This is a genomic window from Amycolatopsis sp. NPDC114503 (genome assembly GCF_055633655.1).
In genome coordinates, this window is record NZ_JBVKDT010000009.1 from 1 (window position 1) to 227,801 (window position 227,801).

Sequence of the window (227,801 nt, forward strand, 5' to 3'; positions counted from 1 at the left end):
GCGTTCTCCGCGATCAGCTCACGATCCATCCGCGGCTTCCGGTAATACCCCTGAATCGACGCCAACGACGACAACTTGAACAGATTCCGCAACCCCGTCGCGTTCCCCGCCAGCATCGTCATGTGCGTATACGCACCCGCACCCGAAACATCGCCGCCCTCGCCCAGCTCGTCCGCGCCCCGCTGGTTCGACTGCCCCCAGAACACCGGCTTCTTGTGAAACCGGCTCTCCGGCGCCACATACGCCTCGATACCGATGATCGGCTTGATCCCGTGCTTCTTCGACGTCTGAAAAAACTCGTCCCCGCCGTACATGTTCCCGTGATCAGTCATCCCCACAGCCGGCATGCCCAACCGAGCCGCCTCCGCGAACAGAGGACCGATCTTCGCCGCACCGTCCAGCATCGAATACTCGGTGTGGACGTGCAGGTGGACAAACGATGGCATGGCCGCATTGGACCCGCCGCACCGCAACGGCGTCCAACAACCGACACGCGCGCTCGGACCACCTCCGGTTGTGCCCCGAGGTACCGCCGGTGGGTGAGTCCTTTGTGGACTCACCCACCGGCGGATTTTATTCTTCGAAGTCGTCGTCCGCGAGCAACGCGTACAACCGGCGACGGGCTTCGCGGAGAACCTTGCGCGCCTCCGCGAACTGCGCCTCGCTGCCGGCGTGCGCGACCTGCGCCGCCGCCCCGCCCAGCTCGCCGATCTGCTGATACAGCGCGGCGAACCGGTCAGCCCCCGGTTCCTCCTCGCGCACCGGAGACTCCCAGAGCGCCGCGAACTCCTCCTCCCGCCCGGCGACGTGCTCGCGCCCGGCTTCGGTGAGATGCGCGACGCGCCGCCCGCCCTCTTCCGCGGTGCGGACGAGACCTTCGTCCTCGAGCTGCTGCAGAATCGGGTAGATGGAGCCGGGACTGGGCCGCCACTCGTCATTCGTGCGACGCCGGATTTCCTGCATCAACTGATAACCGTGGCGGGGTTCCTCGGCCAGCAAGGCGAGAACCGCCGGACGCACGGGGCGAGCTGGGCGGGCTGGGCCTCGTCCGCCTCGGCCGCCGTGCTGCGGGCCGCCGAAGAAGCCACCGGGGCCGCCTGGTCCGCCGGGACCGCCCGGTCCGCCGGGGAATCCCGGGAAGCCAGGGAAGCCCGGGAATCCGGGAAACCCCGGACGATGCGGCGGTCCGGGCGGTCCAGGCGGACCGGGAGGCCCCGGAGGGAAGCCGCCGCGAGCCTCGAAGACGGTGCCTTCCCAGGCTTCCTCGTCACCGGGACGCCCCGGATGTCCTGGATGTCCTGGGTGTTCACCCGGGTGGCCGGGATGCCGCTGGTCGCCGAGGTGCTCGTCCGGCCGGCCGTGATGGTCGCCCGGCTCGCCCGCGTGCCAGTCCGGATGGCCGAGGTGCTCGCCCGGTTCGCCTGGCCAGCTGTGATGGTCGCCCGGTTCGCCCGTGTGCCAGTCCGGATGACCAGGCCGGCCGAAGCTGACTCCCGGTGCCCCGAAGAGCCCTGTCTGACCAAACCTGGCACCGGGTCCGCCGAACACCGCGTGCTGGCCGAACCCCAGACCTCTCCCGCCGAACTGCCCAAGCCAGCCGCGCTCCGCACCCGACCCGCCGGAATTCCCCGGCCAGCCGCGCTCCCCGCCTGACCCGCCGAACTGCCCGGCCCAACCGCGCTCCCCGCCTGGCCCGCCTCCCCAGGGCCACCCGTGTCCTTCCCCCGGCCCGCCCGGATGTCGCCCCCTCCCCTCGCCAGGCCCGTCGCGATCCGCCTCCGGCCTGCCCGGCGGCATCCCCCGTCCGCCGTCACCAGGGCGAACCGGCCCGGACCGGCCGAAGCCGAACGGCATCCCCCGTCCGCCGAAACGCTCCGGGCCGCCGAAGCCCCGGAACAGGTGTCCTCCGCCTGCGGTCCTTGTCATGTGGTCCTCCTCCATCGTCGAACGATCGCCGATATGCCCACGATATATCGGCGATTGTTCGACGGCAAGGCCGCCCGAACCAGCACACGGAAAAGATCAGGACGTTCCGGCGGGTGCGGTCGTCGCGCCTTCCCCTCCGAAGCGGATGGACTTCGCCTCCTTGCCCAGGGAGGTCAGCACGGCGACCGCGATGAGCACCGGGATCACCGTCCACAGCAGCGCGGCCGTGTAGCCCTGCGACTGTGCGATGCTCTGCTGGATCGGCAGGTTCAGCGCGGCCAGCAGGTTGCCGAGCTGATAGGTGACGCCGGGGAAGAAGCCGCGGATCGCGTCCGGCGACATTTCCGTCAGGTGCGCGGGGATGACACCCCACGCGCCCTGGACCATGACCTGCATCAGGAACGAGCCGAGCGCGAGCATCCCGGCCCCGTGGTCGACGGCGAAGATCGGGATGATCGGCAGTCCGAGCACCGCCGCGCCGACAATGGTCATCCGGCGGCCGAAGCGTTCCGACAGCGAGCCGAAGACCAGTCCGCCGATGATCGCGCCGACGTTGTACAGCACGGCGATCCACGTGCTGGTCGCGGCGCTCAGGCCGGCGCCGCCGTGCTCGGTCGCCTTAAGAAATGTCGGATACAAGTCTTGCGTGCCGTGGCTCATCCAGTTGAATGCGGTCATCAGCAGCACGAGGTACCCGAACCGGCGCAGCACCTTCGCGTTGAACAGGACGTCCTTGACCGACGTCCGGGTGACGCGCATCTTCTCCTGCGCCGCCTCCCACACCTCGGATTCCTTGACCCGCGCCCGGATCAGCAGGCTGATCAGCGCCGGGAAAATGCTCAGCACGAAAATCCACCGCCACTCCAGGCCGAGCGCGGTGTGGAAAAGCAGATACGCCAGCGCGGCCAGCAGGTATCCGGCGGAGTAGCCCGCCTGCAGCAGTCCGGAGAAGAACCCGCGCCGCTCCACGGGAATCTTCTCCATCGCGAGCGCCGCGCCCAGGCCCCATTCACCGCCCATGCCGACGCCGTAGACGAACCGCAGGATCAGCAGCACGGTGAAGTTCGGCGCGACCGCGCACAGCACGCCCGCCGCCGAGTACAGCAGGACGTCGACCATCAGCGGGATGCGCCGCCCGGCCCGGTCCGCCCACAGTCCGAACAGCAGCGCACCGACCGGGCGCATCACGAGCGTCGCGGTGGTGATGAACGCCAGCTGCGTGGCGGTGGCCCCGAACGATTTGTCCTTCGCGATGTCCGCGAGCACGAACACGACCAGGAAATAGTCGAAGGCATCCATGCTCCAGCCGAGCCACGCGGCGAGGAACGAGTTCCGCTGATCGGCGTTGAGCTTGCGTTTTTCCTTGCCCCCGGCTGCGTTTTCGGTCACCGGCTTGGTCTACACCCCGGCATGGCGGCGAGGCAAGAGTCGCATGTGGACTCAGGATCTCCCCGACATACCAAGCGAAAGCGGAGGAATCGGGTTACTCGGTCGTTTTCACCGAACGGGTCAGCAGATGCGCCTCGCGCATCCGACCGTCCACGGTGAACTGCCCGAAGAACGACACCTCGATCTCAAGCTCCTTTCCTCGCTGGCGCACGTGCAACGTATACCGCGCGGCGACGCGGTCGCCGTCGGCCATCGCCTCGTGGACTTCGATCCGGCCGTCCGGCCGGTTTTTCCGCACTGGACGGCAATGCGCGATCAGCCGGTCGCGGTCGATCCGCACCCCGTCGGCGATCTGCACGACGTCGTGCGCGTGATAGCGATCGACCACCGTCGCCGCGTCCTCGTCGGTGTGCACCAGATCGTCGGTGAACGACGTGAAGAAGCGCGCGATGAACTCCTTCGGATCAGCATGCGGATCGATGCGCTCTAGCGTGTCCATGACCCCTCCCCGATGAACTCTGACACACTGTAAGATATCCGCTGACGCTAACTTTGACAAGGTGTAAGAGATGTCGAAACTCCGCGCCGACGCCCAGCGCAGCCGCGCCGCGATCCTGGACGCGGCGCTCCGCGTGCTGGAAGCCGATCCGGACGCGAGCGTCGAGGGCATCGCCACGACGGCGGGCGTGACCCGCCAGACCGTGTACGCCCATTTCCCTTCCCGCGAACGGCTTCTGGCCGCAGTGCTGGACCGGCTCACCGAAGAAGCCGTCGACGCGATGGACGCCGCAGGCCCGGACACCGGCCCCGCCGCGGACGCGCTCTTGCGGGTGCTCGACGCCGCCCGCCGAGCGTCCTCGCGATACCCGATGCTGCTGCGCCGTTTCGGCTCGACGGCGTCCTCCGCAGAAGACGGCCGCGAACAGCACGAGCCGGTCGCCGAGCGGTTGCGACGGATCGTCGAACGCGGGCAGCGCGCCGGCGAGTTCGACCGTCAGCCTCCCGTGGACTGGCTGGTCACAGTCATCATCCAACTAGGCCACGCCGCCGCGGGGGAGGCCGACGCAGGCCGGCTTTCCCCAGAGGACGCCGAAAAAGAGCTGTCCACCACGGTGTTGCGAGTACTCGGCGCGTCCTGACCCGCCTCAGATCGCGACGCGAGACTGCACCCGGCGGCCGATGTCCCGCGCCCACGCCCGGATCCGGTCCCAGTCGCGAAAATCCCCGGCCCGATTGCCCCGAGCCATCAGCTTCTCCAGCACGCCGTCCGCAAGCGCCGGGTCAAGCCGCCCGCCGAACGTCTCGGTGCGCCCCGCATCAATCGCGGCGGCCAGCAACGTCACCCGCGCAGGCAAACTCACCCGGACCAGGTTCGCGCCCGGCCCGCACGGTCCACTGTGGAACAACCACACCGGACGCGCCCGCAACGCTTCAGTGTTGCGCTCTAGCAACCGCACCGCCTCAGGCCGCCACCGCGCGTAGTAGAGCGCACTGCCGACCACCACCGCGGCGTACCCCGTGACGCTGTCGACCTCGCCCGCCTCGCGCACGTCAACGGCAAATTCGGCGGCACGCAACTCCTCGCCGACAACCTCAGCGATCTCGCGCGTACCGCCACGCTTGCCCGCATGCGCGACGAGGACGTTGATCATGTCCTTATTGTCCACCCCTTCGGCAGACCCCGCCCGCCCGAAGCCGTGAGGGCCACCTTCACAGCCCCAGACTCCCTCAGGGTTCCCCTCACAGACCGGCATTCCCTCAAGGAGCCCCTCACGGAACCAGATTCCCTCAAGGAGCCCTTCACGACCCACCCACCCGCAGCCCGCGCACCCGCTATCGAGGCACCCAGCCCCTCCCCCGCACCCCGATACGAAGCCTCCCTGCGGTTCGGGGGTGCTTGTCAAGGCATCTTTCCCGCCTTGACAAGCACCCCCGAACCGTCAGCACAATCAAGCTTCGGGGTGCCCCACGCAACGCAGTACCGACCACTCAACCGACAGTTTTAGGCCGAGAAGCCAACCCCCCAAACACAACCTGAACCAACGCCAACCCGATCAACACCCCAAGCGCAGGCTTCCAAGACGAAGTAGCGTCATGAATCGCGCCAATAGCAACCGGCCCCACCGCAGCAAGCGTATAACCCGCAGACTGCGCCATTCCGGACAACGCCCCAGCGTCGGAATAATCCTTGGTACGCAACCCAAACAGCGACAACGACAACGCCAACGTAATCCCGCCGGCGAACCCAGCGAGGACAGCCCACACCACCGCAACCCCAGGCGCGACCAGCAACCCAGTCAACGCAGTCGTCAACAACAACGACCCGACGACAGCGACCGCCCGCTGATCAGGCAACCGGTGAATAAGCGCGGAACAAACCAAGCTCCCGACCAGCCCGGAAAGATTGAACAGCAGCTGGTGAAACCCAGCAGTCACCGAACTAATACCCGCGGCATGCTCGATCGAAGACAACCAAGTCACCAGCACGTAAAACGCCAGCGACTGCAATCCCATGAAAATAGTGACCTGCCAAGCCAGCGCACTCGTCCACGGCCGCGCCGCACCAGTCGCCATTGCCGGTGCCGCCGCGGAACGGCGCAGTTGCGGCAGAAAAATGCCGAGCGCCACGAGCGCGAGCCCAGCCCAGATCCCCAGCGACAACCGCCATCCGCCGGCCTGCTGTCCGGCCAGCGGAACCGCGACCCCGGCGGCAATCGCGGCGACGCCGGACTGGACCGCGGTGTACGTCCCGGTGATCGGGCCGATGCGGGTGGGGAAATCGCGTTTGACGAGCGCCGGGAGCAGGACGTTCAGGATCGCGATGGCAACCCCGAGCAGCACGGTTCCGGTCCACAGCAACAACTGCGGCGGCGTGGAACGCAACAGGATCCCGACCGCGAGCACCAGCACCGCCGCGCCGAGCGCCCGCTCGAGCCCGAGCTTCGCGGCGACCTTGGGCGCGATCGGCGAGCACACGGCGAACGCGATGAGCGGCACGCTGACCAAAACCGAGGCGGCTACGGACGACAGCCCCTGGTCGGCTTGGACGAGGCTCAGGATGGGGCCGAGAGTGGTGATCGCGGCGCGCAGATTGGTGGCGATCAGCAGGACGCCGACGAAGACGAGCGCGGGACGCAACGGGGTCCCGCGCTCGGGGAGCGCGGGGGCGGGACGGGCGGTCATGCGGCAGCCTCCGCGGCGGGCGGTTCCGGCTGGCGGGGAGCGGTTCTCGCGGCTCGATCGACGGCCAGGATCGGTTCGGGACGCAGCAGGGGCGCGGGGGCGGGGCGAGCGGTCACGACACGGCCTCCGGACCGGGAACTCCCGGCAGGCTGGGGGCGGTACGTACCTCCGCACCGTGAATCTCCGGCAGGCTGGGGGCGGTGTGCGCCTCCGCGCCGAGAATCCCGGCGGACAGGAGACAGTACCGGGAATCTCCGGCGGACACGAGACGGGCGCGTGCCTCCGGACCGAGAACTCCCGGCAGACACGAGACTGGCGCGTGCCTCCACATCGAGAATCCCCGGCAGACACGAGACGGTCCGCGCCCCCACACCAGGAACCCCCGGCAGACAGGAGACAGTCCGCACCTCCACACCAGCAACCCCCGGCAGACAGGAGACAGTCCGCACCTCCACACCAGCAACCCCCGGCAGACAGGAGACAGTCCGCACCTCCACACCAGGAATCCCCCGCGCCCCGGAGGCACCCCGCAGAACCGGGTCGTCGCTCATCGGATCCCCTCCCCGAACCGCCCCCGGATGCGACCGCCGCCAGAGCCGCCCCGAAGCGGCAGGCACATCCAGACCGGCCGGAATATTCCCGCCCCACCGCCCACCGGCACTCCCCAGCAGGCGAAACCGTCCGTCCCGATCTTGCCCGCCCCCACGCCGAGCAAGCAAGATCCTTACCGGTACACCGATTCGTAAGCCGCGCTCAGTTCGCGGTGCAATTCGGTCGAGTCGGGCAGCACTTTGCCGTCCAGGGTGTGCACCCGGGTCAGCTTGCGCACCGACGACGCGACGAAAACCCCGTCGCCGGCGAACAGGTCGTCCGCGGTCAGCGTTTCGATCTTCGCGGTGAAACCGGCCCTCTCCGCTCCCCGGTACACCGCGGCCTGCGTCGTCCCGGGCAGGATGCCGATGATCGGCGGCGGCGTGTACAGCGTCCGGCCGCGCACCATCACCACCGACACCGTCGGGCCTTCCAGCACCGAACCGTCGGTCGCGGTGAAGATGACGTCCGACGCGCCGCGCCGGTCGGCCTCGCGCAGGGCGGCCATGTTCACCGCGTACGACAGCGTCTTCGCGCCCAGCAGGAGCCACGGCGCGCGTTCGGCGAGGCCCGGTTCGACGCCTCGCTCCAGGGTGATCGCGGCGATTCCCTCGGTCCGCTCGCGCATCATCCTCGGGCTGACCTCGAGCCCGAGCGCGAAAGCCGTCGGCGGGGAGTCGGGCTCGGCGTCCAATCCCCTGGTGTAGATGAGTTTCATCGCGATTTCGCTGTCATCCGGCCAGTGGTCGGTCACCGCGCGGATGGCCCGCTCCCACCGCGCGTCGTCCGGCTCGGGCAGCTCCATCATCCGCGCCGACCGGGCCAGCCGGTCTAAGTGCAGGTCCAGTTCCCGCGGTTCGCCGTCCTCGATCAGGACCGTCTCGAACACCCCGTCGCCGCGGAGCAGGCCGAGGTCGGCGACCTTGATCGCCGGGTCGTCCGGGTCGGCTACGGAACCGTCCAGGTAGCCAAGAACACGCATGTCTCGATCCTTTGTGTTTGGCGCCGACTTCGTCGGCGCGTGCGGGATCGCCTTGAGGTCGGCGTCTGACGGAGTTGCGTACCCGGCCCGGGGGGCCGTGCACGCAACTCCGTCAGACGCCGACGCGATCCCGCGTTGTGGATGGGGGGGTCAGGAGCCGACTCGGTCGGCGAGAACGGTGGCGAACCGCAGGGCGCTGCCGTCGCCGAAGGGCAGGTTGAGCGACGGTTCGCAGATGTCCAGTTCCAGCACCCGAGGCTGTCCCCGGTCGTCGCGGACCAGGTCGACGCGGCCGTACAGCAGCGGCCGGTCCAGTCCGAGATGGCTCGCGGCGGCATCGAGAGCGGCGGAGGCGACCGCGCGTTCGTCCTCGTCGGCCACGCGCGGTTTGCGGAAATCGAGCGTCGGGACGTGCACGGTTCCGTCCGGCATCAGCATCGCGGCCTTGCGGATCGCGTGGCTGTACTCCCGGTCGAAATAGATCAGGTTCGTTTCGCCGTCCCGGTCGACCGACGCGAGATACGGCTGGACGAGCGCGTGCCCGCCCTCGCCGAACAGCTTCGACAGATGCGCGGCGGCTTCGGGCGCCGCCGGCCGGGTGAATCTGCGGACATTGCGCGAATACGCGCCGATCCCGGGCTTGACGACGATTTCCGTCGCGTCGTGATGCTGCTCCAGCACTTCCCGCACCACGACGTCCGGGTCGTCTCCGGGGGCGGCGAACCGGCTCGGGACGACCGGGACGCCGAGCGCGGCCAGGTCCGCCAGATAGGACTTGTCCAGCGCCCACCGCGCGACCGCGAGCGGGTTGAGCAGGAGCGTCGCCTTCTCGACCCGTTCGCACCAGGCCAGGAATTCCGGCAGCTGGTCCACGTAGTTCCACGGCGAGCGCAGCACGACCGCGTCGAACCGGGACCAGTCGACCTCGGCGTCTTCCCACTGGCAGACCTCGGTGCCGAGCCCGATTTTCGCGCAGGCCTCGCGCAGCAGCGGCATGTCGTAGTCGATGGGCAGGCTGACCCGATCGGTCACGAGAGCGACGGTGCGGGTCACCACGGCAGGACCTTCCCGGCGTGCACGTAACTGCCGCTCGGGCCGTCCTCGTCGAGCAGCGCGAGCTCGACGCTGGTCACGGCGCCGTCCGCCGGTTCGAGGTCGCCGGCTCCGTCGTTCATGCCGGTCTTGGTGTAGCCGGGATGCGCCGAGTTGACCTTGATCGGCGTGTCCCGCAGCTCGTACGCCAGGTGCACGGTCCACGAGTTCACCGCGCTTTTCGTGGCGCTGTAGGCCGGAAGCGCCTTGAAGGTGTCGCTGTGGGTGTAGGACTCGGGATCGCTGTGCCGGGTGAGCGAACCGAGCAGGCTCGACACGTTGACGATCCTCCCGGCGGCCGACTTGCGAATCAGCGGCAGCATCGCCAGCGTCGTCTCCACCGTGCCGAACAGGTTGGTGTCGAAGGTTTCCCGCCATTCGGCGAGCGTCTGCTCGGACGGCTGCTTGCCGTACTTCTCGATCCGCACGGCCGCATTGTTGACCAGGATGTCGAGCCGTCCGTACCGGGTTTCCAGCTCCGCCGCGGCGGACGCGATGCTCTTCGGGTCGGTCACGTCGAGCTGAAGCCCTTCGACGGCGAGGCCCGCGTCGCGCAATCCCGCCGCGGCTGTCTCGACGGCGGTTTCGTCGCGCCCGCTGAGCACCGCGCGGACGCCGCGGTCGGCGAGCTGCCGCACGATCTCGAACCCGATGCCGCGGTTGGCTCCGGTGACCAGGGCAATGGTGTCGTCCAAATCGGTCTCGCTCTCTTGTCGGTCCGGGGGTCACAGGGTGGACAGGAATTTCGCCACCGGCGGCCCGAAACTGTCGAGGTCCGCCAGGAACGCGTCGTGGCCGAGGTCGGATTCCAGCGCGAGGAACTCGACGTCCGCGCCGCCAGCCCGCAGTCCGTCGGCGATCTGCCGCTGCTGGTGCAGCGGGAACAGGATGTCCGTCTCGGTGCCGATCACGAGCGCTTGCTCGACCCGCAGCCGCGCCAGCGCCCCGGCCGTGCTGCCGCCGCACAGCTCGCCGAGGTCGAACCGGTCCATGCTGCGGCTGAGATAGAGGTAGCTGTTCGGATCGAACCGGCGCACGAACCGGCGCGCGTGATGGTCCAAATAGAACTCGACGGCGAACTCCGGGCCGAACGCGGCGTCCCCGGTCCCGGATCTCTCGCGGCCGAACCGGCGTTCCCATTCCCGCGCCGACCGGTAGGTGGTCATGCCGATCTTGCGCGCGGTCAGCATGCCGCGTTCCGGATAGCGCTCCGGAAGGTAGTGCCCGTCGTTCCACAGTGGATCCGACCGGATCGCTTCCCGTTGCAGGGAACGGATCGCGATCGAGTACGGCAGCGAATGCGCGGCGGCGGAGATGCTGACGTGGCTGCGCGCCAGCTCCGGATGCCGGGCCAGCAACGCGAGCGCGCTCATCCCGCCCATCGAAGCGCCGACGACGCACGCCAGCCGCTCGAATCCCAGGTGCCGCACCGTGTTCGCCGCGGCGTCCGCGATGTCCTCAATGGACAGTTCGGGAAAGCTGAGCCGGTACGGCTGGCCGGTCGCCGGATCGCGCGAGGCGGGCCCGGTCGATCCTTGGCAGCCGCCGAGCGAGTTCACGCAGATCACGTGCCACCGGCCGGTGTCGATCGGCTTGCCCGGTCCCACCATCGACTCCCACCAGCCGGGAGCGGGGTCCGCCGGACTGGACGCGGCGTGCGCGTCCGGCGAAAGCCCGGTGAGCAGCAGGATGACGTTGTCTCGTGCCGCAGTGGGCTGCCCAAAGGTCTCGTAGGCGACGCGCGCGCCGTGCAGCACCCCGCCGCGTTTCATGCCGAACCTCTCCGGCAGCCGGGCGAACCGCGTGGCCGGAGGAATGAACTCGTGCATCATGGGTCCCCAGGTGGTCGTACGTCACTCACCGAGCGAGGCCAGCCATTCGTCGTCCGAACCGTCGCTGATCCCTTCGAACCAGAAACTGGACAGATACCGTTCGCCGGTGTCGGGCAGCATCGCGAGCAGCACCGCGCCCTCGGGCGAGCTCTCCGCTTCGCGCAGCGCGGCGGCCAGCGTCGCGCCCGCGGACATTCCGGCGAAGATCCCCTCCTCGGCGGCCAGGCGGCGCGCGGTGTCCCTGGCCAGTTCGTCGTCGATCGTCACCAGCTCGTCGATCACGGTCCGGTCCATCACGCCGGGGACGAAGTTCGGAGCCAATCCCTGCAGCTGGTGCAGATTCCACGACTGCCCGGCCAGCACAGCCGCCTTTTCCGGTTCCAGCACGACGGTCCGCACGTCGGGCCGGGCGAGCTTGAGCATCTGCCCGACGCCGGTGATCGTGCCGCTGGTGCCGAAGCCGGTGACGAAGGTGTCCAGCCGTTTCCCGGCGAAGTCGGAGAGGATTTCCGCGGCCGTGGTCTCCCGGTGGTACGCGGGGTTGGCCGGGTTCTCGAACTGGCGGGCGCGGAACCAACCGTGCTTCTCGGCCAGCTCGTCGGCGATCCGGTTGCCGCCGAGGCTGCCGAGGTGGCCGGGGAAGAGCAGCACCTTGCCGCCGTACGCGCGGATCAGCTTGCGCCGCTCCACCGAATACGTGTCGCCGAGGACCGCGACGAACTGGTACCCGCGCGCGGCCGCCACCATCGCCAGCGCGATGCCGACGTTGCCGGACGTGCACTCCACGATCGTGTCGCCGGGTTTGAGCTCTCCCCTCGCCTCCGCGTCGAGGACGATGGCCAGCGCCAGCCGGTCCTTCACCGAGCCGCCCGGGTTGAACGACTCGACCTTGACGTACACCGAGACGTGCCCGGGCGCCATCCGGTTCAGCCGCACGATCGGCGTGCGGCCGATCGCGTCAAGAATGCTGGAGTACAGCGGCATGACGGAATCCTCCTTCGTACACAGTCGTGGCCGGACCGGCCAGGACGATCGGCTCCTCTTCGGACGGCCAGCCGATCCGGAGTTCCCCGCCGGGCACCTCGACCGTCACGTTCCGGTCGAGCCGCCCGGCCCGGATCAGCACCGCGGCGGCCGCGCAGGCTCCGCTGCCGCAGGCGAGCGTCTCGCCCGCGCCGAATTCGTGGACCCGCAACCGGATCCGGTCGCGCGCCGCGACTTCGGCGAATCCGACGTTGACCGTCGGCGGCAGGCCGGGAAGCGCCCGCACCTCCGGGCCGAGCCGCGCCACCGGAGCTGCGCCGACGTCGTCGACTTCGAGCACCACGTGCGGGTTGCCGGTGGAGGCCGCGGCGAAGCGGACGAGAGTCCCGTCCGCCAGCGCGGCCTCGTACCGGCCGTCCCGGCTCGCGAAGCCGGACAACGGGATCTGCTCGGGAGCGAACCGCGGAACGGTCAACCCGATGCTGAACGTGTTGTCTCCCAGGACTTCCACCGGATGCGTGCCGCTCGGACTGTCGATGTCGAAAGACGGCGGACGCGCCAGCCCGGCCCGGACGAGCCAGGAGGCCACGCAGCGGGCGCCGTTGCCGCACTGCAGCGAGCTTTCGCCTTCGCCGGTCCAGATCTCGAACGCGGCGACCGCGGAAGCGCTGCGCGGCGGCCGGATCCCGAGGATCAGGTCGCAGCCGACGCCGGTGTGCCGGTCGGCGAGCGCCCGGCACAGTTCCGGCGACGGCGCGGGCGCGTCCCGCAGGTCGAGCACGACGAAATCGTTGCCGCACCCGTGCATTTTGGTGAACGGAAGCGAAGGACTCACCGGTGCCGCCTTACGACGGCCGTCGTGCGCCGGTTCATCGCACCGCCGTGGTCGCGAACACCGGGGCGACCATGTCCATAATGGACTCGGTCGCGCGCGCGTCGGTTTCTTCGTCGCCGGTCGCGGCGAACTCGGCGAGTTCGAGGCCGAGGACGTCAGCGGCCGGGATCGCTTCCAGGATCTCGCGGATCAGTCCTGGCGCCAGGCCGTCCGGCACGTGGTAGTCGGCGGGCACCGTGCCCGGTTCCAGCACATCCCAGTCGATGTGCACCCACACCCGCGCACCGCCGACGGCCGCCGCGACCCGCTGCCCGGTGACCTCCGCCGGGACGAGGATCCGCACGCCCGCCTTGTCCAGCAATTCGCGTTCGGACGGATCGATGTCGCGCGCGCCGACGAGGACGACGCGGCTGGGATCGACGCCCGCGCCGTGCCCGCTTTCCCACAGTCCGCACGCGCCGGAAAGCGCCATTCCGCCGAGGTAGCCCGATTCCGTGGTGTCCGGGGTGTTGAAGTCGCCGTGCGCGTCGATCCACAGCACCGCGCAGTCCGGGTACGCCCGGACCGCGGCCGGCAGCGTCGCGAGGCTGGCCGAGCAGGTGTTGGCCGCGAGCACCGTGCGCCGTCCGGCCGTGACGCTCGCCGAAACCGCTTGCGCCAGGCCGGAAAGCGTCTCCTCCGCGGCCGGGAGGCTGGCCGTCCAGTCGTCGTCCTCCGGGCCGGCGGGAGTGCCGACGAAACGAACCTCGACGCCGTACCGCTCGTGCAGCGCACGCGCCGTGCGGGCCGCGCCCTCGATCATTCCCGCGCCGCGATCTCCTATGCGGCCCTGGGAAACGATCACTTCCATCATCGCCTGTCTCCGATCAGATAGGGGCCGCGGCCCCGTCCGGCTGCGCGGTTTCGGGTGCCCGGAAGGAAAACGGGCAGGAATCGGTCCGGTCGACGTCGTCCTCGGGCAGGCCGTACTGCCACCATTCGAGCCCGGCGACGCCGTAGGAGCCGAGCTGGCGGGCGCGCGGGGCGAGGTCGTAGCGGTCGATTCTCGCCCGGATGTTGCTGCGGACCTTGCGGCCGCTCGGGGTGTCGCCCGCGACCGCGTCGAACCGCTCGCGCGGGTTGACCACGAGCACGAAATGCTCGCCGAGGTTGCGGCTGCGCCGGACCTCGTGCGCGGGGTTGCTCATGTTGAAGAACAACGGCATTCCGTTGAAACACATGGACCACGAGCTTTCGCCGGGGTCGGTGCCGACGTTCTCCGGCCACGGGGCCGGGTCGGCGTGGTGCAGCTTCTGGAGCACCTCCCAGCCGAACGCCTGGTACCCGGCGACCGACCGGGCCGAGACGGCCGAGGGGGAGAACACGATCAGCAAGGGGTACGCGGTGTCGAGATGGCCGTTCCAGTTCCGGGAAAGCTCGACGTAGTCGGCGAGCGCGGCGCCCAGTCTCGCCACGCCGTCCGGTCCGGCGTCCTCGGCGAAGGCGAACAGCAGCAGCCTCTTCCGGAACGCGTTTCTCGAGAAGACACAAGGGAAACCGCGGTCGGTGAGCCGGGACTCGACGTCGCGGAACGCCGCGGCGCGCCAGTCGTCCCCGAACGTTTCGGCCTCCTGCTGGGTGGTCAAGGTCGTGCTGCGGGATTCGAGCAATCGGTGCATTCCGGCCCTCCGGGAATATTCTTCCTCGGGATACGTGGTCCTCTCCGCCGTCCGGCCGGGCCTCAGTCGCGGGAGCCGGCCGTGCGGGATTTCTCCGGCGGACCCGCGGAACGGATTCCGGCTGGTCGACGGCCGCCCCGGTGCGACGTCGATCGTCCGGGCATGCGAAGCGCCGCCGGCCGGTGCGGACGGTGGCGCGGGTGGTCGTGGTGGTGCTCCGCTGCGTGGTGCTGGAGTGCTCGCGATGCGCAGCGTGCTCAATGCCGTGCGAATACAGGGTGTTCGCGCAGCCGACCGGTCCGGTGCCGTCCGCGGCGCGTCCGGGGCTCACCCGCACCCGTCCCTGCCCGGCACGGCCGTGTGCAAGCCGCGATGCGAAGCCGCTGGCGGTTATTCCCCCACTGGACCAGCGCTGCTCCTCAGACTCTATGGACCCGGGCAAACCGGCGCAGCGACCATCCGGGTGAACAACATTCTACGCGAAAAAATGGAATGTCGGAGAATCTGTCGAGGCAATACGCGGAACCGAGCAATTCGCTTCCGGCATCCGGCGCAATTCCCGGACGGGAGGGTGCGGGATCGACAGCCATAGCGGGCCTGGGCCACTGAAAACGCCTGGCGGCGAGGACAAAACAGCATCGTCCACAGTAGACTGCCGATACCCGCCCGTTCCGCGCCGCGCAGGCGTTCCGCATGATGAGGGCCGGGTCCGGTTCGACTGGTCAGCCGCCGGCCATGCCGCGGTCGTAGCCCGATCGGCCGCCGCGGACTCCGCCATTCCGCCCGCACGGCGGCGAAACTTCGCATATTCAGGACGAAGCGGCGTTCACAGACATCGGCTGGCGCGCGAAAGCGATCCGCCGAAGCGTTCGGCATTTCTTGGCGAATTGCTCATCGGTGCTTCACCCGCCGGAGAAATCCCGATCGTGCCCGGCAGGCAACCACGCCGGGCCGGAGCGCGCTAAGCCTTGAGGGCGTCGGAATATTCCGGAAGCTGCCAGTCTCCGCCACGGTCTTCTTTGGCGAATCGCGCCGCCAGTTCGGGAATCCGCAGAAAAGCGGCCGCCGCTCCCCCGGCTCGGATGGTTCCGACTCCGAGCTTGCCTCGCGGGAAGCCGAATCGCAGCAGTTTCGGATTGACCTCGCCCTGCACGCGCTCGACGAACGGCCGCAACGTCGCCTGGTACCTCGCGAACGCGGCCGGGAGGTCGCCCGGGCTCTGATTGATCTCCCCGGCCAGAACGTAAGCGCCGGCCAGCGCGGCGGAGGTGCCCATGCCGCTGTAAGGAGAACCGCAGTACCCGGCGTCTCCGACGAGCGCGACCCGGCCTCGCGACCAGGTGCCGGTCCGGACCTGGACGACCTCCTGGGAGTAGAAGAATTCGGTGTCCCGCAGGCCTTCGAGGAACCGCGGGGTCTGCCAGCCCGCATCGCGGAACCGGTCGGCCCAGAACCGTTTCTGCTGCTCGACCGGTTGCCGGTGCACCGCGGTCGCTTCCTCGGAGTTCTCCCACAGCGCGAAATAGACCTGGGTCTGCTCGGGATTGTGACTGCGCCGCATGATCATTCGGCCGCCGGGCGCGTTGTAGGTCTCGCGGATGCTGTCGTCGGTCGCGTCGCGCGGGATGAACCAATACGCCATGTGGATGCCGACCGGCCAGTACGGGCTGGGGTCGCCGGCCGGGAGGATGTCCCGGCGGATGCGCGAGCCCTGCCCGTCAGCGCCGATCAGGATGTCGAAGTCCTCTGACGTGCCATCGGAGAAGTGCGCGCGGACACCATCGCTGTCCTGCTCGAAGCTCTCGACCCCCACCCCGAACACGAAGCGGACGTCGCCCTGGACCGCTTCGTGCAGAACACGCACCAGGTCCCCGCGCATGATCTCGTACTCCGAGGTCATGGTCTGGCGGCCCTTGCCGGAGGTGTTGGCCAGCACGGTGCCCCACCGGCGGCCCCGTCCGTCCACGAACGCCACCCCCGGCTCGTCGACCCGGATGCCGCGCACCGCGTCGAGCAGCCCCATCCGGTCGATCGCCTCGATGCCCTGCCCGCGCAGGTCGATCTGCGCGCCCGCGGCCCGCAGCTCCGGATGGCGTTCGACGACCGTGACCTGGTGACCGCTTCTGCCCAGCCAGTAAGCGAGCGCCTGACCAGCGATTCCTCCCCCGCACACCAGGACTTTCCGTGCTTCCGTGCCTGCCATGGTCCTGCCTCCCTTTCAGTGATAGGCGATACGGCGAGCATCATCTATCACCGATAGGTTGTCAATCCCTATCGGTGATAAAGTGCCGGGATGGCGAAGTTGGACCGCGAGACCATCGTCACCGAGGCGCTTGCCCTCCTCGACGAACTCGGACTCGACGAAGTGAGCACCCGGCGGCTGGCGAAACGGCTGGGGGTCGAACAGCCCTCGCTCTACTGGCACTTCCCGCGCAAAGCCGCGCTGCTCACCGCGATGGCGGACGCCGCCATGGCAGCCCACGCGACAACTCCCCTGCCCGCGCCGTCGGACGACTGGCGCGACTGGCTCCGGGAGAACTCCCACAGCTTCCGCCGCGCGCTGCTGGCCCATCGCGACGGCGCGCGGCTGCACGCCGGCACCCGCCCCCAAGGCGCGGGGCTCTCCCGGGCCCTCCACAAAGTGGCCTTCCTGACCGCCTCCGGGCTGTCCGAACGGGACGCGCGGACGGCGATGCTCGCCACCAGCCATTTCACCGTCGGGAGCGTGCTGGAGGAACAGGCCGACGCCGCGGAAGCCCCGGAAATCCCCGGACACCCGGGCCCGGACCCGGCGTCCGCGTTCGACGACGGACTGACCCTGATCATCGACGGCCTGGCCCAGCGCGCCCAGTCCGCCGCCGCCCAGCGCGGTTGACCCGCCGGTTTCGGCCCGCGGGGGCGCGTCCGGGATACCATTCGCGGCAGAGGACCGACCTGGGGGCGAAGATCGACGACATGGACTGGGCCGCGCTCACGCGCATGCCCGCGAAGCGCACCGCTTACCGCCGCGAAACCTATTTCCGGGAAGGCGCCCGCGACGTCGCCCGGTTCCTCGGCGACCGGGCCGCGGAAGTCCTGCGCCGGCACGCATTGCTGATGGTCAAACCGGACGGCATCGCCGCGGGCAAGGTGCGCCCGGTGCTCGACTGGCTCCAGCAGCAGGGATTCGCCGTCGAGGCCGTGCAGCGCCCGGCGTTCACCGGGTTGTTGTGGCGGGAGATGTGGCGGTACCAGCTGACGTCGGCCACCGTGGACCGGCTCGCGCTGAACGACCTGATCTACGCCGGCACCGGCCTGCTGTTGTTCCTGCGAGACGAGCAGCCAGGGCCGATGCCCGCGACGACGCGACTGGCCTCGCTGAAAGGCTCAGCCGATCTGGCGCAGCAGAAGCCCGGCACGCTGCGCGCCCTGCTGCGCCAGCACAACCGCAACTTCAGCTACGTCCACGTCGCCGACGAGCCCGCCGATCTGGTCCGGGAACTCGGTCTGCTGCTCGACCCGGCGCAGCGGCGGGAAGCACTGAACGCACTGGCCTCCGGCGAGGCGACCGGTCTCCCGTCGCTCGAAGAAGCACTCGCCGCCGAAGCCGTCGCCGTCCCGCGGACCTTCGACGCCGACCCGGCCGCCGATGCCGTGGCGGACGCGCTCAAGCGGTCCGAGCACGGCAACCAGGCGCTTCAACTGCTGGAACGCCTGCGGCTCGGGGAATCCGTGCCCTGGGTCGAGGTCGCCGAGACCGTCGCCGCAAGCGGAGCCGAGGTCGATCGCTGGGACCTCGCCGCGGTCGGGGCGAGCCTGATCGACTGCGACGAACCCGGCGAGACGAAGCTGATCTCCAACCCGGAACCCGTGCTCTGGGACAAACCCCGGGCACGGCGTCCTTTGTAGACGAACTGGTCAGCCGACGACCGGGCGATCCGCCGCCCGCGCGGTCCATGCCTCCGCCGAAACCGGCGGCAGCAACGCATGCGGCACCGGACGCTCGTTGTGCACGACGAACGACGCCGTCACGATCACGTCCCAGCGGTCGACCTTGTCGAAGGGCACCCACTCGGCCAGCTCGTCCCAGGTGATCCGGTCGCCGACCGCCACGATTTCCCGCAACCGCGCGATCGCGGAATCGCCCGCCGCCGGGGCCAGCCGGCCCAGCGTCGCGTCGATATCCAGGTCGTGCGCGGGGCAATCCGCTTCGATCGCAGCGATTTCGGCCCGCGCCTGTGCCGTGCGATCCTCGGCGAGATGCTCCCGCAGGTCCTCGAGAAACCGGAGCCGCTCCGGACGGTCGAGAAAGATCGCCAGCTCGCGCACGATGTCCGCCGGTTCGTCGCCGACGTGCACGAAATTCAGGATCCGGTTGGGCGGGTTCAGCTTCGTGCGCAGATGATGCGGCAGGCGCCGGGCCGGATCGCCGACGCCCTTCAGTTCGCAGAGCCGGACCGTCGCGGGCAATCCCGCGACCGGACGGACGTCGCGCGCCAGGAACAGCAGCACATCGTTGGCGAGGTAATAGAAAGAGCACAGCTGCAGCCGGTCGACGGTGTAGATGTGCCAGTCGTAGCGCCACACCTCGCGCATCGAATGCCGGGTATAGCCGAAGCGTGTGGTCGCGACCGGCACGAAACCGTTGTCCGCCAAGTACTCCATGGTGAGACCGAGCCTGCGGCCGACCACCGCGTCCGGTTTGACCACCAGCATCGCCAGCCCGTCGAGCACACCGGTCGCGTCGGCGCCGAACACCGAGAGCACGTCCGCCCAGCCCTCGCGGAAGTACAAGTCGTAGCCGAAGACCTCCCGTTTCTCCGGCACGACCGACAACTGCCGCCATTCCCCGGCCGTCGGCATGCCGTCGACCCGGTCCTGCCTGCCCGGCGTCCAGATCATCTGGTCATCGTGCCACAGCGGCGCACTCCGCCGATCCCGTTCGCGGCGGCGGCAAGGCCTGCCCGTCCGGCGCCGCCGGGTATCGTCGACGGCCCGGACGACAGAAGGGGTTGAAGCGTGGCCAGGCAGCGGGTTCCGGTAGTTCTCGTCGCGGGTTTTCTCGGCGCGGGGAAGACCACAATGCTCAACCACCTGCTCGCCAACCGCCAGGGCGCCAAGGTCGGCGTGGTGGTCAACGACTTCGGGCGCGTGAACATCGACGCGCTCGCGGTCGCCGGGCAGGTCGATACGATGGTGTCGCTGGGCAATGGGTGCCTGTGCTGCGCGGTGGACGCCAGCGGGCTGGACGCCATGCTCGGCAAGCTGTCCCGGCCGGAGGCCGGCATCGATGTGATCGTCGTGGAGGCCAGCGGGATCGCCGAGCCGCGGGACCTGCTGCGGTTGATGATCGCCAGCGAGAACCCGGATATTCGCTACGGCGGACTGGTCGAGGTGGTCGACGCGGTGGAGTTCGAGGCCACTCGGGAGCGGCATCCGGAGCTTGCCGAGCACTTGCGGGTGGCCGACCTCGTGGTTCTCAACAAGGTCGACCGGGCTGACGCGGACACGGTGGCCAAGGTGCGTGGCGTGGTCGAGGAGTACGCGCCCGGGGTGCCGGTGGTGCCGACTGAGCGCGGGCGGGTTGATCCGGCGTTGTTTTTCGATGCCCGGCCTCGGGAGAGTTACGGGCAGTTGTCTTTTGACGATCTTCGTGAACATGATCATTCCGAGCATTTGCACGCGCGGTACGAGAGCGTCACGTTCACGTCTGATCGGCCGCTTTCCCCTCGGCGGTTCATGGCATTTCTGGAGAGCCGGCCCGGCGGGTTGTATCGGGTCAAGGGGCAGGTCGATCTCGGGGCGGAGGGAGGCCGGTCTCGGTTCGAGTTGCATACGGTCGGGGCGTTTATGCAGGTGGAGCGGTCCGCGTGGCCTGCTGGGGGACGTCGGACGGAGCTGGTGTTGATCGGGGTCGGGATTGATTCGGCCGGGATGGAGCGGGAGCTTCGGGCGTGCGTGGATGAGGACGCGGGAGCTGATGAGCGGGGGCTTTTGCGCTTTCTTCGATATGTGGACGAGCCCGACGGGGAGTCATCGCGCCACGCCGAAGAAAGCTAAACGCGGCGATTAAGGGAGCGGGAGTCGCAGTATGGCCGGGTAGCTCGAAGCAGCCTCTTTGGAGGACGAGTTCCCATGACGGAGACGATTGCGGCCCGGTGGTATCTGGTCGGCGCGCTGCCGGAGGAGGATCCGGTCGCGCATCTGATGACTCGCGCGGACGATCTTCGGTATCGGCGGTCTGCCTGCGGGGAGCGGGATTCGCGGACTTGGACGCCGGTGGATCTGACCGAGCCGGGGACTGGGCAGGTGACGCCTTGTCCTGGGTGCGTGGCCAGTCTTTCCGGGGCTTCCGTGCAGGCTGGTTCCGAGGAGCAGCTGGCGTTTGATCTGTCGTTGGGGTGAGGGGAACCCTGAGTCCCTCACGGACGTCGGGTCGGCTCGCGGGCTGTGGCGGGTTCCTCGGCAGGGCTTGCGGAAAGGGCCCGCTTTCCCTCAACTGAGCGCACCGGGCGCAACTGTATGGGCGGGTGAAGGGCTTCGGCGATCTTGGGAAGGTCCTCGGGCCGCGCCTTCGCCGCGAGTGTCCTCACCGTGAGCCACTTGCAGAGCGGGCGGACAATGCCGCCGACGACTGTGCCGGTGACGGCGACAATCGCCGTGTACTCAGCGAGGCTCATCGCCACGGTCGCGCTCCCTGCCTGCCTGGCCAGGCAGACGAGAAGACGTCAAGCCCGACCAATGTTTCCATTGGGCAAGCTAAGGTCCGCCACCCTTAGCACGGCTGAACGCGGTGCCTCAACGTCGCGCCCAAACAGGCAGCACGATCACATCGCCGTGCCGCCGACAATACCAGCCCTGTGACGTGCGTCCCACCGATTCACTCCTCGGCAGCCGCCTTCTTCGCCCGGCTCGGCGCGACCCGAGGCGGTTCGTTCGGCATCTTCGGGTACACCGGCGGCCAAGGCGCATCCATCAGCCCACCAGCCATGTCTTCCCGAGACATCTTCAGCAGTGCCTCGATCGACTGCGGCCGCTCATTCGCCCCAGCCCACGGATCGCCGCGCTTCTCCACGAGAGCCGGAACTGTCGAGAGCGTCAGGGCGTCCGGCTCCACCGTCGCCAGTTCGTCCCATGCGATCGGCGTGGAAACCTGGCCGCCGACCCTCGGCCGCACGCACCAAGCCCCGAAAACCGTCTTATGCGGAGCATTCTGATTGAAGTCCACGAAAACCCGCGAACCGCGTTCTTCTTTCCACCATTGCGCGGTGATGAGGTCCGGATGCCGCCGTTCCAAAGCCCGCGCCAAAGCCACTGCGGCCGCTCGCACCTGGTAGCCGTCCCAGCGCGGTTCCAGCATGGAATACAGGTGCAGCCCCCGCGAACCCGAAGTCTTCACATAGACCTCGATTCCCAGCTCGGCAAGGAATTCGCGCACCAGGACCGCTGCCTCGCGCAATTGCGGGAAGCCGACCCCGGGTGACGGGTCCAGGTCGATGCGCAGTTCGTCCGCGATGTCCACCGCAGCCGCGCGGTTCGGCCATACGTGAAAGCCGAGGCAGCCCTGGTTCACCGCCCACAGGACGTGCGCCAAATCCGCGGCCACCAGTGCGTCGCTGGTGGTGCCGTTCGGGGTGGAGACGACAGCTGTGGTCAGCCAGGAAGGGGCATTCTTCGGCGTGCGTTTTTGAAACCACGATTTTCCGCCCGCGCCGTCCGGATAGCGTTCCAGCAGCAACGGACGTCCGCCGAGCCGGTCCAGCAGGGGGCCCGCGACGGCTTGGTAATAGCGCACGAGATCGAGCTTTGTCTCGCCTCGTTCCGAGAAGTAAACCTTGTCGGGGCTGGAAATGGTCAGTTCCACGCCGTCCAGTTCCAGTGTCACGCCGCTCATCGGGCCTCCCCGAACAGATCCGCCAGCTCGGCAGGCGGGGCTTCGTCGAGTTGTGCGTAGGTGCACGAATCCGGAGTTCGGTCCGGGCGGAAGCGGACCAACCGTCCGCCGTGGCGGAAACGGCCGCCCTGGAGGTGTTCATAGCGGACTTCGGCGACTTGTTCCGGGCGCAGCGGTTCCCACGACAGGTCCTTGTCCGGAGCCCATCGGCTGTTCGCGCCTGGACGCCGGACCTCGTCGGCCTGCCATTCCGCCCAGCTGCGCCACGGATGCCCTTCGAGCGCGTTCTCGCGCCACGGAGCCAGCTCCTCCACCAGTTCCCGGCGCCGCGCCGCGGTGAAGCTGCTCGCGACGCCGACGTGGTGCAGCGAACCCTCGTCGTCGTACAGCCCGAGCAGCAGCGAGCCGACGCCCTTGCCGTCCTTGTGCCACCGGAAACCGGCGACGACGCAGTCCGCGGTGCGCTCGTGCTTCACCTTCAGCATGACGCGTTTGTCCTGCTCATACGGAAGATCGGCGGGTTTCGCCATGACCCCGTCGAAGCCCGCGCCCTCGAACCGGGTGAACCAGTCCTGCGCGGTGTCCGGATCGGTGGTGAGCGGGGTCAGGTGCACCCGCTGCAAGCCGCTCGAGGGCGCGAAAATCCCCTCCAGCGCGCGCCGCCGCTCGGCGAACGGCTTCTCGGTCAGGTCCTGCTCCCCCAGCGCGAGCAGGTCGAACGCCACGAAGCTGGCGGGAGTCTCCTCCGCCAGCTTCCGGACGCGGCTGGCCGCAGGATGCAGCCGCAGCTGCAGCGCCCCGAAGTCCAAGCCGCGCGGCGTGACCAGCACGATCTCGCCGTCGACGACGCATTTGCCCGGCAGCGCGTCCCGCAGCAGGTCGACCAGCTCCGGAAAGTACCGGGTGAGCGGCCGGTCGTTGCGCGAGCCGAGTTCGACCTCGTCGCCGTCGCGGAACACCACGCAGCGGAAACCGTCCCACTTCGGCTCGTACCAGAACCCGCCGTCGCGCGGCACCTCGTGCACGGCTTTGGCGAGCATCGGCCGCACCGGCGGCATCAGAGGTAGCTCCACCTGCGCGATCCTAAGCGGAACAGACGCTGACCTGCACCTTTTTACCAGCGCGCCAGGACCAGCCCGCCCCGCGGCTTAGGCGTGAAGTAGGTGGCCTTCCGCGGCATCCGCCGTCCCGCCGCGTGCACCGCCTGCACGGTCTCGAACGGCACCGGGGCCAGTTGCACCACCGCGTCCGCGTCCGGCGGAACCGGGCTGCCCGGCAGCAGCGGGCGCACGTGCGGGCCGTCCGGGTCGAGGCCGAGCGCCGAGCCGAGGAGCGTCTGTTCCACCACCTCGTGGTCGATCACCAGCGGATCCGATCCCGGCAACCGCACCCGCAGCACGCGCGATCCGGCCAGCACCACGACTGTGCCGGGGCAGGACGGCGGAGCCGGGTCATCCGGCCAGGCCACCTCCAGCCCGGCCTCCTGCCAAGCGGCGAACAGGCTCTCGGCAGAGTGCCCGGTCCCGAGGAGCACGCGGTTGATCGCCCGGATCTCCAGCTGCGAACCCGCCGTGATCAACGCCAGCAGCTGCCCGCTCCCGGCTGCCGCCGCGACTCGGTGATTCCCGTCCGCCACCAGCAGATCGGTCGCCGACGCGGCCTCCAGCAGCCGTTCCTGCATCTCGCCGGGACCCACCACCCACAGGTCGTGCGGCAGGCCCGCCCTGTCCACAGTGGACATATCCGGATCCGCGGAACTCGCCGCTTCCTTGACCGCCGCGGTCAGGTCCGCGCCGTCGCCGACCGGCACGAGGAGCGCGGCGCTCGTCGCGCAGCCGAGGCCGTCCAGCACGGCCGCGCGTTCGGCGACCACCTCCGGATAGACCTCCTCGGTGTGCTTCACGTGCGCGTCGCCCGAGGTCAGCTCCCGGACGTCGACCACGCACAGCACGCCCGCGATGGTTTCGCCGATCCGGTAGGCCGCGACGAACCCGGTTTCCGGCCGGTAATGCCCGGTCAGCAGCCGTTCGAGCGTCGCCCGCGCCTCCGGCAGCGCGGCCTCGACGTCCAGCCCGGCCGCCAGCGCCGCCGGCGTCCGCGCCGGATGCTGCGCGGCCAGCAGCGTGTCCCCTTCCGCCGCCGCGAGTGCCCTGGTCACCGCCTCGGGTTCAGCGAACTCGTCGACATCCGGTCCCGGCACCGCGCCCTGAACGACCCAGCCCCGGCCGATCGGCCGCACCCATCTGTCCATCCCTCCATGATGGCGGTCAGGCGGACCCCCGGGCACCGATCGATCGGCTGGGGAATGCTTGCCGGGGCGAAGGAGTTTATTCCCGGCATGGGTAGCACGAGCAGTCCGCCCGCGGCGAAACGCGCCGCCGTGGGCCTTCGTTCCGAGCGGGGACCCGTCCTCGCCGCCGTCATGCTGAGCACCGGCCTCGTGGCCCTCGACAGCACCATCATCGCCACCGCGGTCCCCTCGGTGGTCCGCGACCTCGGCGGGTTTTCCCAGTTCCCGTGGCTGTTCTCGATCTACCTGCTCACCCAGGCGGTCACCGTGCCGCTGTACGGCAAGTTCGCCGACGTCCTCGGCCGTCGCCCGGTGATGTTCTTCGGCATCGCCGCGTTCCTGCTCGGCTCGGTGCTCTGCGGGGTCGCGTGGAGCATGCCTGTGCTCATCGCGGCGCGCGCGGTGCAGGGCATCGGCGCGGGCGCGGTCCAGCCGATCAGCATGACGATGGTCGGCGACCTGTACACGGTCGAGGAGCGGGCCCGGGTGCAGGGCTACCTCGCCGGCGTGTGGGCGGTCGCCTCGGTGATCGGGCCGACGCTCGGCGGCGTGTTCGCGGAATACCTCAGCTGGCGGTGGATCTTCTTCGTCAACCTGCCGCTCGGCGCGCTCGCCGCGTGGATGCTCTACCGCAAGTTCACCGAGCAGGTGAAACGCACGCGGCACAAGGTCGACTACGCCGGCGCGACCCTGCTGACGCTCGGGTGCGCGCTGCTGATCCTGGCCCTGCTGGAAGGCGGGGTCGCGTGGGGCTGGACCTCCGCGCCGAGCCTGGCGATTTTCGCCGTCGCCGTCCTGATGCTGGTCACGTTCGTGCTGGTCGAGCGGCGCGCGGAGGAACCCGTGCTGCCGCTGTGGGTGTTCACCCGGCGCACGCTGATCGGCGGGAACCTGGTCGCCCTCGTGACGGGCGCGGTGCTGCTGGGCTTCAGTTCGTTCCTGCCCACGTACGCCGAAGGCGTGCTCGGCACGGACGCGCTCACCGCGGGCTTCGCGCTGGCCGCGCTCACGATCGGCTGGCCCATTGCCGCGTCGCTGTCCGGGAAGGTCTACCTGCGGATCGGATTCCGCGACACCGCGCTGATCGGCAGCGGATTCCTGCTCGTCGGGACCATTATCGCGACGTTCCTCGGCCTGGACTCGGTGGTCTGGATGGCCGCGGCGGCCGTATTCGTCGTCGGTATCGGGCTCGGGCTGTCGTCGAGCCCGACTGTGGTGGCCGTGCAGTCGACCGTCGGCTGGGAGCGCCGCGGCGTGGTGACCGCGACCAACATGTTCAGCCGCTCGCTGGGCAGCGCGGTCGGTACGGCCATCTTCGGCGCGATCGCCAACGCCACCCTCGCCGGCCGGTTCGCGAACCCGCCCGCCGAGGTCGCCGGGCACCTTCCGGCGAGCGTCGACGCCACCAGCCGCATCCTCACTGGCGCACACGACAATTCACCGGCCACGGCGTACGTGCGCGAATCGCTCGCCGGGGCCACGCACAACGTGTTCCTCGCGATCGTGGCCGTGTCGGTGCTCAGCGTCGTCGCGTTGCTGCTCATGCCCCGCAAGACCGAGCAGCTGACGTTCTAGTTCTGCTAGTTCTGCTAGTTCTGCAATGGCACGAGTTCGCGGACGAAATCGTCGAGGAACTTCCGGTAGTCGCCGGAGTATCCGGGCCGGACCACGAATTTCGTGAGTCCGGCCTCGACGTGCTGCTCGATCATCCCGCGTGCCTCGGCCCAACTGGTGGGCACGAGTTCGGTGGCCGCACGGCCCGGATTGCGCTGCTGTGCCACGGCCCGCAGCCTTTCCGGAATCCCGTGCAGCGCCAGCACCATGCTCAACCCGAAGTGGTCCGATTCGATCTCCCGGTCGGCTTCGGCAGCGGCTTCCTGAATCGCCAGCCGCGCCGCCCGGGACTGCTCCGGCGTGTGAAAACTGCCTAGCCACCCGTCGGACAAGCGGCCCGCGCGGCGCAACGCGGCCGGAGCGGACCCGCCGACCCAGACGTCGAGCCGCTTCGCCGGACGCGGCCCGATCGTCACGCCGTCGACCTGGAAAAACTCGCCGTCGAAGGACACGTTGTCCTGTTCCAGCAGAAGGCGCAGCAACGCGAGCGACTCGTCGAAGACCGCCGCGCGCCGGCCGTCCGGCACCGGGAACAGGGCGCGTTCGGCGGGCTGCGCGGGCATCAGCCCGAACACCGGAAGCACGCGTTTCGGGGCCAACCCGGCCAGCGTGACCAGCTGTTTCGCCACCAGCACCGGGTTCCGTCCGGGAAGGATCGCCACGCCCGTGCCCAGTTTGAGCCGTTCGGTGCGAGCGAGCGCGTGCGTCATGCCGATCAGCGGGTCGACATCCGGCGAATAGAGCACTTCCGACAGCCACAGCGAGTCGACTCCCGCCGCCTCCGTCAGCTCCGCCAAACCGGAGAATTCCGCAGGCCCGGTCCCGAGTCCCGGAGCCACCCCCACCCGGATCTTGTCCACGCTCGCTCCGCTCAGTCGACACGTTTCCTTGAGCAGAACCGGATCCGGGCGCTGGTTCTTCCCGCTAGGCGGTCGCTTCGATCACCCGGCCGAGCGCGGCGTGCAGCGCTTCCAGCTCGGAAACCTCCATGCCGAGCCGCTCCACGACGCGATACGGGATCTTCTCCGCCTCCGCGCGCAGGTTCCGGCCCTTCTCGGTGAGCTCGACGGTCAACTGGCGCTCGTCGGCCCGGCTGCGGCCTCGGGTCACGTACCCGACCGCCTCCAGCCGTTTGAGCAGCGGCGACAGCGTCGCGGGCTCGTGCCGCAACGCCGTGCTGAGGTCCTTGACCGAGCGCGGCGACTGCTCCCACAGCGCCAGCATCACCAGGTACTGCGGATGCGTCAGCCCGTGCGGCTCCAGCAGCGGCCGGTAAATCGCGATCACGCTGCGCGAGGCGACCGACAGCGCGAAGCACACCTGCCGGTCGAGCTTCAGCGGGTCCTCGCCAAGGTCGATCTCGGCCACTCGTCCTCCTCGTGCTCGAGCCCACCCTAGCGCGGGCTGCACCACACTAATAGTTAGTGTACTAATCATTAGGGTACTCTGGTCGCAGACCCCGAGGAGGGACGATGACCGAACGGCCCGGCGTTCTCCGCTGGTTCTGGTATGCGGTGAGCGGGCGGCTCCCCGAGCGCTACCAGGACTGGCTGCTGCACGACGCGACGTCCAAGCACTGGAAGGCGCGCCACGTCCTGCGCGCGTCGGTGGGCATCGCGCCGTTGTGCCTGGTCTGGCTGCTGCTGCCGGCACCGCTCGGACTGCGGCTGGCGATCGTGCTGATGGCCGCGCTGGTGTCGTACTTCTACTCGTGCGCCTACATGGAGGAGAGCATCGACCACCGGTTGTCCCGCAACGGTTTTCCGCCCGGAACCGGCAAGCGGATCCGGCGTGAGAAGGCCGCCGAGGCCAATGCCGAGGCGACCGCCCGGTACATCGCGGCCTACCGGCGCGACCCCGCCGACTAGACTCGGGAGCCGATGAGACGCAAGCGCCCGGCCCCGATCCCGCCCCGGCACGGCCTTGACCCGGCACGGCTGCGGCTGCCCGACGAGGGCCCGTGGACGACGCTGCTGGAGCACCTGGTCGAACGCCTGCCGCGGGTCGCTCCCGCGCGGATCGAGGAAATGCTGCACGAGCAGCGCATCCACGGCGAGGACGGTCCATTGGGGATCGACGCGGCGTACGTCCCCGGTTCGTTCATCTGGTTCCACCGCGATCTGCCGGACGAGGTCCCGGTGCCGTTCGACGTCACCGTCCTGCACCGCGACGAGCACCTGCTGGTGGTCGACAAACCGCACTTCCTGGCGACGATCCCGCGCGGACGGCACGTGTTGGAAACCGCTTTGGTGCGGCTGCGTCGTTCACTGGATCTGCCCGCGCTGTCCCCCGCGCACCGGCTCGACCGCGTGACGGCGGGCGTGGTGATGTTCGTGATCACGCCGTCCGCGCGGGGCGCGTACCAGACGATGTTCCGCGATCGGTTGGTGCACAAGGAATACGAGGCGATCGCGCCGTACGATCCGGCCTTGGAGCTGCCGCGGACTGTGCACAGCAGGATCATCAAGGAACGCGGCGTGCTGGCCGCGCAGGAGATTCCCGGGCCGCCGAATGCGGAGTCCACAGTGGAGCTTCTGGAGCACCGGGACGGACTTGGCCGCTATCGCCTCACCCCCGCCACCGGTCGCACGCACCAGTTGCGGGTCCACATGTGTTCCTTGGGCGTCCCCATCCTCGGCGACGATTTTTATCCGGAACTGCACGAGAAACCGCTGGACGACTTCACGAAACCCTTGCAGCTGCTGGCGAAAGTGCTGGAATTCGACGATCCGCTGAGCGGGGAGCACCGCCGGTTCACCAGCGCTCGGACGCTCACCGCCTGGGATTCGCTGGACGAATGGGCTAGTTGACAGCTACGGCAAGGAAATGCGCGCTGGCGTTGATCAGCAGCGGATCCTGCTCGACCAGACGGGCGCACCGAAGAGCCGCGTCCACGCGTGCGTCGAATTCCCCGATCCCGGCGACGTCCAGCGCCGGCCAGGCCGGGCCCTCCACCCCGTACACCGAAATCTCCGACAGCCCAGCGGTTTCCAGCTCGCCGCGAAGCTCGTCCGCGGTGTGGAAATGCGCGGGAACGAAACCGACGTGGCCGTCATAGCGTCCGGTATTGAGGACAGCCTCCACCGACGGTATCAACTGCTCGGTGAGCCGACCGTTTGTTCCGGTCTCCATGGCCGAGAGATAACGGCTGATCGCGGCGGCGAACAAAATGCCGCCAGGCCGAAGCACGCGCCGGGTTTCGGCAAGCGCTTGCGCGCGGTCGCCGGATTCGGTCAAGTGGTAGAGCGGGCCCATCAGCAGCACGACATCCGCGCTGTTGTCCGGCCAGGGCAAAGCTCGCGCATCACCGACTTCCGCTGTGACGCCTTCGATCCCGGCCGCCCCTGCGACATGCCCGGCAACCGGATCGACTACGTGCACCGAATGTCCGTCCGCCGCCAGCCATCGGGCGTGCACGCCCGTCGCCCCGCCGACGTCGAGCACCCTCTTTCCAGCCGCGGATATCGCCCTGCGCACCAGTTCCTGCGTGCGCAGGAATTCCAGTCTGCCGTGCGGCGAGCGAACCAGCCGGGTGCTCTCCGTGGTCTCGGTGTCGTAATGCTCAACCAAAGTCATGACCGCTACGGTGACCGAATTCCCCTGCCGCGGCAACGGAAATTCTCGCCGGACGGATGCCCGGCGGCGGAAGGCACCCGTCCGGCGAGAAAGCGATCACCTGGTCCAGAACTTGATTCCGCTCCACTGCACGGTAATCGGCCCGGCCCCGCTCGCCGTCCGATACGACCCGAACTTGTCGTAATAACTGCCCGACGGGCTGTCGTCCGTCTGCTTCAGCGAACCGTTGATGTACACCTTGTGGGAGCTGCCGACCTCGTTGATCGTGTTGACTCGCACCGAAGTCCCGACAGTCGCGCCGGTCGCCACCGTCTGGCCGTTCTCCACCGTGTAGAGCCGGCCGCCCTTCTCCACCGCCAGCAGGAAATACGGCCCGGCGTTCGAACCGTCGCGGAACGTCTGCTTCAGGCTGATCCGCGAGCCGCCCATGCTGGTGATCTTGAAGGAGCCCTCGAACTGGTGCGTGCCGCCGGTGTAGGTGTCGTAGCGGCGCTCGGCCCGCTGCTCGCCGCTGCCGTCGGAGCAGGTCAGCTTGAAGGTGAGCCCGCTGACCTGGCCGCAGCCCTTCTGCTGTTCCTTGTACCCCGGCGACCAGGGTTTCCAGGTGCCGCCGCCGACCTGGGCGTCCGCGACCGGGGCGAGAATCGCCACCCCGCACACCGCCGCCGCCAGTGCTCCGCCGATCCGGGTTCTCGTGCGCACGTGCCAACCTCCGTCGAACTCAGGGCGGCGGTAGCGGTACAGGTCCAGACCACTGGGTGATCACTGTAGGTCCCCGGCCGGTCGCGGACAAGAGCGTCTCCCTTGACGACTTTGTTTGTCACTGCTTGGCTCAGGGGATGCAGGACGTCGAAGTGATCGAGGACCCCGCCGTCGCGGCGGCCGCGCTGGACCCGGTGCGCGCCCGCCTGCTGGCCGCGCTGACCGAACCGGCGTCCGCCGCGGCGCTGGCCGCCAAGGTGGGCCTGACCAGGCAAAAGGTCAACTACCACCTGCGCGCGCTCGCCTCGCACGGCCTGATCGAGCCCGCCGGAACCCGGCAATGGGGCGGCCTCACCGAACGGCTTTTCGCCGCCACCGCCGGCGCCTACCTGGTCTCCCCCGCCGCACTCGGCGCGGCCGGCGCCGCCCGGGTCAAGCCGGACCGCCTGTCGGTGAGCTACCTGCTGGCCGTCGCCGGCCGGACCCTGCGCGAGGTCGCCGGACTGGCGCGGCGCGCGGCCCGTGCGGGCAAACCGCTCTCCACGCTGACCCTGGACACGGAAATCGCCTTCGCGTCGGCCCGCGACCGTGCGGCGTTCACCGACGAGCTGACCACCCTCGTGACCGACCTCGTGTCCCGCTACCACAACGAATCCGCCCCCGACGCGCGCCTGCACCGGCTCGTCGTCACCGCGCATCCCAAGCCCGCCGAGTAGTTCATCCGAACAGGTGTTCGATTGTCGTGTAGTTTGGAGGCATGAGTCAGGCATTTCAGGGCTCGCTGTTCGGTGCGAGCGGGCCGGCCACGCTGGGCCCGCTGTCCGGCGTGCAGCGCACCGAACTGGGGCAGGGAGCGTGGATCGACGTGCTGCCGGGATGGCTCGACGGCTCGGACGAGCTGTACGAGCACCTGGCGGCCGAGGTCCCGTGGCACGCGGAACGCCGGCAGATGTACGACCGGGTGGTCGCCGTCCCGCGGCTGCTGTGCTTCTACCGGGAGCACGCGCCGCTGCCGCATCCCGTCCTGACCGAAGCGCGGGAGGCGCTGTCCGCGCACTACGCGGCTGAACTGGGCGAACCGTTCCGCACGGCCGGGCTCTGCTACTACCGCGACGGCCAGGACAGCGTCGCCTGGCACGGCGACGACCTCGGCCGCGGCCGGACCGAGGACACCATGGTGGCGATCCTGTCCGTCGGCGCGGCCCGGCACCTGGCGCTGCGCCCGAGAGGCGGCGGGGACTCGGTGCGATACCCGTTGGGACACGGGGATTTGATCGTGATGGGCGGGTCCTGTCAGCGGACGTGGGAACACGCGATCCCGAAGACGGCCCGTGCGGTGGGGCCGCGGATCAGCGTGCAGTTCCGGCCGAGAGGGGTGCGATGAGCCCTTTCGAATCGGCTCGGCTGCCGAAGTCTCGGCCGCTGAAGGCTCGGCGGTTGAAGTCTCGTCCGCTGAAGGAAGGAGGCAGGTTGAGCCCTGCCGGGAATGCGGTCCGGCGAGGGGAACCGGCGGCACGTCGAGCGCTGAATCTCTCGCGCCGTGAGGATGCCGTCCTTCGACTGCCTCGTCGCTCACGGCGTTAGCTCGACCGCATTCAGACCTCGTCAGCTCACCGCTGATCCGACCGGGCCATCGGATCGGCCGCCGCCCGCTGGCTCAAGCCGCCGTCCGGGATTCATCCGCCGAATCCGGCGGTCGATCCCGCCGCGCGCCAAGCCCGGGCGCCGCCTGACCGTTCGTCTGCCCGAACCGGCCCGGGAACCCGGGGATTCAGCGTCAGTCCACCAGCACCGGCAGCGAGTCGAGCCCGTACACGATCGACACCTTCCGGAACGCCAGCTCCTCCGGCTGCACCGCCAGCCGCAGGTTCGGGAACCTCCGGACCAGTGCCGGGTACGCCGCTCGCAGCTCCATCCGGCCCAGTTCCGCGCCGATGCACCGGTGGATCCCGTACCCGAAGGCCAGGTGCGAGGACGGCTCCCGGGTCGGGTCGAAGCGGTCCATGTCGCCCTTGCCGAGCACCGGGTCGCGGTCCGCGACCGACAGCGACACCAGCACGATGTCGCCCTCGCTGATGTGCACGCCGGCGACGTCCAGGTCCTGCTTCGCGAACCGCGGGAACGCCATCTGCACCACCGTGAGGTACCGCAGCAGCTCCTCGACGAACCGGTGCACCGAATCGTCGTCGCCCCGGACCGCCTCGAACGCGGCCGGGTCGCGCAGCACCACCAGCGCGCCCAGCGCCAGCATGCTCGCGGTGGTCTCGAGGCCGCCGGTGAGAATGCCGTCCGCGAGGCCGGCCAGCTCACGGTCGTCGATCTCGTCGCCGTGTTCCTTGATCAGCATGCCGAGCAGGCCGTCGCCGGGCTGCTCGCGCTGCTTGCGGACGATCTCGAGCAGGTATCCCAGCGACTCCGAGATCGCGCCCAGCGACGCGCCCGCGCCGCTGAACAGGTCGAACCGTGCCGTGCTCAACCGCTGGAAGTCCGCCCGGTCCTCATAGGACACGCCGAGCAGCTCGCAGATCGTGAGCGACGGAATCGGCAGCGCGAACTGCTCCCACAGGTCCACCGGCCCGTCGGCGGCGGCCATCGCGTCGAGCTGGCCGGCCACGATCTCGTCGATCCGCGGCGTGAGCCGGGAAAGCCGGCGCATCGTGAACTCCGGCGTCAGCAGCTTCCGCAGCCGCGTGTGCACCGGCGGGTCGGCGAAGCCGAGGCCGCCCGGGTTCTGGTCCTCGGTGACGCCCGCGTTGCCGACGAGGTTCGTGAAATCGTTGCTGAACTCCGTGCCCTTCCCGAGGACGGCCTTGGCCTCCTCGTACCCGGTCACGAGCCAGGCGTTCATCCCGAACGGCAGGTCCAGCTTGCTGATCGGCGCCTCGCCGCGCAGCCGGCCGAGGTCCGGCACCGGGTCGAGGCCCTGGCGGCGCAACGGCTCCAGCGCCGAATCCGGCAGCAGCGCCATCTTCTCAAGATCGAAACCGCGCTTCTGCTGGCGGGCGATGTACCGGCGGCCGGCCCAAGCGAGGACGCGCGAACGGAGACTCCCCATGCCGGCGACAGTACCGCAACCACCCCTCGCGCCGGTCCTCGGCGGAGACGCCCGTCACCCTGTGACCAGCGCGGGTCCACAGTGGACTCCCGTCACCCGGCCAGGTGACGGGCTCCGGGAATTGTCGGACCCCCCGGACAGAATGGCCCGCATCGGGATCGGCCAGCGTGACCGGCCGGTCGCAGCCGGTGAAAACACGAGACGGCATCGCGAGTCCGTGAGAGGCTCGCCGGGAAGGGGAGGAACCGGACATGACTGCGGCGCTGATCGGGCGGGCACACCCCGCCTCGACATTGCGCGCGCAGCTCTCGCGCGCCACCGCCAGCCACGGCGGCCTCACCCTGGTCACCGGCGAGGCCGGCATCGGCAAGACCACGCTGGTCAGCGCACTGGCCGACGACGCGCGCGAGGCAGGCGCGCTCGTCCTCGGCGGCACCTGCTGGGAGTCCGGAGCCGCGCCGGGCTATTGGCCATGGGTTCAGGTCATGCGCTCGCTGCGCCGGGAAGCCGCGGCGCACGAATGGGCCGCCGCCAGCTCGCCGACGCTGTCCGCGCTGCTCGGCGAAACTCCCGAACCGCCCGCCGACGACGGGTTCCAGCTGCCCGACGCCGTCACCCGGGCGCTGGTCACGGTGGCCCAAGAGCGTCCGGTGGTCGTCATCCTCGACGATCTGCACTGGGCCGATCCGGCGTCGCTGCGGCTGCTCGAATTCGCGGCCCGGCACACGTGGTTCGAGCGGCTGCTGCTCATCGGCACCTACCGCGACGTCGAGGTGGACGCGCCCAGCCACCCCCTGCACCAGCTGATGCTGCCGCTGCTCGCGAAGGCGACCACGATCACGCTCACCGGCCTCGACGAAACCGGAGTCGCCGAGCTGATGAGCCGCACCGCGGACGCCGATCCGGGTGCGGAACTGGCCGCCGACGTGCACCGGCGAACCGGCGGAAACCCGTTCTTCGTGGAGCAGACCGCGCGGTTGTGGCGCAGCGGGAACCCGGTGTCCACAGTCGCGCCCGGAGTCGCCGACGCACTCCAGCGACGGCTGTCCCTCCTCCCCCGTCCCGTCGCCGATCTGCTCACCAATGCCGCGGTACTCGGCCGGGAATTCTCCCTCCAACTGCTCGCCGCCAGCGCCGGCGCGCCCGTCGCACAAGTCGACCTCCTGCTCTCGCGCGCCGTAGCCGCGCGGCTCGTCCTCGCACTCGGCGAAGGCCGTTTCGCCTTTGCGCACGACCTGGTGCGGGAATCGAGATACGCCGAACTGACCCCCGCCGAAGCGCGACGCCAGCACGCAGCGGTCGTCCGCGCCAGCGAACACACTCCGGCCCTGACCGGGGTCGCCGAACGCGCCCGGCACGCCTATCTCGCCCATACCGACCTCGAACCAAGACACGTCGTCCGACTGCTTCTCGCCGCGGCCAAAGACGCTGGCGCCCGGATGGCCTTCGAGGAATCCATCGCGCACCTGCGCCGAGCCCGTGAACGCGCCGCGGACGAACGCGGCCAAGCCGTCGTCGCGCTGGAATTGGGCACCGCGCTCTGGCGCCTCGAGGAGAAAGACGAGGCCTGGCTCCTCTGCGAGGATGCCGCCGCCCTAGCTCGCCGGCTGGACAACGCGAACCTCCTCGCGCGCGCCGCCCTCACCCTGTCGAAATTCGGCACCAGTGGCGCCCGACGCGAGTTCGCCGCCCAACTCCTCCGCGAAGCACACGAAAAACTTTGCGGCGGCAACGCGGCCGAACCCCTCTCCCTCGACCGCATCCGGATGGAACTGACCGCCCGCGCCACGATCCTCGCCCGGGACGACGAGGACGACGACGCGCTGGCGTTCAGCTTGTGGGCTCGGCACGACGCGATCTGGGGACTGGGCAGCGGTGCCGAACGCGAGCGGCTCACCGATGAACTGACCGCCATCGCCAGGCGCACCAACGATCGCGAGAACGAATTCTTCGCCGCCTCGCTCAAGTGGGTCGCGATGCTGGAACAAGGAGATCCGCGCTACCTGGACCAGTTCCACGTATTCCGGGCAATCGCCGACGAAGGCGTGCCGGCCGCGAAGGTGGCGGAAGCAATCGATCGCAGCATCATCTGCACCTTCCGCGGCCGATTCGCCGAAGCCGACACCGCACTCGCCGAAGCGCTGGCCGCCCCAGAACTGTTCGGCACCAACGACTTCGGCTATCTGCCCGACCAATTGCGCTGGAGCGCACTGCTCGTCCAAGGCCGCTTCGCCGAAGCCGCCGACCTCCCGGCAAAGATGACCGACGCCGGTTTCCCGCACCCCGCCCTGCTGCGCACCCTGACCGCAGCACTCGCGGGCGACGCCGCGACCACCCGGCACGAACTGTCCGAAGCATCCGCGGACGGCCCGTACGCCCGCGCCTTCGCCCCGCTGTGGCTGCGCTGCCAAGCCCAAGCCGCAGTAGTGCTGAAAGACCGCGCCGCAGCGGAACGGCTGCTGCGCGAACTCTCCCCGCACTCCGGAGAATGGCTGGTCTCCCTGTACGGCTGCGAGTTGAGCGGTCCAGTAGACCTGTGGCTAGGCCTGCTCCACAAAACCCTGGGCGACGCCGAAACAGCCGCCGCCCGCTTCGCTTCCGCCGCCCGCTCCGCGGACCGGCTGCGCGCCCGTCCGTGGGCAGTCGAAGCCCGCAATCACCTCGCCAGCACAGTGCAAGACCTGGGCGACACCGACCGCGCAACCGCACTGGCCGACGCCGTCACCGCCGAAGCAGCCGAACTGGGCTTGCAGCACCTCGCCTCCCGCCCCCGTCCAGCACCGTCTGTTCCCGCCAACGAATTCCGCCGAACCGACGCGGTGTGGACCCTGCGCTTCGCCGACCGGGAAGTACGCATGCCGGACGCGAAAGGCCTGCGAGACCTGAACTTCCTGTTGAGCAGGCCAGGAACCGAAACCCCCGCCGCACAACTGCTCTCCCCCGACGGCGGCCCCGAATCAGAAGCCGCCAAAGCCTTCAGCGGCGACCCCGTCCTCGACGACACCGCGAAAGCCGCCTACCGCCGCCGCCTCGACCAACTGGACGAAGCGATCGACACCGCCGCCCTCCGCGGCGACGACGCCAAAGCCGCCGCGTTGGACACCGAACGCGCGGCACTGCTCGACGAACTCCGAACGTCCGCCGGCCTGTCCGGCCGAACCCGCCGCCTAGGCGACGAAACGGAACGCGCGCGCAAAGCCGTGACCGCCCGAATCCGCGACACCCTCCGCAAACTAGGCGACCTCCACCCGGAGCTGGCCGCCCACCTCCGCGACACCATCACGACGGGCTCGTCCTGCAGCTACCAACCGGAGAAGCCCATGACCTGGCGCTTGTAACCGCCCAGCGCGTCCCGGGAGACCAGGCGGACCCCGCGATCACCTCGCGGGGGGCGACGAGCGGTGCCGCGAAATCGGAGGCTTGCCGCCGGACTGGCCGAGCGGGAGTCGGGTTCCTTCGCCCGCCGCAGGTGGAGCGATTGCGGGAACGTTGACGTGTGCGGCGCACGCGCATGGCCAGCAAGCCCAAGCAGCTGCGCACGGAGCTGTCCCACCCGGGGCCCCACGAGGTTTTGCGCGCGGTGAGGGAGCGACGTCGGCACCGTGAGCAAGGCACCCAACGTGCCCCGCCGCGAGCAGAGGTTTGCGACACCCAAAACGCCCGCCGCAGGCAGAGGGTTGAGACGCCCGAGGCACCCGCCGCAGACAGAGATTTGAGACACCCAAGGCACCCGCCCCGGGCTGAGGTTTGGGACGCCCAAGGTGCCCCACCGCAGGCAGAGGTTTGAGACGCCCGAGGCACCCCGCCGCAGGCAGAGGGTTGAGACGCCCAAGGCACCCGCCGCAGACAGAGATTTGAGACACCCAAGGCACCCGCCCCGGGCTGAGGTTTGGGACGCCCAAGGTGCCCCACCGCAGGCAGAGGTTTGAGACGCCCGAGGCACCCGCCGCGGACAGAGGCTTGAGCAGTCAGGCTGAGTGGCCACAGGACCGGGTTGCCGGTGCGCCAAATCGCGCGACAACCGCACGAATGGATCGGCGGCGGCTTACGAGCGAATCCTTAAGAGCGAGTCCTTACTGGCGAGGCAGTGTGTGCCGCCCGCACAGCCCCGGCCGAAACCCGCGCATTCCAAGCGCCGGAGCGTGCTGATGGCTAGGCTGGCCGTCCGCGTCGACGTCGTGGAGGCCGCAGGCTGGTATGGCAGGCACACCGAACCACAACGACTCCGGTTATCTCGGTTCAGCGGGCGGGACCTCGTGCTATCTGGTGCGCACGAACCGTCCGTGGGAGTCCGGCATCGATGCCGTCGCGGTCTCGGTCGGCGGCAGTCTCGGCAGCCTCGGCCGTGCGGTCCGGGACCAGTTTCCGGACGCGGAGTGGGATTCGGTCGACTACGAGGCGATCGTCCCGGAGCGGCCGTTCGTGCTGGACCTCCACGGCACTGGCCGGGGCTCGCTGAGGCTCGCCGTGCTCGTGACGCCGCACGAAGACGGCAGCTTCGGTCTGCCGTCGTTGCCCGCGATCGCCGCTGCCACCGAAACCGGCATTCGGTTCGCCGCGGGCGCGAACTCGAGCGCGCTCGGGTTTCCGCTGCTGGGCACCGGCGATCTCGGGCTCGGGGAAGCGGAGGTCGCCGCAGTCGCGATTCCGGCGGCCGTCCGGGCGCTCCAGGAAACCAGCGGGCTGCGCAGTCTTGTCTTCGTCTGCAACTCCGAACAGACGGAAGACGCGATCCGCACGGCCTGGAAACAGGCAGGGGGCGCGAGGTTCTCCGCGGTCGAGCTGGCGGGCGGCATCTCGAACGACCTGGTCGATCCGACGCTCGGCATCCCGCTCGACCGCGACCGGCTCGGGGTCGCGCCCTACGTGTCGATGCTGGCGACGGTGATCGCCGACCGGAGCACCCTGCCGCCGCTGTCGGTCGGGGTGTTCGGCGAATGGGGGTCCGGCAAGAGCTACTTCATGGGGCTGATGCGGGACGAGGTGGACCGGCTCGCGGGCTCGGGCAATCCGGCTTACTGCGGCGAGATCGTCCAGATCGGGTTCAACGCCTGGCACTACGCCGACCGCAACCTGTGGGCCAGTCTCGGCGACGAGATCTTCCGCCAGCTCGCCGGCCCCGGTCCGAATGCGCAGCAGCGCCGCGACCAGTTGCGCGAGGAACTCGCCAAACGGCTCGATCAGGTCACCGAACTCGAGGACGCGAAGCGCCAGGCGCAGGCGACCGCCGCGAAACTCCAGGCGGACGTCGACCAGGCCGCGCTGAGCCGGAAGGACACGGCGAAGGTCCTGATCCGGTCGTTGGCGGGCAGCCGGGAAGTGTGGCGTCGCCTGGGGATCCAGGACGAGGCCGAGCAGGGTGCGCTGCTGGTCGAGCAGTTGCGCGGCACATTGTCCGAAGCCGAGGCGTTGCGCAGATCGCCGAAGGGGCGGTGGGGCAAAGCAGCGCTGATCGCGTCGGCAGTCATCTTGTTCCTCGGTTTCTTGGTCGCCGCGGCCACGCCGGTCGCGAGGGAATGGCTGGCCGGAGTCGGCGCCGGGTTCGCCGCGGTGGCGGGCACCGGCGTCGTGCTGCTGAGCCGGGCCCGGTCGGGAATCCGGGAGTTGCGCGAGCTCAGCGAGGATCTCCGTCGCGGCGCCAGCCGGGACGCGGGCCGGACGGTCGCGCCTGAGGTCGTCCGGATGCTCGAGGAGATCCGCAGGGCGGAGACCGACCAACGCGTCGCCGAGGCTCAGCTGGAAGAGGTGGTGGCGAGGGTCGGCGAACTCGGCCGGGAGCTGACCGAGCTGACGCCGGGCCGCAATCTTTACGCGTTCCTGGCCGATCGCGCGCACGGCGATTCCTACCGCCGCGATCTCGGGCTGATCTCGACCATCCGCAAGGATTTCGAGCAGCTGGTCGACCTCATGGCCGACTGGCGGGCCAATCCTGGTTCGGGCGGCACCCCGATCGACCGGATCGTGCTGTACATCGACGACCTCGACCGGTGCAGCTCGCGCCAGGTGGTCGAGGTGCTGGAGGCGGTGCACCTGCTGCTCGCCCTGGAACTGTTCGTGGTGGTGGTCGGCGTCGACCCGCGATGGCTGACCCGGTCCTTGCACAGCCACTACGACGGGATGCTCGACGATTCCCTCGACGACGGCAGGCTCGCTTCCCCGGAGGACTATCTCGGGAAGATCCTCAACCTCCCGTTCGTGCTGCCCGCCATGTCCGAGGGGAGCCTGCGCAGTCTGCTGCGCTCGCTGACCGACGACCGGCTGCTGGAGCCGGCGGGCGAGGAGCGGCCGCGGACCGAGCAGATTCCTTCCCCGGAAAGGACATTCCCGGACGTCGTTCCCGAGATCGAGAAAGGGTCCGAAGTAGACAGTCAGAGCCGTCCGGAGCGGGCCGCTGATCCGCCGCGTCCGCTCACGCCCGCGGAGATCGACCTGTTGTCCGAACTGGACATGCTGATCAGCACCCCGCGCGAGGCGAAACGGCTGTTCAACCTGTACCGGATGCTTCGCGCGACCCGGGATCTCTCCGCGGCCTCGCGTTTTCTCGGCGACCCCGCCGAACCCGGCGACTACCAAGCTGTCGTGGCGCTGCTCGGCCTGCTCACCGCGCCGGGTCTCGTGCTCGAAAAGGCGTTGGACACCCTGCCGGACCCGGACCGGTCGATCACCGGCGGCCTCGTCCACCGTTCGCCGGAAGCGACCTGGACCGAGTTCGTGGCGGACTGCGCACCGCGGCGGCACGGCGACGTCTGGCAGAACCCCGTCGCCGGGACGCTCTGCGACAAGGAACTGCGGGACTGGCGTCAGCTGCATCGCGGCCTTGCCCACGTGTCGACCGCGCTGCGCATCGACACTCTTTCCCGGTTCCAGCAATGGGTCCCGGCGGTCCGGCGATTCTCCTACGTCCTCTCCCCCACGACCTGAAGCCACGGCTTGGCCGGGAGGCCGTCCGGCGCGCGGCCGGGCGGCCTCCCGCAGAGCAGAGGTCATTTCCGGTTGTACAGCCGCATTGTCAGCGTCCCGAACACCGCGGTCAGCGCGGCCGCGGCGATCAGCGTCCACATGATGGCGCCGCCGTCCCAGGCTCCGGACATCGTCGAGCGCACCGCGGTCACCAGGTGGCTGATCGGGTTGGCCGAGACGCCGGCCTGGAGCCAGCCGGGCATGGTGGACGGGTCGACGTAGATGTTGCTGAGGAACGTCAGCGGCATGATCACCATCATGCTGACGCCCATCACCGATTTCTCGGACCGCAGCAGCAGCCCGAACATCGTCCACACCCACGACAGCCCGAACGAGAAGACCAGCAGCAGAAGGACTCCCGCGGCCACGCCGCCGATCCCGCCGTCCGGGCGGAAGCCGAGGATCAGGCCGACGACCATGATCACCACGGACGCGATCAGGTACCGCAGCACGTCGCCGAGGAGGTAGCCGACCATCGGGGCGGGCCGCCAGATCGGAAGGGTGCGGAAGCGGTCGAACACGCCCTTCGCGATGTCGGTGTTCACCGCGACGCCGGTGTACATCGTGATCATCACGACGCTCGACGCGAGGATGCCCGGCAGGAAAAACTGCAGGTACTGCGTCGGCGAACCGGCCAGCGCGCCGCCGAACAGGTAGGTGAACATCAACGTCATCATGATCGGGAACGCGGTGACGTCGAACAGCTGCTCCGGCACGTGCTTGATCTTCAGCACGGCCCGCCAGCCGAAGGAGAACGACGCGGACAGCGCGCTCGGCCGCGGCGGCCGTTCGGTGGCGAGCAGGACCGCGGCCAGCTCGTCCGGTTTCGGGGCGGCAAGGTCGAGATCGGGTTCCTTGACGGTGGTCACGCCGCCTCCTCGGTGGCTGTGCGGTCGGTGAGGGCCAGGAAAACCTCGTCGAGACTGGGCTGGCCGAGCGAGAACGTGTCGACGGTGACGCCGGCCTTCGCGAGTTCCGCGAGAGCCCGCGACGCGCGGTCGGCGGCGGCCTCGTGCGCGTCCGACGACAGCCGGGCGGTGATCGCGACGGGGTCGTGATCCAGTTGCACGGTGGCGGAAAGCGCGCGTTCCAGCACTTCGGCGGCGGTCGCGCGCTGGACGGCGTCGCGCAGTCGCAAGTGGACAGCGCCGACTCCGACCGAGGCCTTCAGCTCGCCCTTGGTGCCCTCGGCGATGACGCGGCCGTGGTCGATGACCGCGATCCGCGACGCCAGCTGGTCGGCCTCGTCGAGGTACTGCGTGGTGAGCAGGACGGTGGTGCCCTGCGCGACGATCGCGCGGACGATGTCCCACACCTGGTTGCGGCTGCGCGGGTCGAGGCCGGTGGTCGGCTCGTCGAGGAACAGCAGGTCCGGCGTGTTGAGGATGCTCGCGGCGATGTCGAGCCGCCTGCGCATGCCGCCGGAGTAGTTCTTGACCTGCCGGCGCGCGGCTTCGGTGAGCCCGAACGCCGCGAGCAGCTGAGCCGCCCGATCGCGCGCGGCAGCGCTGCGGTGTCCCAGGAGCCGGCCCAGCAGCACCAGATTCTCTTGCCCTGTCAGGTCTTCGTCGACCGACGCGTACTGGCCGGTGAGGCTCACCCGGCTGCGCACGGCGTCCGCTTCGCGCACCACGTCGCGCCCGAACACCCGCGCTTCGCCGCCGTCCGGGCGGGACAACGTGGCGAGCATCCGGACGGTGGTGGTTTTGCCCGCGCCGTTGGGCCCGAGGACGCCGTACACCGTTCCGGCGGGCACCACGAGGTCGACCCCGTCCACCGCGCGGGTCTCGCCGAACACCTTGACGAGCCCGGAAGTCTCGATCGCCGGTTCCCCGGCTGCGTTGCTCATGTCTGTCCTTTCCCCTCAGTTCCTCATCCGCGATACGGCCGCGCGCGCCGTCCCTCGCGCAGTGCCAGTCCCCACCAGACCAGTTCGTCCAGCAGGGCAGAGGCCGCGTGGCCCGCGGATTCTCCGTGCGGACCCGCGCCGGGGTCGCCGCATTCGTGCTCGAGCAGGTCGAGACACACCGCATCCCGCACCGTCGCCGTGTGCAGTTCGGTGAAGACATCCCGGAGGTGCTCCACCGCGTAGCGGCCGCCCGCGCGGTAGCCGTAGGAGACGAAGCCGACCGGTTTGGCCCGCCATTCCTCGTATGCGCAGTCGATCGCCTGCTTCAGCGACGCCGGGAAGCTACGGTTGTACTCGGGCGTGACCACCACGTACGCCTCGGCCGCCGCGATCCGCTTCGCGAACCCGGCCATGACGGCCGTCGGCTCGGCGGGCAGCCGGGCCGGGATCGCGAACGTCGCGAGGTCGAGCACGTCGAGCACCACCCCGCCGTGCCCGGCGGCCCGCTCGGCGAACCATCGGCCGATCTCGCCGCCGACCCGGCCCTCCCGGGTGCTGGCGACGAGCACGGCTACCCGCAGCTCCTCGTCCACACTCCTTGGGCGCCAGATCGGTGCGCGATGATGCCAGGTTGGATCTAGCGGGGCGTTTTGGCTGGTCAGGGGGCCAGGGAGGGATGGGTGACGGGGTGACGGGAGCCAGCGAGGAGGGGGTGCGAGACGAGATCTGGCACGGCTAACGGCCGGACGGCGCGAGGGCGGGAAAGCCCGGCGGGCCGCCATCCGCGCGACCCACGACCAGACGAAGGGATGCGCGAGATCGGTTGAGCGGGAGTTCCGGCCGGACCGAACACGGGAACCGGCGAGCAATAGCCGGAGGGGATGGCGGGAAGGAAGCGCGAGTTCACGGGTGGCGCGGCTGGTGGCCGAACCACGCGAGCAACAGCGAGACCGGCATGCGCATGGGGATCTGGCAGCAAAGCGAAGCAGAAGAGCAAGAACAACCGACCCAGCACGGCCCGCGAAGAGGCAGTACAGCACCGGGCCAAAATCCCGAAAACCCAACCGCGCTCACGAGCAAAGCAGCAACGCGGATGGAGGCGCTCTCTCGGGAGCGCATCGGCGAGGCGGCGGTAGAACTGCTGGACGCGGCCAACAGTTCCACCGGATTGGTACCCGTGACCGGCGAAGCGTCGTAACAACCCCGCCGGTCACGGAGTCTCACTCTTCCCGCAACGCCAACGCCACCGCGCCCAGCAGCGAAGCGTCCTGGTCGAACCGCGCGGGCACCAGCTCCGGCGGGAACGGCACCGCAGCCGTCAGCCGTTCCCGCAAAGCCGGCAACAACACGTCAGCCGACCGGACCAGCCCACCGCCGACAGCGATCCGCGAAGGGTCGAAGGCGATCGCCAAGTTGGCCACGTGCATGGAAAGCTCGTCCAACGCCGAAGCGACGAGTTCCTTGGCGTCGGTGTTCTCCCGCGCCAAGGCGAACAACTCCCCTGCCGTGACCGGGCGGCCGAGCAGCGCGGTTGCCCGCGTGCCCAGCCACCGGCCTCCGACGGCTTCCTCCAGCGGCGCCGCTCCGCTGGCGAATCCGTCGGTGTCTTGAGGGGTGCGCAGGTTGTACCCGATCTCCCCCGCCGCCCCGTTGGCGCCGGTCAGCAGGCGGCCTCCGACCAGGACCGCGGCGGCGATGCCGGTGCCAAGGGACAGGAAAACCGCCGGGTCGGCGCCCTTCAAGGTGCCCCAGGTCCATTCCGCCAGCGCAGCGGCTTTCGCGTCCGTGCCCACGGTCACCGGAACAGCGGGGAAGGCCGCTGACACCAGCTCGGCCAGGCGGAGTTCTTCCCAACCGGGCACGTTCGGGGCCAGCAGGATCCGGTCCGGCAGCACGATTCCCGGGCTCACCACCCCGATCGCGGCGATCCGGGCGCCGGAAACCAGCTCGGCCGCGGCGGCCAGCGCCCGGGCGACCACCTGTTCGGCGCCCGCTTCGGCGTCGGTGTCCAGGCGGCGGGTCGCCCGCAGCGTGCCGGTCCGGTCGGACAGCCCCAGCGCCACTTTCGTGCCGCCGAAGTCGATGCCCAGGATCAGGTCTTCCGATGTCACTCGCGGGTCCCCTCGATGACCGGCGGGACAGCGCCCTGGCTGTCCCGGTGCGGACCGGCCGGCACCACGACCCGGCCGGTGTTGAACCCGTCGACGCTGACGGTCGGTCGGGCGCCGTGGAGGTCGGCGGCCCGGTAGCGGACGGTCAGCGTCTGCGACTGGCCCGGCCACAACGTGATGTCGTTGTCGTCCCAGGTCGCGGCTGGCAGCTGGGACCCGTCGGTGGAGCGGCGCACGTCCGCGCGCAGGAAGAAACTCGCCGCGGCGGTCTTGGACGTGTTGGTGACCGTGACCGTCGTCGCGGTGTCCATGCCGTCCGGGCCACGTGAGGGGCGCGTCGACGCCGTCACGCCGACCTGCGACTTCGGCAGGTCGCGCAGCGCGGTCAAATCGCTGTACTGGCTCATCGTCGCCTGCGGATTCTGCAGCGTCTTCGCCCAGTCCACGACGTCCTTCTGCGTCGACATCCAGTAGACGTTCCGGTCCACGACCTTCCCGGCTTGGCGCACCTGCAGTTCCACGAAATACACCTGCGCCTTCGCCGGAGCCTTCGTCTCCGCCGGGACCTTGGGCTTCAGCAATCCGGTCGCGACGCCCTGGCTGTCCAGCGAAACCGCCGGAGCGGTCTGGTCGTCGAGAACCTTGCCCGCGGTGTCGTACACCTTGGCCTGCACGGAAATCCCGTTCTGCCGTGCGGCACCCAGATTGGACAGCGCGACCGTGCCGGTGTCGTAGGCATACAGCGCGTGCAGCGGCTTATTCGCCTTCTGCGCACCGAAATACGCGCCCGGCTGGTCGCCGTCGTTGTTGTACAGCGACCACAGCAGCGTCGGCCAGCCCTTGTTCAGCTGCCAGTACACCACGCCGGTCGACGGGTTCTTCTTGTCGTTGGCGTGCGCGAGGAACGCCTCGAACTGGGAGCGGGTGTTCTCGTAGTTCGCGATCTGCGCGGACTCCACATAGGACTCCAGCGAATCCCACTTCCCGTACCGGCGGGCGATCGATTCGTCCAAGGTGTACAGCGTGCCGAACTTGTAGCCGCCGTGCCCGGATTCGTAATTCGCGTGGTACTGGTTGTACGCCGGGTCCTGCCAGAGTTTCGCCTGTTCCTCCGGCGACAGGAACCGCCGGATCGAATCCAGCGTCGGCACGGTGTGCCCGGCGCTCTGCTCGCTGGCGAAACCCCAGGCGCCGCCCGCGTTCGTACGGCTCGGGTCTGTCTTGTCGAAGGTCGACGAGTCGTACCAGTAGGTCGGCGGGACCCAGTCGTAAGGGCCTTCCTTCTCCCCCGACGGGCCGAGCGTCTTGGTGCTCTTGTACTCCGCCGACGCGATGACCGGCACGTCCCAGTCGGCTGCCTTGAACGCGCTCAGCGTCTCGGTTTCCTGCCGCGGGATCGGCTCGTTGTCGCTCCAGCCGTAGGTGATCACGCTGGGGTGGCTGCGTTCGCGCTGCGCGATCGAGTACGCGGAATCGTGCATGATCCGGTAGTCGCGGTCGGTCAGTTTCTCCGGATGTTCCGGCTGCCAAGCGTCGCAGCAGAGGAATCCGCCGAGCACCAGCAGTCCGGCGCGGTCGGCCTGGTCGTAGAAGTCCGCGGGCATGTCGTGGCCTTCGAGCCGGACGCCGGACAGGCCCAGGTTCTTGATCAGCGCGATCTGGTGCGCGATGTCGGCCTTGTCGTAGCGCAGGAACAGGTCCGGCGCGAAACCGCCGCCGCGGAACACGAAGTCGCGACCGTTGACCGCGAATTTCCGCGCGCCGTCCGGCAGCGCCGGGGACTTGCCGATCAGCTTCGACGTCACCGTCCGGATCCCGAACGTCTCCGACGTCGACGTCGAAACCACGCCGCCCTGCGAAACTGTCGTACCCAAGGTGTACAACGGCTGTGCACCCATCGAGTACGGCCACCACACTTGCGGCTTGACGATCTTCAACTGCGGGAACTTCGCGGGCGTGAACGTCACGGTTTGCTTCGCATGCGCGGGAATCGTGACGTTCTGCTTCACCACGATCGGCGCGCCGCGGCCCGGCGGCGTGACCGTCGCGGCGACCTCGCCGGTCTGCGGCGTGCCCGCGTCATTGGTGACGTCGACCTTCGCGGTCAGCGAAGACGTCGACAGATCCGCCGCGTTGTCCTGCACGACGTGCGCGTTGTCGCCGCTCAGCGCGTCCGACAGCTGCAGCGTCGGCGGGTACTGCAAGCCCGTGTTGTTGTCCGGCACGATCTGCGCCCAGTCGGCCTGGTCGAGCGTGTACATCGAGTTCGGATCGTTCGGGTACATCTTGACCGCGAGCGTGTTCTTGCCCGGCCGCAGGAGTTTCGTGACGTCGAAGGTGTGGCCCGCGTACGCGCCGCTCACCACGTCCTTGCCCGCGACGAGCGTCCCGTTCACCCACACGTCGCCCTCGCCGACGACGCCGGGGATGGTCAGCTTCGCGTTCTTGCCCGGACGGAAACCGGGGTCGAAATCGGTGCGGAACCACCACGGGTCCTGGAACTGCTTTGTGGTGACCGGCCCGCGCTTCGCCTGGTAGCCGAAGCATTTGCGCATGTTGTCGGAGTAATACGCATTCGGGCACTTGCCGTTTTGCACCAGCGCGGCGATCTCGGTGCCCGGCGCGCCCGCGTCGTCCGGCTTCACCTTCAGCCAGCCGTGCGTCGGGTAGCCGGGCTTCGACACCGCCGGGCCGCCGTCCTTGACCTGCGCGGTCGTCAGCACCTGCCACCCGCCGAGGCCGATCGTCGACTGGCCCGGCGGACGGGAAGCCGACGCCGTTTCCGGCTGCTGCGCGGAAGCGGTGGTCGACACGAGACCGGGGACAAGGACCAGCGCGGCGATCCCGGCGATCAGCGGTTTCCTCACGACTCCACCCCCGCGGGCTGGGACGCGAACGTCTCGCGGATTTCCTTGGGACCGAACGGCCACACCTTTTCCTTTGCGGCATACAGCGCGAAGGCGATGAGCCCCAGGACAATCCAGGCTGCCGTCAGCCACTTCGAGAGCGCGGTCGCGGAATAGAAGACGTAAACCCACCCGAGCGCCGCGATGATCGTCGGCACCGGATACAGCACCTGCCGGTAGGGCCGCTTGAGATGCGGCTGCCGACGACGCAGCGCCCAGATCGCCGCCACCTGCGCTAGAGACTGGATGATCACCAGCACGGTCACCGCCGCGTTGATCACGTCGGTCAAGGTGAACAGCGAACCGATCGCGGTGATCGCGCCCATCGCGAGCACGCCCGCGGTCGGGAGGTTCAGCTTCGGGTGCAGTTTGCCGAACACCGGCAGGAACACCTTGTCGCGCGCGGCTTCGAACGGCACCCGGGACCCGCCGAGCAGACCGGCGAACACCGAACCGACCGCGGCGATCACGATGAAGACGGTGACGATCTTGGCGGCCGCCGAACCCCACGCCTGCTCCAGCACCGACGACGCCACCGACGTCGCGTTCTTGATCGACTCCAGCGGCTGCGAGCCGAGAACGCCGACCTGAAGCAGGAAGTAGAGCGCCATGATGCCGAGGATCGAGAAGATGATCGAGCGCGGGAGCGTGCGGCCCGGATTGCGGACCTCGCCGCCGAGGTACGCGCTCGTGTTGTAGCCGAGGTAGTCGTAGACCGCGATGATCAGGCCCGCGCCGAGGCCGGACCAGAACGCGCCGCCCCAGCCGAAGGCTCCCGGGGTGAAGGCGAACGCCTGGTGCGCGTCGAAGTGCGAGAAGGCCGCGATGATCACCGCCAAGACGGCGAACAGCATGATCAGGAACAGTGCGGTGGTGAGCTTGCTGATCTGGCCGATCCGGCGGAACAGCGCCAGCACGATCAGCACGACGAGGCCGATGCCGATGACCTTGCCCAGCGGGGTGACGCCGCCCGCGTCGGTCACGCCCGGCACGAGATAGCCCAGGTACTGGACCAGCCCGATGATGCCGGTGGACATGATGAGCGGGATGAACAGCACCGCGCTCCAGGCGAAGAGGAACGGCATCAGCCGCCCGGAGCGGTACTGGAACGCTTCGCGCAGGTAGATGTAGGTCCCGCCGGCCCCGGGCAGCGCGGCGCCCAGTTCGGCCCACACCAGCCCGTCGGCGAGCGCGATGATCGCGCCGATGATCCAGCCGAACATCGCTTGCGGGCCGCCCATGGTCGCGACCATCGCGGGGATGGTGACGAACGGGCCGATCCCGCACATCTGCGTCATGTTGATCGCGGTCGCCTGCAGCGGCCCGATCCGGCGTTCGAGACCGTTCCCCGGAAGGGTCGCGGAGTCCCCCGGGCGGGTGGGTGAGCTCACGTCGTGCCTCCATCCAATAGTTAGTAAAGCTTCTTAACATAAGATGAACGGGGTGCGGAAGGGCTGCGTCCGGAAAGTTGCCGAAACCGGTGCGGGAGTGGGAGAAGGGGACGGTGGGGCGCGGGCTCGACGGAGGGGGCGATTCCCGGCGGGAGCGCGCGTTCCGGCCGGACGGTGCCGATGGCCGGGAAGCGCCGAACCCCCGACCGTTTCCGGCAAAGCGCGGCAACCTGCGCGGACGGGCGGAAAACCGGCTGACGAGGCACCCGTCCGGCTGCGAGACTGCTCCCGTCGTCCACCTGGCCGGGAGCGTTCGCCTGATGTCCCAACCGATCTTGCACACCGAACGGATCCGGCTGGTCCCGTTGTCCGCCGGACATCTCGAGCACCTGGTCGAGCTCTCCGCCGACCCGGAAGTGATGCGCTATCTGGCCGGGGCGCAGACCCGGGAGCAGTCCGCCGACGAGCTCCGGAAAACCCTCGCATACGCCGGTCACGGGATCGGTTGCTGGACCGGCTTCGTCGATGCCGCTTTCGCAGGTTTCTGGTCCCTGCGCCCCGGCGAATCCCCGGGCGAGGCGGAGCTGGGTTACCGGATGCTTCGCGGGTTTTGGCGTAAAGGACTCGGCAAGGAGGGAGCGCGGGAGATGCTCCGGCACGGGTTCCGCGACGTCGGGCTCGACCGCATCTACGCCAGGACGGCAGCGCTCAACACAGTCTCCCAGGCGACGATGGCCTCCATCGGGCTCCGGCACGTGCGCGACTTCGTCGCCGACCCCGAGTACTTCGCGCCGGGCGACGACCTGCACGCGGTCGAGTACGCCGTCGGCCGCGAAGAGTGGCTGGCGCGGGGCTAGCGTGTTCGCCTGATGTCCCAACCGATCTTGCGCACAGAACGCCTCCGGCTGGTCCCGCTGTCCGCCGGACACCTCGAGCACCAGGTCGAACTCTCCGCCGACCCGGAGGTAATGCGTTATCTGGGCGGCGTGCTGACCCGGGAGCAGTCGGCGGAAGCGCTCCGGAAACTGCTCGCGGACACCACTCCGGGCCTGGGTTGCTGGGCCGGTTTCCTCGAAGCCGATTTCGCCGGTTACTGGGCCCTGCGGCCCGCCAGCGCACCAGGACAGGCTGAACTCGGGTACCGCCTGCTTCGCAGACATTGGCGCAAAGGCCTCGCCAAGGAAGGCTCGCTCGAACTGCTCCGGTACGGATTCCGCGAACTCGGCCTCGACCGCGTCTTCGCCGGTACCGCAGTGGGCAACAAAGCCGCTCAGGCGACGATGGCCGCGATCGGTCTCCGGCACATCCGCGACTTCGTCTCCGACGACCCTGTCTGCTTCGCGCCAGGCGACGATCGGCACGCCGTCGAGTACGCCCTTCGCCGCGAAGAGTGACTGGCGCAGAACTAGCGGAAACACGTTCACTCCGGCGCGCCGCGGAGGCGGATGGCACCGCGCCCCCGCGACCCCATATCGTTGCGCGAGCAGCCGTCCGGAGGTGGAACCCGAACCGTGCCCGACTACTACGCGGTACTCGGCGTGGGCAAAGCCGCGTCCCCCACGGAGATCAAGGCCGCTTACCGCCGGCTGGCCAAGACGCTGCACCCGGACGCGGGCGGCACGGTCGGCACCTTCCAGCTGTTGCGCGAGGCCTACGACACCCTCGCCGACCCCAACGAACGCGCTCGGTACGACGCCGGAGTCCCGGCCGCGTCGGTGCCCAAACCCCGGCCCCGGCGGCGATTCGGCGAGCAGCCCGGCTACCGCCCGGAAGCACCGGACATCGATCCGGAAAGCCTCGAGTGGTGGTCTTTCGCCGCGGCCGACCCGCGCATGCGGCACGGGCGGCGGCGCGGGCCAGGGCATACGCCGGTCGTCGCGGCGGTCGCCGGCGCCGTGCTGGTCCTGTTGCCGCTGCTGTCCGGGATCGACTTCACGCCGCCGGTGCTGATCGTCTGGCTCGCGCTCACCGCGGGCACCGCGCTGCTCGTGCACCGGCTCGCCCGCGGCTTTTTGTCCGCCCGCCGCGCCCGGCACGAGTTCGCCGAGGAATTCGGCGGCGGCGCGGTGTTCGGCTCCCCCGGCGCGGAGGCTGACGAACTGGCCGAACAGCTCACCGCCGACCTGCTGGAGCGGTATCTGACCCGGCTCCCCGGCGCGCGCATCTTCCACGGTCTCGCGTGGCCCGGTTCGGTGTTCGCCGACGTAGACCACGCGGTGCTGTGCGGGAAACGCCTGGTGCTGGTCGAATCGAAGCTGTGGCTGCCCGGGCATTACGAAACCGCGGAGGACGGACGGCTGCTGCGCAACGGCCGCCCGTTCCGCGGCGGCGGCACCCAGCTGGAAGAAAGCCTGGAGCGCTACCGCGAACTGCTGCCCGGCGTCGCGCTGCGCGGCGCGATGATCGTGTACCCCAGCCGGGACGGCGAGGTCACCACCGCCGAACCGGACGGCGAACCCGGGCCGCCGATGACGCCGGAGCAGTTCCTGCACGAGATCGGCGGCTGGCTGTCCGCCGAACCGTCCACTGTGGACCACAACGCGCTGCGCACGGTGCGCGCGCAGGTCACCGGGTCCGGCCGGGCGGCCTGACTCACCGGGGACATATCCGGCACGTGTCAGTCTGAGTACATGTCAACCTTGTCGGCAGGCCGCCGCCCCGCGCTGGCCGGGATCGCCGCGCTCGCTCTCGGCGCCGTGCTGATGCTGCTGTTGCAGGTGGTGCCGCCGACCGACGAGATCAGCGCGACCTGGCGGACCATCAGCGAATACGGGCTGTCAGACCACAAATGGGTGTTCGACCTGGCTGTGGTGCTGGTCGCGGCCGGTTCGGCGGTCGCGTTCGCCGTGCTGCGGCGGCAAGGACGGCTGCCAGGCCTCGCGGCAGTATTCGGAGCGTTCTGGACGGCCGGGTTGCTGGTGATCGTCGCGTTCCCGAAGACCGACTGGGCCAATGCGGCCGCGACCGGCGCGGGTGGCACGCTGCACCGGATCGCCAGCGTCGTCGCCTTCGTCTGTCTTCCGCTCGCAGTGCTCGTCTCGGCGCGCACGGTCTTCCCGGACTTGCCGCTCCGCCGGTTCCTCGCCCGCGCGCTCGCCGTGGCGTCGCTCGCGTGGTTCGCGGTGATTCTCGGCGCGGTCGCCGTCGCCGCGTTGACCGACCAGCACTGGTGGCTGCTCATCCCGCTGGGCCTCGTCGAACGCGGGATGGCGCTCACCGAACTTGTCGCGCTGGCCGCGCTCGCCGCCCCGGCTCGGCAAGCGACCCCCGCCCCCGAACCAGCATCCGGACAGTGAGCACCGCGCCGACGGCCAACGCACTCAGCACATAAGCGTTCCCGAACACCGTCTCCACCGGATTCCAGGACAGCTCCCGGTGCCCGCCCTCGGGAACCACGGCCAGCGCGACGCCGCTGAAAACTGCTACGGCACACACCAGCGCAGCCCGCCTGGTCGCGAGAAAACCGACTAGCGGCACTGCCCAAATCCAGTGGTGCGTCCACGAAAGCGGGCTCACCAGCAGCCCGCACCCCGCCGTCACGAGCAGCGCGGCCCGCGGATCGCCGCGCCGGTGGAAGTCGCGGACCAACAGCGCGCCCGCCAGCAGGCACAGCGCGGCCGCCGCCGCGTACCAGCCGAGCGAGGTCGCGCCGAACCTCGCGAACATCCCGTGCAGGGACTGGTCGAGCACCCAGTCGACGGTTCCGGCGTTGCGGTTGTCCAGCACGGCCGAGGTCCAGTACCGGATCGAATCCCCCGGCAGGATCAGCGCCCCGGCCGCGCTCGCCCCGACGAAGGTCGCCAGCGCGCGCCACGCGTCGGCGCGGCGGCCGGTCAGGAACAGGTGCGGGACGAAGATCAGCGGCGTCAGCTTCACCGCCGCGGCCAGCCCGATCAGCACCCCGCCGGATTTGCGGTCGCGGGCGGGCAGCGCGTCCAGCACCGCCAAGGCCATCAGCACGCCGTTGATCTGGCCCAGCGAAATCATCCGCCACACGGGTTCCAGCGCCGGCAGGAGACAGAGCGTCAGCAGCGGCCGATCGCGGGCGAACCGGCGCGACACCGACCACAGCGCGAGCACCGAGCCGACCGCGAGCAGCAACCACGCGAATTGCGCCGGGAGCGCGGCCAGCGGCAGGAACAGCAACGCCGCGCTCGGCGGGTACGTGAAAGGCAGTTCCAGCGCGGATTTCGGGTCGAGCGCGAGCAAGGGCTCGTAAAGCGGTTGTCCGCGCAGCACAGCCAGCGCACCGGCGCGGTACACCGCGCTGTCCACCCCGAGCGGTGCGCCGCCGAGCCAGCGGACGACGGCGATCCCGGCCAGGACGGCGACTGCCAGCCCGAGGACAATCTTTTTCTCTTGGCGCACAAGGGAAAGCTAGGGAGACCAGCGCCTCGGAATCGTCGGTCCGCGGAGCCGTCTTCGGCTGCTTCCCCGGTAGCGTCTCCCGTGCCGCGTGCTACCGGCGTATCACCGGCCCGGCACCACGAACTTCGCCTCGTAGGCCAGTACCACCGCCTGCGCGCGGTCGCGGACGCCGAGCTTGCCCAGCACCCGGCTGACGTGCGTCTTGGCGGTCTGCTCCGCGATCACCAGCTGCGCGGCGATGTCCGCGTTGGACAACCCGCGCGCGATCAGCCGCAGCACCTCGAGTTCGCGCGCGGTCAGCTCGGACAGCCTGCCGACGTCCTGGGCCGGCGGCCGCGTCCCGGCGAACCCCTCGATCACCCGGCGGGTGACCGCCGGCGCGAACAGCGCGTTGCCCGCGGCCACCATCCGGACCGCGACGACCAGATCGTCCAGCGGGGAGTCCTTCAGCAGGAACCCGCTGGCACCGGCGCTGAGCGCGCCGTAGACGTACTCGTCGGCGTCGAACGTGGTCAGCACGAGCACGCGCGGCCCCGCGTCCCGGCCGTCGCCGAGGATGAGCCGGGTGGCGGCCAGCCCGTCGAGGTCCGGCATCCGGATGTCCATCAGCACCAGGTCCGGGCGCAGCTCACGGCACGCGGCCACCGCTTCGGTCCCGGTGGCGGCCTCGCCGGTCACTTCGATGTCCGGCTGTGCGTCCAGCACCGCGCGAAAGCTCTGCCGGACCATGGTCTGGTCGTCGGCGATCACCACCGTCACCGCCATGGCTGTCCCCCTAGTCCAGCGGGACGGTCACGACGACCTCGAACCCGCCGCCGTCCCGTCGTCCCGCGGAGAACGTACCGCCGAGCGCCGCCGCCCGTTCCCGCATCCCGAGCAGTCCGTGCTTCGCCCGGCCCGCCGTGTCCTCCGGAGCGCTCGCGACGGCGCCGGTGTCCCGCACGGCGAGCCGCAGCAATCCCGGAGCGACGTGCACGAACACCTCGACCGGTGCGCCGGGGGCGTGCCGCACCGCGTTGCTGAGCCCTTCCTGGACGATCCGGTACGCCGACAAGCCGACGCCCTCGGGCAGGCCGCGACAATCGCCGCGCAGGTCGAACCGCACGTCGGTGCCGGCCGAGCGGACGCGTTCCACCAGCTGCCCGATCTGCTCGGCTCCGGGCTGGGGCTCGGTCTCCTGACCGGCCTGCCCGGCGCGCAGCAAACCGAGCAGCCTGCGCATTTCGGTCATCCCGTTGCGGGCGGTGTCCTGGATCGACTGGAATTCCTCGCGCAGCCCGTCGTCGAGCCCGGGGAACCGGTAGCGGGCGGAATCCGCGCGCATCGCCAGCACCGACATGTGGTGCGCGACCACGTCGTGCAGCTCGCGGGCGATCCGGGCCCGTTCCTCCAGCACCGCCCGGCGGGTGGACTCCGCCTCCAGATCGCGTTCGGCGCCGCGCAGCCGCGAAACCAGCCAGCCGAACGCCAGTGGCACCGCGAGCAGCACGGAGATCACGACCAGCTCGCCGCGCACGTTCGCCAGCAGGGCGCTGACCCCGGTGGAGATCAGCCAGACCCACGCCAGCACGCCCGGCCGGTGGTTGCGGCCGACCGCGGCGAGCACCGGGATCGCCGCGAACGCGAGGCCCTCGCTCCACGGCCAGCCGAACCGGGCGTGGATCCCGTAAAGCTGGTCCGCGCAGCCCACGACGACGATCAGCACCCGCCAGGACCACAGCGGACGGACCAGGGTCAGCCCGACGGCGAACATGGTCAGCGCCGCCGCCAGCACCCGCGTGCCCTCGTTCGCGCGGTCGGCGGGAAAGAACGCGAGCACTCCGGCGACGACCGCCGCGAACCCGATCAGGGCCTGGTGCGCCCGGCCGGGCGCGACCGCCGGACCGCCGCCTCCGACGACCGTCTCCCGCAGCGCGCGCCCCGCCGCCGCGAGAGGCGCGCTCGTGATCTTCATCGGGGGCGACCCTACTCGCCGGGACCGACATTCCGGCCGCACGCGGCGAACCGCCCTTCCGAGGTCTCGCGAAATTCTCGTACTAAGCGTACGCTTAGCGCCGCTGCCGAACGCTTTCTCGACGATGAGGAGATCCCCCGTGACCGCTTCCCGTGTGGCCATCGTGACCGGAGCCGGCCGTGGCATCGGCGCGGCCGTAGCCCGCCGCCTCGCTTCCGACGGGTTCGCCGTCGGCCTGCTGGACCTCGACGAGGCCGGGGTCAAGCAGGGGGCGGAGGCGATCGTCGCCGACGGCGGCCGCGCGGTCGGCGTCGCGCTGGACGTCAGCGACGCCGGGCAGGTCGAGGCCGCGGTGACCCGCGTGGCCGAGGAACTCGGCGCGCCGACCGTGCTGATCAACAACGCCGGCATCACCCGCGACAACCTGCTGTTCAAGATGACCGAACAGGACTGGGACTCGGTGCTGAACGTGCACCTGCGCGGTTCGTTCCTGATGACCCGCGAGGTGCAGAAGTACCAGACGCAGGAGAAGTGGGGCCGGATCGTCAACCTGTCCAGCACCTCCGCGCTGGGCAACCGCGGTCAGGTCAACTACTCCGCGGCCAAGGCGGGCATGCAGGGCTTCACCAAGACGCTGGCGATCGAACTGGGCAAGTTCGGCGTCACCGCCAACGCGATCGCGCCCGGGTTCATCGCCACCGACATGACCGCGGCGACCGCCGAGCGCGTCGGCATGAGCTTCGAGGACTTCAAGGCCGCGGCCGCCTCGCAGATCCCGGTGCAGCGCGTCGGCACGCCCGAGGACATCGCGAACGTGGCGTCGTTCCTGGTCAGCGAGGGCGCGGGATTCGTGTCCGGCCAGGTCATTTACGTCGCCGGCGGACCGAAGGACTGATCGCGATGCGCGTGTTCTCCGACGTCGCCGAACTCGCCGAAGCGGTCGGCAAGCCCTTGGGCACGAGCGAATGGCACACCGTCTCCCAGGAGCAGGTGCAATTGTTCGCCGACGCCACCGGCGACCACCAGTGGATCCACCTCGACGCCGAAAAGGCCGCCGCGGGCCCGTTCGGCACGACGATCGCGCACGGCTTCCTCACGCTGTCGCTGATCCCGTCGTTCCTGCCGGAGATCTACCGGGTCGAGGGCCTGAAGATGGGCATCAACTACGGGCTCAACAAGGTGCGGTTTCCGCAGCCGGTGAAGGTGGGCTCGCGGGTGCGCGGAACCGCCGACCTGGTGGAGCTGACCGACGTGCCCGGCGGCAAGCAGGCCGTGGTGCGCTGGACGGTCGAAATCGAGGGCGAGGACAAACCCGCCTGCGTCGCCGAGATGGTTTCCCGGCTCATCCTCTGAACCCTTGACCTCGCCCGCGCCACGACCGAGCGGTCCGTGAGGGGAACCCTGAGGGAATCAGAGTCCCTCAGGGTTCCCTTCACGGACCTCCGCATCGCCCAACGAACTGGAGTCCTGCCGATGACCGAAACCGACCCGCCCGGCCTCGATCTGGCGAAGCTGCGCGCCCATCTCGACCGCGAGCGGCCCGGGCTCGTCTCCGGCGCCCTCTCCGCGGAAGTGGTGCAGGGCGGGCGGTCCAACCTCACCTATCTCGTCTCCGACGGCACGCGGCGCTTGGTCGTGCGCCGTCCGCCGCTCGGGCACGTGCTGCCGACCGCGCACGACATGCGGCGCGAGTTCCGCGTGATGAGCGGACTGGCCGGAACTCCGGTCCCGGTGCCGGAAACCGTTCTGCTGTGCGAGGACGCGGACGTGCTCGGCGCGCAGTTCTACGTGATGGAATTCGTCGAGGGCACGCCGTACCGGACCGCCGGCGAGCTGGAGCAGCTCGGCCCGCAGCGGACGAGGGCGATCGCCGATTCTCTGGTGGACACGCTCGTCGACCTGCACGCGGTCGATCCGGAAGCGGTCGGGCTCGGCGATTTCGGCCGTCCGGAAGGCTTTTTGGAACGCCAGCTGCGCCGGTGGAAGAAGCAGCTCGACGGTTCGCGCAGCCGCGACCTGCCCGGCGCGGACCGGCTGCACGACCAGCTCGCCGCGGCGATCCCGGCGTCCGGCCCGCCCGCGATCGTGCACGGCGACTACCGGCTGGACAACGTGCTCGTCGACGGCGACGACCGGATCACCGCCGTGCTGGACTGGGAGATGTCCACGCTCGGCGACCCGCTCACCGACCTCGGCCTGATGATCACCTACGCGCAGCGGGACCAGCTCTCGCTGCCGATGGTGTCCAACGCCAGCAGCGCGCCGGGATACCCGGACACCGACGAGACGATCGCCCGCTACGCGCACCGTTCCGGCCGTGATCTGTCGGCGCTGAACTGGTACGTGAGCTTCGCGTACTTCAAGCTCGCGGTGATCCTCGAGGGCATCTATTTCCGGTTCCAGCAAGGCAAAACCGTCGGCGAGGGCTTCGACCAGATCGGCGCCGCCGTCGCCCCCCTGATCGAGCAGGGCGCCAAGACGCTCACCAAGGAGAACTGATGGACTTCGCGTTCGACGCCCGTACCGAGGAACTGCGCGGGCAGCTGCTCGAATTCATGGATTCGCACGTCTATCCCGCCGAGGCTGTTTTCCACGAGCAGCTGGCCGCGCGCACCGATCCGTGGTCGCCGCCGCCGGTCGTCGACGAGCTGAAGGCCGAAGCACGCAAGCGCGGGCTGTGGAACTTCTTCCTGCCCGGAGACCACGGCGCGGGACTGACCAACTTGCAGTACGCGCCGCTGGCCGAGATCACCGGCCGCAGCCCGCACCTCGCGCCCGCCGCGGTGAACTGCGCCGCGCCGGACACCGGGAACATGGAAGTGCTGACCATGTTCGGCAGCGAGCAGCAGAAGAAGCAGTGGCTGGAACCGTTGCTGGCCGGGGAGATCCGCTCCGCGTTCGCGATGACCGAGCCCGACGTGGCGTCTTCCGACGCGCGCAACATCGCCACCAGCATCCGCCGCGAGGGCGACGAGTACGTCATCAACGGGCGCAAGTGGTACATCACCGGCGCGATGAACCCGAACTGCAAGATCTTCATCGTGATGGGCAAGACCGATCCGGACGCGCCCGCGCACAAGCAGCAGAGCATGATCCTGGTCCCGCGCGACACCCCGGGCCTGACCGTCGTGCGCGGCATGCAGGTGTTCGGCTACACCGACGGCGACCACGGCGGGCACGCCGAGGTGCTGTTCGAGGACGTGCGGGTGCCCGCCGAAAACCTGATCGCCGACGAGGGTTCCGGGTTCGCCGTCGCGCAGGCCCGTCTCGGGCCCGGCCGCATCCACCACTGCATGCGCGCAATCGGCATGGCGGAGCGCGCGCTGGAGGCGATGTGCCGCCGCACGTTGTCGCGCGAGACTTTCGGCCGTCCGATCGCTGATTCGGGCGTGGTGCAGGACTGGATCGCCGAGGCGCGCGTGCGGATCGAGCAGCAGCGGCTGCTCGTGCTAAAGACCGCATGGCTGATGGACACCGTCGGCAACCAGGGCGCGCACACGGAAATCCAGGCGATCAAGATCTCCACTCCGCTGGCCGTCGAATGGATCCTGGACAAGGCGATCCAGGCGCACGGCGCGGGCGGCGTCTCGCAGGACTTCCCGCTGGCGGAGATCTGGGCCGGGGTCCGCACGCTGCGGCTCGCCGACGGCCCGGACGAGGTGCACAAGCGTTCGCTGGCGCGGCGTGAGCTGAAGAAATACCGGACGGAGGCAGGCAAGTGACCGCCGAGGAGCTGCGCGCGCAGGTCGCCGCTTTCCTCGCCGCGCACGATCCGGCTTCTTTGTCCACTGTGGACTTCCTGCGGGCCCGGTTCGACGCCGGGCTCGCCTGGGTGCACTTCCCCGAAGGCCTTGGCGGCCAAGGCGCTCCGCGCGCGCTGCAGGGCGAGGTCGAGGCCGCTTTCGCCGCCGCGGGCGCACCGGACAACAATCCGCGCCGGATCCTGATCGGACTCGGCATGGCCGCGCCGACGATCCTCGCGTTCGGCACCGACGAGCAGAAGAAGCGCTACCTCCGTCCACTGTGGACCGGCGAGGAGGTGTGGTGCCAGCTGTTCAGCGAACCGGGCGCCGGCTCCGACCTCGCCGCGCTGGCCACCCGCGCGGTCCGCGACGGCGACGACTGGGTCGTGACCGGGCAGAAGGTGTGGACGTCCAGCGCGCATCTCGCGCAGTGGGCCATCCTCGTCACCCGCACCGACCCGGACGTGCCGAAACACCAGGGCATGACGTACTTCCTGTGCGACATGACCGCGCCCGGCGTCGAGGTCCGGCCGCTGCGGCAGATCACCGGCGAGGCGGAGTTCAACGAGGTTTTCCTCACTGAGGTGCGGATTCCGGACTCGCAGCGGATCGGCGCGGTCGGCGAGGGCTGGAAGGTCGCGCAGACCACGCTGATGAACGAACGCGTCGCGATCGGCGGCACCGCGATGCCGCGCGAGGGCGGCATGATCGGTCTCGTCGCGAAGACCTGGCGGGACCGTCCCGAACTGCGGACGCCGGAACTGCGCGACCGGCTCGTGCAGCACTGGGTCGAAGCCGAATCGCTGCGGCTGGCCGGAATGCGGCAGCGGCAGCAGCTCGCCGTCGGCGCGCCCGGTCCGGAGGGTTCGGCGATGAAGGTGGCGTTCGCCGAGCTGAACCAGCAGCTGTCCGGGCTGGAGCTGGAGCTGCTCGGCGAAGAGGGTCTGCGCTACGAGGACTGGACGATGCGCCGTCCGGAGCAGGTCGACTTCTTCGGCCGCGACGCCGGGTACCGGTACTTGCGCGCAAAGGGAAACTCGATCGAAGGCGGTACCTCGGAGGTGCTGCGGAACATCATCTCCGAACGCGTGCTGGGGCTGCCGTCCGAGCCGCGGGCGGACAAGGACGTCGCCTGGAAGGACCTGCCGCGATGAGCACGCCGGACCTGCTGTACTCGGAGGTGGAAGAGGACCTGCGGTCCTCGGTGCGGGCGCTGCTGGCCGACCGCGCCGGGCCAGCGGCTCTGCTGGCGCGGGTCGAAACGGACACGCCGTACGACCTCGCCCTGTGGAAGACGTTGGCCGCCGACCTCGGCGCGGCCGGGCTGATGGTGCCGGAATCCCTTGGCGGGCACGGGGCTTCGACGCGCGAGGTCGCGGTCGTCATGGAGGAACTGGGCCGGAGCGTCGCGCCGGTGCCGTACCTGGGCAGTGCGGTGCTCGCGACCGCGGCGTTGCTTGCCGCGGGCTCGGACCTGCTCCCCCAGCTCGCTTCCGGCTCGGTGATCGGCGCGCTGGCGGTGCCTTTGTCGACCGCTCCGGGCGCTGATTTCCCTGCCACGGTTTCTTTTCTCGACGGAACCTTGACCGGGCGAGTGTCCACAGTGGCCGATGCTTCGGTCGCGGATCTGCTGATTGTTCCGGCTGTCGGTCCTGACGGTCCTGGCCTTTACGCCGTGGACGCTTCCGCGGCGACCGTGACCGAGGCCGTGTCGCTGGACCTGACGCGTCGGGTTGCCGACGTGACGTTGGATTCCGCTGCGGCGCAGATGATTTGCACTGGCTCGGCTGCTGTGGAGGCTTTAGAGAGCTCTTTGACCACCGCGGCTGGGCTGCTGGCTTCGGAGCAGACCGGGATCACCGAGTGGGCGTTGACGGAGACTGTGACTTACCTGAAGGGGCGGTATCAGTTCGGCCGTCCCGTCGGGGGCTTTCAGTCGCTGAAGCACCGGTTGGCGAATCTGTACACGGAACTGGTGAACGCCCGCGCGACGGCCCGGTACGCGGCGGATGCGCTGGCGACCGGGAACGACGTGCCGATCGCGGTGGCGGTCGCGCAGGCACGGGTGTCGCCGATCGCGGTGCACGCGGCCGAGGAAGCTGTTCAGCTGCACGGCGGGATCGGGATGACGTGGGAACATCCGGCGCATCTCTATCTCAAGCGCGCCAAGAGCGATCAGATCGCCTTCGGCACGCCGGGGCGGCACCGGGCCCGGCTGGCTGACCTGGTGGATCTGCCTGTCTGACGTTTTTGTCGGTGGCCGGGGTTACGGTGGCTTGCATGTCCGAGACCCCGGATTGGGCGTATGAGCGGCCGGAAATCCATCCCCCGGATCCGACGTGGGCGTCGCGGGGCTCCGCATTGTGCGCGGAGCTCGCGCGACTGCTCGCGCCTTGGCTCGCCCGCGGGGAAGTCGAGCACGTCGGCTCGACGGCGGTGCCCGGTTTGGCGGCGAAACCGGTGCTCGACGTGATGGCCTCGATGCGGGATCTCTCACCGGAGACGGTCTCGGCGGTGGTGCCGGTGCTTTCCTCGGGCGGATGGTGTTTTGTGCCGCCGTCGCTTGATGTCGCAGCGCCGTGGCGACGGTTCTTTGTGCTGCCGGATGCGGAGGGTCGGCGTCGGGTGGCGCATCTGCATCTGCTGCCGGAGGGACATCCGAGGTGGCAGGCGCAGGTGGATTTCCGGGACGCGCTACGGGCGGATCTCGGGTTGGCGGCGGAGTATGCCGAGGTGAAGCGACGGCTGGCCGGGGAGGTGACCGATCGGGAGGAGTACACGGCCGGGAAGACGGACTTCGTGCGGCGGGTTCTCGATGGAGTGAGCGGCTGAGGGAGGCCGTCCGCTGCGACCAGTACCGGCCTTGCGTGTGCGAGCCACATCGCACCCGGCACGGTCGCGCCCCCACCGCGCGACCGTGCCCTCCGTGCGCCAGCTCGTGCCTCGGCTGACCGTCCATCCTGGAACGACTAGGGCGCGGGCCGAGGCACGACCCGGTTGCAGCCATGCCCTGCTCCGCGCCGGAGACCGACCACGGCGCGAACCGTCTGGTGCGCCACGCTCGCGCCCCGGGCTGACTCTCCATCCGGAACAACCACCACGGCGTGGGCCGAGGCACAACCCGATTGCTGCCTATGCTCCGCACGGGAGACCGACCGCGGCCGGACCCTCTGGTGCGCCACGCCCTCGTCGTTTCTGCTGCCCCGCAAGCATTCCGGCTGCTCCGCAAGCGACTGCCTCACGCGAAGCTGCTGCGCAGCAACCCGCCGCTGCCAGTTTCCCCCGTCCGCCCTGGTCTCATGGCAGGTGGCGACGAGGCCGCACCCCTCGGAACGGCGGCCTCGTCGCCAAGCTCAAACGCGGGCTCAGACCAGGCCGGGTCGGGTCGGCCCCCGCCCCGGCCGCTCCAGGCCAGCTCCGCCGGGCCAGGTCAGCCCGGTCAGGCCCGCCGGGCCCGGCCTGATCAGGTCGGCCAGGTCCGGTCCAGTCGAGCAGGCCAGGCGTCCTAGCCCGGCCCGGCCAGCCTGGCCCGGTAAGCCCAGCCAGGTCAGGTCAGCCAGCCAGGTCAGGTCAGCCCGACTCGAGCAACCCCACCCGGGCCCAGCCAGGTCAGCCCGGCCAGCTCTGAGCCGAATCAGCCGTGATACCCGGCCACGATCTTCGTGAACGCGTACTTCGGCTGCGAAATCCCGCTGCACTCGCCGCCGCCCGAGCAGTCCCGGTTGGTCGCCCAGAAGGTGAAGCGGCCCAGATGACGGCTGGCCGCGTAGTCGCGGATCGCGGTGAAGTCAGCCACCGAGACGACCTCGCCGGCGTTGTCCGTCTTGCCGTTCATCGACGACAGGCCCGCGTGCCGGTAGGCCGTCGCACTGTCCCAGCCGAACGTCGACTTCAGCTGTCCGACGAGACCGTCCACTGCGGACTTCGTCTTGCCCGCCATGTCGCCGCCGCTGGAGAAATCGAACGGCATCACCGACCACACGTCCACCGGCGCGCCGATCGCCTTCGCCTGCTTGATCAGCCGCTTGCCCCAGTCGTTCGGGCCGGACGTTTCGGTCCCGATGGTGATCACGACGCGCACACCCGGGTTCTTCTGCTTCGTGATCTTGACCGCGTTCAGGATCCGGTCCTGCACCGTCGCGTTCTCGAACTCGTCGGTGTTCTCGATGTCGAGGTCGATCGCCTTGAGCCCGTACGCGTCGATCACCTTCTGGTACGCCCCCGCCAGCGCGCTGGCCGACGAGCATTTCGCGCCCAGTTTCGTGCCGGACCAGCCGCCGAAGGACGGAATGACGTCGCCGCCCGCGTCGCGGATGGTCTTGATCAGGGTTTTGTCCGAACCGGTCAGCGAACGGTCGCCGTCCCACTTCGGGTTGCACGAACCGTCGGACAGCATGAACGCGAGCGTGAACGTCTTGATCCCGGTCGCGGACATCGCCGCCGACGCGCTCGTCTGCCCCGCCCACTGGTACAGGTACGGCGAAGCGAGAACCGGGTCCGGAGCGGCCGCGAGCTGCGGCGCGGACGCGGGCGCGGCCGTGGCCACCCCGGCCGCGGTCGCGAGAGCCGCCCCTGCCGCCGCCGCGAGCGCGGCCAGCCGACGCACTGATTTCATCGTGTTCCTCCCACGAGCACCACGGAACACCTCCGGTTTGAGGCGGCGGGATCAACCCGGGAGGAGTGCACCCGGAAGGGTGCCGTCACACACTGGACTAGACCAAATCAGCGTGTCAAGAGCCGCAGCCCGAACGGCGCACCGGGACGGAAACGGTGCGCCGCGCCAGGTTTGTCCCCCGGCCGGGTGGGGCCGAAAGTCAGGGGCGACCGGCGGCGGTCCCCTCGCCCAGCCCGTCGGAGAAGTCGTGGTCCCGGGTTTCCGGCAGGCCCAGAACACACAGGAAACTGAGCACGCCGAGCGCGACCAGCACCAGCGAAACCGGCACCGTCGAACCGGTCGACGCCCACAGATTCGTCGAAATCAACGGCACGACCCCGCCGCCGATCACCCCGGCGAGGCTGTACGCGATCGACGCGCCGGAATACCGGTACCGCACCCGGAACAGCTCCGGCAAAAACGCGCCCATCGGGCCGTACAGCATCGCGAAACAAGCCAGGCCGCCGACGAACCCGACCGTCAGCAACACCGGATTTCCCGTCTGCAGCAAGGCGAACAGCGGAAACGCCCACACCACCACGGAAACCGCTGCCGCCGCGCTCAGCCGCCGTCGGCCCCACTGGTCGGACTTCATCGCGAACACCAATGTCGCCACGCCCATCACCGCGGCCGCGATGAGCAGGCCGATCAGGACAGTCGTGCGAGGGATGCCGAGGGTGGTCGTCGCCATCGAAAGACAGAATGTCGTGACAGTGTAGAAAAGCGCGTGCGCGAGCACGAACGACAACGTCGACAGCACCAGAACTCGCGGCTGGTTGCGGAGAAGTTCGAACAACGGGACTTTCGCCTGTTCGGCCTTGTCCAGAGCGGCCTGGAAAACCGGCGTCTCGGCGATCTTGATCCGGATGTAGAACCCAACTGCCAGCAGCACCGCGGAGAACAGGAACGGCAGCCGCCAGCCCCAGGACAGGAACTCGGCCGTCGGAAGCGCCGCGTCCAGCACCAGGAACAGCAGGTTGCCCAGGACGAATCCGATGGCCGGGCCGAGCTGCGGGAACGCCGAGTACAGCCCGCGCTTCCCCGGCGGCGCGTACTCCGTCGACATCAGCACCGCGCCGCCCCATTCGCCGCCGAGGCCGATGCCCTGCACGAAACGCAGCACCACCAGCAGGATCGGCGACCAGAGGCCGAGCGTGCCGTACCCCGGAACCAGTCCGACGGCCACTGTGGACAGTCCCATCACCAGCAGAGAAGCGACCAGCATGGACTTGCGGCCGATCCGGTCGCCCCAGTGTCCGAAAAGGACAGCGCCGACCGGGCGCGCCACGAACCCCACCGCGAAGGTGCCGAGCGAGGCCAGCACCCCGGCGGTCGAGGAGAACGTCGGGAAGAAAACCTTCCCGAACACCAGCGCCGCCGCGGTTCCGTAAATGTAGAAATCGTAGAACTCGATGGCGGTGCCGATGAAACTGGCGGTGGCGATGCGCGACACGTCGGCCCGCGCGGGTGCGGTCATTCCGGCTCCCTGTTCTCCCCTGCGGCCCCGTGCCGCCCCGGGGAGAGTATCGGGTCACGCGTCGCCGGGCAGGTCCTCCATTTTCCGCTGCAGCTTGTTCATCCCGCCGAGCCAGCGGTCGGTTTCGGTGGCGCGCAAGGCATAGAAGTCCGCGACTTCGGCGTGCGGCAGCACCAGGAACCGGTTCTCGGCCATGGCTGCGAACAGCGCGTCGGCCACCTGCGGCGGGTCGATCGCGGTCGCGCCCATCAGCAGTTTGCCGCGTTCGCCGGTCTCCTCCAGCATCGCGGTGCGCACGCCCTGCGGGCAGATCGCCTGCACGCTGATCCCGCGGTGCCGATAGGTGGCCGACAGCCATTCCGCGAACGCCAGCGCGCCGTGCTTGGTCACCGAATACGGCGCCGAGCCAAGGCTGGTGAGCACGCCCGCCGCGGACACCGTCGCGACGAACCGGCCCTCGCCGCGCTCCAGCCACGCCGGCAGCAGCAACCGGGCCGCGCGGACGTGCGCCATCACGTTCACGTCCCACGCCAGCGACCACGCGTCCTCGTCCGCGTTGGCGTCACCGAACGGCGCGACTCCAGCGTTGGCACAGAAAACGTCGATCTCGCCCAGCGTTTCGCGCGCGGCGGCAATCAGATCCGCCACACCGGATTCACTGGCCACGTCACCCGCGAACGCCGTACCGCCGACCTCCGCCGCGACCTCGGCCGCACGGTCTCCGTCAAGGTCCGCGACGACAATGCGAGCACCGTCCGCCGCGAACCGCCGCGCCAGCGCCGCCCCGATCCCGCCGCCACCGCCGGTGATGACGACCCCGGCGCTCACAGGCCGCCGCCGAGCGTCACGCCGCCGTCGAGAACGACCGTCTGCCCGGTCATCCAGCCCGCTTCGCTGGACAGCAGGAACGCCACCGCGCCCGCGATGTCCTCCGGCACACCAAGCCGCTTCAGCGGATACGCCGCCGCCACCTCTTCCTCGCGACCCTCGTAAAGCGCGGTCGCGAACTGCGTCTTGACCACCGCCGGAGCCACCGCGTTCACCCGGATCTTCGGGCCGAGTTCGCCGCCGAGTTCCTGGGTGAGCCGGATCAGCGCGGCCTTGCTGACGCCGTACATGCCGATGCCCGGCGAGGTGCGGATGCCCGCGATCGAGGCGACGTTGACCACCGACCCGCCGTGCTCGCCCATCCACGCGTCCCGCGCGACCCGGATCCACGACAGCGGCGCGACCACGTTCACCGCGAAGATCTTGGCCGCCGCGGCCGGGTCGATGTCCACTATCGGGCCGTAAACCGGGTTGATGCCGGTGTTGTTGACCAGCATGTCGAGACTGCCGAACTTCTCGACCGCGGCGGCGACCGCCTCCTGCTGGTGCGCGGCGTCGTCGGCCTTGCCGGGCACCGCGATCGCGACATCCGGCCCGCCGAGCTGCTCGACGGCCTCGGCGAGCGGCTCCGGCTTGCGCGCCGTGATGCACACCTTCGCGCCGCGCTCGACGAGCCCCTTCGCGATGGCCAGCCCGATCCCCCGGCTGGCCCCGGTGACCAGGGCAACGCGATCCTTGAACGACTCCACCACACCGTCTCCTTGTCCGCCGCTGGACAGCCACCGCTAAGCGGCCGCTTACCGCAGGATAACGGCGAGGCTCCGGTACGCAACCCCAAGCCGCCACCACGACCGTCACACCACAGCGGGCTACCGTCACCCAAACGCTGCGTATCGGTCGAGGGGCGTCAGGCGTCACCTCGCAGGCTCAGCTCGGAATCCCGTAGGCGACCCCTGCGGCCGTGCCTGCCGCCCGGACCGGCGCATGACGGCGCGGGTGGACACGACATATCCGACGTCAAGCAACTGGACACATCGCTGTCAATCAGCTTTGCGCTCACCCCAGTCCCAATCGGGATCTCGAGAAAATCTCGCTAGGACCTCTTCGAATTCTATGAGATCGTCGAAGTCCGTATCCAAAAGTCCGGAAAGACCACTCAGCACAACCTGCAGAAGCGGGCGAATGCACGAAATCTTCGAATACTCGAGGACAACCGGCGCGACCGACCCGAATCGTTCGCTGAATTCTGCTTTTTCACGGTCGTCGTAGTCATCCAGCACGTCACCGGAAAGATCGACGCCAAAAGTGCAGTCTTCCACCACGAGGCAGTCGAAAATTTCACCATTCTTATAGAGGCCCGCCCCGCGCAATCGAGCCCCGATTTTCTTGTGCGTAGCCGGGTCGCACAAGAGCACTATGATCGGCCGCACAGCAACCCTCCTCCTGCACGCCTAGCAATCCAAGAATGAAACCCTGGCTCCAAGCTCGTGATAATGCTTCCACGCCCTTGCGGAAGGTACACGATCACGGGATAGCCAATTAGGCCCGGCGTGGCCAATGCCCCGGTAGATGCTGGCCAGATCCTGCAGGCTTCCGAACCTGTCGGCTACCGCGCTCGCCGACAGGTTCGGACCAGACCACACCGCCGCCGCAGTCAGGCCGTGGCTTCGTCTTTGGCAAATGGGCCGTCCGGCCTACAACGAACGTCGGGTGCCACGGACGTCGGTCACGGTCCGCACAGGGGCCGATCGGGCCCCGTACCCGCCACAGCACCAGATCAAGGCATGAACCCGAGGCCGGACGAGCCGCGCGTGCTTGCCGACAAGGCCCTCATCGACGGCGGTTGCCCTTGGTTAGGCTCTCGCGAGTGACCACAGGGATCGAGCCGTCCACTCCCGTCTCGCCGGAGACCACCGTCCGGCACAGCACGGCCGCGCGGCGGACGGCGGTGTACCTGACGCTCGCAATCGCGTCGCTGATCAACTTCATCTCCTACGCCCCGCTCGACGTGCGCGCGCACGAGAAAGCCTGGGGCGACGCGCTCAACTACTACGCCATGTCCGAACACACCGGGGCGCAGGTCGACAACCCGTTCGCGCTTCGGATGCTCAGTCCGTGGCTGGTCCATCTGGCCGGCAAGGTGACGGGGCTTCCGCTCGACGTGCTGTGGCTCGGGTTCACCGCTGTCATCACGCTCGCGTGCACCGTGGTGTTCTTCGAATTCTGCTGGCGGCACCTCAACCTGCATCTGTTCACCTCAGCGCTCGCAGCGATCGCGCTGTCCTGCACGTTCTGGTACGGCCCCTACGCGTTCAGCAACCCTTTCCTGGTCGACCCGCTGAACAATCTGCTCTATCTCATCGCGTTGTGGCTGTTGTTCAAACGCAAATTGCTGCTGTTCACCCTCGTCATCGTCGTCGGCACCATCAACAAAGAGACCACCCTGCTGCTAGCCCCGCTGTACCCGCTACTGGCCTGGACACGGTCACGCTCACTGCGCGACCGCCAAGTAGTCTTCGGCGTGCTCGCAACGGTCGCCGCAACGCTGGCGTATGCCGGTTTCCGCCTGTGGGCACAGAACTTCATCGGGGGCAATTACAGCTTCGGCAGCGGCCAGGGCAACCAAAGCCTCGCCTCGAACATCGCCTTCGCGCTGTCGTCGAACAAACGCAGCGAGCACGCCGCGCTCTTCGATACCTTCCACTTCTTCTGGATCATCTTCGGCTACGGGCTCTACCGGCTGTACCGCCAGAAAGGCCCGTTCAACCCGCTGCTCGTATCCAGCGTCTACCTGGCACTCTGCTGCCTCGCCGGACGGATGGTCGCCACCGACACCCAACGGGTATTCGTCATGCTCGCACCCCTGGTGATCGGCGTGGTCGCGGTTACCCTCGACAACCAGCGCAGCGACATCCGACGCTTCCTTGTCGGCCTTCTCGCCTTTCTCTACCTCGCGCTCAACCTGCGACTCGTGCCCAACGACACAGGATTCCTGGTCGAGATCGGCGGACTGATTCTTTTCGCCGCTCTGGTCTATCCTCAGTCGCGGCTCCGGCGAGGCCGTCCGGACCTTTTTCGCGATGCGGACGTGAGACGCCCCTAGCAAGCTCGAGATCCGAACTGACTCGTCAGCGGCACGCAGAGGTGCACACGGCAGACCCGGCCCTCACCGCTCGCCGCCGGACCGCGGGCCGTACGCGACCCGCATCCGCGCGTCCCGTTCCAGTTGCCGCAGCGCGGCTTCCAATCCGGGCGCGACGGGCAGCCGGCCGCGGCCGAGCAGCAGCACGCCGGGCAGGGTGCCGAGCGCGGCCGTGAAGTCGGCGTGCGCGCCCGGCCAGCTGGCTGACCACCGAGGCGGCGGGCACGAACCCGGCTAGCGAACAGGTGGCCATCGCCGACCACCGGCAAAGGCTCGCCATGACCGCGAGCATGATGATCAGCACGGTCACGGGTCAGCCACGGACACGGAGGCGTCCAGCCGCTGGACGTGCGACAGGCCCCGGATTCCGGGCGAACGAGGCGTCGGGCGAAGGCTCTTTTCACCGCGTTCTCCCGCTGTAGTGAAATGGTCCCATGCAGCTGCGGAAATGGCGTGGAGCGGGCATCGCGACGGCGATCGTCGTCACGGCGGGCGCGGTCATCTGGTTCTTCGGAGTGCCGGTGCCGGAATGGGCGGTCGGGCCGCAAGAGGGCATTTCCCGGGCAGAGTGGCTGACTGCCGTCAATAACGCGCGCTCGGGATTCCTCACCAGTTTGAGCGTCGTCGCCGCACTCGTCACCGCCGGTCTGGGCATCCGCAAGTACTTCCAGGATCGCGACAAACAGCGCCTCGACGAGGACAAGCACCTGATCAGCCAGTTCGACACGGCGTGGGGCCGGATGGCCTCGGACGACCCGCTCGTCCGCGCGAACGCGATGCGCACGCTGGCCCGGTTGATGTCCGATTCTCCCCGGGATCGGCCGTCGGTCTTGCGGTCGGTCTGCGATCTCCTGCGCAAGCGGACGGAGGACCGCGCGCGGGACGGCCGGGCCGAGGCGGATGTCGTCGCCGCGGTCGACCTGCTGCGCGAGCGGTCGCCGCGGGACGAGCCGGATCCGCTCGATCTGGCGAACGTTCGCCTCCCCCGGGCCGACCTGCACGGCGCGTCGTTGCGCGGAGCGTCGGTCCCCGACGCCGACCTTTCCGGTACCGATCTGACCGCAGCCGACCTCCGCGAATCCACGATGTCCCGGGCCGTGCTGCGCGAGGCCGCCGTCTGCTCCGGGCAGCTCGACGGCGCCGATCTGGAGCGAGCCGATCTCAGCGGCGCGAAGTTGCGCGACCTGTCGGCCGAGGGCGCCTCGCTTGCCGAAGCCGACTTCCGCGGTGCCGACCTGTCCGGAGCTGTCCTGCGCGGGGCGGTTCTGCGGCGCGCACGATTGTCCGACGCGAAGCTCGACCGGGTCGACTTCTCCGGTGCCGACCTCGCCGGCGCGGATCTCTCCGGAGCCGACCTCAGCACCGCCGTCGGGCTCACCGGCGAACAGGTGGCCCGGTCGGTCGGCAAACCCGCCGCTCTGCCCCCGTACCTGCGAAAATGACGGCAGTGCCGACCGTTGCCATAGCGGTGCACGACGGGTTCTACGGATGCGGCACCGGCGCGGGCTACGCCAATTTCGGCACCCTCAGCACGCTTGCCGGCCTCCTGCCCGCCGGCGTCCGGCTCGTCGTCCTGCCACTTCGGCTGGACCGCGGCAGCCCGGAACACCACCCCGAGTGGCATGCGCGAGCCCGGCACCGGCTGCGCGACGCGACGATCCTGCCGGTCGACAACGGCACGGGCGGCCAGGACCGCTGGGGCAGCCTCGAGAATTTCCGGCGCCTGGTCCGATCGACCGCGGATCGGCTGCACCCCCTGAGCCGGTCGGCGGGGCCTCTCCTGATCATCGCGTTCGACGCCCCGTTCCTCGGACTCGGCTCAGCGTTGCCTCCCGAACTGCTGCCGCACCTCGTGCTCGCGCCGCGCTCCAGCGCCGCGATCCATGCGCCGCACGATCTCGAACGCCGTGCCTGGGAACGGAACGGCCTGCTCGCGGCCGTCGCCGGGGGCGCCAGGGTCGCGACCATCTCCCCGTTCATGGCCGGCCATCTGCACCGCGAATACAGGGTGCCGCGCGAGGCGATGGAGGCGATGCCGGACGGCCTGACCGAGGACGACTGGAGCGGCTACGGCTCCGGCGACGCGGCCGTCCCGGACCTGCCGCCGTTCGTGTTCTCGATGGGACGAGCGGAGCCGTACAAAGGATTCGAAGACCTGCTCGCCGCGTGGGACCTCCTCGCGCGCGACGGCGTCCCGCTGCCGCTTCTGCTCGTCGCCGCGACGAGCGAAAGCCCTGAGCCCACGCCCTACCAGAACGCCCTGCGCACCCGGGCCGAGCGAATCGCCTCCCCGGTTCGGATGGTGACCCGGTTCACCCCGGACGTCCCGCGGCTGCTCCGGCACTCCAACGTGCGGGCGGTCGTCGTGCCCTCGCACGCCGAGCCTTTCGGCCGGATCCCGATGGAGGCGTTCGCGGCCGGGGCCGCGCCCGTGATCACCGCCACGAGCCAAGGCCTCGCCGGCCAGATCCGCGACGGCAGCACGGGGTTCCGGTGCGAGCCGAAGTCGCCCGCGTCGCTGGCGGCCGCCTTGCGCCGCGCCTTCGCCATGACCCCTGACCAGCGATTGTCCATGCGGAAGCGGGCCCGTCGAGCGGCGCTGCGCGACTACGACCACCCGGCTGCCCTTCGCGCCTTCCTGACCCGGGCGGCACCGTGGCTGGAGCTCCTCGGTCCGGACGATCAGTTACGGTTGCCGAGCACAGCCCCGCCCGTCGCCGACCCCGAGGAGGTCCGTGTTCACCGCGCCTCCGGTTAAGGTGCCGATCGGGCTCCAAGCACCGCACTGGACCACCGTGCGGGCCGAGCGCCGGGTACTGGTCGTGGTCCACCACGTCACCTCGCTGCTGCGGCTCCTCGACGTCCTCCCGGTCTTCGATTCCGACACTCGCGTGCAGCTCGTCTTCACCTGGAACGGATCCGACCCGTTCCACCACGGACTGCAGCGCTTTTTCGACGACCTCGGCGTCGTCGCGATCCCGTGGTCCCAGGCGATCAACACCGAATTCGACCTCGCGATCGCCGCCAACCACGGCGGGCTCACCGAAATCACCGCGCCCCTGGTCATTCTTCCGCACGGCGTGGGGTATACTAAAATGTCTCCCGGAAACCGGAAACCGGAAACCGGAAACCGGAAACCGGAAACCGGAAACCGGAAACCGGAAACCGTCTACGGCTTGTCGCCGGAATGGCTGCTGTACAGCGGCAGGCCCATCGCGTCGTCTTTCGTGCTCGCCCATCAGGCCGAGCTCGATCGGCTGACCGCGCTCACCCCCGCCGCCCGTGACACCGCCTTCGTGGCGGGAGATCCGGCCTACGACCGGATGCTGCGCAGCAGGCGCCTGCGCGCCCAGTACCGCGAAGCGCTCGGCGTGGCCCCGCACCAGAAACTCGTCACCATCACCAGCACGTGGTGGCGGAATTCCCTGCTGGGCAGCCAGCCTTCGCTCTTCCGCCAGGTCGTCGGCGCTCTCGACCGCGACCGGTACCGGGTCGCGGGCTTGCTCCACCCGAACATCTGGCACGGCCACGGGCCCTGGCAGATCCGCACCTGGCTGGCCGACTGCCAGCGCGCCGGCCTGCTCCTGCCGCCGCCTGCCGAGGGCTGGCAGGCCGTGCTCCTGGCTTCCGATCTCGTCGTCGGAGACCACGGCGCCACCACCGCTTACGGCGCCTGCCTCGACATTCCCGTGCTCCTGGCCGCGTTCCCCGGATCCGACGTGGCGCCGGAATCCGTCGGCGAACTGCTCGGTGCGACCGCGCCAAGGCTGAACTCCCGCGAGCCGCTGGACGTCCAGATCGAACGAGCGCTGCGGACCTACCGCCCGGGCAGTTTCGACGAAGTCGCCGCACTCGTCACGTCCTGTCCCGGCGAGGCCGCGGCTCGGCTGCGCCGGCTGTTCTACGGCCACCTCGGCCTGGCCGAACCAGCCTCCGGCCCGATTGCGCCGCTCATTCCGGTCTCCGCCGCGGCCGGTCACGCAATGCCTGCCGTCCCGGCGAATTTCCTCGTGTGCGAACCGCGCGAAGACCGTTTCCGCCTCACCCGTTATCCGGCCGACGTGGACCTCGACCGCTCCGGCTTGGCGAAATTCTCCGACGCCGTTCTCGCCGTCCACGAGGACCACCCCGACGAATCGCTCCGCCGGCGCGCCGCCATCGTGCTTTCCACCGCCGCGGCCGGCGACGCCGCGCTCGCAACCCTCCTGCACCGGCACCCGCACGCGACCGTCGCCGCGTCGAGCGACGGCCGCATAGCCACCAGGTCGGGACACCTGATCGAAACTACGTTCACGGATCCGGAAGTCGCCGCGGCTCTGGTGTTCGAATCCTTGCTCCGCGGTGGCCGTCTCCCGCGCGAAGCGACCGTCAGCTGCGGAGCAGCGGTCCTACTCGGCGCCTTCACCCCACCGCGGGTCTTCGATCTCGGCTCGTAGTGCCTGTGCCCGTTGGTCGGCCAACCGCTCGTACAACGCGGCCGCGTGCTCGATCAGCTGCGCACCCTCTTCCGGCGGGAGCAGCCTGCCGAGAATCGCGGCGGTGTGCGCCTCGAAATCGACCAGCTTCAGCTCCTGTTCCAGCGCCAGCGCGGCACGCAGCACCTCCACCGCGCGAGCGTCCTCGGCCGCGGCCAGCACCTCGCCCAGGTTCGCCAGCGATTTGGCGTAATTGTCCCGGTCGCCGTCGGATTCGAAGTGCGCCGCCGCGCGCTCGCCCGCCGCCACCGCCTCCGGCAGCCGCCCCAGCTTCGCCAGGATCGGCGCGCCGTTCATGTCGAGCAACCGCTCCTCGCGAGACCGCAGCCGCTCGGGAAAACCCGGGTTCGCCACCAGCTCGGCCGACCGGGCGAAATACTCGATCGCGGCTTCGTGCTCTTCCGTCCGGTTGTGCACCAAGCCCTGCCACACGAAGGTCTTGGCCAGCATCGGCAGCGCGTCAGGATCGTCGCCGAGCTCCGCGATCCGCTCCGCCGCGGCGGCGAACTGCCCGGCCGCCTTCTCGTGCGTGTAGGCCGCGAAGTAGGCCTTGCCCAGCTCCGTGTGCAGAACGATCAACGGCCGCACGTCGCCCGTCTCCCGGTACACCTCGTGCGCGGCCGCCAGGCCCAGGGTCTGCACCGTGATCGCGTCCGCGTACCGGCTGCGCTGGAAGAGGAAGTTGGTGAGCGCCTCCGCCAGCTGCCACGTGAGGTCCGCGAATCCCGCCTCCGACGCCATCTCCGCCACCTGGCGCAGATTCGCCGCCTCCGACTCGAGATCGGCGACCGCGCGCAGGTGACCGTCCTCGTCAGCCTCGTAGGCGGGGGCTACCCGGCCGTCGAACCGGGGACCGAGCTGGCGGCGGCTGGACAGCACCAGCGCGCGGGCGACCGCGTAGTCCACATACGCTTCCGCCAGCCGCCGGCGGATCTCCTGCACGTCGGCGGGGTGCTCGTCTTTGTTCGCCAGTCCCCGCGCATGCAGGTGGATGAGCGAATGCATCTCGTGCTGCTCGCAGTTGTCCGCCAAACCCTGCGCACGCAGGCGGACGAGCGAACGCGTCTCGTGCCGGTCGTCCGGCTCGGCCACGAGCGTCCACCGGTGCAGCGCCGACAGCGTGTCCGCCGCGAAGGGCCGGTCGGGCTCCTCCAGCAGCACGGGAACGACCCACGGGGAGAAGCGCAGGCCCGGATGCAGGCCGAGCCGCCGGTACAGCTGCTGTTCGAGCGGCGCCAGCGCGCGGTAGGAGGCGTCGTAGACGAACTCCAGCTTCCGGTCGCCGTCGACGGTGAATTGCGCGAACAGGTCCCGCTCGGTTTCCAGCCTGCGCAGCACGGCGGCCGGCCGCTCGTGCCGTCGGATGCGCAGGTGCGCACCGGCAATCGTCAAGGCGAGCGGCAAATACCCGGACAGCCGCGCGATCCCGGCCAGCGCCCGCTCTTCTTCCGCGACGACCGACTCGTCCAGCCCTCGGCTCAGCAGCTCCACCCCGTGGCGCTCGGACAGCACCTGCAGCCGCATGGTGGTGAACCCGTGGACCTCGAACGCTTCCGCGCGCAGCCGGCTCGTCGCCAGCACGGCGCTTCCCGGGGAATCCGGCAGCAGCTCCAGGATCGACTCCGCCGAGTCGACGTCGTCCAGCACCACCAGCACGTTCTGCCGCGACGTCTCCGTCCGGTAGACCGCGATCTTGCCGTCCAGCGTCGGCGGGATCAGCTTCGCTTCGAGCTGGAACAGGAAGACGTCGAGGACCTGCTCGACCGTTTTCGCCTGCGACGAGGCGCTCATCGAGACGTCCAGCACGCGGTCGAACGAGGGCCGCAGCTCTTGCGCGCACCTGAGCATGACAGCGGTCTTCCCGACGCCGCCGATCCCTTGCAGCACGAAAACCCCCGGCCGGTTCTCGGCCTGCCCGGCCCGCACCTGCTCGACCAGTGCGCGGCACTCGTCGGCACGGTCGACGAAGTGCCGCGGCGCGAACCTCAGCAAAGCGGCCTCCGGCGACCCGTCATGACCCCACCCCTCGATCGGCTACCGGCCACCCTACCCAGACCGAGCCGCCGCCGTCACAGCTTGTCAACGATCGGTCACCACGGAGGTGCGGCCGGCCTCCCGGTCCGGCAAGCGCCCGCAATAGGTCAGATGTAATGATCGCTTCCTCGTGACACCGACCCAGCCGGAGAGCTCCCTGCGATGTACGGGACTTTCCCGTTATTTCACTTCCATCCAGGAATCCAACCGGTCAGAAAGAGCCGGTCAGCACTCCTTGACGGCCGATGCACCCTCCTGCATAGTCTCCTAGACATCGGATGTCCTGGCCGCCCCGGACACCGATGCCTGGTCAAGGAGGACCTGAATGGCCAACCGCCGCCTTCTGCGCATCGCCCTGTCCGCCGTCGCCGGGTTAGCCGGAACGCTCGCCCTCGGCCCGCCGGCCGCCGCGAGCGGGCCGCCGCCGATGACCGTGTATGCCGCTCCGACCGCTGATTCGCCACCCGGAAATCCGTGCAGCCAGCCGCGGCCGTGCTCGCTTTCGCAGGCGCAGCAACGGGTCCGGCACCTGCTCGGCACCGGCGTCGGCACCCACCGCGACATCGTGGTCAAGCTCGCTGGCGGCACTTACTATCTCTCCGCTCCGCTGGCGTTCGGCCCGCAGGACTCCGGGCGCAACGGCCACACCGTGACCTGGCAACCGGCGACCGAAGCCGCCGTGACGATCAGCGGCGGTCGGCCGTTGCGCCCGCACTGGCAGCCTTCGGCGCCCGGCAGCAAGATCCTGGCCGCGACCGTCCCCGCCGGACTGGACTTCGACGGCCTGTTCGTCAACGGGCAGCGCCAGATCCTGGCCCGCTACCCGAATTACGACCCGAACGCGGCCCGGCTCCAGGGCTCGACCTCGCTGGCCGATCTCGAGCGGGAATCGGCGAAATGGTCGGAGCCGTCGACCGCGCTCGTCCGCGCGATGCACTGCGGCGACTGGGGTTCCGTCTCGTTCACCGTCAGCGGGCGCACCGGCGACGGGCTCGCTCTGCACTACGTCGGCGACAACAACCGGCCCCAGGATTGCGGGCTGACGAAGGGGAACGGGCCCGGCCGGATCGGGCCCGCGATGGCCGAGAACGTCAAGGAGGAACTGGACGCGCCCGGAGAGTGGTACTACGACCGGGCGAGCAGCCAGCTCCTCTACTACCCGCCGGAGGGCACCGATCTTTCCTCCGCGACGGTCGAAACCGCGGAGCAGAACCAGCTGATCACGCTGGCCGGGACGTCGGCGGCCGACCCCGTCCACGACATCACGCTGCGCGGGCTGCACTTCACCGCAACTCACCGCACGCTCTTCAACAGCCCGTTCGAAGCCGACGCCAAGGGCGACTGGTCGGTGGTCCGCAAAGCTGCGGTATATCTCAAGAACGCCGCTGACATCTCAGTCACCGGTTCGTCCTTCGACCAGCTCGGCGGCAACGGCGTCTTCCTCGACGGCTACAACCGGCACAACACGGTCAGCGACAACAAGTTCGAATCCGACGGCGCCACGGACGTCCAGATCGTCGGCTCGCCGAGCGCAGTACGCGACTACTCCGCCAACTACTACGACAACGTCGCCGTCACCGACACCGCGCCCGGGCCGAAGAGCGACGACTATCCCCGCGACATCCTCGTGCGTAACAACCTCATGCAGAACATGGGCCGGTTCGAGAAGCAGTCCTCCGGCGTCAACATCTCGATGAGCGCGGACGTGACGGTCGACGGCAACACGATCTCCGACAGCCCGCGTGCCTGCCTCAACATCGAGGACGGCACCTGGGGCGGGCACGACATCAAGAACAACGACCTCTTCAACTGCGTCGAGGAAACCGGCGACAACGGGTCCGTCAACGTGTGGGGCCGCGGCCGGTTCTGGGCCAGCTCCGGCAACAACACCCTCGCGCCGGGCACGAGTTTCGAAGGCTCCACCGGCACCGCGCTGACCGACGCCCAGGCCCGGCACCTGATGAAGCTGGACGTCGTCCGGCCGATCACCATCCAGCACAACCGGTTCTGGCACGCCGGCGACTGGGCCATCGACCTCGACGACGGATCGTCCAACTTCCGCCTGCTGGACAACCTCGTCCTCAAGGGCGGCATCAAACTGCGCGACGGCTACGAGCGCACCGTGGCGAACAACCTGCTCGTGGACGGCTCCATCTACGAACAGGTCAGCCATGCCGACTGCGGCGACGTCATCGAGCACAACATCACCCTCGGCCCGCAAGCGTACAACAACGTGCTGAACAACCCGGTCACCGCCAAGTACGGCGTCGACCGCAACCTTTTCTGGAACGACAGCTACCCGGTGTACGTCAATCCCGACGGCAGCGGCAACGAGGCGCTTTCCGCGGACGGCGCCACGATCAACACCCAGTCGGCCTGGGTCCGCGCCGGAATGGATCCGCATTCGCTCGTCGCCGACCCGAAGTTCGCCGCGGCGGATCCCCTCGGCAGCTACGACTTCACCGTCGCCGCCGACTCCCCCGCGGCCGGTCTCGGGTACGCCAACTTCCCGATGACCGGTTTCGGCTCCGCCGGCGGACCGCTTCCGCCCAAGGCGGTCTTCGCCTACGGCCCCGGTTCCGGCGGGCCCGCCAACGGGATGATCGTCCAGCCCGAAAAGCTGATGGGCGCCACCGCGACGAACATCCCGTCGCTCGCTGTCCAGTCGTCGCTCGGCTTGACCAAGCCGTACGGCCTCTATCTCCCCTCGGTGCCGCAGGGCAGCTACGCGGCGCAGAACGGGCTGAAGACCGGTGATGACATCACTGCTGTCAACGGCACCTCAGTGACTGACGATCGCAACACTTTCTGGCTCAGCTACAACAAACTCGCGCCAGGCGCGCCGATCGCGCTGACCGTGCGGCGCGGCCAGGCCGACGTCACCTTGCACCTTGCCAAGACAACGGAATCCGAAATCCTCAACAACACCTCCGGCGTCGTCTACACCAATACCGGAGCACCTTCGTCGGGATGGATCTGGCGCGGCAGCTCGGCCGGAGGCGCGAACTCGTACCTCGACGACATCTGGGCGACCCAGAACGTCGGCGATTCGTGGAGTTTGACGTTCTACGGAACGGGAATCGACATCATTTCCGAAACCAATACCGACGAGGGCGACGTCGATCTCGCTCTCGACGGCGCGCCTTACCGGACGGTCAGCTTCGTCACGCCGACCCGGCAGTACCAGTCGACGGTGGCGACGGTTTCCGGCCTGCAGCCGGGGGTGCACACGATCAGCGGCACGATGAAGAACGGCAGTTACCTGATCGTGGACGCTTTCCGGACGCATCCGTAAGTGCCTGCAGCGGGTGCCGTGCGTGCACGGCACCCGCTTGTCCTATGCAGCGCCAGGGCCAGCCTTGGTCAGAAGGTAGTCGTGCGGTTGCGCCGGGAGCGGCGTCGCCGTGACGTGCAATCGGGTGTAGTGGCCGTCGGCCAATCCGCTGACGGTCACCGAGGTCCGGACCGAAACCAGTTTTCCGGACGTGCAATCGGGTATGCAGTCGTATTCCCAAAACCTGCCGGTGGCGTGCGCGGTCGCCGAGCCCCATCCCGACCAGCGCAGCTGATCGATCCCCATTTTCTGGTCCGCGCAAGCCAAATTCAGCCACGAAGGCTTGGCGACAGCATCGCCTTCGCACCTATAGACGGTTGGCGACGGCTCAGGAGTTGCGTCTGTGCGTTTCGCTGACGGAGCCGCAGCGGGCACAGCAGCATGCGCTTGCGGTGCCGAAGTCAACGCAGAGCCCGAAGCCACCGGAGCGCCAACGGGATCCGAAGTGCAGGCCGCAACCGACGCCGCGATCAGCACCAGAGCCCCCGCACCCAGCACCGATCTTCGGATTCTCGACTCATTCATGACAAATCCCCTCCCAGTCCGGACCTGTGCGGTCCGGCTATGGAGAGAATGACGCGCAACCCTCCGAGAGGTTGCGCGCCACCCTTAATGTCCACAAAGGACAGTTCACCGCACCCGCAGCCGCCGCCGGGCGAAGGCCAGCGCGCTGAGGCTCAGCACGGCCAGCACCATCACGTAGTAGCTCGGCGCCAGATTGCTCCCGGTGAGCTGAATCAGCCACATCACCACCAACGGCGTGAAACCGCCGAAAAGCGAAGCCGTGATGTTGTAGCTGACCGACAGCCCGGTCGCCCGGGTCCGGGTCGGGAAGACGTCGGCCATCATCGTGCCCAGCGGCCCGACGTACCAGACCTTCACCAGCCCGATCGCGGCCATCACCGCGGTCATCATCGCGAACGTCGGCTGGCTGTTCAGCGCGAGGAACAGCGGGAAAATCGACAGCAGCATCACCGAGCACGCCGCGGCCATCAGCGGGATCCGGCCGGTCCGGTCGGACAGCCGCCCGGCGACCGGGGCGAGCACGGTCAGCACGATCTGGGTGACGATCGTCGTGGTGAAGGCCAGCGATTTGGGCAGTCCGAGGTTCCGGATGGCGAACGTCGGCATGTAGATGATCAGGTAGCTGATCGCGGTGGACACCGCCATCGCGCCCATCGCGACCAGGATCCGGGTCTTCTGCGAGCGCAGGACTTCCCGCAGCGGGGCCTCGGCGGCGTCCTGGTCGAACGCCGGGGATTCCTCCACGTGCCGCCGGATGTAGTAGCCGATCGGGGCGATCAGCAGGCCGAAGGCGAACGGGATCCGCCAGCCCCACGACCCCAGCTGCTGATCGGTGAGCACGGCGCTCAGCACGGCGGCGAACACGATGCCCAGCAACGTGCTCAACCCCTGGCTCGCCGCGCCCCAGCTGCCCATGAACCCGCGGCGTTTCCGGTTGCTCTCCACCAGATACGCCGTCGCGCTGCCGAATTCGCCGCCCGCCGAGAAGCCCTGCAGCAGGTTGGCGAACACCAGCCCGATCGGGGCCGCGATCCCGATCGTCGCGTAGTTCGGCATGATCGCGATCAGCAGCGAGGCCACCGCCATGATCCGGATCGACCACACCAGCGCGGCTTTGCGGCCCGCCCGGTCGGCGTACGAGCCGAGGATCATCCCGCCGAACGGGCGGATCAGATACGCGACCGCGACACTGGCGAAAGCCAGCATCAGCGAGACCGCCGGATCGGTCGCGGGGAAGAACTGTTTCGCCAGGACGTCGGCGAACAGCGTGTAAGCCCCGAGGCTGAACCATTCCACGGTGTTGCCGATCGTGGCCGCCAGCACGATCCGGGACGAGCGCGGCGAGGGAACTTCTTCGGGAGGATTGTCTTTGGTGGCGGGGGAATCCGGAGCGGGAATCGACATGGTCGCCTCCGAGGCGGTGCGTCAGCGGTTCGGCATCATTGGTGAATCGCGGCTCCGGGCACACCGGCCCGGAGCAACCATGCGCGGGAATTCAGCGGAGCTTTCCCAGTTCGAGCAGCACGTTCGCGGCGGTGGTGATCCCGGCGTGGAAACGAGCGAGTTCGAAATTCTCGTTCGGGCCGTGGTTGTGCTCGTCGACATTCGCCAGCGGGATTCCGTAGCACGGCAGCCCGAGCCCGTCGGACAGCGCGGCGATCGGCAGGCTGCCGCCCATCGCGGGCACCAGCAGCGCCGGACGTCCGGCAGCCGCGCTGACCGCCTCGGTGATCACCGTGGTGTAAGGCGATTCCGGCAGCGTCCGCGACGCTTCCATCAGCCCGCCCGGCACGTGCAGTTCGGCGTGCGGCAGGTGTTCGGCGAGGTGCGCGCGCAACGCCTCGATGACCGTCGAGGCGCGCTGGCCGCCGACAGTCCGGATATCGCAGCGGGCGACCGCGACGGCCGGGATGACCGTGCGATGGTCCCCTTCGTCCAAACAGGACAGTGAATTGATGCTGAACGTCGGCAAGGCGAGGCGATCATTGAAACCGACGCCTTCGGGCACGTCCATCCGGTCCAGCCCGACTTCGGCGAGCGCGGCGGGAACGTCGACCGGAAGCGCGTCCAGTGCGTCCCGTTCCGACGGGCTCAGCGGGACCATGCCGTCGGCGATTCCCTTGACCAGGATCTCGCCTTCCGGCGAGCGCATCGTCGACAGCAGCCACACCAGCTCCCACGCCGGATTCGGTCCGACGCCGCCCCAGTTTCCCGAATGCAGAGCCGCGGGCGCGCCGTGCACTCGAATCTCGAACCGGACCGCACCGCGCACACCGAGACTGACCGTCGGCTCGCCGCTGTCGTGCACCGGTCCGTCGCTCCACAGCACCAGGTCCGCGTTCCATTCGTCGCGCAGGCCGGCCAGGGCCGATTCCAGGTTCGGACTGCCGATCTCCTCCTCGCCGTCGAGCAGCACGGTCACGCTGCACGGCAGTTCGCCGGTTTCGCCGAGTGCCCGCAACGCGAGCAGTTGCGCGAGATGCTGCCCCTTGTTGTCCCCCGTGCCGCGCCCGTACATCCGGCCGTCGCGAATGTCGGCTTCGAACGGCGGACTGTCCCAGGCCGCCAGCGGTCCGGCCGGCTGCACGTCGTAATGGCCGTAGATCACCACGTGCGGGGCGTCCGCCGGACCTTCCGCGCGCCCCACCACCAGCGGCCAGCCGCCAGTCTCGACCTGACGCGCTTCGAGCCCGCTGCGCCGCAGAAGCGCACAGGCGAACTCGGCCGCGTCGGCCATGCCCTCGCCGGTGGCGCTCACGCTGGGAACGCCGATCCACTCGGCGAGCTCCGCCTCGTGCCGCTCCCGGTACTGCTCGACGTACGACTCGATGCGGCGCACCCGACCTCCAGTGATTTCACTTTCTGATATCGATACCATCGAAGCAAATCGGCTAAGCTGCTGTCAATGGACGACCCCCTCCCGCGCCAGGCGACCGCCGACGACCTCCGCGCGCTCGCCCACCCGCTGAGCTGGCGGATCCTCCGGCTGTGCCTGGACACCGCGCGGACCAACCAGCAACTGGCGAACCGGCTCGAAGAGTCGCCGGCCACCGTGCTGCGCCGGGTGCACGCACTCGCGGAAGCCGGATTCCTCGTCGCCGAACCGGCTCGCCGAAGCGATCTCGGAGCCTGGGAGCGGCCGTACCGGACGACGCGGCGGACCTGGCACCTCGACCTCGATCAGGCGGGCGATCCCGCACTGACCGCACGCGTCGAACTCGCGACCCTCGACGCGCACCGAGCCGAAATGATCGAAAGCGACCCAGCGTCAATCCAGCAGACTCGCCGCGGCGTGGTCCGGCTCAGCGACGAGGCAGCGGCCGAACTGCAGTCGCGGTTGGACGCACTGCTGGACGAGTTCGTCGCGCGCGAGGAGCCGACTGGGCGCAGGCATTCGTTTCTGTGGAGCGTCGTCGAACGCCCCGGCGAGCCCGAAACCGCGGAGGACTGACCGCGTCGGCTGAATGTGACGCACCTCACGTCCGTTTTGTCTGATTACCGGGACCGCCCGCGAAACCATGCTTCAGCTCCGAACCCAGACGTGAGGAGCTTCGATGACCGACAGCGAAACCTTCCCCATGGCGCGGGCGGCAGGCTGCCCCTTCGCCCCCGCGCCCGGATTGACGGAACGGGCACCGGTGTCGCGGGTGCGGTTGTGGGACGGCAGCGAGCCTTGGCTGATCACCCGGTACGCCGATGTCCGCGCGGTGCTGGCGGATCCGCGGGTCAGCGTCGACGTCACGCAGCCCGGTTTTCCGCACACCAACGCGGTCAGCAAGGCGCGCGACGCGCGGATGAAAACGCTGATGCAACTGGATCCGCCGGAGCACACCGCGCAGCGGCGGATTCTGGCCCCGGAATTCACCGTCCGGAAAATGGCGGCGCTGCGGCCGCGGATCCAGCAGCTGGTCGACGATCTCCTCGACCGGATGCTCGCCGGACCGAACCCGGCCGATCTGGTCGAGGCGTTCGCGATGCCGCTCCCCTCGCTCGTGATCTGCGAACTGCTCGGCGTCCCTTACGCGGACCGGGACTTCTTCCAAGGCGTGGCCCGCACGCTCGTCATGGACGACCCAGATCCGGCGCGCGCGGTGGCCGCCAGCGAAGAGCTGAACGCGTATCTGGAAGACCTCGTTGCCGCTAAGGCCGCAGAACCGGGCGATGACCTGCTGAGCAAGCTGGCCGTCGAGCAACTCGGCGCGATGACATCTCACGAGATCGCTGTGCTGGGTCAACTTCTTCTCGTGGCAGGTCACGACACCACCGCTGCCATGATCGCGTTGGGCACGGCGGTGCTGGTGACGCATCCGGAGCAGTTCCACGATTCGTCAGCGGACCCGGTGGAAGAACTGTTGCGGTATCTGTCGATCACGCACACCGAGGCGCGTCGCGTGGCTTCGGCGGATCTGGAGATCGGCGGACAGCTGATCCGCGCGGGCGAGGGCATCGTCGCGGTGAAGAGCACCGCGAACCGGGATCCGCTGGCCTTCCCGGATCCCGACCGGGTCGACCTCCGCCGGCCCGCACGCCACCACGTCGCGTTCGGCTACGGACGGCACCTCTGCCTCGGCGCGCCGCTGGCCAGGGTGGAGCTGGAGATCGCGTACGCGGCGTTGCGCCGGCGGGTGCCGACGCTGGCGCTGGCCGTGCCGCTGGATCGCTTGGAGTTCAAGGAGAACGCGATCTTCTATTCGGTACGCGAGCTGCCCGTCACGTGGGCGAGCACGTTGACGACCGTGCCGCCGGGATCCTCGACGAAAAACCGCCGCACGCCCCAGGATTCGTCGGTGAGCGGATAGACGACGCGCAGCCCGCGCCGGACCGCTTCGGCGTGGGCTCGCTCGACCGCCGCCGGTTCGCCGAGGTCGATCCCCAAGCGCGGCAAGGGATCGGTGCTGCCCGGCGGAAGGACGAGCACTTGCGCGGCCGGGTCGTCTCCGCCGCGGAGGCCGAGAACGGGATCGTCCATGGCGACGTCGAGGCCGAGGACGTTGACGTAGAAGTCGCGAGTCGCGGCGTCGTCGGAACCTTCGACGTAGGCGATGATGCGCTTGATCACCCGGCCAGCGTCGCAGATCGGCGCGCGGAGGGCTTGGAGAAATGGGAGCTAGCCGCCGGCGGAGTAGGCGATGCGGCGGTGCCGTCCGGGGCGCTGGACTCGCCAATGGCGTCCGCGCGACGACGACCGGCCTGAGCCGCGAGCCGCCAGCGCCAGGTTCCGCGCGGCGAATTGTTCGGCGGTGATGCTCATCAGGACCGGGTACTTGATCTCCCCGCGCAGCAATTCCTCGTCGCGAAGCCGGGCCGCCTCGCGAAAGCCCAGCTCGCCGTGCAGAGACAAAGACGCGAAGTTGCTGCCGTTGACGCTCACCTCGCACGCCCGGTACCGGCACCGCTGGAACATGAACGCCAGCAGCAGCGCGACGGCGTCGGCGGCGTAACCGCAGCGGCGGTGCTGCGGGCCGACCCCGATGCCGTAGCTGAACCGGCCGGAGAACGGGTCCGTTTCGACCCAGACGGAGCCGACCAGCGTCCGGTTGTGCAGGGTCTCGATCGCGAAGTGGAACCCGTCCGGCGAGGCGTGCCCGCGATGCGTCGCCCAGTGCCGGTAGCCGCCGACCCGGGGATCCCGGACGCGCGCGGAGTCCCGGTCGAATCCGGCGAGGGTGCGCTGGTCGCCGGGGCGGACCTCGCGCAGCCGCACCTTCCGCCCGACCTCGTCGACCCGCCACGGGGCGACGGCGCCGGACCCGGACCGCCGAGACGCATTCGTGATCATCGGGAGTGATGGTACCGGGCCCCGGCGGGGCGGGTTCAGGAGAATCCCCGATCGGTTCCCGGCGCCGTCACTCCTTGCAGTTTCCCTTCACCGGAGCGGGTTTCTCCGGATCGAACTGCCCGGGTTCGGGCGTCAGCGAAGGCCCGGTGAAATCCGGGTCGGCGAACGCGGGAGCGAGCAGCTTCTTCTTGGCCGCGACGCACGAGATCTCGGTGGAGTACCCGCCGATCTCGCCTATCCACAGGCCGCGGCTGCCGGACGCCCAGGCCGAGCCGCTGCGCATGATGTAGTCGGCATCGGTCCGCACGAACGGCTCCAGGTCGCCCGGGCCCTCGACCGGGCGGCTGCCGGGATCGAAGGCGTAGGCCACGACGTACGAGACGTGCAGGTACAACTCCCCCGCCTTGCCCGGCCGCACAGTCATCTTCCCGGTCATCCTCGGCTGCACGGGCAAAAGGTGATAGCCGTCCTCCAGGTAGACCACCGACGACGGCAGTTCGGCCTGGAGCTCCGCTCTCTCGTCCGGTGCGAAGAGAGCGAGAAACCCCTCGGCGTGATGCCCTTCGAGGACGTTCTTGTCGAACTTCTCGACCTCAACCGCGTGCTTGACCTGCTCCTGCGCCTCGCCCACCTGCTTCGCGGAGAACGAGCCGACCTTCACCGGAGCCGGGATCTTCAGCCCGGCGATGCCCTCCGGCCAGTTTTGCGCCGGGGTGTTGAGGAAGGGCCTGGTCAGATCGACGTGCCCAGAGTCGGGGAGGGTGGTCGGCGCGGGTGCGGTGGCAGTCGGCGTGAGCACGGCCGGGCTGCTCCCGGCGACCTCCTCCGGGCTCGTCCCCCGCTTCCAGAGGTAGAACCCCGCCGCAGCCACGACGATCACCACCGCGGCCGAGATGGTCACCCGCCTGCGCCGCCGCGCCCTCGCACGCTGGCGGCGCAGGCCGGTCCAGGCTTCTTTCTCGGCATGCCGCTGCCACTCCGGATCCATCAGGTCCGGGTGGCTCTCGATGTTGTGCTCGTCCACTCGCTCCGCCTGTCTCGTCGATCTCGCATCGAAAGATCGACAGGCGGGAGCAGGTGTTACGAGCGGGCGGCCTTCGCAACCATTTCGGAATCCAGCCCGGGGGTTAAATCAATTTGCACGGAATGTCGGCATTTTCGTCGAGGTGATACGAAGCGCACACGCGGTGGTAACCGTCCGCGATGACCAGGTCGTCGGCCGTCGCGAAACCGGGGTGGCCGTGCCCGCGCACGAGCAGGACCGGCGAGAGCGCCTTGCCGTCCTTGACCTTGCCGAGGTCCTTGGCGACGTGCGCGTTGTCCTCGGGCAGGAGCTTCAGCCTGCTCGCCCGCAGGATGTCCTTCGCCTTGCGGTGCGTCAGGTCCGCCTGCTTGAGCTGATCGACCAGGCCGGTCGCGGTCTCCTCGGACGCGACGAGGGTGAGATAGTCGAATGCTGCCGGATAATCGTGATCGTCCGGTTCGTCTTTCCAGTGTTCTTTCATGACGCCTCCCTCGATTCGGACTCTTTGACCGCACGGGATGCGGCCCAAGCGGTCACCGCGACGCTGATCAGCGCCGCGGCGAGAATCGCCCCGCCCTCGCCCGGAGCGAGCAATTGTTCGCGCGTGCCGATCGTGACCGCCGCGACCGGCACCCCGAGTTGCGCGCCCGCGAGCACCGCCAGCGGCAACGACTGTCCCAGCAGCCGCGTCACACCGTGGACCACGACCGAACCGGCCGCGATCAGCGCCGCCAGCACGAGCATCACCGGATGCTGGCCGAGCGCGCGCAAATCGAGCGAAGCTCCCAGCCACACGAAAAACACCGGCCCGAGGAAACCGTCGGTCACCCCGAACAGCTGCCGCGCAAGCCGGCGCGGCTCCCCCACCGCGGCCAGCGCGAGTCCCGCGACGAACCCCGCCAGCATCACCGACACCCCGACGAGCTGAGCCAGCCCGGCGAGTCCGAAAAGGACGATCAACGCGATCCGGAGTTCGAGGCCGAAGTGCCGGGACTTGCTGAGATCGTGCGCCTTGTCGACGAGGCGGCGGGAATGCAGCCAGCGCAGCACCACGAACCACACCGCCCCGGCCGCGACGACCGCCAGCGCCCCGAGCGCCGCCCGCCCGGCTTTCTGCGGCTCGGCTGCCAGCGGAAGCGCCACGATGCACGCCGTGTCCGCGATCGCGACCTGCACGATCAAGGCCAGCGCGGGCGGCGTGGCGAGCTTCGTCTCGTCCAGTACCGGCATCACCAAGGCCGCGGAACTGGACGCGAGGAGGACGGCGTACAGCAGCCCGTGCCCGGTGCCGACGAGCGCCGCCACCCCGAACCCGGCGGGCACGGACAACACGCCCACCACCGCGGCCAGCAACGCCCCTCGCCCGGCCGCGACGCGCAACGCGGCGTCCCGCAACGGCACGTGGCTGCCCGCGACGAGCATCACCAGCGCGAACCCGGCGGAGGCCAGGTACGTGAGGATCGGATCGTCGGCCTTGACCCAGCCGAGTCCTGTCCGGCCGACCGCGACGCCGAGCAGGATTTCTCCGACGACGATCGGGATGCGGGCGCGTTTCGGGGTGGCCAGGAGTGGTCCGGCCAGTCCGGCGAGGAGGACGACGGCCATCGCGAACAGGGTCATCGGCGCCTCCTCCCGTTGAGCATTGTCGCCCGGTCTGGCTGGAGGAGGCCACTCTCGTCACCCGCCTGCGGCGCGGGGGCGGGGAATCACGGCGGGGAGGCCGAAGCTGCCGACTCCTGTCGGGACGTTCGTCGCGGTGGGATGCGGCGGGGTGCTCGGGCTGGAGGACGTCGGTTTTGGTGCGTAATGCGGCGCGGTTTGCTGGATCGGGCGGCGGGGCGGGCTTGGCGCGAGAACGCGGGGAAGATCCTTCGGCGATGGCGATCCTGGCGTTCGCCAGACGGTTCCTCCGCACGGCTGCCCCTGCCGCCAGCCGAACTCTGCGCAGGTCCGGAGAACCGGCCACAGGACAGGCACGGCCGACCCACGCCTGCACATGCCGCCAGCCGAACTCCCGCAGGCCCGGAGAACCGGCAGCAAGACAAGCACAGCCAGCGACCGCGATCCAGGCACCCGCCAGACGATTCCTCCGCACGCCCGCCCATGCCGCAAGCCGAACTCCGCGCAGATCCGGAGAACCGGCAACAGGACAAGCACAGCCGATAAGCTCAACCAGCGACCGCGATCCCGGCGTTCGCCCGCCCGGCGGCGCCTCCTCCGCATGGCTGCCCCCACGGTCAACCGCCCCGCTAGCACCCACAGCCGCGAACCGTCAGCGGCGGATCAGCCCCTGTTCCTTCCCCGCCGCTACCGCCGCTGTCCGGGAATCCACCCCGAGTTTCGTGTAAATGTGCACCAAATGCGATTTCACCGTCGCCTGGCTCAAAAACAGCCTCTTGCTGATCTCCAGGTTCGACAATCCGTCCGCGACCAGCCCCAGCACCTCGATCTCCCGTGGCGACAACGCCGCCGCCGGGGTGCGCATGCGGTTCATCAGCCGGTGCGCGACCGCCGGGGCCAGGACGGTTTGTCCGGCGGCGGCGTTCCGCACTGCGGCGGCGAGGTCCTCCGGCGGGGCGTCTTTCAGCAGATACCCCGTCGCACCGGCTTCGATGGCGGCCAGGATGTCGCCGTCGGTGTCGTACGTCGTCAGGACCAGGACTTTCGGCGCGTCCGCCGTCGCGGTGATCGCCGCGGTTGCTTCGGAGCCGTGCATTCCGGGGCCGAATTGCAGGTCCATCAGCACGACATCCACGCCGGCGGCCAATCGCACCGCTTCCTCGGCGGAGGAGGCTTCGGCGACGACTTCCAGGTCCGGTTCGGTTTCCAGGACTGCCCGCAATCCGGCGCGCACCACCGGGTGGTCGTCGGCCAGCAGGAGGCGGATCATCGCGGGTCCACGGGGAAGCTGACGGCCAACGCGGTGCCGTTGCCCGGCGAGGATTCCACCGTCCACGAGCCGCCGAGCGACCGTGCGCGGGCGCGCATCGCGGGCAGGCCGAAGCCGCTGCCGCCGCGCACTTCCTGGGGGTCGAAGCCGATGCCGTCGTCCACGGCGTCCAGGGCGACGCTCGTGTCCATATAGCTCAAGGTCAGCTCGGCCCGGCTGGCCGCAGCGTGCAGGACGGTGTTGGCCAGCGCCGATTGGGCGATGCGCAGCAGGGCGACCTCGTACGCGGTCGGCACGTCGAACGGGGTGCCGCTGAGGTGAAAGTGGACAGTCAGGCCGGACCGCTGCTGCGTGGTCGCGCAGAGGCGTTCCAGGGCAGCGGGCAGGGAAGCGCCTTCCAGCTCGACCGGGGCAAGGGCATAGACGAGGCGGCGGGCTTCGGTGAGGTTGTCTTGGGCGGCTTGCCGGGCCTGCGTCACGTGCGGGACGGCGGCCTCGGGACGGTCCGGCAGCGCGCGTTCGGCCGCGCGGAGCAGCAGGTGGATGCTCGAAAGGCCCTGCGCCAGGGTGTCGTGGATTTCCCGGGCGAGGCGTTCGCGTTCGGCCAGGACGCCGGCGGAGTGTTCCATCGCGGCGAGGTCGTTGCGGGTCTCGCGCAGTTCCTCGATGAGGTGCCGCCGCTGTTCGCTTTCGCGGTACAGCACCTGGTAGCCGAGCACGGTGGCGATCGCGACCGCGGCGCCGAGCGTCGGGCCGATGATCACGCCGACGCTGAATCCGCCTTGATGGCGCGTGAAACCGGCGATCGCCAGTACCGTCGTGAGCGCGACGACGGCCGGGCCCCAGCGCGTCGGCAGCAGGTGCATTTGCAGGAAGTACAGCGGGAAAGCCTGCCACACCCCGTCCGGCGTGAGCCACAGCAGCACGAGCCACGCGACGCCCAGCACGGCCAGCCATCCGGCCGTCGCGACCGGCAACCGGCCGACTCGGGGCAGCAGCGAGCCCGCGGTGTAGACGCCGCCCATCACCAGCGCGCCCGCGAGCACCGCGGGCGCGTGCGGGAGGCCGTCGGCGAACGCGCGCGCGACGGCGAGCACCAGCAGCCCGGCCAGCAGGAGGTGCAGGCAGACGCGCAGCACGCGCAACGGCCGGTCGAGGGTGTGCGGGTTCACAGAAAGCCTCCTGCGGTCAATTGTCCGTGCTCCGTCGGGAATCCGCATCAATCGAAAGGTTGAGCGGCGAGTGCGTCCATCGATTCCCGGGAGGCCATCCGCGGCGCGATGTCCCCGCGCGCCGGCCGGACGAGGCTGGAAGGCACACCGAGAAGGAAGGTACGCACATGTTCGTCGCGTGGCGGGATCTGCGCTTCGCCAAGGGGCGGTTCGCGTTGATGGGGACCGTCGTCGTGCTGATGACGTTGCTGGTCGGGCTGCTGTCCGGACTGACCGCGGGGCTGGCCGCGCAGAGCACGTCCGCGATCACCGGGTTGAAGGCGGACCATCTGGTCTTCGCCGAACCCGGCAGCGGGTCCCTCGCGTTTGGACAGTCCACAGTGACCCAAGAGCAGGCCGACCAGTACGCCCGCGTTCCGGGAGTGACCCGCGCAGAACCGATCTCGATCAGCACGGCCAGCGCGGCGGTCGGCGAGCGCACCGCAACCCTGGCGGCGTTCGGGGTCCGGAACTCGAGCCCGGGTACAGCCGTGCTGTCCACGGGTGCAGCTGACGCGCTGAAGGCGCGCGAAGGCGACCAGCTCACCCTGCAAGGCCACAAAGTCACCGTGTCCGCCGTCGCCGGAGACGCGTCGTACAGCCATCTTCCGGTCGTGTGGACGCACCTCGACGGTCCAAACGCGACAATGCTCGCGGTGACCACCGACAAATCCACCGATTTCGCGGCAGCTGACGCACGCCTCGGCACCCGCACCGTCACGAAGGACGACGCGTTGTCCGCGATCGGTTCCTACTCGGCGGAAAACGGCTCGCTCCAGCTGATGCGCGGCTTCCTGTTCGTGATCGCCGCGCTGGTGATCGGTGCGTTCTTCACCGTGTGGACGATCCAGCGCAGCCGCGACATCGCGGTGCTGAAAGCGCTCGGCGCGACCACGAAGTACCTGCTCCGGGACGCACTCGGCCAAGCCGTCGTGCTGCTGATCGGCGGGACCGCGCTCGGGACCGGACTCGCCGCCGCGCTCGGAGCGGTCGCGTCGGGAACAGTGCCGTTCGTGCTCAGCGCCGGCACCTTGCTCGGCCCGGCCGCGGTGCTGGTGGTGCTCGGCGTGCTCGGCGCCGCGCTGGCGGTCCGCCGCATCACCTCCGTCGACCCGCTGACCGCCCTCACCTCCGGAGCGCACTGATGAGCCTGCACCTGTCCGGCATCACCCTCACCTACCCCGACGGCGATTCCCGCCTCACCGCGCTCGACCAGGTCGACCTCCACGTGCCCGCCGGGAGCGTCGCCGCGGTGGTCGGACCGTCCGGGTCGGGCAAGTCGAGTCTGCTGGCCGTCGCCGCGACGCTCATCCGTCCCGATCGCGGACGCGTGGTCGTCGGCGGCGTCGACACCGCCGGCCTGGACCGCGCCGCGCTCGCGGAGCTCCGGCGCACCAAGATCGGGATCGTGTTCCAGCAACCGAATCTGCTCGCCTCGCTCACCGCGGCGGAACAGCTGGAAGTCATGGCGCACCTAGGCGGAAAACCGCGCGGCGAGGCGGCGAAGCGAGCGAAAGAGCTGCTCGACGCGGTCGGGCTCGCCGATCGCGCGACGCATCGCCCGGGGCGGCTGTCCGGCGGGCAGCAGCAGCGGGTGAACATCGCGCGCGCCTTGATGAACGAGCCCGCCGTGCTGCTGGTCGACGAGCCGACGAGCGCGCTGGACTCCGACCGCGGCGCGGCGGTCGTCGATCTGCTCACTACGATCACGCACCAACAGGCGACGGCGACCGTACTGGTCACCCACGACCGCTCCCACCTCGAAGGGGTCGACTCGGTGCACGAGGTCGTCGACGGACGGATCCACCAGCCGGCCCGGGCCGGAGCCGAGGAGAACCGATGACGAAGAAGATCTACTGGGCCGCCGCGATCTACACGATCCTCGGCCTGCTCGGCGGGCTGTACTACCGCGAGCTGACCAAGGCGAAGAACTTCGCCGGCGACACCCAGCTGTCCATTGTGCACACCCACCTGCTCGCGCTCGGAACGCTGGTGTTCCTGATCGTCCTGGTGCTGGACAAGGTGTTCACGCTCTCGGCGACGAGGTCGTTCGCGCCGTTCTTCTGGATCTACCACGCCGGGATGCTCGTCACGGTCGGCGGAATGGTCGTGCACGGCACGCTCACCGTGCTGGGCAAGGAATCCGGCGCGGCGATCGCCGGGATCGCCGGGCTGGGGCACATTCTGCTGACCGTCGCGTTCGTCCTGTTGTTCGTCGGCCTCCACGGACGGATCTGGAAGCCCGCCGAGACCAAGGCATGACGTGAAGGGCTCCTTGCGGGAATCAGTTTCCCGCAAGGAGCCCTTCACCGACCTTACTGGCGGCGGAAGGTCAGCGCCGCGAGGCCAGCGCCCACCAGGGCGATCACGGCCGAGCCGACGAAGGCGACCGAGTAGCCGTTCGTCAACGCCGCCGTATCACCGAGCGCACCCGCGCCCGAAGCGGCCGCCAGCGCGGTCATCACGGCCAGTCCCAGCGCCGAGCCCACCTGGTAGCCGGTGTTCACGATCCCCGACGCGAGCCCGCCTTCTTCCGGCCGGGCCGCGGAAATCGCCGTGCTGAGCGACGGGATGAACGCCAGCGACATCCCCAGCGCCGCGACGAGCGACGCGGGCAGGACGTCCGCCCAGAAGCTTCCGTTCGCCCGCACCAGCGCGAGCCAGCCCAGCCCGGCCGCCAGCAGCAGCAATCCGGCGACGATCGGCGGCTTCGGCCCGAACCGGCCGATCACCCTCGGGGCCAAGGCGATCATGCCCAGCATGATCAGCGCGGTCATCGGCAGCAGCGCGGCACCGGCCGGGAAAGCGCGGAAGCCGAGCACCTGCTGCAGGTAGAGGTTCAGGAAGAACCACATCGGAATCCACGCCGCGCCAAGGAAAACCTGCGCCAGGTTCGCCGCGCCGAGCCGCGGAGCGCGGAAGATCGACAGCCGCATCAGCGGAGTGCGGGCTTTCGCTTGCCGGACCACGAAACCGGCCAGCAGCACGAGACCGGCGCCGAGCGCGATCCAGGTTTCCGCGGCCGCCCAGCCCGCTTCCGGAGCGCGGACGATCCCGTACACCAGAGCGCCCAGACCAAAAGTGACGGTCAATGCGCCGATGATGTCGACGGTGCCGCGGGTTCCGGTCGCTCCCCCGGGCAAGACGGCGCGGGTGGCCAACAGTGCGAACACCGCGATCGGCACGTTGAGGTAGAACACCCACGGCCACGACAGGTACTCCGTGATCACTCCGCCGAGGAACACTCCAGCGGTGCCGCCGGCCGGAGCCGCAGCCCCATACAGGGCAAGGGCTTTCGTGAGTTCCTTCGGGTTGCTGCCGAAGAGCATCATCAACAGCGTCAGCGCGGACGGAGCGATGAGCGCGGCTCCCGCGCCCTGCACGATCCGGCCCGCGAGTTCGACGGGGACGTTCCCGGCGACGCCGGCGAGCACCGAACCGACTAGCAAGATCGCCCATCCGGCGGCGAAAAGCTTTCTGGCGCCGAACAAATCCGATAGTCGTCCGCCGAGCAGCAGCAGGCCGCCGAATGCGATCACATAAGCGTTGAAGACCCAGGACAGCGTGCTGGGCGTGAATCCGAGGGCGTCGCGCATGCGCGGCAGCGCGACGCCGATGATCGAGGTATCCATGATCACCATGAACTGGGCCAGGGCGATCAATCCGAGCGCCCACCAGCGGAGGGTGCTCTGCCGGGTTTCTTGTGCGGTGGCCATCGTTTTTCGCTTTCTCTTCAAGGGGAACGGCAGCACGGCATGCGGCTGCTCAGACGGCGTCGAGGACGAAGGCGGCGGTGCGCACGACGCCCTCGGCCTGGAAGTCCAGGTACAGCAGGTACCGGCCGGTCGTCGGAGCCTCGGCGTGGAAGCGGATCTCCGGTCCGGGCTTCCCGTCGTCGAGCGCGTGGATGTGGAGGTAGGCAAGGTCGCCCTGACGCAACGCGACCAGGTGGCCGAACGAACCCAGATACGGCTCCAGATCGGTGACCGGCTGTCCACCACGGGTCACCCGGGCGGTCAGCATCGTTCCGGCACCGGCTGCGAGCGTGCCTTCTAGGGTCACTTCATAACCGTCGACCGCGCTCGCCGCGACCGGTTCCGCAGCTTGCGGCTGGTAGTCACCGGCGACCTCGACCGTCCGCGACAGCGTGACGCTCTCGCCGCCCGCCGGGGTCAGGTCGGTGAAGACGCGGTAAGTGCCTGCCGCTTCCCAAGTCCAGGGAATCGTCCAAATGCCGGTTTCCGGGTCGAGCACCGGATGGCGGTGCCGGAAATGCGCGCCGTCGTTGCGAACCACGATCAGGTGTAACTGCTTGCCGTGCGCCTCCTCGTATTTGGTTACCGGCTGTCCATCGACGGTGGCGACGGTGAACGAAAGCTCGCCGCCCTCCCCCGCCCGTGCGGGGGCGTGCACCACGCCGAGCTGGACTTCACCGGTCGAAAGTGCGGTGCCGTTGACGTTCATCGGGTTCTCCTTCGTTCGCTGGCGACGGGACGAACTTTATACCCCCTGGGGGTATTTTGAAGTGTGTCCTGGGTCTCCTTTCGGGCGACGCCCGCCCTTGTCTGCGTCCGCGCCCGGCGTTACGCTTCGTCAACGGCGGTGTGCCCGCACCGCCCGTTCCGTTCGCTCTCGAGGAGGTGCGCGATGCTTCTGACTTCCGGTCAGCTCGCCGACCTCCGTCAGCGCACGCGCCAGTCCGCCTGGAACAAGGGGCGCGTCGCACACGGCTGGCCAACGCGTCCCTGAGCGGTCTCCCCCGCTCGGTACGCGCTCGCGCACGGGCAAGAGTCCCGTCGCCGCGAACTCCCCACGGTCCCCCTGACCTGCGCCGGCACGGTGCGTCGGCGGCCGTGGCCCCAGCCGAGAACAGACGAGAGGAACTCCGATGGTCGACCCCGAGGTGACCGTCAACGGGAAACGCACCGCGATCGGCGACGTTCCCGTGCACACCACAGCACTGGACTGGCTCCGCGGACAGGGCCTGACCAGCTGCAAGGAAGGCTGCGCCGAAGGCGAATGCGGTGCGTGCGCGATCCTCGTCGCGCGGCCCGGCGTCGAATCCCCGACGGACCTGGTCGCGATCAACGCGTGCCTCGCCCCGGTCGGTTCGCTGGACGGGCAGGAGGTGTGGACGGCCGAGGGTCTCGGGTCCACTGAGGACTTGCACCCGGTGCAGCACGAAATGGCCGTGCGCGGCGGATCCCAGTGCGGGTACTGCACTCCCGGCTTCGTCTGCAGCATGGCCGCCGAGTACTACCGCAGCGACCGCGACGCGACCGGCGACGACCACGCGCCGAACGGCTTCGACATCCACGCGCTGAGCGGGAACCTCTGCCGCTGCACCGGATACCGCCCGATCCGCGACGCCGCGCACGCGCTCGGCGCTCCCCCGGCCGCAGATCCGCTGGCACGGCGGCGAAGCTGCAGTGCACCGGAACCCGTTGCGACGCAACTGCATGACGAAGGACGGGACTACCTCCGACCGGCCACCTGGACCGAAGCGCTGCAACTGCGCCGCGACCGTCCTAACGCGACTTTCGTGGCCGGGTCGACGGACTGGGGCGTCGAGGTGAACATCCGCGGCGTCCGCGCGGACTGCGTCGTCGCCATCGATCGCGTGCCTGAGCTGCAAACGCTGGACCTCGGCGCGGAGACGATCGAAATCGGGGCCGGGCTGAGCCTCACCGAAATGGACCGCCGCCTCGACGGCCGGGTGCCGCTGCTGAGCCAGCTGATCCCGCAGTTCGCGTCCCGGCTGATCCGGAATGCCGCGACCCTCGGCGGAAACCTCGGCACCGGTTCGCCGATCGGCGACTCCGCACCGGTGCTGCTGGCCCTCGGCGCGAGTGTTGTCTTGTCCTCTGTGGACGGAGACCGCGAAGTGCCGCTCGACCAGTACTTCACCGGCTATCGGCAGAGTGTCCGGCGTGAGGACGAACTGATCCGCTCGGTGCGGATTCCCTTGCCGCTGGCCGGAACCACCGCGTTCCACAAGGTCGCCAAGCGGCGGTTCGACGACATTTCCAGCGTCGCCGTCGCGTTCGCGCTCGACATCGAAGACGGTCTCGTGCGCACCGCGCGGATCGGGCTCGGCGGGGTCGCCGCGACGCCGATCCGTGCCAAAGACACCGAAGCAGCGCTCGTCGGACAGTCCTGGAACGACGAAACCGTCCGCGCCGCAGCGGAAATCCTGCGCGGCGAGGGCACGCCGATGGACGACCACCGCGCGAGCGCCGCCTACCGCGCCGCGACTTTGGGGCGCAGCCTGCTGAAACTGCACGCCGACTCTCTTGAGGGGGCACGAGCATGAGTGCACTGTCCGAACGCCCGGAAAGCCCGTCCATCGGGATCGCCCGGCCGCACGAAGCCGCCGCGGCGCACGTCCGGGGCACCGCGCTGTACACCGACGACCTCGTCGCCCGCACCAAAGACGTTCTGCACGCATACCCCGTCCAGGTAAACGAGGCGCACGCGAAGGTGCTGGCGATCCGCACCGAAGCGGCGGAAGCCGTACCGGGCGTGGTCCGCGTCCTCACTGCGGCGGACGTCCCCGGGGTCAACGATTCCGGTGTGCACCACGACGAACCGCTGTTCCCGTCCGAGGTCATGTTCTTCGGCCATGCGGTGGCCTGGGTGCTCGGCGAAACACTGGAAGCGGCACGGCTGGGCGCGGCAGCCGTCGAGGTGGACACCGAAGCGCTGCCGTCGCTCGTGACAGTCGGCGAGGCGATCGCCGCGGGCAGCTTCCAGGGCGAGCCGCGAGTCGTGGCGCGCGGGGACGTCGACCCGGCGATGGCCGGTTCGGCACACGTCTTCCGCGGCGAGTTCGACTTCGCCGGCCAGGAGCACTTCTACCTCGAAACCCAGTGCGCGCTGGCGCACGTGGACGAGTCCGACCAGATCTTCGTGCAGAGCAGCACGCAGCACCCGTCGGAAACGCAGGACATCGTGGCGCACGTGCTGGGCAAGCACAGCCACGAGGTCACGGTGCAGAGCCTGCGGATGGGCGGCGGATTCGGCGGGAAGGAATGGCAGCCGCACGGATACGCCGCGGTCGCCGCGCTCGGCGCGACGCTCACCGGACGTCCGGTGCGGCTGCGGCTGACCCGCACCCAGGACATGACGATGACCGGCAAACGGCACGGTTTCCACGCCGAATGGAGCGTCGGATTCGACACCGACGGGAAACTGCAGGCGCTGGACGTCGTGCTGACCGCGGACGGCGGCTGGAGCCTCGACCTGTCCGAGCCGGTGCTCGCCCGCGCGCTGTGCCACGTCGACAACGCGTACTGGATCCCGCACGTCCGCGCGATGGGACGGATCGCGAAGACGAACAAGACTTCGCAGACCGCGTTCCGCGGCTTCGGCGGACCGCAGGGCATGCTGGTGATCGAGGACATCCTCGGCCGCTGCGCGCCGCTTCTCGGCATCGACCCGACCGAACTGCGGCGGCGCAACTTCTACTCCGAAGGCCAGGACACGCCGTACGGGATGCCGGTGCGGCACCCGGAACGCATCCACCGGATCTGGCAGCAACTGCTGGACTCGGGGGACGCCGAAAAGCGGCAGGCCGAGATCGCGGCGTACAACGCGAAGCACGCGCATTCCAAGCGCGGCCTCGCGATCACGCCGGTGAAGTTCGGGATTTCGTTCAACCTCACCGCGTTCAACCAGGCCGGCGCGCTGGTGCACGTGTACAAGGACGGCTCGGTCCTGATCAACCACGGCGGCACCGAAATGGGCCAGGGCCTGCACACGAAGATGCTGCAGGTGGCCGCGACCGCGCTGGGCGTGCCGCCGGAGAAGGTGCGGCTCGCCCCGACCCGGACGGACAAGGTGCCGAACACCTCGGCCACCGCGGCGAGTTCGGGCGCGGACCTCAACGGCGGCGCGGTCAAGAACGCCTGCGAACAGATCCGCGACCGGCTTCTCACCGTCGCGGCGGGCAAGCTCGGCGTGCCCGAGAGCGACGTCCGGATCGTCCGCGGAGCCGCGCGCACCCCGTCCGGGGAGGAAATCGGCTGGGACGAACTCGTGCACGCGGCCTACTTCGACCGGGTGCATCTTTCGGCGGCCGGGTACTACCGGACCGAGGGCCTGAGCTGGGATTCCGCGACGATGAGCGGGACGCCGTTCAAGTATTTCGCCTACGGCGCGGCGCTGGCCGAGGTCGAGGCGGACGACTTCACCGGCGCGTACCGGACGCGGCGGGTCGACATCGTGCACGACGTCGGCGACAGCCTGTCCCCGCTGATCGACATCGGCCAGATCGAGGGCGGGTTCGTGCAGGGCATGGGCTGGCTGACGCTGGAAGACCTGCGCTGGGACGAGTCCGACCGGCCGTCTCGCGGACGGCTCGCGACCCAGGCGGCGAGCACGTACAAGCTGCCGAGCTTTTCGGAGATGCCCGAGGTCTTCAACGTCACGCTGTTGACCGATGCCGTGGAAGAAGGCGCGGTCTACGGGTCCAAGGCCGTCGGCGAGCCGCCGTTGATGCTGGCTTTCGCGGTGCGGGAAGCGTTGCGGCAAGCGGTCGCCGCGTTCGGCGAACCCGGACACAGCGTCGATCTGGCTTCCCCGGCGACTCCGGAGGCCGTGTTCTGGGCGATCGAACGCGCCGTCACCGCCGCTCCGGCGGTCGAGGCGCAGGTACCGGATCTGGTGGGCCAGCCGTGAACTGGATCAGCGCGGTGCAGCACCTCCGGGACGCGGGGCTGCCAGGCGTGCTCGTCACGGTGACGTCCTCGCGCGGGCACACCCCGCGCGAGGGCGGCGCGAAAATGGTGGTCGGTTCTTCGGAAACCCACGGCACGATCGGCGGCGGCAACGCCGAGGCCGTCGCGATCGAGCGGGCCCGGGAGCTGTTGCGGGACAACGCGACCGCGCCCGAGCTGCAGACGCTTTCGTTGTCCGACAAGGCTCCTTACCAGCACGGCGTGCAATGCTGCGGAGGGACGATGACGCTGTTGTTCGAGCCGCTGCCGGTGCGTCCGGCGGTGGCGGTCTTCGGGGTCGGCCACGTCGGCCTGGAGCTGGCGCGGGTGCTCGCCCGGCACGAGGTTTCGCTGCACCTGATCGACAGCCGTCCCGGACAGCTGACCCCAGCACGACTCGCGGTGCTCGACGACGCCGTGGCCAGCGTGCACGTCCACCAGGTCCCGCTGCTGCCGGAAACGGTGCTGTCGGAGCTGCCCGCGGGCACGCACGTGCTGATCATGACGCACGACCACGCCGAGGACATCGCGCTGTGCGACGCGGCTTTGCGCAGCGGCACGTGCGGGTCGATCGGGCTGATCGGGTCCGCCGGGAAGTGGTCGCGGTTCCGGAAGCGCCTCACCGGCCTCGGCCACGACGAGGCGGCGCTGTCCCGGATCACCACGCCGATCGGGCTCCCGGACCTGACCGGCAAGGAACCGGCGGTGATCGCGGTGAGCGTCGCCGCGGCGCTGCTGCAGAAGTTCCAGGTGCGCGCCCGGCCGGGGGCGCTTCAGGCGTAATTCGCTTGCCTGCCCCCGGGAGTGCGGCTGGGATACGGGGAGACACCGTCAGCTCCTGGGGGCCTCCTGCAATGGAAATCCGGCACAACAACGACTACGACCTCTACTTCAGCACCGTCCAAGCCGCCTTCGGCCGGTATTGGCCGGACATGGCGGGCAGCGGCGTGCTGGGCGCTTTCGAGAGCGAACGAAGCCTGGTCGCCTTCGCACCGGACGGGAAGCCGGTCGGCACCGCCGGCTCGTACTCCTTCGACCTCACGCTGCCGGGCGACGTCCTCGTCCCCGTCGCCGGCGTGACCGCCGTCGGCGTGCTGCCGACGCACCGGAGGCAAGGCGTGCTCCGCGCGATGATGCAGGAACAGCTCGCCGACGTCCGCGCCCGCGGAGAGTTTCTGGCCGTCTTGCTCTGCAGCGAAGCGGTGATCTACCGGCGGTTCGGCTACGGACCGGCGACACACACCGAGCTGATGACCGTCGAACGACACCGCGCCGATTTCGCCGCACCGCGCGGACCTGGCGTCGAGACCGGCTCACTCGAGCTGCTGCGGCGCGCCGACTGCGGGGAGCTTCTGGAGGAGATCTACGACCGGTACCGCCGCACGCAGCCTGGTGCGCTCTCCCGGCCGCATCGCTGGTGGGAGCTGGGAGCGGGACACCCGCCGACCGGCCCGGAGCCGCGGTACCTGGTCGTGCACCGGGACGCGGACGGCGTCGCGAACGGGTACGCGAGCTACCTGGTCGACGGTGAAGTGCTGACGGTCGACGAGGTCATCGCGGTCGACGACGCGGCCTTCACCGCGCTCACGCGGTACCTGCTCGGGCACGACCTGGTCAAGGAAATCAAGTTCAAGCATCTCCCGCCGGGGAACCCGCTGCGCTGGCAGCTGACGGACATGCGCGCGGCCGAGCCGGTCGGCGACGACTGGCTCTGGGTGCGGATCCTGGACGTCCCGCGCGCGCTGACCGCGCGCGGCTGGTTCACCGACGGTTCGCTGGTCCTCGACGTGACCGACCCGTTCCTCGAAGAGCACGACCGGTACCAGCTGACGGTGCGGGACGGGAAGGCCGAGTGCGTGCGGACGGATCTCGCGCCCGACCTGTCGCTGGACGTGAGCGATCTGGGGTCGATCTACCTCGGCGGGACGTTGCCGAGCGTGCTGGTCCGGGCCGGGCATGTCCGGGCGCATCACGCGGAGGCGGCGGGGAAGGCGGATCTGCTGTTCCGGTCGGATCGTGCGCCGCATTGCGTGCACTGGTTCTGAGCCGCTGGTCGTGGCGGCGGGTCGGCCGGGTTAAGCCAGCACCTCGGCCGCCAACCGGCGGGCGTACGCGGCGTCGAGACCCTCCGGCCGGAACAGGATCCGGTACATGATCGGAGCCACCACCCGATCCATCACCGCTTCCGCCGCCGGCGCGGTCTCGCCTCGGGCAACCGCCCGGGCCAGGACCACTTCCACCTGGTCAGCGGCGTACGCCGAGCACTGTCCGGCGTTGGTCCCGTCCGGATCGCCGAGCAGCGCGTCGCGGATGTAGGCGCGGCCGGCGGGCGAGGACATCTCGTCCAGGAACAGTTCGGTCCACGCCGCCAAGTCCTCCGCCAGCGAACCGTGGTCCTCCGGCGGTGCTTCCGGGCGCAGCCGCTCGACCGCGACGTCCGACAGGAGTTCCTGCAGGTCGCCCCACCGCCGGTAGACCGTCGACGGCGTGACGCCCGCGCGCGCCGCGACCTGGGGCACGGTCAGCGCGTCCCGGCCCGCTTCGGCGATCAGGTCGCGGACGGCGGCGTGCACCGATTCCTGGACTCGCGCACTGCGCCCGCCCGGACGCACCATCCGCTTCTGGCTCACCGTGCCACTTTAAGCCGCGTCCGTTCCAGGGCGTGGCCGGTCCGCAGCAGCACCGGCTCGCCGTGCGGCCGGGCGAGCAACTGCAGGCCGATCGGCATCCCGTCGAGGTCGTCGCCTATCGGCAGGGTCAGGGCTGGCGCGCCGGTGATGTTCGCGGGGGCCGACAGCCGTACATACGCATCCGAGACCGCTTCGACGGTGCCGTCGGGCCAGGTGACCGTCTCTTGTCCGGCCGGGACTGCGGTCATCGGGACAGTCGGCGCGGCGAGGACGTCGATCTTTTCGAACAGTCGCGTCCATTCCTCGCGCATGAGGGTGCGGGCGCGTTGGGCGCGCAGGTAGTCCCCCGCGCTCATCAGCTCGCCGGCTTCGAGCAGGACGCGGACGTCGGCGGCGTACTGGTCGGGCACGGTGCGCAGGCTTCGTTCGTGGTACGCCGTGGCCTCGGGGACCATCAAGCCCCAGTGCGTTGCCTGGAGGTAGCGGGTCATCGGGATTTCGACGTCGACCAGCTCGGCGCCGAGTTCGGCGAGGCGGTCGACGGCTTCGCGGACTGCGGCTTCCACCACCGCGTCGACGTGGTCGAAGTAGTAGTTGCCGGGGATTCCGACGCGTAGCCCGGTCAGGCTTGGAAGCATGGCCGGGAATGATTGTCCAATGAGGACGGACAGCACGAGCGCGGCGTCCTCGACGGTGCGGGTGATCGGGCCGACGTGGTCCAGCGACCAGGACAGCGACGTCACGCCGTCCCTGGGGACGAGGCCGTAAGTCGGCTTGAGGCCGACGACTCCGTTCAGCGCGGCGGGGACCCGGATCGAGCCGCCGGTGTCGGTGCCGAGGGCGAACGTCGCGGCACCGGCGGCGACGGCTACCGCTGAACCGCCGCTGGATCCCCCGGCTACGCGGGACGGGTCGCGGGCGTTGTGCGTCTGAGGAGTCGTGAGGCCGTAAGCGAATTCGTGCGTGTGGGTTTTGCCGAGGAGGACCGCTCCGGCCGCCTTGAGCTGGGCGGCGACGGTGCTGTCTTTCTCCGCGCGATGTCCGGCGCGGACCCGGGAGCTGGCGGTGGTCGCGGTTCCGGCTACGTCGATCAGGTCCTTGAGGCCCATCGGGATGCCGTGCAGCGGGCCGCGGATCCGCCCGAGTTCCGCGGCTTCGGCGCGGGCCCGCTCCGCGTCCACCGCGACGTACGCGTGCAGCCGGGGTTCTACCACGTCGATGCGGGTCAGGACGTCCTCGACCAGCTCGACCGGCGACACGCGCCGGTCCCGGATCGCGGCGGAGGCTTCAGCGAGGGTGAGGTCAGCGAGCGACATGACCCTCCTCCGCGCGGTAGGTGGAAGCCGGGGCGGTGTCGCCGAAATCCAGGTCGCGCAGGACGGTCACCACGGAATGGATGTGGTGGGCGACGGCGGCCACGCTGGCGTGCCGGTCGGCAGCCAGCGGCAGTCCGGCCCGGGCGGCCAGGCGTGCTGCCTCGTCGGGGGCGAGTTCGGACACGAGTCCTCCTAAAAGCTAAGTGTTTGCGTTAAGCGACGGTAGCCGGTAGCGTCGCTTAACGCAAACATGTTGCGTTAAGGAGAACTCATGACCTGGACCATCGGCGATCTCACCGTCCGCCGCATCGACGAGATCGAATTCCCTGCCGCGACCGGGCCGTGGCTGCTTCCCGGCGCGACGGCCGAGGTCGTCTCGGGCGAGGACTGGCTGCATCCGGATTTCGCCGACGGCGGCGCGATTCGCTTGCACAGCCACAGTTTCGCGTTCGAGAAGGACGGAATGAAGATCCTCGTGGACACCGGCGTCGGCAACGGCAAAACCCGCGCCAACCCGGCGTGGCACGACCTCGACACCGGGTACCTGGACGCGCTGACCGCCGCCGGGTTCGCGCCGGACGAGGTCGATCTGGTGCTGCTCACCCACCTGCACACCGACCACGTCGGCTGGAACACCCGCGAGCAGGACGGGGAGTGGGTGCCGACGTTCGCCTCCGCCCGGCACGTCACCGCCCGCGCCGAACGGGAGTTCTGGGCGGGCTACTCCATGGACGGACCGCGGCGGCAGATGTTCGAGGATTCCGTGCTGCCGGTGGAGCGCGCGGGACTGCTGGACCTGGTCGACGTCCCCGCCGAGGGCGTCGAAATCGTGTCCGGCGTGCGGTTGCTCCCGACGCCCGGCCACACCCCCGGGCACGTCTCGGTCGAATTGACCAGCTCCGGGGAGACCGCGCTGATCACCGGGGACGCGGTGCACCATCCGGTGCAGTTCGCGCACCCGGAGATCGGTGCGTCGGTGGACATCGACCCGGCGGAATCCGAGAAGACCCGCCGCCGCCTGCTGGCCGGGCTGGCGGATTCGGGAACTCTCGTGCTGGGCACGCATTTCGCCCCGCCCACCGGCGGCCGCCTGGTCTCCCGCGGCTCCGGCTACCGGATGGAAAGGCTGTGAAGGGAACCCTGAGGGAATCAGATTCCCTCAGGGTTCCCCTCACAGACCTCAGCAGAGGTGGGGCTGAGCAGCGTTCAGGTACTCAGTCAACGGGTGCGCGAACTTCCTCCTCCGCTTTCCCTTCCACCGCACCAAGATCCACCGACTTCGTTTCCTTCGCGATCAGAGAAGCCACGAGAGAAATCAACCCCATCACCGCCAGATACACGCCGATCGCATACCCGGTGCCGAACTTCGCGTACAACCCGATCGCGATGATCGGCGCGAGCGAGCCCGCCAGCACCGACGCCAGGTTGTAAGCCAGCGAAACCCCGGAATACCGCACCTCAGTCGGGAACAACTCCGCGAAGAACGCCCCGATCACCGAGCTGTACGCGGCGAAGATCAGCAACCCGCCGGCCACCGCGACCGTGATCAGCCCAGGATTCCGGGTATCCACCAACGCGAAGAACACGAACGCCCACACGATCGTCGCCACCGAAGCCACGACGTAGATCGGCCGCCGTCCGATCCGGTCGGCCAGCAAGGCGAACAACGGGATCGTCACCACCGCGCACGCCTGCCCGACCAGCACCGCTGCCAGACCGACCGTACTGTCCATTTTGAGCACAGTCGTGACGTAAGTGATGACAAACAACGAGAACAGATAGAACCCGGCGTTCTCCCCGAAACGGGTAGCCGCCGCGAGAAGCACACTGCGCCAATGCTTGCGAACCACCACCCCAGCAGGCAGCCCCTTGGGCTTCGGAGCGTCCTTGAACAACGGCGTCTCCGCGACGTAAAGCCGCAGCCACAACCCGATCAGAACCAGCACCGCCGACAACCCGAACGCGATCCGCCAGCCCCACGACAGGAACTGCGCCGGCGGCATCACCCCGCCGAGCACCGCCAGCACCCCGGCAGCGAGCAGATTGCCCAGCGGCGGCCCGACATTCGGCCACGAAGACCAGAACGCCCGGCGCGCGCTGCCGCCATGCTCGGACACCAGCAGCACCGCTCCGCCCCACTCGCCGCCGAGCGCGAACCCTTGCACCAGACGGCAAACGACAAGCAGCAGCGGCGCAAGCACGCCGACCGCCTCGTACGTGGGCAGCAGAGCGATCAAGAAAGTCGACGCACCCATCAGCAGCAGGCTGGCGATGAGCGTCGACCGTCGTCCCTTGCGATCGCCGAGATGGCCGAGCACCACCGCGCCCAGCGGCCGGGCGAGAAAGCCGACCGCATAAGTGGCGAAGGCCAGAACCGTGCCGACCAACGGGTCGTGCGAAGGGAAATACAGTTTGTTGAAGACCAAAGTGGACGCGGTGCCGTACAGAAAGAAGTCGTACCATTCGACGGCGGTGCCGGCGAGACTCGACGCCGCCACCACCCCCAGCCGCGTGTGCGGGCGTTTTCTGTTACGTTCGCGAGAGGTATCGGCCATTTCGGCTCCTGTGGTCGGAGGGTCCGTGACGCGGATGAAGTGCTGGTACCGGAAGCCTCGGTGGCTGTTGGCGCAGCCACCGAGGCGTGTTCCCCCCTGGGAACTGCCTCAGAAGAACCAGTGCACGGGCTCGTTGGCCCGGTCGGTGAGGTCGGCGAACCGTCCCCCGTGGAAAGCCAGCGGTTCGCCGTCGCGCTCGCACACGCTGCGCACGTGCCCGAACACGACCACGTGGTCGCCGGCGACCAGATGGCGCTTGACGTCGCATTCGAGGTGCGCGAAGGCGTCCGGGATCACCGGCACGCGGTGCCTGCCCTCGGTCACCTCCAGCCCGGCGAAGTGGTCCTCGCCGCGGCGGGCGAAGCGGAGCGCGAGCTGTTCCTGGCGCGCGGACAGGATGTTGACCGCGAACCGGCCCGCCTCGACGACCGCTTCAGTGCTGCGCGCGCCGGTCGTCAGGCACACCAGCAGCAGCGGCGGGTCGAGCGAAACCGACGTCAGCGAGTTGACGGTCATCCCGTGCGGCACCCCCGCCGCCCGGGTGGTGACCACCGCGACGCCGGTGGCGAAACGCCCCATCGTGCGGCGCATCGTCATCGGGTCGACCTCGGCCGAGGAAGTCGACGAAGTGGTGAGCATGGGGGTTCTCCTTGCGCAGGGTCTCGTGGGTGCTTACCGCGGCAAGCACCCACGAGCGGGTTCAGGCGGGGTAGCGGACCTCGAACGTGACGACCCCCTCGTCGGTCCGCCACGGGCCGTGCGGCATGCCCGGCGGACGGCAGGCGTACATCCCCGCGGTGAACGTCCGGCCGAGCGTCAGGTCGGTGAACGAGCCCTCGAGAATGTAGACCTCCTCCCAGAAATCGTGTTTCTGCACGCCCATCGGCGTCGAATCCGCACCCGGTTCGTGGCGCAGGATCCGCGTGGCCACCCCGGTTTCCGGGTCCTTGGCGAGAATCCGCTCGGTGATCTTCGGGTCGTCGCCGGGGCAGACCGTGAAGGCGACGTCGGTCACCGGGAAGAATTCGTGTTCCGGTTTGTTCATCGGGTGATCGCTCCGTCGAGGTCGTAGCTGGACAGGAAGGCGTCGATGTCGCCGAGCGCGCTGTCGAAGCCGTAATTGCGGTAGGCGTAGCCCTTCACCACGAACGGGGCGCCGGCGTAGAACATCTCGTATTGGTGGTGCCGTCCGGCGAATTCGCTGCCGACGACGTCCCAGGCGAGCTTGAACAGCTTCACCCGCTCCTCCGCGGGCGCGGACGGGCTGTAAATGTATTTGTCGATATCGGCGCGGGTCTCCGGGTTCGTCAGGTCCGCGACGCTGGAGGGCACCTGCAGCACGCCGCCGCCGACCAGGTCGCGCAGGATCGCCAGCAGCCGCGGGTACAGCTCGGCCTGCAGCCCCATCGCGCCGTACACCGCGCGGGAGCCCGGCCGCCACATGCCGTTGTCGTCCGGTTCCGCGGTGTACTCCGCGGCCAGCACCGCCGATTCCACAATGGACGCGAGACTGGCCAGCTCGCCGAGCTTCTCGACTACGCCGGGGAATTTGTCGACGCCGTTAACCGCCGCGACCTTGCGCGCGAGCCCGGCGATGAACTGCGTCTTCACCATGAACCGGATCTGCGCCTGCCAGTTGCCGAACACGTGTGCGCCGGTGTCGAAGAACTGTCGCCGCAATCCCGCGACGTCGCGGTAGACGAACACGCGCTCCCACGGAATGAAGACGTCGTCGAAGACGACCAGCGCGTCGGTTTCGTCGTAACGCGAGGTGAGCGGGTAGTCGTATTCACTCGTGGCAGCGGGGGCATACGGACGGCGGCAGTAGAGCTTAAGTCCTTCTGCGTCAACGGGAACCGCGAAGCCGAGCGCGAAGTCGGCGTCCTCCGGTCCGAGCGGCTTGATGCAGGACACGAAGATCTCGTCGGCCACCGCACCGCCGGTCGCCAGCATCTGCGCTCCGCGGATCACGATGCCGTCCTCGCGCTCCTCCGCGACGCCCGCTTGGATCAGGTCGCCTTCCCAGGCGTGCGCGGTGGTCGCCCGCGAGACCTGCGGCGGGATGATCGCGTAGGAGACGTACAGATTCTCCTCCAGCACTCGCTTGTGGTACGCGGCGATGTTGGCGGAAAAGTCCCGCTCCCCTTGCGAAAACGCCTCCGGGTGCGCGGAAAACGCCGCGACGAACGCGCCCACGTGGTCCGGGCTGCGGCCGACCCAGCCGTGCGTGTGGCGCGCCCAGGTGGTCGCCGCTTCGCGGTACGCCTTCAGGTCTTCGCGGCTGCGCGGCGGCGTGAAGAGGCGGTTCACTGTGGACCCGGTCGCCGGGTCGGTGACCGGGATGCCGGACTCCGGGTCGGCCGCGAGGTCGAACAGTTCCGCGATGGTCTTCGCGATCGGCGCGAACGCCGGGTGGTGGGCGACGTCCTCGACCGGCGCGCCGTCGAGGTAGATCCGCCGGGGGCCTTTCAGCGCGGCCAGATAGTCGGCTCCGCTGCGCATCACTCGCTCCTCTGTTTCGTTTCGTACGCGTGGGTCAGGGTCGGGCCGCCGGGCAGTTCCAGGTGGACGCGCCAGTACGCGCCGTAGGCGAACTCGCCGCCGAGCAGCGGCAATGTGCCGCAGTACAGCGCGAAATCGCCCTCGACCGGGCCGAGCCGGTCGAGCAGGTCCGCCGGGTGCCGCAGCGCGGCCAGCTCCCCTTTCTGATAGGGACATCCGTCCACACTGGAGTCCGCGACGACGTGGTCCCAGTCCGGAATGGACACTTCGGGGCCGATCTCGGCGACCACTTCCCCGAGCGGCTTCGGACAGGCCGCTTTGGACAGTGCCACGCCCTCCCGCTCCAGATCGCGGTCGGTGTGATCGGACCCGACGCCGAGGAAGTACCTTCCCTGATGCCGGATCAGCACCGGCTCCACCTCGCCGGACGTCCCCGGCGCACTCACACCCACGACCGGCTCGGTCGTCAGCAATTCCGGATCCAAGCGGTAAAACGCGGGCACCGATTCCGGTCGCGGCACGCCGATCGCCGCCAGTTCGGCGATGTGCTCCTCGACCGCGGCCTCGTCGCTTCCGGTGTACCCGGCCACCACCAGCCGCGCCGGGGCGAACGCCAGTTCCTCCCCGGTTCCCGCGACGTGCAGGGCAATCGTGGTCATACTCCCGCTCCCGTGAAGTCTGCTGTGGACACTGGCCACCGCCGATCGGCCAGCACCGGGAACTCCGCCCGCACAGTGTCCACAATGGATTGGTCAATTTCGCAGCGCAGCACTTCCTCGCCGTTGCCCGCCTCCGCCAGCACAGTGCCCCACGGATCGACAATCCGGCTGGTACCAGCCAATTCGACGTCGCCGTGCTGGGTCCCGGCCGCGTTCACCGCGATCACCACGACCTGCTCTTCCACCGCGCGGCACGAGGTGAACATGCGCCAGTGCTCTCGCCGCGCCGCTGGCCACGCCGCCGGAACCACGACCGTCTTCGCGCCGCGGTCCACCAGCCCGCGCCACAACTCGGGAAACCGCAGGTCGTAACACGTCGTCGCGCCGATCGGCCCGAGTTCCGTTTCCGCGACGTTGAGCGTGTCCCCCGGCGTGAGCAATTCCGCCTCGCGCGAGGCGTAGCCGAAGACGTGCACCTTGCGATAGGTATGCGCGATCGTGCCGTCCGGCGCGAGCAACACCGCGGTATTGAACAACCGTCCCGCCGCGTCCCGCTCGACCAGGCTGCCAAGATGCACATACGCACCCAGGCTGCGCGCCCACTCGCGCCCCGCCGCCACCGTTGACCCGTCGAGGGTTTCCGCCTCGTCCGGATACGCGTCGAACGAGAAGTACCCGGCAGCCCACAACTCCGGCAGCACCACCAGTTCGGCACCGCGCGCCGATTCCACCAACTGCCCGGCCCGCACCCGGCGGTCCGCGGCCGTCTCGTCCGGCGGGCTGGCCAATTGCACCAGCGCGACCTTCACAGCCGCTCCCCGACCCGCAACGCCGTCATCGTGCTGGACAAATGCTTCGCCAACGCGTCTCCAGCCGTCTCCGGCTCGCCGCCGCGCAACGCTTCGACGATCGCCGCGTGCTCGGCCAGCACTGTTCCGGCGCGGGTTTCGCTGCCCGCGACCGCGCGCAGTCCCATCCGAACCTGCCGGTCCCGCAACGATTCGTAGAACTCGGCCAGCACCGGATTCCCCGCCCGCCGCACGATCGCCCGATGAAACGCGCGGTCGAACTCGATGAACCGCACCGGTTCGTCGACCACTTCGCGCTGCTTCGCGAGAATGTCGTCCAGCTCGGAGAGGAAGGCCTCGTCGACGCGCTCGGCGAGCTTGCGGACGCACCAGTCCTCGACCAGCTCGCGCGCCTCCATCACCGCCCGCACCTCCGCGTCGGAGATCGGCGGCACGAACGCGCCCTTCTTCGGCACGATCTCGAGAAAGCCCTCGGCCTCGAGCCGCAACAACGCCTCCCGCACCGGAGTACGGGACGTCCCCGCCGCCTCGGCGACCTCCGATTCGGTGAGGAAGGTCCCGCCGTCGCGCGGCAGCTCGGCGATGCGCTGCTTGAGGAACCGATAGGTGACGTCCTGCGCGGACCCGGCCCGCCCAGCCTGTCGTACACTGCTCATGGACAAGATGTATGCATCACGCATGGCAGGCGGGCAAGGGGTGTTTGCCGAGGTTGAGCGGCCGCTGGCGGGCTACTGACCGGCTCGGGCGCTCCGGCGGAACGTCCGGGTCATCCCCTTGTTCAGCCGCCTCGGAATCGCTGCCTGCCGGAGGCAGCGCCTTCTCGGCGGCAAGACGGCGCGAGGGCGCCCGCCTTGCGTCGCGCGACTGCACGGGATCCGCCGACCAGACAGAGCGCATTCCTGCTCGGCCTTCCAACACCCGGCAAACCCGGTTACCCCGGCCTCACCATCTACCCGAAAAGTGCCTTCTTGGCACCAAGATCATCCCCGTTTACCGTTCCGGAGTCACCGCCGCACAACCTGCCGGGAGGTCTCCGTGGATCGCTTCGTCATCACGGGTGCACACGTCTTCGACGGCGAGCAATCGCTGGGAATCGTGGACGTCGAGGTCGCCGACGGAAGGATCGCCAGCGTTGGAGGCCACCGTCCCGATGGGGTCGAACTCATCGACGGTACCGGGGCCACGCTGCTGCCCGGCCTGATCGACGCGCACACGCACACCGACGCGCAGTCGCTCCGGCAGGCGCTGACGTTCGGGGTCACCACGGAATTGGACATGCTTTCCCTGCCGGAGCAGATGATTCCGTTGCGCCGCCTGACGAAAACCTCGAACGATCTCGCCGACGTGCGCTCTCCGTCCCTCGGGCTCACCCCCGAAGGCGGGCACCCGCATCAGCTGCGGAAGGGCCAAGGCGATCCGACGTGGCCCACTGCGACCCGGACGGAGGAGGTCGCGGCGTTTGTCGAGGCCAGGATCTCGGAGGGGGCCGACTACCTCAAGGTGCTGGTGGAGGACGGTCACCTGTTCGGAAGCGAAACCCTGCCCCGCCTCGCTCCCGAACTGGTCGAGGCGACGGTCCGCGAAAGCCGCCGCCGCGGGAAAATGGTGTTGGCGCACGCGATGACCGTCGAGACGGTGGGCCAAGTGGTCGACGCGGGAGTCGACGGGCTCACTCATCTTTTCGCTGACAGGCCGCACACCGCGGAGTTGGTCGGGAAGGTCGCTGCCACCAACACTTTCGTGATTCCCACGTTGACAGTGCTCGCGTCGATCACCGGTGAGCCCGTCGGGCGCCGGCTCGTTGAGGATCGGCGGGTTTACCCCAAGTTGACGCCGGAATGGCGGGAGAATCTGTCCGGCACGATGGCCACCAGTCCTCTCGAAAAGTTCGGTTATGCGTTGGAGACACTCGCCGCGTTAAGGAAAGCTGGGGTCGACATCCTGGTGGGCACGGATGCGGCGCATTTGGGCGCGCCGGGAATGGCTCACGGTGCCAGCTTGCACGGCGAGCTTCAGCTCCTCACCGAGGCGGGATTCACCCCGGCGGAAGCCCTCCGAGCAGCGACCTCCCTCCCGGCGAAGCGCTTCGGGCTGGCCGACCGGGGCCGGATCGAGCCCGGTCTCCGCGCGGACCTCACGATGGTCGCCGGCGACCCGACGGTCGCTATCGCGGACACTCTCTCGATCCAGCGCGTGTGGCGCAACGGAACCTACTGCCCGGCAGCAGCAATCAACGCCTCCAGCCCAGACGCCTGAGTCCGCCAATCCACGACATTCGACGCACCGCCTGCCCACCGCTCACCGATCCGGTTCAGCGAGTCACGATCCCGCAGCCACACCGAATCCGCTTGCTGCCGCACGAAATCCTGATACGCCGACGATCCGGTCGCAGAGGCGAGATCGCCGAAGTACCGCAGGAAAATACCCTTGAATTGCTTCTGATTGTCATCGCACGTGCCGTTGTCACACGATTCTGCCAACACCCCGCCCGAAGTGAGGCCGGTCATCGCCGCGTCCGCCAGCCGGCGGGCGGCGTCCACATAGGACTGATCGCCAGTCGCTCGCCAAAGCTCGGTGAAGCCGCCGATGGCCAGGCCCTGGTTGTAGGTCCAGACGGTCTGGCCGTTGTTCGCGCAGCCTGAGGTGAGGCCGTCGTTGACCAGGCCGGCCGAGTTGATCAGGCCGCTGCGCAGGTACCAATCCCCCGCCTCGCGTGCGCGCGCCAGCCATTCCGTATCCCCGTCCAGGCGGCGGTGCAGGGAAGCAGCGAGGCGAAGGTAGAGACCGCTGGTGACGGCGTTCTTGTACGTCCGTTCGCGATCCCACCACACTCCCCCGCCGCAGGTGCCGGTGTCCCAGAAGCCGTGCACGTAATCGGCGATTTTCGTGGCTTCGGCGAGATATCGCGCATCGTGCGTACGGTCGTACGCCGCAAGCCAGGCCAGGCCCCACCACGCGGTGTCGTCGACGGCCCGGCTGATGAAGTCGCCGTCGATCGGGTCGGAACTGCGCGCCCCGGCGGGGAATGCGGCCCGGTTCACGTCGAAAACCCGCGCCAGGACCGGGTCCAGGCCGGAAACTCCGGAATCTGCCAGCGCGGTTACCGCGACCGCCGAGTTCCACCAGCTCGACGGCCACCAGGCGCGGTAAACGTCGTGCGACCACAGCAGGGCGTCGACCCCCGCGGCGACCCGCGACTGAGCGGGGCGCGCCCACGCGGTGCAAGCGCCTTCCTGGTGAGCGGCTTCCCGGCCGCACGCTCGCACGGCACCGCCGTTCATCCGTCCGCGTGGATCTTTGGCAGCGAACGTCGCGGTCTGTGTCGCGGTCTCGCCAGAGGGGACGCTCGTGCGGCCGAGCGACGAACCGTCCGGCCAGGTCGCGCCGGCGTCCCAGGACCGGTCCAGCCAGATCTCGTCGCCGGCGCCGCCGGAATCGATGCTGGCCCAGGACATGCCGCGGTCGTCGAAGTGCAGCCGGACTGACCGGCCGAAGACGGTCGCGGGTGCGACCGGCTGGCTGTCGCCGGAACCGGGGGCGGAACCGTCGCAGGCGGCATCGCACACGGTCGGGTAGATCCAGGCCGTGCACGCGACGGCCTGCGCGTCTCCGCAGGCACGGAGCAGGCCGCGGCGGTGGCCGACCGGGTCGGCGAGGTTGTACATGAGCGTGCGGGTGCCGGTCCAGGTGTCCGGAATGCTCGCTTTGCCCAGCAGGCCGTCCCAGGTGCCGCCGCCGTCCCACGACCGGTCGAGCCACACCGCGTCGCCGGCGCGGCCGTTGTCGATGCTGGCCCAGGCCATCCCGTCCGCGTCGGAGACGTGCAAGCGCAGCACCCGGCCGTTGATATCCTTGTCCGGCAAGGGAAACGTCTCTTGCGCGGCCCGCGACGGATCGAGGGTGTCACACGAAAGCGCGCAAACCGCGGCGGCCGCGCGCGGGACGGTCAACGAGGCGAACACGAGCAGCACTACGAGCACGGTCCGCATGGACTCGTCCCCTCGCCTGGGTGAATTTCCGCCCAGGATAAGAACTCGCGCGGACGCCGGTGAAGGGCCGCGCGCGGTTCTGTCCCGTTCCGGACAGGCGGGTTAGCCCGATCAGCCGCCGCTGCCCTGGCGCCGTCCCACCGAACGGCCGATGAAATACCCGAGAACGAGCCCGACGATCAGGCCGATGGCGACGAAGAAGATGATGGTGGCGGCGGCGATCTTGCCGACCGTGCCGAGGAACCCCTTGGCCTCGAGATCGGTCGCGATCGCCACGGACTGGGTCAGTGCGTAGTGGGTCATGCCTCCCAGGATGGCACCGGGGCGCGAAACCCGCCCGGACGACGCGCGGATCCGCCCGGCAAGGTGCGCGGGTTAACCCGGCGGCGGATTCGCGCCCCGGACCAGCAATTCCGCCACCGCGCGGGCAGCCGCCTCGACGTCGTCGCCGAGGCCCGCGGGCAACGCGCGCTGCAGCCACAGCGTCGCGAACCCGTGCACGAGCGACCAGGCCGCCGCGCCGGCGACCACCGGATCGACGCTTCCGTCCCGGAAACCGGCGATCGCCCAGTCCAGCGCCTGGGTGCTGCGCTCCTGCGCGGCCCGCAGGTCCGGATCGTCGCCGCGGAGCAGCTCCGGGCGGAACATCACCTCGAAGTGCGCCCGGTGCTCGACGGCGAACGAAACGTAGGCGACCCCGGCCTCGAGCAGGTCCGACGACGGCGGCAGCTCTTCAAGGGTGTCCGCGAGCAGGTCGAACCCCTGCGCGGCGACCGCGGTGAGCAGCCCGGACCGGTCGCCGAAGTGGTGCGCCGGGGCGGCGTGCGAGACCCCGACCCGGCGGGCGAGGTCGCGCAGGTTGACCGCGGCCGGACCGGAGTCGCCGAGCACCTCGACGGCCGCGGTCAGCACCGCCTGCCGCAGATCGCCGTGATGGTAACGACGGGCCATGGCATCGAGTATGCCACCGACTTGTCAGTGACTAGTTTCGACGGCGGACCCCGGAGAACCGCTCGGCGGTGCGCCCTGATCCCGTGGCAATGGTTCTGCCGGACAGCGGAATTCGTGTGCTGCGGGAGCCGAGCGAACCCGCTGACTCCTGGGCGAAACAGAACGCCTCGACGAGGTGCGCGCATCCTTCGACACGGCTTCCGAGGCGATGAACAGCAGGGCCGCTAGGTCACCACGATTTCCCTGCTGGCGGACAGGAACTCGTCGTCCTGCGAAAGGTAAGAGGCGGTGATCGTCACTGAGCCGGGCGAGAAGCCGCCGGCTCGGCGCTCCCGGCCGTAGAAGGTGAACGGCTGCAAGACGAGGGCTTCCTCTTCCTGACCGTAAGTCGCCTCCACCGAGGGGACGGCCAGACCGCCGGACCCGGTTTCCGCGGTCGGCCCCACCAGCTGGTTCCGCCAGACCCGCACCGGTTCGTAGGAGTCGTTGAAGAGCGTCACGCGCAGCACGACCTCCTCGTCGGCGGCCACGCTCCCCGGTGCGGCGAGTTCGATGCGCACGGTCAGACCGGCATCGGTTCGGCGGGCAGCTTGATCCGGTGCGCGAAGTTCGTCCCGCCGACCGCGCCTGGCCCGAAGTCCATGATCCAGCCGGTCGCGACATCGGTGGTGTCCGTCGAGCCGCCAGGGTTATTGGCGGCGATGTCGTGGGCGCTGAAGGCGGCGACGGCCGTCGTCCAGCTCGCTGGCATGCCGAGTTTGGACTGCATCGCCGAGACGGCTCCGTTCTGCGTGTAGGCGGTGGCCCGCCCGCCGCCGGTCTTGGTGTTGGCCAGGATCTTGTCGAGCAACGGCTTGAGGTCCGCGTCGTGGAACGCCCTGCTGCTGTTCACGTGGACGACCTCGTGGGCGTTGATCCGGGCGGCCGCGGCCGGCGTGACGAACCATCCGTTGCCCTGGTTGCCCCCGTTCACCCCGTGGTAGGAGCGCACCACGGACAGCGTCCCGGTGCCGTCCTTCACCCAGGCCTCGCTGTTGCTGGCGATGCCGTTGGACTTGGACTCGTAAGCGATCGGGACCTGGGTTTGGATGCTTCCGGTGGCCTGATCGCCAGCCGCGCCCGCGTTGGCCACGCTGCCCCAGGGAATGACTGAGGTCATTCCGCCCGCGGTGAACGCGAGCGGACGGCCCTTTTCGGCGGGCACTCCACCCCACGCCACGGTCCCGGCCCGCCCAGCGTCCAGGAAACCCCGAAGACCGGCAGCGGGCGCGGAGGCACGGTCGTCCTCGGACACCGTTTCAGCGGCGAGAAGCGAGCCGTCATCCGCCGGGACGCCACCCGTCGGCACCTCGGCCGCCTCCTCCACGATGCCGCCGTCAGCAGTGCGACTGTGTTCCTCGTCGTCCGGCTGGCACCGAGCCGTCGGCTGAGCTGCCGCCGGAGCCTGGGCGGCCCGTGGTCCGGAATGCACGCGGACCTGGCTGAAATCCTGGGCGAACCCGGCGTTCCCAGCCGCGCGGGGCACGGTGTCCAGCAGTTCCCGCGGCACCTGGTGCGCACCGCAGAGTTCACTGGCCTGCTGGCCCGATTTCGAGGACGCCCGCGGTGCGCGCTGGTGGGTGAACATCTCTGCCCCCTTGTCGACCGGGAATTGTCGGCAGCTCGCGTCACCGCGGCGTCACCGGCTTTGAGCCGTAAGGGGCGTTTCCGTCAGCGGGGCGAGCACCCGGTCCGCCCTAGCGTGCCGCGCCCGCGCACCGGCACGATGGGCACGTGAGCGAACGCGGAGGGGGACGTCGAGTGCTGTCCGGGGCTGGTGCGTCGTGAGGCGGAAGCGGCGGGACCGGCCGCAGGTGTCCATCCGGGTCCGGCAGATCTGGGAGATCGTCACGACCTCGGTGGCGCTGCTCGCCGGGGTCTACCTGATCCTCGTCACGATCGAACCGACCCGGCTGGTGATCGAGCGCTACGTCGGGCGTCTCGAGCTGTCCGGGCTCGTCGCGCTGATCGGGGTGATGCTGGAAGTCACCACCATCGCCGTCTACCAGCTGGGCCGCGAGGTCCGGGGCTTGCGGACCCGGCTGGCCGGCGTCGAGCGCGAGGCCGTCGCGCACTCGCTCACCGAGGTGATCTCGGCGCTGGAGAACGCCCCGACCGGACGGCGGCAGCGTCGTCTCGAGGTGCTCGGCTTGACGTTGAACACCGTCTGGCCGGTGCTCGCCACCTGGCTCACCTCGCACGACCGGCCCACCGGCTGGCGCATCACGCTGCTGTGCCTCGACCCGGACTTCATCGACCGGGCGGGCGAACTTCCCGCAGAGTGGGCCGCGGAGGCCCGGCGCAGCACGGCGAGGATCCGGTCGTTTCTCCAGCAGGAGGCCGAGGACCTGCGCCGGCGCGGGATCGTCGTCGAGCTGAAGTCCTACGGCTGCGTGCCGGTCGTGCACGGCTTCCGCTTCGGCGACGGCACGGTGTTCGCCGCCTACCTGCAATGGACCGAAGGCGACCGGATCCGGCCCTTCGAGTTCTACGACCGGTTGTCCCCGGATGACCGGTCGCCGCGCACCGGGCATTACCGCGACCTCTTCGACAGCTGGTTCACCCGCGCCGCCACGATTCGCGGCGTGTCCGGCGCGGGCGCACCAGGCAAAGAAGCCGCGGAAACCCCCGCGACCTGACGATGGCCGCTCAGCGGACGAATTCGAAGATCTGCTTCTGAATCCCGTTCGAATAGGCTTCGCTTTCGACCAGCTTCAGCGGCTGCTTGTCCTTGTCGGTTTCGCTGAACAGCCGCTTCCCCGCGCCGAGCAGAACCGGGAAGACCAGCAGGTTGAGCCGGTCGACCAGTCCGGCGTCGGTCAGCTCGCGGACCAGCGTCGCGCTGCCGTTGACGATGATCGGCCCGCCTTCGGTTTCTTTCAGCGCGGCGACCTCGTCAAGCGAGCGAAGAATGGTCGTTTCGCCCCAGTTCGTCACGAGGTCTTCGTCGCGCAGAGTGGTCGACACGACGTATTTCGGCATCACCTTGTAGTGCGGGAATTCCTCGGTCATGTCCGGCCACACCGGAGAAAACGCCTCGTAGCTGACGCGGCCGAGCAGCAGCGCGGCCGCCTCCTCCTGCTCGGCGCCCTTGAGCGCGTAGGCGGCGGGGTCGAACTCGATGTCCTTGAACGTCCAGCCCGCGTTGCGGTAGCCGGCCTCGCCGCCGGGGGCTTCGACGACGCCGTCGAGGGACACGAACGCGGTGGCGATGAGGGTGCGCATGAGATCAGCTCCTGGTTCGGGGTGGTGCCTGTTCACCTACGCGTCGAACGGCAGCGACCCGATCAGACACGCCACCCGGAACCTCAGCTATGACCTGGCTCACACCGCGGTGCGCCAGGCGTCGTACCCGTAGATCGCGTCCGCGGCGGTCGAGCTGGTTCCGCTCTGCTTGAGCCAGCTGTTGTTCCGCGAGGCGAGCTGCACCTCGCGCGTCCGGTCCAGCCGGGCCGCCTGGTACGCCTTCAGCGCGACCTCCGTGTTCGGGTACGCCGCCAGCGCCCGCGACAGCACCACACTGTCCTCAATGGCCATTCCCGCCCCCTGTGCCATGAACGGCATCATCGGGTGGCACGCGTCGCCCAGCAGCGTCACCGGGCCGCAGGACCAGGTCGGCAGCGGATCGCGGACGTACAGCGCGGACTGCAGCACCGAATCGCACGCCTCCAGCAGCGCGCGGGCCTCAGGGTGGAAGCCGCGGTACGCCTCGCGCAGTTCGGCCACGTCGCCCGGAGTGGTCCAGGATTCGTGCCGCCATTGGCTTTGCCGGGTCGTGGCGAAGACGAACACGTCCTCGCCGCGGTTGAGCGGGAACGTCACCAGCTGCGTGTCCGGATCCGGGCCCCACCATTTGGTGAAGGAATCCAGGTTCGGCACGTCCACCGAACCCGCGGGCAGCACCGCCCGGTACGCGACGACGCCGGTGAACTCCGGGTGTTCCTCCCCGAACAACGCGGTGCGGACGGCGGAGTGGATTCCGTCGGCGCCGATCACGACGTCGGCGGAAGCACTGGTACCGCCGAAGTCCAGCTCTACGCGGTCCGTTGTGGACAGTCCGGTCAGCTTGTGTCCCAAGTGGACGACGCCGTCGGGCAGCGCGCGTTCCAGTGCGGCCAGCAGGTCCGCGCGGTGCATCGTCAGCTGCGGCGAGCCGTAGCGGCGTTCGGCCTCGTCGCCCATCGGGAGCCGAGAGGTTTCCTCGCCGGTGTCCCAGGTGCGGCTGATCCGGTACTTCGGCCGCGCCGCGGTTTCGCGCAGTTCGTCGCCGACGCCGAGGCCGTCGAGGGCGCGGACCGCGTTGGGCGTCAGGTTGATGTCCGCGCCGACGCGGCCGAATCCGCCCGCCTGTTCGTGCACGACCGGCGAGAATCCGGCCTTCCCCAAGGCGGCAGCGGCGGCCAGGCCGCCGATTCCGCCGCCGACGATCGCGATTTCCGGCACAGCGAAAGCTCCTTCAGACAGTGAGGTCGAGCAGATCGTGGCCCACGACGACCGGGCCGGAATAGTGCGGACGGACTCGCTTGAGCCAGCCCTCGTCGTCAAGGCGGGCGGGGTCGGCGGGGCCGAGGTGCGACAGCGCGACCCGCCGGGCCCCGGCCGCCGCGGCGACCCGGCCGACGTCCGCCGGCGAGGTGTGCGAGGCGGCGAGGAACTCCAGCAGTTTCGGCGAATAGCCGATGCTGCGGTAGAAATCGGGCTCCATCGCTTCGTGGACCAGCAAATCGGCGCCCGCGGCCAGTTCGCCGACCGCGTCGCTGCGTGCGGTGTCGCCGGAGAAGGCGACCACGCCGTGTTCGGTCTCGAACCGGTAGCCCAGCGCCAGATGCAGCGGCGGATGCGGGACGGCCCGAGCGCTCACGCGCACCCGATCGTCTTCGTGCACCACGATTTCCGCACCGGCGGCCGCTGAGATGTCAGTTGCGCTGATCAACCCGGCCAGGCGCGGCCGGTCGCTGGTCCGCTGCCGCACCGCGACGTCCTGTCCGAAGGCGGCGAGACTGCCCGCGACCAGGCCCTCCGTGCCCGCGGCGGGCGGGCCGGGGTCGGTCGGGTCCGGGCCGGGTCCGTAGACCCGCACCGGATCGATAACACCCTGGTTGGCCGGGCCCCAGCCGAGCAGGAAGAGCGTGAACAGCTCGGCGACGTGGTCGGAATGCAGGTGCGTCACGAACACCCCGGCCAGATCGCGCAGGGACAGCCCGGCGGAGACGTACTTGCCGAGCGTCCCGTAGCCCGCGTCGACCAGGTAGACGCGCCCGCCGACCACCACCGCGTTCGCGCAGCCCTGCCGGCCCGGCGCCGGGTACGGCCCGGCCGCCGTGCCGAGCAGGACCACGCGCAGCGCGTCCGTCACGGCGAAACCTCTTCGAGCGTGCGGCCCTTGGTCTCCTCGGCGAAGAACCCCGCGACGAGCGCGCCGACGAAGCAGATCCCGCCGAGCACCAGGAACACCGAGGCGAGTCCGCTGCCGCCGGCGTACAGCGCGCCGACCAGGATCGGGCCGAGGATCAGGCCGAACCGGTTCATCACGCCGCCGAGGCTGACGCCCAGCGCGCGGCTGCGGGTCGGGTACAGCTCCGGCGTGTACAGGTACAGGCAGACGTTCACCGCGAAGTTGAACATCGCCGCGAGCGACGACCACACCAGCAGCTGCAACGGCGTTCCGGCGCCGAGCGCGCCCAGCACGACCAGCATCGCGGTCGTCCCGCCGAGGCCGGCGGCCAGCACGACCCGGCGGCCGAGCTTGTCCACCACCAGCGCGGCGATCAGGCAGCCGACGAGACCGGCGACCGACGTGGCCGTGCTGTACCAGAGCGCCTGGCCGATCGAGAGGTGGAACGAGCCCTTGTACAGCGTCGGCAGCCACGAGGTGATGCCGTAGTTGGCGAGGTATCCGACGAACCAGATCGTCCACACCATCAGCGTGCGCCGCCGGTAGCGACCGGCGAACAGGTCGCGGAACGAACCGCGCTTCGCGGGCGCCGCCGCCGGTGCCGCGGCGGCCTCAGCGGGCGGAGGCAGCGGACGGCCGAGGGACTCCTCGACCCGGCGCTCGATCAACGCCATCGTCGCCTCGGCCTTCTCGGTGTGCCCGTGCGCGGCGAGCCAGCGCGGCGACTCCGGAATCCGCAGCTGCAGCAGCACCGCGGCGAGACCGGGAACGGCAGCCAGCGCGAACAGCGGACGCCAGCCCCAGTGCGGGATGACCCACGCCGCGACCAACGCGCCGACCGCGAGACCGGCGGGGAAGACGATCTCGTACATCAGCACGAAGCGGCCGCGACGGCGAGCCCGGCTGATCTCCGCGATGTAGGCGGCCGCAGTCGGCACTTCACCGCCGATCGCGAGACCCTGCACGAACCGCAGGATCAGGAACGGCAGCAGCGCGGTGCACAACGTCATCGCCAGGCTGCACAACGCCGTGACGGCGACGCACAGCGTGATCACCTTGACGCGGCCGATCCGGTCGGCGGCCCAGCCGGACGCCAGCGCGCCGAGCAGCATGCCGATCGAACCGATGGTCAGCGTCGCGGTGCTGGATGCGGTCGTCATGTGCCATTCGCGGCCGATGACCGGCAGGGTGTAGGCGATCAGCAGCTGGTCGAACGCCTCGAAGAACGTGACGATGCCGATGATCAGGCGGATCGAGACCTGCCAGCGCGACATCGGGAGCCGTTCCAGCCGGGCGGCGATGTCCCGCTGGGTCACCTCGGGGGTGGCGGCGATACTCATGGGCCCTCCTCGGAGCCGGAGCGTGCAATCGATCGTAGGGGTTTCAGGCGCGGGCGGCGCTGTGCCTGCGGTCCGTGAGGGGAACCCTGAGGGACTCAGATTCCCGCAGGGTTCCCTTCACGGACTTGAAGCGGGGGCGGCCGGAGGAGAGTCCGGCAGCTCGGCGTCCAGGAACCGGACCAGGTCGTCCGCGGCGGACGGTCCGGCGGGCAGCACGAGCCGATCGGGCGCATGCGGGTCGAATCCGGGCGTACCGGGCCATGGTGGCGGCTCGGGTCCCAGAGCGGCGGCGATGTCCACGCCGGCCAGTTCGGCGAGGTGGGCGGCGGAGCCGAAACCGGCGGCGGCCACGCGGTGGCGCGGCATTCCCAGTCGGGTGCCGAGGTAATCGAGCGCGCCGGCGAGGTCGGCTTCGAGGTCGGACAGTTCGAGCGCGGCGAACGCGGCCTCCGCTTTGCCCGGACCGAAGGTGTGGCCGCCGGTCTCGTAGTAGAACAGCGGCGCGACGGTGACGTAACCGCAGCTCGCGAGCGTGCGGCAGGTGGTTTCGACGGGTTCGTCGAGCCCGGCGGCGCCGTGCAGCACGAGCACCGCGCCGCGCACGCGGCCGGGCGGATGCCGCACCAGCAGCGGCGCGGACGTCCGCACCACCCGGCGGCGGCGGTTCGCGGGTCCGTGCCCGTGATGGTGGACTTCGGCAGCTTCGATGGTGCCTCCCACGTCTTGTCTCCCTCAGCTCTCCGGAACCGGCACCGGCGGCACGAACGGCCGCGGCGTCGCGGGCAAGGCGGTCACGTCCACCTCGATCACGAACGGACCCTGCTGGGCCACTGCCTTCGCCAAGGCGTCGGCGAACTGGCCCGGCTTCGACACCAGCGCGTGCGGCAGGTCCAGCGACTGCGCCATGCGCGCGAAGTCCGGCGTGTACAGGTCGACGCCAGCGCGCTGGCCGCGGTGGTGGTCCTGCATGTTGCGCAGCACGCCGTACCCGCCGTCGTTGAACACGACCAGCGCGAGCCACGGCCGTTCCTGCGCCAGCGTGCACAGTTCGCCGAGGTGCACCGCGAGACCGCCGTCGCCGACCATCACCACGGTCGGCGCGTCCGGCGTCGCGAGGGCGGCGCCGATGCCGGTGGCGAGACCCTGTCCGATGCCGCCGCCGACCGGGAACACGTTGGTGCGCGGGTCGTAAATGTCCAGCAGGCGGTTGCCCCACTGGCTGGACGGGATGGTCACGTCGCGGGCGATCACGGACTCGGCCGGGAGGCCGTCGCGCAATGCGGCGCAGATCTCCGCGTACGGACCGATCGCCTCGTTCAGCTTGTCCCGCACGGCTTTCCGGGTCTCGACGACGCGTTCACGCCAGCCGGGCTCGGTGCCGGATTCCACAGTGGACAGAGCAGCGAGCACCACCGCGGCGTCGCCTTGCACTCCGACGGTGGCCGGGTAGACGCGGCCCAGCGCTTCGGCGTCGACGTCGATCTGCAGGTGCCGTTCGGGCAGCGCCAGGTGGTAATGCTTGGTCTCGTTCGAGCGGAAGTGCGTGCCGATCGAGACGAGCAGGTCGGCGTCGGCGAGGAGCTGAGCCGCCGACTCGTGCGCGGCGAAGTTCCCGACGACCAGTTCGTGGTTCTCCGGCACCGTGCCGCGGCCGGAGTTGCTGGTGAACACCGCCGCGCCGAGCCGTTCCGCGAGCGCGCGCACTTCGTCGCGCGCACCGGTCGCGCCGCCGCCGAGCCAGAAGATCGGGCGCCGGGCGGTGGCAAGCAATTCCGCGGCTTCCGCGAGCACGGCGGCGTCGGGCGGCGGGATCGGCGTCGGCTCAAGCGAGCCGGGACGGAACTCGTGCCGCGAGTACTGCAGATCGATCGGCCACTCGACGCTGGCCGGACCGCTCGGCACCGACAGCGCGTGCCGGATCGCCGTGCGCAGAGTGTCTTCCGCGGTCTCGACCGACGTGACGGTGGCCGCGTGCTGGGAAATCGCGGTCAGCATGCCGATCTGGTCGCGCGTCTCGTGGATGACGCCGCGCCCGCTGCCGAGGAATTCGGAGTCGATCTGGCCGGTCACGTGCAGCACGCGGCTGCCCGCCGTGAGCGCCTCCACCAGCGCGCCCGCCGCGTTGCCCGCGCCGGTGCCGGTGCTGGTGATCGCGACGCCGAGGCCGCCGCCGGCCCGGGAGTACCCGTCGGCGGCGTTCACCGCGGCAGCTTCGTGCCGCACCGGCACGAACCGCAGATGCTGCGAAACCGCTTCCACCAGCGGCAGATTGTGCACACTCACCACGCCGAAGGCGGTGTCCACTCCGGCTTCGGACAGCAGGCGGACGAGAAGTTCGCCTCCGTGACCGTGATTCATGGGTCCGTCCCTTCTAGACATAACGGGCGATGCCGCCGCCGACGTCGATCGTCGCGCCGGTCACGTAGGAGGCACGCGGCGAAAGCAGCGTGACGATGGGGAAAGCGACCTCTTCCGCGGTGCCGAGCCGTCCCAGCGGGATGCCGCGATCGGCGGCCAGCTCAGCTGACCAGTCCACAAAGGACAGCTTGCTGCCGGAGGCGTCGTATCGGCGTCGCCACTGTCCGGTGTCGACCAGGCCGAGGCAGACCGAGTTGACTCGGACGCCGTCCTCGGCCAGTTCGGTCGCCAAAGTCGTGGAGAGATTGAGCAGCGCTGCCCTCGCCGCGGAGGTGGCCGCCAATCGAGGTTCGGGCTGGCGGGCGAGGATCGCGTTCACGTTCACCACAGCGGGATTCGAAGCCGCCCGCAACCACGGCAACGCGGCCCGGACGACGTGCAGCACCGAGAAGATCTTGAGCTGTAACTCTTCCCGCCACTGCTCGTCGGTCGTCTCGGCGAGGCGCGCCATCAACGACCGGCCCGCATTGTTCACGATCCCGGCCAGTCCGCCCAGCTCGCGGGCGGCGTCGGCGACGAAGGTTTCCACCTGCGCCTCGTCCAGCACGTCGCAGGACGCGGTGTACAGCCGGGCTCCCTCGGCACGGGGCAGATCGGCGAGGGCCTTCTCCAGCCGGACGCCGTCGCGGGCACAGGCGGCGACGTGCGCGCCTTCGGCCAGCAGCGCGGCGGCGGTCGCGAGGCCGACGCCGGAGCTGGCCCCGGTGACGAGCACCGCGCGGCCCTTCAATCCCAAATCCACGGGTTTTCCCTTCAGCTGCAGACGAATCCGCCGTCGACCACGAGGGTCTGGCCGGTGATGTAGGAGGCCGCGTCGGACAGCAGGAACGCCACCGAACCGACCACGTCCTCCGGCTGTTGCGGCCGGGTCAGCGCGCGGTTCATCGCGTACAGCTCGTGCCGTTCCTGCGGGATGCCCGCGGTGGCTTCGACCTCGGTCAGCCCGGGCGCGACCGCGTTGACGGTCACGCCGTCCGGACCGCCGTCCCGCGCCATCGCGCGGGTCATCGCGATCACCGCGCCCTTGGAGGCCACGTACTGGACCAATCGCGGCGAGCCGTACAGCGCGGCGTCGGAGGCGAGGTTGACGATGCGTCCGCCAGTCTGCGCGAGCTGCGGATACAGCGCACGGGCGACCAGCCACGGGCCGCGAGCGTTGACAGTCATCAACGTGTCCCACGCTTCGACGTCCAGCTCCGCGAAGTGCTTGCCGCCCACGCCGTCCGCCATTGCCGCGTTGTTCACCAAGCCGTGCAATGGCCCCAGCTTCGCGACCGCGTTCGCCAAAGCCGCGACGGAGTCCGGGTCCGCGACGTCGGTGTCGATCCGGTGTGCCTCAACGCCTTCCGCGTGCAACCGGGCGACGCCGTCGGCTGCCCGGTCCGGAGACCGTTCGGCGACCACGACGCGACCGCCTTGACGGCCGATCTCGCGGGCGATCGCCCAGCCGAGACCGCGGCCCGCGCCGGTGACTACATACAGCCGCTCTTTCATCGCGCCACCACCGCGTCCACTTCGGACAGAAAGCCCATTACCTCGGTGGAGAACCGGCGTGGGGACTCCTGATTCGCCGCGTGCCCGCCGGGAACTGTTTCCAGCCGCGCGCCCGGGATCGACGCGGCGAGCCGCCGCGACTCGGCGACACCGGTGACCTGGTCGTGCTCGCCGACGAGTACCAGCGTCGGCACGGAAATCCGCGACAGCCGCGGACCGTGATCCGTCTCGGCCATCGACTCGGCGGCCGAGGTGTACCCGGGCAGCCGGATGCCCGCCATGATGTCCTCGACCCGTTGCGCCACCGCGGGATCCGCGCCAGGTGCGAGCAATCGAGGCGCGCGCCGGCGAGCGAATTCCGCCGCGCCGACCCGGTTCAGCTCGCTCGGCCGGGCTCGCATCAGCGCTGCGCGCTCGGAGTCGATGCCGGAGCCGCGCGTCGAATCGGCCAGCACCAGCGACCGCACGACCTCCGGGTACTCCAGCGCGACGCGGGTTGCGATCACGCCGCCCCACGACACGCCCACGAGATGTGCGGGCACCGCGTCCAGCGAGGTCAGCAACCGGCCGACCAGCGCGGCGTATCCGGCCATGCCCAATGGCTTTTCCGGATCGGCCGAACCGCCGTAACCCGGTGCGTCCCAAGCCAGTACGCGATGTTTCGGAGCCAATCCAGCCAGCTGCGCGTCGAACGAGGCGCTCGAACCGCCGATGCCGTGCAGCAACAGCACCGGACTGCCGTCGCCAGCAGTCCGCACCTGCACACCGTCCACAATGGAAGTCACCGGAACACCGCCCTCGGTGTCGCCAAGGCTTCCAGCGCGGAGAGGACCGCATAAGGCACGACCTGGCTCGACGTCGGCGTCTGCGGCGACGGCCGGTTCTTGATCTCGAACCGGTACTCCCCCGCCGGGCCGACAGCGGTGATCACGTGCGAGGTCAGCGGCGCGGCCGGATCCGCGATCACCGCCGCCTCCACCACGTCCCAATCCCGCACCGCCAGCGCCACCGACGCAGCCACATTCGCCGACTTCGGGAACGCGGCGGTGATCTCCCGAGCAGGCCCGCGCCGCAACTCGACCGGCGCGGTCGCCTGCCGCAGCGCTTCCGCCTCCTCCGCCGACATCCACGGCTGGACCAGCGAAGACGCCTTCTTCGTCGTCTCGATGACCACCCGCTCGAACGGCCCGAGCAGCGCCGCCGAACGCAGCAGGTCGAGCCCGCCGATCGCCCCAGTCGACAAATGGACCGCACCCGGCCCGGCCGCGAGCAGCTTCTCCAGCAACCCGTCCGCCGCGAGCGCGCCGACCGAAACCACCAGCAGATCGCACCCCGCCGACAGCACCTGCGGCCCAGCGTCCGTCAGCGCCCGCTGCCCGGCGGCTTCGACTACCAGGTCCGAAGTGGACAGAAGCTCCGGCAACGCGCACATCGGCAGCCCCGCAGGAGCCAGCGCCGGATCGACGACCCCGGCCAGATCTGCGCCCGGCACCTGACCGTCGCGCAGAGCTTCCGCGACAACGGACCCGATGGACCCCGCGCCCAGCACTCCGACCTTCACGACTGCCACCACGCCGAGTAGCCGGGGTCCGGCACGCCGCGCATGTGCGAGCGGACGTCCTTCGACGGCGGGCCCGCGGTGCCCCAGAGATCCGACAGCTCCGGCGTGCGCCGCCAGACCCGGCACAGCCAGGCGTCTTCCTCGACCTGCGCGACCTCGGAGGTGTACTCGCAGACGAGCCCGGCCGGGTCGGCGAAGTAGCCGAAGGTGTTGCTGCCGGGACCGTGCCGTCCGGGACCCCACAGCGGCGTGACGCCGTTGTGCTTGAGCCGTCCGATGCCGCGCATGAAGTGGTCGATCGAGTTCATCTCGTACGCGATGTGGTTCACCGACGCGAATTCGGACTGGTTGAACGCGATCACGTGGTGGTCCGCGTTGCAGCGCAGGAACGCCATCTGGTGCTCGGACCAGTCGGAGATGCGCATGCCCAGCACCCGCGTGTAGAACTCGCAGGCCGCGTCGATGTCGACCGTGTTGAGCACGACGTGCGCCAGCTTCCGCGGCACCGCGGCGCGTCCGTACGGATCACCCGGGACGACAGCGTCGACCTCGGCGGACAGCTCCACCAGACGGCCTTCCGGGTCGGCGAAGCGCAGGCCGTACCCGCCGCCGACCTGGTCGAGCTTGCCGGGTTCGGTGACCAACGGGACGCCGTGCGCAGCAAGCCGGGCGGCGGCCGCATCGACCTCGCGCGGGGTGGCGACGGCGAACGCGATCTTGCCCAGCGCGTTCTGGTCGGCCTGTTCGAGCTGGAGCACGTGGTGCTCGTCGCCGGAGCCGCGCAGCCACACGGCGCCGCGGTCGGCTTCGACCTGTTGCAGCCCCCAGACTTCGCGGTAGAACTCGCCGGAATCGGCGCACTGCGTCGAACGCAGCGTCACCGCGCGCAGGGCGCGGAGCCGCGCGATGGGTTCGGCGGACATGGGGCCTCCTGAAACTTCAGCGGGTCGGGGCGGGCACGGGCGCGACAGTCGCGGGGGCTGCGGCGGGCGGAGCGGCGAGCGCGGCGGCCTGACGGCGGGCTTCCGAACGCAGCAGCCGGCGCATCCGGACGAGCGCGATGTCGTGCTGGTACAGGTTTTCCCGGTCCCACGCGTCGAGCGGCATCGCCTCGGCCATCTCGCGGTCCTGCTCCAGCACCGCCCAGTGCCGGGCCTCGAGCCGGTTGCGGTAGAGGATGCGCCAGCTGTCGCGCTCCCAGCCGGAAACCTTGCGGCAGCGCCAAAAGAAGGCCGCGTGTTGCGTCTCGTTGATCGCGCACAGCGCGGCGACGATGGTGAACGCGCCGCCCGGGCCTGCGGTGTCCGGGTACGGGATGTCGAGCGTGACCCACTGCGCGCCCGCGTCGGTGAGCTGGACCCAGTCGAAGTTCACGCCGCGCTGGTCGGTTTTCTCGAAGACGAATCCGTCGTCGATCGCGCGGATCTGGAAGACGGCCTCGCGCTTGCCGCCGAACATGGTGTGGCTGTTGCGGTGCAGGAACGCGCCGTGCATCGGATCGAGCAGGTTGTCCAGGGAGTAGCCGTACGGGGCGTCCCATTCGACGTAGCAAAGGAAGTTGTCCCATTCGCCGCCCGCGATCGGGTCCGGCACCTGCAGCGGCGTCGGCTCGGCGGCCTCTTCCAGGCCGAACCAGGCGAACACCGCACCGGCGTGCTCCTGCGCGGGGAACGTCCGCAGCGCGCGACGACCCTCCAGCGCACAGCCCGGGCTGCCGGGCACCGACACGACGACACCGTCGCCGTCGACCTGCACGCCGTGGTAGTTGCAGGCGACCCGGTCGCCCATGTGCACGCCGAGCGAAAGCCGCGCGCCGCGGTGCGGACAGCGGTCTTCCTGAACGTGCACGACCCCGGCGGAATCGCGCCAGAGCAGCAGTTGCTCGCCGGCCCGCTCGATGCGGGTCAGCTCGCCGCGCTTGACGGTGGTGGACGGGCACAGCGGATACCAGCGGTCGCGCAAGCCCAGTGCCATCAGCTCTTCGGCGGTTTTGGTCGCCATCACGCCTCCCCCGCCAGCCGCGCCAGTTCGGCGGCGAACGTCTCTTCGGTCCAGTCGGCGCCGTCCGCCGGGCGCAGGCCGCCCGCGTTGAGCGCGGAGACCACGCCGGGCAGGTCGTGCACGCCCCGGCCGTAGACGGCTTCCAGCTCGTCGGCCAGCGCGTTCTCGTAGCTCGTCGGCGGGGCGGTGCGGCTTTGCACCGGCCGCAGCTGCAGCGGCATCGGGCGTTCCCTTTCAGTAGATGTCGTGCGCGGCGGTGCCGGTTAGAACCGGCCTCGCCACTCACGAGCCGTTAAGCGGCGGCTAGGGCGAGCGCGGCGTGCCCGGCGGCGGTGAGCACCGCGGGCACCCGGAGCCCCGGTCCGCGCGGAGCGGCCGGTTCGGGGGCGAGCAGCCCGGCCAGCTGGTGCCCGAGCGTCGGGTCGCAGCAGGCGAGGCCGTCGACGTAGAGGTGCGGTTCGCGGCTGCACGTCATTTCCACGTGCCCCGCGGCGGCGGCGCGCAGCACGGCGAGCTGCCGGCAAGTGTGTCCGGCCATGGCCGGCTCCTAGAGGTCAAGAACGAGTTCGGCGGACCGGCACCGCGACACGCACAGCATCATGGTCCCGGCGATCGCTTTCTCGTCGTCGTCGAGCACGAAATCGCGGTGGTCCGGCTCGCCGGAGAGCACCTTCGTTTCACAAGTCCCGCACACGCCCTCGCGGCACGAGGTCGGCACGGAAATCCCGGTGCGCCCCAACGCGTCCACAATGGACTCGTCGGCGGCTACTGAAACCCGGGTGCCGGAACCGGCGCACACGACGTCGAATCCCGTTCCCGGGACGGCTGCCGGAGCCTCGGGGGCCCGGAAGCGTTCGACCCGCAGAGTCGCCGTTTCCGGCAGCGCCGCCTCGACCGCTCGGAGCAGCGGTTCGGGGCCGCAGCAATGCACGACCGTGCCCGGCGCTAGCCCGGCCAGCCTGGCGGCCAGGTCGGGCGGACCGCCGTTCTCGTCGTCGGCGTGCACTTCCAACCGGTCCCCGGCGAGCCCGGAAAGCTCGTCCAGGAAAGCCATTCCGCCGCGCGACCGTCCACAGTAGAGCATGGACCACGGCGCGGAGCCGACCGCGAGTTTCCGGGCCATCGCGAGGATCGGGGTGACGCCGATGCCGCCGGCGATGAGCAGGTGCTCCGGAGCGTCGTGCAGTTCGAAGGTGTTGCGCGGGCCCTCGACAGGAATGACGCTCCCGACGGTGAGCCGTTCGTGCACCCAGGCACTGCCGCCGCGCGAGGATTCCTCCCGCAGCACCGCGACCGTCCACGCGCGGGTGTCGGCCGGGTCGCCGCAGAGGGAGTACTCGCGGACCAGCCCGTTCGGCAGGTGCAGGGAAAGGTGCGCTCCCGGCTCCCAGCCGGGCAGCGGCTTTCCGTCCGGATCGCGCAGTTCCACCTGCGTGACCCGGTCGGCCAGCCACGTCGTCCGGTGCACCCGCAGCATCGTCGGCATCGCGGTCTCTTCTCAGCGAGTGACGCCGTGCATCGGCGAGGTGGGCGGGTAGGTCGGCAGCTGCGGCTTCTGCGCGCCGATGATGACGCAGAACAGCGCGTCGGTGTCGCCGGCGTTGCGCAGGCTGCGCGGCACCCCGGCGGGCACGCGGATCAGGTCGCGGTAGCCGAGCACGCGGGTGGCGGTCTTGGTGCCGTCCTCGACGTCGTGCACAGTCACCTCAAGCGTGCCTTCGAGGACGAAGAACGCCTCTTCCACGTCGTGGTGGGTGTGCTCCGGGCCGATCGCGCCGACCGGAAGCCGCATGTTGGAGAAGGTGAAGTGCTCCGAGGGCAGCTGACGCGCGTCGCCGTCGTGGTTGCCGGTCGCGCCGGAGCCGATGTAGCGGATCTGCGCGCGGCGGAACTCGTCGCCCTTCGCGGCGGCCTGGAAGCCGAGGGTGTCCCAGTCCTCGTACCGCGTCTCGCGAGCGGCGATGCACGAGTCGATGAGCTCCTCGAGTTCCTGGTGCTTGTTTTCGGTGGTGGTCATCGCGGGGCAACTCCTCCGGTGGTCCTCGGCGGGCTCGCCGCCGAATGCCTTAGGTCTAAGAGACTTACTGATAAGGGTTGTACCCCGCGCGCTGTGATCCGCACAACCCCTTAGGCCAAAAATTCTTTCCAGCGGCTTCCCGGCGGCTCGCGCGCCGTTGAGCCCTCCAGGGATCCTTCACGGCCAGTGATCGGAGGAGCTCTTGACGAAATCTTAGGTCTAAGGTTTCCTCGGTCGCACCCCCGTCACCCGCGCCGAGAGGACCTCGCCATGCAGCCCTTCCCCGTCCCGCCCGACGAAATCCCGGTCGGCGGAGACTGGCAGCGCGGCGGCGGCCCCGCGTCCGCGTGCGTGGACCCCGCCGACGGTTCGACGGTCACCTTGATCCACGCGGCCGACTCCGCCCAGGTCGACGCCGCCGCCCGCGCCGGTGCCGAAGCCGCCGCGGATCCGGCGTGGCGCGACCTCCTGCCGCACCAGCGCGCCCGCCTGCTCACCCGCGTCGCCGACGCGATCGAGGACCACGCCGAGCAGCTCGCCCTGCTGCAAACCCGCAACACCGGCAAGGCGCTCGGCGAAACCCGGGCACTGGTCGCGAGCGCGGCCGGCACCTTCCGCTACTACGCGGCCGCGCTCGAAACCCTCGAAGGCGAACTCCCGCCGAGCCGCGGCGCGCACCTGACGATGAGCGTGCACGAGCCGATCGGCGTCGTCGGCGCGATCACGCCGTGGAACTCGCCGATCGCCAGCGACGCCCAGAAAATCGCCCCCGCGCTGGCCGCCGGGAACGCCGTCCTGCTCAAACCGGCCGAAGCCACTCCCCTGGTTTCGCTGGCGCTGGCCCGTCTCGTCCACGACGCCGGCGTCCCGCCCGCGCTGCTGTCCGTCCTGCCCGGCCCCGGTTCGGTCGTCGGCGACGCCCTCTCCCGCCACCCGCTGGTCGGCAAGCTCGCCTTCACCGGCGGCACCGCCACCGGACGCGTCCTCGGCCGCATCGCCGCGGACCGGATCATCCCGGTCACCATGGAACTGGGCGGCAAATCCCCGACGATCGTCTGCGAGGATGCCGACGTCGAGGAGACAGTCGCCGGAATCCTGTATGGAATCTTCTCGTCGACCGGACAGAGCTGCATCGCCGGATCGCGGATCTTCCTGCCGCGCGAGCAGTACGACGCCTGGGCATCCCGCCTGATCGCCGCGACCAGCGCCTTGCGGCTGGGTCCCGGCACCGATCCCGCCACGCAGGTCGGGCCGCTGGCGACGTTCGCGCACCGCGACAAGGTGGCCGCGATGGTCGACCGTGCCCGCGAAGAAGGCGCAAATGTTCTTTGCGGTGGCCAAATCCCTTCCGACGAACGCCTGTCGCGCGGCGCGTACTACCTGCCGACCCTGCTGGACGGCCTCGCCCCGGACGCGAAGACGTGTCAGGAGGAAATCTTCGGCCCAGTCGGCGTCCTGCTGCCCTACGACGACGAGGAGGACCTGGTCGCCCAGGCCAACTCGACCGTCTACGGCCTGGCGTGCGGCATCTGGACCGCCGACTACCGCCGTGCGCTCCGTCTGGCGCGCCGCGTCGACGCGGGGACGGTGTGGATCAACACGTACAAGCAGTTCAGCATCTCTACACCGTTCAGCGGCACCAAGGAAAGCGGCCTCGGGACGGACAAGGGCCGCACCGCGATCCGCAGTTACCAGCGGCAGAAGAGCCTGTATTTGAGCCTGGCGGACGAGCCGATCCCGTGGGCTCGCGGCTGAGCCGTCCCGCGCTGTCCGGCGCTGTGTACGGTTCGGCGACGTGGCCGGTGGTGTTGCCGACCAGGGAGAAGTACGCGTAGTTCCCGGTTTTCGGTGCGAGGCGGTGCACCGGCGCAGGGCCGTGACACCGGTTCGGGAAATTAGTCCCCCGAACCGGTGTCACGTTCGAGACCGACCTCGCTCTTAACACTCCATGAGAGCTTTTCCGGCCGGCCCCTCCGACCAGTTCGGGGAAACGTGATGCCCGCCTACGCCTGGACTGCGCTGGCGGCGATCGTGCTGCTCAACCTCGCGCGGCTGACGGTCTTCTGCCTCGCGCTCCGCGCCCGCCGCCAGTGGAATATTCCCACCGCCGACCTGGAACGGCTCATTCTCGCGTGCTATCCACGCCGTCCGAAGAATGCTCCGCCGCGGACCGAGGAAAAGTGACGCACTGGATCAACGCCCCACCGGTTCTCTGGGCGACCCGCGACCCCGAGGCGGTCAGGCCCGCGCTCGAGCGCCGGAACGCGGCTGGGACCCCCGAGGCGGTCAGGCGCCGGAACGCGGCTGCGACCCCTCGATCCGTTCGACCAACTCGTCGCGGTACTCCCGCGCCGCCTGGAACTCCGGTTCGTCGCCAGTCGCCCGCTTCAGCGCGCCTTCCAGGATCTTCAGCCCCTGGCGTTCGTCGCCGTGCGAATCCGCCTGTCTCGCGGCGTTTTCCATGGCTTTCGCGAGCTTGGTCCGCGCCTCGGGTTCCTTGGCGGCCTGGTTGATCCGGATCCAGTTGCCGCCCGGATCGACGACGGTGAACCCGGTGTAGCGGTCGTTGCGCAGCCGCGGCCGGGTCATCCGCGGGATGCCGGAGACGAGCAGTTTTCCGTGCACGGCCCGCATTCCCGCCGCGAAGGCCTCGAACAGCTCGCTGGTGTCCTCCACGATCACGAGGCACGTGCTGTACGACTGCGCCGGGTCGTAGCCGTCCATCTCGAAAAAGTGCAGATTGAGGTCTTCCCGTCGCACCGCGAGGTGCGAGTACGGCCGCGCCTGCCGAGAGGTGATCTCGAAGCCGAGCATCTCGTAGAACGGCGCGACGTCGTCGATCGACCGACAGGGCAGGAGCGGAATGGTCAGTTCGTTCGCCATCGCCCGAACGTAAACCCGGATCCGCCGAAACGACACGGAGGTATTTGCTGATGCGAACAGCGGGGCGGCATTCGGCGCCGGGGACGGTCTCGGCGAACGAGGTCAGGGCGCCGGGTTCAGTCGCGGAGAAGGGGGTCGCCGAGCGGATTCAGTCACGGCGAACGACGTCAGAGCATCCCGGCCCAGCCACGACGAACGACATCGCGCCCCGGCCCAGCCACGACGAACGACCTCAGCGCACCCCGGGCCCAGTCACAGCGAACGACCTCAGCACACCCCGGCGGCTCAGTCGCCGAACTCCGCCTGGTCCAAAGACCTCTCCAGCCGCCCCAGCAATTTCGCCAGCTGCGTCCGTTCCGCCGCGGTCAGTCCGGCCAGCATGCGGTTTTCGTTGGGAAAATGCTCGTGCACCACCTTGTCCGTCGCCGCGAGCCCTTCCTCGGTGAGACCGATGAACACGACCCGCCGGTCGTCCTCGTCGCGTTCGCGGCGGACGAGCCCGGCCTGCACCAGCTTGTCGACCCGCTGCGTGATGCCGCCGGTGGTAAGAAGATTCGTGTCGGCGAGGTCCCCCGCCGTGCGCCGGTACGGCGCGCCGCCCCGGCGGAGCGCGGCGAGGATCCCGAAGTCCGCGACCGTGATCCCGTGCCGGGCGAACACGCGCGTCAACTGCCGCTGATACCGGTCGAACGAACGGTGCAACCGCCCGAACACCGCCAGCGGCGACGTGTCGACGTCCGGCGTCTCCGCGCGCCACTGCGCGAGCATCTCGTCGACCTCGTCCGGCTCGGTCCGCTTCGGCATCCGGCACCCCCGTGAATAGCTTTGTTCTAAGAATAGCACCACTAAGGTTTTCCGAGAGGCTACGGTGACCGCATGACGGTCAAGCGGATGGACAACGTCCTCATCGTCGTCGAGGATCTCGACGCGGTCATCGCGTTCTTCGTCGAACTGGGGCTGGAACTGGAAAACAAGGGCCCGCTGGACTGGCGCGGCGCGGAAAAGGTGATCGGACTGGAGGACGTCCGGCAGGACGTCGCCATGCTGCGCGTCCCGGACGGCCCCGGACGGGTGGAACTGGCGAAATTCCACCAGCCGAAGGCGGTCGCCCCGGAGCCGTGGAAGGCCCCGGCGAACACGCTCGGCATCCGCCGGATGATGTTCGCCGTCGACGACCTCGAGAACACCCTCGCCCGGCTGCGCGCCCACGGAGCCGAACTGGTCGACGAAGTGGTGCAGTACGAGAACATCTTCCTGCTGTGCTACGTGCGGGGGCCGGAGAACATCGTCGTCGGGCTCGCCCAGGAACTCGGCTGAGCGCGCGGCGGATTTACCGAACCCGAACACGCTTCGAACCGAACTCGCGGATCGCGGTTCTAGCGTGCGGGGCATGCCGCAACGCGCTCGTTCGCTCCTGATCTCGCTGCTGGCCTTGACAGTGGCTTCGACGGCCGTCGCCTGCGTGCCGGGCCAGCCCGCCGCGGCCGGCGGCAAACCGAACATCGTCCTCGTGCTCACCGACGATCTGTCAATGAACCTGCTGCCGTATCTGCCGCACGTGCAGGACATGGCCAAGAACGGCACCTCCTTCGCCAACGACACCGTCACCGACTCCCTCTGCTGCCCGTCGCGCTCGTCGCTGTTCACTGGGATGGTCCCGCACGACACCGGCGTGTTCACCAACGGCGGCGAAGACGGCGGCTACCGCGTCTTCCACGGCCGCGGCGACGACAAGTCGACCTACGCGACGTCGTTGCAGCAGGCCGGCTACCGGACCGCGATGATGGGCAAGTACCTCAACGGCTACCAGCCGAAATCCGACGGAATCCCGCCTGGCTGGAACGAATGGGACGTCGCGGGGAACGGCTACGGCGAATTCGACTACGACCTCAACGAGAACGGCACGGTCAAGCATTACGGCAAGAAGCCCGAGGATTACCTCGTCGACGTCATGGCGGACAAGGCCGCGCGATTCGTGGCCAGTTCGACGGCCGACCACACCCCGTTCGCGATGGAACTCGCCACGTTCGCCCCGCACGGCCCCTACACCCCCGCGCCTCGCGACGCCGACGCGTTCCCCGGGCTCACCGCACCGCGCGGCCCCGCGTACGACACGCTCCCGTCTTCGCCGCCGTCGTGGCTCGCCTCCCGAACCCCGTTGACCGACCGGGAAAAACAGAACATCGACAAGGACTTCCGCAAGCGAGCGCAGGCCGTGCAGTCGGTCGACAAGATGATCGGCACCGTGCAAGCTGCACTGGACAAAGCCGGAGTACGCGGGAACACCGACCTCGTCTTCACCTCGGACAACGGCTACCACATGGGCGAGTACCGGCTCACCCCCGGAAAACAGACGGCGTTCGACACGGACGTGCACGTGCCGCTGGTGGTCACCGGCCCCGGCGTCAAAGCAGGCGCGACAGTGGACCAGCCCGCCGAGAACATCGACCTGCGGCCGACTTTCGAAGCGCTGGCCGGGGCATCGACCCCCGCACCGGTGGACGGCGAAAGCCTGGTGCCGCTGCTGAACGGCACCGCACCGCCGGCGTGGCGCACCGTCGGGCTGGTGGAGCACCACGGTCCCGACTTCGACAAGAACGACCCGGACAAGCCCGCGAAGAACAGCGGCAATCCGACCACCTACGAGGCGATTCGGAGCACCGCCTACACCTACGTCGAGTACGCCGACGGCGCCAAGGAGTACTACGACCGGACCACAGATCCGCAGGAACTGCACAACACCGCCGCTCAGCTGCCGCCGGAGAAGGCACGACAACTGCACGACACGCTGCGGGCGATGGTCTCCTGCCACGGGGCGGCCGCCTGCCGGCACTGACCCCGCCAGGTCGGCCGAACCCCGTTCACCGGATCACGCGGAGGCAATCGATGCCGCTCACTCCAGCAGCGCGAAGCCCGACTCGTACCGCGTCTTGCCGAGCGCCGCCACCACGATCTGGAGGAATCCCATCGCCTCGAGTTCCCTCGCGCGGGTGAGGGGGCCGACGTCGACCGCGCGCATTCCCGCCGCCTCGATGAACGCCGCGACGGCCATCTTCGCGTCCGCGTAGTCGCCGGCGAACAGGACGGTTGTGCGCGTCGTGCCGTTCGTGCCGCTGACGAGCGTGTCTCCGAGATTGACGTTGAACGCCTTGACGACGGCCGTGCCCGCAGGCAGCAGCTTCACGAGTTCGGCCGCGGTGGACGAATCGGCGGGCGAGACCAACCGGTCGTAGGTGGAGAAATCGATGGGGTTGCTGATGTCGACGACGATCTTTTCGCGGAGCTGGTCCCGATAGTGCTCGACGATGCCCGGGTACGCCCCGTAGGGAACGGCGAGCACGACCAGGTCTCCGGTGAGCTTGTCGCCCATGACGCCGTAGTCGGGACCCGGACGCGCCGCGGACATGCTTTCCGCACTGCGCTTGATGATCTGGACGCGGGCGCCGGCCCGGGTCGCGACCTCCGCGATCGCGCCGCTCATCTTGCCGCTGCCGATGATGCTGATCGAGGTCATGCGACCGGAACCCCCTGAAATCGGTTGAGCGCCTGTTCGGCCACCTTCTGCGCGTCGTAGTCGAATACCGCGCTTCGCCGGAAGTCGCGCCCGACCCGGAGATCGGCGTCGCGCTTCTTGAGGTCCGCGAATTCGTACTGCGCGTCGAACATGGCGCCGGCCCGGCGAGAGCCGTTCTGCAGGATCGCCGTGCGTTGCATGCGGACTGAGGTGTAGCGCCTGAACGCCTCGGGAATGTCGGCGACGCTGTCTGCCGCCGCGAGGAACGTGGCGAGCGCCATGCTGTCCTCGATCGCCTGGTTCACCCCCTGGCCTTGGTGCGGCAGCATCGTGTGCGCCGCGTCGCCGAGCAATGTGATCGGCCCTCGGGACCAGTTGGCGAGAGGTTCGTGATCGAAGAGGCCCCACCAGAAGGTGTGCTCGATGCGCCCGATGAACTCCTGGAGTTTCGGGTCCCAGTCCGCGCCCGCGAACTCGGCGGCGAGTTCGCCGACCTCCGCCGGGCCGGACCAGGCCCCGTCGAGCGGCCGGTCGCTCGGGATGCCGGCGACGAAGTTGAACAGCTTCCGCTGCTGCAGCGGATAGCACATGAAGTGCCTCCGGTTGCCCATCCACACCTGGCTGATCATGCGCCAGTCGCCGGGCAGGCGGGACGCGTCGACCACTCCGCGATAGACGATGTACCCGGAGTAGACCGGCTCAGGGAACTGGCCGACGGCTCCCCGCACCACCGAATGGATGCCGTCCGCTCCGATCACGGCATCGAACACGTCGTCCGCGCCGTTCTCGAACTCGACGCGAACGCCGGAACCCAGCGTCTCGATCGAAACCAGCCGGTGGCCGAGACGGATCGTCGCCGGATCGACCTCCCGCGCCAAGGCGTCGATCAGGTCCGGGCGGTACATGCCGATGTTCTGGTACTGCTTGGCCGAGTCCTCCCATGCCGCGTCGGTCACCAGACCGCCCATGGCGTTCAAGTAGACGCCGTGCCCGTCCGGGACCGCTCCGACCCGCCTGATCCGATCGAGCACGCCCAGTCTCTCGAGAACGCGCGCGGCGTTCGGCGCGACCGTGACCCCCGCACCCACTTCGCCCAGCTTGCCCGCCTGCTCGAACACGGTGGCCCGGACTCCGGCGATCTTCCGCAGCGCGATCGCGGCCGTCAGCCCGCCCATCCCTCCGCCGATGATCGCGATTCGGGTGTCATCACTTGCCACTGCTTCTCCTTGCCTGACTTCGCTTCTCCTTGACTGACTCGCGCGACACATACGCCTCTCACCGGAGCCTGCGGCGCGGCGGTGAGACGGAGTCGCCTGCGGCCATGGAGGAGCACACCGTTGTCCCCAAAGTCCTTGCCAGCCCTCCGTTCGGAGGGATCGGGAAGCTGTTCCCCTTATGATGCGAGGCCTTCGTCTGCGTGTAAATCGTGGTAATGTGAGGATGTAATTCGGTTGAACTGAAGAAGGGGAAGGGCAGCCATCTCCGAGGTGAGCCTGCGGCAACTCGAGCTGTTCGCGGCACTGCCGAACTTCCCCACACTCAGCGCGGCCGCGGCGCACCTGCACATCTCGGAGTCCGCGCTGTCACAGGCCGTGTCGAGCCTCGAGAGCGCCGTAGGCGAGCAGTTGTGCGTGCGGCGCAAGGCCAGAGGGCTCACGCTCACTCCAACCGGCCAGGATTTCGCCAGACGGGCTCGTCAGATCGTCGCCGACACGCACGAACTCGTCCTGAGCGCCGGGCGCGAACAGGAACTGAGGGGTCCGGTGCGGCTCGGCTGCTACTCGAGCTTCGCCGCGAACGTGGTGCCGGAGCTTCTCGAGGGCTTCCCCAAGAGGCATCCCGGCGTGAGCATCGGGATCACGATAGGCACCAACGAAGAGCTGCTCTCCGATCTCGAGGCAGGGCGTCTCGACGTGGCCCTCGTGTACGACGTGTCGCTGCCGACCGGATGCCGCCGCCGCAGGATCTATGCGACAGAACTCGAGGCACACCTGCCTCCCGGGCATCCGCTCGCGGCAGCCGAAACAGTGGACCTGGCGGATCTCGCCGACGAGCCCTACATCCAGTACGACGCGACACCGGGCGTCCGCAATGTGGCGGACGCGTTCACCGCGCGCGGCCTGGAGCCCAAGATCGAAGCCAGGGTCTCCCAGATCGGTCTCGTCGAGGCCCTGGTGGGCCGCGGACTCGGGTACGGGCTGCTCATGTCCCGGCCCCACGCGCTCCCCATGAGCATCGAGGGACGACCGGTCGTCATCCGGCCTCTCGAACCCCCGGTCACGGTTTCCCACGTAGTGGGGATCTGGCCCGCGGACATGAAGCTCACTCCGCGCGCCTCCGCCCTTCTCGACTTCGCCGCGGAGCGGCTCGGCGAGCACGGGCTCGCCGACGCGATCCCGGCTCGGACGGCATCCGACGACACGGCCGCGTCCGTACCGGAGCGTTAGGAATTCCTCGGCGTCCTGGCTTCCCTTCGCCGACGCGGTCGCCGCGTTTGCCGCCGACCCGAGGCGGATGACCTCGGCCGCTCCCTCCAGGCACAATCCACCTGCGGGGACGGCACCGCTTCCGGCGATCAGGAGCCCAAGGCTTTCCAGGCCACGCCAGCGATCAACGCCTGTCCCTTGGCGCTCGGGTGGAAGTAATCCACAGTGGACACATCGCTCGGATCGAACCGAGCCGCGAAACCCGCACCCCCGTCGTACTGGCACTGAGCGAACTCAGCGCAAACCGCAGCAAGCCGGGCGTTGTAGTCGACGATCCGCTGCCGGAAAGCTTCCCGGCGTTGCTGATCAGCGGGGGCAGTCGAGGCCGGGTTCGCCAGCAGCGCATCGCATTCGTGGAAGGTGCCCCATTTCGCGACTGCGGATTTGTTGGTGCGCAAGACATCCCAGAGCTGGTAAATGTCCGGAATGGACACCACCTTGACCTGAGCGCCGGGCACCCCTTGCCGCAGAGTTGTCATCGCCTCCTTGAACTGGTTCGCGAACGTCTCCGTCTCAGTCCCGCCGCTGCAGGCGTCGTTGCTGCCCATCAGGACGGTGACCAGGTCGACGCGGCTGCCTTCGCCTGTCTCGGCAGATCCTTCCTCCGGGCGCCGGTCACCGCGAAGTTGTGGTTCGCGATGTCCGTGTCATCGAGTCGCCGAGCGCGGCCATCGAGGTCGGAGACTCGGTGGCACCGGCCGGTTGGCACCCGAGGACGACGGCCGTGAACGCGAGACCCTCAACGACCGCCCTACGCACTGTCGGCCCGGCTGTTGTGCGCGAAATCCGACCAGGCCGCGGCGTCCTGACGCAGATCGGGGTTCGGACCGTGGGTGCTTGGCGGTGCTCGAGGAGAGGTCAGCAGGGCAATAGAGGGTGTGCGCGCCGTCGCCAGCGGCTTTGACGGACTGGTGCGGCCCGCTCTTCTCGTAGTCGCGGGCGGCGGCCGCGATGCCAGAAGGAGCCGCCGCGGCCACCCCCGGCACCAGCGCGACGGCGACCGCCGCCGTGGTCACCGCGAGGGCCCGTGGATCAGTTGTAGAAGTGGATGTAGCGGAACGACGACGCGCTCACGTCGTGGACGAGGTAATGCCCGTCGCCGGCCCAGTTGTAGTCCTCGACGGTGACCGTCCCGCCGTGCACGCTGTCGACGATGGCGACGTGGCCGTAGGTGCCGTTGTCGGTCTGCGCGATCGACCCCGTCGTCGGGGTGTTGTCGACGCGGTATCCGTTGTTGCGGGCGTTGTCGTCCCAGTACTTCGCGTCGCCGTAGTTGTTCGCGCTTTCGCCGTGGCGGGCGATGTTGAAGGCCGCCCACGAGACGCACTCGCGGTTGTACATGTTCCAGTCGTCGACGACCGAGTCCTGGGGAACGTTGCGCCATTTCGCCGGGTAGATGTCACCGATGGCGCTCGCGGTCGACGAGGCCGGGACGGTTCCGAAGTGAGCGGCCATCGACGTCGCCTGGGCAGCAGACGCGGCAGGCGCGGCGGTGGCGGTGGCGGTGCCGGTCGCGCTGACGGCGAACGCTGCGGCGGCGGCGAGGGCGAGGACGGCACGGGAGGATCGGCGCATGGGGAGAGGCCTTTCTCTGCTTCGGGGAGTGAGTGCGCCGTGACGGTAAGTCGCTGATCAAATCCGGACTAGACCTTTGTGGACGACTGGTCCGCGGCAGACCGTCTTCCCTGGTCGGGGGCGGCTGTTCACAGAATTGGCGCTACCACTGCCATCCGGTGCCGTAAATGCCGGGACGGACGTCGCGCAACGCCAATGTCGTCGTGTGCGTGGCACCGGCGGACAGCGGATTGCCGGGATGTTCGGGACCGCCGAGTCCGCGCTGTTCGAAGGACCGGACGCGGCGCGGGACCCGGGGCCCGAAGCTCACCTGGCAGACGTACTCCGCGACCGGCCGGGTGAACCGGCGGTGGTAGTGGTCGATCGGCGAGCCCGGCGGGAACCGGATCTCGTACTCCACGATCGTCACCTCGCCGAGCGCCAGCGCCCGCTCCAGCCGGAGTTCGCCCGCGACCATGCCGGATTCCCGGTCGACGCAGACCTGGCCGACCCGCGCCGAGCGCACGTAGCGGTAGGCCGGATCGGCGGTCAGGAACGAATCGGCCTGGTAGTAGGTCATCAGCCGGTCCACGCCGTCGACGGCGGCCTCGGCGACCATCCGGACCTGCAGCGCGCGCTCGCCGCCGTGCTCGTCGAGCACCATGCGGTCGTGGATCGACCAGAACGACAGCTGCCCGTCCGGCGGCGGCTTCAGCTCGGCGGAGAACGCCCGCAGCTGCGGCCACAACCGGCGGCGTTCGATCCGGCAGGCGGGCTCGCCGAGCCAGCGCCCACGCGGCGCTTTCGGGCCGAGCCGCGAGGTGAGCGTCCCGGGTTCGAGGCTCAGCACCGCTTCCAGCTGCAGGACCGCGGCCATCGACGTCTCGCGTTCCGGTTGCGACCGTCCGCGCCGCCAGTAGGACAGCGCCGAGCGCGAGAGCCGGACCCCGCGCGCGGCGAGGTGGTGCTGGAGCCGATCGAGCGACAGCCCGGATTCCTCGATCGCGGTGTCCAGCGTGACCGCGAACGAGCCCTCGGAAGGCCGAGTCACGCCCCCAGCATGATCCCCCGCTCCACCGCTCCGGAACCCACGAAAGTCCGCATTTCCCCCGCCCGCGACGCCGATATCCGACGAACGACGCTGGTCCGGCCGCTGGGCACGCGCCACAGTGGACGACGTGCCGTCCTTCGCCAACGCACTGGACGCCGCCATCAGCGGCGCCGGACTGACCCTGGACCGGCTCCGCGAACACCTAGCCGCCCGTGGCGTGACGGTGTCGCGCAGCGCCCTGGCCTACTGGCGCACCGGACGGTCCCTGCCGGGACGCGAGGCGTCGCTGCACGCGGTCGTCGAACTCGAGCAGGTGCTCGGGCTGGGCGCGGGCGGCCTCACGTCGTTGCTCGGGCCGCAAGACCGGCAGTGCTCTCGCCCGCTGCGGACTCCCCTGCTCGAACGGCGCCGGCTGTGGCCGTCGGTGCGGCCCGGGTCGCTCGAATTCGAGCTGCCGCCGGAGGACCAGGTGCGGCTGTGGTCGGTGCACGACGAACTGGTGGTGGACGACGAACGCCAGGAACGCCTGCTCAGGGTCCGCGTGGTGGCCGAGGCGGCGGTCGACGGAGTCGTCCGGATGGCGACCTACTACCAGACCGAAGACCGCGCGCGGCAGGCTCCGCGCTTCGTCGCCGGGCACTGCTGCCGCGCGGGCCGGACGCGGGTCGACGCCGTCAGCGGGCTGCTCGTCGCCGAGGTGTTCTTCGACCGGGAACTGCGCGCCGGGGAAGTCGCGACGGCGGAATACGAATTGGTGTTTCCGCGCGGAGGTCCGGTGCGGGGATATCACCGCAGGTTCACCCGGCCCGCTCCGCTGTACACGTGCCGGGTGCAATTCGGTTCCCGTGTCCCGGAAAGCGTCCGCCGTTTCGAACAACGGGATCTTGCCGCGCCCCGCCGAAAGGTGGAAGAACTGCGCGCGACCGGGAGCGGCGCGGTGACGCTGGCGGCGCGCGAGGTCCGCGCCGGGATCGTCGGCGTCGACTGGACCTGGTAGCAATTCTGTGAACGCGGTCCGCTGACCAGGAGAAATCCGGTCGGCACCGCGTGGTTTCCACTTTTCGTGGCAGCGGGCGGAACGCAGTTCTTACCGTGCTCAGTGCTGTATTCCTCCTCACCTCCATGGAGCAGCGCATGCGAAACCCAGCCCTCCTCGTGGCCGCGTTCTTGACCACAGCGGCCCTTTCCCCACCGGCGGCCATGGCGGCACCGCCCTTGGTCCCGCTGAACGCGGCCCCCGCTGTCCCCGCCGGGGCCACCGCGGACAGCTCCGCTCTGCCCGGCCAGCTCACCGTGTCGGTCGCGCTCAAACCCCGTGACGCAGCGGGAGCCGAACGATACGTCGCCGACACGGCCAACCCGAACTCGCCGGTGTACCACCACTACCTGAGCGCCGCGGAATACACCGAGCGCTTCGGGCCTACCGCCAAAGCGGTCGACCAAGTGCGAAAGTACTTGACCGGCAAGGGATTGCGCATCGACGACGTCACCGGCAACCGGCAGGTCGTCACCGCGTCCGGCACCCCGGGCGAGGTGGAAAAAGCTTTCAGCACCCAGATTTCCGGTTTCCGTTCGGCCACCGGTGAGCGATTTTTCAACGCCACCAAGGCAACCGCGGTTCCGTCGGACCTCGCCGCCGTCGTCCGCGGGGTCACCGGCCTGACGAACCGGCGAGCCGCGCACCGGGCGAGCGCACCGGCGGGACCGTCCGGTCCGGGCGGCGGCTACACCCCGGCTCAGCTGCGCACCGCCTACAGCATGACCGGCGTCTCCGGCAGCTACGACGGTTCGGGCGAAACGGTCGGACTGATCGAATTCGACACGTTCAAGCAATCCGACATCGACGCGTGGACGCAGTATTTCAAGCAACCCGCCGTCACGCCGGAAATCGTCAAGGTCGACGGCGGGGTCGCCAATCCGGGCAGCGACCAGCTGGAGGTCACCCTCGACGTCCAGGCCGTCGCGGCGACCGCCCCGAAGGCCAAGCAGGTCGTCTACTCCGCGCCGAACTCCGACCAGGCGTGGGTGCACGAGATGGCGCAGATCGCCTCGGACAACAAGATCACCGTTCTTTCCGGTTCGTGGCTCAACGGCGAGATCTGCGAATCCAGCCCGATCGCGGCCTCGCACGATTCCTACACCCAGCTCGCCGCGCAGGGCGTCCCGATGTTCTCGGCGTCCGGCGACTGGGGCGGCACCGGCTGCGGCTACCAGGGCGACAACCAGACGATCCAGGCCGACTACCCGGCGAGCGACCCGCTGTTCACCGGCGTCGGCGGCACCCAGCTGCGGACGTCCGACAGCGCGGGCACGTGGCAGTCGGAATCGTGCTGGAACCAGGGCGGCAGCGGCAATACCCGGTCAGGGGGCGGGTATTCGAAGATCTACGACCGCCCGGACTGGCAGCCCGGCACGAACAAGTACCGCTCGGTCCCGGACGTCTCGATGGTGGCCGACTACGGCGCCGGAGCGCTTTCGGTCTCCATGAACGGCGGGTGGCTCGACGTCGGCGGCACCAGCCTGTCCTCCCCGCTCTGGGCGGGCTACGCGGCGATGCTGAACCAGAAGTCCCTCGCCGGCGGCAAATCCCGGCTCGGGCAACTCAACCCGAGCATCTACAAGATCGCCGGTTCCGCCGACTACGCCTCGACTTTCCACGACGTCACCTCGGGCGGCAACGGCACCTACAACGCCGGCACCGGCTACGACCTGTGCACCGGCTGGGGTTCCCCGAAGGCCGACGCACTGGCCGCGAAACTGACCGGCGGCGACACCCCGCCTCCGGCGCAGGACTTCACGCTGTCCGCCTCGCCTTCCTCCGGCAGCGTCGCCGCGGGCAGTTCGGCGAGCACGACCATCACCGCCAACGCCCCCTCCGCTGCTTCGCCGAGCGTCGTAGGCGGTACTCCGACCACGACAGCGGAGCACCCGTTCATCATCTCGATGCGCCGCGAAGGTTCGGCCTTCCCCGGGCAGCAGTCCTGCACCGGCACGCTGTTCGGACCGCACACGGTGCTGCTGGCCGCACACTGCCTCTTGGAGAAACCCGGCCACAAATGGTTCGTCTACGGCGATGACGACCTCACCCAAAACACCGGCACCACCGCGGAAATCGCCTCGCAGTGGGTGCATCCGAGCTACACGGACTGGAGCGCCGGCGCGGACGTCGCGGTCGTGACCCTCGACAAGGACATGCCCGTCCCCGCCGGGATCACGTACCCGAAGCTGAACACCGACCCGAGCCTCGACGCCCCCGGCACGAAGGGGATTTCGATCGGCTGGGGCGAAACCGGCGCGAACACCTACAGCAACGTCCTGCGCCAGGCCGACGTCCCGGTCGCCGACGACAGCGCCTGCAAGGGCCGGTTCACCGATCCGCAAGGGCAGGAGGAATACAAAACCCCGGCGATGCTGTGCACCGGGTACGCCGACCACCACGCGGGCGCGTGCGTCGGCGACAGCGGCGGGCCGTACCTGGTCGGCAACACGGTTGTCGGGGTGTTCTCGTGGATGTCGACCTCGTGCGACTGGTACGCCGTCTACGCCCGGGTTTCCGCCTACGCCGCGGACCTCGCCCCGCACCTGCCGGGCGGCGACAACCCGCCGCCGTCCGGCGCGATCAGCCTGACCGCCGCCGGCCTGCCCTCGGGCGCGACGGCCGCGTTCAGCCCGGCCGGCGTGGACCTCGGCGGACACTCGACGCTCACAATCGCCACAAGCGCGACCACCCCCGCCGGAACGTACGACGTCACGATCTCCGGCAAGAGCGCGAAATCGACGCAAACGACCCACTACCGGCTGACCGTCACCGGCGGACAGCCCTCGGCTCTCACGCTGGCCAACCCGGGCAACCAGAACAGCTGGACCGGCAAAGCGGTGAACCTGCCGCTGCAAGCCTCCGGGGGCGCCAGCCCGTACCGGTGGACGTCGACCGCACTCGCCCCCGGCTTGACGCTCGACCCGGCGACCGGAGTCATCTCCGGGACCCCGACCCGTGCTGACAGCAGGCAGGTGACGGTCACGGTGACCGACGCTTCCGGGAAGACCGCTACGGCGGCGTTCTTCTGGTTCGTCTTCGGCTGAGTTGCTTGCCGGGCAGACGCCGTCCTCGCACCGGGGGCGGCGTCTGCCTCGTTCAGGACCGGTGGGCCTCGAGTGCCGTTTTGGCCTGCCGCGTCCTCGACGTCCGGCCGCGGAATCGGGTCGGTCAACCACTTATCCAGGCAACCGAACTTCTGTTACCCCGGGTCAGCTAAAGCATTCCTCCGATCGCGCTGCGAAGAAAAGACCTTTCGCCGGGCCAGCGTCCGCGGCACAGTGTGCGCGCCGTCGCTCATCTCGCCGATCACCGTCCCGATGACGACGATCAGCACCCGGACCTGCTCGGTGGTCTTCCGGGCAACCGCCTCCGAGCCCGGCGAGAGAGAAACGACGGTCAGTGAACAGTTTTCGCCGCGGCGATGTACCGGCTCGACTCCGGCAGGAACGACAGGACGACCCCGACGACGCCGCACACCGCGCTGACGTACCCGATGAGCGTGCCCTGCCCGACCAGCAGCGAGGCGACCTGCAGTGCCGTCAGCACCGTCAGCACGATCCGGGCCCAGTTCCGGCCCGCGCGCAATTTGAACGCGAACAGCAGATGCAGCAACGCGAACACGAGCGCGATCACCGCACCGAACGCGACGCCGAAGGTCACCGCCTGGTCGATCTGGGCGTCGGTGAGCCGGACGCCGTTCTGCCCGTTCGCTCTGCGCATCGCGTCGGCTATCGAATCTCTCGAGAAGAACAGCAGCACCCCGCCGACGACCCCGACCAGCGTCGCGGCGATGAACGCCCAGAAAGCGCCGGTGATCGTTCCGGGCCGATCCGGCAAGCCAGCGGACTCGGCGGGCCGGTCGGAGGACGAGGAAGGGTAAGCAGGCATATCAGTCATGCGACGAAGCTGGCACAGCCCGGGCGGCAGCGCACAACGAAACGCGAGATTTTGTCCAGAACTTACGAGGTCGGACATATTCTTCGTCGTCACGCACAATTCTGGTTTAGCATCAGAATTAGCGGGTATCCATATTTGTTCGCAGCAGGAGGGATACCCGCCCTCCCGCTTGAGGGAGTGTCTCCGCGCACCTTACAGAACAGCCCGATGACGGCCACCGGCCAGTGCGCCGCAGCCGCCGCATCAGCGGAGTCACGACAGCTGTCAGCGGAATCGCCCCTCAGCAGCCGGAGCCACTGCCGCTCCGCAAGCGCCCGCGCTCCGGGAACCCGGCGTCCTTCGCCGGACAGAGGGGCTTGACCTGGCCGCTGTTATCGCTAACATTGCCATGCTCAAACCCGCGAGCCCAGGGAGGTGCGGGGATGCCCACCGACGGGTCTTCAGCCAAACGCCAGCCGGGGCTTGCCGAAGTGGCGGCGATGGCCGGCGTTTCGCACATGACGGTCTCGCGGGTCGTCAACGACACCGGGCCCGTCCGCGCGGAGACGCGGGCGCGGGTCCTCGCCGCGGTGGACCAGCTCGGGTATCGGCCCAATTCGGCGGCCAGGACGTTGGCGACCGGCAGGTCGAGCATTCTCGGCGTCGTCGCGCTGGAGTCCAATTTGTACGGTCCGGCGAGCACGCTGTACGGGATCGAGCACGCCGCCCGCGAGGAGGGCTACGGAGTCACGATCTCCAGCGTCAGCCGTCCTCGCCGGTCGTCGTTCGCGGAGGCCGTGGACAATCTGCGGCGGCAGGCGGTCGGCGGGATCGTGGTGATCGCGCCGCACGTCGCGGCGGGCGAGGCGTTGCGGCAGGTGCCCGCCGACGTGCCGATGGTCGCGGTCGGCGGCGGCGAATCGGTGCCGGTGCCGGTGATTTCGGTCGACCAGTACGACGGGGCCCGCCGGGTGACCGAGCATCTGCTGTCGCTCGGGCACGAGACGGTGTGGCACGTCGCCGGGCCCGAGGACTGGCTGGAATCGCTGGAGCGGGAACGCGGCTGGCAGGAAGCGCTCGAGCGGCGCGGCGCACGGGTGCCGCCGCCGCTGCGCGGGGACTGGAGTCCTCGTTCCGGCTACGACGCGGGGCGTCGCCTGGTCGCGGAAACCCGCCCCGACGCGGTGTTCGTCGCGAACGATCAGATGGCGCTGGGCGTGTTGCGCGCGTTCGCCGAGGCGGGGATCGCGGTGCCGGGAGAGGTTCGCGTGGCCGGTTTCGACGACGTGCCCGAGGCGGCGTACTTCAGCCCGCCGCTCACCACCGTCCGGCAGGATTTCATCGAGGTCGGGCGGCGGACCTTCCGGTTGCTCGTCGAACGCATGGAAGGCGGCGATCCCGGCATCCGCCACCTCGTCGCACCCGATCTGATCGTCCGGGACAGCACCGGACCCCGGTAAGCAGCACGGCTATATCCGGCAAGACGCAGAACCTTCGAAATGTTAGCGCTAACAGAACGCCCGGCAACCCTGTCGCGCGGCGCGGAAACCCGGAAGGACATCCCTCCAGTGCCAGCAGATTCCCTCGTCGTCGGCATCGACTTCGGCACTCTCTCCGGGCGCGCGGTCGTGGTCCGGGTGCGCGACGGCGCCGAACTGGGAAGCGCCGTGACCGAATACCGGCACGGGGTCGTCGACGACCGGCTTCCCGCCACCGCCGAGGAGTTGCCACCGGGCTGGGCGCTGCAGGTGCCGTCCGACTACGTCGACGTCTTGCGCACCGCCGTGCCCGCCGCGCTGGCCGAAGCGGGCGCCGACCCACGGGACGTGATCGGGATCGGCACGGATTTCACGGCCTGCACGATGATCCCGACCACCGGGGACGGCACCCCGCTCTCCGAACTGCCGGAGTTCGCGGGAAACCCGCACGCGTACGTGAAGCTGTGGCGCCATCACGCCGCACAACCGCAGGCCGACCGCATCAACGCGGTGGCCCGCGGGCTCGGCGAGCCGTGGCTGCCGCGCTACGGCGGGCTGATCTCGTCCGAGTGGGAGTTCGCCAAAGCGCTGCAGGTGTTCGAGGAAGCCCCCGAGGTCTACCGGGCCATGCGGCATTGGGTCGAGGCGGCGGACTGGATCGTCTGGCAGCTGACCGGCACCTACGTCCGCAATGCCTGCACGGCCGGGTACAAGGGCATCTACCAGGACGGCCGTTACCCTGACCGCGAATTCCTCGAAAGCCTCGCACCCGGCTTCGAGTCCTTTGTGGACGACAAGCTCGACCATCCGATCGGACAGCTGGGTTCGCTCGCCGGGAAGCTCAGCACGCAGGCCGCGGCTTGGACCGGGCTGCCCGCCGGGATCGCGGTCGCGGTCGGCAACGTCGACGCGCACGTCACCGCTCCCGCCGCACAGGCAGTCGAACCGGGCCAGATGGTCGCGATCATGGGCACGTCGACCTGTCACGTGATGAGCGGCGCCGACCTGCGCGAGGTCCCGGGCATGTGCGGAGTCGTCGACGGCGGCATCGTCCCCGGCCTGTGGGGCTACGAAGCGGGCCAAAGCGGGGTGGGCGACATCTTCGGCTGGTTCGTCGAACACTGCGTCCCGGCGTCCTATTCGGACACTGCACGAGCGGAAGGCTTGTCGGTGCACGAGGTGCTGACCCGGCTCGCGGCGCGGCAGGAGATCGGCGAGCACGGCCTCGTCGCGCTCGACTGGCACAGCGGCAACCGGTCGGTCCTGGTCGACCACGAGCTGTCCGGAGTGCTCGTCGGGCAGACCCTGAGCACCCGGCCCGAGCACGGCTACCGGGCGCTGCTGGAGGCCACCGCGTTCGGCACCCGCAAGATCATCGAGACGTTCGAGGCCGCCGGAGTTCCGGTCACCGAGCTGATCGTCGCGGGCGGGCTGGCCAAAAACCCGTTGCTGATGCAGATCTACGCCGATGTCACCGGACTCCCGCTCTCGCTGATCGGTTCGGCGCAAGGACCCGCGCTCGGCTCGGCGATCCACGCCGCGGTCGCCGCCGGCGCGTACCCCGACGTACGCGCGGCCGCGGCGGCGATGGGCTCGGTCCAGCGAATGGCATACCGGCCGGTGCTGGCGAATGTGTCGGCCTACGACGAGCTCTACGCGGAATACACCGCGCTGCACGACTACTTCGGCCGCGGCGGCAACGACGTGCTGCACCGTCTCGCCGCGCGCCGCCGCGAACTTGCCACTGTCGCGAAAGGACAGAACTGATGACGCTGACCGCACAGGCGCGCGGGACTATCGCGGAGCTGAGGGAATCCGTCGCGCGACTGCACAGCGAGCTGACGCGCAACGAGCTGGTGGTCTGGACCGCGGGCAACGTCTCGGCGCGGGTGCCCGGCGAGGACCTGATGGTGATCAAGCCGTCCGGGGTGTCCTACGACGATCTGACCGCCGACACCATGGTCGTCACCGACCTGCACGGCACGCTCGTGCACGGCGAACTCGCGCCGTCGTCCGACACCGCCGCGCACGCCTACGTCTACCGACACTTGCCGGAGATCGGCGGCGTCGTGCATACGCATTCGACCTACGCCACCGCGTGGGCCGCGCGAGGCGAGCCGATTCCGTGCGTGCTCACGATGATCGCCGACGAGTTCGGCGGCGAGATCCCGGTCGGCCCGTTCGCCATGATCGGCGACGACTCGATCGGCCGCGGCCTCGTGGAAACCCTCCGCGCGACCCGCTCCCCCGCCGTCCTGATGCGCAACCACGGCCCGTTCACCGTCGGCGCCACCGCCCGCGACGCGGTGAAGGCCGCGGTCATGGTCGAGGACGTGGCCCGCACCGTCCACATCGCACACCAGCTCGGCACGCCCGCCCCGCTGTCCGGAACCGACGTCGACCGGCTGCACGCGCGCTACCAGAACGTTTATGGGCAGCACTGAAATCGTGTCCCAGCAAGGAGAAAAGATGACCTCCGCGACCAAGCCGCAGGTGTGGTTCCTCACCGGCAGCCAGGCGCTTTACGGCGAGGAGACCCTCGACCAGGTCGCCGGGCAGTCGCTGCGGATCCGGCAGCTGCTGGCCGATTCCGGCGGCCTGGCGTGCGAACTGGTCGGAAAGCCGGTGCTGACCGAGTCCGCCGGGATCCGGCAGGTGCTGCAAGAGGCCAACGCCGACCCCGCCTGTGTCGGCGTGATGGCGTGGATGCACACCTTCAGCCCGGCGAAAATGTGGATCAGCGGCCTGGACGCGCTGCGCAAACCGTTGCTGCACTTGCACACCCAGCTCGACGCGTCGCTGCCGTGGGCCAGTCTCGACATGGACTACATGAACCTCAACCAGGCCGCGCACGGCGACCGGGAGTTCGGGTTCGTCCAGACCCGGCTCGGAATTCCGCGCAAAACCGTCGCCGGGCACGCGGCCGATCCGGCGGTGGTCGCCCGGATCGACGCCTGGGCGCGCGCGGCGGTCGGCGCGGCCCATCTGCGGAATTTGAAGCTGGCCCGGTTCGGCGACAACATGCGCGACGTCGCGGTCACCGAAGGCGACAAAGTCGAGGCCGAGCTGCGCTTCGGCGTCTCGGTCAACACCTATGGCGTTACTGACCTCGCCGAACGAGTCGATGCCGCGTCCACTGTGTACATCGAGAACCTGGTTTCCCAGTATGCCGACGAGTACCGCCTCGCCCCCGAATTGGCCCGCGGCGGCGAACGGCACGAAGCCCTCAGGTACGCGGCACGGATCGAGGTCGGACTGCGGTCCTTCCTGACCGACGGCGGATTCGGCGCGTTCACCACGAACTTCGAGGATCTCGGCGGACTTCGCCAACTGCCGGGCCTGGCCGTGCAACGGCTGATGGCCGACGGCTACGGCTTCGGCGGCGAAGGCGACTGGAAAACGTCCGCGCTGCTGGCCGCGATGAAGGCGATGGGCCACGGCTCGGACCGCGGAACGTCCTTTATGGAGGATTACACCTACCACTTCGGACCCGGCGAACCCAAGATCCTCGGCGCGCACATGCTCGAAGTGTGCCCCAGCATCGCCGCGGACACCCCGTCGTGCGAGATCCACCCGCTCGGCATCGGCGGCCGCGAGGATCCGGTGCGGCTGGTGTTCAACGCCGCGCCCGGCCGGGGCTCGGTGCTGGGCCTGATCGATCTCGGCGACCGGTTTCGCCTGGTGGCCAACGAGATCGAGGTCGTCCCGCCCGACGAACCGCTGCCGAACCTGCCGGTGGCGCGCGCCGTGTGGAAGCCCGCGCCGTCGCTCGCCACGTCCGCGGAATCGTGGATCACCGCGGGCGGCCCGCACCACACCGTGCTCACCCAGGCGGTCGGCACCGAGACCGTGCGGGATTTCGCCCGCATGCTCGACGTCGAACTGCTCGTCATCGACGAGAACACCACCACGTCCGATTTCGCCGACCGCATCCGCTGGAACCAGGCCTACCACCGGCTCGCCCAGGGCTTCTGAAAAAAGGAGAACGAACAATGAAGTTCACTCGAGGAATCCGCACCGCCGCCGCGGCAGCCGGGGCCGCCGTGCTCGCGTTCGGCGTGGCCGCCTGCGGGTCCAGCGCGAAAACCGCCGACCAGCAGACAGGCGGGTCCGAGGGCGCGCTGGTCGGCGTGACGATGCCGACCAAATCGTCCGAACGCTGGATCCACGACGGCGACAACATCAAGGCGGCGCTGGAAAAGCTCGGCTACAAGGTCGACCTGCAGTACGCCGAGAACGACATCCCCACCCAGGTCAACCAGATCGAGAACCAGCTGACCAAGGGCGCGAAGCTGCTGGTCGTCGCCTCGATCGACGGCACCGCGCTGACGACCCAGCTGCAGGAGGCCGCCGACCGCAAGGTCCCGGTGATCGCCTACGACCGGCTCATCCGCAACTCCCCCGCCGTCGACTACTACGCCACCTTCGACAACTTCAAGGTCGGGGTCGAACAGGCCAACTCGCTGGTCAAGGGTCTCGGCGACGGACCCGGCCCGTTCAACGTCGAACTGTTCGGCGGATCGCCCGACGACAACAACGCGACCTTCTTCTTCAACGGCGCCATGTCCGTGCTCAAACCGTTGATCGACAGCAAGAAACTGATCGTGAAGAGCGGCCAGACCGCCTTCGCCACCACCGCGATCCTGCGCTGGGACCCGGCCACCGCGCAGCGGCGCATGGAAGACCTCCTCACCAAGACCTACACCGGCGGCGCGAAGGTCCAAGGCGTGCTCTCCCCGTACGACGGCCTCTCGATCGGCATTCTGTCCGCGCTCAAGAGCAACGGCTACGGCTCGGCCGGACAGCCCTACCCGGTGGTCACCGGACAGGACGCCGAAGTCGCCTCGGTCAAGTCGATCATCGCCGGCGAGCAGTACTCCACCGTGTTCAAGGACACCCGCAAACTCGCCGACGTCACGGTGAAGATGGCCGACTCCGTCCTCAAAGGACAGAAGCCCGCGGTCAACAACACCACGGACTACGACAACGGCAAGAAAGTCGTCCCGGCCCAGCTGCTGCAGCCGGTCGTGGTGGACAAGTCCAACTACCAGAAGGAACTGCTCGACTCCGGCTACTACACGGCGGGCCAGCTGAAATGACCGAACTGCTCGGCATGCGCGGGATCACCAAGACCTTCCCCGGCGTCACCGCGCTGTCCGACGTCACGCTCTCGGTGCGGCGCGGGGAGATCCACGCCGTCTGCGGCGAAAACGGCGCCGGGAAGTCCACCCTGATGAAGATCCTGTCCGGCGTGTACCCGCACGGCAGCTACGACGGCGAAATCGTCTTCGACGGCGAGGACTGCGCATTCGGGTCCATCCGGGACAGCGAACGCCGCGGCATCGTGATCATCCACCAGGAACTCGCGCTGTGCCCGCAGCTTTCGGTCGCCGAGAACATCTTCCTCGGCAACGAGCGGGCCAAACGCGGCTGGGTCGACTGGAACCGGACCAACCACGAGGCCGCCGAACTGCTGCGCCGGGTCGGGCTGCGCGAGAACGCCGTGACGCCGGTCAGCGAGCTCGGCGTGGGCAAACAGCAACTCGTCGAAATCGCCAAAGCCCTGTCCAAGCGCGTCAAACTGCTCATCCTCGACGAGCCGACCGCCGCGCTCAACGACGACGATTCGGCGCATCTGCTCGCGTTGCTGCGCGAACTGCGCGACGACGGCGTCACCTGCGTGATCATCTCGCACAAACTCGGCGAGGTCACCGCGATCGCCGACACCGTCACGATCCTGCGCGACGGCGAGACGATCGAAACGCTCGACGCGGCCGGGCTGAGCGAGGAACGCATCATCACCGGCATGGTCGGACGCGACCTCGAACACCGTTTCCCGCCAAGGGAACCGGACATCGGCGACGAGGTGCTCCGGATCGAGGACTGGACCGTGCACAGTCCGAACCAGCCCGGCCGGATCGTGGTGGACGGGGCGAATCTGACGTTGCGCCGCGGCGAGATCGTCGGGCTCGCCGGGCTGATGGGCGCGGGCCGCACCGAACTCGCCATGAGCGTCTTCGGCCGCTCGTACGGCACGAACATCTCGGGCCGGCTGGTCAAGGACGGCAAGGAGATCACCCTCCGGTCCGTCCGCGACGCCATCCGCAACGGCCTCGCCTACGCCACCGAGGACCGGAAACTGTACGGGCTCAACCTGATCGACGACATCCAGCGCAACACCACCGCGGCCGGGCTTCCCGCGGTGGCCCGTCGCGGCTGGATCGACGAGCACGCCGAACACGACGTCGCCGCTCGCTTCCATCGAGACCTGCGGATCAAGGCGCCGTCGGTGCGCAGCGTCACCGGCAAGCTGTCCGGCGGGAACCAGCAGAAAGTCGTGCTGGCCAAATGGATCTTCACCGATCCCGACGTGCTCATCCTCGACGAGCCCACCCGCGGCATCGACGTCGGCGCGAAATACGAGATCTACACGATCGTCAACGAAATGGCCGCGCAAGGGAAAGCGGTCCTCGTCATCTCCTCCGAACTCCCCGAACTGCTCGGCCTCTGCGACCGCATCTACACCCTCGCCGCGGGCCGGATCACCGGCGAGGTCGCGCGCGCCGACGCCACCCAGGAACTGCTCATGCGACACATGACGAAGGAACGGCCATGACCACCACGAACCCGGTGCGGCCCGCCGATCCGGCCGCCCCGCCCGCCGGGCGCAGCCCCCGCCGGATCTCGATCAACCTCCGCCAAAGCGGCATCTACGTCGCCTTCGCGCTGATCGTGGTCCTGTTCGAGGCGATCACCGGCGGCGCGCTGCTCGAACCGCAGAACATCTCCAACATCATCGTGCAGAACTCCTACGTGTTGATCCTCGCCGTCGGGATGATCCTGGTGATCATCTCCGGGCACATCGACCTGTCCGCGGGCTCGGTCGTGGCGATGACCGGCGCGGTCGCCGCGGTCCTGACGGTCAACCTCGGCCTGCCCTGGCCGCTCGCCGTCGTGATCACCCTCGTCGTCGGCGCGGTGATCGGCGCCTGGCAGGGCTACTGGGTCGCCTATTTCGGCATCCCCGCGTTCATCGTGACCCTCGCCGGAATGCTCGCCTTCCGCGCGCTCACCCTCACCGTGCTCGGCAACCAGGGCATCGGCCCCTTCCCCGACGCCATCCGCACCCTGTCCAACGGCTTCACCGGCGGCTACCTCGGCAACATCGGCCTCGGCCCGCTCGGCGGCGCGGACCTGGTCAGCCTCCTCGCCGGCGTCGTCGTGGTCGCCGGAATCGTGCTCACCCAATGGCGCAAACGCACCGCACGGCTCGGCTACGGCCAGGAAGTCGACCCGTTCCCGCTGTTCGTCCTCAAGATCGCCGTCGCCGCCGTGCTCGTGCTCGCCGTCGTCGTGCAGCTGGCCCGCTTCCGCAACCTGCCCTGGGTGCTGGTCCTGCTCGCCGTGCTGGTGCTCGGCTACTCCCTGGTCGCCGGGAAATCCGTGTTCGGCAGGCACGTCTACGCGATCGGCGGGAACCTGCAGGCCGCGACCCTGTCCGGGGTCAAGGTCAAATCCGTGACGTTCTGGGTCTTCGTCAACATGGGCGTCCTCGCCGCACTGGCCGGCATCATCTTCGCCGGCCGCCTCAACCAGGCCGGCCCCACGGCGGGCGTCAACTTCGAACTCGACGCCATCGCCGCCGCGTTCATCGGCGGCGCCGCGGTCCAAGGCGGGGTCGGGAAGGTCGTCGGAGCCATCACCGGCGGCCTGATCATGGCGGTCATCAACAACGGCATGTCCCTCGTCGGAGCGCCCAGCGAACGGGTCATGCTGGTCAAAGGCGCGGTCCTGCTCGCCGCGGTCGCCTACGACATCTGGACCAAACGCCGCGCCGGAGCCGCCGCACGCTGACCTCCGGTGGGCGGCGCTCCGGTGCCGCCCACCGAGGCTCAGTGCGAAGAATTCCGCTTCCGCTGCGTCGGCTCGGCGCTGGCCCACGACTCCCGCACGTGCGCGATGTGGGTGCGCATGAGTTTTTCGACCAGTCCGGGATTCCCGCCGGAGATCGCGTCGAGGATCGCGTGGTGCTCGCGGGCGGACTCCTCGAGCTCGCCGCGTTCGGACAAGGCGGCGAGCCCGTAAAGCCGCGTATGCGCCCGCAGGTCGGCGATCAGGGAAGTCGCCCGGGCGTTCCCGGCGTAGCCCAGCAACCTGAGATGGAACGCCCGGTCCGCCTCGGTGTACGCGACCAGGTCGCCCGCGGCCGCTCCGTCCACAATGGCCTGGGCCATCGCCCGAAGTTCGGGCAGGTCGCCGTCCGGAATGTGCGCGCTGGCGCGGGCGGCCAGAGAAGGCTCGATCAACATGCGAAGCTCGGTGATCTCGTCCAGCTCGCTCTCGGCGATCTCCGTGACCCGGTAGCCCTTGTTCGGGACAGTGGCGACCAGGCCTTCGCGGACCAGGTCGAGCATCGCTTCACGCACTGGGGTGGCGGATACTCCGAAGCGTTTGGCCAGCTCCGGCGCGGAGTAGACGCTGCCGGGTTCGAGCTCCCCGGCCACGACCGCGGCGCGGAGAGCGTGCGAGACCTTCTCCCGGAGTGTCGTCTTCTCGAACTCCTGGATGTTCGCGCTCATCCGTCACTCCTCTGCTTCCCGGACGCTCATCCTAGTGAGGTTCCTCCGTCGCGAGCCGTTCCAAGGACACCGGCATCGCGATCGACCGTTTGGACATCGGCGCGAGATCGTTGACAGCCAAGCGTTTTCCCCTGTCTTGGGCGAGCTTGGCCGAGGCGAATCCGCATACGCGGCCCTGACACCAGCCCATCCCGGGCCGGGCCAAGAGCTTCGCCGTCCGTGCGTCGACGGCGCCCAGAGCCTGGCATGCGTCGCGGATGTCTTGGACGCTGACCTCTTCGCACCGGCACACCGTCGTGTCCGGCTCGAGCCAGTCCTGCCAGCCCGCGGGGAGCGGGTGCGCGCGATGCATGGCGGCCGCGAAAGCTCTCCCCCGACGCACCTGGCGCTGGAGGCGTCCAGCGCGTCGGCGGTCCACGGAGCGACCTTGGTCCATGGCCGCAGCCAGGCCCGCGATCTCGCCTTCAGCAAGCGCGAGAAGGGCCCCGCCGACTCCAGTGGCCTCGCCCGCGACGTAGACACCGGCGGCATCGGTGCGTTGCCAGGCGTCGACCACAGCGACCAGCGATTCGTCCAGATCGACACGGGTCGCGGCGCCCGCGGCGAGGATCAGCTCGAGAGACGGCGTGAACCCCCATCCCAGGGCGACCAGGTCGATCCCGTCGAGCGTTTCGCCGCTGCCGGTCAGGTTTCCGGCGCGGTCGGCCTTGCGAAGCCGCACGGAGTCGACGTTCTCTCCGCCTTCGATGGCAGCCACGATTGTGCGTGCCCGGAAGGGAATGCGGTGCCGCACGAACGCAGCGGCGTACGACACGGCTTCGCCCATTTTGGACGGAACAGCCATCGCGCCGAGCGGCGTCCGCATCCAGCCCGTGATGCTGTTCGCGTCGCAGACAGCGACGACCTCCGCACCTGCTTCCGCGAGCTGGCGGGCCACCGGAAGCAGGAAGGGCCCGGTGCCCGCGACGACGGCTCGCCGGCCGGGCAGGACGCCGTGGGCCTTCACCAGGGCTTGGACTCCGCCGGCCGCCATCACCCCGGGGAGGTCCCATCCCGGGATCGGCAGCTGGCGGTCGTAGGCGCCCGGACACAGGATCAGGGAACGTGCGCGAAGGACAGGCGGGGCCGCGGTTCGCACGCTTTCGTGAGCCGGTGCCAGATGAAGGCTGTGGTCTCCGCCCGGACCAGCTGGTTCCAGAAGCCACACCTGGTGTTCCGGGTAGTGGTCGACGTCGATCAGGCGTCGGCGCAGCGACTCGAGTGTCGCGCCGTGCTGTTCGGGTGCCTTGGCTCCTTCCGCGTGATCGCTCGGCCTGCGCCAGTACTGGCCGCCGATCTGGGACGAGGCGTCGACGAGTGCCACGCGCAGGCCGTTCCCGGACGCTGCCGCCGCGGCCGCGAGACCGCTGGGGCCGCCGCCGACCACGACCACGTCGTACCTACTCATCGGAGTCGCTCCGAACGACCATGCCGTCCCGGACGGGAACCAGGCAGGCTCGCTGGTCGGGCACGTCGTCCACGGTGATCAGGCAGTCGAAGCAGACGCCGATCCCGCAGAACAGGCCCCGTGGCCGGCCCGCGCGGCGAGTCGTACGCCAGGAACGCACCCCGGCATCGGTGAGCGCCGCGCCGACGCTCTGTCCGGGCGAAGCGGCGAGAGGCCGGCCGTCGAAGGTCAGCGTCACGGTGGTGGTCACGAAGCCTCCAGCACGGCGAATCGTTCGGGCGCGAAGGGCGAAATGTCGATGTCGGTCGCCTCCCCGCGAAGCGATTGGACGAGGATCTTCGCCGTTCCGGCGGAAAGGCCGATGCCGGCGCCCTCGTGGCCCGCCGCGTGCCAAAGACCTGGCGCCCGAGGGTCCGGCCCGATGACCGGCAGGTGATCGGGACAATACGGACGGAACCCCAGGTAGCTGCGCATCACCTTGGTCCGGCTCAGCGACGGATAGAGCACGAGCGCCTTCGCGGCGATCTCCCGGAGTGCCCGCGGCGACACGGAACGGTCGAAACCGACCCGCTCGCGCGAGGAGCCGATGAGTACCGTTCCCGCCTGAGTTCCCTCGACGACCGTTGACGTTTGGAGCCCTTCGTCGGAGCTTTGGGTGCTGGCAACGTATTCCCCGGCGTACACCTTGTGGAAGACGGTCGGCGGCAGAGGTTGCGTGACGAGAATGAAGCCACGGCGCGGCAGAATGGGAACCTCCACACCGGCGAGCGCGGCGACCTCGCCCGCCCAGGTTCCCGCGGCGTTGACGACGCATCCGCCGTACCGGTCTCCGCGATCGGTTTTGACACCGAGAATCCGGTCGCCGTCTCGGAGAAAGCCGACGACTCGCGTGCCGGTGCGGACCTCGGCCCCGCGTTCGCGCGCCATTCGGAGCAGGTGAGCCGCCACCAGCATCGGTTGCACCTGACAGTCCTGGGGATAAAACGCGGCTCCGGAAAGATCGCGGGTCAACTGCGGCTCGTAGTCGGGAATCGCTTCCGGGGCAAGGTCAAGCACTTCGACCCCCGCGCTCCGTTGCCGCTCGGCGAGCCGGGCCAGCCCAGCGGCGGAGTCCACTGTGGACGAAACGACCAAGCCGCCCTTCTGCTCGAATTCCCAGAGCGAGCCGTGTTCGCCAAGCTCCTCACGCCAGGCAGCCAGCGACAAGAGCGCGAGATCGAGTTCAGGACCGGCTTCTTTGTCCGAGACCAGCAGATTCCCTTCGCAGCTGCTGGTCGTGCCGCTGGCCACCTGCCCTTGTTCGACGACTTCGACGGAAAGGCCCGCACGGGTCGCGAACCAAGCCGTGGCGGCGCCGAGCGCGCCGGCACCGATGACCAGGACGTCGGGCGTGGTCACAGCTCGAACCCGGCGGGGAACGGATCGGTCGGGTCGAGCATGTATTGCGCGGTGCCGGTGATCCAGGCGCGTCCGGTGATTGTCGGTACGACAGCCGGTATTCCGCCGACTTGTGTTTCCTCGACAAGCCTTCCGGTGAAAGCGGTGCCGATGTAGGACTCGTTGACGAAATCGGCGCCGAGCGCCAGTTCTCCGCGTGCGTGAAGCTGGGCCATCCGGGCGCTCGTCCCGGTGCCGCAGGGCGAACGGTCGAACCACCCGGGGTGAATAGCCATCGCGTGCCGGGAGTGTTTCGCGTCGGAGCCGGGAGCTTTGAGGTAAACGTGGTGGCATCCGGAGATGTCGGGGCGCTCGGGATGCCGAGGAACGGCGTGTTCGTTGATCGCGTTCATGATCTTCAGACCGGCGTCGAGCAGTTCGTTCTTGGCTTTCCGGTCAAAGGGAAGGCCTAAATCGTCGAGGTCGACGATGGCGTAGAAGTTCCCGCCGAACGCGAGGTCGTACCGCACGTCCCCGAAACCGGGAACCGCGACGCTCGCGTCCAGAGCCAGGGAAAATGACGGCACGTTGCGGATCGTGACCGACGTGGCTTTCCCGTCCGTGACAGCGACCTCGGCGACGACCAGACCGGCAGGCGTTTCCAGCCGAACGGTCGTCACGGGCTCGACGACGGGGACCATCCCGGTTTCGACCAGGACCGTCGCGGTCCCGATCGTGCCGTGCCCGCACATCGGAAGCAGGCCCGAGACCTCGATGAAGAGCACGCCGTAGTCGGCGTCCGGTCGCGTCGGCGGCTGCAGGATGCTCCCGCTCATCGCGGAATGCCCGCGCGGCTCGCACATGAGGAAGGTGCGCAGGTCGTCCGCGTTCTCCTGGAACCACACCCGGCGTTCGGCCATGCTCGCGCCGGGGAACACGCCGGTCCCGCCGGTCACGACGCGGGTCGGCATTCCTTCGGTGTGGGAATCGACCGCGTGGATGATCCGGGTCGTCCTCATCGGTTCTCGCTTCCTGTGCGAAGTTCTTGCGGCAGCGGGTCAGCGATAGCCTTTTTCGAGAGCCGCCTTGGTATCGGCGTCGACCCGGTCCGCGGCGGCACCGCTCAACGCGCGGCGAGGCGGACGGCACGCGCCGCCCTTGCGGCCGGCGATGTCCATCGAAGCCTTGATCGCCTGCACGAACTCGGTCTTGGAATCCCAGCGCAGCAGCGAATGCAGGTCCCGGTACAAAGGGACCGCCGAGGCGATGCCCTGGGCTTGCCCCGACGTAGCCAGGTCGTAGAGCTTCTTCGACGCGACCGGCAATGCGTTCGGATATCCGGCGATCCAGCCGACCGCCCCCGCGATGCCGAGTTCGAGCACCACGTCGTCGCTGCCGATCAGCACGTCGAGCCCAGGAGCGAGTTCGGCGATCTCGTAGGCGCGCCGGACATCGCCGGTGAACTCCTTGACCGCCACGATGAGGTCTTCCGCGAAGAGCCGCGCGAGCAGGTCGGGGGTCAAGTCGACCTTGGTGTCGTACGGGTTGTTGTACGCCACGATCGGAAGTCCCACCGCGGCAGCGGCGCGGTAGTGCTCGACGACAGCGTCGGCGTCGGCCCGGTACGCGTTGGGCGGGAGCAGCAGCACCGAGTGCGCGCCGGCTTGAGCCGCCTGCTCGATCCACCGGCAGGTCTCTCCCGAGCCGTATGCGGCGGCGCCGGGCATGACCCCGAAACCGTCAGGTGCGGCCGCGACCGCGACTTCGACGACGCGCGCCCGTTCCTCGTCCGTGAGGGTCTGGTACTCCCCCAGCGAACCGTTGGGAGTCACGCCGTCCATGCCGTTTTCGGCAAGCCACCGGACGTGCTCGGCGAAACCTTCGTAGTCCACCGAGAGGTCGTCGTTGAACGGCAGGGCGGTCGCGACATGGATGCCGCGCCAAGGTCGGTCCACCGGGCTCATCGGGTCTCCCTGGTTCCGGCAGTGTGTCATGTGACATTGCACTGAAACTCTGACATGAGCCTTCCCCCTTCCGCAACCGTCCGGGCGCGTCGGCCTCGGCAAGGCCCCCGGTCAGTCCACTATGGACACAGCCGGACGCGATCGGCTCGCTCCCTATGACCTGGGTCACTCCGCCCTCATGCAACCTCCCAGCAGCCACGAGGCCTGTACCCCGTGTGGAGCAAGACGCCAGCGGTGCGTGGTGGGAGGACGAGTTCGTCGCGTACGTCACGGCGTCCTCGAGTTCCCTGCGCGCCACCGCGTTCGTCCTGTGCGGAGACTGGCACCGGGCCGACGACCTGCTGCAGGTCACCTTCCTGAAGCTCTACCGCGTGTGGCCGAGGCTGGTCCGGCGGGGCGAGCTGGACGCCTACGTGCGGCGGATGGTCGTGCGCGCGTTCCTGAGCGAAAACCGGCGGAAATGGCGTTCGCGCGAGCACCTTTCCGCGGAGGTGCCGGACGTCAGCACGGCACCGGAGCCCGACCATGCCCAGCGGCTTTCCGTGCGCGCGGCTCTCGACGGCGTCCCGCCGAAACAACGCGCGGTTCTCGTGCTGCGTTTCTGGGACGACCTCAGCGTCGACGAGACCGCGGCCGCTCTCGGCTGCACGGCCGGCACCGTCAAGAGCCAGTCCGCGCGCGGGCTGGCGACCCTGCGCAAACGCCTCGATCCCAGTCAGCTCGGGCACTTCCCCGGCCTCGCATCCCAGGAGGGGCGGGCATGAACGACGACGAAGCACGCGCGGTGATCCTGCTCGCCGGGCCGGTGGACGTGCCGCCGCCCGGCGTGGATCCCGAGCGGCTGCTGTCGGAAGGCCGCAAGCAACGCCGGCGGCGGAACCTCGCCGTCGTCGGCGGGAGCGCCCTGACGACGGCACTGCTCGTAGTCCTGGTGACAGCGATGGCAGGCCAAACCGGTCCGGCCACCGCGCCGCAGATCGTCGAGCCCGCCGTCGCGCCGACCGCGGGAACCCTGCCCAGCCGCGAATCCCCGGTTCCCAGCACCACCGGCCACACCCCCGACCCGACGTCCGGCGCCAGTTCCCCCGGCATGTCCTCCCCCGGAACCGCCCCGAACCGCACGACGACCACGGGCCACCCCACCAGCCACCGCTGACCGGTCCCGCTCCACGAGAAAGAACCCTCTTGACGACGCTTGCCGAACCCACCGCCTTCACCCCGCCGGCGATCCGCTGGCACCAACGCCCGTACGTCCGCGCGCTCGGCGCGTACCTGTTCATCCGCGTGTTCAGCGTCGCCCTGCTCGCGCTGTTCGCCGCGAGGACCGGCCAGCCCCTCATCGGCCGCCTCACGGCCTGGGACGGTCAGTTCTACCTGGACATCGCCGACTACGGCTACTTCGGCACCACACGCGGCTTGTACGACGCAGCGGGGAACTACGCGCCCTACACACCGCTCGCGTTCTTCCCGGCGTACCCGACCTTGCTCCGCGTCCTCTCGCCGATCACCTTGGGCAGCACGGTCCTGGCCGGGCTGCTCGTGAGCACGGTCGCCGGATGCCTCGCCGCGGCCGCGATCTTCCGGCTGGCCCAACGGATCGACGGCCGAGCGCGCACCGGGTTGCTGCTGGTGGCGCTGTGGGCCGGAGCCCCGCTCGCCATCACGCAGTCCATGGTCTTCACCGAAGCACTGTTCACCGCCTTCGCCGCCTGGACGCTCGTCGGAGTCGTCGAGCGCCGCTGGCTGCTGGCCGCCGCGTGCTGCGTCGGCGCGGGCCTCACGCGTTCGACCGCGGCGGTCCTCATCGCCGTCGTCGGCGTCGCCGCGGTGATCGCCTTCATCCGCACCCGCGACCGCTGGACGACCATGATCTGCGCGGTGCTGTGCCCGCTCGGACTGCTCGGCTGGTGGATCTTCGTCGCGGTCTGGACCGGCAGCCCGACCGGCTGGTTCGACCTCGAATGGGACAACTGGCGAACCCGCTTCGACGGAGGCCGCGAGGCGGCGGAATTCTCCTGGCAGAAACTGGCATCCGGATCCTCGGCGATGGAAACGCTGACCGTTTTCGTCGTGCTGGGCGCGGCCGTGCTCGCCGTCCTGCTGGCGAAAACACTGCGCCCGCTGTCGAGGTGGTGGCCGCTGGCGGCCTACGGCGCCGGGATCGTGGTGCTGGTCGTGGGCACCGCGGGCCTCCCGACCGTCAAGCCGCGCTTCCTGATCCCCGGGTTTATTCTGCTGTTCCCGATCGCCCGCGGTCTCGCCGCCCGGCGTCCAGGCACCGCAGTAGCCGCGACGGCCGCCTTCATCCTCATCGGCTGCTGGTTCAGCGCTTACTCCCTCACCGGCTGGCGCTACGTCATCTGACCGGCCGCCGGAAATGACCCGCTGTGCTCGTGCGCCGGGATCCGAACGAGACCGCGGGACACGGTGTTTGCCCGGCGATCCAGACGAACACCATGCCCCGGGCCGCAGGCAGGAAAACGTCGAACCCGGGGTGCGCCTCGAACCCGGTGCCTTCCCTGCCCGTTCCCGAATGGCTCGCGCGCGGATTTCTTCCGGCTCGAGGTTTCCGCTTCGGGCGGCTCTCGGTCGTCGGTTCGGCAGCGGGAAACGATCACAACGCCGTAGGCGGCCAGGCCGGCAGCACGGCGGTCCGCGGCCGGAGAGCGGGCATCGCGCGGGGCTCGACGCCGATCTCGGCCATGGCGCGCCGGTACATTTCGTGGCGGCGGCGGGCTTCCCCGATCCGGCCCGCCGTGATCAGCACCTTGATCAGGTTCAAATGCGCCTGCTCGTCGTAGGGGTCGTCCTCGAAGAGGCGCAAGGTGTGGCGGACCACCTCGTCCACGTCGCCGCTGGTCTGGCAATGGTGGATCAGGGCGCGCAGCACCGCCTGATGCAAAGCGCGCAGTTCTTCGACCGTGTGCTGGGCCCAGTCGGCATACGGATCGTCTTCGAGAAAGTCGCCCGCGTAGAGGCCGGCGGCCCGGTACATCAGGGCCACGGCGTCGGCCCGGCCGACGCGATGCGCTTCCACCGCGGAAACGGCGGTCCCGCGGAACTCCGCGACATCGATGCTCACCAGGTTCGCGTCCAGCCAGACCGACGTGCCGTCGGTGCGCACCGGCTGCGGATCGTCTTTGACCGGCTGCAGGACCTGGCGCACGGTGCTGAGCAGCACCGACAACCGGTTGCTGGACTTGCCGGGATCGACGCCGGGCCACAGGACTTCCATCAGCTGGTCCCGGGGCACGGGCCTGCTGCGCGAAACGAGGACCTTCAACAGATCTCGTGCCTTGCGCGACTGCCACGCCGTCCTCGGCACGGCAACGCCGTTCCGGGTGACCCGGAAAGTGCCCAGCGCGTGGATCGCCACGGTGCGCGGCGCTTCGGTCGCCGGGCGAAGATCGTTCGCACCGCACTCGACATCCGGACCGAGGCCGTGCGGAGGCACCACGGCCAGCTTGCCGCCGGCAGCGGGGCCAGGCAGGGAGACGGTCGCAGCGGCCCAACCGACCGCGGAGCCTTCCGGGCCGAGGCCTGTCTCTCCTCGCGTCTCGGAGTCTTCGCGCGGCACGTCCGCGCCGACTGCCGATCCGGGGGCGGCGGATGCTTTCCGGCTATCCGTCGAGGCGGTGCTAGGCAAGCTTAGTCGCATTGATCTCACCTGGAAGGCCTTTGCCTTGTTGGTCTTTTCCCGTCGAATGCCGGGATTTCCCCGCGACGAGCGGCCGGAAAATCCGGCGGCACACCCCCTCGCCGAGACGACCGCGGGCGGCTCAGACCGTTCCCCGGCCTCCTCGGCCGCCTCCCGATCTTCCCGGCCCGCGCCCGCTATCCGACACCAGTCGCTTTCCTTCGACCGGAATCCGCTGTAGTGGCGGACTCCTGGTACCGATTCCGCCGTTTCGACGAGGTCCTGGGTATGCCGGATGCTCATACGCGCCCTTCGCCGACGGAGTGCTTGTCCTGCCCACATCCAGTCGTTGAAAATGGCACTCCGTTACCCTCGGAAACGAAATTGCTCCATTCGTGGGATTAGCCCCCGAATGGAGCAGCGTGCTGCGGATTAACCGCGGACTAACCTCCGGCGAATGCCCTTAAGGGAACGCTAAGCCTGCCGGAAACCCCATTTCTTAGCCTTCCGTCCGTCCACGAATCGCAGCCGGAAGAGGTGGCTCGGATGACGGCGCAGGACGAGGCGAACTACGAGGTCTACTGCCTCGCCGACCGGCTGTTCTACGACCAGCCGACCCGTCACGCCGGCGAAAGCACGGACTTCGCGGCCACCGCGCGCACGGTTCCGCACGGCTGGGCACACGAGTCCAGCGACACCTGGATGTACTACGCGCCCGAGGATGCGGCGCTTCCGGCACAGGGCTGGAAAATCCATGTTTCGTCCCGGCTGGAGGACGCCGAACGGGTTCTGGACACGGTCTGGGAATTCTGCGAAAGCAACCGTATCGCCTTCAAATTCTTGCGCAGCAGAAATGTTGCGGTGCTGTTCAACGCCAAATCGGCATTCCGGGGATCGAGCGGAAAACTGGTCACTATTTACCCGGATTCGGACATCCGGTTCGAGGCCGTGCTCGCCGAACTGGACGGCCTGCTCAGCGGAGTGGCCGGCCCCTACGTCCTCAGCGATCTTCGCTACGGCGACGGGCCGCTGTATGTGCGGTACGGCGGCTTCACCGAGCGTTTCTGCGTCTCGGAGAACGGCGAGCGCGTGCTCGCCATCGAAAACGCCGAGGGTGCGCTGGTGCCCGATGTGCGCGGCCCCACGTTCGCGCTCCCGCCGTGGATTCGGCTGCCGTCCTTCCTGGAGCCGCACCTCGCCGCGCGCGCGGCCATCACCACCGCGGATCTGCCGTACGCGATCGAGAGCGCGATGCAGTTCTCCAACGGCGGCGGCGTCTACCTCGGCCGTGACACTCGCACCGGCGACCAGGTCGTGCTCAAGGAAGGCCGGCCGTACGCGGGCCTCGACGTGGCAGGCCGCGACGCGGTGACCCGGATCGGGCACGAGCGCGACATGTTGACCCGGCTCGCCGGGCTCGACGTGGTGCCTGCCGTACTCGACTCCTTCGAACTGGGAGAACATCAGTTCCTCGTCGAGGAATTCGTCGACGGCAACCCGCTGCAGCGCCTGCTGGTGCACCGCTATCCGCTGACCCATCCCGATCCGGAGCCGGAGAAGCTGGCCGAATACGTCGAGTGGGCGCTGGGCATGCTGGCCGAAGTCTCCGCCGCGGTGGCCGCGCTGCACGGACGCGGCGTCGTGTTCGGCGACCTGCACCCGGAGAACATCCTGGTCACGGCCGAGGGCCGGCCGGTGCTGATCGACTTCGAGGTCGCCACCCTCGCGGAAGAGAAGGCCCGCTCGTCGCTCGCGCACCCGGCGTTCTCCGCACCCGCCGACCGGCTCGGCACCGAGGTGGACCGGTACGCGCTCGCCTGCATGCACCTGGGCATGTTCGCTCCGCAGGCCACCATCACGACACGGTTCGACCCCGGCAAGGCACGGCAGATCGCGGAATACGCCGCCGAGGTCTTCCCGTTGCCTCCGGGCGCACTGGACGAATCCGTGCGCATCATCGAGGGCGAGGAGCCGGGGCCGTCCCGGATGCCCGGGCTTCCGCTGCCCGGAGTGTCCGCTTGGGACGATCTGCGGGCCGCGCTGCGAACCTCGATCCTCGCGTCCGCCACACCCGACCGCGACGACCGCCTCTTTCCCGGCGACATCGCACAGTTCCTGCCCGGAGGCGGCATCAGTGTCGCCTACGGCGCGGCAGGCGTGTTGTACGCGCTCTCCGCCACCGGCGCGGGACGCTTCTCCGAACACGAGGACTGGCTGCGCAAACACGCGTTGACGCCGGCCGACGGCGCCGCCACCGGCTTCTACAACGGCCTCCACGGCGTCGCGTATGTCCTGGCCGAACTAGGGCATCGACAAGACGCGCTGAGAATCGTCGAACGCTGTCTCGCGATGCCGGCGGACGCGGCCGAACTGGGCTTGCACGGCGGGCTGGCCGGCGTCGGGCTCAATCTCCTGCACTTCCGGGCCGACCTCGGCCTCGAGCCCGCGCTGTCGGTGGTCGACCAGGTCTCCGACCGGCTGGGCGGCGTGACCGACGTCCCCGAAATCAGCGGGGGCGACCATCCCCGGGCCGGGCTGATGTTCGGATCGGCCGGACCGGCGTTGCTGTTTCTGCACGCCTACGAGCAAACGAGCGACCTTGGCCTGCTCGATCGCGCGGAAATCGCGCTGCGCCAGGACCTTCGCCGCTGCGTCCGCGCCGAGGACGGCACTGTGCAGATCGACCAAGGCTGGCGGACGCTGCCCTATCTCGACGAGGGCTCGGCCGGGATCGCGCTGGTGCTGGAACGCTATCTGCGCCACCGCCCGGACGAAGAACTCGGCGAGATGCTGGCCAGGCTGCGCGGAGTCACCCGGAGCGACTACTTCGTGCAGTCCGGCCTTTACACCGGCCGGGCCGGGATGCTCCTGGCCGCGGAACCGTCCGAAGCGGACAGCTTGGTCCGAGGTTTGGGCTGGCACGCGGTGCCCTGCGGCGACGGGCTCGCGTTCCCCGGCGACCAGTTGCTGCGCCTGTCGATGGACTTCGCGACCGGGACGGCGGGCGTGCTGTTCGCGCTCGGCTCGGCGCTGCACGGCGAACCGGTCCGGCTCCCGTTCCTGGCCGGCCCCGAGAACCCGGATGCCACTGGGCATTCGTCAAGTGACGACCAATCGAAGGAGGTGTAATCACATGGCACTTCTCGACCTGCAGGGCATGGAGGCCCCCGGCGGCAAGGGCGGCGGCGGCGGTTCCACGCTGACCGTTCTGGGCTGCGCGTCGCACACGCCGAGCAACGTCAGCCTGCTGCTCTGCCACTGACGCTCGACGGGTCCCGGGCGGACTTGGTCTCCGCCCGGGACCCACCCTTCGCGAAAGGAGCGGCCGTGCTTGCCGAACGCCTGCCGATTGTCGACGACCTGCACGGCTGCCTCGTGCCCGACCCCTACCGGTGGCTCGAAGACGCCGCCGGCGCGCAGACCCGGCGCTGGCAGGCCGCCGAGGACGACCGTTGGCGCACGCACGCCGTCGCCCTGCCCGGACGCGAGCGGCTGCACCGGGACGTGCGGCGGCTGAGCGCGATCGGGGTGGTGACGGCCCCCCGGTGGCGCGGCGGCCGGCAGTTTTTCCTGCGCCAGGAACCCGGTCAGGAACACCCGGTGCTCTATGTGTCCGAATCGGACGGCCGGCAGCGGGCGCTCGTCGACCCGACGGCGCTGGACAGCGACGCCGCGGTGACGCTCGACGCGTGGCACCCCAGCCACGACGGCGCCCGCCTGGCGTTCCAGCTATCCCGGGGCGGCACGGAGAACTCCGTTCTGCACGTGCTCGACGTCGGCTCGGGCGAACCGCTCGACGGACCGATCCACGGATGCCGGTACACGCCGGTCGCGTGGCTGCCCGGCGCCGACAGCTTCTGCTACGTGCGGGAGCGGCGCGTGTGGCGGCACCGGGTCGGCGCCCCGGTCGAGCAGGACGTCGCGGTAACAGGCCGGACCGGGTCGCTCGGGCTGGAAATCGATCGGGACGGCCGGTGCCTGGTGCTCGCCGAAGGCACCGGTTTGTGGCTCGTAGACCCTGACACCGGCGCGGAGCGGACTGTCCACGAAGGACCGGACGGCCGCGCTGCCGCGTTGCCCCACAAGGATCTCCTGTACCTCCTCACCGACAAGGGCGCACCGCGCGGCCGCGTGTGCGTGGCCGACGTGTCCGCGCCGTCGCAGTGGCGCGAGTTGATCCCGGAAGATCCGACGGCGGTGATCAGCGACGTAGCGATGCTGGACGATTTCCTCGTGGTGAGCCGGATCCGGCACGCGATCGGCGAGATGAGCCTGCACGACCTCAGTACCGGCGACCGGGTCGCCGACGTGCCGTTGCCCGGCGCCGGATCGCTGGGATCAGTGTCCACGCGCGGCAACGAGGCGTGGTTCAGCTACACCGACAGCGTGACGCCGGGCGCGGTCTACCGCTACGACGCCGAAACCCGCCGAACGACGCTCTGGGCGGGAACGCCCGGCAGGAAAGCGCCCGACGTGCTCAGCCGGCAAGTGACCGCCACGTCCCCGGACGGCACCTCGATCCGGATCGTGGTCCTCGCTAAGCCCGGCACCGGACCGCGTCCGACGATTCTCTACGGCTACGGCGGTTTCGGCGTTCCGCTCACGCCGTCCTACTCCAGTTACATCCTCGCGTGGGTCGAGGCGGGCGGCGTCTTCGCGTCCGCGCAGGTGCGGGGCGGCGGCGAGGAGGGGGAAGAATGGCACCGCGACGGAATGCTCGACCGCAAGCAGAACGCCTTCGACGACTTCGTCTCCGCAGCCGAGCACTTGATCGCCGAAGGCTGGACGACACCGGCACATCTGGGCATCTGCGGCGAGTCCAACGGCGGCTTGCTGGTCGCGGGCGCGCTGACCCAGCGTCCGGAACTGTTCGCCGCCGCGGTGTGCTCGGCGCCGGTGCTCGACATGGTGCGGTACGAGCGGTTCGGCCTCGGTCCGCAGTGGCGCGAGGAGTACGGCTCCGCCGCGGATCCCGAGCAATTGGCTTGGCTGCTGGGCTATTCGCCGTACCACCGGGTGGAGAAAGGCGTCGCTTACCCGGCGGTGCTGTTCACGACGTTCGGCGGGGACACCCGGGTAGACCCGATGCACGCCCGCAAGATGTGCGCGGCGCTGCAGTGGGCGACCTCGAGCGGACGTCCGGTGTTGCTGCGCCATGAGCCCGACGCCGGCCACGGCGCGAGTTCGGCAACCCGGGCGATGCGGCTGGCGGGCGACCTGCTCGCGTTCCTCGCCGAGCACACCGGGCTGGACCTCGCATGATCACTTTCGGCGACGTGGTGCGGCGCGCGGGCGGCTGGCTGCCGTTGATCGGGCTCGCCGGGCTCGTCGGCAGCCTCGGCACCCTCGCGTTGCCCACCGTGCTGGGCCACGCGGTCGACGCGCTGATCACCGGGCACAGCCGCGGTGTCTGGGTGGTCGCCGCCGCGTGCCTGATCGCCGTCAACGTCGTCTTCGACGTGGTGGACGCCTACGCGGGCACCGCCTGCATCGCCGGGACCACGGCGTGGCTGCGCGATCGCGTCGTGCGGCACGTGCTCGCGATCGGTCCGGCCCGCGCCGCCCGGTTCGAGACCGGCGACCTGGTCACGCGGGTCTCGGGCAGCGCCGTCGAGGCCGCGCAAGCCGGCCCCGCCGTCGTCACCACGATCTCGGCGGCGCTGCCGCCGATCGGCAGCCTCGTGCTGCTGGCCTGGATCGATCTGTGGCTCGCTCTCGCCTTGCTGGCCGGACTGGCGCTGGTGGTGGTCGTGTTGCGGACGTTCGCGGTGCGCAGCGCGGCGGTGATGCTCGCCTACCAGCAGACGCAGAGCGCGATCGCGGCCCGGCTCGCCGAATCCCTCGGCGGGGCGCGGACAATCGCCGCCGCGGGCACGGTCGGCGCGGAGGAACGCCGGGTGCTGGCGGACCTGCCGAAGCTGCACGAACACGGTGCCGGCACCTGGAACGTCCTGGCGCGTTCCAGCGCGCAAGCCACCTTGGTCGGCCCGCTCGTGCTGGTCGCCGTGCTCGCCGCGGGCGGGATCGAGTTGCTGCGCGGCCGGATCACTCCCGGCGAACTGTTCGCCGCCAGCCAGTACGCGGTGATCGGCGGCGGGCTCGGCGCGTTGACTGGAGTCTTCAGCAGGCTCGCCCGCGCCAAGGCGGGAGTGCGCCGGGTCGGCGAAGTCCTCGCGGCCGAACCGGTTTCCTACGGCGCCAAAGCGTTGCCGGACGGCCCGGGTGCCGTCGAGTTCCGCGGCGTGAACGTGCGCGCGGACGACACGGTGTTGCTGGAGGACGTGAACCTGAGCGTCCCGGGCGGGGCCGCGGTGGCCGTCGTCGGCGCGTCCGGAGCGGGCAAGTCGGTGCTCGCGGAGGTCGCCGCGCGCCTGCGCACCCCGGACGAAGGCGAGGTCCTGCTCGACGGAGTCGCGCTGGCGGCGCTGGACCATCGCGCGTTGCGGACCGCGGTCGGATGCGCGTTCGAGCGGCCGGTGCTCGTCGGCGCGTCGATCGGGGACGCGGTGTCCGCCGGGCGCGAGATCGACGTGCGGGCCTCGGCGCGCGCCACGCACGCGGACGAGTTCGTCAACCGGCTCCCGGACGGCTACGGTACGCCGCTGGCCGAGGCGCCCTTGTCCGGCGGCGAATACCAGCGGCTCGGCTTGGCCCGTGCGTGGCCCGCCCAGCGCCTGCTGGTCCTCGACGACGCGACGTCCAGTGTGGACATGGTCACCGAGATGCAGATCGCCCGCACCCTCACCGACGACCACGGCGAACGCACCCGGCTGATCGTCACGCACCGCGCGGCGACCGCGGCCCGCGCCGACCTGGTGGTCTGGCTGGCCGGGGGCAAGGTCGCCGCGACCGGCACCCACGACGAGCTCTGGGCGCGGCCCGATTACCGGGAGGTCTTCGGATGAGGCGCGAAATTTCCTTTGGCCTCAAGGCGATGCCACGCGGGCCGGTGGTGGCGTTGCTGCTGTGGTCGGTGCCCGAGGCGCTGCCCGCCGCGCTGTCCGGCTTCGCGGTCGCGCGCGCGGTCGACTCGGGTTTCCTGGCCCATCGCCCGGCCGTGGGCCTCGCGTGGCTCGGTCTGCTGCTCGTGGCCGCTGGGTTGGGCGCCATCGGCTCACGGCAGGTGTACCGGCTGCTCGGCTCGCTGGTCGAGCCGTTTCGCGACACCCTCGTGCACAAGGTCGTCGGCGGGGCGCTGGGGCACGCGGTGCGCGGGCGCGCCGACGACGGGGCCATCGCGCGCCTGACCCACCAGGTCGAGATCGTCCGCGACACCTACGCCGGACTGATCGTCGTGCTGCGCGGGTTCCTCGTCACCGTCGTGGGCGTCGTCGTCGGAATGGGGTCGGTCGACCCGGTCATCGTGGCCTTGCTGCTGCCGCCGTTCCTGCTGGGGCTCGGCCTTTTCCTGGGCACGCTCCGCCTCGCCGCCGAACGATTCCGCCGGTCGGTGCACGCCGACGAGCGCCTCGCGGTCACCGCGGGGGCCGTCCTGGCCGGCACTCGCGACATCGCCGCGACCGGCGCCGAAGAGCATTCCGCGGACCTGGTCGCCGGGCCGATCCGGGCGCAAGCCGACGCCGAGCGCGCGATCGCCACCGTCACCGCGGCCCGCACTCTCTGCCTGGCAGTCGGCGGCTGGGTGCCGCTGGTCGTTCTGCTCGTCGCCGGACCGTGGCTGGTCAGCCGCGGCCTGACCGCCGGCGCCGTGATGGGCGGCCTCACCTACGTCCTCATCGGACTCCAGCCGGTGTTGCGCAACCTGATGACCGCGGTCGGCGGCAGCGGCCTGCGGTACGCCGTCACCGTCGGCCGCATCCTCGACGCCGCTGAACTGCCCGCCGAACCGGAGCGCCGCGCCGAGACCGGTCGCGGCGGCGAACTGACCGTCCGCGACCTCACGTTCGCCTACGGCTCTCATGCCGAACCCGTCTTGAACGGGCTCGATCTCGTCGTGCCGCCGGGCGACCACCTGGCCATCGTCGGTCCCAGCGGCATCGGCAAGTCGACGCTGGCCGGTCTGCTCTGCGGGTTGCTGCGCCCCACTTCCGGCGCGGTCTTGCTCGGCGACGTACCGGTCTCCGACTTGTCCGCGCAACGGCTTGCTCAGTTGCGCACGCTGATCCCGCAGGAGGCCTACGTCTTCGCGGGCACCGTGCGGGACAACCTGACCTACTTCGCGCCGGACGCCACCCCCGAGGCAGTGGCGCGGGCGGTCACCGAAATCGGCGCCGACGAACTCGTAGCCCGGCTCGGCGACGAACTCGTGCCGTCGGCGTTGTCGGCAGGCGAACGGCAGCTGATCGCGCTGGTGCGCGCCTACCTCTCGCCGGCCTCGGTGGTGGTCCTGGACGAAGCGACGTGCCATCTCGACCCCGCTGCCGAACGCCGGGCAGAGGAAGCGTTCGCCCGGCGAGACCGCACGTTGATCGTGATCGCGCACCGGATCAGCTCGGCGTTGCGCGCCCGCCGGGTGCTGGTGCTCGACGGCACCGGCGCCGTCGCCGGGGATCACCGGACGCTGCTGGAAACCTCTCCGCTCTACCGGGACCTGCTCGGTCACTGGAACCCCGATCGCCGCCTGGAGGAAGTGTGACGACCGCCAATCCGCTCGCGCCGCTCACGGCCGACGAGATCGCGGCCGCGTCCGCGATTCTCAAGGGCGCCAAGGGACTCGGCGCCATGGTGCGGTTCATCAGCATCGAGCTGCACGAGCCGGCCAAACGCTCCGTGCTCGACGGGGTTCCGGTCGAGCGCGAGGCGTTCGCGGTCCTGCGCGACCGGGACAGCCGCACCACGATCGAGGCCGTGGTCTCGATCACCCGCGGGGAATTGGTGTCCTGGCAAGAGATCCCCGGCGCGCAGCCGGGCTTCTCCCGCGACGAGTTCGCCGAATGCGACGCGGTCCTGCGCTCCGACCCCGGTTTCCGGGAGGCGTTGCGCCGCCGGGGAATCACCGACCTGGACTCGGTCGCGATCGACCTGTGGGCGGCGGGCAACACCGGACCGGCCGAGGCCCCGCAGCGGCGGCTGATGCGCCCGCAAGTCTATGTGCGGCAAGGGATTTACGACAATCGCTACGCGCACCCGGTCGAAGGGCTGACCGCTCTGGTCGACATCGACCGGATGGAGGTCGCGGAACTCGCCGACCACGGCGTCGTGCCGGTCCCGCGACGGCACGGCAATTACATTCCGGAGCTGATCACCGGCGAGATCGAGGGCTACCCGGACAACGTTCCCGCGTTCGCCGCGACCCGCGACGATCTGCGACCGCTGGAGATCACGCAGCCGCACGGCCCGAGCTTCACGATGGACGGCTACGACCTGAGCTGGCAGCGCTGGCGCCTGCGCGTCGGCTACACGATGAGGGAAGGCCTGGTGCTGCACCGGATCGGTTACGACGACGGCGGACGAGAGCGGCCGATCGTGTACCGGGCCTCGATGTCGGAGCTGTACGTGCCCTACGGCGATCCGAACCCGTCGCAGCGGGTGAAGAACGCCTTCGACATCGGCGAGGGCGGCATCGGGCCATGGCTGAACTCGCTCGCGCTCGGCTGCGATTGCCTCGGCGAAATCCGCTACCTGGACGTCGTGATGTGCGACGACGACGGCGCTCCCGTGACGCTGCCCAACGCCATCTGCATTCACGAAGAGGACGACAACCTGGCCTGGAAGCACACGGACGGCAACCTCGGGCACGCCGAAACCCGCCGGCAACGCCGGCTCGTGGTCTCCTGCTGGGCCACGGCGAACAACTACGATTACGGGTTCTTCTGGTACTTCTATCTCGACGGCACCATCGAGTTCGAGGTGAAGCTGACCGGCATCGTCTCCACCGGCGCGTACGAAGGCGACGCTCCGCTGTATGGCACCGCGGTCGCTCCCGGCCTGTACGCGCCGAACCATCAGCACTTCTTCAACATGCGGCTGGACATGTCTGTCGACGGCGAGCACAACAGCGTGTACGAAGTGGACACCGTCGCCGTGCCAGACTCCGAGCAGCACAACGCGTTCGCCGCGCAACCGACGCTGCTCGCCCGGGAAAGCCAGGCGCAGCGGCTGGCCGACCCGCTCGCCGGTCGCAATTGGACAGTCGTCAACCCGTCGGTCCGCCACCACACCGGCCGCCCGGTCGGATACCAGCTGATGCCGGGGACGAACATCCTGCCGCTGGCCCAGACCGGGTCGCAGACGAGCAGGCGCGCGGGCTTCGCGTACCGGCATTTGTGGGTCACCGCCTACGATCCGGACCAGCGCTACGCGTCCGGCGATTACCCCAACCAGCGTCCCGGCGACGACGGACTCGTCGAATACGTCCGAGCCGACCGACCGCTCGTGGACACCGATGTCGTTGTCTGGTACACGTTCGGAGCGAACCACGTGCCGCGCCCGGAAGACTGGCCGGTGATGCCGGTGTCCAAGGCGGGCTTCCATCTCAAGCCAGTGGCGTTCTTCGCCGCGAACCCGGCGCTGGACCTGCCGAGGCCCGGACATCAGTGCTGAGACATCCGGCGGGGCGAGGGCAGCGCCGGCCGCCTGGTTTCGACGTTCGGCCCGCAAGACTCCTGTCCGCCGCGGCACGTCCGGGCGACGCCGGAGATGATGGGGTGTTTGGCGCGGGCGACTTCAAACGGAGGTTCCGTCGGTGGCGACGGCGAGCAGGTCCGCGGCGGCGGCCGACAGCGCCTCGGGGAATCCCTTGCCGTCGCGGTGTTCCTCGGCCATCCAGCGTTCGGTGGTCAGTCGCAGCACGGACAAGCCCAGGTCGGTCGCCAGCCGCGCGGTTTCGGGGGCGATGCCGCGGTCCAGCAACGCGGTCGTGAGCGCTTCCGAAATCGTGACGAGCTTGATCAGTTCCCGTTCCCGCAGCGGGGGATTGGCCGCGATCACCGTCGCTCGGCGGAGCAGGAATTCGCGCGGACGGAATACGCGCGGCGCGGTGGCGAAGGCGGCAAGCAGGGTGGGCAGCGCGGGAGTCCCCGGCGGGACGGCGCCGATCGCGGTGACGAACTCGGTTTCCAGTTCCTGACTGCCCCCGAACAGCACCTCCCGTTTGTCGGCGAACCACCGGTAGAACGACCGCTCGGTGAGGTTCGCGCGCTGGGCGATCTGCGCGACCGTCGTGCGGTCGTAGCCCTGTTCCTCGAACAACGCCAGCGCGGCCTGTTCGAGCCGGTTCCGGGTGTTGCCCTCCCATCGCGCCATGCGCCCAGTGTAGCGACAGCAGATGCTGTCATCACTCTGGTAGCGTCGGTGACGACAGCTTCTGTCATCACTCGCGAGGAGACCTGAGATGCGCACCCTTCGTTTTCACGAGCACGGTCCGGCGGGCGAGGTCTTGCGGGTCGAGGACGCGGAGGCGCCGAACCCCGGCGCAGGGCAGATCCGCGTCGCTGTTCAGGCGTGCGGCCTGAATCCGGCGGACTGGGCGTTGTGCGAGGGCCTGTTCGCCGGTGACCTGCCGCGCGGGGTCGGGCTTGAGGTGTCCGGCACGGTCGACGCGCTCGGCGAAGGCGTGGCTGGCGTGGAGATCGGCGACCCGGTGTTCGGCTGCGCGCCGTTCACCGGGCCGACCGCGGGCGCGTCCGAGCTGGTGTTGCTCGATTCGTGGTTCCCGCGTCCGGACGGGCTCGACGCGGTCCACGCCGCGGCGTTGCCGATGGCCACCGGGACGGCTTATGCGGCACTCGACGCACTCGGCGTCGGCTCCGGCAGCACCCTGCTCGTGCACGGAGCGGGCACCACCACGGGGTTGGCCGCCACGCAGATCGGACTCCTGCGGGGAGCGCGCGTTCTAGTAACCGCAGGTGAGACGCACGCCGAGGCGCTCCGCTCAGCTGGCGCGGAGGTCACCAGCTACCAGGACGGAATCGCCGAGCGCGTGACGGCGCTGGCCGGGGGGCCGGTCGACCTCGCGCTGGACGCGGCTCCGTTCAGCGGCGCGGTGGCCGAACTCGTGCGCACGGTCAAGGAACCCGGACACGTGCTGACGCTCGACCTCAGCTCCGACGAACCCGGGGTCCAGACCATTGTCAGTTCGGGCGCCCAGCCGCGCTACGACATCCTCAGCGAGTTCGCGTCGCTCGCCGCCCAACGGCGGTTTTCGGTTCCGGTGTCCCGGATTTTCCCGCTGGACGACTGGCGCGCCGCGCTCGAACTGAGCCAGTCGCGGCGGGCGCGGGGCAAACTGGTGCTGGCGATCTAGCTCGCGCCGAGCATGCGGAGGACCAGTTCGCCGTACTCCTTGCCCAATTCGGCAGGCGTCTGCCGGGTCCGTTCGCTGTACCAGCGCGCGACGTCGACGCCCAGCGAAAGCACGGCCCGCGCCGCGATTCCGACGTCGCCGACGGTGAACGCGCCGGACTCGACCCCGTCGGCGATCACCTCGCGCACGCGCTGCTCGATCTTCCGCCGAAGCTGTGCGACGACCTGATATTCCTTCTCCGGCAACGCATTCAGCTCGTACTGCACCACGCGCGCGACGGTGTGCCGCCGCGCGTGCCAGGCGACGAAATCCTCGACGAGCAGCCGCATCCGCTCCACCGGGCCGGTGACGCGCCCGATGACGTCCTCGACGAGGGCGAGCGTCTGCTCGTGCCCGTTGCGGCTGATCGCGAAAAGCAGCGCGGCTTTCGAGGGGAAATGCACGTACAGTGCAGCCGGGCTCATCCCGGCCGCGCCGGCGATGTCTCGGGTGGTGGTGGCGTGGTAGCCGCGCTCGGCGAACGACTCCACCCCGGCGAGCATCAGCCGGCGCGCGGTCTCGGGCTGCACGTCGGGCCACAGGTCGGCCGAAAGCGAGGTCATCCGGCGATCCTCCTCTAGTCCCGCGCCGGCCGGTGAGTCCGCCCGTCGTCCATTGAGTGTAAGCGCTCGCTCAGTGCGGAGTCCGGTGATGCGTCCGGACTCGGGGACGGCACGCCCGCGAACCTAGCGTGACCCCGCGGCCGAAGCCGGGGAAAACACCGTCTTCCGGCAGTAACCGGAGTCAGCCTCCGTAACGCCGGAACTCCAGGCGATCGAACTCGAACCAGGGCGCTGACCTGAGGTATGCCGACGCACCGCGGGTCAGCGGTCCGCACTTCGGCTCAGCCTGCTGTGGCAGCAGTCGCGGTACGCGACATCCGCTGTCGAGCCGATGCCGGACCTTGCCGCGATGCTGCTCCGGCGCGTCCTCCCCGGCAAAACCCGCGGCTCCCCACCAATCTCGGCCCGCCCGTCCTACGACTCACCGCCGAATCGTGAATGACCGAAGAACACCGCCACGGCAAAGGCTTCCCCGAAACCCGGTCAGCCGCCACAGACCTGCCCGCCGTCGCCACCCCCGCCTGAAGTCGCGTCTGAAGTCGCCCGCGCAAACCGTTCCGCAATCCGCGCCAAACGCCCCGTCAACTCCGGCGGGGCGTCCTCCACCACAAAGTCGAATTCCCACTGCGCGAGGTAAAACGGAATGTAGTCGAAGGTTTTCGCGCCGGTGCGCATCCGGCAGGTTTCGTCGTCGATCGGCTCGATCACCGCCGTAGTCGGCGAAACTCGCGCGGACAGCACCTCCGCCGGAGCCGACACCCGCAGCGTCACGATGTGCGGATACGGCGCGGTCGCGATCCGGCTCGACACATACGCGGCGAGGTCTTCGGCCGGTGGTTCCCTTGGCGTGAAACGGAAACTGGGTGTCGGGAGACCGTCGATGCGATCCAGCCGGAAGGTGCGCCAGTCGCTGCGGCCGAGATCCCACGCGACGAGGTACCACCGCCAGCCGGTGTGCACGAGCCGCAGCGGTTCGACGTCGCGTTCCGCCACGGCGCCCGCGTGCGTGCCGTAGGTGAACCGCAGCCGTTCGTTGTCCCGGCACGCGGCCGCGACCACGGTCAGCAGCTCCGCGTCGATCGTCGGCGCGCCGCCGGGGATCCGGACCATCGCCGAATCCATCGCCCGCACCCGGTGCCGCAGCCGCGCGGGCAGCACCTGTTCGAGCTTCGCCAACGCCCGCACGGACGTCTCCTCGATCCCCGACACGGTGCCGTTCGCCGCCGTCCGCAGGCCGACTGCCACCGCGACCGCCTCGTCGTCGTCCAGCAACAGCGGCGGCAACGCGGCGCCGGACCCCAGCCGGTACCCGCCCGCGACCCCCGGCGTCGCGTGCACCGGGTAGCCAAGCTGCCGCAGCCGTTCGACGTCGCGCCGGATCGTCCGGACGTCGACCCCCAACCGGCCCGCGAGGTCCGGACCAGGCCACTCGCGGCGCGCCTGCAGCAGGGAGAGCAGGCGCAACAGGCGTTCGGAGGTTCCGTACATGCCGGTCACTCTGCCACGGTTCGCGGACAGATTCGGTCCTCGATTGCCGGGGAACTGCCGCGCCGTGCGAAAGTGACGCATGCTCGACGACCTGCTCGCTGTCGCCCGCGAAGAGGCGGAAGCCGGAAAAGCCGAGGGCGGCGTGCCGATCGGCGCGGCCCTCTTCGACCGCGACGGGAAGCTCCTCGGCCGCGGCCACAACCGCCGCGTCCAGGACGGCGACCCGTCCCTGCACGCCGAAACCGCCGCCTTCCGCGCCGCCGGCCGTCGCCCGCACTATCGCGACACGATCATGGTCACGACCCTGTCGCCGTGCTGGTATTGCAGCGGCCTGGTCCGGCAATTCGGCATCCCGCACGTGGTGATCGGCGAATCGCGGACGTTCACCGGCGGCCACGACTGGCTGGCCGAGCACGGCGTCCGCATCGATCTGCTCGACGACCCGGCGTGCGTCGCCCTGATGACGGAGTTCATCGAGCGGGAACCGGCGCTGTGGTTCGAGGACATCGGCGAACCGACGTGACTCACGCCAGCGGCGAAAACTCCGTCGGCAACGCGATGATCGAGTCCGCGTCGAGGATCTCCTCCGGCGCACCCGGCGGCCACATCCCCTTCGCGTAAAGGTCGCGCCGGATCGCGAGCCGTTCGTCCATACTCGCGAACGGCCAGATCTGAATAATCCGATCCGGCCCGTCGAGCGCGTACATCACCACGGTCAGCGGATCGACCAAATGCCGCGCGGGCAACGCTTTGCGCCAGCCGTCGATCGTCGCGGTCAGCCCGCCCGGGCGGAGGTGGTAATCGCGGATCTCGTACACCGAACCGTATTTCCCCGGCCGCACCGGCGGGACGAACGGGAACGGCGCGAAACTCTGCAGCGACAGATCCGTCAGATAGTCGCCGCCGAACGGCTTGCGGCTGTGGCGCGCCCGCATCCGCTCCTCATCCAGCGCTTGCTGATCCCCGAACCCGCGCAGCACGACCATCCTGCCGAGCGGACCGTTCTCCGTCTGCCAGCAGCCGAGCAGTTCGCCGTGCCCCTCGACCCACGGCAGCACGCCTTCGGCGGCTTTCGGCCCGTCGAGCAGCCGAAACGACAGGATCGCCAGCTCGTAGCGGACGGCCTGCTGCTCCGGGGCGACGTCGGCTCCGCTGATCTGGACCGGTTCGGTCATGACGCTCCCGTTCGTTCGAAGATCGGCCGCTCCGAGGACGCCGCTGACCGGGGAGCTGCCTCCAGCGTGACACACCGTTCCGGCGGCGCCTGCCGAGCGGTTTCGCCCCTGCGTTGTTTGCCCGCGCGTCCGCGCACAGCTTCCCGATAGTCCCGCTCACCGGCGCCCCGGAACCTCCCGGCGACCTCGCCACCCTCGGTAAGGTTTTTTCCCACTTCCGCCCATGTCTTGACACTTCTCAATGGTCTAGTCCATTGTGACTGCGCACACACTCCCCCGAGTGCCTGCGGGGCGCCGCCGCCACGTCCGGCTTCGCCAGGTGCTCCGATGCCGCGTGCCGCCGGGTACGCGTTTCCCCCGTTGGAGGACCCATGAAATCCTTGCGCCGCACCACTTCCCGCCGGAAACTCGCCGGACGGCTCGGCGTGCTGGCACTCGCCGCGGGCGCCGCCCTGACCACCGCGACCGGCACCGCCTCAGCCGCGGGAGACCCGGTTCTCGCGGCGCCGTACCTGTACCAATGGGGCGGACAGAGCGATCCGTCCGCCGCGATGGACGCGACCGGCGTCAGCGCGTTCACCCTCGCCTTCATGCTTTCCGGCGGCGGCTGCGCGCCCGCCTGGGACGGCAACCGCCCCCTCGACGGCGCCGACGCCGCGATGATCCAGAAGATCCGCGCCGCGGGCGGCGACGTGATCCCGTCCTTCGGCGGCTGGCAGGGCAACAAACTGGGCCCGAACTGCGGATCGCCGGAGGAACTGGCCGGCGCGTACCAGCAGGTGATCGACGCCTACGACCTCAAGGCGATCGACCTCGACATCGAGAACACCGACGAGTTCGAGAACGCGGCCGTCCAGGACCGGATCCTCGGCGCGGTCAAGATCGTCAAGGACAAGAACCCGAACCTGCGCGTCGTGATCACCATGGGCACCACGCCGCAGGGCCCGAACGACTGGGGCAAGCGGCTGGTCTCGCAGGCGAAGGCGCTGGGCGCGGACGTCGACGTGTGGTCGCTGATGCCGTTCGACTTCTCCGACGGCGGCGACATGGTCGCCATGACGAAATCCGCAGTGGACGGCCTGGTCGGAGAACTGAAGTCGACGTTCGGCTGGGACGACGCCACCGCCTACCACCGCGCCGGGCTGTCGTCGATGAACGGCAAGACCGACCGGGCCGGAGAGGTCGTGTCGGTCGCGGACTTCACCGCGATCCGCGACTGGGCCGCCGAGCACCACCTGGGCCGCGTCACGTTCTGGGCGACGAACCGGGACTGCGGCGGCTGCAGCGGGATCGACCAGGAGAACTACGCGTTCACGAAGGTCGTGGCCGGGTACAAAGGCTGACCTCGGGGCTGGCTGGGCCGGGCTGGCAGCGGTTCGGCTGGCCTGACCGGGCCTGGCAGCGGGTCGACCGGACTGGCCAGGCCTGGCGCGGTTCGGCTGGCCTGGGCCTGGCGCGGTTCGACTAACCTGGGCGGACCTGGCGCGGTTCGACCGGCCTGGCTGGCAGCGGCTCGGCTGATCTGGCCGGGCCTGGCGCGGTTCGGCTGGCCTGGGCCTGGTTGCCAACGGTCCAGCCGAGCCGAGCTGGCAATGATTCAGCTGACCTGAGCCCGAATTAGCGACAGTTCGACCGACCCGGGCCGAACTGGCAACGGTTCGACAGGCCTGGCCGAACTGGCAACGGTCCGACCGACCTGAGCCAAGCTGGCAACGGTTCGACCGACCCGAGGAGCGGTTCAGCTGACGCGAGCCAAGCAGGCACCCCGCCCGACCTGGGCGAAGCCGACCGCAGTTCGGCTGAGCCGAACCGGACGCCGCTCGAGCCGCGCGGGTCAGCCGAGCCCCGGTGGACTGAACCACCGCTTCGCACCCGCCCGAAGCACGGCCGTCCGGCCCGGCGGAGCGCGGCAACGGGGACCTTCCCGCCCGGGAGGTCCCCGTGTGGCCGTCCGTCACACGCTGTGCGCGGATACGGCCGAACGAGTGAAGATCAGGCAGCGGCGGTGACCGACAGCGCGGCCACCCCGGCCTCGGTCAGCTCAGCGGGAACCCGGCCGGCGGAGGCGACGCCCGTGCCCGGACGCACGTAGCCGCCCTTGGCGAGCGCGTGCGCGGTCATCTGGTCGCAGCAAGCGAAACCGTCGACGAACAGGTCGGGCTCGCAGCTGGTGGACATCTCCGCGCGCTGCTGCGCGACCGCCTTGAGCATGGCCATCGCGCGATGGGTCAGCTCGACGGTCACCCCTTCTGAACCGGACACCGGGATCGCCTTCTTCCTCGTGGGCTACTTACTCAACGTTATCGCCGATTGGGCCGAATGTGTTAACAGCCACACTGTAGCGGTTCGGGAATGAGACGTGGCCTAGACCTGTTCGGTTCCGGTCAAGCGAGACTCGAGCGTCCGAGCCCACTCGCGCACGATCTGCTCGCGGCGGCGGGTGTCGTCGGTGAGGAGGTTGGCGAGGCCGAGTCCGCGCCCCAGGTCGAGAGTGGCCTGGACCAGTTCGCGCACGCCCGGCTGAGCTTCGTCGACCCCGAGCAGCTCGACCGCGACCCGGTGCGCCTCCCGGCCGACCCGCGCCTCCAGCGGCACGAGCACGTCGCGCAACTGGTCGTCCGTCGACGCGACGGCCCACAGCTGCAGCGCCGCGCGGAACATCGGCCCGGTGTAGAGGGTCAGCAGCATCTCGACGACCCACTCGATCCGCGAGGAACCGCCCGGCGACCCGGCCGCGCGCGTGCGCAGTTCGTCCAGCTGAGCCTCGCCCAGCAACTCGACCGCCGCCGCGACCAGCGATTCCCGGGTCGGGAAGTGGTGCTGCGCGGCACCGCGGGAAACCCCGGCCCGCTCCGCGATGACCGCGACGGTGACCCCGTGCCACCCCCGCTCCCCAATGCAGTCCATCGCGGCTTCGATCAACCGCCGCCGCGTGGTGCGGCTGCGTTCCTGCTGCGGTTCCCGGAGCATCAGGCATCACCCGCCCGCGGCGCCTGCTCGCCCAGTGGACGCACCGGAAGCCCGGCCAACCCGCTCCCGCCAAAGTCCGTGAAGGGCCCCCTGAGGGAATCAGATTCCCTCAGGGTTCCCCTCACAGACCTCCGTCCAGGCCCACGCCGGGTGCACCTCATGACTTCACCACTGCTCAGTACGACTTCGGCAGCCCAAGGCTGTGCTGCCCCACGAAATTCAGCACCATTTCCCGGCTCACCGGCGCGATTCGGCCCAGACGCACGGCCGTCACCAGGCTTCCCAGGCCGTACTCGGTCGCCAGGCCGTTCCCGCCGTGGGTCTGCACCGCCTGGTCCACCGCGCGGATCGCCACCTCCGCCGCCGCGTATTTCGCCATGTTCGCGGACTCACCGGAGGCGAAATCGTCGCCCGCGTCGTACAGCGAAGCGGCCTTCTGCGTCATCAGTTTCGCCAGCTCAAGCTCGATTTTCACCTGCGCAAGCGGATGCGCGAGCCCCTGGTGCGACCCGATCGGCGCGCCCCACACTTGCCGTTCGTTCGCGTAGCCGACGGCCTTGTCCAGGGCGTACCTCGCGGTTCCCAGGGAGAACGACGCGCCCATGATGCGTTCCGGGTTGAGGCCCGCGAACAGCTGCGCGATCGCCGCGTCCTCCTCGCCGACCAGGGCTTCCGCGGGCAACCGCACGTCGTCCAGGAAGAGGGAGAACTGGTTCTCCGGCGCGACGATGTCCATGTCGATCTTCGTGAACTCGAACCCGGGCGTGTCCGTCGGCACCACGAACAGCGCGGGCTTCAGGCGACCGGTCTTCGCGTCCTCCGTGCGGCCGACGACGAGCACCGCGTCCGCCTCGTCGACCCCGGAGATGAACACCTTGCGGCCGGACAGCACCCAGTCGCCGCCGTCCCGGCGGGCGGTCGTCGTGATCTTGTGCGAGTTGGAGCCGGCGTCCGGTTCAGTGATCGCGAAGACGATCTTCTTGCTGCCGTCCGCGATTCCGGGCAGCCACTGCTTCTTCTGGTCCGGCGTGCCGAAGCGCGACAGCACCGTCCCAACGATCGCCGGCGACACCACCATCAGCAGCAGCGGCGAGCCCGCGGCGGCGAATTCTTCCAGCACCGCGGCGAGATCCGCGATCCCCGCTCCCCCGCCGCCGTATTCCTCCGGCAGGTTCACGCCCAGGTAACCGAGCCGTCCTGCCTCGTCCCACAGCTCGTCGGTCTTTTCGCCCGCCCGGGCCTTCTTCGCGTAATACTCGTGCCCGTACTTGCCCGCCAGGTCGGCCGCGGCCTTCCGCAGCGCCACCCGCTCTTCGGGCTCGATGAAGTTCATCGCGTTCATTCGGTCTCTCCCACCACAGCCAGCACCGCGCCTACCTCGACCTGTTGCCCGACCTCGACCGGCAGTTCGGCGACCACGCCGTCCGCCGGGGCCGAGATCCGGTGTTCCATCTTCATCGCTTCCAGCCACAGCAACGGATCGCCTGCCCGCACACTGTCCCCCGCGGACACCGCGAGCCGCACGACCGTGCCCGGCATCGGCGCGAGCAGCGACCCCGCCGCCAGAGCCGAATCGGGATCGGCGAACCGCGGCTCGGCGGTCAGCGCCACCGAACCCAGCGGCGAATCCACATAGGACACTGATCCGTGCCGGGACACCTCGAAAGTCCGGCGAACTCCGGCGATGTCGAAGACCACCTGGCCCGGCGTAGCCGATACCAGAGTGACGTCGTCGTAGCCCTCGGCGCGCAGGCCGCCGCGGGTCAGCGAGTAGACGACCTCGTAACGGTTGTCTCCCTTGGCGAACACCTTCCGCTGACCGGCGGAGCGGACATTGCGCCAGCCGCTCGGCAGCCGTCCCAGAGTGGTGGCAGAGGCCCGGTTCCCGGCGGCATCGGCCAGCGCGGCTGCCAGGGCGGACCAGCGTTCTGTGTCCACAGTAGCCAGTGGTGCGGCCAAAGTGTCCAGTCCGTGCCGGTCGAAGAACGCGGTATCCGTTTCCCCGGCGAGGAAAGCCTCGTGGCGCAGGATCCGGACCAGCAGGTCGCGGTTGGTCACCACGCCGTGGATCTTCGCTCCGGCCAAAGCACCGGCAAGCCGACGCGCGGCTTCCGCCCGTGTGGGCGCCCACGTGATGACCTTCGCCAGCATCGGGTCGTAGTGGACGCCAATGACGGACCCGGATTCCACACCGGAATCCAAGCGCAGCCCGGCTCCGTGGGTGAATTCTCGGTCCACACCGGACACTTCGAAAGTGTGCAGCGTCCCGCTCTGCGGTTGCCATCCGGCCGACGGGTCTTCCGCGTACAGCCGGACTTCGATCGAATGTCCCTTGGCGGCAGGAGGTTCGTCGGGCAATCGAGCGCCCTCGGCCACCGAAAGCTGCAACGCGACCAGATCCAGCCCGGTGACGTTCTCCGTCACCGGATGCTCGACCTGCAGCCGCGTGTTCATCTCCAGGAAGTAGAACCGGCCGTCCGGACCGGCCAGGAACTCGACGGTTCCCGCGCCGACGTAGTCGATCGCCTGCGCGGCCTTGCGCGCCGCGTCGAACAGCTCGGCCCGCATGGCATCGTCCACAAAGGGCGATGGCGCTTCCTCGACCACCTTCTGGTGCCGGCGCTGGATGGAGCACTCCCGCTCCCCCACCGCCCAGACCGTGCCGTGCGAGTCGGCGAGCACCTGGACCTCGATGTGCCGTCCGGTTTCGAGGTAGCGCTCGCAGAACACCGTCGGGTCGCCGAACGCCGACCCCGCTTCCGCACGAGCGCTCTCGACGGCTTCGGCCAGCTCGCCCAGCGCACGCACGACACGCATCCCGCGACCGCCGCCGCCGGCGGAAGCCTTGACCAGCAAAGGAAGATCGGCCTCGGTCACCGACGACGGGTCCAATTCGGACAGCACCGGGACCCCGGCGGCGGCCATCAGCCGTTTCGACTCCACTTTGGAGCCCATGGTCTCGATCGCCGCGGGCGGCGGGCCGATCCAGGTCAGCCCGGCGTCGAGCACCGCGCGGGCGAAACCTGCGTTCTCGGACAGGAAGCCATACCCGGGATGGATCGCGTCGGCCCCGGCGTCCGCCGCGGCTTTGACGATCAGTTCGCCGCGCAGATAGGTCTCGCCCGGTGCGTTGCCCGGCAGCCGGACGGCGACGTCGGCCTCCCGCGCGTGCGGGGAATCGGCGTCCGCGTCGGAGAACACCGCGACCGTGCCGATTCCGGCGTCCCGGCAGCTGCGGAACACCCGGCGGGCGATTTCGCCCCGGTTGGCGACCAGCAGATTCTGGATCATGGCCCTCACATCCGGAAGACGCCGAAGCCGCCTTCGACGCCCTTCACTGGTCCGTTGTGGATCGCCGACAGGCTCATCCCGAGCACCGTGCGGGTGTCGCGCGGGTCGATGATGCCGTCGTCGTAAAGCATGCCGGAGAGGAACATCGGCATCGATTCCGCCTCGATCTGGTTCTCGACCATGGCGCGCATCGCGGCGTCGTTTTCCTCGCTGTACTCCTGGCCCCGGCTCGCCGCCGCGGCACGGGCGACAATGGACAGCACGCCGGCCAGCTGAGCCGGCCCCATCACCGCGGACTTCGCGCTCGGCCAGGCGAACAGGAATCGCGGATCGTAGGCCCGGCCGCACATTCCGTAGTGCCCGGCCCCGTAGGACGCTCCCATGAGGACGGACAGATGCGGCACCTTCGAGTTCGACACCGCGTTGATCATCAGCGCGCCGTGCTTGATGATGCCGCTCTGCTCGTATTCCTTGCCGACCATGTAGCCGGTCGTGTTGTGCAGGAACACCAGCGGCGTGTCGATCTGGTTGGCCAGCTGGATGAACTGCGCGGCCTTCTGCGATTCCTCGCCGAACAGCACGCCCTGGGCGTTCGCCAGGATTCCCACCGGATAGCCGTGGATGCTCGCCCATCCGGTGACCAGGCTCGGCCCGTACAGCGGCTTGAACTCGTCGAAGTCCGAACCGTCCACGACGCGCGCGATCACCTCGCGCGGGTCGAACGGGACCTTCAGGTCAGTCGGGACGATGCCCAGCAGGTCTTCGGTGTCGAACACCGGCTCGGCGTAGTCCGGTTTGGCCGCCGGACCCTGTTTGGTCCAGTTGAGCCGCTTGATGATGCTGCGGCCGAGGCGGATCGCGTCCTCCTCGTCGACGGCGAGGTAATCGGCGAGCCCGGACGTCCGCGCGTGCATTTCCGCGCCACCGAGGGACTCGTCATCGGATTCCTCGCCAGTCGCCATCTTGACCAGCGGCGGGCCGCCGAGGAACACCTTCGCGCGTTCCTTCACCATCACGACGTAGTCGGACATGCCGGGCAGGTACGCGCCGCCCGCGGTCGAGTTGCCGAACACCAGCGCGACGGTCGGCACCTTCGCCGCCGAGGACCTGGTCAGATCACGGAAGACCCGGCCGCCGGGAATGAAGATTTCCTTCTGGGTGGGAAGATCAGCGCCGCCGGATTCGACCAGGTTGATCACCGGAAGCCGGTTCTGCGCCGCGATGTCCGCCGCCCGGAACGATTTCTTCGTCGTCCACGGGTTGCTCGCGCCGCCCTTGACCGTCGGGTCGCTGGCCGAGATCAGGCATTCGACGCCTTCGACGACGCCGATCCCGGTGATCACGCTCGCGCCGACCTTGTAGTCCGAGCCCCACGCGGCCAAGGGCGACAGCTCCAGGAACGGCGAATCCTCGTCCAGCAGGAGTTCGATCCGCTCGCGCGCCAGCAGTTTCCCGCGCTTGCGATGCCGTTCGACGTACTTTTCGCCGCCGCCGGCGACCGCTTTGGCCTGCTCGGCGTCGATCTCCGCGAGCTTCTCCAGCATCGCCTCGCGGTTCGCGGCGAACTCGTCGGCCCGGTTGTCCACTGTGGACCTGATAGTGGTCATGCGGTGTATCCCAATCGCTTCGCGGCCAGTCCGGTCAGGATTTCGGTGGTGCCGCCGCCGATGCCGAGAATGCGGACGTCGCGGTAGTGCCGCTCCACTTCGGACTCGCGCATGTAGCCGAGACCGCCGTGCAGCTGCACCGCCTCGTTCACGACCCATTCAGCGGTCTGCACCGCGGTGTTCTTCGCGAAGCACGCCTCGGCGATCACTTCTTCGCCCGACACGTGCCGGAGCGCGACCTGCCGGGCATACGTCCGCGCGACGTCGACCTTGCAGGCCATCTCGGTGAGCTTGTGCTGCACCAGCTGCCGCGAGATCAGCGGACGCCCGAACGTCTCGCGCATCCGGCACCAGTCCACCGTCAGCTCCAGTGCCCGTTGCGCGTGCGCATACGCCTGCACCGCCAGCGAAAGCCGTTCGGTCACGAACTGCGTGGCCACCTGAGCGAAGCCGCTGTTCTCCGCGCCGATCAAGTTCTCCGCCGGAACTCGAACGTCCACATAAGACAGCTCTGCGGTGTCCGAAGCCGCCCAGCCCATCTTCTCCAGCTTGCGCGACACCGTGAACCCTGGTGTCCCGCGCTCGACCACGATCAGCGAAAGCCCGTGCGCGCCCGCCTCGCCAGTTCGGACCACAGTGGTCACAAAGTCCGCGCGACAACCAGAGGTGATAAAAGTCTTGGCCCCGTTGATCACATACTCGTCGCCCTCGCGCACCGCGGTGGTGCGGATCCCGGCGACGTCGGAGCCGCCGTCCGGTTCGGTGACCGCCAGCGAGCCGATCTTCTCGCCTTCGAGAGTCGGCCGCACCCAGCGTTCGATCTGCACCGGGTCGCCGGCCTCGACGATGTGCGGCACCGCGATCCCGCAGGTGAACAGCGACGCGAACAGCCCGCCGGACCCGCCCGCGTAGTGCATTTCCTCGGCGACCACGAGCGCGTCGAGGTAATTGCCGTCGCCGCCGCCCGCGGACTCGGGGAACGCGACCCCGAGCAGACCCAGTTGTCCCGCCTTGCGATGCAGCTCGCGCGGCAGTTCCCCGGCCCGCTCCCAGTCGTCCAGGTGCGGCAGCACGTCCTTCTCCACGAACCGGCGCACCGTGGCGCGCAGTTCGGTGCGTTCCGGCGTGCGGAACGGATCCACGGTCACAGCAGCGCCTCCGGGACGTCGAGTTCGCGCGCCCGCAGCCATTCGCCGAGCGCCTTCGCCTGGGGATCGAACCTGGCCTGCGAAGCGACGCCGTCGCCGAGAATGCCCTCGACCACGAAGTTCATCGCCCACAGGTTCGGCAGCAGATGCCGGGTGACCGGCAGTCCTTCGGTTTCCGGCAGCAGCCGGCGGAATTCCCCGACGGTGAGCCGGTGCACGAGCCAGCGCCACGCTTCCTCGGACCGCACCCACACCCCGAGGTTCGCGTTGCCGCCCTTGTCCCCGCTGCGCGCTCCGGCGACAAGACCGAGCGGGACCCGCCGCACCTTGTCCGCCCGCAACGGTTCCGGCAGTGCGGGTTCATCCACTTCGGACAGTTCAACAGTCTCGGAAGCGGGCGCGATGTCCACCTTGGACCCGTCCGGCAGCACCGCGACGTGCGGAACCGCGTCAGCGTCCACAAAGGCCGCTGAGTAGACCCCGAACGGCGAAGCATCCGAAGGCGGCGCGGTGACGTGGAATCCCGGGTAGCTCGCCAGGGCCAGCTCAATCGCCGCTCCGCTGAACGCACGTCCGGCGATCTTCGGATCGTTGTCCTTCACCGCGACATGCAGCAGCGCACTGGCGCGTTCTTCGGTGTCGGCGTCCGGGTGGTCGGTGCGAGCGAGCGTCCACCGGACCTCGGCGGGCGGGCGTTTCGCCAAAGCACCTTCCAGCTGTTCCCGCACCAGCGCGGCTTTCTCTTCGATGTCCAGTCCGGTAAGGACGAACGTCGTCTCGTTCCGGAACCCGCCGAGCCGGTTGAGGCACACCTTCAACGTCGGCGGCGGCGCTTCCCCGCGAACCCCGCTGATCCGCACCCGGTCCGGCCCGTCGTCCGAAAGCGACAGTGCGTCGAACCGGGCCGTCACATCAGGATTCGCATACCGCGCACCGATGATCTCGTAGAGCAGCTGTGCCGTGACAGTTCCAGTATTGACCACGCCGCCGGTGCCCGGATGCTTCGTGATCACGCTGGAGCCGTCCGCGTGGATCTCCGCGAGAGGGAATCCCGGCAGACCGATCGGCTGTTCGCGGAAGAACGAGTAGTTGCCGCCCGTCGCCTGCGCACCGCATTCGATGACGTGGCCCGCCGCGACCGCTCCGGCGAGCGCGTCGTAGTCGTCGCGAGCCCAGCCGAAGTGCGCCGCCGCCGGTCCGACGATCACCGACGCGTCCGTGACCCGCCCGGTCACCACCACGTCCGCACCGGCCTTGAGGCATTCCGCGATCCCCCACGCGCCGAGATAAGCGTTGGCAGTCAACGGTTTCTCGAAGCCGAACTCGTCCGCGCGCGCGATCAGGTCGTCGCCCTCGACGTGCGCGACGCGAACCTCGAGACCGAGCTTCGCGGCCAGTTCCCGCACCGCGTCGGCCAGCCCGGCCGGGTTGAGCCCGCCCGCGTTCGCGACGATCCGGACGCCCTTGTCCTTCGCCAGCCCGAGGTTTTCCTCCATCTGCCGGAGGAACGTCTTGGCGTAGCCGCGGGCCGGGTCCTTCATCCGGTCGCGGCCGAGGATCAGCATGGTCAGCTCGGCGAGGTAGTCGCCGGTCAGGACGTCGAGCGGGCCGCCGGTCAGCATGTCCCGCACGGCGGAGAACCGGTCGCCGTAAAACCCGGACGCGTTCCCGACGCGCAACGGCGCGCTCACGCGAACTGCCCCGGCTCGCGCCCCGTCCCGGGCGGCCCGGCGAAGGCCTGCGCGATGCCCAGCCATTCCTCGACATCCGCGCCGGTCGCGACCAGATCAGTGTCCGCCGGATGCCGACGCTGCGTGGCGACCAGGCAGAAGTCGAGCGCGCTGCCGGTCAGCCGCTGCTCCGCGTCCTCCGGCCCGAACGCCCACGTGCTGCCGTCCGGCGCGGTCAGCTCGACCCGGAATTCCTCGGTCGGCGGCGCGAGCGAATGGAGTTTGTAGGCGAAATCGCGCGTCCGCGTGCCGAACCGGGCGATGTGCCACAGCCGTTCGGTGGGCTCGCGCGTGACGCCGAGCGCGTCGGCGATGTCCTGGCCGTGCGCCCAGGTCTCCATCATCCGCGCGGACGCCATGGACGCCGCGCTCATCGGCGGGCCGTACCAAGGGAGCTTCTGCCCCTCCGGCACCGCGGCGAGCGCCTCGGCCAGCGCGGCCCGGCCCGCGCGCCACTGCGCCAGCAGCTCGTCCGGGGGCAGCCGGGCACCTTCCTCGGCACCCGCGTCGACGTAGTTTTCGCCGATGCTCAACAGGTTTTCGACCTCGGACTGCCAGTCCTCCGGCCGGCTCGCGGAGATCAGCGATTTGCCGTCGGTCCACGCCAGATGCGCGACCTGATGCGCGATGCTCCAGCCGGGCGCCGGCGTCGGCCGCGCCCACCCGTCGGCGGGCAACCCGGCGACCAGGTCGTCGACCGCCTGCGATTCGGCCGCGAGATCCCGGAGGATCCCCGCGAGATCAGCCATTCCTGCGCCTCCCTGCGTCCGCCGCACCACCTCGTGCGGGACCCAGCGTGGACCCTGCCCCCGGAAAAATCAAGCGCGCCTGATTGTTTTTGCTCCGGCGGACGTGCCGTGAAGGACTCCTTGAGGGAATCTGATTCCCTCAAGGAGTCCTTCACGGACTTCTCCTCAGCCGCGCGAAGTGTCGATCACGCAGAAACGGTTGCCTTCCGGGTCGGCCAGCACCACGAAGTCCGGATCCGGCGGGTAATGCGGCCAGTCCACCTCCCGCGCCCCCAGCCCCACCAGCCGCGAGACCTCCGCCGCCTGGTCCGCGGCGTCCCCGGCGTACAGATCCAGATGCACCCGCGGCACCTCCTGCACCGGCACCGAACTCCGCTGGAACGCCACCCCCGGCCCCGCGCCGTCCGGAGGCAGCAGCACCACGAAATCCGTCGCGTCGTCCCGTCGCGCGTACCCCAAAGCGTCGCTCCAGAACGAGACCGCGCGCTCCATGTCCTCGACTCCCAGCACCACCGTGCCCACCTTCAGCATGATCCGAGCATGCCCGGACGCCAGCCGCCCAACCGTTATTGACACATTGAAAACAAGGCTCCGGCGCCCTACCGTCCTCCCATGGACTCCTACGCGGAGATCGCCTACGAGGTCGCGGGCACCGTCGCGACCGTCCTGCTCGACCGGTCCGAGGCCCGCAACGGCTACACGACCCGGATGGCCGACGAACTCGCCCACGCCCTCGACCGCGCCGACCGCGACGAGGACGTCCGCGCCGTCGTGCTCGGGACCACGGGCCGGGACTTCTCCGTCGGAGCCGATCTCTCGTCCGGCGGATTCGACTTCGGCGACCGTCCGCCGGACGACTGGCAGGAACCCGCGGGCCGCGTGTCGAAGCGGATCTTCACCATGAACAAGCCGGTGCTGGCCGCGTTGCGCGGGGCGTCGGTCGGCGCGGGGATCACGATCACGCTGTCCTGCGACTACCGGTTCGCCTCGACCGACTCCAAGTTCGGCTTCGTCTTCACCCGCCGCGGGATCTACCCCGAGGGCGCGTCCGCGTGGTTCCTCCCCCGGCTCGTCGGGATGGGCGCGGCCGTCGACTGGATGGTCAGCGGGCGGCTCTTCGGCCCCGACGAAGCGCTCCGAACCGGGCTCGTGCACCAGATCCACGACCCCGGCGACGTCCTCGCCCAAGCACAAACCAAGGCGAAGGAAATCGCCGAGACCACCGCACCTGTCGCCGTCGCGGTCACTCGCCAGCTGCTCTACCGGATGGCCTCGGCCCCGTCGCCGTTCGACGTCCACCAGGTGGACTCGAAGCTCATCTCCCAGCTCGGCTCGAACCCCGACGCCGTCGAAGGCATCGCCTCGTTCTTCCAGAAACGCCCGCCCGAGTTCCCGTTGCGCGTGGACCGAGATCTGCCGCCGTACCTGCCGTGGACCGGAGAATGACGGACTACCCGCCCGAACCGTGGCACCTCGCCGCCGACGCCCGCATCTCGGTCTGGCGAGTGCCGGTCGACGAACTGCCCGCGCTTCCCGACGGCGCCGAGCCGCTGCTCCTGGGCAACCAGGCCGCCGTCTTCACCGCCTGGATCGACTATCTCCCGTCCGGCCAGCTGAGCTACCACGAACTCCTCTCCTGCGTCGCCGTGCGCGGCCGCGGGCTCGCCGCGTCGATCACCGACATCTGGGTCGACAGCGAGATCTCGCGCGCGGGCGGGCGCGAGCTCTGGGGCATCCCGAAGGAACTGGCGGCCTTCACCTTCACCGGCGGGCGCACCTTCACCGCCGCGACCTCCGACGACTGGATAGCCACCGCCGCCTTCACCCCGCGCGTCGGGCTCCCGATCACCCTCCCGGTACGCTTCGAGATCGCGCAAGACCGCGGCGGCAGCCCGCTGCGTACCCCGGTCGAGTGGCGCGGGAAGCCCCGCGCGGCGGCCGCGGACTGGTCGGTCAACCCGGCCGGGCCGCTGGGCTATCTGGCCGGGAAACGGCCCGTGGCCAGTGCGGCACTGGGCGCCACGAAGCTCCGCTTCGGATCTTGCCCTCGGTGATCGGATAACCCGCCAGGGTGAGAGTGACACGCCATACCTTGGGGCGCGTGCGAGCCTGAACCCCAAGATGTAGTCTCTGGGAACCGGCAGCCCCCAGCGACGGGGAGACCGCTTGACGAGGGCGGCCGGGCTGTTTCGACGAAACCGCAGCGCATGGCCTTGACCGGCTGTGTGCCGCTCGAACGCGCCCATTTCGAGGAACTGTTGGAGACACGCATGTCAGTGGAAACCGGTCAGCGGCCGCCGTCGGCGGCGGAGGGGGCCCCGAGCGCGGTCCGCGTCATCCGGCGGGACGGAAGCGTCTCGCCCTTCGACGCGGGCAAGATCTCGGTGGCGCTGACCAAGGCCTTCCTCGCGGTCGAGGGCGGCGACGCCGCCGCGTCCTCCCGCGTGCACCACGTGGTCGCGGAGCTGACCGGGCAGGTCGAGGCGGCTCTGCTGCGCCACACCGGCCCGGAGACCCCGCTGCACATCGAGCAGATCCAGGACCAGGTCGAACTCGCCCTGATGCGCGGCGAGCACCACAAGGTCGCCCGCGCCTACGTCCTCTACCGCGACGAGCGCAAGAAGGCGCGCGAGGCCGCCGCGCCGGCGCACGCCGAGGTCGCGCTGAGCGTCAAGGGCACCGACGGAACGCTCCGCCCGCTCGACTGGGCGCGTGTTTCGCACGTCGTCGGCGAGGCCGTCGCCGGGCTCGAGGACGTCTCCGCCGAGCCGGTGCTGGCCGAGGCCAAGCGCAACCTCTACGACGGCATCACCGCCGACGAACTGGCGCTCGCGCAGATCATGGCCGCGCGCGTGCTCGTCGAGCAGGAGCCGAACTATTCGTTCGTGTCCGCCCGGCTGCTGCTGGACAAGCTGCGCGGCGAAGCGCTGAGCTACCTCGCGCAGAAGCCGCGTCAGGCCAGCCAGGACGAGATGGCCAGCGAATACCCGGCGTACTTCCGCGCCTACCTGCGCCGCGCGGTCGAGCTGGAACTGGTCGACGGCGAACTGCTGGGCTTCGACCTGGACAAGATCACCGCCGCCATTCACGCCGAGCGCGACCTCGACTTCGGCTTCCTCGGCCTGCAGACGCTGTACGACCGGTACTTCCAGCACCACAACGGCGTCCGGTTCGAGCTGCCGCAGGCGTTCTTCATGCGCGTCGCGATGGGCCTGGCGATCCGCGAGGACAACCGCGAAGCCCGCGCGATCGAGTTCTACGAACTGCTGTCGACGTTCCACTTCATGGCGTCCACCCCGACGCTGTTCAACAGCGGCACCAACCGCGCGCAGCTGTCGTCCTGCTTCCTGACCACTGTGGACGACGACCTGGACTCGATTTTCCAGGCGTACAAGAACAACGCGCTGCTGGCCAAGTACTCGGGCGGCCTCGGCAACGACTGGACCCCGGTCCGCGGCCTCGGCGCGCACATCAAGGGCACCAACGGCCAGTCCCAGGGCGTCGTGCCGTTCCTGAAGATCGCCAACGACACCGCGGTCGCGGTCAACCAGGGCGGCAAGCGCAAGGGCGCGGCCTGCGCGTACCTGGAGACCTGGCACGTCGACATCGAGGAATTCCTCGACCTGCGCAAGAACACCGGCGACGACCGGCGGCGCACGCACGACATGAACACCGCCAACTGGGTCCCGGACGAGTTCCTGCGCCGCGTCGAGGCGAACGCCGAGTGGACGCTGTTCTCGCCGAACGAGACGCCGGACCTGCACGACCTCTACGGCAACGCGTTCGCGCAGCGCTACCGCGAGTACGAGGCGGCCGCCGCGCGCGGCGAGATCAAGGTGTTCCGCAAGGTCCGCGCGGTCGAGCTGTGGCGGCGGATGCTGACCATGCTGTTCGAGACCGGCCACCCGTGGATCACCTTCAAGGACCCGTGCAACCTGCGTTCGCCGCAGCAGCACGTCGGCGTCGTGCACTCGTCCAACCTGTGCACCGAGATCACGCTGAACACGAACACCGAAGAGGTCGCGGTCTGCAACCTCGGCTCGGTGAACCTGCTCAAGCACGTCACTCCGTCCGGTTTGGACACTGAGCGGCTCGAGAAGACCGTGCGGACCGCGGTGCGCATGCTCGACAACGTGATCGACATCAACTTCTACACGATCCCGGAGGCGCGCCGTTCCAACCTGCGCCACCGTCCGGTCGGCCTGGGCATCATGGGCTTCCAGGACGCGCTGTTCGAGCTGGGCGTGCCGTTCGCGTCCGCCGAAGCGGTGAAGTTCGCCGACGTCTCGATGGAGCACCTCTCCTACTACGCGATCTCGGCCTCGACCGACCTCGCGCAGGAGCGCGGCCAGTACCAGACGTTCGAGGGTTCCTTGTGGAGCAAGGGAATCCTGCCGATCGACTCGATGCAGCTGCTCATCGACGCCCGCCAGGGCGACGGCCTCGACGTCGACACCTCGACGACGCTGGACTGGGCCCCGCTGCGCGAGCGCGTCAAGACCGTCGGCATGCGCAACTCCAACGTGATGGCGATCGCGCCGACCGCGACGATCTCCAACATCTCCGGCGTCGGCCAGTCGATCGAGCCGCTGTTCCAGAACCTGTACGTCAAGTCGAACATGTCCGGCGACTTCACCGTCGTCAACCCGCACCTGGTCAAGAGCCTCAAGGCGCGCGGCCTGTGGGACGAGGTCATGGTCAGCGACCTGAAGTACTTCGACGGCAGCCTCGGCCAGATCGACCGTGTCCCGAACGACCTCAAGGCGCTGTACGCGACCGCCTTCGAGATCGAGTCGAAGTGGATCGTGGACGCCGGTTCGGTGCGGCAGAAGTGGATCGACCAGGCACAGTCGCTGAACCTGTACATCGCGGCGCCGAGCGGACGCAAGCTCGACGAGCTGTACCGCTACGCCTGGCACAAGGGCCTCAAGACCACGTACTACCTGCGGGCGCAGTCCGCGACGCACGTGGAGAAGAGCACCCTGCGCGGCACCGACGGCAAGCTGAACGCCGTCTCCGCCACCCCGGCCCCGGCCGCCCCGGCTGCCGCTGCCCCGGCTGCTTCCCCCGCTCCGGCCGCTTCGCCGTCGCCGTCCGCCGCGGTTCCGGCCGCCTCCCCCGCACCGTCGCCGTCGCCCGCCGCGGCGGTCCCGGCGGAGCCGAAGGAGATGCCGAAGACCGACGTCGACTTCGTCGCCACCGAGGGCGCTGCCTGCCGGATCGACGACCCCGACTGCGAAGCCTGCCAGTAAGGAATCCCTGAAACCATGACGAACGTGGAAACGACGGACGCGACCGGCCTCGGCGAGATCGAGGTCGGCGCGGCCCGGATCAACGTCGACGACAAGCGGATGATCAACGCGCGCGCCGACGTCAACCAGCTGCTGCCGATGAAGTACCGGTGGGCCTGGGACAAGTACCTCGCGGCGTGCAACAACCACTGGATGCCGACCGAGGTCGCGATGCAGGCCGACATCGCGCTGTGGAAGTCGCCGGACGGCCTCACCGAGGACGAGCGGCAGATGCTCAAGCGCAACCTCGGCTTCTTCGCGACGGCGGAGTCCTTGGTGGCCAACAACATCGTGCTCGCGGTGTACCGGCAGATCACCAACCCGGAGTGCCGCCAGTACCTGCTGCGCCAGGCCTTCGAGGAGGCCGTGCACACGCACACCTTCCAGTACATCTGCGAAAGCCTCGGCCTGGTCGAGGGCGAGCTGTTCAACATGTACCGCGAGGTCCCGTCCATTTCGGACAAGGACGCGTGGGCGCTGAAGTACACGCAGAACCTGGAGAACCCGGACTTCGAGACCGGCACGCCGGAAGCCGACCAGGCGTTCCTGCGCGATCTCGTGGCGTTCTACGTGATCTTCGAGGGCATGTGGTTCTACACCGGTTTCGCGCAGATCCTGTCGCTGGGCCGGCGGAACAAGATGGTCGGCATCGCCGAGCAGTACCAGTACATCCTGCGCGACGAGTCGATCCACCTGAACTTCGGCATCGACTGCATCAACCAGATCAAGATCGAGAACCCGCACCTGTGGACTGAAGAATTCCAGGCCGAGGTGCGCGGAATGCTGCAGGACGCGTGCGAACTGGAAGTCAAGTACGCCCGCGACACGATGCCGCGCGGCATGCTCGGCCTGTCGGCCGACCTGTGCGAGCAGTACATGCACTTCATCACCGACCGGCGCGCGCAGCAGATCGGCCTGTCCCCGATCTACGGCGAGAACGAGAACCCGTTCCCGTGGATGTCGGAAGCAATGGACCTGAAGAAGGAAAAGAACTTCTTCGAAACCCGAGTCATCGAATACCAGTCCGGCGGCGCCCTCGACTGGGACTGACCCCCACCCGAGGCACAACCGACACTCGGCCACGCCCACCAGGGCGTGGCCGAGTTCTTTTACACACCAACAAACCCGCACCAACTCACCCCAACCATCGAGGCACCCACCCCCTCCCCCGCACCCCGATACGAAGCCTCCCTGCGGTCTGAGGGTGGTTGTCAAGGCATCTTTCCCGCCTTGACAACCACCCTCAGACCGTCAGCACAATCAAGCTTCGGGGTGCCCCACGCAACGCCTCAGGCGCAACGTCGCCGCCAGGCGACGAGCCGCCCTCTCTCCCACACTCCAAGACACCCACCCACCTTGTACCAAACCAGCTAAACTCCCCCACGCCACTGGTTCGTCAGGACGCCCCCGCGCCCTGACGAGGCAACAGGGAACCCGGTGAGACTCCGGGACTGCCCCGCAGCGGTATGTGGGAACGAACGCTGTCACCGCGAACGCGGTAAAGCACTGGGCACCCCCGCCCGGGAAGCGACAGCCAGTAGACACGAGCAATACGCCCACGAGTCCGAATACCTGCCAATGGCACGCACGCCGACGGCGTGCGTGAGTCCGGGCCTCGCGGGACAAGGCACCGACCGAAGCACCGCGTTTCCGCGTGCCCGGACTCTTCCGGCGAGCACGTGAGGATGCATGCTGTGAACACCCTCGGCACCACCATTCTCGGTTACCCGCGAATCGGCCCAGCCCGAGAACTCAAGCGGGCACTGGAGTCCTACTGGGCAGGCAAGAGCACCGAGAACGACCTACTGGCCACCGGCCGACGACTGCGCGAGCAAACCTGGACAACCCTCCGCAACCAAGGCCTCGACTCAATCCCGTCCAGCACCTTCTCGCTCTACGACCAGGTCCTCGACACCACCACCCTCTTCGGCGCCCTGCCGGAACGCTTCACGAAGCTGGGCCTGTCCCCCCTGGACACCTACTTCGCCGCCGCACGCGGAGTCCCAGACGCCCCAGCGCTGGAAATGACGAAATGGTTCGACACCAACTACCACTACCTAGTCCCAGAACTAGGCCCGGACTCCCGATTCGCACTCACCGGCACCACACCGATCGACGAGGTCCGCGAAGCACGCGCACTCGGCATCACACCGCGCCCGGTCCTCGTCGGCCCAGTCACCTTCCTATTGCTGGCCAAGGCAACCGAACCCGGCTTCACTCCGCTGGAACTGCTAGACGAACTTCTGCCCGCATACACCGAACTGCTGGGCAAGCTGGCCGACGAGGGCGTCGAATGGGTCCAGCTGGACGAACCAGCCTTCGCCGCCGACCGAACGACCCCGGAGTTCAACGCCCTCACCCGCGCCTATCACTGGCTGGCAAAGGAAAAGCACCGCCCGAAGCTGCTGGTGGCCGGATACTTCGGCGGACTCGGCCGAGCACTGGGCGTACTGGCCCGCTCCCCCGTCGAAGCAGTAGCCGTCGACCTGGTCACCGAAGCATCCTTTGTGGACAAAGTAGCCGCAGAAGGAGCCTTACGGGACAAGGAAGTACTAGCCGGAGTCGTCGACGGCCGAAACATCTGGCGCACCGACCCCGACGTCGCGCTCGCCCGCGCGGCACGGCTGAGGGACACCGCAGCACAGGTAAGCGTATCGACGTCGTGCTCACTGCTCCACGTGCCTTACGACGTGGAAGCGGAGACAGATCTCAACCCACGACTGAAGAACTGGCTCGCCTTCGCACGACAGAAAGTAGACGAGGTCGTCCTGCTCGGCCGAGCGCTCAGCGGCGAGACCGTCGACCTAGGCCCGGCACGAGCCGCGGTCGCCGACCGGGCTGACGCCAAGGAATTGAACGACGCCGACGTCCGGGCACGCGTCGCAGCGCTCCGGCCAGCGGATAACGTCCGTACCCCCTATCCAGAACGCGCTGCAGCACAACAGAAATCCCTCAACCTCCCCCCGCTGCCCACCACCGCGATCGGCTCCTTCCCCCAAACCGGCGAGGTCCGCCGAGCCCGAGCCGCACACCGCGCGGGCAAACTCGACGACACCGGCTACCGCACCGCGATGCGCGCCGAGATCGATCGCGTCGTGCGGCTTCAGGAAAACCTCGGCCTAGACGTCCTGGTGCACGGCGAGCCCGAGCGCAACGACATGGTCCAGTACTTCGCCGAACAACTGACCGGATTCGCGGCGACCGCGTCCGGCTGGGTCCAGTCGTACGGATCCCGTTGCGTCCGGCCGCCGATCCTGTTCGGCGACGTGTCCCGGCCGAAGCCGATGACCGTCGAATGGGCCCGGTACGCGCAAAGCCGCACCGACCGGCCGGTGAAGGGCATGCTGACCGGCCCCGTCACGATCCTGGCCTGGTCGTTCGTCCGCGACGACCAGCCGCTGGCCGACACCGCGCGCCAGGTCGCGCTGGCCGTCCGCGACGAGGTCGCCGACCTGGAGGCGGCCGGGATCCGGATCGTGCAGGTGGACGAACCCGCGTTGCGCGAACTGCTTCCGCTCCACGCGGCAGACCGCGAAGCGTACTTCGACTGGGCCGTGCCCGCGTTCCGGCTGGCCACCTCGGGCGTCGCGGAAACCACGCAGATCCACACGCACATGTGCTACTCCGAGTTCGGCGACGTACTGCCCGCGATCGACGCCCTCGACGCCGACGTCACCAGCATCGAGGCCGCCCGCTCGAAAATGGAGGTGCTCGCCGACCTGAACGAAGCGGGCTTCGGCCGCGGCGTCGGGCCCGGGGTCTACGACATCCACTCGCCGCGCGTGCCGGACCGGGACGAGGTAGCCGGGCTCGTGCGCACGGCGCTCGGTGCGGTTCCGGCGGAGCGGCTGTGGATCAACCCGGACTGCGGCCTCAAGACCCGCGGTTACGCCGAGGTCGAACCGGCGCTGCGGCATCTGGTCGGCGCGGCCCGGGAACTGCGCGCCGAACCTCGCTGACACCGGCGGTGCCGGGCGGAACCGTCGCCCGGCACCGCCCGAGGATCACCCGAACGGCAGGCCCGCGAGGTATTGTCATTGCGTCAATAACAGGGGACCGTGGACGCGACCGATACCCTGGCCGGGAGGTGGTCGCCATGGCGGACGTGACCGGAAAAACGGGAATCCCGACGGCTGGCGGCGCGCTCGGCCGGGCTGCCCGGGTCGGCCCTGGCGCACTCGGCAAGGTCGCTCACGCCGGGAGCGACGGCGTCACGAGACTGTCGGAAAACCTGCGCGGCCGGATGCCGCCGCTGACCGCGATCCCGTTGCCGCGCAAGGTGGACGAACGCTGGCTCGGCGCACGCTGGCCGGTCCGCGAACTCGCGCCGCCGCCCGCGGGCAGCGGCCTGAAACCGGTACTCGGCGACGACGGGCCGCCGCTGATCGGCCACACGCTCGACGGGATGCGGTTCGGCCTCGACTTCAACCTGCGCCGCTTCGAGCAGTACGGCCCGGTGTCGTGGATGGGCGTGTTCGGCCAGCGGATCGTGTCGCTGTCCGGGCCGGAGGCCACGCAGGCCGCGCTCGTGAACAAGGACAAGGCGTTTTCCCAGGAGGGCTGGAAGTTCTTCATCGAGCGGTTCTTCGAACGCGGGCTCATGCTGCTCGATTTCGGCGAGCACCACCTGCACCGCCGCATCATGCAGGAGGCCTTCACGCGCGACCGGCTCCGCGGCTACGTCGCGCAGATGGGCCCGGCGTTGCGCGAAGGCGTCGCCGCGCTGCCGTCCGGCCGGCCCCAGCTGTACTGGGCGTTCAAACAGCTGACGCTGGACGTCGCGACGCAGGTTTTCATGGGCATGCGCTCCGCCGCCGACGCCGAGCGCATCAACCGCGCGTTCGTGGCCGCTGTGCGCGCCGGTACGGCCGTGGTGCGGTATCCGGTGCCTGGCGGTCGGTGGGCCGCGGGTTTGCGCGGCAGGCGGACACTGGAGCGCTATTTCGGCGAGAACCTGGCGGCGAAGCGCGACGCGGACGGCGACGACCTGTTCTCCGCGCTCTGCCACGCGGCCTCCGAGGACGGCGACCGGTTCAGCGACGCCGACATCGTCAACCACATGATCTTCCTGATGATGGCCGCGCACGACACGACCACCATCACCGCCAGCGCGATGGCCTACTACCTCGCGAAACACCCGGAATGGCAGGAGCGCGCCCGCGAGGAGTCGCTGCGCCTCGGCGACGACCTGCCGGACCTGGAAGCGCTGGAAAGCCTCGAAACTCTGGACCTCGTCATGAAGGAGGCGCTGCGGCTGCGCGCGCCGGTGCCGTCGCTGGCCCGAAAGACCACAAAGGACACTTCCGTCCTCGGCCACTACCTGCCGGAAGGCACGCTGGTCGGGGTTTCGCCGACGCTGAACCACTACTCCCCCGAGCATTGGACCGATCCGCTGCGCTTCGACCCCGAGCGGTTCGGCCCGGACCGCCGCGAGGACAAATCGCACCGGTTCGCGTGGATGCCGTTCGGCGGCGGCGCGCACAAGTGCATCGGACTGCAGTTCGGCGGCCTGGAAGTCAAGGCGCTCATGCACGAACTGCTGCGGGCGCACCGCTGGTCGGTGCCCGAGGACTACGTCGCCAAGTGGGACTACGTCTCGCTTCCGGTGCCCGCCGACGGACTCCCGGCCCGGCTGGCCTATCGTTGACGGCCGCCGAGCGGGACAGAAAGGTCGACAGCTGGAGACAAAACCGCAGTACAGGCCACCTTCGTGTACTCAAGGTGACTTGATGTCACCAGTTGTGTAGTGCCCATCACTCGTTCAGCCGGTAGACACCCTGTTTGGTCCGTGATGCCGTGGCATCACTTATGGCCGACTCGTACCCAGTGTGGGTCCTCGGATCCTCCGCACCGGGCCTGAGCTGGCCTTTGTCCGCGTATGAAGAGGTGGAGAGTGCCGGAGCCTGGTGCCACGCCAGGGTTGGTCGACGTCGCGCGCAAGTACGCGGCGGCACTGACCGACACCAACGGAGTAACGCTCCCTCCCGCCGAGGTGGAGCGGATCCTGCTCGACTTCGCCGGCGAGGTCGCCGAGCGTCCCGAGGACGCGGGCGCCACGCGCCGGTTCACCGCGCTCTTCTCCGCCGCGCCGATCGGCATCGCGCTCACCGGCCCGGACGGGACCGTCGTCGAGGCGAACGCCGCGCTGGCCCGGCTGCTGGGCACGTCCACGATCGAGTTGCGGGACAAGCACATCGCCGATCTCGCCGCCGGCCCGCAGGACGCCGAGCGGCTGCGCGGCGCGCTCGACGGGCTGCCGCTCACTGCGGATGCCCGCCGGACCGCCCAGAGCGTGCAGCTCGGCCACAGCCGCAACGGCGAGTTCACTACGAACGTCACGATCGCGACGCTGCCCGGCGACCGGCCCGGAACGTACTTCCCGGTGTTCATGGCGGCCGATGACGACGACCTGCACCTGCTCGGCGAGCGGCTGCGGCACCAGAACCTCCACGACCCGCTCACCGGCCTGCCCAACAGCGCCGCTTTCAACGCCCGGCTGGAAACCGTGCTCGGCTCGAGCGGTTCGGACGAGATCGCCTTGCTCTACCTGGACGTCGACGGGTTCAAGGTGATCAACGACGGACTCGGCACCGGCATGGGCGATCAGGTGCTGAAAGCGATCTCGCGGAAGCTGGAGGCGGTGTTCACCGCCAAGTACGACGGTTATGTCGCCCGGCTGTCCGGCGACGGATTCGCCGTGATCCTGCGCGGGCCGGAGCTGAACGCGCAGAAGACGGTCGTTCTGGCCGACGAGGTGCTGGAGGAACTCAGCGAGCCGGTGTACGTCGACGGGCACGGCATCGGCGTCAGCGCGAGCATCGGCGTCGTCGTGCGCCCGGCGAGCGAAAGCAGTCACGGCGAGCTGCTGCGCGCGGCCGAACTGGCGCTGCACCGGGCCAAAGAAGCGGGCAAGGCGCAGTGGATGGAGTACGACCCGCAGCGCGACGACGAGAACCGCAACCGCTACCAGCTCGGCGCGGTGATCGCCGGTGCGCTGGAGAACGGCGAGTTCTCGCTGATCTACCAGCCGACGGTCAAACTCGCGAAGCCGGACGAAATCGCCGCGGTGAACGCAGGCCTGCTCTGGAGCCACCCCGAACGCGGCGAACTCGGGCCCGAGGAGTTCTACCCGCTCGCGCAGACCACCGGCATGACCGTGCCGCTCGGCAAATGGCTGCTGCAGGAATCGCTCGGCGCGACCGCGCGCTGGCGCGAGCAGTACGGCCCCGCCGCGCCGGACGTGTGCATCCGGCTGCCGCAACGGCTGGCCATCGACCAGGATCTGGTACTGCTGGTCAAGAACCAGCTCGACCGGCACCGCCTGCCCGCCCGGGCGCTGCGGCTGTGCACCGACCGCTCCTCGATGTTCGACGACAAAGGGGACGTGCTGGACTCGTTCACCGTGCTCGCCGACCTCGGCGCGCAGCTCGTGCTCACCATCTCCGGATCGTCCGATCTGGAACTCATCCCGCGCTACCAGCTCCCGGTCAAGCACGTCATCCTGAGCGGCCCGGTCGTCGACGCACTGGCCGGGCCCGACCCGGCCGAGACCGACGTGCGGCACCTGTCGCAACTGGTCACGCGCGCGAAGGAACTGGGGCTGCGCATCGGCGCGGAGGGCGTGCGCGACGACCAGCACGCCGAACGCCTGAGGGAGCTGGGCGTGCTGGCGGCGAGGGGTTCGTTCGTGGCGGAGTCCGCGACGGGCGACGAGGTCGACGAAATGATCGCCCGGCACGCCAGCTGACTTCTCGCCCGGTCTACGCGTCCTCTGGCCAGGGGCTCCAGCGGCCCGAGCTGTCGACGGTGCCCAGCTGCTGGTCGGCGAAATGCACTCCGAAGCCGAAGACGCCGTCCTTGGCCAGGTACTCCACGAGCTGGCGGCGCGACCGTTCGGCGGCCGCCCGGTCGGCGTCGAGGACCACTTCCCAGTCCGGATGCTCGACCTGGACGGGCGAGTGCATCGCGTCGCCGAAGGCCACGATCTCCCTGCCGTCGCCGGTGTCGAGGATCCAGGCCGTGTGCCCGGCGGTGTGTCCCGGAAGGGACCAAGCCCATACGCCTTCGGCGATCTCCTCCCCGTCGGGCACGCTGACGGCGCGTTCGTCCTGACCGGCGAGCACCGGGCCGGTCCCGGCGGCGATACCCGCCAGTTCGCCTTCGCCCAGCACCCATCGAGCCCGCGGGAACAGGCTTCGCCCGCCCTCGACCGCGTCGGGCCGGGCCCATCCGCTGTGGTCGTCGTGGAGGTGGGTGAAGGCGACCGTTTCGAGCCCGGCGGGGTCGACGCCGAGTTCGGCCAGCGCCTCGGGCAGGCTCCGCACGTGGTGGAACGAGTCCTGGAAGTGCTCGGTTTCCTCGCCGGAAATGCGTCCGTGGCCCGCGTCGATGAGCAGGCGGGTCCGGCCTCGCTCCACGAGCAGTGCGCCGCAGCCCATGGCCAGGTGGCCTCCCGGCGTCGTGTGCGTGCGGCGCCGCTGCCAATCGTCTCCGGTGGAAAGCGGGTAGACGCGGGTCGGGATCATGGCCACGGCGGCGTCGGGGACGTAGCTCAGGGTGAGTTCGCCGATGGTGCGGGTCCAGAGTCCGGGCATCCGGGCCGCTGGATGGCCGGGGTTGTGCTGCGCGCTGGTCACGACGGGGTCATGCCTTTCTTGGTGTGACGGGTTTTCACGGTTCGAGTTGCCGGATCGGGGCACCGGCGGCGAAAGCGAGGACGGCTTCCAGCGCATCGCGGTAGAAGACGTCGTAGGTGCCCGCCGTGACGTAGCCCAGATGCGGAGTGAGCACGGTGCGCGGGACGTCGCGCCAGGCCGAATCGGCCGGAATCGGCTCGGTGGAGTACACGTCCAGCCCGGCGCCGCCGATCGTTCCGGCACGCAAGGCGTCGAGCAGGGCGTCCTCATCGACGATCGGCCCGCGAGACGTGTTGATCAGCAGCGCGTCCGGACGCAAGAGCGCCAGCTCGTCGCGGCCGACGAGGCCGGTGGTGCTCGGCGAGAGCTTGAGATGGATCGTCACGACGTCGGAAGTGGCCAGCAGTTCTTCCTTGCTGACCGGAGTGACTCCGAGCGAGGAAGCGTGCCCGGGATCGAGGTGCGGGCTCCAGCCCACGACGTCCATGCCGAAGGCGAGCCCGACCCTGGCCACCGGCGCGCCGACTCCGCCGAGCCCGATGACGCCGAGGCGGGCGCCGTGCAGGTCTCGTCCGATGGTTCGTTGCCACGCACCGTCGCGCACGCCCCGATCCTCAGCGGGAATGCACCGGGCGAGGGCGTGGATCAAGCCCCAGGTGAGTTCGACTGTCGAAGTCAGACCGCCGCCGCGAGTGCCCGAGACGACGATGTTCCGTTGCTGGGCCGCGGCGACGTCGATGGCCGCGTTGGCGGGACCGGTGGTCACCAGCAGGCGCAAGTTCGGCAGCCCGGCCAGAACCGGAGCCGGGAACGCCGTGCGTTCGCGCATGGCCACGACGACATCGAACGGTTCCAGCGCGGCGACCACGTCAGCCGGGCCGCCAAGATGCTCGGTGAACACGGTCAGTTCGGCGCCGTCGGGCAACGCACTCCAGTCGGCGTGCCGGTGCGCTGCTCGCTGATAGTCGTCGAGGACAGCGATTCTGCGGATGTCAGGCATGGTTGTGCTCCTTCACCTGGTTCGCGGCCGGCAACGGATCGGAAGGGCTCGGGCGGCGAAGTTCACGGATCCAGATCCCGATGCCGGCCAGGGTGACCACGGCGCCGAGCCCGCATACGCCAAGCCATCCGACGAGCGGGTAGAGCGCTGCGGTGAGTGCCGAAGCGGCGGCGCTGCCGAGGAACGAAGCGACCATCAGCGCCGTGGTGACCCGGCTCCGAGCGTGCGGAGCCCGCTGGTAGATCGCGCTTTGGTGGCTGATCAGCAGCGACTGCTGGGCGAGGTTGACCGCCATGATCCCGACGATCAGCGCGGTCACGCCGACGGCTCCGCCGGCGCCGGCGGCCGCGAGGACTCCCCAGCTGAGCAAGAGCAGGATCACCCCGGCCGTGCCGACCTGCCGCCCGCGACCCTGGTCCGCCAGCCGTCCCGCCACGACAGCGGCGCCGGCCCCCGCGATCCCGGCAAGGCCGAACAGTCCGATAGCGGCCGGACGGTAGTCGTACGGCGGATTGGCCAGCAGGAAGGAGGACGCCGTCCAGAGGATGGTGAACGCGGCCATGCCCACGGCGGCGAGTCCCATGCGCCGGCGCAGCAGCGATTCGGTGCGCACCAGGTGCAGGACCGACCGCAGCAACTGCGGATACGGCGTCCGCTCCGGTGCCGGAACCCGGCGCAGCGCGAAACGGAGAACGACGGCGAGCACCGCCATCAGCACGGCGGCGACTACGAACACCAGCTGCCAGCCGCCTGCCTGAGCGAGCAACCCGGCGACGACGCGCGCGATCATGATCCCGATGAGCAGCCCGCTCATGACCGTGCCCACCACGGAACCGCGCTCGTGAGCCGCGGCAAGCGACGCCGCCATAGGCACCACGATCTGGGCGACCGCGGAGGTCACTCCGACGACGGCGATCGCGGCCAGCAACGGCCCGAGCGACGGGGACGCGGCCGCGCCGAGCAGGGCGACGGCGGTCAGGCCGAGCAGCAAGCTGACCAGACCGCGCCGCTCCAGCACGTCCCCGAGCGGCACCAGCAACGCCAGCGAGAGCGCGTAACCGATCTGCGAAGCGGTGACCACCAGCCCGCCCGCCGCTTCGGAAACGCCCAAGGCTCGGGCAAGCACCGGCAGCAGCGGCTGTGCGTAGTAGATGTTCGCCACCGCCGAACCGCACACCACCGCCAGCAACCACACCGTCGGCCTGCCGAGCCTCGCCCGGCCCGCCACTAATTCTGGATCGACCATGCCAGAAATGTTACCCGCGAATCGGCATATATCTGGACCGATCGATCCGAAAGTGTCCGGGAGCACATCCGACCCCGGCGTCCGGACCGGAAGACCTACCATTGAGCCGTTGAGCGACCAGGCGGCAAGGGAGGGATTCGAATGGTGCGCACCGGCCGTCCGCGCGCGTTCGACCTCGACCAGGCGCTGGAATCCGCCTTGATGGTCTTCTGGGAGCACGGGTACGAGGCGACCTCGCTGGCGCAGCTGCGCGAGGCGCTCGGGGTGTCGTCCGCGAGCTTCTACGCGGCTTTCTCGTCCAAAGAGGACCTGTTCGCGCGCGTCGTCGAGCGCTACATGTCCGGCTACGGAACGGTGGCAGGCCACCTCGCCGACGAAGACCTCACGCCCCGGGAGGCGATCGAACGCTTCCTGCGCGCCTCGGTCGCCATGCAGACCGATTCCGCGCACCCGCTCGGCTGCCTCCTGATCATGACCGGGACGCTCACCGGCCCGGCCAACGCCCGTGTCCGCGAACTTCTCGCCGGGTACCGGGACATCCAGCGCCGGAACCTCCTGGCCCGCATCGACCAGGCCGTCGCCGACGGCGAACTCCCGCCGGACACCGACGCGGCGGCCCTGGAAACACTGTTCCACATGTTCGTCGCGGGCATCTCCACCGAGGCCCGCGACGGCGTACCGGCAAAGACGATCGACGGCGCGCTGGACCACTTGATGAGCCTGTGGGACTCCCTCACTCGCTGACCCCTTTGAAAGGACCCCTTCCGCGATGCAGCCCGGCGACCTCGCCCCCGACTTCACCCTCCCCGACGACCAGGGCGTCGAACGCACCCTGTCGGACCTCCTCGCCGACGGCCCGGTCGTGCTGTTCTTCTACCCGGCCGCGATGACGTCCGGCTGCACCGCCGAAAGCTGCCACTTCCGGGACCTGGCCGCGGAATTCGCCGAAGCGGGCGCGCAACGCGTCGGCATCAGCCCGGACGCGGTCGGCAAACAACGCGAGTTCTCCGCCAAGCACGGTTTCGACTACCCGCTGCTGTCCGATGTGGACGGTGCGGTGGCGAAACAGTTCGGCGTATGGCGCAAGATCCTGCCCCTGCACACGAAACGGCAGACGTTCGTGATCGCGGAGGATCGGCGGGTGCTGGACGTGATCAAGAGCGAACTGAACTTCACGGCGCATGCGGATCGGGCATTGAAGGTGCTTCGGGAGCGAGCGGAGGCGTGACCGACGCGCCCGTCGCCAGGAGAATGATTCCGGTCGGGAGCAGGTAGACGAAGAACCAGAAGAACCCGATCACCGAGAAGGCGACGAGCGCCGTGCCTGCCGCGAGACAGGCGACGCGGAACTGCCGAGACCCGGTCGTGAACACCGGCACGGCGGCGGCGAGGGTGAAGAACCAGTAGACCCCAGCGGTGCCGTCTGCGACATTCGGCGAAGTCGCCATCACCGCGCTAGCCAGGACCGCCAGTACAGCTCCGGCGATCGCCCATCCGCGGCGAGAGGCAGAAACCCGGCCCCGGTCTTGTGCAAGCGCCGGCGGAAACCGGCGAGTACACAGCCGAGCGGCGATCACCAGAGCCAAGGCCAGCAGGCTCACCCCCGCCATGATCACGACGCCTTTGACCGCGTCGCCGGACACCGAGGCCGCCTCAGCCAGCAACGGCCCGCCCTCGCAAGAAATTGTCGCGGTCACCGGACGCGCGCTGAAAACGGACAGGAGATAATCGAACTCACGACTATCGTAGGCGACCCGCTGAGGCGGATTGCGAAACCCGCCGAAGGGCTCCCCAGTACCTTCAAGCTCCGGCCGCAGCTCTTTCCCCACCGAGAGCCAGCATGTCCTGCCGATATGGCGGACTTGATTCTCTTGAAACACTCGATAAGTGACCCCGGGACTCATCTCCAGGGCGAGCACGGATCCCGGCCCGGCCGCCGGATTCGCCGGACGCTCGGCAATCCCGGTTCCGTGCACACGCACGAACGGCCCGCACAAAACCGTCAGCGCGATCAAGCCGAACGGCAGCAAATACCACCACACCGACACCCGTCGACGGCTTTTGCCCACGATTTCACCCTAACCGAGGTTCGCGTGGCGCGCGATCGGCTGTTCCGGTCACGCGCCACGCCGTCCGCTCGAGAAAGCCTTTACTGCAGTTGCCCGTTAGTCCAGGAAACGTTGCGGTGGGACATCCCCGGTGCCGTGCCGACCCCTTGAAGCGGCCCCATGCTGTCGGAACCGAGTCCTCGCGGGGCCTCGTGCTGCCAGTACTGGATGATTTCGAAGTCCGGGTAATCGTCACCGCCGATGTTGGTTCTCGTGCCCACCTGGCTGTCGATCTTCACCTCGACGTGCCCGCGAACGTGGAACAGCGGAAGCAGCCCGTTGAGCCCCACGTAGTTGGCCGCCAGGTAGCCGTCCGAGGTCTGCCGGACGATCTGCAGATCGTTGTCGCCGCCCGGGACGATCGGATGCGCGGGCTAGATCTTGTCGGGGTTATGGTGGGCTCCCCCACCGACGTTGGAGATCCACCCGCCTTTCTTCGAACTGCGGCTGACGGTGAAGCTCACCCTTCCCGTGTCGGTGTCCCAGGCGACGACCATTCGCGACGACGCGCCGGGATCGAACGAGAACCCGCGATTGTCTCCGTCGAGCCGGCCGAACGCGGTTTCCGGTCAGCCGGGCCGCGAACTACTCAGCTCGCACCCGGCTCAGCGGACCGCTATCTCAACCGGAGAAATCACGCGGTCCGCTCAAGCCGCCACACCACATTCACCCCGCTGCAAGCCGACGGCAGCCGCCCCTCGGCTTTCTCCTCCCCCACCCGCGAAAACCCCAACCGCTCCGGAACCGCGCCGCTGCGCACATTCTCCGAATCGTGCTTGATCAACACATACGCAGCATCCAACCGCCAAGCCAAAGACACCAGCAAAGCGCTAGCCCGAGTCACAAACCCCTTGCCAGTATGGGTTTTCGCGAGCCAGTACCCGATCTCCCACCCATCGTCACGCCGCATCAACCCGCAACTGCCCGCCAGTTCGTCATCCGGCGTGTAAATCGCGTAGTTGTACTCCTCGCCGCTCTCCCACTGCGAGGCCACGCGCGTCAGGAACTCATCGCCCTTCGCCTCGTCGTAGCCGTCGATCGCCCAGGGCATCCACGCGGCCAGGTGGTCCAGGGATCCCACCACGGCCTCCACCTGCGCGTCCCGATGGTCCGAGCGCCAGCGAACGAGGGTGACCACACCGTCGGTGAGAGTGTCCATGCGAGTCATCTTGACAGCAGAAACGGCGGCAGGCTCGCGAATTTCAGCGAAGCCTGCCGCCGTCTCCGGCGAGCGATCAGTTCATCACGATGTCGGACGGCACCTCGGTGTCGTTCTTCAGCGCGTCGAACAGCTGCCCGGACTTCTTCTTGTCCCAGTGCTGCGCCGACGCGTCGGTGATCGGCATCGTCGTGGTCGTGACGCCGTCGGAGGAAATGCCGCGCATCGCGATCGCCAGGCCGGCCAGGTTGTGCACGTGGTCGCCGGTGTCCATGGTCAGCGCGTCCGGCGCGGAACCCAGCAGCGGGAAGAAGTCGAACGGGTTCAGCAGCGTCCCGGGGCTCGCGACCTGGCTCACCAGGGCGCCGATGAACTTGCGCTGGTTCGCCACCCGGTCGAGGTCCGAGCGCGGCGTCGCGTCGGCGTGCCGCATCCGGACGAAGCCGAGCGCCGAACGTCCGTCGAGCTTCTGGCAGCCCGCCTTGATGTCGATGCCGGTCATCGGGTCGTTCATGTCCTTGTCGATGCACATGTCGACCCCGCCGATCGCGTCGACGATGTTCGCGAAGCCGCCGAAGCCGATCTCCGCGTAGTGGTCCATGCGCAGCCCGGTGGCCTGTTCGACCGTCTGGACCAGCAGTTTCGGCCCGCCGAGGGCGAACGCGGCGTTGATCTTGCTCGTGCCGTGGCCGGGGATCTTCACCTGCGAGTCGCGCGGCAGGCTCAGCAGCGTCGGTTTGGTCGAATTGTCCGGGAGGTGCGCGATCATGATGGTGTCGGTGCGCTGCCCGCCCGCCTCGCCGGTGTCGCCGGTGGCCAGCCGCTCCTCGTCCTCCGCGGACAGGCCCTGCCTGCTGTCCGACCCGACGATCAGCCAGTTGGTGCCCGACGCCGCGGCCGGGCGCCCGGAGTAGTCGCCGATCGCGTCCACCCGGTTGATGTTGAACTCCAGATACGCCCAGATCGCGCCGATGAACAGCACGAACACGATCAGCAGCGTCATCAGGATCTTGCCGACGCTCCACCGGCGGCGACGGCGCGGCCGCGGCTGCCGGCCCCCGTGCTCCGGCGGGTCCTGCCTCGGCGGCACGGGCGGCGGGGCCGGGGCCTCGCCGCGCGCGCCCATCGGCCGGGTGCGGGCGTCGTACGGGCTCTGCCCTCTCCCCGGCAGCGGCATCATCTGCGCCCGCTGCTGCTGGCGCGGGCGTGCGGGGGGCTGCGGTGGCCTGGGCGGCATCCGCCGCCTGCCGTCGTCGCCTCCGTACGTCATGGGCCTGTCTCCCCGATCCGGTGGGTGTGGCCGCGCAGTGTCCTGCGCGGCCCTCCTGCGTTGGACGTGCGGGACCCTACGCGGGTTGTCCCGGCGGGGAGCGTCGGCCTCAGCGCGGGTCGGCGAACCCGAACTGGTGGACCTTCAGATGCCCCGACGAGAACCCGGCCTCGGAGTAGGCGAGATAGAACTCCCACATCCGCCGGAACACGTCGTCGAACCCGAAGCCGCGGATGTCGTCCCAGCGCTGGTGGAAGCGGTCCCGCCACAGCTTGAGCGTGCGGGCGTAGTCCTGGCCGAACTCGCGCATCCCGGCCAGCTTCAGCCGGGTGTTCTCGCGCATCCCGTCCTCGATCGCCTGCACCGACGGGATGATGCCGCCGGGGAAGACGTACTTGTGGATCCACGTGTAGGACTTGGCCGAGGCCAGCATCCGGTCGTGGTCCATGGTGATCGCCTGCAGGCCGAACTGCCCGCCGGGGCGCAAGCGCTTGCCGATCGTGGAGAAGAACGTCGGCCAGTAGGACGCGCCGACCGCCTCGATCATCTCCACGCTGACCACCGAGTCGTACTCTCCGGTGGCCTCGCGGTAGTCGCACAGCCGCACGTCTACGCGGTCGGAAAAGCCCGCCTCGGCGATCCGGGCGTCGGCGAGCACCTTCTGCTCCTGCGAGATGGTCAGCGACGTGACCTTCGCGCCGCGCGAGGCCGCGCGGATGGACAGTTCGCCCCATCCGGTGCCGATCTCCAGCACCTCGCTGCCTTTGCGCACGCCGGCGTAGTCGAGCACGCTGTCGAGCTTGCGGTACTGCGCCTGGGTGAGCGTGTCCCCGGGGCCGAACAGCGCCGAGGAATACATCATCGACTCGTCCAGGAATGCGCTGAACAGATCGTTCGACAGGTCGTAGTGCCGGTGGATGTTCGACCGCGCGCCCTCGACGGTGTTCTCTTCCTCGGACGGCTGGACGCGCTCGGCGATCCGGCGGAATCGCTGCAGGAACGGCGGAACGAGCGTGGCGAGCCGTTCGGCGAACGGTGTGAGGACGCCGGCCAGGTCGTCCGCGGTCCAGTCGCCGACCAGGTACGCCTCGCCGAAGCCGATCTTCGCGTCGGCTCCGAGCCGGTGGAAGAACGCCGAGGGCCGGTGGATGCGCATCTCCGGCGCGTCCGGGCCGCCCGCGCCGAGCACCGTGCCGTCCGGGAACGTGACGCGCACGGCCAGCGATTTCACCGCGTGCCGGAACAGCGCCTCGGCCGCGCGCGCCCGCAGCGGCGAACGCGGCGGCGTGGCGAGGCCGGGCCATCGGGATTCGTCGGGCACCGGCTGCGAGACCACTGTCGGATCGACTCGTGACGTGGACAAGACACTCCCTCCGAACGGGCTTTCGAGCCCTTCCCCATGATATTCCCGCTTCGTCCCCGTCGCCCTCGCGAGCGGGCCGCGAATTCCGGTTACCCCGGGATGCGCAGCCGGTCGCCGGAGGGGCGGGACCAGGCCTGACGAAGAGTCTCGTCCGTCTCGCCCACTCCGATCCGGTCCAGTGTGAAAGCACACATCAGCCGGGTCCAGACCGCGGGACGGCGGATCATCGAATGGCCTTCCCCGGCGATCTCGAACCGCGCCACCAGGTCGGTGACCTCGCGGGCGCGCGCGGCGAAGGCATAGGACTCGGCGGGTGACGTCATCCGGTCGCGGGTGCCGTGCGCGATCAGCACCGCCCGGCCCGCGACGGCGTCCACCGGCTCGCCCTGCGGCGTCCACGGGGCCATCGCGCACACCCCGGTCACCGCCGGATCGTCGGCGACGCGCAGCGCGACGCGGCCGCCCATCGAATGGCCGACGAGGACCACCGGGAGCCCGGGATGGTCGGCGCGGATCCGTTCCAGGGCCCAGCGAGCGTCCGGAACCGGGCTTTCCAGCCGCCCGTTCCAGCCGTACAGCCGGTTCCGCATGAGCCGGACTTCCAGGCCGTGCCGCTTTCCGGCCCGGTGCAGCGAACGGGCCAGCGGCACCATGCGCTGATACGCCAGCCGCCACGGCTGGACGGCCACTGTGCTGCGTTCGGCCCCGCCGTGCAGGACGAGCGCCACCGCGCGGGTCTGCCCGGGGGCCCGCCACACCCGCACGGCCGGATCCGCCTGGCCGCCTTGCCGTTTCCCGTTCACCGGCACCCCCATTCCGATCAACCCCACGGTAATCCACCACGAAGCGTGTCCACCCGATAGATTCGGTGCCCGGACCCGCGAGGAAGGGCAGGTGTGGTGAGCGCCACGGATCTCGTGAAGAGCACTTCGGACCAGCTTGCGGCGGCAGCGGAGGCCAACGCCGCGCAAGTGTCCGCCGCCGCGGACCTGCTGCTGGGGGTGATCCGGGCCGACGCGCTGGTCTTCACCGCCGGCGCCGGGCACTCGCTCGCGGCGGTCGCCGAGACGTTCTACCGCGCGGGCGGGCTCGCCTGCGTGTATCCGGTGTACCACCCGGAACTGCTGCCGCTGCACGGCGCGCAGCACAGCACGCGCACCGAGCGCCGTTCCGGGCTCGCCGAAGAGGTGCTGGCAGAACGCGCGCCCGGACCGGACGACGTGCTGGTCGTGTTTTCCACGTCCGGCGTGAATCCGTACCCGGTCGAACTGGCCGCCGGCGCACGCCGCCGGGGCGCCGCGGTGATCGCCGTGACGTCGCGGGCCTGCGTCGCCGCCGCACCGCGCCGGTCCGCCACGACGCTGGTCGAGGAAGGCAGCGTGGTGCTGGATTCGCTGGTGATTCCCGGCGACGCCGGCTATCCGGCGTCCGCGCCGCGCACCGGGCCGCTGTCCACTGTGGTCAACGCGTTTCTGTGGAACCTGATCCTGGCCGAGGTTTACGACCGGGGCATCGCCGAGGGGCTCGACGTTCCGTTGTGGCGCAGCTCCAATGTGGAGGGCGGCGACGAGGCGAACGCGGCGCTGCTGGCCAAGTACGAACCGCGAGTTCCCGCTCTGCGCTGAGGACGTTGTGAGTGTTGGCGCCGGTTAGAACCGGCGCCAACACTCACAAGCCCTTACGCCGCAGCCGGTTCTTCCGAGAACTGCGTGTGGTACAGCTCCGCGTACCGGCCTTCCCGCGCGAGCAGCTCCTCGTGCGTGCCGCGTTCCACGACGTCCCCGTTTTCCACCACCAGAATCAGGTCCGCCGCCCGCACGGTCGACAGCCGGTGCGCGATCACCAGCGACGTCCTGCCTTCCAGCGCGCCGGTGAGCGCTTCGCCCACCGCGGCCTCGGATTCCGAATCCAGGTGCGCGGTCGCCTCGTCCAGCACCACGACCTTCGGCTGCGCGATCAGCAGCCGCGCGATGGTGAGCCGCTGCCGTTCGCCGCCGGAGAGCCGGTAACCGCGTTCGCCCACGGTCGTGTCCAGTCCGTCCGGCAGCGAGTGCACCAGATCGCCCAGCCGCGCCTTCTCCAGCGCGGCCCAGATCTCGTCGTCCGCGACGTCGGGGCGCGCGTAGCTCAGGTTGGCCCGGATCGTGTCGTGGAACAGGTGCCCGTCCTGGGTCACCACACCGACCGTCTCGCGTAGCGAAGCGAAACTCAGGTCCTTCACGTCCACATCGGACAGCCGCACCGAACCGGCGTCCACGTCGTACAGCCGCGGCAGCAGCGAAGCGATCGTCGACTTGCCCGCGCCGGACGAACCGACCAGCGCGACCATCTGCCCGGCCTCGGCGCGGAAGCTGACGCCGTGCAGCACCTCTTCGCCGCCCCGGCTGTCCAAAGTGGCCACGTCCTCCAGCGAGGCGAGCGAGAACTTGTCCGCCGCCGGGTAGCCGAACCGGACGTCGGAGAACTCGACCGAAACCCCGCCTTCGGGAAGCTTCTTCGGCTCGGCCGGCTCCTTGATCATCGGCTCCAGGTCCAGCACCTCGAAGACGCGCTCGAACGACACCAGCGCGGTCATCACGTCCACGCGCACGTTCGCGAGCGCGGTCAGCGGTGTGTACAGCCGGGTCAGCAGCAGCGCCAGCGCCACCACGGTTCCCGGTTCGAGCTTCCCGGTGAGCGCCAGGTAGCCGCCGAGGCCGTAGACGAGCGCCTGCGCGAGCGCGGACACGAGCGTCAGGCTCGTCATGAACCAGCGCGTCAGCATGGCGGTGCGGACGCCGATGTCGCGCACCCGTCCGGCGCGGAGGCCGAAGTCGGCGACCTCCTGCCGCGGCCGGCCGAAGAGCTTCACCAACGTGGCGCCCGGCGCGGAGAACCGTTCGGTCATCTGCGTGGTCATCCCGGCGTTGAGCTGCGCGGCCTCGCGCTGCAGTCCGGCCATGCGGCGGCCGAGCCGCCGGGCGGGCAGTACGAAAATCGGCAACAGCACCAGCGCGACGAGCGTGACCTGCCACGAGAGCGACACCATCACGATCAGCGACAGCACCAGCTGGATCACGTTGGTGACCAAACCGGACAAAGTCGCGGTGAACGTGCGCTGCGCGCCGATCACGTCGTTGTTGAGCCTGCTGACCAGCGCACCGGTGCGAGTGCGGGTGAAGAACGCGATCGGCAGCTTCTGCACGTGCTCGAACACCGCCACGCGCAGGTCGAGGATGATGCCCTCGCCGATCCGCGCGGACTGCCAGCGTTCGGCGAGGCCGAGCCCGGCGTCGACGATCGCCAGCACCGCGATCACCACCGACAGCCAGATCACCACGTTCAGCTCGTGCTTGCCGACGATCGCGTCGACCACCTTGCCCGCGAGCACCGGCGTCGTCACGGCGAGCACCGCCGAGATCACGGTGAGCACCAGGAAAGCCAGCAGCCGCTTCCAGTGCGGCCGGGCGAACCGCGCGACCCGGCGGACCGTGCCCCTGGTCAGCGCTTTCGGCGCGTCGCCCGCCCGCATCGCGGAGCTGAGCAGCGCCCACGTGTTGTCCATTGGAGTGTCCCCCAGCTCGTGAAAACCTCTAGATTAGTTGAACTTTTTTCCGGAGATGACCTGCACAACACCGGGACGCCCGGCATTCTTCCCGATGGCCATGAAGGGAACTGCGAGGGACTCGGATTCCCTCGGGGTTCCCGTCACGGACCTCGTGCACAGGCGGGGCACGGGCGGTGCGGGCAGGCGGGGCCCGGCTCGGTAGCCTGGCGTTTCGGGGTCGGCGAACCGGGGAGGAAACGCGGGTGCAACTGCTGATGGCCCCTGCGCGCGCCGGAACGGCTCATCCCGTGCGCGTCGTCGCCTGGGATCTCGTCTTTTATCTCGGCTGCTTCGCCTTCGCGCTCGGCACCGCGCTCGCTTCGGAGTTCTACGGCTACCGGATCTGGGGCAATTTCGCCGTCGCCGGATACGGATTGGCCGCCGCGCACAGCGCCTGGCTGACGATTTCCGCGCGCCGCGGAATGCAAACTAACGGCAAATTCGGTTCGCGCTGGATCGGAATCGGCGCGGTTGTCGTGCTCGCGATGTGCGCACCGTTGCTGATGCTCGTGATCCGGCGGCTGACCGGAACGGACTGGCTGATCACCCCGTTCTCCTGGGCCGCGCAGCCCGAGGTGTGGGTGATCGAACGCAGCGCGGATCTGTTGCTGCGGCACGGAACCCCGTACGTCGACCTCGCCTCGCTCAACCGCGCTCCGGTGGTGAACGACTACACCCCGTACGGCCCGGTGATGACCGTCTTCGGGCTGCCGCGCGCGTTGCTGGGCGGCAATCCGGTCCTCAATGCACTGACCGACGCGCGCTGGATGTTCGCGCTCGCCGCGGTGCTCTGCGCGTACGCGTCCTGGCGGCTGCTGAACCGGCCCCGGATCCCGGTTTTCGCCGCACAGCTCGCGATCGCCTGCCCTCTCACCGCGCTGACCTGGGCGGTAGCCGGTCCGGACCTCGCGATCGTCGGCCTGCTCGTGCTGGCCTTCGCGCTCGCCGCGTCCGACCGTCCAGGGTGGACTGGTTTCGTGCTGGCGCTGGTGATCAGCGCGAAACTCATCGTCGCGCCTGCCGCGGCGGTGCTCGCGGTATTCGTTTACCGGCGGGCGCGCGGCGAAAATCCTTGGGCCGCAACAGGTCGCTTCGCGGGCGCATTGGCCGCGACGACGATCGCGCTGCATCTGCCGGTGTATCTGGCGAACCCGGCGGCGTTCACCGAGCACGTGATCCGCTTCCCGCTCGGCATGGGCGCGGTCCGCTCCCCCGCGGCGAGCCCGCTGCCCGGGCATCTGATCGCACAGACCGGACCGGTCGGCACCGCGATTTCCCTGGTGCTGGTGGGTCTTGCGGCAGTGGCGATGCTGATCTGGCTGGCACGCCGGCCCCCCGCGACGGGATCCGCTGCACTGACGCGAACCGCCGTCGGACTCGGCGCGTTGATCCTTCTCACTCCGGCCACCCGGTACGGCTACCTCGTGTACCCGCTGGTACTCCTCGGCGCCGCGCTGGCCTTCCGGGCCTCCGGACCGACCGCGCGCCCCCCGCGCAACGGCCGCGCTGACGCTACTTCTTCTTGACCCGCGTGGCCCCGCCGCGCCCCCGCAACTGGACCCCGGACTCCGACAGCACCCGGTGGACGAACCCGTAGGACCGTCCGGTGGATTCGGCCAGAGCCCGGATGCTCGAGCCCTTCTCGTATTTCTTCTTCAGGTCAGCGGCCAGCTTGTCGCGCGTGTTGCCGGTGATCCGCGCGCCTTTCTTGAGATCAGCCACGTCGATCGCCTTCCCGCCGAGTGGTTGTTCCGGGCCATTCACGGCCCCTGCCGGGGCAATGATCGAACACTACGCGCCGGATTGCCAGACGACAGCCGTAAAACGATCGAAACCGCGATCACATTGGGCCATTCCAGTGCTTTGCCCGACACGGTAAGCACCCGAACGGACGCACTCGGTCAGGCAAGCTGGACAAGTTCAAGATAATCCGCGGACCAGTGGTCCTCGGTTCCGTCCGGAAGCAGGATCACGCGCTCGGGTTCGAGCGCTTCGACCGCGCCCGGGTCGTGCGTCACCAGCACGACGGCGCCGGCGAAGCTGCGCAGCGCGTCGAGAACCTGCGCGCGGCTGGCCGGGTCCAGGTTGTTCGTCGGTTCGTCCAGCAGCAGCACATTGGCTTGGCTGGACACGAGTCCAGCGAGCGCGAGCCGGGTCTTCTCGCCGCCGGACAGCGTCCCGGCGGGCTGGTCGAGCTGCTCGCCGGTGAAGAGGAAGGACCCGAGCAGGTTCCGCAGCTCCTGCGCGCCGGTGTCCGGCGCGAGATGGCGGATGTTTTCCCACACCGACGCTTCGTGGTCGAGAGTTTCGTGTTCCTGTGCGTAATAGCCCAAACGCAATCCGTGACCCGGTTCGACGGATCCGGTGTCCGGCGTTTCCATTCCGCCGAGCAACCGGAGCAATGTCGTCTTTCCGGCGCCGTTCAATCCGAGCACCACGACCTTCGAGCCGCGGTCGATCGCCAGATCGACGCCGGTGAAGATCTCGAGCGAACCGTACGACTTGGACAATCCGTCCGCGGTCAGCGGCGTGCGCCCGCACGAAGCGGGCTCCGGGAACTTGATCCGGGCGACCTTGTCGGCCTGGCGCGTCTCGTCGAGCGAGGAGAGCATCTGCTCCGCGCGCCGGGCCATGTTCTTGGCCGCGACGGCCTTCGTCGCCTTCGCCCCGAGCTTCGCGGCCTGGGCCTGCAGCGCGGACGCCTTCTTCTCGGCGTTCGCGCGCTCGCGGCGGCGGCGCTTCTCGTCGGTGGCGCGCGCGTCGAGGTAGCGCTGCCAGCTCATGTTGTAGATGTCGATCTCGCCGCGCGTGGCGTCGAGGAACCACACCTTGTTCACGACGTCGCCGAGCAGTTCGACGTCGTGGCTGATCACCACGAGGCCGCCGTCGTGCTGCTTGAGGAAGCCGCGCAGCCAGTTGATCGAGTCGGCGTCGAGGTGGTTGGTCGGCTCGTCCAGCAGCAGGATCGTCTCGGACTTGCCGCCCGCGCCCGCCTCGGCGGCGGCGAACAGGATCCGCGCCAGCTCGACGCGACGGCGCTGACCGCCCGACAGCGTGCTCAGCGTCTGGGCGAGGATGCGGTCGGCGAGGCCGAGGTTCGAGCAGATCCGCGCCGCTTCGCTCTCCGCGGCGTACCCGCCGAGCGAGGAGAACCGCTCTTCGAGCCGCGCGTAGCGGTTGATCGCCTTGTCCCGCTGCTTGTCGTCGACCAGCTCGGACATCGCGGTCTGGGCTTTTTCCATGTCGCGCAGCAGGGTGTCGAGGCCGCGCGCGGACAGCACGCGGTCCTTCGCGGTGACCGACAGGTCGCCCTCGCGCGGGTCCTGCGGCAGGTAGCCGAGTTCGCCGCTGCGCCGGACGTCGCCGGCGTGCGGTTCGCCCTCGCCCGCGAGGACTTTGAGCGAGGTGGTCTTGCCCGCGCCGTTGCGGCCGACGAGGCCGATGCGGTCGCCGGACTGGATGCGGAGGGTGGCGCCGTTGAGCAGGATGCGCGAACCGGCGCGCAGCTCAAGGCCGGTGGCCGTGATCAAGAGAACTCCCGGAGACGGGGGTGGTCAGGTGGACGTGCAGGAGCGCCCCGGCACCGCGTGCGATGCGGGGCGGGCGGTTATTCTCTCTGAATCCGCACGAATGCCCTGATGACCACGGACCCAGTGTACGGGTCGGCGTCGAACGGTTTTCGCGGCCGTGTCCGGATTCACTCGCGCCCCGCTGTCGGATCCCTCACCACCAGCTCCACGGCGCGCGCTCGCTGTGCTGCTTCGGCCAGCACCTCGCGGCGCGGTTCGGGGATCTCCAGCACGCGCGGCTCCGCCCGGTCGAACAGCTCGGCGAGCCGACGGTCGGCGCGCAGTTCGTCCAGCGCCCGGCGGTCTCCGCCGAGCACTACGGCGTCCACTTCGGACAGTCGCGGCAGCAGGACTTCGCGGGCGTCCTGAGCGGCTGATTGCAGCGCGGCTCGCGTCTGGCCTTCGCGACGGCGTGCGAAGCGCTGCTGTGACCAGCCGCCCGCCGCGGTTCGGCCCTGCACGTGGTGCCGGTCGGTCCGGGAGAGCACGACGCGGCCGTCGTACGCGAGGCCGAGCGAATGGCTGCCTTTGCGGACCAGCAGCAGCGCGATCAGCCTCGGAGTTTGTGCGTGCCGGATCAATGGCTCGACGGCCAGCCCGGGGTACTCGCCCTGAGCCGGCAACGGTCCAAACGGGACAGTCGCGGTGGCTGTGGTGCCGTTTTCGGCGACGATTCGCACCTCTGTCGGCATGAGCACGGTGGTGCGCACGCCGTCGTTGCGTTCGGCGAAGCGCGCGAACCAGCCGTCGAGCCGTTCGGGCGGGACTTCCACCGCCCGTCCGCCACCTGCGACCTGCCGTGCCATGCCGGAAACGGTACGGGGCCGCCGCGCGCCGCGACGGCCCCGCATCCTTCTCAGGCGAGCTGAGGCCGCACCGGCCCCGTCGTCACCGTCTTGTGCACGTCCGCCGGACGCCCGGCCGCGACGTACCCGTTGACGTGCAGCGAAACGCTGCGGAGCGAACCGGTGTCGCCGCCCGCGGTGTCGACCACCTTCAACGTCCACGTGCCGTCCGCCGAGGCGCCCGCCTGGGTCTGCGGCGTGACCGGACGGTAGGTGCCGGTGAACGGCGCGTCCGCGGACCCAGTCGTGCTGAACAGCTTGGCCGCGGAATCGTCGAACACCACCTGGCAGAGGTTGTTGCCGCTGCCGCCGCCCTTCTGGAACAGCGTCGCCGTCGCGCCGGACGGCGAGGTCAGCGTGCCGACCAGGTCGTTGACGTAGGTGTGGTCGATGCCGACCGTGGTCGCCTTCTCCGCGGCGGTGCAGGTGCTGCCGTCGATCGAGAGCGACACCTTCGACGCCGGGCCGACGCCGCTCACCACGAGCGGAACCGACGCGCCGAGCTGCGAGTTGTCCGGAATCGCGACCGCGGGACCGGCGTAGGCGAACGCCTGCGAAACCGGCGACGGCGTGCCGACTGACAGCGAATACGTGCTGGTGCGCGGCGAGTACGAGCCCGCGAAAGTCACCTTCGCGTTGAGCACCACCGGCGAGCCGAGCTGCTGGCTGGCCGGAACCGTCACGGTGAAGTCGTTGATTCCGGTCTGTCCCGGGCTGATCGTGCCGTACGACTTCGCCCGCGGCTCGATCGTGACGCCCTGGGTCGGCGAAGTGAGCACGACGCTCGTGGACACCGCTGTGCCGTCGCCGTTGTTCTTCACCGGCAGCGTGACGGTCGCGGTGTCACCGGGGTTGAGCGTGCTGCCGCCGTTGGGCCCGCGGACCGTCGGCTGCCCGGCCTCCGCATACGGCTGCGGGCTGGCTCCGGTGTAGGCCAACACCTTGTCCGCCAACAACACTCCGGCGCCGGTGAGGTTGTCCGTGCCCGGCGCTTCGATGTCCACTGCGGTCTTCAGGAACGCCTCGCGAATGTCCGAAGAGGACAGTCCGGGGTTGCCGGACAGCACGAGGCTCGCGATCGCGGCCGCGTGCGGTGCGGCGGCCGAGGTGCCGAAGAACGGGTCGAATCCGCTCACCGAGGTGTGCACGCCGTCCGCCGCGGTGATTTCCGGCTTCTGCCGTGCTTCCCCGCCGGTCGAGGACACATCGCCCGGTGTGATCGGCGTTCCGTTGGCTTCGTAGAACACGCGTCGCGGACCGTCCGAACTGAACCGTTCCGCCTTGCTGGCCGAGGAATACGCCGCCGGATACGGTCCGGTCGGGTTCGCCGGGTCGCCCGGCTCGAGCGGCCGTCCGAACGCCGCCTCGGCCGGTGCCGCGGCGACCGCGAACGCCTTGCGCGCGGCAGCGTGGCCCACGACCGCGCCAGGTGTGGAGTACGCCTTGAGCCCGTCCGCGGAGTCGCGGAACCGGCTGCCGAACGCGGTCAGCGAGAGATACCGGCCGGCCCCGGAGAACTTGACCACGGCGAGCCGCAGTCCGGTTCCGCCGAACAGCGGGGTGGCCAGCTGCTCGTACGGGTCCTGGGTGCCGTTCTGGACGTCCTGGCTGAAGCTCACGACGTTGCCGCGCGCGTCGAGGAGGTAAAGGTCGTAGTCGTCAGCGGCCGCGCCGAGCGGGTCGGACCAATGCAGCGTCACCGGGATGTTGGCCGACGACGCGTCCGAGATCGGCTCGAACACCTGCTTCCCCGCGGTGCCGGCGAAGTTGTGCGCCGTGCCGGCGAATTTGCCGATCGGGACACCCGAATCGACGAAGTCGCCTTCCCAGTGCGCCGCGGTGCCGTCGGCGACGTTGCCCTCGTTGCCCGCGGAGGAGAAGTAGAGCGCGCCGTCGGCCGTCACGTCGTTCACCGCTTGCGCGATGATCCAGTCCTGGAACGGGGATTCCTTGAAGTAAATGACGTCGTCGACGATCACGTCGCAATGCGCTTCGAAGCGCAGTTTGCGGATGTTGTCGGCGAAACTCGCGTCGGAGGTGAATGCCGTGGCGAAACCGAGCTTCGCGTTCGGGGCGAGGTCGTGGATGATCTCCAGCATCGCCGTGCCCTCGTCGCCGGTGCCGGCTTGTCCGGTCAGGACATCGACGGCCGGAAGCTCGCCCTTGGTGCGGGAAACCTCGAGCGAATCGACCCCGTCGGACAGCGCGCACGCCTTGACGCCGGTGCCGGTCACGCCGAACTGCTGGCGCGCGGTGTCGGCGTTATGCGCCCGGTCGCCCGCGCTGACCACCTGCGTCTTGGTTCCGATCGCTTCCTTGAGCTGCCGATCGATCCGGTCAGCCTTCTGCTGCTTGGTTTCCGTGTCTTCCTTGGTGTTTTCCCGCTGCCGCGCGGTCATCGCCTGATCCGCGGTCTCGACGTGTTTCACGTCGCCGCGCTGCGCGATCTCCGGCAAAGCGGTCAACGGCACCTCGGCGCGGATGCTCGCCGCCGTGCTCGACACCGCGCGCACCTCGGCTCCCGCTTTGCGCAGGTCGTCGACAAGCCCGTCGCTGACCTTCGTGACGCGGATGTCGACCAGTGCCTTGTCCGCGGTCTTGGCGATTCCCGGCAACGCGGCCGCGCTCAGGCTCCGCGTGCGCATCTTCTCCTGAACGAGAAGCTTGCTGTCTATTTTGGACTCAGCCGCGGTCTGTCCTGCTTTCACCGCCTGCAAAGCGGCGATCTGGCTGTTCGCCGTGGAGTCCACAGTGGACTCCTGCGCTCCGGCTATGGGCGGGGTCGCCAGCCCGGCGGCGAGGACCGCCGCGGCGACCACGCCCGTCCGTCTTCTGGCAGTTTTCGTCGAGGCTCCAGGTGAACGGGTACGACGCACGTGCGCCTCCGATCTCACACCGCGTGCCCCGACTCACGCTGGCCAACGCCGGTGATCACCGGCTGGATCCAGCTAAGTACCACTTCTGTCCGGGAAAAACGGCCGTTGGGGTGACGTTTGCCGAGCAATTTCCGGTGCCCGCCGGACGTCGTAGGCTGTTCGGCCGAGCCGCTGCCGCCCCGGCTGTCCTGACGGCGGCCGACCGGACAGCGGGTTCACTGTTCGCGCAGTTCGACGCCGTGTTCGCGGAAGACTTCCGCGACCGCGTCCACGAACGCGTCGCCCAAGACGCGGCGGGATGCCGCAGCGGCGTTCCAGAGCACCGAATAGCGCGGCCTGGAACCGGATCCGCTCCGGAGACAGTCGTCGAGCGCGTCCAAGTTGCTGCCGAAGTAGCCGCCCGGTCCGTTCGCCGCCTCGCCGAGGGCGCAATAGAACGAATCCTTCGACGGCAGCTCCCGCCCGTCGAGGACGAGGTCGCCGGTGCCGTAGCGCATCGCGTTTTTCCCGGAAACGAACCACGCGTTTTGCACGACGTGGAGCCAGTCGCCGTGCTGCGCCGCGGGATACCGCGTCCACTCGCGAGGAAGAATCGAACCGCGATGCCACCGTGACCAGATCGCCTGCGCATGGGGATGCGAGCCGCCCCACGACGGAATTTCGAGATTCGTCGACCTGTCCGGTGTCCGGACGAGGTTCTTCGGCCGCAATTCCAGGCGGACGGGCCCGTAGCGTCCGATTGCTTTTCCGGCATGGTCGACTACCTCGATCGCCGCGTCGTCGACAGTCACCGGTATCGCGTCGGCCGCGCCGCGGACGTTTTCGAGGGTCACCAGCCCAGCGGTCGCCTCTTCGCCGAAGAAGCCGGCCAGCGATTCGAATGCCAGCGCGAAATCCGGCCGGTCCGCCTCGGACACGAGCCGGTACAACAGCATCCGGGATTCCCTTCCCGCTCGCCGAGCCTCGATCACCGCGTCACCCGGTGCCGTAGTCGGCGGCCAGCGCGCCCGCGAACTCGTCCGGAACCGGCCCGCACCGCGTCCAGGAACGGGCCGAACCGCTCGCGCCAGCAGCCCCGCATCCGGGACGGTCCCGTCACCGCGACAACGTCCGCCGAAACCGCCATCGAGCCCAGGAAGCCGCCGTCCGATTCATGTCCGATCGCCGCCCAGCAGACATCCGTGCTCGCGTCCGCGGGCAACGAAACCGTCCGCTGGGCACCCGGTTCGAGCACCAGCAGGTCGACCCGCTCGTCGCCGTGCCAGCGGGCCATTTCCCGAAGCGCCGGCCACATTTCCGGAGCCACAAGAGCGTCGTACTCGCAGAACAGGAAATCCCCTGGAACTTCCCGGAAAACCTGGTCCGGCAACCGCACGCCGAGATCGAAAACCTCCGCGAAGCCGGTCACAGCTCCAGCCACATGATCCGCAACCCCACCCGTCCCTCCACCGGATGCCGAAACGCCCCCGGTGCGACCCCCAGCGTCACGAACCCCAAACTCTCGTACAACCGAATCGCGGGCACATTGGTCTCGACCACCGCATTGAACTGAACCGCCGCGAAGCCAGCCCGCCGCGCCCAAGCGATCAAGTCGACAGCCAGCGCACGCCCCACTCCGGAGCCGCGCGCGTCCCGGGACACCATCAAACTTCCCGAAGCGACATGACTGCCCGGCCCCGGCCGGTTCGCATACATGTTCGCCGTGCCCAGCACCCGATCCCCGTCGACCGCGACCGCCACCCGCGCCGGAGCGGGGACCAGCCACTGCCGGCGAGCGTCCGATTCGCTCATGGCCGGGTCGTACGGGAACGTCTGCTGTTCGGTCACCACGTCCTGGACGATCGGCCAGATCCGCGGCCAATCGTCGGCGCCGGCTTCCCGGATCGCAAAAGGCATCCGCCTACCGTGCTGACCAGCCTCCACGAGCGCAACCTATTTACAGCACAAAGGAATCCGACCAAGGCTGGCTCGACCGCCCCGACAACGCGTCCAGCAGCGTCACCGCCTGCTTGTCGGTCAGCGAAGCCACGAAGTCCACGACCGCCCGTCCCCTGGCCAGCCCGCGCACCGCGTCCGCGCCCTCGATTCGCTCGCCGGTCGCGCCGACGAGCAACTCCGGCGAGGTCCGGGCGAGGTCCGAGTATTCGCCGCGCGCCAGCTCCATCAGGTCGTGCAGCCGGCGCGGCAGCCGAGAAGCCTCGTCGCGGTCCAGGAGCCAGGCGTCCAGCGCGTCGACCAACGTCGTCACCAGACTGGCCTGGCCGCGCTGATGCAGAGCGAGATCGGGGCGCAGCAACACGAATCGCCGGTGGACGAACTTCAGGACCTGCACCTCGTGCCACTGCGCGGGCCGCAGCGAGACGTGTCCGGAC

Annotated in this window: 209 protein-coding genes, 1 pseudogene and 1 riboswitch (1 of these 211 running past the window's edge); of the genes and pseudogenes, 79 read left to right on the forward strand and 131 right to left on the reverse strand. The window is 69.3% G+C overall.

Features of this window, described 5'->3' with window-relative positions; genetic code table 11:
* Both ACZ7OI_RS33355 and ACZ7OI_RS33360 read right to left on the reverse strand, forming a co-directional pair.
* Positions 1-446, reverse strand: a 446-nt coding sequence (locus tag ACZ7OI_RS33355) for a PHP domain-containing protein (RefSeq protein WP_470268069.1), incomplete at its 3' end; no start/stop codon positions are given.
* 127 nt (positions 447-573) lie between these two features.
* Positions 574-963, reverse strand: coding sequence for a PadR family transcriptional regulator (locus tag ACZ7OI_RS33360; RefSeq protein WP_470268364.1), 390 nt, complete (start codon positions 961-963; stop codon positions 574-576).
* A gap of 12 nt (positions 964-975) precedes the next feature.
* On the opposite strand from ACZ7OI_RS33360, the gene ACZ7OI_RS33365 reads away from it, so the two are divergent.
* Positions 976-1,653 carry a hypothetical protein gene (locus ACZ7OI_RS33365; RefSeq protein WP_470268070.1) on the forward strand — a complete coding sequence of 226 codons (678 nt, stop codon included), beginning with the start codon at positions 976-978 and terminating at the stop codon, positions 1,651-1,653.
* 369 nt (positions 1,654-2,022) lie between these two features.
* On the opposite strand, the gene ACZ7OI_RS33370 is transcribed toward ACZ7OI_RS33365, so the two are convergent.
* Entirely contained in the window at positions 2,023-3,225 is a 1,203-nt protein-coding gene (locus tag ACZ7OI_RS33370) for an MFS transporter (protein ID WP_470268365.1), read from the reverse strand.
* A gap of 184 nt (positions 3,226-3,409) precedes the next feature.
* A complete protein-coding gene (locus ACZ7OI_RS33375) occupies positions 3,410-3,814 on the reverse strand; it encodes a nuclear transport factor 2 family protein (protein ID WP_470268071.1) in 405 nt (134 codons plus the stop codon).
* A gap of 70 nt (positions 3,815-3,884) precedes the next feature.
* On the opposite strand from ACZ7OI_RS33375, the gene ACZ7OI_RS33380 reads away from it, so the two are divergent.
* On the forward strand, positions 3,885-4,454 hold the full coding sequence (locus ACZ7OI_RS33380) for a TetR/AcrR family transcriptional regulator (protein ID WP_470268072.1): 570 nt from the start codon (positions 3,885-3,887) through the stop codon (positions 4,452-4,454).
* Positions 4,455-4,460: 6 nt separating this feature from the next.
* On the opposite strand, the gene ACZ7OI_RS33385 is transcribed toward ACZ7OI_RS33380, so the two are convergent.
* The 11 genes from ACZ7OI_RS33385 to ACZ7OI_RS33435 form a co-directional block, all read right to left on the reverse strand.
* Complete coding sequence (locus ACZ7OI_RS33385) at positions 4,461-4,967, reverse strand: flavodoxin domain-containing protein (protein WP_470268073.1); 507 nt, start codon at positions 4,965-4,967, stop codon at positions 4,461-4,463.
* A gap of 337 nt (positions 4,968-5,304) precedes the next feature.
* On the reverse strand, positions 5,305-6,498 hold the full coding sequence (locus ACZ7OI_RS33390; RefSeq protein ID WP_470268074.1) for a CynX/NimT family MFS transporter: 1,194 nt from the start codon (positions 6,496-6,498) through the stop codon (positions 5,305-5,307).
* Positions 6,499-7,222: 724 nt separating this feature from the next.
* Entirely contained in the window at positions 7,223-8,071 is an 849-nt protein-coding gene (locus ACZ7OI_RS33395) for an aminodeoxychorismate lyase (RefSeq protein ID WP_470268075.1), read from the reverse strand.
* A 150-nt stretch (positions 8,072-8,221) separates the two neighbouring features.
* Entirely contained in the window at positions 8,222-9,124 is a 903-nt protein-coding gene (locus ACZ7OI_RS33400) for an ATP-grasp domain-containing protein (protein WP_470268076.1), read from the reverse strand.
* On the reverse strand, positions 9,121-9,858 hold the full coding sequence (locus ACZ7OI_RS33405) for an SDR family oxidoreductase (protein WP_470268077.1): 738 nt from the start codon (positions 9,856-9,858) through the stop codon (positions 9,121-9,123). The genes ACZ7OI_RS33400 and ACZ7OI_RS33405 overlap by 4 nt, the downstream gene beginning before the upstream one ends.
* A gap of 30 nt (positions 9,859-9,888) precedes the next feature.
* A complete protein-coding gene (gene metX, locus ACZ7OI_RS33410; protein WP_470268078.1) occupies positions 9,889-10,995 on the reverse strand; it encodes a homoserine O-acetyltransferase MetX in 1,107 nt (368 codons plus the stop codon).
* Positions 10,996-11,016: 21 nt separating this feature from the next.
* Positions 11,017-11,979: a cysteine synthase A gene (gene cysK, locus ACZ7OI_RS33415; RefSeq protein WP_470268079.1), complete on the reverse strand. Its 963-nt coding sequence runs from the start codon at positions 11,977-11,979 to the stop codon at positions 11,017-11,019.
* Entirely contained in the window at positions 11,954-12,814 is an 861-nt protein-coding gene (gene dapF / locus ACZ7OI_RS33420; RefSeq protein WP_470268080.1) for a diaminopimelate epimerase, read from the reverse strand. The genes cysK and dapF overlap by 26 nt, the downstream gene beginning before the upstream one ends.
* Before the next feature lie 34 nt (positions 12,815-12,848).
* Complete coding sequence (locus tag ACZ7OI_RS33425) at positions 12,849-13,667, reverse strand: arginase family protein (RefSeq protein WP_470268081.1); 819 nt, start codon at positions 13,665-13,667, stop codon at positions 12,849-12,851.
* 13 nt (positions 13,668-13,680) lie between these two features.
* Complete coding sequence (locus ACZ7OI_RS33430; RefSeq protein WP_470268082.1) at positions 13,681-14,472, reverse strand: YqcI/YcgG family protein; 792 nt, start codon at positions 14,470-14,472, stop codon at positions 13,681-13,683.
* A 961-nt stretch (positions 14,473-15,433) separates the two neighbouring features.
* Entirely contained in the window at positions 15,434-16,675 is a 1,242-nt protein-coding gene (locus ACZ7OI_RS33435; protein ID WP_470268083.1) for an FAD-dependent oxidoreductase, read from the reverse strand.
* Between the two features lie 90 nt (positions 16,676-16,765).
* Here ACZ7OI_RS33435 and ACZ7OI_RS33440 point away from each other — a divergent pair, with 90 nt between their 5' ends.
* Both ACZ7OI_RS33440 and ACZ7OI_RS33445 read left to right on the forward strand, forming a co-directional pair.
* Complete coding sequence (locus ACZ7OI_RS33440; RefSeq protein WP_470268084.1) at positions 16,766-17,347, forward strand: TetR/AcrR family transcriptional regulator C-terminal domain-containing protein; 582 nt, start codon at positions 16,766-16,768, stop codon at positions 17,345-17,347.
* Between the two features lie 80 nt (positions 17,348-17,427).
* Positions 17,428-18,360 carry a nucleoside-diphosphate kinase gene (locus tag ACZ7OI_RS33445; protein ID WP_470268085.1) on the forward strand — a complete coding sequence of 311 codons (933 nt, stop codon included), beginning with the start codon at positions 17,428-17,430 and terminating at the stop codon, positions 18,358-18,360.
* Between the two features lie 9 nt (positions 18,361-18,369).
* Here the strand turns inward: ACZ7OI_RS33445 and ACZ7OI_RS33450 are convergent, their stop codons facing one another.
* Entirely contained in the window at positions 18,370-19,353 is a 984-nt protein-coding gene (locus ACZ7OI_RS33450; protein WP_470268086.1) for a hypothetical protein, read from the reverse strand.
* Positions 19,354-19,470: 117 nt separating this feature from the next.
* Between ACZ7OI_RS33450 and ACZ7OI_RS33455 the strand changes: the two genes are divergently transcribed.
* Both ACZ7OI_RS33455 and ACZ7OI_RS33460 read left to right on the forward strand, forming a co-directional pair.
* Entirely contained in the window at positions 19,471-20,511 is a 1,041-nt protein-coding gene (locus ACZ7OI_RS33455) for a CobW family GTP-binding protein (RefSeq protein ID WP_470268087.1), read from the forward strand.
* A gap of 75 nt (positions 20,512-20,586) precedes the next feature.
* Complete coding sequence (locus tag ACZ7OI_RS33460; protein ID WP_470268088.1) at positions 20,587-20,856, forward strand: hypothetical protein; 270 nt, start codon at positions 20,587-20,589, stop codon at positions 20,854-20,856.
* Between the two features lie 17 nt (positions 20,857-20,873).
* Here ACZ7OI_RS33460 and ACZ7OI_RS33465 read toward each other — a convergent pair whose 3' ends face one another.
* From ACZ7OI_RS33465 to ACZ7OI_RS33480, 4 genes are all read right to left on the reverse strand, one after another.
* Complete coding sequence (locus ACZ7OI_RS33465) at positions 20,874-21,137, reverse strand: hypothetical protein (protein ID WP_470268089.1); 264 nt, start codon at positions 21,135-21,137, stop codon at positions 20,874-20,876.
* A 194-nt stretch (positions 21,138-21,331) separates the two neighbouring features.
* Positions 21,332-22,345 (reverse strand): non-homologous end-joining DNA ligase, encoded by a 1,014-nt coding sequence (ligD, locus tag ACZ7OI_RS33470; RefSeq protein WP_470268090.1) that lies wholly within the window; start codon positions 22,343-22,345, stop codon positions 21,332-21,334.
* On the reverse strand, positions 22,342-23,418 hold the full coding sequence (locus ACZ7OI_RS33475) for an ATP-dependent DNA ligase (protein ID WP_470268091.1): 1,077 nt from the start codon (positions 23,416-23,418) through the stop codon (positions 22,342-22,344). The genes ligD and ACZ7OI_RS33475 overlap by 4 nt, the downstream gene beginning before the upstream one ends.
* 41 nt (positions 23,419-23,459) lie before the next feature.
* Positions 23,460-24,596, reverse strand: coding sequence for a DUF1015 family protein (locus ACZ7OI_RS33480; RefSeq protein WP_470268092.1), 1,137 nt, complete (start codon positions 24,594-24,596; stop codon positions 23,460-23,462).
* An 87-nt stretch (positions 24,597-24,683) separates the two neighbouring features.
* Between ACZ7OI_RS33480 and ACZ7OI_RS33485 the strand changes: the two genes are divergently transcribed.
* Positions 24,684-26,210 (forward strand): MDR family MFS transporter, encoded by a 1,527-nt coding sequence (locus tag ACZ7OI_RS33485; protein WP_470268093.1) that lies wholly within the window; start codon positions 24,684-24,686, stop codon positions 26,208-26,210.
* Positions 26,211-26,224: 14 nt separating this feature from the next.
* Here the strand turns inward: ACZ7OI_RS33485 and ACZ7OI_RS33490 are convergent, their stop codons facing one another.
* Positions 26,225-27,109: a TIGR03854 family LLM class F420-dependent oxidoreductase gene (locus ACZ7OI_RS33490; RefSeq protein WP_470268094.1), complete on the reverse strand. Its 885-nt coding sequence runs from the start codon at positions 27,107-27,109 to the stop codon at positions 26,225-26,227.
* Between the two features lie 64 nt (positions 27,110-27,173).
* A complete protein-coding gene (locus ACZ7OI_RS33495) occupies positions 27,174-27,617 on the reverse strand; it encodes a MarR family winged helix-turn-helix transcriptional regulator (protein WP_116203003.1) in 444 nt (147 codons plus the stop codon).
* A 104-nt stretch (positions 27,618-27,721) separates the two neighbouring features.
* On the opposite strand from ACZ7OI_RS33495, the gene ACZ7OI_RS33500 reads away from it, so the two are divergent.
* Positions 27,722-28,117, forward strand: a complete 396-nt coding sequence (locus ACZ7OI_RS33500) for a DUF5313 domain-containing protein (RefSeq protein WP_470268095.1) — start codon at positions 27,722-27,724, stop codon at positions 28,115-28,117.
* Between the two features lie 12 nt (positions 28,118-28,129).
* Complete coding sequence (locus tag ACZ7OI_RS33505) at positions 28,130-29,059, forward strand: RluA family pseudouridine synthase (protein ID WP_470268096.1); 930 nt, start codon at positions 28,130-28,132, stop codon at positions 29,057-29,059.
* Here ACZ7OI_RS33505 and ACZ7OI_RS33510 read toward each other — a convergent pair.
* Positions 29,052-29,825: a class I SAM-dependent methyltransferase gene (locus ACZ7OI_RS33510; RefSeq protein WP_470268097.1), complete on the reverse strand. Its 774-nt coding sequence runs from the start codon at positions 29,823-29,825 to the stop codon at positions 29,052-29,054. The two genes, ACZ7OI_RS33505 and ACZ7OI_RS33510, sit on opposite strands and share 8 nt — an antisense overlap.
* A gap of 96 nt (positions 29,826-29,921) precedes the next feature.
* The gene (locus ACZ7OI_RS33515; RefSeq protein ID WP_470234065.1) at positions 29,922-30,527 is read right to left on the reverse strand and encodes a hypothetical protein; all 606 of its coding nucleotides are present in this window, start codon (positions 30,525-30,527) and stop codon (positions 29,922-29,924) included.
* A gap of 137 nt (positions 30,528-30,664) precedes the next feature.
* On the opposite strand from ACZ7OI_RS33515, the gene ACZ7OI_RS33520 reads away from it, so the two are divergent.
* Positions 30,665-31,243, forward strand: coding sequence for a helix-turn-helix domain-containing protein (locus ACZ7OI_RS33520; protein ID WP_470268098.1), 579 nt, complete (start codon positions 30,665-30,667; stop codon positions 31,241-31,243).
* A 41-nt stretch (positions 31,244-31,284) separates the two neighbouring features.
* Positions 31,285-31,911, forward strand: coding sequence for an alpha-ketoglutarate-dependent dioxygenase AlkB (locus tag ACZ7OI_RS33525; protein WP_470268099.1), 627 nt, complete (start codon positions 31,285-31,287; stop codon positions 31,909-31,911).
* Positions 31,912-32,304: 393 nt separating this feature from the next.
* Here the strand turns inward: ACZ7OI_RS33525 and ACZ7OI_RS33530 are convergent, their stop codons facing one another.
* On the reverse strand, positions 32,305-33,582 hold the full coding sequence (locus ACZ7OI_RS33530) for a cytochrome P450 (protein ID WP_344278238.1): 1,278 nt from the start codon (positions 33,580-33,582) through the stop codon (positions 32,305-32,307).
* 251 nt (positions 33,583-33,833) lie between these two features.
* Here ACZ7OI_RS33530 and ACZ7OI_RS33535 point away from each other — a divergent pair, with 251 nt between their 5' ends.
* Positions 33,834-36,920, forward strand: coding sequence for an ATP-binding protein (locus tag ACZ7OI_RS33535; protein WP_470268100.1), 3,087 nt, complete (start codon positions 33,834-33,836; stop codon positions 36,918-36,920).
* 859 nt (positions 36,921-37,779) lie between these two features.
* Positions 37,780-40,503: a P-loop NTPase fold protein gene (locus tag ACZ7OI_RS33540; protein WP_470268101.1), complete on the forward strand. Its 2,724-nt coding sequence runs from the start codon at positions 37,780-37,782 to the stop codon at positions 40,501-40,503.
* 62 nt (positions 40,504-40,565) lie between these two features.
* Here the strand turns inward: ACZ7OI_RS33540 and ACZ7OI_RS33545 are convergent, their stop codons facing one another.
* From ACZ7OI_RS33545 to ACZ7OI_RS33555, 3 genes are read right to left on the reverse strand one after another with little or no spacing between them, the layout of a single operon-like run.
* On the reverse strand, positions 40,566-41,411 hold the full coding sequence (locus tag ACZ7OI_RS33545; RefSeq protein ID WP_470268102.1) for an ABC transporter permease: 846 nt from the start codon (positions 41,409-41,411) through the stop codon (positions 40,566-40,568).
* Positions 41,408-42,391 carry an ATP-binding cassette domain-containing protein gene (locus tag ACZ7OI_RS33550; protein ID WP_470268103.1) on the reverse strand — a complete coding sequence of 328 codons (984 nt, stop codon included), beginning with the start codon at positions 42,389-42,391 and terminating at the stop codon, positions 41,408-41,410. Before ACZ7OI_RS33550 ends, ACZ7OI_RS33545 begins: the two co-directional genes overlap by 4 nt.
* A 23-nt stretch (positions 42,392-42,414) precedes the next feature.
* Positions 42,415-42,984: an NADPH-dependent FMN reductase gene (locus ACZ7OI_RS33555; RefSeq protein WP_470268104.1), complete on the reverse strand. Its 570-nt coding sequence runs from the start codon at positions 42,982-42,984 to the stop codon at positions 42,415-42,417.
* 362 nt (positions 42,985-43,346) lie between these two features.
* Between ACZ7OI_RS33555 and ACZ7OI_RS33560 the strand changes: the two genes are divergently transcribed.
* Positions 43,347-43,589, forward strand: coding sequence for a hypothetical protein (locus tag ACZ7OI_RS33560; protein ID WP_470268105.1), 243 nt, complete (start codon positions 43,347-43,349; stop codon positions 43,587-43,589).
* Between the two features lie 22 nt (positions 43,590-43,611).
* Here the strand turns inward: ACZ7OI_RS33560 and ACZ7OI_RS33565 are convergent, their stop codons facing one another.
* The 3 genes from ACZ7OI_RS33565 to ACZ7OI_RS33575 are packed head-to-tail and all read right to left on the reverse strand — an operon-like array spanning position 43,612 to position 48,799.
* The gene (locus ACZ7OI_RS33565) at positions 43,612-44,502 is read right to left on the reverse strand and encodes an ROK family protein (RefSeq protein WP_470268106.1); all 891 of its coding nucleotides are present in this window, start codon (positions 44,500-44,502) and stop codon (positions 43,612-43,614) included.
* Complete coding sequence (locus ACZ7OI_RS33570; protein ID WP_470268107.1) at positions 44,499-47,369, reverse strand: glycoside hydrolase family 2 protein; 2,871 nt, start codon at positions 47,367-47,369, stop codon at positions 44,499-44,501. The genes ACZ7OI_RS33565 and ACZ7OI_RS33570 overlap by 4 nt, the downstream gene beginning before the upstream one ends.
* Positions 47,366-48,799 (reverse strand): APC family permease, encoded by a 1,434-nt coding sequence (locus ACZ7OI_RS33575; RefSeq protein ID WP_470268108.1) that lies wholly within the window; start codon positions 48,797-48,799, stop codon positions 47,366-47,368. The genes ACZ7OI_RS33570 and ACZ7OI_RS33575 overlap by 4 nt, the downstream gene beginning before the upstream one ends.
* 320 nt (positions 48,800-49,119) lie before the next feature.
* On the opposite strand from ACZ7OI_RS33575, the gene ACZ7OI_RS33580 reads away from it, so the two are divergent.
* The 4 genes from ACZ7OI_RS33580 to ACZ7OI_RS33595 all read left to right on the forward strand — a co-directional run bounded on the left by ACZ7OI_RS33580 (position 49,120) and on the right by ACZ7OI_RS33595 (position 52,095).
* A complete protein-coding gene (locus tag ACZ7OI_RS33580; protein WP_470268109.1) occupies positions 49,120-49,656 on the forward strand; it encodes a GNAT family N-acetyltransferase in 537 nt (178 codons plus the stop codon).
* Between the two features lie 12 nt (positions 49,657-49,668).
* On the forward strand, positions 49,669-50,193 hold the full coding sequence (locus ACZ7OI_RS33585; RefSeq protein WP_470268110.1) for a GNAT family N-acetyltransferase: 525 nt from the start codon (positions 49,669-49,671) through the stop codon (positions 50,191-50,193).
* A 117-nt stretch (positions 50,194-50,310) separates the two neighbouring features.
* Positions 50,311-51,390 carry a J domain-containing protein gene (locus ACZ7OI_RS33590; RefSeq protein WP_470268111.1) on the forward strand — a complete coding sequence of 360 codons (1,080 nt, stop codon included), beginning with the start codon at positions 50,311-50,313 and terminating at the stop codon, positions 51,388-51,390.
* Between the two features lie 39 nt (positions 51,391-51,429).
* On the forward strand, positions 51,430-52,095 hold the full coding sequence (locus ACZ7OI_RS33595) for a DUF998 domain-containing protein (RefSeq protein WP_470268112.1): 666 nt from the start codon (positions 51,430-51,432) through the stop codon (positions 52,093-52,095).
* Here ACZ7OI_RS33595 and ACZ7OI_RS33600 read toward each other — a convergent pair.
* From ACZ7OI_RS33600 to ACZ7OI_RS33610, 3 genes are all read right to left on the reverse strand, one after another.
* Positions 52,013-53,167 carry a glycosyltransferase 87 family protein gene (locus ACZ7OI_RS33600; RefSeq protein WP_470268113.1) on the reverse strand — a complete coding sequence of 385 codons (1,155 nt, stop codon included), beginning with the start codon at positions 53,165-53,167 and terminating at the stop codon, positions 52,013-52,015. The two genes, ACZ7OI_RS33595 and ACZ7OI_RS33600, sit on opposite strands and share 83 nt — an antisense overlap.
* Positions 53,168-53,269: 102 nt before the next feature.
* Positions 53,270-53,932, reverse strand: coding sequence for a response regulator (locus ACZ7OI_RS33605; RefSeq protein WP_470268114.1), 663 nt, complete (start codon positions 53,930-53,932; stop codon positions 53,270-53,272).
* A gap of 10 nt (positions 53,933-53,942) precedes the next feature.
* Positions 53,943-55,121 (reverse strand): sensor histidine kinase, encoded by a 1,179-nt coding sequence (locus tag ACZ7OI_RS33610; RefSeq protein WP_470268115.1) that lies wholly within the window; start codon positions 55,119-55,121, stop codon positions 53,943-53,945.
* A gap of 124 nt (positions 55,122-55,245) precedes the next feature.
* Between ACZ7OI_RS33610 and fabG the strand changes: the two genes are divergently transcribed.
* The 7 genes from fabG to ACZ7OI_RS33645 all read left to right on the forward strand — a co-directional run bounded on the left by fabG (position 55,246) and on the right by ACZ7OI_RS33645 (position 61,696).
* Positions 55,246-56,016: a 3-oxoacyl-ACP reductase FabG gene (gene fabG, locus ACZ7OI_RS33615; protein WP_116203018.1), complete on the forward strand. Its 771-nt coding sequence runs from the start codon at positions 55,246-55,248 to the stop codon at positions 56,014-56,016.
* A gap of 5 nt (positions 56,017-56,021) precedes the next feature.
* Complete coding sequence (locus ACZ7OI_RS33620) at positions 56,022-56,474, forward strand: MaoC family dehydratase (protein WP_470268116.1); 453 nt, start codon at positions 56,022-56,024, stop codon at positions 56,472-56,474.
* Positions 56,475-56,594: 120 nt separating this feature from the next.
* The gene (locus tag ACZ7OI_RS33625) at positions 56,595-57,620 is read left to right on the forward strand and encodes a phosphotransferase family protein (RefSeq protein ID WP_470268117.1); all 1,026 of its coding nucleotides are present in this window, start codon (positions 56,595-56,597) and stop codon (positions 57,618-57,620) included.
* Positions 57,620-58,843, forward strand: a complete 1,224-nt coding sequence (locus tag ACZ7OI_RS33630) for an acyl-CoA dehydrogenase family protein (protein WP_354748986.1) — start codon at positions 57,620-57,622, stop codon at positions 58,841-58,843. Before ACZ7OI_RS33625 ends, ACZ7OI_RS33630 begins: the two co-directional genes overlap by 1 nt.
* The gene (locus ACZ7OI_RS33635) at positions 58,840-60,018 is read left to right on the forward strand and encodes an acyl-CoA dehydrogenase family protein (RefSeq protein WP_470268118.1); all 1,179 of its coding nucleotides are present in this window, start codon (positions 58,840-58,842) and stop codon (positions 60,016-60,018) included. Before ACZ7OI_RS33630 ends, ACZ7OI_RS33635 begins: the two co-directional genes overlap by 4 nt.
* Positions 60,015-61,109 carry an acyl-CoA dehydrogenase family protein gene (locus ACZ7OI_RS33640; protein ID WP_470268119.1) on the forward strand — a complete coding sequence of 365 codons (1,095 nt, stop codon included), beginning with the start codon at positions 60,015-60,017 and terminating at the stop codon, positions 61,107-61,109. Before ACZ7OI_RS33635 ends, ACZ7OI_RS33640 begins: the two co-directional genes overlap by 4 nt.
* A 35-nt stretch (positions 61,110-61,144) precedes the next feature.
* On the forward strand, positions 61,145-61,696 hold the full coding sequence (locus ACZ7OI_RS33645) for a GrpB family protein (RefSeq protein ID WP_470268120.1): 552 nt from the start codon (positions 61,145-61,147) through the stop codon (positions 61,694-61,696).
* Positions 61,697-62,498: 802 nt separating this feature from the next.
* Here the strand turns inward: ACZ7OI_RS33645 and ACZ7OI_RS33650 are convergent.
* From ACZ7OI_RS33650 to ACZ7OI_RS33670, 5 genes are all read right to left on the reverse strand, one after another.
* The gene (locus tag ACZ7OI_RS33650) at positions 62,499-63,479 is read right to left on the reverse strand and encodes a chitinase (protein ID WP_470268121.1); all 981 of its coding nucleotides are present in this window, start codon (positions 63,477-63,479) and stop codon (positions 62,499-62,501) included.
* Positions 63,480-63,678: 199 nt separating this feature from the next.
* On the reverse strand, positions 63,679-64,995 hold the full coding sequence (locus ACZ7OI_RS33655) for an MFS transporter (protein ID WP_470268122.1): 1,317 nt from the start codon (positions 64,993-64,995) through the stop codon (positions 63,679-63,681).
* Positions 64,996-65,049: 54 nt separating this feature from the next.
* The gene (locus ACZ7OI_RS33660; protein ID WP_470268123.1) at positions 65,050-65,823 is read right to left on the reverse strand and encodes an SDR family oxidoreductase; all 774 of its coding nucleotides are present in this window, start codon (positions 65,821-65,823) and stop codon (positions 65,050-65,052) included.
* Positions 65,820-66,572: an SDR family oxidoreductase gene (locus ACZ7OI_RS33665; protein WP_470268124.1), complete on the reverse strand. Its 753-nt coding sequence runs from the start codon at positions 66,570-66,572 to the stop codon at positions 65,820-65,822. The genes ACZ7OI_RS33660 and ACZ7OI_RS33665 overlap by 4 nt, the downstream gene beginning before the upstream one ends.
* A 291-nt stretch (positions 66,573-66,863) precedes the next feature.
* Positions 66,864-67,253, reverse strand: a complete 390-nt coding sequence (locus ACZ7OI_RS33670) for a hypothetical protein (RefSeq protein ID WP_470268125.1) — start codon at positions 67,251-67,253, stop codon at positions 66,864-66,866.
* Positions 67,254-67,771: 518 nt separating this feature from the next.
* On the opposite strand from ACZ7OI_RS33670, the gene ACZ7OI_RS33675 reads away from it, so the two are divergent.
* On the forward strand, positions 67,772-68,926 hold the full coding sequence (locus ACZ7OI_RS33675) for a hypothetical protein (RefSeq protein WP_470268126.1): 1,155 nt from the start codon (positions 67,772-67,774) through the stop codon (positions 68,924-68,926).
* Positions 68,927-68,989: 63 nt separating this feature from the next.
* Here ACZ7OI_RS33675 and ACZ7OI_RS33680 read toward each other — a convergent pair whose 3' ends face one another.
* Positions 68,990-69,112: a hypothetical protein gene (locus tag ACZ7OI_RS33680; protein WP_470268127.1), complete on the reverse strand. Its 123-nt coding sequence runs from the start codon at positions 69,110-69,112 to the stop codon at positions 68,990-68,992.
* A 287-nt stretch (positions 69,113-69,399) separates the two neighbouring features.
* Between ACZ7OI_RS33680 and ACZ7OI_RS33685 the strand changes: the two genes are divergently transcribed.
* Genes ACZ7OI_RS33685 through ACZ7OI_RS33695 form a run of 3 tightly spaced genes read left to right on the forward strand, consistent with a single transcriptional unit; the run spans position 69,400 to position 73,401 of the window.
* The gene (locus ACZ7OI_RS33685; protein WP_470268128.1) at positions 69,400-70,407 is read left to right on the forward strand and encodes a pentapeptide repeat-containing protein; all 1,008 of its coding nucleotides are present in this window, start codon (positions 69,400-69,402) and stop codon (positions 70,405-70,407) included.
* A 5-nt stretch (positions 70,408-70,412) separates the two neighbouring features.
* Complete coding sequence (locus ACZ7OI_RS33690; protein ID WP_470268129.1) at positions 70,413-71,723, forward strand: glycosyltransferase family 4 protein; 1,311 nt, start codon at positions 70,413-70,415, stop codon at positions 71,721-71,723.
* Positions 71,701-73,401: a hypothetical protein gene (locus ACZ7OI_RS33695; RefSeq protein WP_470268130.1), complete on the forward strand. Its 1,701-nt coding sequence runs from the start codon at positions 71,701-71,703 to the stop codon at positions 73,399-73,401. The genes ACZ7OI_RS33690 and ACZ7OI_RS33695 overlap by 23 nt, the downstream gene beginning before the upstream one ends.
* Here the strand turns inward: ACZ7OI_RS33695 and ACZ7OI_RS33700 are convergent.
* Positions 73,354-75,432, reverse strand: a complete 2,079-nt coding sequence (locus tag ACZ7OI_RS33700; RefSeq protein WP_470268131.1) for an NB-ARC domain-containing protein — start codon at positions 75,430-75,432, stop codon at positions 73,354-73,356. The genes ACZ7OI_RS33695 and ACZ7OI_RS33700 overlap by 48 nt on opposite strands.
* A 367-nt stretch (positions 75,433-75,799) precedes the next feature.
* Between ACZ7OI_RS33700 and ACZ7OI_RS33705 the strand changes: the two genes are divergently transcribed.
* Complete coding sequence (locus tag ACZ7OI_RS33705) at positions 75,800-78,769, forward strand: right-handed parallel beta-helix repeat-containing protein (RefSeq protein WP_470268132.1); 2,970 nt, start codon at positions 75,800-75,802, stop codon at positions 78,767-78,769.
* A gap of 42 nt (positions 78,770-78,811) precedes the next feature.
* On the opposite strand, the gene ACZ7OI_RS33710 is transcribed toward ACZ7OI_RS33705, so the two are convergent.
* The 3 genes from ACZ7OI_RS33710 to ACZ7OI_RS33720 form a co-directional block, all read right to left on the reverse strand.
* A complete protein-coding gene (locus ACZ7OI_RS33710; RefSeq protein WP_470268133.1) occupies positions 78,812-79,054 on the reverse strand; it encodes a hypothetical protein in 243 nt (80 codons plus the stop codon).
* 384 nt (positions 79,055-79,438) lie between these two features.
* Positions 79,439-80,737, reverse strand: a complete 1,299-nt coding sequence (locus tag ACZ7OI_RS33715; RefSeq protein ID WP_470268134.1) for an MFS transporter — start codon at positions 80,735-80,737, stop codon at positions 79,439-79,441.
* A 91-nt stretch (positions 80,738-80,828) separates the two neighbouring features.
* Positions 80,829-82,172, reverse strand: a complete 1,344-nt coding sequence (locus ACZ7OI_RS33720; RefSeq protein WP_470268135.1) for a M20/M25/M40 family metallo-hydrolase — start codon at positions 82,170-82,172, stop codon at positions 80,829-80,831.
* A 66-nt stretch (positions 82,173-82,238) separates the two neighbouring features.
* On the opposite strand from ACZ7OI_RS33720, the gene ACZ7OI_RS33725 reads away from it, so the two are divergent.
* Both ACZ7OI_RS33725 and ACZ7OI_RS33730 read left to right on the forward strand, forming a co-directional pair.
* Entirely contained in the window at positions 82,239-82,784 is a 546-nt protein-coding gene (locus ACZ7OI_RS33725) for an ArsR family transcriptional regulator (protein ID WP_470268136.1), read from the forward strand.
* Positions 82,785-82,887: 103 nt separating this feature from the next.
* Positions 82,888-84,132 (forward strand): cytochrome P450, encoded by a 1,245-nt coding sequence (locus ACZ7OI_RS33730; protein ID WP_470268137.1) that lies wholly within the window; start codon positions 82,888-82,890, stop codon positions 84,130-84,132.
* Here ACZ7OI_RS33730 and ACZ7OI_RS33735 read toward each other — a convergent pair.
* The 7 genes from ACZ7OI_RS33735 to ACZ7OI_RS33765 form a co-directional block, all read right to left on the reverse strand.
* Positions 84,021-84,392 carry a VOC family protein gene (locus ACZ7OI_RS33735; RefSeq protein ID WP_470268138.1) on the reverse strand — a complete coding sequence of 124 codons (372 nt, stop codon included), beginning with the start codon at positions 84,390-84,392 and terminating at the stop codon, positions 84,021-84,023. The two genes, ACZ7OI_RS33730 and ACZ7OI_RS33735, sit on opposite strands and share 112 nt — an antisense overlap.
* Before the next feature lie 48 nt (positions 84,393-84,440).
* Positions 84,441-85,037: a GNAT family N-acetyltransferase gene (locus ACZ7OI_RS33740; RefSeq protein WP_470268366.1), complete on the reverse strand. Its 597-nt coding sequence runs from the start codon at positions 85,035-85,037 to the stop codon at positions 84,441-84,443.
* 142 nt (positions 85,038-85,179) lie between these two features.
* A complete protein-coding gene (locus ACZ7OI_RS33745; protein ID WP_470268139.1) occupies positions 85,180-86,136 on the reverse strand; it encodes a hypothetical protein in 957 nt (318 codons plus the stop codon).
* 103 nt (positions 86,137-86,239) lie between these two features.
* Positions 86,240-86,617, reverse strand: a complete 378-nt coding sequence (locus ACZ7OI_RS33750) for a hypothetical protein (RefSeq protein WP_470268140.1) — start codon at positions 86,615-86,617, stop codon at positions 86,240-86,242.
* Positions 86,614-87,756: a cation:proton antiporter gene (locus ACZ7OI_RS33755; RefSeq protein WP_470268141.1), complete on the reverse strand. Its 1,143-nt coding sequence runs from the start codon at positions 87,754-87,756 to the stop codon at positions 86,614-86,616. Before ACZ7OI_RS33755 ends, ACZ7OI_RS33750 begins: the two co-directional genes overlap by 4 nt.
* 652 nt (positions 87,757-88,408) lie before the next feature.
* Entirely contained in the window at positions 88,409-89,026 is a 618-nt protein-coding gene (locus tag ACZ7OI_RS33760) for a response regulator (RefSeq protein WP_470268142.1), read from the reverse strand.
* Entirely contained in the window at positions 89,023-90,198 is a 1,176-nt protein-coding gene (locus ACZ7OI_RS33765; protein ID WP_470268143.1) for a sensor histidine kinase, read from the reverse strand. Before ACZ7OI_RS33765 ends, ACZ7OI_RS33760 begins: the two co-directional genes overlap by 4 nt.
* A 167-nt stretch (positions 90,199-90,365) precedes the next feature.
* Here ACZ7OI_RS33765 and ACZ7OI_RS33770 point away from each other — a divergent pair, with 167 nt between their 5' ends.
* Genes ACZ7OI_RS33770 through ACZ7OI_RS33780 form a run of 3 tightly spaced genes read left to right on the forward strand, consistent with a single transcriptional unit; the run spans position 90,366 to position 92,499 of the window.
* Positions 90,366-91,382, forward strand: coding sequence for an ABC transporter permease (locus tag ACZ7OI_RS33770; protein WP_470268144.1), 1,017 nt, complete (start codon positions 90,366-90,368; stop codon positions 91,380-91,382).
* Complete coding sequence (locus tag ACZ7OI_RS33775; protein ID WP_470268145.1) at positions 91,382-92,080, forward strand: ABC transporter ATP-binding protein; 699 nt, start codon at positions 91,382-91,384, stop codon at positions 92,078-92,080. The genes ACZ7OI_RS33770 and ACZ7OI_RS33775 overlap by 1 nt, the downstream gene beginning before the upstream one ends.
* Positions 92,077-92,499 (forward strand): DUF2871 domain-containing protein, encoded by a 423-nt coding sequence (locus ACZ7OI_RS33780; RefSeq protein ID WP_470268146.1) that lies wholly within the window; start codon positions 92,077-92,079, stop codon positions 92,497-92,499. The genes ACZ7OI_RS33775 and ACZ7OI_RS33780 overlap by 4 nt, the downstream gene beginning before the upstream one ends.
* 53 nt (positions 92,500-92,552) lie before the next feature.
* Here the strand turns inward: ACZ7OI_RS33780 and ACZ7OI_RS33785 are convergent, their stop codons facing one another.
* Both ACZ7OI_RS33785 and ACZ7OI_RS33790 read right to left on the reverse strand, forming a co-directional pair.
* Entirely contained in the window at positions 92,553-93,953 is a 1,401-nt protein-coding gene (locus tag ACZ7OI_RS33785; protein WP_470268147.1) for an MFS transporter, read from the reverse strand.
* A 49-nt stretch (positions 93,954-94,002) separates the two neighbouring features.
* On the reverse strand, positions 94,003-94,701 hold the full coding sequence (locus ACZ7OI_RS33790) for a hypothetical protein (RefSeq protein WP_470268148.1): 699 nt from the start codon (positions 94,699-94,701) through the stop codon (positions 94,003-94,005).
* 424 nt (positions 94,702-95,125) lie between these two features.
* On the opposite strand from ACZ7OI_RS33790, the gene ACZ7OI_RS33795 reads away from it, so the two are divergent.
* The 4 genes from ACZ7OI_RS33795 to ACZ7OI_RS33810 all read left to right on the forward strand — a co-directional run bounded on the left by ACZ7OI_RS33795 (position 95,126) and on the right by ACZ7OI_RS33810 (position 100,999).
* A complete protein-coding gene (locus tag ACZ7OI_RS33795; protein WP_470268149.1) occupies positions 95,126-96,550 on the forward strand; it encodes a xanthine dehydrogenase small subunit in 1,425 nt (474 codons plus the stop codon).
* The gene (xdhB, locus tag ACZ7OI_RS33800; RefSeq protein ID WP_470268150.1) at positions 96,547-98,916 is read left to right on the forward strand and encodes a xanthine dehydrogenase molybdopterin binding subunit; all 2,370 of its coding nucleotides are present in this window, start codon (positions 96,547-96,549) and stop codon (positions 98,914-98,916) included. Before ACZ7OI_RS33795 ends, xdhB begins: the two co-directional genes overlap by 4 nt.
* Positions 98,913-99,737: a xanthine dehydrogenase accessory protein XdhC gene (gene xdhC, locus ACZ7OI_RS33805; RefSeq protein ID WP_470268151.1), complete on the forward strand. Its 825-nt coding sequence runs from the start codon at positions 98,913-98,915 to the stop codon at positions 99,735-99,737. Before xdhB ends, xdhC begins: the two co-directional genes overlap by 4 nt.
* A 71-nt stretch (positions 99,738-99,808) precedes the next feature.
* On the forward strand, positions 99,809-100,999 hold the full coding sequence (locus ACZ7OI_RS33810) for a GNAT family N-acetyltransferase (RefSeq protein WP_470268152.1): 1,191 nt from the start codon (positions 99,809-99,811) through the stop codon (positions 100,997-100,999).
* 30 nt (positions 101,000-101,029) lie between these two features.
* On the opposite strand, the gene ACZ7OI_RS33815 is transcribed toward ACZ7OI_RS33810, so the two are convergent.
* From ACZ7OI_RS33815 to ACZ7OI_RS33825, 3 genes are read right to left on the reverse strand one after another with little or no spacing between them, the layout of a single operon-like run.
* Positions 101,030-101,584 carry a TetR/AcrR family transcriptional regulator gene (locus tag ACZ7OI_RS33815; protein WP_470268153.1) on the reverse strand — a complete coding sequence of 185 codons (555 nt, stop codon included), beginning with the start codon at positions 101,582-101,584 and terminating at the stop codon, positions 101,030-101,032.
* Positions 101,581-102,900, reverse strand: coding sequence for an amidase (locus ACZ7OI_RS33820; protein WP_470268154.1), 1,320 nt, complete (start codon positions 102,898-102,900; stop codon positions 101,581-101,583). Before ACZ7OI_RS33820 ends, ACZ7OI_RS33815 begins: the two co-directional genes overlap by 4 nt.
* Positions 102,887-103,084 (reverse strand): hypothetical protein, encoded by a 198-nt coding sequence (locus ACZ7OI_RS33825; RefSeq protein ID WP_470268155.1) that lies wholly within the window; start codon positions 103,082-103,084, stop codon positions 102,887-102,889. Before ACZ7OI_RS33825 ends, ACZ7OI_RS33820 begins: the two co-directional genes overlap by 14 nt.
* Before the next feature lie 87 nt (positions 103,085-103,171).
* Between ACZ7OI_RS33825 and ACZ7OI_RS33830 the strand changes: the two genes are divergently transcribed.
* The gene (locus tag ACZ7OI_RS33830) at positions 103,172-104,032 is read left to right on the forward strand and encodes an MBL fold metallo-hydrolase (protein WP_470268156.1); all 861 of its coding nucleotides are present in this window, start codon (positions 103,172-103,174) and stop codon (positions 104,030-104,032) included.
* Positions 104,033-104,114: 82 nt separating this feature from the next.
* Here the strand turns inward: ACZ7OI_RS33830 and ACZ7OI_RS33835 are convergent, their stop codons facing one another.
* From ACZ7OI_RS33835 to ACZ7OI_RS33865, 7 genes are all read right to left on the reverse strand, one after another.
* Positions 104,115-105,455 (reverse strand): MFS transporter, encoded by a 1,341-nt coding sequence (locus tag ACZ7OI_RS33835; RefSeq protein WP_470268157.1) that lies wholly within the window; start codon positions 105,453-105,455, stop codon positions 104,115-104,117.
* 108 nt (positions 105,456-105,563) lie between these two features.
* Positions 105,564-106,094 (reverse strand): flavin reductase family protein, encoded by a 531-nt coding sequence (locus ACZ7OI_RS33840; protein WP_470268158.1) that lies wholly within the window; start codon positions 106,092-106,094, stop codon positions 105,564-105,566.
* A 61-nt stretch (positions 106,095-106,155) separates the two neighbouring features.
* Positions 106,156-106,500, reverse strand: a complete 345-nt coding sequence (locus tag ACZ7OI_RS33845) for a cupin domain-containing protein (RefSeq protein ID WP_470268159.1) — start codon at positions 106,498-106,500, stop codon at positions 106,156-106,158.
* A complete protein-coding gene (locus tag ACZ7OI_RS33850; protein WP_470268160.1) occupies positions 106,497-107,957 on the reverse strand; it encodes a 4-hydroxyphenylacetate 3-hydroxylase family protein in 1,461 nt (486 codons plus the stop codon). The genes ACZ7OI_RS33845 and ACZ7OI_RS33850 overlap by 4 nt, the downstream gene beginning before the upstream one ends.
* Positions 107,957-108,616 (reverse strand): DUF2848 family protein, encoded by a 660-nt coding sequence (locus tag ACZ7OI_RS33855; protein ID WP_470268161.1) that lies wholly within the window; start codon positions 108,614-108,616, stop codon positions 107,957-107,959. Before ACZ7OI_RS33855 ends, ACZ7OI_RS33850 begins: the two co-directional genes overlap by 1 nt.
* The gene (locus tag ACZ7OI_RS33860) at positions 108,613-109,425 is read right to left on the reverse strand and encodes a carbon-nitrogen family hydrolase (protein ID WP_470268162.1); all 813 of its coding nucleotides are present in this window, start codon (positions 109,423-109,425) and stop codon (positions 108,613-108,615) included. The genes ACZ7OI_RS33855 and ACZ7OI_RS33860 overlap by 4 nt, the downstream gene beginning before the upstream one ends.
* The gene (locus ACZ7OI_RS33865) at positions 109,422-110,081 is read right to left on the reverse strand and encodes a GntR family transcriptional regulator (protein WP_470268163.1); all 660 of its coding nucleotides are present in this window, start codon (positions 110,079-110,081) and stop codon (positions 109,422-109,424) included. Before ACZ7OI_RS33865 ends, ACZ7OI_RS33860 begins: the two co-directional genes overlap by 4 nt.
* 379 nt (positions 110,082-110,460) lie before the next feature.
* On the opposite strand from ACZ7OI_RS33865, the gene ACZ7OI_RS33870 reads away from it, so the two are divergent.
* Positions 110,461-111,681: an amidohydrolase family protein gene (locus tag ACZ7OI_RS33870; protein ID WP_470268164.1), complete on the forward strand. Its 1,221-nt coding sequence runs from the start codon at positions 110,461-110,463 to the stop codon at positions 111,679-111,681.
* Here ACZ7OI_RS33870 and ACZ7OI_RS33875 read toward each other — a convergent pair.
* From ACZ7OI_RS33875 to ACZ7OI_RS33895, 5 genes are all read right to left on the reverse strand, one after another.
* Entirely contained in the window at positions 111,636-113,414 is a 1,779-nt protein-coding gene (locus ACZ7OI_RS33875) for a glycoside hydrolase family 76 protein (RefSeq protein ID WP_470268165.1), read from the reverse strand. The genes ACZ7OI_RS33870 and ACZ7OI_RS33875 overlap by 46 nt on opposite strands.
* A gap of 111 nt (positions 113,415-113,525) precedes the next feature.
* On the reverse strand, positions 113,526-113,717 hold the full coding sequence (locus tag ACZ7OI_RS33880; protein ID WP_470268166.1) for a hypothetical protein: 192 nt from the start codon (positions 113,715-113,717) through the stop codon (positions 113,526-113,528).
* A 72-nt stretch (positions 113,718-113,789) separates the two neighbouring features.
* Positions 113,790-114,365: a TetR/AcrR family transcriptional regulator gene (locus tag ACZ7OI_RS33885; protein WP_470268167.1), complete on the reverse strand. Its 576-nt coding sequence runs from the start codon at positions 114,363-114,365 to the stop codon at positions 113,790-113,792.
* A 224-nt stretch (positions 114,366-114,589) separates the two neighbouring features.
* Positions 114,590-114,925, reverse strand: a complete 336-nt coding sequence (locus ACZ7OI_RS33890; RefSeq protein ID WP_470268168.1) for a hypothetical protein — start codon at positions 114,923-114,925, stop codon at positions 114,590-114,592.
* Positions 114,926-114,927: 2 nt separating this feature from the next.
* Entirely contained in the window at positions 114,928-115,992 is a 1,065-nt protein-coding gene (locus tag ACZ7OI_RS33895; RefSeq protein ID WP_470268169.1) for a hypothetical protein, read from the reverse strand.
* Between the two features lie 196 nt (positions 115,993-116,188).
* Here ACZ7OI_RS33895 and ACZ7OI_RS33900 point away from each other — a divergent pair, with 196 nt between their 5' ends.
* Positions 116,189-117,043 (forward strand): hypothetical protein, encoded by an 855-nt coding sequence (locus tag ACZ7OI_RS33900; protein WP_470268170.1) that lies wholly within the window; start codon positions 116,189-116,191, stop codon positions 117,041-117,043.
* 10 nt (positions 117,044-117,053) lie between these two features.
* Here ACZ7OI_RS33900 and ACZ7OI_RS33905 read toward each other — a convergent pair whose 3' ends face one another.
* The 16 genes from ACZ7OI_RS33905 to ACZ7OI_RS33980 all read right to left on the reverse strand — a co-directional run bounded on the left by ACZ7OI_RS33905 (position 117,054) and on the right by ACZ7OI_RS33980 (position 130,630).
* Positions 117,054-117,629, reverse strand: a complete 576-nt coding sequence (locus ACZ7OI_RS33905; RefSeq protein ID WP_470268171.1) for a dihydrofolate reductase family protein — start codon at positions 117,627-117,629, stop codon at positions 117,054-117,056.
* A gap of 99 nt (positions 117,630-117,728) precedes the next feature.
* Positions 117,729-118,847 carry an FAD-dependent monooxygenase gene (locus ACZ7OI_RS33910; protein WP_470268172.1) on the reverse strand — a complete coding sequence of 373 codons (1,119 nt, stop codon included), beginning with the start codon at positions 118,845-118,847 and terminating at the stop codon, positions 117,729-117,731.
* A 13-nt stretch (positions 118,848-118,860) separates the two neighbouring features.
* A complete protein-coding gene (locus ACZ7OI_RS33915; RefSeq protein WP_470268173.1) occupies positions 118,861-119,760 on the reverse strand; it encodes an MBL fold metallo-hydrolase in 900 nt (299 codons plus the stop codon).
* Positions 119,757-121,139 (reverse strand): MFS transporter, encoded by a 1,383-nt coding sequence (locus ACZ7OI_RS33920; protein ID WP_470268174.1) that lies wholly within the window; start codon positions 121,137-121,139, stop codon positions 119,757-119,759. The genes ACZ7OI_RS33915 and ACZ7OI_RS33920 overlap by 4 nt, the downstream gene beginning before the upstream one ends.
* Positions 121,140-121,256: 117 nt before the next feature.
* A complete protein-coding gene (locus ACZ7OI_RS33925; RefSeq protein ID WP_470268175.1) occupies positions 121,257-121,859 on the reverse strand; it encodes a dienelactone hydrolase family protein in 603 nt (200 codons plus the stop codon).
* 12 nt (positions 121,860-121,871) lie between these two features.
* On the reverse strand, positions 121,872-123,497 hold the full coding sequence (locus ACZ7OI_RS33930) for a thiamine pyrophosphate-binding protein (protein ID WP_470268176.1): 1,626 nt from the start codon (positions 123,495-123,497) through the stop codon (positions 121,872-121,874).
* A 13-nt stretch (positions 123,498-123,510) separates the two neighbouring features.
* Positions 123,511-124,299 (reverse strand): SDR family oxidoreductase, encoded by a 789-nt coding sequence (locus tag ACZ7OI_RS33935; protein ID WP_470268177.1) that lies wholly within the window; start codon positions 124,297-124,299, stop codon positions 123,511-123,513.
* An 11-nt stretch (positions 124,300-124,310) separates the two neighbouring features.
* A complete protein-coding gene (locus ACZ7OI_RS33940) occupies positions 124,311-125,051 on the reverse strand; it encodes an SDR family oxidoreductase (RefSeq protein ID WP_470268178.1) in 741 nt (246 codons plus the stop codon).
* Complete coding sequence (locus tag ACZ7OI_RS33945) at positions 125,048-125,836, reverse strand: alpha/beta fold hydrolase (protein WP_470268179.1); 789 nt, start codon at positions 125,834-125,836, stop codon at positions 125,048-125,050. The genes ACZ7OI_RS33940 and ACZ7OI_RS33945 overlap by 4 nt, the downstream gene beginning before the upstream one ends.
* Entirely contained in the window at positions 125,833-126,621 is a 789-nt protein-coding gene (locus ACZ7OI_RS33950; RefSeq protein ID WP_470268180.1) for an aspartate dehydrogenase domain-containing protein, read from the reverse strand. The genes ACZ7OI_RS33945 and ACZ7OI_RS33950 overlap by 4 nt, the downstream gene beginning before the upstream one ends.
* Entirely contained in the window at positions 126,609-127,535 is a 927-nt protein-coding gene (locus tag ACZ7OI_RS33955) for a VOC family protein (RefSeq protein WP_470268181.1), read from the reverse strand. The genes ACZ7OI_RS33950 and ACZ7OI_RS33955 overlap by 13 nt, the downstream gene beginning before the upstream one ends.
* Positions 127,536-127,551: 16 nt before the next feature.
* Positions 127,552-128,613 carry a Rieske 2Fe-2S domain-containing protein gene (locus ACZ7OI_RS33960; RefSeq protein WP_470268182.1) on the reverse strand — a complete coding sequence of 354 codons (1,062 nt, stop codon included), beginning with the start codon at positions 128,611-128,613 and terminating at the stop codon, positions 127,552-127,554.
* Positions 128,613-128,834 (reverse strand): recombinase-like helix-turn-helix domain-containing protein, encoded by a 222-nt coding sequence (locus tag ACZ7OI_RS33965; protein WP_116204621.1) that lies wholly within the window; start codon positions 128,832-128,834, stop codon positions 128,613-128,615. Before ACZ7OI_RS33965 ends, ACZ7OI_RS33960 begins: the two co-directional genes overlap by 1 nt.
* Positions 128,835-128,905: 71 nt before the next feature.
* Positions 128,906-129,151 carry a hypothetical protein gene (locus ACZ7OI_RS33970; RefSeq protein WP_470268183.1) on the reverse strand — a complete coding sequence of 82 codons (246 nt, stop codon included), beginning with the start codon at positions 129,149-129,151 and terminating at the stop codon, positions 128,906-128,908.
* A gap of 9 nt (positions 129,152-129,160) precedes the next feature.
* The gene (locus tag ACZ7OI_RS33975) at positions 129,161-130,099 is read right to left on the reverse strand and encodes a PDR/VanB family oxidoreductase (RefSeq protein ID WP_470268184.1); all 939 of its coding nucleotides are present in this window, start codon (positions 130,097-130,099) and stop codon (positions 129,161-129,163) included.
* A gap of 12 nt (positions 130,100-130,111) precedes the next feature.
* Positions 130,112-130,630, reverse strand: coding sequence for a cupin domain-containing protein (locus ACZ7OI_RS33980; RefSeq protein WP_470268185.1), 519 nt, complete (start codon positions 130,628-130,630; stop codon positions 130,112-130,114).
* Between the two features lie 270 nt (positions 130,631-130,900).
* Between ACZ7OI_RS33980 and ACZ7OI_RS33985 the strand changes: the two genes are divergently transcribed.
* Together ACZ7OI_RS33985 and ACZ7OI_RS33990 are read left to right on the forward strand one after the other, a co-directional pair.
* A complete protein-coding gene (locus tag ACZ7OI_RS33985; RefSeq protein ID WP_470268186.1) occupies positions 130,901-132,385 on the forward strand; it encodes an aldehyde dehydrogenase family protein in 1,485 nt (494 codons plus the stop codon).
* A gap of 240 nt (positions 132,386-132,625) precedes the next feature.
* Entirely contained in the window at positions 132,626-132,814 is a 189-nt protein-coding gene (locus tag ACZ7OI_RS33990) for a hypothetical protein (RefSeq protein ID WP_470268187.1), read from the forward strand.
* A 102-nt stretch (positions 132,815-132,916) separates the two neighbouring features.
* On the opposite strand, the gene ACZ7OI_RS33995 is transcribed toward ACZ7OI_RS33990, so the two are convergent.
* Together ACZ7OI_RS33995 and ACZ7OI_RS34000 are read right to left on the reverse strand one after the other, a co-directional pair.
* Positions 132,917-133,513 carry a VOC family protein gene (locus ACZ7OI_RS33995; protein WP_470268188.1) on the reverse strand — a complete coding sequence of 199 codons (597 nt, stop codon included), beginning with the start codon at positions 133,511-133,513 and terminating at the stop codon, positions 132,917-132,919.
* A 285-nt stretch (positions 133,514-133,798) separates the two neighbouring features.
* Positions 133,799-134,317, reverse strand: coding sequence for a MarR family winged helix-turn-helix transcriptional regulator (locus tag ACZ7OI_RS34000; protein ID WP_470268189.1), 519 nt, complete (start codon positions 134,315-134,317; stop codon positions 133,799-133,801).
* Positions 134,318-134,389: 72 nt separating this feature from the next.
* Between ACZ7OI_RS34000 and ACZ7OI_RS34005 the strand changes: the two genes are divergently transcribed.
* On the forward strand, positions 134,390-134,830 hold the full coding sequence (locus tag ACZ7OI_RS34005) for a VOC family protein (RefSeq protein ID WP_470268190.1): 441 nt from the start codon (positions 134,390-134,392) through the stop codon (positions 134,828-134,830).
* 73 nt (positions 134,831-134,903) lie between these two features.
* Positions 134,904-136,349, forward strand: coding sequence for a sulfatase family protein (locus tag ACZ7OI_RS34010; protein WP_470268191.1), 1,446 nt, complete (start codon positions 134,904-134,906; stop codon positions 136,347-136,349).
* A 57-nt stretch (positions 136,350-136,406) separates the two neighbouring features.
* Here the strand turns inward: ACZ7OI_RS34010 and ACZ7OI_RS34015 are convergent, their stop codons facing one another.
* Positions 136,407-137,027 carry an NADPH-dependent F420 reductase gene (locus ACZ7OI_RS34015; RefSeq protein ID WP_470268192.1) on the reverse strand — a complete coding sequence of 207 codons (621 nt, stop codon included), beginning with the start codon at positions 137,025-137,027 and terminating at the stop codon, positions 136,407-136,409.
* On the reverse strand, positions 137,024-138,244 hold the full coding sequence (locus tag ACZ7OI_RS34020) for an FAD-dependent monooxygenase (RefSeq protein ID WP_470268193.1): 1,221 nt from the start codon (positions 138,242-138,244) through the stop codon (positions 137,024-137,026). The genes ACZ7OI_RS34015 and ACZ7OI_RS34020 overlap by 4 nt, the downstream gene beginning before the upstream one ends.
* A 270-nt stretch (positions 138,245-138,514) precedes the next feature.
* Here ACZ7OI_RS34020 and ACZ7OI_RS34025 point away from each other — a divergent pair, with 270 nt between their 5' ends.
* Complete coding sequence (locus ACZ7OI_RS34025; protein WP_470268194.1) at positions 138,515-139,474, forward strand: LysR family transcriptional regulator; 960 nt, start codon at positions 138,515-138,517, stop codon at positions 139,472-139,474.
* Between the two features lie 128 nt (positions 139,475-139,602).
* Here the strand turns inward: ACZ7OI_RS34025 and ACZ7OI_RS34030 are convergent, their stop codons facing one another.
* The 3 genes from ACZ7OI_RS34030 to ACZ7OI_RS34040 form a co-directional block, all read right to left on the reverse strand.
* Positions 139,603-140,076 carry a GDSL-type esterase/lipase family protein gene (locus ACZ7OI_RS34030; RefSeq protein WP_470268367.1) on the reverse strand — a complete coding sequence of 158 codons (474 nt, stop codon included), beginning with the start codon at positions 140,074-140,076 and terminating at the stop codon, positions 139,603-139,605.
* Between the two features lie 469 nt (positions 140,077-140,545).
* Positions 140,546-141,088 (reverse strand): CHAP domain-containing protein, encoded by a 543-nt coding sequence (locus ACZ7OI_RS34035; RefSeq protein ID WP_470268195.1) that lies wholly within the window; start codon positions 141,086-141,088, stop codon positions 140,546-140,548.
* 142 nt (positions 141,089-141,230) lie between these two features.
* Positions 141,231-142,118, reverse strand: a complete 888-nt coding sequence (locus ACZ7OI_RS34040; RefSeq protein ID WP_470268196.1) for an XRE family transcriptional regulator — start codon at positions 142,116-142,118, stop codon at positions 141,231-141,233.
* 127 nt (positions 142,119-142,245) lie between these two features.
* On the opposite strand from ACZ7OI_RS34040, the gene ACZ7OI_RS34045 reads away from it, so the two are divergent.
* Complete coding sequence (locus ACZ7OI_RS34045) at positions 142,246-143,115, forward strand: XRE family transcriptional regulator (RefSeq protein WP_470268197.1); 870 nt, start codon at positions 142,246-142,248, stop codon at positions 143,113-143,115.
* A gap of 137 nt (positions 143,116-143,252) precedes the next feature.
* Positions 143,253-146,201 carry a trypsin-like serine protease gene (locus tag ACZ7OI_RS34050; protein WP_470268198.1) on the forward strand — a complete coding sequence of 983 codons (2,949 nt, stop codon included), beginning with the start codon at positions 143,253-143,255 and terminating at the stop codon, positions 146,199-146,201.
* Positions 146,202-146,553: 352 nt separating this feature from the next.
* Here ACZ7OI_RS34050 and ACZ7OI_RS34055 read toward each other — a convergent pair whose 3' ends face one another.
* A complete protein-coding gene (locus ACZ7OI_RS34055; RefSeq protein ID WP_470268199.1) occupies positions 146,554-147,045 on the reverse strand; it encodes a hypothetical protein in 492 nt (163 codons plus the stop codon).
* A 431-nt stretch (positions 147,046-147,476) separates the two neighbouring features.
* On the opposite strand from ACZ7OI_RS34055, the gene ACZ7OI_RS34060 reads away from it, so the two are divergent.
* The 7 genes from ACZ7OI_RS34060 to mmsB all read left to right on the forward strand — a co-directional run bounded on the left by ACZ7OI_RS34060 (position 147,477) and on the right by mmsB (position 156,365).
* The gene (locus ACZ7OI_RS34060; RefSeq protein WP_470268200.1) at positions 147,477-148,493 is read left to right on the forward strand and encodes a LacI family DNA-binding transcriptional regulator; all 1,017 of its coding nucleotides are present in this window, start codon (positions 147,477-147,479) and stop codon (positions 148,491-148,493) included.
* 108 nt (positions 148,494-148,601) lie between these two features.
* Positions 148,602-150,278, forward strand: a complete 1,677-nt coding sequence (araB, locus tag ACZ7OI_RS34065) for a ribulokinase (RefSeq protein ID WP_470268201.1) — start codon at positions 148,602-148,604, stop codon at positions 150,276-150,278.
* Complete coding sequence (locus ACZ7OI_RS34070) at positions 150,278-150,955, forward strand: L-ribulose-5-phosphate 4-epimerase (RefSeq protein WP_470268202.1); 678 nt, start codon at positions 150,278-150,280, stop codon at positions 150,953-150,955. The genes araB and ACZ7OI_RS34070 overlap by 1 nt, the downstream gene beginning before the upstream one ends.
* A gap of 25 nt (positions 150,956-150,980) precedes the next feature.
* Positions 150,981-152,486 carry an L-arabinose isomerase gene (gene araA, locus ACZ7OI_RS34075; protein WP_470268203.1) on the forward strand — a complete coding sequence of 502 codons (1,506 nt, stop codon included), beginning with the start codon at positions 150,981-150,983 and terminating at the stop codon, positions 152,484-152,486.
* Between the two features lie 17 nt (positions 152,487-152,503).
* The gene (chvE, locus tag ACZ7OI_RS34080) at positions 152,504-153,610 is read left to right on the forward strand and encodes a multiple monosaccharide ABC transporter substrate-binding protein (RefSeq protein ID WP_470268204.1); all 1,107 of its coding nucleotides are present in this window, start codon (positions 152,504-152,506) and stop codon (positions 153,608-153,610) included.
* Positions 153,607-155,127 (forward strand): multiple monosaccharide ABC transporter ATP-binding protein, encoded by a 1,521-nt coding sequence (gene mmsA / locus ACZ7OI_RS34085; protein WP_470268205.1) that lies wholly within the window; start codon positions 153,607-153,609, stop codon positions 155,125-155,127. Before chvE ends, mmsA begins: the two co-directional genes overlap by 4 nt.
* A complete protein-coding gene (mmsB, locus tag ACZ7OI_RS34090) occupies positions 155,124-156,365 on the forward strand; it encodes a multiple monosaccharide ABC transporter permease (protein WP_470268206.1) in 1,242 nt (413 codons plus the stop codon). The genes mmsA and mmsB overlap by 4 nt, the downstream gene beginning before the upstream one ends.
* A gap of 38 nt (positions 156,366-156,403) precedes the next feature.
* Here the strand turns inward: mmsB and ACZ7OI_RS34095 are convergent, their stop codons facing one another.
* The 6 genes from ACZ7OI_RS34095 to ACZ7OI_RS34120 are packed head-to-tail and all read right to left on the reverse strand — an operon-like array spanning position 156,404 to position 161,878.
* Positions 156,404-157,090 carry a GntR family transcriptional regulator gene (locus ACZ7OI_RS34095; RefSeq protein ID WP_470268207.1) on the reverse strand — a complete coding sequence of 229 codons (687 nt, stop codon included), beginning with the start codon at positions 157,088-157,090 and terminating at the stop codon, positions 156,404-156,406.
* Between the two features lie 31 nt (positions 157,091-157,121).
* Positions 157,122-158,537, reverse strand: coding sequence for an FAD/NAD(P)-dependent oxidoreductase (locus ACZ7OI_RS34100; protein ID WP_470268208.1), 1,416 nt, complete (start codon positions 158,535-158,537; stop codon positions 157,122-157,124).
* Positions 158,530-158,787: a (2Fe-2S)-binding protein gene (locus ACZ7OI_RS34105; RefSeq protein WP_470268209.1), complete on the reverse strand. Its 258-nt coding sequence runs from the start codon at positions 158,785-158,787 to the stop codon at positions 158,530-158,532. The genes ACZ7OI_RS34100 and ACZ7OI_RS34105 overlap by 8 nt, the downstream gene beginning before the upstream one ends.
* Positions 158,784-159,935 (reverse strand): NAD(P)/FAD-dependent oxidoreductase, encoded by a 1,152-nt coding sequence (locus ACZ7OI_RS34110; RefSeq protein WP_470268210.1) that lies wholly within the window; start codon positions 159,933-159,935, stop codon positions 158,784-158,786. Before ACZ7OI_RS34110 ends, ACZ7OI_RS34105 begins: the two co-directional genes overlap by 4 nt.
* Positions 159,932-160,933 (reverse strand): proline racemase family protein, encoded by a 1,002-nt coding sequence (locus ACZ7OI_RS34115; protein WP_470268211.1) that lies wholly within the window; start codon positions 160,931-160,933, stop codon positions 159,932-159,934. Before ACZ7OI_RS34115 ends, ACZ7OI_RS34110 begins: the two co-directional genes overlap by 4 nt.
* A gap of 39 nt (positions 160,934-160,972) precedes the next feature.
* Positions 160,973-161,878 (reverse strand): dihydrodipicolinate synthase family protein, encoded by a 906-nt coding sequence (locus ACZ7OI_RS34120; RefSeq protein WP_470268212.1) that lies wholly within the window; start codon positions 161,876-161,878, stop codon positions 160,973-160,975.
* Between the two features lie 215 nt (positions 161,879-162,093).
* Between ACZ7OI_RS34120 and ACZ7OI_RS34125 the strand changes: the two genes are divergently transcribed.
* The 3 genes from ACZ7OI_RS34125 to ACZ7OI_RS34135 are packed head-to-tail and all read left to right on the forward strand — an operon-like array spanning position 162,094 to position 164,242.
* Positions 162,094-162,642 carry a SigE family RNA polymerase sigma factor gene (locus ACZ7OI_RS34125; RefSeq protein WP_470268213.1) on the forward strand — a complete coding sequence of 183 codons (549 nt, stop codon included), beginning with the start codon at positions 162,094-162,096 and terminating at the stop codon, positions 162,640-162,642.
* Positions 162,639-163,034 carry a hypothetical protein gene (locus ACZ7OI_RS34130; protein ID WP_470268214.1) on the forward strand — a complete coding sequence of 132 codons (396 nt, stop codon included), beginning with the start codon at positions 162,639-162,641 and terminating at the stop codon, positions 163,032-163,034. The genes ACZ7OI_RS34125 and ACZ7OI_RS34130 overlap by 4 nt, the downstream gene beginning before the upstream one ends.
* Positions 163,035-163,063: 29 nt before the next feature.
* Positions 163,064-164,242 carry a hypothetical protein gene (locus tag ACZ7OI_RS34135; protein ID WP_470268215.1) on the forward strand — a complete coding sequence of 393 codons (1,179 nt, stop codon included), beginning with the start codon at positions 163,064-163,066 and terminating at the stop codon, positions 164,240-164,242.
* A gap of 250 nt (positions 164,243-164,492) precedes the next feature.
* Here the strand turns inward: ACZ7OI_RS34135 and ACZ7OI_RS34140 are convergent, their stop codons facing one another.
* Positions 164,493-165,332 (reverse strand): AfsR/SARP family transcriptional regulator, encoded by an 840-nt coding sequence (locus ACZ7OI_RS34140; protein ID WP_470268216.1) that lies wholly within the window; start codon positions 165,330-165,332, stop codon positions 164,493-164,495.
* A 729-nt stretch (positions 165,333-166,061) separates the two neighbouring features.
* Between ACZ7OI_RS34140 and lanKC the strand changes: the two genes are divergently transcribed.
* The 6 genes from lanKC to ACZ7OI_RS34170 all read left to right on the forward strand — a co-directional run bounded on the left by lanKC (position 166,062) and on the right by ACZ7OI_RS34170 (position 176,018).
* Positions 166,062-168,644: a class III lanthionine synthetase LanKC gene (gene lanKC, locus ACZ7OI_RS34145; RefSeq protein WP_470268217.1), complete on the forward strand. Its 2,583-nt coding sequence runs from the start codon at positions 166,062-166,064 to the stop codon at positions 168,642-168,644.
* 4 nt (positions 168,645-168,648) lie between these two features.
* Positions 168,649-168,777 (forward strand): SapB/AmfS family lanthipeptide, encoded by a 129-nt coding sequence (locus ACZ7OI_RS34150; protein WP_116203144.1) that lies wholly within the window; start codon positions 168,649-168,651, stop codon positions 168,775-168,777.
* Between the two features lie 65 nt (positions 168,778-168,842).
* Positions 168,843-170,777 (forward strand): prolyl oligopeptidase family serine peptidase, encoded by a 1,935-nt coding sequence (locus ACZ7OI_RS34155; protein WP_470268218.1) that lies wholly within the window; start codon positions 168,843-168,845, stop codon positions 170,775-170,777.
* On the forward strand, positions 170,774-172,420 hold the full coding sequence (locus tag ACZ7OI_RS34160; protein ID WP_470268219.1) for an ABC transporter transmembrane domain-containing protein: 1,647 nt from the start codon (positions 170,774-170,776) through the stop codon (positions 172,418-172,420). The genes ACZ7OI_RS34155 and ACZ7OI_RS34160 overlap by 4 nt, the downstream gene beginning before the upstream one ends.
* Positions 172,417-174,111, forward strand: a complete 1,695-nt coding sequence (locus ACZ7OI_RS34165) for an ATP-binding cassette domain-containing protein (protein WP_470268220.1) — start codon at positions 172,417-172,419, stop codon at positions 174,109-174,111. Before ACZ7OI_RS34160 ends, ACZ7OI_RS34165 begins: the two co-directional genes overlap by 4 nt.
* Entirely contained in the window at positions 174,108-176,018 is a 1,911-nt protein-coding gene (locus ACZ7OI_RS34170) for a primary-amine oxidase (RefSeq protein ID WP_470268221.1), read from the forward strand. The genes ACZ7OI_RS34165 and ACZ7OI_RS34170 overlap by 4 nt, the downstream gene beginning before the upstream one ends.
* 123 nt (positions 176,019-176,141) lie before the next feature.
* Here the strand turns inward: ACZ7OI_RS34170 and ACZ7OI_RS34175 are convergent, their stop codons facing one another.
* Positions 176,142-176,720 carry a TetR/AcrR family transcriptional regulator gene (locus ACZ7OI_RS34175; protein ID WP_470268222.1) on the reverse strand — a complete coding sequence of 193 codons (579 nt, stop codon included), beginning with the start codon at positions 176,718-176,720 and terminating at the stop codon, positions 176,142-176,144.
* Between the two features lie 88 nt (positions 176,721-176,808).
* Here ACZ7OI_RS34175 and ACZ7OI_RS34180 point away from each other — a divergent pair, with 88 nt between their 5' ends.
* A complete protein-coding gene (locus ACZ7OI_RS34180) occupies positions 176,809-177,720 on the forward strand; it encodes an NADP-dependent oxidoreductase (protein ID WP_470268223.1) in 912 nt (303 codons plus the stop codon).
* On the opposite strand, the gene ACZ7OI_RS34185 is transcribed toward ACZ7OI_RS34180, so the two are convergent.
* Both ACZ7OI_RS34185 and ACZ7OI_RS34190 read right to left on the reverse strand, forming a co-directional pair.
* Positions 177,717-178,322: a TetR/AcrR family transcriptional regulator gene (locus tag ACZ7OI_RS34185; RefSeq protein ID WP_470268224.1), complete on the reverse strand. Its 606-nt coding sequence runs from the start codon at positions 178,320-178,322 to the stop codon at positions 177,717-177,719. The two genes, ACZ7OI_RS34180 and ACZ7OI_RS34185, sit on opposite strands and share 4 nt — an antisense overlap.
* A 483-nt stretch (positions 178,323-178,805) precedes the next feature.
* A complete protein-coding gene (locus tag ACZ7OI_RS34190; RefSeq protein ID WP_470268225.1) occupies positions 178,806-179,810 on the reverse strand; it encodes a helix-turn-helix transcriptional regulator in 1,005 nt (334 codons plus the stop codon).
* 79 nt (positions 179,811-179,889) lie between these two features.
* On the opposite strand from ACZ7OI_RS34190, the gene ACZ7OI_RS34195 reads away from it, so the two are divergent.
* A complete protein-coding gene (locus ACZ7OI_RS34195) occupies positions 179,890-180,333 on the forward strand; it encodes a nucleoside deaminase (RefSeq protein ID WP_470268226.1) in 444 nt (147 codons plus the stop codon).
* Position 180,334: 1 nt separating this feature from the next.
* Here the strand turns inward: ACZ7OI_RS34195 and ACZ7OI_RS34200 are convergent, their stop codons facing one another.
* On the reverse strand, positions 180,335-180,985 hold the full coding sequence (locus tag ACZ7OI_RS34200) for an NIPSNAP family protein (protein WP_470268227.1): 651 nt from the start codon (positions 180,983-180,985) through the stop codon (positions 180,335-180,337).
* A 371-nt stretch (positions 180,986-181,356) separates the two neighbouring features.
* Here ACZ7OI_RS34200 and ACZ7OI_RS34205 point away from each other — a divergent pair, with 371 nt between their 5' ends.
* Positions 181,357-182,328: a chitinase gene (locus ACZ7OI_RS34205; RefSeq protein WP_470268228.1), complete on the forward strand. Its 972-nt coding sequence runs from the start codon at positions 181,357-181,359 to the stop codon at positions 182,326-182,328.
* 649 nt (positions 182,329-182,977) lie between these two features.
* On the opposite strand, the gene ACZ7OI_RS34210 is transcribed toward ACZ7OI_RS34205, so the two are convergent.
* The 9 genes from ACZ7OI_RS34210 to ACZ7OI_RS34250 form a co-directional block, all read right to left on the reverse strand.
* Entirely contained in the window at positions 182,978-183,247 is a 270-nt protein-coding gene (locus tag ACZ7OI_RS34210; protein ID WP_344267064.1) for a hypothetical protein, read from the reverse strand.
* A gap of 102 nt (positions 183,248-183,349) precedes the next feature.
* On the reverse strand, positions 183,350-183,955 hold the full coding sequence (locus ACZ7OI_RS34215) for a TetR/AcrR family transcriptional regulator (protein ID WP_470268229.1): 606 nt from the start codon (positions 183,953-183,955) through the stop codon (positions 183,350-183,352).
* A 175-nt stretch (positions 183,956-184,130) separates the two neighbouring features.
* On the reverse strand, positions 184,131-185,297 hold the full coding sequence (locus tag ACZ7OI_RS34220; RefSeq protein WP_470268230.1) for an acyl-CoA dehydrogenase family protein: 1,167 nt from the start codon (positions 185,295-185,297) through the stop codon (positions 184,131-184,133).
* The gene (locus tag ACZ7OI_RS34225; protein WP_470268231.1) at positions 185,294-187,246 is read right to left on the reverse strand and encodes an acetyl/propionyl/methylcrotonyl-CoA carboxylase subunit alpha; all 1,953 of its coding nucleotides are present in this window, start codon (positions 187,244-187,246) and stop codon (positions 185,294-185,296) included. Before ACZ7OI_RS34225 ends, ACZ7OI_RS34220 begins: the two co-directional genes overlap by 4 nt.
* A 5-nt stretch (positions 187,247-187,251) precedes the next feature.
* A complete protein-coding gene (locus ACZ7OI_RS34230) occupies positions 187,252-188,853 on the reverse strand; it encodes an acyl-CoA carboxylase subunit beta (RefSeq protein WP_470268232.1) in 1,602 nt (533 codons plus the stop codon).
* Positions 188,850-190,043 (reverse strand): acyl-CoA dehydrogenase family protein, encoded by a 1,194-nt coding sequence (locus ACZ7OI_RS34235; protein ID WP_470268233.1) that lies wholly within the window; start codon positions 190,041-190,043, stop codon positions 188,850-188,852. Before ACZ7OI_RS34235 ends, ACZ7OI_RS34230 begins: the two co-directional genes overlap by 4 nt.
* On the reverse strand, positions 189,998-191,692 hold the full coding sequence (locus tag ACZ7OI_RS34240; protein WP_470268234.1) for an acyclic terpene utilization AtuA family protein: 1,695 nt from the start codon (positions 191,690-191,692) through the stop codon (positions 189,998-190,000). Before ACZ7OI_RS34240 ends, ACZ7OI_RS34235 begins: the two co-directional genes overlap by 46 nt.
* Positions 191,689-192,480, reverse strand: a complete 792-nt coding sequence (locus ACZ7OI_RS34245) for a TIGR03084 family metal-binding protein (protein WP_470268235.1) — start codon at positions 192,478-192,480, stop codon at positions 191,689-191,691. The genes ACZ7OI_RS34240 and ACZ7OI_RS34245 overlap by 4 nt, the downstream gene beginning before the upstream one ends.
* Before the next feature lie 165 nt (positions 192,481-192,645).
* The gene (locus tag ACZ7OI_RS34250) at positions 192,646-193,011 is read right to left on the reverse strand and encodes a VOC family protein (RefSeq protein ID WP_470268236.1); all 366 of its coding nucleotides are present in this window, start codon (positions 193,009-193,011) and stop codon (positions 192,646-192,648) included.
* 81 nt (positions 193,012-193,092) lie between these two features.
* Between ACZ7OI_RS34250 and ACZ7OI_RS34255 the strand changes: the two genes are divergently transcribed.
* From ACZ7OI_RS34255 to ACZ7OI_RS34285, 7 genes are all read left to right on the forward strand, one after another.
* On the forward strand, positions 193,093-193,926 hold the full coding sequence (locus ACZ7OI_RS34255; protein ID WP_470268237.1) for an enoyl-CoA hydratase-related protein: 834 nt from the start codon (positions 193,093-193,095) through the stop codon (positions 193,924-193,926).
* Complete coding sequence (locus ACZ7OI_RS34260; protein WP_470268238.1) at positions 193,923-194,534, forward strand: acetoacetate decarboxylase family protein; 612 nt, start codon at positions 193,923-193,925, stop codon at positions 194,532-194,534. Before ACZ7OI_RS34255 ends, ACZ7OI_RS34260 begins: the two co-directional genes overlap by 4 nt.
* Before the next feature lie 216 nt (positions 194,535-194,750).
* Complete coding sequence (locus tag ACZ7OI_RS34265; protein ID WP_470268239.1) at positions 194,751-197,732, forward strand: ribonucleoside-diphosphate reductase subunit alpha; 2,982 nt, start codon at positions 194,751-194,753, stop codon at positions 197,730-197,732.
* A 15-nt stretch (positions 197,733-197,747) separates the two neighbouring features.
* Complete coding sequence (locus ACZ7OI_RS34270) at positions 197,748-198,821, forward strand: ribonucleotide-diphosphate reductase subunit beta (RefSeq protein WP_037814745.1); 1,074 nt, start codon at positions 197,748-197,750, stop codon at positions 198,819-198,821.
* 322 nt (positions 198,822-199,143) lie between these two features.
* Positions 199,144-199,365: riboswitch (cobalamin riboswitch) on the forward strand.
* A 100-nt stretch (positions 199,366-199,465) separates the two neighbouring features.
* Positions 199,466-201,730: a 5-methyltetrahydropteroyltriglutamate--homocysteine S-methyltransferase gene (gene metE, locus ACZ7OI_RS34275; RefSeq protein WP_470268240.1), complete on the forward strand. Its 2,265-nt coding sequence runs from the start codon at positions 199,466-199,468 to the stop codon at positions 201,728-201,730.
* 284 nt (positions 201,731-202,014) lie between these two features.
* Positions 202,015-203,418, forward strand: coding sequence for a cytochrome P450 (locus ACZ7OI_RS34280; protein WP_470268368.1), 1,404 nt, complete (start codon positions 202,015-202,017; stop codon positions 203,416-203,418).
* Between the two features lie 246 nt (positions 203,419-203,664).
* Positions 203,665-205,518, forward strand: a complete 1,854-nt coding sequence (locus tag ACZ7OI_RS34285) for a diguanylate cyclase domain-containing protein (RefSeq protein WP_470268241.1) — start codon at positions 203,665-203,667, stop codon at positions 205,516-205,518.
* Between the two features lie 13 nt (positions 205,519-205,531).
* Here the strand turns inward: ACZ7OI_RS34285 and ACZ7OI_RS34290 are convergent, their stop codons facing one another.
* The 3 genes from ACZ7OI_RS34290 to ACZ7OI_RS34300 are packed head-to-tail and all read right to left on the reverse strand — an operon-like array spanning position 205,532 to position 208,653.
* Positions 205,532-206,407 (reverse strand): MBL fold metallo-hydrolase, encoded by an 876-nt coding sequence (locus ACZ7OI_RS34290; RefSeq protein ID WP_470268242.1) that lies wholly within the window; start codon positions 206,405-206,407, stop codon positions 205,532-205,534.
* Positions 206,408-206,441: 34 nt separating this feature from the next.
* Positions 206,442-207,407, reverse strand: coding sequence for a D-2-hydroxyacid dehydrogenase family protein (locus ACZ7OI_RS34295; protein ID WP_470268243.1), 966 nt, complete (start codon positions 207,405-207,407; stop codon positions 206,442-206,444).
* Positions 207,400-208,653 carry an MFS transporter gene (locus ACZ7OI_RS34300; protein WP_470268244.1) on the reverse strand — a complete coding sequence of 418 codons (1,254 nt, stop codon included), beginning with the start codon at positions 208,651-208,653 and terminating at the stop codon, positions 207,400-207,402. The genes ACZ7OI_RS34295 and ACZ7OI_RS34300 overlap by 8 nt, the downstream gene beginning before the upstream one ends.
* Before the next feature lie 141 nt (positions 208,654-208,794).
* Between ACZ7OI_RS34300 and ACZ7OI_RS34305 the strand changes: the two genes are divergently transcribed.
* Positions 208,795-209,397, forward strand: coding sequence for a TetR/AcrR family transcriptional regulator (locus ACZ7OI_RS34305; RefSeq protein WP_470268245.1), 603 nt, complete (start codon positions 208,795-208,797; stop codon positions 209,395-209,397).
* Between the two features lie 25 nt (positions 209,398-209,422).
* On the forward strand, positions 209,423-209,881 hold the full coding sequence (locus ACZ7OI_RS34310) for a peroxiredoxin (RefSeq protein ID WP_470268246.1): 459 nt from the start codon (positions 209,423-209,425) through the stop codon (positions 209,879-209,881).
* Here the strand turns inward: ACZ7OI_RS34310 and ACZ7OI_RS34315 are convergent.
* From ACZ7OI_RS34315 to ACZ7OI_RS34340, 6 genes are all read right to left on the reverse strand, one after another.
* Positions 209,826-210,572, reverse strand: coding sequence for a hypothetical protein (locus ACZ7OI_RS34315; protein WP_470268247.1), 747 nt, complete (start codon positions 210,570-210,572; stop codon positions 209,826-209,828). The genes ACZ7OI_RS34310 and ACZ7OI_RS34315 overlap by 56 nt on opposite strands.
* A 230-nt stretch (positions 210,573-210,802) precedes the next feature.
* On the reverse strand, positions 210,803-211,051 hold the full coding sequence (locus ACZ7OI_RS34320; protein WP_470268248.1) for a hypothetical protein: 249 nt from the start codon (positions 211,049-211,051) through the stop codon (positions 210,803-210,805).
* 344 nt (positions 211,052-211,395) lie between these two features.
* A complete protein-coding gene (locus ACZ7OI_RS34325) occupies positions 211,396-211,920 on the reverse strand; it encodes a GNAT family N-acetyltransferase (protein ID WP_470268249.1) in 525 nt (174 codons plus the stop codon).
* A 76-nt stretch (positions 211,921-211,996) separates the two neighbouring features.
* Positions 211,997-213,190, reverse strand: a complete 1,194-nt coding sequence (locus tag ACZ7OI_RS34330; RefSeq protein WP_470268250.1) for an LCP family protein — start codon at positions 213,188-213,190, stop codon at positions 211,997-211,999.
* A gap of 109 nt (positions 213,191-213,299) precedes the next feature.
* The gene (locus ACZ7OI_RS34335; protein WP_470268251.1) at positions 213,300-214,553 is read right to left on the reverse strand and encodes a class I SAM-dependent methyltransferase; all 1,254 of its coding nucleotides are present in this window, start codon (positions 214,551-214,553) and stop codon (positions 213,300-213,302) included.
* 89 nt (positions 214,554-214,642) lie between these two features.
* Positions 214,643-215,368 carry an alpha/beta hydrolase gene (locus ACZ7OI_RS34340; RefSeq protein ID WP_470268369.1) on the reverse strand — a complete coding sequence of 242 codons (726 nt, stop codon included), beginning with the start codon at positions 215,366-215,368 and terminating at the stop codon, positions 214,643-214,645.
* An 81-nt stretch (positions 215,369-215,449) separates the two neighbouring features.
* On the opposite strand from ACZ7OI_RS34340, the gene ACZ7OI_RS34345 reads away from it, so the two are divergent.
* Positions 215,450-216,178: a sugar isomerase domain-containing protein gene (locus tag ACZ7OI_RS34345; protein ID WP_470268252.1), complete on the forward strand. Its 729-nt coding sequence runs from the start codon at positions 215,450-215,452 to the stop codon at positions 216,176-216,178.
* Between the two features lie 53 nt (positions 216,179-216,231).
* Here the strand turns inward: ACZ7OI_RS34345 and ACZ7OI_RS34350 are convergent, their stop codons facing one another.
* A complete protein-coding gene (locus tag ACZ7OI_RS34350) occupies positions 216,232-218,097 on the reverse strand; it encodes an ABC transporter ATP-binding protein (RefSeq protein ID WP_470268253.1) in 1,866 nt (621 codons plus the stop codon).
* Positions 218,098-218,354: 257 nt separating this feature from the next.
* Here ACZ7OI_RS34350 and ACZ7OI_RS34355 point away from each other — a divergent pair, with 257 nt between their 5' ends.
* Positions 218,355-219,665 (forward strand): glycosyltransferase 87 family protein, encoded by a 1,311-nt coding sequence (locus ACZ7OI_RS34355; RefSeq protein WP_470268370.1) that lies wholly within the window; start codon positions 218,355-218,357, stop codon positions 219,663-219,665.
* Here the strand turns inward: ACZ7OI_RS34355 and ACZ7OI_RS34360 are convergent.
* The 9 genes and pseudogenes from ACZ7OI_RS34360 to ACZ7OI_RS34400 form a co-directional block, all read right to left on the reverse strand.
* Positions 219,652-219,861, reverse strand: a complete 210-nt coding sequence (locus ACZ7OI_RS34360; RefSeq protein WP_003071237.1) for a helix-turn-helix domain-containing protein — start codon at positions 219,859-219,861, stop codon at positions 219,652-219,654. The genes ACZ7OI_RS34355 and ACZ7OI_RS34360 overlap by 14 nt on opposite strands.
* Before the next feature lie 179 nt (positions 219,862-220,040).
* Positions 220,041-221,015: an ABC-F family ATP-binding cassette domain-containing protein gene (locus ACZ7OI_RS34365; RefSeq protein ID WP_370940503.1), complete on the reverse strand. Its 975-nt coding sequence runs from the start codon at positions 221,013-221,015 to the stop codon at positions 220,041-220,043.
* A gap of 75 nt (positions 221,016-221,090) precedes the next feature.
* Positions 221,091-221,678: pseudogene (locus tag ACZ7OI_RS34370) on the reverse strand (ATP-binding cassette domain-containing protein); the annotation flags it as partial.
* A gap of 158 nt (positions 221,679-221,836) precedes the next feature.
* Complete coding sequence (locus ACZ7OI_RS34375) at positions 221,837-222,514, reverse strand: acVLRF1 family peptidyl-tRNA hydrolase (RefSeq protein ID WP_470268254.1); 678 nt, start codon at positions 222,512-222,514, stop codon at positions 221,837-221,839.
* A 50-nt stretch (positions 222,515-222,564) separates the two neighbouring features.
* Positions 222,565-225,372 carry a S8 family serine peptidase gene (locus ACZ7OI_RS34380; RefSeq protein ID WP_470268255.1) on the reverse strand — a complete coding sequence of 936 codons (2,808 nt, stop codon included), beginning with the start codon at positions 225,370-225,372 and terminating at the stop codon, positions 222,565-222,567.
* Positions 225,373-225,644: 272 nt separating this feature from the next.
* Positions 225,645-226,364, reverse strand: a complete 720-nt coding sequence (locus ACZ7OI_RS34385; protein ID WP_470268256.1) for a barstar family protein — start codon at positions 226,362-226,364, stop codon at positions 225,645-225,647.
* Positions 226,365-226,396: 32 nt separating this feature from the next.
* Positions 226,397-226,837, reverse strand: a complete 441-nt coding sequence (locus tag ACZ7OI_RS34390; protein WP_470268257.1) for a hypothetical protein — start codon at positions 226,835-226,837, stop codon at positions 226,397-226,399.
* A complete protein-coding gene (locus ACZ7OI_RS34395) occupies positions 226,834-227,325 on the reverse strand; it encodes a GNAT family N-acetyltransferase (protein WP_470268258.1) in 492 nt (163 codons plus the stop codon). Before ACZ7OI_RS34395 ends, ACZ7OI_RS34390 begins: the two co-directional genes overlap by 4 nt.
* 40 nt (positions 227,326-227,365) lie before the next feature.
* Positions 227,366-227,801: the end of a deoxyguanosinetriphosphate triphosphohydrolase family protein gene (locus tag ACZ7OI_RS34400; protein WP_470268259.1), read on the reverse strand. 1,127 nt of this gene lie beyond the right edge of the window; only the last 436 of its 1,563 coding nucleotides appear in the window; its start codon lies beyond the right edge, outside the window; the stop codon is at positions 227,366-227,368.

Coding starts and splice junctions, on each gene's coding strand:
- ACZ7OI_RS33790 (WP_470268148.1), bottom strand. CDS start 94,701: ATGAACGTCAACGGCACCGCACTTTCGACCGGTGAAGTCCAGCTCGGC.
- ACZ7OI_RS33710 (WP_470268133.1), bottom strand. CDS start 79,054: ATGGGGATCGATCAGCTGCGCTGGTCGGGATGGGGCTCGGCGACCGCG.
- ACZ7OI_RS33460 (WP_470268088.1), top strand. CDS start 20,587: ATGACGGAGACGATTGCGGCCCGGTGGTATCTGGTCGGCGCGCTGCCG.
- ACZ7OI_RS33995 (WP_470268188.1), bottom strand. CDS start 133,513: ATGGCGAACGAACTGACCATTCCGCTCCTGCCCTGTCGGTCGATCGAC.
- metX (WP_470268078.1), bottom strand. CDS start 10,995: ATGATGCACGAGTTCATTCCTCCGGCCACGCGGTTCGCCCGGCTGCCG.
- ACZ7OI_RS33385 (WP_470268073.1), bottom strand. CDS start 4,967: ATGATCAACGTCCTCGTCGCGCATGCGGGCAAGCGTGGCGGTACGCGC.
- ACZ7OI_RS33560 (WP_470268105.1), top strand. CDS start 43,347: ATGCGCATGGGGATCTGGCAGCAAAGCGAAGCAGAAGAGCAAGAACAA.
- ACZ7OI_RS33500 (WP_470268095.1), top strand. CDS start 27,722: ATGACCGAACGGCCCGGCGTTCTCCGCTGGTTCTGGTATGCGGTGAGC.
- ACZ7OI_RS33970 (WP_470268183.1), bottom strand. CDS start 129,151: ATGGCCGGACACACTTGCCGGCAGCTCGCCGTGCTGCGCGCCGCCGCC.
- ACZ7OI_RS34160 (WP_470268219.1), top strand. CDS start 170,774: ATGATCACTTTCGGCGACGTGGTGCGGCGCGCGGGCGGCTGGCTGCCG.
- ACZ7OI_RS33655 (WP_470268122.1), bottom strand. CDS start 64,995: ATGACCGCACCCGCGCGGGCCGACGTGTCGCGCATCGCCACCGCCAGT.
- ACZ7OI_RS34260 (WP_470268238.1), top strand. CDS start 193,923: ATGACGGACTACCCGCCCGAACCGTGGCACCTCGCCGCCGACGCCCGC.
- ACZ7OI_RS33595 (WP_470268112.1), top strand. CDS start 51,430: ATGTCAACCTTGTCGGCAGGCCGCCGCCCCGCGCTGGCCGGGATCGCC.
- ACZ7OI_RS33525 (WP_470268099.1), top strand. CDS start 31,285: ATGAGTCAGGCATTTCAGGGCTCGCTGTTCGGTGCGAGCGGGCCGGCC.
- ACZ7OI_RS34395 (WP_470268258.1), bottom strand. CDS start 227,325: ATGCCTTTTGCGATCCGGGAAGCCGGCGCCGACGATTGGCCGCGGATC.
- ACZ7OI_RS33585 (WP_470268110.1), top strand. CDS start 49,669: ATGTCCCAACCGATCTTGCGCACAGAACGCCTCCGGCTGGTCCCGCTG.
- ACZ7OI_RS34050 (WP_470268198.1), top strand. CDS start 143,253: ATGCGAAACCCAGCCCTCCTCGTGGCCGCGTTCTTGACCACAGCGGCC.
- ACZ7OI_RS33485 (WP_470268093.1), top strand. CDS start 24,684: ATGGGTAGCACGAGCAGTCCGCCCGCGGCGAAACGCGCCGCCGTGGGC.
- ACZ7OI_RS33750 (WP_470268140.1), bottom strand. CDS start 86,617: ATGAAAGAACACTGGAAAGACGAACCGGACGATCACGATTATCCGGCA.
- ACZ7OI_RS33450 (WP_470268086.1), bottom strand. CDS start 19,353: ATGATCTGGACGCCGGGCAGGCAGGACCGGGTCGACGGCATGCCGACG.
- ACZ7OI_RS33780 (WP_470268146.1), top strand. CDS start 92,077: ATGACGAAGAAGATCTACTGGGCCGCCGCGATCTACACGATCCTCGGC.
- ACZ7OI_RS33370 (WP_470268365.1), bottom strand. CDS start 3,225: ATGGATGCCTTCGACTATTTCCTGGTCGTGTTCGTGCTCGCGGACATC.
- ACZ7OI_RS33810 (WP_470268152.1), top strand. CDS start 99,809: ATGGAAATCCGGCACAACAACGACTACGACCTCTACTTCAGCACCGTC.
- ACZ7OI_RS33375 (WP_470268071.1), bottom strand. CDS start 3,814: ATGGACACGCTAGAGCGCATCGATCCGCATGCTGATCCGAAGGAGTTC.
- ACZ7OI_RS34115 (WP_470268211.1), bottom strand. CDS start 160,933: ATGAGGACGACCCGGATCATCCACGCGGTCGATTCCCACACCGAAGGA.
- ACZ7OI_RS33540 (WP_470268101.1), top strand. CDS start 37,780: ATGGCAGGCACACCGAACCACAACGACTCCGGTTATCTCGGTTCAGCG.
- ACZ7OI_RS33930 (WP_470268176.1), bottom strand. CDS start 123,497: ATGAATCACGGTCACGGAGGCGAACTTCTCGTCCGCCTGCTGTCCGAA.
- ACZ7OI_RS33530 (WP_344278238.1), bottom strand. CDS start 33,582: ATGGGGAGTCTCCGTTCGCGCGTCCTCGCTTGGGCCGGCCGCCGGTAC.
- ACZ7OI_RS33880 (WP_470268166.1), bottom strand. CDS start 113,717: ATGACCCACTACGCACTGACCCAGTCCGTGGCGATCGCGACCGATCTC.
- ACZ7OI_RS33395 (WP_470268075.1), bottom strand. CDS start 8,071: ATGCGTGTTCTTGGCTACCTGGACGGTTCCGTAGCCGACCCGGACGAC.
- ACZ7OI_RS34195 (WP_470268226.1), top strand. CDS start 179,890: ATGCTCGACGACCTGCTCGCTGTCGCCCGCGAAGAGGCGGAAGCCGGA.
- ACZ7OI_RS34165 (WP_470268220.1), top strand. CDS start 172,417: ATGAGGCGCGAAATTTCCTTTGGCCTCAAGGCGATGCCACGCGGGCCG.
- ACZ7OI_RS34355 (WP_470268370.1), top strand. CDS start 218,355: ATGGCCCCTGCGCGCGCCGGAACGGCTCATCCCGTGCGCGTCGTCGCC.
- ACZ7OI_RS33895 (WP_470268169.1), bottom strand. CDS start 115,992: ATGTTCACCCACCAGCGCGCACCGCGGGCGTCCTCGAAATCGGGCCAG.
- mmsB (WP_470268206.1), top strand. CDS start 155,124: ATGACCACCACGAACCCGGTGCGGCCCGCCGATCCGGCCGCCCCGCCC.
- araA (WP_470268203.1), top strand. CDS start 150,981: ATGACCTCCGCGACCAAGCCGCAGGTGTGGTTCCTCACCGGCAGCCAG.
- ACZ7OI_RS34130 (WP_470268214.1), top strand. CDS start 162,639: ATGAACGACGACGAAGCACGCGCGGTGATCCTGCTCGCCGGGCCGGTG.
- ACZ7OI_RS33705 (WP_470268132.1), top strand. CDS start 75,800: ATGGCCAACCGCCGCCTTCTGCGCATCGCCCTGTCCGCCGTCGCCGGG.
- ACZ7OI_RS34340 (WP_470268369.1), bottom strand. CDS start 215,368: ATGGGGGTGCCGGTGAACGGGAAACGGCAAGGCGGCCAGGCGGATCCG.
- ACZ7OI_RS33640 (WP_470268119.1), top strand. CDS start 60,015: ATGAGCACGCCGGACCTGCTGTACTCGGAGGTGGAAGAGGACCTGCGG.
- ACZ7OI_RS33445 (WP_470268085.1), top strand. CDS start 17,428: ATGGACTGGGCCGCGCTCACGCGCATGCCCGCGAAGCGCACCGCTTAC.
- ACZ7OI_RS33480 (WP_470268092.1), bottom strand. CDS start 24,596: ATGGACAGATGGGTGCGGCCGATCGGCCGGGGCTGGGTCGTTCAGGGC.
- ACZ7OI_RS34235 (WP_470268233.1), bottom strand. CDS start 190,043: ATGGCTGCGGGCGCGCGAACTCGACGTCCCGGAGGCGCTGCTGTGACC.
- ACZ7OI_RS34310 (WP_470268246.1), top strand. CDS start 209,423: ATGCAGCCCGGCGACCTCGCCCCCGACTTCACCCTCCCCGACGACCAG.
- ACZ7OI_RS33850 (WP_470268160.1), bottom strand. CDS start 107,957: ATGCGCAGCGGAGCCGACTATCTGGCCGCGCTGAAAGGCCCCCGGCGG.
- ACZ7OI_RS33985 (WP_470268186.1), top strand. CDS start 130,901: ATGCAGCCCTTCCCCGTCCCGCCCGACGAAATCCCGGTCGGCGGAGAC.
- ACZ7OI_RS33360 (WP_470268364.1), bottom strand. CDS start 963: ATGCAGGAAATCCGGCGTCGCACGAATGACGAGTGGCGGCCCAGTCCC.
- ACZ7OI_RS34375 (WP_470268254.1), bottom strand. CDS start 222,514: ATGGCACGGCAGGTCGCAGGTGGCGGACGGGCGGTGGAAGTCCCGCCC.
- ACZ7OI_RS33520 (WP_470268098.1), top strand. CDS start 30,665: ATGCAGGACGTCGAAGTGATCGAGGACCCCGCCGTCGCGGCGGCCGCG.
- ACZ7OI_RS33630 (WP_354748986.1), top strand. CDS start 57,620: ATGGACTTCGCGTTCGACGCCCGTACCGAGGAACTGCGCGGGCAGCTG.
- ACZ7OI_RS33380 (WP_470268072.1), top strand. CDS start 3,885: ATGTCGAAACTCCGCGCCGACGCCCAGCGCAGCCGCGCCGCGATCCTG.
- ACZ7OI_RS33905 (WP_470268171.1), bottom strand. CDS start 117,629: ATGCGCACCCTCATCGCCACCGCGTTCGTGTCCCTCGACGGCGTCGTC.
- ACZ7OI_RS33990 (WP_470268187.1), top strand. CDS start 132,626: ATGCCCGCCTACGCCTGGACTGCGCTGGCGGCGATCGTGCTGCTCAAC.
- ACZ7OI_RS34350 (WP_470268253.1), bottom strand. CDS start 218,097: ATGGACAACACGTGGGCGCTGCTCAGCTCCGCGATGCGGGCGGGCGAC.
- ACZ7OI_RS33730 (WP_470268137.1), top strand. CDS start 82,888: ATGACCGACAGCGAAACCTTCCCCATGGCGCGGGCGGCAGGCTGCCCC.
- ACZ7OI_RS33795 (WP_470268149.1), top strand. CDS start 95,126: ATGGTCGACCCCGAGGTGACCGTCAACGGGAAACGCACCGCGATCGGC.
- ACZ7OI_RS33865 (WP_470268163.1), bottom strand. CDS start 110,081: ATGAGCAGTGTACGACAGGCTGGGCGGGCCGGGTCCGCGCAGGACGTC.
- ACZ7OI_RS33610 (WP_470268115.1), bottom strand. CDS start 55,121: ATGAAGATCACGAGCGCGCCTCTCGCGGCGGCGGGGCGCGCGCTGCGG.
- ACZ7OI_RS33430 (WP_470268082.1), bottom strand. CDS start 14,472: ATGCACCGATTGCTCGAATCCCGCAGCACGACCTTGACCACCCAGCAG.
- ACZ7OI_RS33550 (WP_470268103.1), bottom strand. CDS start 42,391: ATGAGCAACGCAGCCGGGGAACCGGCGATCGAGACTTCCGGGCTCGTC.
- ligD (WP_470268090.1), bottom strand. CDS start 22,345: ATGAGCGGCGTGACACTGGAACTGGACGGCGTGGAACTGACCATTTCC.
- ACZ7OI_RS34035 (WP_470268195.1), bottom strand. CDS start 141,088: ATGCGCCGATCCTCCCGTGCCGTCCTCGCCCTCGCCGCCGCCGCAGCG.
- ACZ7OI_RS33940 (WP_470268178.1), bottom strand. CDS start 125,051: ATGAAAGAGCGGCTGTATGTAGTCACCGGCGCGGGCCGCGGTCTCGGC.
- ACZ7OI_RS34100 (WP_470268208.1), bottom strand. CDS start 158,537: ATGAGTAGGTACGACGTGGTCGTGGTCGGCGGCGGCCCCAGCGGTCTC.
- ACZ7OI_RS34270 (WP_037814745.1), top strand. CDS start 197,748: ATGACGAACGTGGAAACGACGGACGCGACCGGCCTCGGCGAGATCGAG.
- ACZ7OI_RS33435 (WP_470268083.1), bottom strand. CDS start 16,675: ATGGCAGGCACGGAAGCACGGAAAGTCCTGGTGTGCGGGGGAGGAATC.
- ACZ7OI_RS34305 (WP_470268245.1), top strand. CDS start 208,795: ATGGTGCGCACCGGCCGTCCGCGCGCGTTCGACCTCGACCAGGCGCTG.
- ACZ7OI_RS34300 (WP_470268244.1), bottom strand. CDS start 208,653: ATGGTCGATCCAGAATTAGTGGCGGGCCGGGCGAGGCTCGGCAGGCCG.
- ACZ7OI_RS33645 (WP_470268120.1), top strand. CDS start 61,145: ATGTCCGAGACCCCGGATTGGGCGTATGAGCGGCCGGAAATCCATCCC.
- ACZ7OI_RS34255 (WP_470268237.1), top strand. CDS start 193,093: ATGGACTCCTACGCGGAGATCGCCTACGAGGTCGCGGGCACCGTCGCG.
- ACZ7OI_RS34055 (WP_470268199.1), bottom strand. CDS start 147,045: ATGCCTGCTTACCCTTCCTCGTCCTCCGACCGGCCCGCCGAGTCCGCT.
- ACZ7OI_RS33975 (WP_470268184.1), bottom strand. CDS start 130,099: ATGCCGACGATGCTGCGGGTGCACCGGACGACGTGGCTGGCCGACCGG.
- ACZ7OI_RS34330 (WP_470268250.1), bottom strand. CDS start 213,190: ATGACGTACGGAGGCGACGACGGCAGGCGGCGGATGCCGCCCAGGCCA.
- ACZ7OI_RS34185 (WP_470268224.1), bottom strand. CDS start 178,322: ATGACCTCGCTTTCGGCCGACCTGTGGCCCGACGTGCAGCCCGAGACC.
- ACZ7OI_RS34250 (WP_470268236.1), bottom strand. CDS start 193,011: ATGCTGAAGGTGGGCACGGTGGTGCTGGGAGTCGAGGACATGGAGCGC.
- ACZ7OI_RS33505 (WP_470268096.1), top strand. CDS start 28,130: ATGAGACGCAAGCGCCCGGCCCCGATCCCGCCCCGGCACGGCCTTGAC.
- ACZ7OI_RS34220 (WP_470268230.1), bottom strand. CDS start 185,297: ATGAACGCGATGAACTTCATCGAGCCCGAAGAGCGGGTGGCGCTGCGG.
- ACZ7OI_RS33580 (WP_470268109.1), top strand. CDS start 49,120: ATGTCCCAACCGATCTTGCACACCGAACGGATCCGGCTGGTCCCGTTG.
- ACZ7OI_RS34265 (WP_470268239.1), top strand. CDS start 194,751: ATGTCAGTGGAAACCGGTCAGCGGCCGCCGTCGGCGGCGGAGGGGGCC.
- ACZ7OI_RS33855 (WP_470268161.1), bottom strand. CDS start 108,616: ATGACCACGATTGCCCTGCACGTCGCGGGAACCGGGGAGGAACTGGCG.
- ACZ7OI_RS34070 (WP_470268202.1), top strand. CDS start 150,278: ATGACGCTGACCGCACAGGCGCGCGGGACTATCGCGGAGCTGAGGGAA.
- ACZ7OI_RS34385 (WP_470268256.1), bottom strand. CDS start 226,364: ATGCTGTTGTACCGGCTCGTGTCCGAGGCGGACCGGCCGGATTTCGCG.
- ACZ7OI_RS33755 (WP_470268141.1), bottom strand. CDS start 87,756: ATGACCCTGTTCGCGATGGCCGTCGTCCTCCTCGCCGGACTGGCCGGA.
- ACZ7OI_RS33685 (WP_470268128.1), top strand. CDS start 69,400: ATGCAGCTGCGGAAATGGCGTGGAGCGGGCATCGCGACGGCGATCGTC.
- ACZ7OI_RS33920 (WP_470268174.1), bottom strand. CDS start 121,139: ATGAGTATCGCCGCCACCCCCGAGGTGACCCAGCGGGACATCGCCGCC.
- ACZ7OI_RS34150 (WP_116203144.1), top strand. CDS start 168,649: ATGGCACTTCTCGACCTGCAGGGCATGGAGGCCCCCGGCGGCAAGGGC.
- ACZ7OI_RS34325 (WP_470268249.1), bottom strand. CDS start 211,920: ATGGACACTCTCACCGACGGTGTGGTCACCCTCGTTCGCTGGCGCTCG.
- ACZ7OI_RS33440 (WP_470268084.1), top strand. CDS start 16,766: ATGGCGAAGTTGGACCGCGAGACCATCGTCACCGAGGCGCTTGCCCTC.
- ACZ7OI_RS33770 (WP_470268144.1), top strand. CDS start 90,366: ATGTTCGTCGCGTGGCGGGATCTGCGCTTCGCCAAGGGGCGGTTCGCG.
- ACZ7OI_RS34215 (WP_470268229.1), bottom strand. CDS start 183,955: ATGCTCCGGGAACCGCAGCAGGAACGCAGCCGCACCACGCGGCGGCGG.
- ACZ7OI_RS34225 (WP_470268231.1), bottom strand. CDS start 187,246: ATGATCCAGAATCTGCTGGTCGCCAACCGGGGCGAAATCGCCCGCCGG.
- ACZ7OI_RS34010 (WP_470268191.1), top strand. CDS start 134,904: ATGCCGCAACGCGCTCGTTCGCTCCTGATCTCGCTGCTGGCCTTGACA.
- ACZ7OI_RS34000 (WP_470268189.1), bottom strand. CDS start 134,317: ATGCCGAAGCGGACCGAGCCGGACGAGGTCGACGAGATGCTCGCGCAG.
- ACZ7OI_RS33535 (WP_470268100.1), top strand. CDS start 33,834: ATGACTGCGGCGCTGATCGGGCGGGCACACCCCGCCTCGACATTGCGC.
- ACZ7OI_RS33830 (WP_470268156.1), top strand. CDS start 103,172: ATGACCTGGACCATCGGCGATCTCACCGTCCGCCGCATCGACGAGATC.
- ACZ7OI_RS33785 (WP_470268147.1), bottom strand. CDS start 93,953: ATGGCCACCGCACAAGAAACCCGGCAGAGCACCCTCCGCTGGTGGGCG.
- ACZ7OI_RS34180 (WP_470268223.1), top strand. CDS start 176,809: ATGCGCACCCTTCGTTTTCACGAGCACGGTCCGGCGGGCGAGGTCTTG.
- ACZ7OI_RS34095 (WP_470268207.1), bottom strand. CDS start 157,090: ATGAGCGCGAACATCCAGGAGTTCGAGAAGACGACACTCCGGGAGAAG.
- ACZ7OI_RS33960 (WP_470268182.1), bottom strand. CDS start 128,613: ATGGCGACCAAAACCGCCGAAGAGCTGATGGCACTGGGCTTGCGCGAC.
- ACZ7OI_RS33875 (WP_470268165.1), bottom strand. CDS start 113,414: ATGCGGACCGTGCTCGTAGTGCTGCTCGTGTTCGCCTCGTTGACCGTC.
- ACZ7OI_RS34060 (WP_470268200.1), top strand. CDS start 147,477: ATGCCCACCGACGGGTCTTCAGCCAAACGCCAGCCGGGGCTTGCCGAA.
- ACZ7OI_RS33605 (WP_470268114.1), bottom strand. CDS start 53,932: ATGGCGGTGACGGTGGTGATCGCCGACGACCAGACCATGGTCCGGCAG.
- ACZ7OI_RS33390 (WP_470268074.1), bottom strand. CDS start 6,498: ATGACCGCCCGTCCCGCCCCCGCGCTCCCCGAGCGCGGGACCCCGTTG.
- ACZ7OI_RS34120 (WP_470268212.1), bottom strand. CDS start 161,878: ATGAGCCCGGTGGACCGACCTTGGCGCGGCATCCATGTCGCGACCGCC.
- ACZ7OI_RS34005 (WP_470268190.1), top strand. CDS start 134,390: ATGACGGTCAAGCGGATGGACAACGTCCTCATCGTCGTCGAGGATCTC.
- ACZ7OI_RS33650 (WP_470268121.1), bottom strand. CDS start 63,479: ATGAAATCAGTGCGTCGGCTGGCCGCGCTCGCGGCGGCGGCAGGGGCG.
- chvE (WP_470268204.1), top strand. CDS start 152,504: ATGAAGTTCACTCGAGGAATCCGCACCGCCGCCGCGGCAGCCGGGGCC.
- ACZ7OI_RS33620 (WP_470268116.1), top strand. CDS start 56,022: ATGCGCGTGTTCTCCGACGTCGCCGAACTCGCCGAAGCGGTCGGCAAG.
- xdhB (WP_470268150.1), top strand. CDS start 96,547: ATGAGTGCACTGTCCGAACGCCCGGAAAGCCCGTCCATCGGGATCGCC.
- ACZ7OI_RS33725 (WP_470268136.1), top strand. CDS start 82,239: ATGGACGACCCCCTCCCGCGCCAGGCGACCGCCGACGACCTCCGCGCG.
- ACZ7OI_RS33845 (WP_470268159.1), bottom strand. CDS start 106,500: ATGAACAAACCGGAACACGAATTCTTCCCGGTGACCGACGTCGCCTTC.
- ACZ7OI_RS33980 (WP_470268185.1), bottom strand. CDS start 130,630: ATGACCACCACCGAAAACAAGCACCAGGAACTCGAGGAGCTCATCGAC.
- ACZ7OI_RS34295 (WP_470268243.1), bottom strand. CDS start 207,407: ATGCCTGACATCCGCAGAATCGCTGTCCTCGACGACTATCAGCGAGCA.
- ACZ7OI_RS33760 (WP_470268142.1), bottom strand. CDS start 89,026: ATGATCCGCCTCCTGCTGGCCGACGACCACCCGGTGGTGCGCGCCGGA.
- ACZ7OI_RS34205 (WP_470268228.1), top strand. CDS start 181,357: ATGAAATCCTTGCGCCGCACCACTTCCCGCCGGAAACTCGCCGGACGG.
- ACZ7OI_RS33625 (WP_470268117.1), top strand. CDS start 56,595: ATGACCGAAACCGACCCGCCCGGCCTCGATCTGGCGAAGCTGCGCGCC.
- ACZ7OI_RS33965 (WP_116204621.1), bottom strand. CDS start 128,834: ATGCCGCTGCAGCTGCGGCCGGTGCAAAGCCGCACCGCCCCGCCGACG.
- cysK (WP_470268079.1), bottom strand. CDS start 11,979: ATGCCGCTGTACTCCAGCATTCTTGACGCGATCGGCCGCACGCCGATC.
- ACZ7OI_RS33715 (WP_470268134.1), bottom strand. CDS start 80,737: ATGTCGATTCCCGCTCCGGATTCCCCCGCCACCAAAGACAATCCTCCC.
- ACZ7OI_RS33820 (WP_470268154.1), bottom strand. CDS start 102,900: ATGTCGCTCGCTGACCTCACCCTCGCTGAAGCCTCCGCCGCGATCCGG.
- ACZ7OI_RS34245 (WP_470268235.1), bottom strand. CDS start 192,480: ATGGCTGATCTCGCGGGGATCCTCCGGGATCTCGCGGCCGAATCGCAG.
- ACZ7OI_RS33425 (WP_470268081.1), bottom strand. CDS start 13,667: ATGATGGAAGTGATCGTTTCCCAGGGCCGCATAGGAGATCGCGGCGCG.
- lanKC (WP_470268217.1), top strand. CDS start 166,062: ATGACGGCGCAGGACGAGGCGAACTACGAGGTCTACTGCCTCGCCGAC.
- ACZ7OI_RS34200 (WP_470268227.1), bottom strand. CDS start 180,985: ATGACCGAACCGGTCCAGATCAGCGGAGCCGACGTCGCCCCGGAGCAG.
- ACZ7OI_RS33835 (WP_470268157.1), bottom strand. CDS start 105,455: ATGGCCGATACCTCTCGCGAACGTAACAGAAAACGCCCGCACACGCGG.
- ACZ7OI_RS33955 (WP_470268181.1), bottom strand. CDS start 127,535: ATGTCCGCCGAACCCATCGCGCGGCTCCGCGCCCTGCGCGCGGTGACG.
- ACZ7OI_RS34190 (WP_470268225.1), bottom strand. CDS start 179,810: ATGTACGGAACCTCCGAACGCCTGTTGCGCCTGCTCTCCCTGCTGCAG.
- ACZ7OI_RS33775 (WP_470268145.1), top strand. CDS start 91,382: ATGAGCCTGCACCTGTCCGGCATCACCCTCACCTACCCCGACGGCGAT.
- ACZ7OI_RS33510 (WP_470268097.1), bottom strand. CDS start 29,825: ATGACTTTGGTTGAGCATTACGACACCGAGACCACGGAGAGCACCCGG.
- ACZ7OI_RS33885 (WP_470268167.1), bottom strand. CDS start 114,365: ATGGCCCGTCGTTACCATCACGGCGATCTGCGGCAGGCGGTGCTGACC.
- mmsA (WP_470268205.1), top strand. CDS start 153,607: ATGACCGAACTGCTCGGCATGCGCGGGATCACCAAGACCTTCCCCGGC.
- ACZ7OI_RS34230 (WP_470268232.1), bottom strand. CDS start 188,853: ATGACCACTATCAGGTCCACAGTGGACAACCGGGCCGACGAGTTCGCC.
- fabG (WP_116203018.1), top strand. CDS start 55,246: ATGAGGAGATCCCCCGTGACCGCTTCCCGTGTGGCCATCGTGACCGGA.
- ACZ7OI_RS34175 (WP_470268222.1), bottom strand. CDS start 176,720: ATGGCGCGATGGGAGGGCAACACCCGGAACCGGCTCGAACAGGCCGCG.
- ACZ7OI_RS34015 (WP_470268192.1), bottom strand. CDS start 137,027: ATGACCTCGATCAGCATCATCGGCAGCGGCAAGATGAGCGGCGCGATC.
- ACZ7OI_RS34280 (WP_470268368.1), top strand. CDS start 202,015: ATGCCGCCGCTGACCGCGATCCCGTTGCCGCGCAAGGTGGACGAACGC.
- ACZ7OI_RS33840 (WP_470268158.1), bottom strand. CDS start 106,094: ATGCTCACCACTTCGTCGACTTCCTCGGCCGAGGTCGACCCGATGACG.